This window comes from Pararobbsia alpina (genome assembly GCF_965118125.1).
Taxonomy (GTDB): Bacteria; Pseudomonadota; Gammaproteobacteria; order Burkholderiales; family Burkholderiaceae; genus Pararobbsia; species Pararobbsia alpina_A.
The window spans coordinates 172414-403099 of sequence record NZ_OZ221287.1 but is presented as its reverse complement, the minus strand read 5'-3'; the positions used below and the strand labels follow the sequence as shown (position 1 = coordinate 403099).

Genomic DNA, 230686 nt, shown 5'->3' with positions numbered 1-230686 from the left:
AAACGGACAAAGCAATAGGCCGTCCATGGCCATACCGACAGCAATACGGCGTTCGCATTGAATTTGATCGCGAGATTCGAATACAGCGGCGAAACCGCCATGGCCAATGCGGCCATCACCGCGAATCGTCTCGACAAGAAACAACTGCCGATCGCCACGATGCCCGACAGGCCGATTGCGATGTTGGTCGCCGACAGCGCGAAATACGCGATATCCGTGCGCGGAAATACGCTGAACCACGCCGCGACAATCCAGGCAAAAAGGGGCGGGTGCTTGGCATATCCGGCCTGCCATTCAATGCCCCAGGCGTAGTTCTCGATCATGTCGCCCTGAAGATCGAGATTGCCGCGCGAAAGCCACGCGGCGATCGTCCAGACGATCGCATGGACAGCAATGAGTCCGATCCATTCGAACCGGTCCTCCCGTTCCGAACCGAACGCCCAGACGGCGCTCGCGATATAGGTCAACGGCATCACGCAGGCCGTGGCAGCACACTGCGCGGCGAACCACGGCATGTTCATGCGCTCGACGAGCAGCGCCATCAACGCTCCGTTTAGCACGACGCCCAGCAAGGCGACGCTGAAGAATCGCGGTGCGGTCAGCCAGTGCACAATCCGTGTTCGAAATACGTAGCGGCAATTGAGGCCGTAGTTGACGATCGCCCCTGCCGTGGTGCCCAGGCATGCGGCGGGGACAATGCCGAAGAGCCCCGCTTCGACCAGCACGGCGACCACGACGTATTGAATCGCTGTCCCCGATGCGCCGACGCCGGCGTAGCCGACGAATCGTTGAATATCGGCGCGCGTCATGCCGATCGCGCTCCGTAGACTTTGCGCACGATATAGATCGGCCGGCGCTTTGCCTCGGTATAGATGCGGCCGACATATTCGCCGATCACACCGATACCCACGAGCTGCAAGCCACCGAGAAACAGCACGGCGGTGATGATCGACGCGTATCCCGGCACGTCGACGCCCTGGATCAGCGTGCGCAGCAGGAAATATCCCGACAGAACCAGAGCGCTGCATGCGGCGATGCCGCCGGCATAGGTCCAGACGCGCAAGGGCAACGTGCCGAAGCTCGTCAGCCCTTCGAGCGCGAAGTTCCAGAGCCGCCAGCACGAGAACTTCGATCGACCTCCGACACGCGCGCAACGCACGTATTCGACGTACGTCGTTCGAAAGCCGACCCATGCAAAGAGCCCTTTCATGAAACGCCGGTTCTCGGGCAACTCCCTGAGCGCATCGACAACCTGTCGTGACATCAGGCGAAAGTCGCCCGCGTTGTCAGGAATCGGGGTATCGGAAATCGCGTTGTAGCAACGATAGAACAGCGTCGCTGTACAGCGCTTGAGCCATGTGTCGGCGTCGCGTCTCGCCCGGATGGCCAGCACGACGTCGAAGCCCTCGAGCCAGCGTTGCACGAGACAGGGGATGACGTCGGGCGGATCCTGAAGGTCGGCGTCGAACGGTATGACGGCATCGCCGCGCGCTTCGTCGATTCCCGCGGTCAGCGCGGCTTCCTTGCCGAAATTGCGCGACAGATCGACGACGCGGACATGCCGGTCGGCGACGGACCACGCGACGAGCTTGTCGAGCGTGTCGTCGGTGCTGCCGTCGTTCACGCAGACGATCTCGTAGTCGAGCGCATGCAGACCCCGAAGGATCGGTGTGATGGCGCCGAAAAACGCGTCAACGTTGTCGGTTTCGTTGTGAAGAGGAACGACCAGTGAGACAAGCCGCCGCCGTCCAGGCGTGGGCGCCACATCCCAATCGCGCTCGCGGAGGGGTTTGTCACGGGGCTCGCGGCGGGGGCCGCGGCGCGGGTCGTGGCTTAGGTCGTGGCTTAGGTCGTGACTTAGGTCGTGGCGTTGCTTGCCTACCGCGTCCTGGCGCTGCTCGCCCCCTGGCTCGCGGCGCATTGCCTGGCGCGGCTTGCCGTAGAGACCCCGTGCCCGGCTCTGCGACCGGCCATCATGCTTCGATCGTGACATCTCAAATTCATGCTGTCTTACACGCTCGAATGTAGCCGAGCGAAGCGCCCGCAAGATAGGCCGACAAACAACGTGTCGCACATATGCTGAGTGATCGATTTATGAATGCGCGACGTCACGGATTCGCGCAGTTGGCGGCAATACACCCGTGTCCGCGCGGCCCCGGCACCATCCGTTCGCGTCGTGCCACCGAGTCGCCGGGATCTTTCCCGGATACCGGTTCGCGCCTTTCGCGCATTTCCGGGTCGTTCCGCGCAGCGGGCGGCCAATTCGCCGCCCAAAACCCGCTTTCGCGCTCTCGGCTACAATAGCGGGTTAGTCGTTTGCCGCCCGCCTCACAGGTTCACTGTCTGTTTCAACGTTCCGGCGACGACGCATTTGTCATCGGGAGTTCGTAGTGCAATCGACCACGCCAGAGGGCGCGCGCCGCGGCGCGCTCGTGCTGTTTTCGGGCGGCCAGGATTCGGCCACGTGCCTCGCCTGGGCGCTTGACCGCTTCGACCATGTCGAAACCCTCGGTTTCGACTACGGCCAGCGTCACCGCATCGAGCTCGACTGCCGCGTGCAGTTCCGCGAACGCATCGCCGACGTCATGCCTGCCGCGCGCTCGCGCCTCGGCGAAGATCATCTGATCGACCTGTCCGTGCTCGGCGCCATCAGCGACACCGCGATGACGCGCGAAATCGAGATCGTCACGAACGCGTCAGGTTTGCCGAATACGTTTGTGCCGGGGCGCAATCTGATGTTCATGACGATCGCGGGCGCCATCGCGTATCGGCGTGGCCTGCGCGTGCTGGTCGGCGGCATGTGCGAAACCGACTTCTCCGGCTATCCGGACTGCCGCGACGACACGCTCAAGGCGCTTCAGGTGGCGTTGAACCTCGGCATGGACAGCCGGTTTGTGCTCGAAACGCCGTTGATGTGGCTCGACAAAGCCGATACGTGGCGCCTCGCCCATACGCTGGCGGGCGATCCGCTGGTCGACCTGATCCGCATGGATACGCATACGTGCTATCTCGGCGAACGCGGCCTGCTCCACGACTGGGGCTATGGCTGCGGCGAATGCCCCGCGTGCAAGCTGCGCAAGCGCGGGTACGAGGCGTATCTGGCCAACGAACCGGTCGGCGCCGATCCGACGCGCTGAGCGCGATTTATCCGCTTCCGGTACATATAGGACGCGACGGTGGTGAAACGGGCATCCGGCCCGACGTCGGGGCGAGCGCCCCCCATGCTCCGGGGCTGATCCGGGGCAATTTGAAGCTGTGACCATGACTTACGCTGTAAAGGAAATCTTCTACACACTGCAAGGCGAAGGCGCGAATGCCGGTCGCCCGGCGGTGTTTTGCCGGTTCGCCGGCTGCAATCTGTGGACGGGCCGCGAGCAGGATCGCGCCGAAGCCGTGTGCCAGTTCTGCGATACCGACTTTGTCGGCACGGATGGCGAGAACGGTGCCAAGTTCACCACAGCGGACGCGCTGGCCGCGAAGGTCGCCTCGCTGTGGCCGGAAGGCGAAGCGCATCGGTTCGTCGTATGCACGGGCGGCGAGCCGCTGCTGCAGATCGACGCGCCGCTGATCGACGCGTTTCACGCGCAGGGCTTCACGATCGCGATCGAAACGAACGGCACGCTGCCGGTGCCCGAGGGGATCGACTGGGTCTGCGTGAGCCCGAAGGCCGACGCGGAACTGGTGGTGACGAAGGGCGACGAACTGAAGGTCGTCGTGCCGCAGGAGCGCCAGAAGCTGTCGGACTACGAGCAACTCGATTTCACGCACTTCATGGTTCAGCCGATGGACAACGCATCGCGTTCGATCAACACGCGGCTGGCAATCGACTGGTGCAAGCGGCATCCGCGCTGGCGCCTGTCGATGCAAACCCACAAATACCTGAACATTCCCTGAGTCACATTCCCTGAGTCGCCGCCGTGCTGTCGATTACCCGAAAACTTGAATTCGATGCGGGCCACCGCATCCCCGATCACCGCAGCCAGTGTCGCAATCTTCACGGCCATCGCTACGTGCTCGAGATCACGCTCGAAGGTGAGCTCGTCGACGTCGAAGGCGCACCGGATCGCGGCATGGTCATGGATTTCGCCGACGTGAAGGCGCTGGCGAACGAACACCTCGTAAACGTCTGGGACCATGCGTTCCTGGTATTCGAGGGCGACAAACAGGTGCGGGACTTCCTGGACTCGATGCCCGGTCACAAGACCGTCGTGCTCGACCGGATTCCGACCGTTGAAAATCTTGCCTTGATCGCGTTCGGCATTTTGTCGAAGGTCTACGACCAGCATTACGGCGTCGACCTGCGCCTGAAGCGCGTGCGCCTGTACGAAACGCCGAACTGCTGGGCGGACGCGGAACGGCAGTAAGGTTTCGTCCCCCTCATCCGACTCAGTACCGCTGCTCGGCATAGCCTATGCAGCGGTATTTTTTTGCCCCGTCGCCTGGCCTGACCGACGCCGTCGCGCGTCGGTACAGCGCTGAAAACGCCCTTAATTTGCCGCAGTATGATGCGAGAAGGCGCCGTCCTTCAGGGAGCATACGATGTACACGCAAGACCTCGATTCCGCGCTTCCGCGCATCAAGGCGCACACCCGCGCGGCGGTCCATGCACGACGCGCCTCGTCCACGCTGCTCGGGCTGATCCTCGGCGCGAGCACGATCGCACTGGCCACGATGGCGCCTGTCGTCCACGCAGCCGACTCAACGGGGTCGGCGGTGGCCGGCTCGGCTCCCGCTCAAAGCGCGGCGCCGCATGCAAGCAAGCCTTCGCATGGGAAGCCGAAGCCCCCCGCGCAAAAGGAAACGCAGACGGCCATCGATGACTACCAGGCCGGCAACTATCCGGCCGCGCTCGGCGAATTCAAGGACGCCGCGGAAAAGGGCAATCGCCTCGCCGAGTTCAACTACGCGATGATGCAGCTCAACGGTGAGGGCACGCCCGTCAACGTTCCTGAGGCCGAGCGCTGGCTCAAGAAGGCGGCCGAGGCCGACATGTCGCACGCCCAATACGCGTACGGCCGCCTGTTCGATGACGGCGTGCTCGAGCGACTCGATCCGGGCGAAGCGCACATCTGGTACTTGAAGGCAGCCCAACAAGGCCACGTGCAGGCGCAGGTCGCGCTCGCGACGCAGTTCATGGACGGGCGCGGTACGAAGCAGGATTTCGCCGAGGCCTTCGTCTGGTATCAGAAGGCTGCCAAGGCGGGAGACATGGCGTCGCAATACATCGTCGCGACGTACTACGAGCGCGGCGGCGACGGCGTCACGCCGAATCTCGAGACCGCGCGCCAGTGGTACGCAAAGGCCGCGGCGCAAGGCGACCCGGCGGCGTTGATCAGCTACCGGGCGCTAACGACCAAGCTGCATCCGGACGACCCCGATGCGGACAAGCCGGAGAGCAATTAAGGCTGGTATATCCCTCGCCGCCAAAAGCAAAGGCCCGCATCGAGTCCATTCCGATGCGGGCCTTTTCCTTCGTCCGATTCCGGCATTCAGGGCCGCGACGGCCCTTTCGGTCGAAACCTCATAGCGTGTCTTCAATACGAAGGGAAGTCGTTCGGCTTTCGCTAACTCTGCATCAACCGCTTCTGCTTGCCCACGCTCATGATGATCCCGACGCCGAGGCCGAGGGTCACGAGCGCTGTGCCTCCGTAGCTCATGAACGGCAGCGGCACGCCGACCACGGGCAGGATTCCGCTGACCATGCCGACGTTGACGAACGCATAGGTGAAGAAGCTCATCGCGAGCGCGCCGGCCAGTAATCGGGCGAACAGGGTCGCCCCGTTCGCAGCCACATAGAGGCCTCGCGCGATCAGACATAAGTAGAGGAAGAGCAAGGTCAGCCCTCCCACGAGCCCGAACTCCTCCGAGAACACTGCGAAGATAAAGTCGGTGTGCTTTTCCGGAATGAATTCGAGGTGGGCCTGGGTGCCCTTGAGCCAGCCCTTGCCGAACACACCGCCCGAGCCGATCGCGATCACGGCCTGAATCGTGTGGAAGCCCTGTCCGAGCGGGTCGGATTGCGGGTCGAGCAGGATGCAGATCCGGTGCTTCTGGTAGTCGTGCATCATCGGCCACTTGACCTCGGGCTGACAGATCTTGTTCTCTGTCGCGACGATGGTCCCTGCGCCGATCACGATGGCGAGCAGGATCGGCAGAATCAGCTTGAAGCTCAGCCCCGCAAAATAGATCACGAACAGACCCGATGCGAGCACCAGCACGGCGGTGCCGAGATCGGGCTGCTTCGCGATCAGGCCGACGGGAATTGCCAGCAGAATCAGGCCGACAACATAGTCGAACCACTTCACGACGCCTTCGCGCTTCTGGTAGTACCACGCGAGCATCAGCGGCATGGCGATCTTCATCACTTCGGACGGCTGGATCACCACGCCGACATTGATCCAGCGCTTGGCCCCCTTGCGCGTAAGGCCGAACAGCGCAACGCCCACGAGCAGGCCGATGCCGATCGTATAAAGCGGCACCGCGAGCCGCATCAGCGTCTGCGTCGGGATATTGGCGATCGCCCACATCAACGCAAACGTCAGCAGGATATTGCGGACCTGGTCTTCGACACGGCCCGGCATATCGATACTCGCGCTGTACAGCGTGACGATCCCCACGCCGAGCAACAGGAACATGAACAGCGCCAGGGGTTTATCGAAACCGATAAACAGGCGCTTGATATACGTGAGGACGGCTCGCGAATCGAGTTGCATGAGGAACCTCGTCAGTCGTCGCCGTTGGGGCTCGCGTGAGACGCGGGTGTATTGCCGCCCGTGTCCACGTCGTTCAGGTTGACGCTATGGTCGTCGGCCGGCACATCGGCGTCGGCCGGCGAAACCGACACGCGAGGTGCAGGCGCGAGCGGCGCGCCCAGATCGGCCGGCGTCGTCGGCGCGTTCGGCAGCGGCTTGCTTGAGCCCTTGCCGCCGCGCGCGGCTTGGCCTGCGGCGCTGCCGCTTGCGCCGCTGGCCGGCGACGCGGCGCCCGGTGCCGATGCGGCGCCGGCTGCGCTGGCGCCCGATGCCGCTTGCGCGGGGCCGACCGCCGACGAGGCGATCGCTGCCGCGGTCGCGGAGCTTCCGCCCGGCAACGCTGCGGCGACCGATGCGGGCAACGCGGCTTGCAGCGGGCTTTGCGGTCCGCCGCCGATAATCGCCGACTGGTCGACTTCACCGCTGCCGCCGTTCGAATCAGCGACCGCGTCGGCCACGGCGGCAGCCAGCACGCCCGGCTTGAAGCGCTCGATCATCCAGTAGTCGAGCACCTTGCGTGCGATCGGCGCCGCGGCTTCGGCACCCCAGCCGCCGTTTTCGACGATCAGCGCAATCGCAATCTGCGGCTTTTCGACCGGCGCGAACGCGGTGAACAGCGCATGGTCGCGGCGGTTTTCGGCGATCGCACTCGCGTGATATTTCTCGCCGCCCAGCGAGTAGACCTGCGCGGTACCGGTCTTGCCCGCGACTTCATACTGCACGCCGCGGAACGGCTGCGCGGCCGTCCCGTTCAGAATCACGTTCTGCATCGCGTGCTTGATGAAGTCGATATCCTGCTGGCGCACGTCGATCTTCGCGGTCGGCTCGGAATCGACCTTCGTGATCTGGTGCGTGATCGGGTTTTCAATCTCGCTGACCAGGTGGGGCGTCATCACGATGCCGTCGTTCGCGAGCGTCGCGACGGCATGGGAAAGCTGCAGCATCGTGTACGAGTTATAACCCTGGCCAATACCGAGGCTGATCGTTTCGCCTTCGTACCACTTCTGCATTTCAGGCCGGCGGTACGCGTGACGCTTCCAGTCGGTCGACGGCAGGATGCCCTTCGCTTCGCCTTCGATATCGACGCCGGTCAACTGACCGAAGCCGAACGGCTTCATGAAGTTGGCGATATTGTTGACGCCCAGGTCATGCGCGAGCATGTAGAAGTAGTCGTCGTTCGACACCGTGATCGCACGGTTCATGTCGATCCAGCCCTGGCCGGTGCGCACGTCGTTGTGGAACACGTGGCCGGCGAAGGTGTACGAGCCCGTATCCTGGAAGCCCCATTCGGGCGTGCGCTTGTGCAGCGTCAGTGCGGCCAGTGCCATAAACGGCTTGTACGTCGAACCTGGCGGATACGTACCGCGCAACGGGCGGTTCAGCAGCGGCTTGTCCGGCGAGGTGTTGAGGTCGTCCCAGGTCTGCTGGTCGACGCCGTCGACAAAGATATTCGGATCGAAGCTCGGCGCCGACACGAAGGCCAGCACCTCGCCTGTCGAGGGAACGATGGCGACCAGCGCGCCCTTGCGGTCACCGAACGCGCGCTCGGCGGTTTCCTGCAGGCCGACATCCAGCGACAAGTGAAGGTTGTTGCCCGGCGTCGCCTGCGTGCTCGACAGCGTCCGAACCGGGCGGCCGCCCGCCGTGACTTCGACTTCTTCGGAGCCTGTCAGCCCATGCAGTTCCGTCTCGTAGCTCTGCTCGATGCCGATCTTGCCGATGTAGTCGGTGCCCTTGTAGTTGTTGGCGTCGAGGCGCGGATCGTAGTGATCGGAGTCGTTGTCGTTTTGTTCGCTTGCGGCGTCGATCTTCTCGCGATCCCGCTGCGAGATCCGGCCGATATAGCCGATCGCATGCGCGAAGGTTGTGCCGAGCGGATAGCTGCGGAACAGGCGCGCACGGACGTCGACACCCGGGAAACGATAGCGCTGCGCCGTAAAGCGCGCGACTTCATCGTCGGTCAGTCGTGAGCGGATCGGCAGGCTTTCGAAATGCTTCGAGTCCTCGAGCAGCTTCTTGAAGCGCCGACGGTCGCGATCCTCGATCGGAATCACCTGGCCCAGTTCGTTGATGACCTGGTCGAGCGGCTCTCCGAGCTTCGATAGCGTGATTTCGAGCGTGTACGCCGAATAGTTGCGTGCGAGGACCACGCCATTGCGATCGGTAATCACGCCCCGGTTCGGCAGGATCGGCGCGACCGAGATCCGGTTCTCGTCGGCTTCGAGCGAGTATTCCTTGTACTTCCAGACTTGCAGATAAACGAAGCGGAAGCCGATCAGCCCGAAGCACAGCAGTACAAACAGGGCAGCACCTGCCACGCGCAAGCGAAAGCGCGAGAGTTGCTGTTCGGTGTTCTTGAATTCGGTCATGCTCGGCGGGCCGATCAGATCGGCCGCGTATCGTCAGGGTCGGCCGCGCGCTTCTGCGGCGCAAGCAGCAGCAGGCTCGCAACAGGCCACAGGATCGCTTCCACGAAGCCGTCGACGAGATAGCCCCACCCCGGGAATGCCGCGCCGGCGAGCAGGCGGATCACGAAGGGCACGAGCTGGGCGAGCACGAGCAAGGGCATGACATGCAGCGCCTGAACAGGCAGCGAGAACCACAGCACGCGCCGGTGCAGCGAAATCGCGCCATACGAAAGCAGCGTGTAGGCCAGCGCATGTTCACCGAACAGGCTCGCGTCGTGGACGTCCATCAGGATGCCCAGCACGAACGCGATACCCATGCCGACCTTGCGCGGCTGATGAATATTCCAGAACAGCAGCACGAGCGCGACGAAGTCGGGAATACCGACGGTGCGCCCCCATGGCAGGAAATTCAACACGAACGCGGCGGCGATGCTGAACGCAATAAACGACGGGTTGACCGGCAGCAGGATGTATTGCGGGCGGCTCATTCGTCGATCCCTCCGCGCGCGGGCACGCGCGGTGCGTTGTCGGCCGGCGCGGACGACGCGCCGCGAGCCTTGGCCGGTGTCTTTGACTTGGCGCCCGCTTCGGCCGGTTCCGGCGTCGCGGTAGCCGCGGACGGCGTTGCACCGCTGCCGCTGGCCACCGCAGGCGCCGACGCGCCTGTTGCAGCAGACGATGCCGCCGCGGCCTTCGCTGCCGACTTCTCGGCTTGAGCGGCCTTCGCCGACGACGCGGCCGATGCTTCCGCCGCGGCCTCAGCCTGCCCCGATGCATGGCCCTTCACATGGCCGCGTGCCTCGTTTTCAAACGTCACCGTGCCGGCCACCGCTTGAGGGGTCGCCGCTTCGCTGGCCGGCGTTGCCGTCGCTGCCGCAGCGGACGCGGCGCCCGAGGCCTCGCTCGCGCCACTGGCGCCGGCGGCCTTGGCGTTCTTGGCCTTCGCCTTCGCGTCCTTGGCGTCCTTGGCCTTGCCCGACGTCCCGTTCATCTGCTCGGCGACCGCGCTATCGGGCGGCGGCGGCAGCAGCACGTTGTCGTAATGCAGCACGAGTACCTGGCGTTCACCGTGAATCGGCGACACCGGCTCGCACAGCACGCGCGTGAATGCAGTATCGGTCTTGCGGTCGACGCGCACGACACGCGCGACGGGCAGGCCCGCGGGGAACACGCCGTCGAGACCGCTCGTGACAAGCTGGTCGCCAACCTTGACGTCGGCCGAGATCGGCACGAAGCGCAGATCAAGTCCATCGCCGCCCGGCGTACCGTAGATCACGCTGCGGATACCGGTGCGCACGAGTTGCACGGGCAGCGCCTGATCTTTATCAGTGAGCAGCGTCACCTCAGCCTGCAGCGGGTACACACGTGTGACCTGGCCGATCACGCCGTTCTCGTTGACGACCGGCGCCCCCGGCTGGATGCCTGCGGTCGAGCCGTGATCGATGATGACCTTCTGGGTGAACGGGTCGCGCGTGTCGTAGGCGATCTCGGCGGGCACGTTCTGGATGGCGGAGCGCTTCGTCAGTTCGAGCAGCGCGCGGAGATGCGCGTTCTCGGCCTCGAGCTGCTGGGCCTGGCTTGCATGCACACCAAGCTGCAGGTTGCGGGCCTTGAGTTCGGTGTTCTGGCGGTGCAGGGCGGTACCGGTCACAAAGAAGTCGGCGATGGCCAAGCCCATGTCGCGCGGCACGAGCGCGGCGCGCTGCAGCGGATAAAGGCCCGTGCCGATGACTTCACGGATGGCCTCGAGCGTGCGAAAACGCGCGTCGGAGATCAGCAGGCCCAGCGCAAGCGCGACAAAGAAAATCAGGCGCGCGAGCGCCGACGGGCCCTGCTTGAAAAGTGGCGGCGGACTGTATTCCATAAGCGTCGGCGCCGGTCAGGGTGACGGATAGCGTAGGCAGGTCGAATGTGCGTGCAACGTCGGGAAGCCGCGGTGGGCCGTCGCCTGCGTGCGCGGGCTGCGCGAGCCCGAGGGCCTTGCAGCGTGCGCCGTCGCGGCGGCGGGCCGGCGGCCGGCCCGGACTAGCGTTGCGGCGTCATTCGTACGAGAAGATGCTGCCCAGCTTGTCCATCCGCTCGAGCGCCATGCCGGAACCGCGCACGACGCACGTGAGCGGGTCTTCGGCGACGAGCACCGGCAGGCCGGTCTCTTCGGCGAGCAGGCGATCGAGATCGCGCAACAGCGCGCCGCCGCCTGTCAACATCATCCCCCGTTCCGCAATGTCCGCACCGAGTTCGGGCGGTGTCTGTTCGAGCGCGATCTTGACCGACGACACGATCTGGTTGAGCGGGTCGGTCAGCGCTTCTAGGATTTCGTTACTCGAGATCGTGAAGCTGCGCGGAATCCCTTCAGAGAGATTACGGCCCTTCACTTCCATTTCCTTCACTTCGGAGCCCGGGAACGCCGAACCGATCTCTTTCTTGATCGCTTCAGCCGTTTGCTCACCGATGAGCATGCCGTAGTTGCGGCGGATGTAGTTGACGATGGCTTCGTCGAACTTGTCGCCGCCGACGCGGACCGAACCCTTGTAGACGATGCCGCCGAGCGAGATCACGCCGACTTCGGTCGTGCCGCCGCCGATATCGACGACCATCGAGCCCGTGGCTTCCGACACCGGCAGCCCCGCGCCAATCGCGGCGGCCATCGGTTCTTCAATCAGGTAGACCTGCGAGGCGCCGGCGCCATGCGCGGCTTCCTTGATCGCGCGGCGCTCGACCTGGGTCGAGCCGCACGGCACGCAGATGATGATGCGCGGCGACGGCGAGAACATCCGCGACTCGTGCGCCATCTTGATGAACTGCTTGATCATCTGCTCGGTCACGGTGAAGTCGGCGATCACGCCGTCCTTCATCGGGCGAATGGCTTCGATATTGCCAGGCACCTTGCCGAGCATCTGCTTGGCTTCCTTGCCGACCGCCTGAATCGTCTTCTTTCCGTTGGGACCGCCTTCCTGGCGGATCGAAACCACCGAGGGCTCGTCGAGCACGATGCCCTTGCCGCGCATATAGATCAGCGTGTTTGCCGTGCCGAGGTCAATCGCCAGGTCGTTGGAGAAGTAACTGCGCAGAAAACCGAACATTCAAAATCCTGTGTCGCTTCGCATCGGACACCCTGGGCGCCGACAGCGGAAAAAAATAACAGCTTCGGGGGACCGCGGCCGCCCTCAAGCGGGTGCTGCGCGAACTCGAAGCTGCCGATGACTTGACCGGCCGTCCTGCTTCCTGCCTGTTTCGCCTGGGCTGCTCCGGGCAGCCGACACATCACCGAATCGGTCTTCTGCGAGACGCTGGACCGGGTCAGGATCCATACGATTCATTCGGTCATTGATCGTTCACGCAACTTCGGCGTGACGTCAGGCGAGGGCAAGCTCGACCGGATTTGGGTTTAGGGCGTAATCATACCTTATAATTTTGGCTATTTTGAAGGGAAATAGCGACGCTTTGCCTTGTTCTTGCTCGTGTTTTCCCGCCCCCGACCCTGCGCCGCCGTCGCGTTTCATTACGCGGCAATGGTGGCCGTCCGATCCATTTTTTCCGGTGACCGCATGTCTCTCACTTTGACCGACGTCAAACGGATCGCGCATTTGGCGCGCCTCGAGCTCGCCGACGACGCGGCCGAACGCACGCAAACGCAGCTGAACCACTTCTTTTCGCTCGTCGAGCAGATGCAGGCCGTGGATACGACGGGAATCGAGCCCCTGGCCCACCCGATCGAACAGATCCAGCCCGTGTCGCTGCGCCTGCGCGAGGACGCGGCCACCGCCGAGATCAATCGCGAGGCCAATCAGGCCCCGGCGCCGGCCGTGCAGGACGGGCTGTACCTCGTGCCCAAGGTCATCGAATAAAACAAGGGCCGGAACGGCTAACTGGATCCAGATCATGGTTGAAAAGAGTCTTACCGAACTGCGCGCCGCACTCGACGCGCGCGAGGTGTCCGCGGTCGAACTCGCGCAGGAATCGCTCGCGGCCATCGAAGCTGCGCGCGAACTCAATGCGTTTATTGACGTGAACCCCGAGCCGACGCTGGCTGCAGCCAAGGCGGCCGACGCGCGCATCGCGCGCGGCGAGTCGGGCCCGCTCGTCGGCCTGCCCATTGCGCACAAGGACGTGTTCGTCACGCGCGACTGGGCGTCGACCGCCGGCTCGAAGATGCTCGACGGCTACCGCAGCCCATTCGACGCCACCGTCGTCGAACGTCTGGCCAACGCCGGCATGGTCTGCGTCGGCAAGACCAATATGGACGAGTTCGCGATGGGCTCGTCGAACGAGAACTCGCATTTCGGCCCCGTGCAGAACCCGTGGGACCGCCGGGCGGTGCCGGGCGGCTCGTCGGGCGGCGCTGCGGCAGCGGTGGCCGCACGTATCGTGCCGGCCGCCACGGGCACGGACACCGGCGGCTCGATCCGTCAGCCGGCCTCGTTCACGGGCGTGACCGGTATCAAGCCGACGTACGGCCGCGTATCGCGCTACGGCATGATCGCGTTCGCCTCGTCGCTCGACCAGGGCGGCCCGTTCGCACAATCGGCGCAAGATTGCGCGTTGCTGCTCAACGGCATGGCCGGTTTCGACCCGCGCGACTCGACGAGCCTCGAGCACCCGGACGAAGACTTCACGCGCGCGATCGGCAAGGGCTGGAACGGCAGCACGAACGCCGCGAAGCCGCTCGAAGGCCTGCGCATCGGCCTGCCGAACGAATACTTCGGCGACGGCCTGGCTGCCGATGTCCGTGAAGCGATCGACACCGCGCTCAGGCAATACGAGGCGCTCGGCGCCGTGCGCGTGCCCGTCTCGCTGCCGAAGACTGAACTCTCGATCCCGGTCTACTACGTGATCGCACCGGCTGAAGCGTCATCGAACCTGTCGCGGTTCGACGGCGTGCGTTTCGGCCATCGTGCGGCGCAGTACACCGATCTGCTCGACATGTACAAGAAGTCGCGCAGCGAAGGCTTTGGCGAAGAGGTCAAGCGCCGGATCCTGGTTGGCGCGTACGTGCTGTCGCACGGCTACTACGATGCGTACTACCTGCAGGCACAGAAGATCCGCCGCATCATCGCAAACGACTTCCAGCAGGCGTTCAAGCAATGCGACGTGATCATGGGCCCGGTCGCACCGACCGTTGCCTGGGACCTCGGCGCAAAGGGCGACGACCCGGTCGCGATGTATCTCGCGGATATCTACACGCTGTCGATCAGCCTTGCCGGCCTGCCGGGCATGAGCGTGCCGTGCGGTTTCGGTGCGAACGGACGCCCCGTCGGTCTGCAGATCGTGGGTAACTACTTTGACGAAAGCCGGATGCTGCAGGTCGCGGACGCGTTCCAGCGCACGACCGACTGGCACTTGCGGGCGCCCGCGCTCGCCGCGGCAGGAGCATGACTATGCAATGGGAAGTGGTGATCGGCCTCGAGACGCACGCACAGCTCTCGACGGTCTCGAAGATTTTCTCGGCCGCACCGACGCAGTTCGGCGCGGATGCGAACACGCAGGCATCGGTGGTCGACCTCGCGCTGCCGGGCACGCTGCCGGTCATGAACCGCGGCGCGGTCGAACGCGCGATCCGGTTCGGCCTGGCCATCGGCGCGACGATCGCGCCGCGCTCGATCTTCGCGCGCAAGAATTACTTTTATCCCGATCTGCCCAAGGGCTATCAGATCAGCCAATACGAGATCCCGGTCGTGCAAGGCGGCACGCTGACGATCCAGGTCGAAGCGAATGCAAAGACTGGCAAGCCCGCGTATGAAAAGGTTGTCGAGCTCACGCGTGCTCACCTCGAGGAAGATGCGGGCAAGTCGCTGCATGAAGACTTCGAAGGCATGACGGGCATCGACTTGAATCGTGCCGGTACGCCGCTGCTCGAAATCGTGACCGAGCCGGTCATGCGCAGCGCGTCCGAAGCAGTGGCCTACGCGAAGGCGCTGCATTCGCTCGTCACGTGGCTCGGCATCTGCGACGGCAATATGCAGGAAGGCTCGTTCCGCTGCGACGCGAACGTCTCCGTGCGGCCGGTCGGTCAGGAGAAGTTCGGCACACGCGCCGAGATCAAGAACCTGAACTCGTTCCGTTTCCTCGAAGAGGCGATCAACTACGAAGTGCGCCGTCAGATCGAGCTGATCGAAGATGGCGGCACCGTCGTGCAGGAGACGCGCCTGTACGATCCGGATCGTCGCGAAACCCGCTCGATGCGCAGCAAGGAAGACGCGCACGACTACCGCTATTTCCCCGATCCGGATCTGATGCCGCTTGCCATCGATGCGGCATGGATCGAACGCGTGCGCGGCGAGTTGCCCGAACTGCCGGAAGCGATGCAGAAGCGCTTCTCCGAACAGTATGGCCTCGCGGCCTATGACGCAGGCGTGATCACCGCGACCAAGGCAGGTGCGTCGTATTTCGAGGCTGTCGTCGCGAAAGCGGGCGTCGCGCATGCGAAGACCGCGGCGAACTGGATCATGGGCGAGCTGGCCTCGCAGCTGAACAAGGACGGTCTCGAGATCGAAGCCAGCCCCGTCAGCGCGGCTCAGCTCGCGGGCGTGATCGCGCGGATCGCCGACGGAACGATCTCGAACAAGATCGCCAAGGAAGTCTTCCAGGCGATCTGGGACGAGCGTGCGACCGACGAAGGCGCCGCCGACCGGATCATTGAAGCAAAGGGTCTGCGCCAGATTTCCGATTCGGGCGAACTCGACAAGATCATCGACGAGGTCCTCGCGGCCAACCCGAAGTCGGTCGAGGAATTCCGCTCGGGCAAGGAAAAGGCGTTCAATGCGCTCGTCGGCCAGGCCATGAAGGCGACCAAGGGCAAGGCCAATCCGGCGCAGGTCAACGAGCTGCTCAAGAAGAAGCTCGAAGGCTGATTGCGGTCTGTACCACGCAACGGTACAGATTCCGGGTCCGTGCACGGTGTCGTTCGTGACTGTGCGCGGGCCGGGGCGTCGATTGGCCCGCTTCAAACAGCCCGCTTCAAACAGCCCGCTTCCAACGGGGCGGCCCAATGAGGCGCCACAGCGGGCCAGCCCCTTTCGTCAGCCTTTCGGCGCCGGTATCACGCTCGGGCCGGGACCGGCTTATGCTTGACCCTGATGTCTCGTGCACACAGCCACGATCCACTTGATCAAGGAGGGTCCATGTCGAAGGCCAAGATCGACGATTTCCGCGTACCGTACTTCAAGGACAAAAAAGACTCGAACGGCAAGAACGGCGACTTTGCGCTCGCCAAGTACGATTGCGGCGCGAAGCCGTTTTCCGCGGGCGACAAGGCGGCAGACCGGCAGCAGCTCGCCGACCTGGGTAACGAACTCGACGCGCTGCAGGACCGCATGCACTCGCAGACCCGCGAGCGTGTGCTGCTTGTGCTGCAGGGCATGGACACGAGCGGCAAGGACGGCACGATCCGCGCGGTATTCCATGATGTCGACCCGCTGGGCCTGCGCATCGCAGCCTTCCGTGCGCCGACGATCGATGAAGCTGCGCACGACTTCCTGTGGCGTGTACATCGCTATACGCCGGCCGGCGGCGAGCTTGCCGTCTTCAATCGCAGCCACTACGAAGACGTGCTCGTGCCGCGCGTGATGGGTTCGCTCGACAAAGACGCCTGCGAGCGGCGATACGCACACATCCGTCATTTCGAGTCGCTGCTTGCGGACTCGAATACGACGATCATCAAGTGCTTCCTGCACATCTCGAAGGAAACGCAGCGCGAACGCCTGCAGGCGCGCGTCGACGATCCGACCAAGCACTGGAAATTCGATCCGAGCGATATCGAGGCCCGCAAGTACTGGGACGACTATCAGGCGGCGTACGAAGACGCGATCGCCGCGACATCGACACCCGAAGCGCCTTGGTACATCGTGCCCGCCGACTCGAAAACGCACCGCAACGTGATGGTCGCCACGATCCTCGCCGAGACGATGCGCAAGCTCAAGCTCGAGTACCCGCCGGGGAAACAAGACCTGACGGGCGTGGTCGTCAAATAGCCCTTTTGCCTTTCGATCAGTTCGAGCGTGCAGCGCCGCGCTTCGCTACACTCTCGGCACTGATCGAACGACAAGGACTCACCGATGTTGAAAATCGTCGCGGCCAACCTGAACGGCATCCGTTCGGCCGCCAAAAAGGGCTTTTTCGACTGGTTCGGCACGCATTCGGCCGATTTCGTCTGCGTGCAGGAACTCAAGGCGCAGCAAGACGACATGACGCCCGAGTTTCTGGCGCCGCATGGCTATCGCGGTTATTTCCAGCACGCAGTCAAAAAGGGCTATAGCGGCGCGGGACTCTACACCCGCCACGAGCCCGACGACTTCATCATCGGCTTCGGCAGCGAGGAATTCGACCCTGAAGGCCGCTATGTCGAAGTGCGATACGGCAAGCTGTCGGTCGTGTCCGTCTATGTGCCTTCGGGTTCGAGCTCCGAAGACCGTCAGGCCGCGAAATTCCGCTTTCTCGATGAATTCCTCCCACACCTGACGGCGCTGCGAAGCGAACGTGAGGTCGTGCTGTGCGGCGACGTCAATATCGCGCACAAGGAAATCGACCTGAAGAACTGGAAGGGCAACCTCAAGAATTCGGGTTTCCTGCCCGAAGAACGCGCGTGGCTCACGAACCTGTTCGACAACGTCGGCTACGTCGATGTGCATCGCTCGCTCGATCCGCGCGAAGAGCAATACACGTGGTGGAGCAATCGCGGACAGGCGTACGCGAAGAACGTCGGGTGGCGCATCGACTACCAGATCGCCACGCCGGACGTGGCGTCGACCGCGAAGACCGTGTCGGTGTTCAAGGACATCAAGTTCAGCGACCACGCGCCGCTGACGATTGAATACGACTGGAAACTGTAGTCGGCTCCTACGCGACGCGCCGCACACGCTGCACGCTGCACGCTGCACGACTCACGACTCACGACTCACGACTCACGACTCAGCATGCTCGCACTAAAAAACATCGATCTGCGCAACGATCCCGCAGCGCACGAATACGTGAAAGATGAGGTCGTCGACGTCGCGTTCGCTCGCGCGGACGGTGAAGTCATGAGCCGCGAAGGCCCCAATCACTTTCGCACGGGTGACGCGGTGATTACCGGATCGACCGGCGATCGCTGGAGCGTGACGCGCGATCGCTTCGATCCCAAATACGATCCGGTAGAGCAGGTCAAAGCCGGTGAAGACGGCCCCTATCGGGCGAAGCGCATCCCGGTGCTGGCCAAGCAGATCCACGAGCCGTTCACGATCGAGCGCGTCGCCGGCGGCGATCTGCTAACCGGCGTGGCCGGCGACTGGGTCATGCAATATGCCCCCGGTGACTACGGGCTCGTCGAGCGCGCCCGGTTTGAACGCGTTTACCGACTCAACGCCGCAAGCGGATCCTGATCCAGTTCGCCCGCGCCTGCGTGGAAGCAAGTCCCGAGGCGCGATCGTTTCCATGAGTAGGGCCGACAAAAAGCGTGAAGCCGGAGACACGGACGGCTCCGCGCGTTGAGCCATGAGTCGCAGGGCGAGTTGGGTCGCAAATAGAATCGCGGCTCGGGACAGGCCGTGAATTTTGGCCTGCAAAGTCGCTGCGGATTGACTACGATCGTTTAGCCTTGGCCTTGGCCGCTGCCTTGTCTGGGCCGCAGGTTTCGCGCCGCAGCACCAGCGCAGCCGCAACGACGAATGGCCCCTTTCGACCGGAGAATGATGCATGAACGCCACGCCCGTAGTCATGACCGTGAGCCGCACGTACGACGTGCCGCCCGAGCGTGTATTCGACGCCTGGCTTGACTCGCGCAACGCCGGCAAGTGGCTCTACGCGACGCCGACCGGACATATGGTTCAGGTCGATATCGATCCGTGCATCGGCGGCAAATTCACGCTCGTCGATCGCCGTGACGGAACGGATGTCGAACACGTCGGCGAGTATCTGGAAATCGATCGCCCGCACAAGCTCGTCTTTACGTTGACGGTGCCGAAGTATTCGCAGAACGTCGACCGCATCACCGTCGCGATCCAGCCCGCCGCGCACGGCGCTTCGCTGACCCTGACTCACGAAGCCGGCCCCGAGGCCGCCCCGATGCAACGGCTGATTGAAGAGGGCTGGGCCGGCGTGCTTGGCGGCCTCGCCGAAGCGCTCGGCGTAGGTTAAGCCGCCTGCTGCGGCCAGTGCGATCCGACCCTGCGCCAGTGGAACGCCTCGCGGTTACGCGGCCCCGGCGCAACGCGAGTTCAGCTGCTTTCGCCTATGGCGACGCGGCCCGATGCGGATTGAGACGCCGACGCTTACCGCGACACAATCACGTTCTGCTGCAGATTTCCGCTGCCCGCGGCGATATTGACGCCGATATTGCCGACCGCATGCGAGAGCGCGCCGGCGCCGAGCGAGGCGATTTCGACGCGCACAGGCGTCATGCCGGCATCATGGCCACCGACCGTTTGCGTTTCATTGACCGTCACCGATGTCGCGGGTGAGGGATTGCCGGTGCCGCCTGCCGTGGCTTCGGACGACGACTGCACGATCGTCAGGCTATTGCTTTGCTGATTGCGGGTGCCCGCGGCGATATTGATGCCGACGTTGCCCGTCACATGCGACAGCGCATCGGTGCCGACACTCGCGATCAAGCCTGAGCCGAACACATTCCCCGTATCGTCGGTCGGCCCTGCGACCGCTGCGGAAGCATAGCAGCCCGCCAGCGCGGCGATAGCCGCAACGACCGCAACCGTTCGTACTCCATCGTGTTTGAATCGCATGTTCACACCCCCGCGCAGTCCGCAGCGCCGTGCGGCGCACGGCCCGAAGGGCGAGTGACCCCGACCCCATACGCGGGATAACGGCGAATGCGCGCCGGTCTTGAGTAGTGAGTTTTCCTGATCAAATCACCAGGGATATTGGCCAGGGATATTGGCCAGGGATATTGGCCAGGGATATTGGCCAGGGATATTGGCCAGGAATATCGGCCAGGTATATCGGCCAGGAATATCGGCCAGGAATATCGGCCAGGAATATCGGCCAGGAATATCGGCCAGGAATATTAAGCGGAGGTATTAAGCCAGAATATAAAACGGGAATGTCAGTCCAAAAAACATTGGTCCCAATGTTTCCCTAAAAGCCGAAATCGACAGAATTTCATAAGGTCGACGCTCAATGAATTAAGGCATCAGCGCACAGGACTACACCGCCCCCTAGCGCTCGGCCGAATTCGCCTTACTTGTGACCGTCGGCGCGCTCTGAGCCGCAGGCACCTTGCCCGTCCCTTTACCGAGGGATTTCGCATAAATCACGAACATATCGGACTGGCGCCGGCGCAAATCGTCGAGCCTCGCATTCGTGATGGGATGCGACTCGGCCAGCTCGACCGGCATGCGCCGGTCGATCGTCGCGACGCGTTGCCACAGCGTCATGGCGGCGCGCGGATCGTATCCGGCGCGCGCAGCGATTTCGGTGCCGATCACATCGGCTTCACGCTCGTCATCGGCGCTGTAACGCAGATCAGGAAAGCCGGTCCCCGTGTCGAAATCGAAGTCGCTGAACCCGAAAAGCTGAGGCGCACTCAGCGTCCCGCGATAGCGGCTCAGCGTCCGCTCGTCGAGCATCACGCGCGCGTGCTGACGCAGCGCATGCGCGATCTCATGCCCCATCAGCATCGCCAGTTCGTCGTCGCTCGGACGCAGTTTGTCGAACAGCCCGGTGAACACCACGACCTTGCCACCCGGCATGCAGTACGCATCGAGCCGCGGCGACCGCACGACGTTCACTTCCCAGTTCCATCTACGTGCGCGGTCGTTCCATTTGAGCGCGTAAGGCGTCAGCGCATCGACGATGCCGCGCACGCGCCGCACGCGCGGATCGCTCGGCGATAGCACACGGTGCTGAAGGGCCGCGTCGGCCATTAACTGCCGGTACTCGATGCCGGCGATCTGCTCGAGCATCGCATCGGTCGTGGTCCCGCGCATCGCCATCGGGTTGCCCACGCGGAGTTCACCCGTCGGGTCCCGGCTGTCGACCTGCGCGGGCGCCTCAGCGGCATGTGCCGAGCGGTATGCGACGGCCGCCACAGCGATGGCCGTCGCGACAAGACCCACCTGCACGATGCGCTGCAGGATATGGCGAGGGCCGATCCGACCCGAGCACCGACGCTCGACACTGCTCTCGATACGGCGTTCGAGCCACCGCATCACGCGCCGCCCGACGCGATCAGACAATCCCATCCCGCCCGCAACACCCGGCTCACGCCCGGTGTGCGATGACAGGCCGGTATCGTCGCGCCGCTTCATCGATCCGCTCCCCACGGCGCGACACGCGGCAACAACAGCAGACCCGGCACCGCCAGCACGACGCAGACGGCAAAGAACTCGAACCACCCGATCTGGGCCACGATAAAACCCGCGCCCGCGTTCGCGAAGGTGCGCGGCACCGATGCGAGGCTCGTGAACAACGCAAACTGTGTCGCGGTGTATCGTGGATCGGTGGCCCGCGCGATATACGCGGTGAACGCGGCCGTGCCGAGTCCCGCGGCCCCCGCCTCGAGGGCGATAACGACAGCCAGTCCCATGGATGTCGGACCCTGATGCGCGAGCCACGCAAAGCCGGCCGACGACACCATCTGGAACAGACCGAAGATCCACAGCCCGCGATTGATCCCGAGGCGCACGAGCCAGATCCCGCCGACGAGTCCGCCAACGAGGCTCGCCCAGAAACCCACCGTCTTCGCGATCACACCGATCTCGGTCTTGGTGAAGCCGAGATCGATGTAGAAGGACGTCGCCAGCGACGTGGCCATGCTGTCGCCAAGCTTGTAAAGAAAGATAAAGCCGAGCACAAGCAACGCACCGCGCCAGCCGTCACGCGCAAGGAATTCGCGAAACGGCAACACGATCGCTTCTTCAAGTGTCTTGGGCGGAGCGCCACGCACGGTCGGTTCGCTCACGACCAGCGTCATCAGGATGCCTGGGATCATAAAAGCGGCCGTGACCAGAAACACAGTCTGCCAGGGCAAGTGATCCGCAAGAATCAGTCCGAGCGATCCGGGCACCAGGCCAGCCACCTTGTACGCGTTCACATGAATCGCCGTGCCGAGCCCCTGTTCGCGGTCGGGCAGCAATTCGCGGCGATAGGCGTCGAGCACGATGTCCTGGCTCGCGCTGAAAAAAGCCAGCAATGCGGCAAGCCCCGCTACCGTCCAGATCGCATCGCGCGGCGACAGGAACCCCATCGCCCCGATCGCACACGCAACGAGTATCTGCGTCACCAGCATCCACCCGCGCCGGCGACCCGGATGCCACACACCGAAGGTCGGCACGAAGCGGTCCATCAGCGGTGCCCAGACGAACTTCCACGTATAGGGAAACTGAATCAGCGCAAACAGGCCGATCGCCTTCAGATCGACACCGGACGAACGCAGCCACGCCTGGACGAGGTTGATCAGGACGAACAGCGGCAAGCCCGACGTGAAACCCAGAAACACGCAGATCAACATCCGCCGGTTCAGGTAGACACGCCATCCTCCGGCCTTCGAGGCCTCGTCATCGGCGACGCTCGCGGTCGGTGTCGATGCGGCAGATAGCGTGTCTTCGTGCGGGGACGTCATGCAGGCCTTGACGGGTTCGTTCCGACCGGTCGTTCGACGGGATGCGCGCGCCGCCGATTTCCGGCGGCTCGCATCCGGCGCAGGGGTTCCGGCGGCGGGGTGTTAGCGGGCTCGTGTTACACGATAGACCGCAAGGCTACCACGCCAGTTCTGCCCCCAACCGATCGTGGCGCCGTTGTGGAGCACGGCGCGGTCGAGGATCTGGATGCCCGTTTCGGGCGCGAGGGCCTCGAAGTCGCGGATCGTCAGCACACGCACGTTCGGCGTGTTGTGCCATTGGTAAGGCAGCGAGCGCGACACCGGCATACGGCCGCTGAGCACCGACATGCGGTGCGCCCAGTAGCCGAAGTTCGGAAACGACACGATCGCCTCGCGCGCCACGCGCACCGTCTCGCGCAGAATCGCGGCGGTCTGGTGAATCGTCTGCAAGGTCTGGGACAGGATCGCGAGATCGAAGCTCTGATCCTCGAACAGGCGCAGGCCGTCTTCGAGATTCTGCTGGATCACGTTCACGCCCTTGCGCGCGGCTTCGAGCACACCCGCGTCGTTGATCTCGATGCCATAGCCGCGCACGTCGAGTTCTTCTCCGAGCAGCGCAAGAAGCGATCCATCGGCACAGCCCAGATCGAGTACGCTCGAACCCGGTTCGACCCAGCGCGCGATCACACGGAAGTCGGCGCGCGGCGTCAAATTATCGATGACTTTCAGATACCCTTCGCGATTCATGCGCCGACCTCCTCGGCGATCCGTTCGTAATAGGCACGGACCAGGTTGTGATAGCGCGGATCGTCGAGCAAAAAGGCGTCGTGTCCGTGCGGCGCATCGATCTCGCCGTACGTGACGGAGCGCTTGTGATCGAGCAGCGCCTTGACGATCTCGCGTGAGCGCGTCGGCGCGAAACGCCAGTCGGTCGTGAACGACACGATCAGGTATTTGGCCGTTGTATTGGCCAGCGCGGCAGTGAGATCGCCGTTGTGGGCTTTGGCGGGATCGAAATAATCGAGTGCGCGCGTAATCAATAAATACGTGTTCGCATCGAAGAAATCGGCGAATTTATCGCCCTGATAACGCAAATACGATTCGACTTCGAATTCAACATCGAAGTTGAAGTTGTAATCGTCGTCGGCGCCTTCTGCCCGGCGCAGTGCGCGGCCGAATTTGGCGGCCATGTCGTCATCCGACAGATACGTGATGTGACCGATCATGCGCGCGACGCGCAAGCCGCGGCGCGGCTTGATGTTGTGCGCGTAGTAGTCGCCGCCGTGGAAATCAGGATCGGACAGGATCGACGACCGCGCGACTTCGTTGAACGCGATGTTCTGCGCCGACAGCTTCGGTGTCGAGGCGATCACGATGCAATGGCCGACGCGGTCCGGATACATGATGCTCCACGCGAGCGCCTGCATGCCGCCGAGGCTGCCTCCCATCACCGTGGCGAAGCGCTCGATGCCGTAGGCATCGGCGACGCGCGCCTGCGCGTTGACCCAGTCTTCCACGGTCACCACCGGAAAACGCGCGCCGTACGGGCGCCCGGTCGACGGATCGTCGCTCATCGGACCGGTCGAGCCGAAGCACGAACCCAGGTTGTTGACGCCGATCACGAAAAACCGGTTGGTATCGAGCGGCTTGCCGGGACCGACCATGTTGTCCCACCAGCCGACGTTCGACGGGTTATCCGCATAGTGGCCGGCAACGTGATGCGAAGCGTTGAGCGCGTGGCAGACGAGCACGGCGTTGGACCGCTCCGCATTGAGCGTGCCGTAGGTCTCGATGCTCAGACTGTAGTCCGAGATCGAATGGCCGCTGCGCAGTTCGAGCGGCTCGGTGAAATGCATTTGGCGAGGAACGACAACGCCGACAGATGAATCCATGATTCAACCCCAAGGGGGCTAAAGCGTCGGCTGTTGCAGGCGGTGAACACCGCCGACGACCGCTTTAGCCGAATTTATCCGAACCTGGGATGGGCCGATCCGACAAGCCCCACCCGGTTCACGCGCCCGCAATCGTGTCAGCAAATCGGCGCGTTTGTTCAAGGCCGCCAGTATAGCCGATGGCGGCGCCGGCGGTCGGCGAAGGTTGGCAACGTAGGCCGAGAAGGTCGTCGTCGGTCAGCGGTGGTGGTCGTCGATCAGCGAAAGTCGGTCAGCGGCCGCTCAGTTCAGCATGATCCGGATCATCGCGTCGGCCTGATCGCTCGGCGCCTTCGCGAAACCCGACTTGGCGTAGCGCTGCCAGCGGCCGAGCACGAAGCTCATGACCAGATTGGCGCGCAGCACGGCGTCGTAGTCGGCGGGCAGCGGCGGTTCCTTGGCGCTGACGGCGAGCTTCAGGCACTGGCGGATCGACGCTTCAATACGGTCGACCGTCTGGTTGATGCGCTCGTTGAGCCGCTCGTGCTCGCCGACCAGGGCTTCGCCGGTCAGCACGCGCGTCATGCCGGGGTTCTTTTCTGCGAACCCGAGCAGCATCGTCACGATCGCGCGGACCTGGAGGATGCCGTGCTCTTCGCGGCTCGTGATCTGGTTGATCAGGCCGAAGACCGTCTGCTCGATGAATTCGATCAGACCCTCGAACATTTGCGCCTTGCTCGCGAAATGGCGGTAGAGCGCGGCTTCGGACACGGTCAGTCGCGCGGCGAGCGCCGCCGTCGTGATCTTCTCGCTCTTGGGCGACTCGAGCATCGCCGCGAGCGTCTGCAGGATCAGCACCCGCCGCTCGCCCGGCTTCAGACGCGGAGCGCGCCCGTTGGCTGCGGGCTGGCCCGCCTCAACCGGATCGGAAGGGTCTTCGTTTGCGGCAGCGTCTTGTGAGAATGAGTGCTGCATAGTGGTCGCCTCGTATCGAGCCTGAGCCTGCTTGCCCGTCGGACTTGGGTCCCCGTCCGCGAGCCGTTTTTGGTCACAGCGATTTTATCGAACGAATGCGTCGGTCGATATAGTGCGGCCGTCCGCTTTCACCCCGTCGCTGCGCGTGCCCGCCCGTCGCATCGACCGGGCGCGCCGGGCCGCCCAGCATCGAGGGCCGCACGCTGCGCAGATGTCCGACCATCCAGACCGTCTTGAGGCCCGTGCGCTTGTAGTGCTTGAGGTGAGAGCGCGTATCCTCGACGAGCACCGTTTCACGGTGCGTCGCGTGCAACTGCCGGAGTGTCCGCCGCAGCATGCCATGGTCAGGCTTGGACCGCCAGCCGCGGCGATCACGCATGTGCTCGAGCGCAATGACGCGCTCGAACACATCGCCGATCCCGATCACCTCGAGCACCGCGAGTGCGTAATCTTCAGGGCCGTTGGTAAACAGAATCTTCCGACCCGGCAGCCGAAGCAAGGCTTGCCGGACGCCGCGCTCGAAGCGTACGAGGCTCGGCAGGGCGTCGAAACGGTGAACTTCTTCAAGAAACGCTGCAGCGTCAATGTCGTGCCGGCGCATCAGCCCGACGAGCACCGCGCCATAGCGTTGAGTGTAGGCGCTGCGCAACGCATCGGCTTCGGCGCGCGGGAGCCGGAGCTCCCGCTCGATGAAATCGGTCATCGCGACGTTCATGCGCGGGAAGATCGCATGCGACGCGTGATGCAGCGTGTTGTCGAGATCGAACAGCCAGACCGGCCGGCCCGGCTGGCGCCGCACCCGGCGGGCGGAGCGGCGACGCGAGCTCAATGCGAGCGGATCATCGTGCCGAACGGCTGCTCGGTCAGGATCTCGAGCAGCACCGAGTGCTCGATGCGGCCGTCGACGATATGCACCGAACGCACGCCGCTCTTCGCGGCGTCGAGCGCCGACGAGATCTTCGGCAGCATGCCGCCCGAAATCGTGCCGTCGGCGAACAACGCGTCGATCTCGCGCGCCGAGAGGTCGGTCAGCAGATTGCCCGACTTGTCCATGACGCCCGGAATATTGGTCATCATGAGCAGCTTCTCGGCGTTGAGCACCACCGCAAGCTTGCCCGCGACGAGGTCGGCGTTGATGTTGTACGAGCGGCCTTCGCCGTCGAAGCCGATCGGCGAGATCACCGGGATGAACGCGTCGTCCTGGAGCGCCTTGACGACCGCCGGGTTGATGGCTTCAACCTCGCCGACCAAACCGATGTCGAGGAATTCGCCCGGCTTCTCGCGGTCCGGCATCATCAGCTTGCGCGCGTGAATCAGGCCGCCGTCCTTGCCGGTGAGGCCCACAGCCTGACCACCGTAGTGGTTGATCAGCATCACGATGTCCTGCTGGACCTCGCCGCCGAGCACCCATTCGACGACTTCCATCGTCTCTTCGTCGGTCACACGCATGCCCTGGACGAACACGCCTTCCTTGCCGACCTTGCGCAGGGCCTGGTCGATCTGCGGTCCGCCACCGTGCACGATGACAGGGTTGATGCCGACGAGCTTGAGCAGGATCACGTCGCGCGCGAAACCTTGCTTGAGACGCTCTTCGGTCATGGCGTTGCCGCCGTACTTGATGACGACGGTTTTGCCGTGGTACTGCCGGATATAAGGCAGCGCCTCGGCCAGAATTTCGGCTTTCAGAACGGGCGCGATTTGCGACAGATCGGGCAGAGCTGACATGGCGGCAGGCGGAAAGGCGGGTTCAAAATGCGCGAATTGTACAGGACTGAGATGACGGCTGGACGTGATTGGAATGTGATTGGAGTACGGCCCGGCTCTTGATCCGGCGCGACCGGAACAGGATGAGCCATCTCATCCGTCTTCCGGGCCGCCGTCGCCAAGGTTGCACACGCCGCCTCGCCAAACCTGGAGCCAAGGCGCACCGTGCACGTGGCGCGGACACGTGCCGGCTTGCCCGCCCGATTGGGCATCGCTAAAGTGGCGGCAAACCGGAGCCGCCCCATGATCGACGCCGACACGCTGCAGACGCTGCGTGCCCAACTCCTCAAATTTGCCCGAATTCAGCTGCGCAACGACACCCTGGCGGACGACGTCGTCCAGGAAACGCTGATCGCGCTGGTTGAAGCTCCCGAGCGGTTCGAGGGCAAATCCTCACTCAAGACCTATGCCATCGGCATTCTCAAGCACAAGATCATCGACGCGCTGCGCGCCGGGGCGCGAGAGGTCTCGCTGACGCCGGCAGACGATGACGACGAACGCGACGACATGAGCCACCTCGACGCTCTGTTCGACCGGACCGGCCACTGGCGCGACGCCCCGCGCGACTGGGCCGACCCCGACACCCAACTCCAGCGCAAGCAGTTCTTCGAGGTGCTCGAAGCCTGTGTCGAGCGGCTGCCGGCCAAAGTCGCGCGCATTTTCATGATGCGCGAGTGGCTTGAACTCGACACCGACGAAATATGTAAGGAGCTTGAAATCACGCCGACCAATGCATGGGTCATGCTCTATCGCGCCCGCATGCGGCTGCGCGAGTGCCTGAATTTGAACTGGTTCGGCCAACGCCCCGATGCCGCAGGGGGGCAGGCAGGTCAGGTGGGTATTAAAGCAACATGAAAATCAAACTCGATTGCCACCACGCGCACCGGCTTGCGGTCAAATCGATGGACGCGCCGCTCGCCTGGCATGAGCGCCTGCGCTTGCGCATGCATTTGCTCGTCTGCGATATGTGCACGTCGTTCGTACAGGAGATGACGATGCTGCGCCGTTCGATGCGGGGGTGGGGGCGGGAAGACGAGTGATTCGTCCGATGTCCGGCTGACCGGGCGACCGCCCGGACCGGATCGCGCTTGATGGGTCACCGACCGTAGCGGGAAGTGGCTGCCGGCTGCGTGCTCGCAGCGGTCTGCGATTCGTCGACCGGGATCGGGCGGCCGCAATCTGCTGCGATCGCCGCGCGACAAATTGTCGCAGCCCTTCGGCTGAACGGGCATTTCGCGCTTCAACCGGTACACTTTACAAATGAACCGTTTCAGCAACAGTCCGCGCGTCAATTTGAGCCAGCTGTTCTGGTTGCGGTGCCTTGCGATCGTCGGGCAGTTGCTCACGATCGTCGTTGTGCAGAATTTGCTGGGCGTGCATCTGCCGGTCGCCGCGATGTTGTTCGTCATCGCGCTCGAGGCACTGTTCAATGCCGCGACGTTCTGGCGCGCGAACGAGGCCCGCACCGAAAGCGACCGCGAGCTTTTTGGCCAACTCTTCGTCGACCTCGGCACGTTGTCGGCGCTGCTCTTTCTATCGGGCGGCACGAGCAACCCGTTTGTCTCGCTCTATCTGCCGGGTCTGGCGATCGCCGCCGCCGTGCTGCCGTGGACGCTCGCACTGACGCTCGCAGCGTTTGCCGTTGCCTGCTATGGCCTCCTCGCATTCTTTTCGATCCCGCTCAATATCGATGAGCCGGCGAACTTGTTCGACTATTTCCGCACGGGCGCGTGGGTCAACTTCGTCGTCAGCGTCGGGCTGATCGCCTGGTTCGTCGCACGCATGTCGCGGGCCTTGCGTGCACGCGACGGTGCGCTCGCGAGTGCACAGCAGCAGTTGTTGCGAGACGAACGCGTCGTGGCGCTGGGTGCGCAAGCCGCGACCGTCGCACACGAGATGGGCACCCCGCTGTCGACGATCTCGATGCTTGCCGAGGAGTTGCGCCTCGCCGCCGATTCGGACCATGGGCTCGATGCCTATCGCGCCGATCTGCAGACGCTCGAACAGCAGGTTGCTCTGTGCCGCTCGGCGCTCGCGCGGCTGCAATCGCGCGCGACGGAGCCCGACCGGCAGGACCTCGGGCGCTGGCTGGCCGGTTTCGCTGGCCAGTGGCGGCTCCGGCATCCGCATGTGCGGTTTGAACTGCGTGTGGCGCCGACGCTCGAATCGATGCGGCTCGACGATGCCGTCGCGATCGGTCAGACGCTGACCATCCTGCTCGACAATGCCGCGCGGGCCAGCCGCGAGCACGTGACATTGACGGCCGACGTCATCGACGGCGCGTTGATCCTCGCCGTCGAAGATCGCGGACCCGGTATCGCTCCTGCGTTGCGCGCGCAACTCGGCAAGGCGCCCGTGGTCAGTGACCAAGGCGGGCACGGCGTCGGCCTGTATCTGGCCTTTGTCACGGCATCGCGGCTGGGCGGCAGCATCGATCTCAGCGACGCGGCGCCCGGCGGCACGCGTGCGACACTGACGCTGCCGACGCGGGTACCGGGTGCAGGCACCGGCGCGGGCACCGACTACAGAGCATAAGACACACTGAGTGGTACGACATGAATAACGCGAACTTCCTCGTCATCGACGATGACACGGTATTCGCCGGGGTACTGGCCCGCGGTCTGACGCGTCGCGGCTTCGTGGTACACGAAGCGCACGATGCTGCGACGGCATTGCGCCTGATCGGCACGGTCTCGTTCGGGCAGGTCACGGTCGACCTGAACCTCGGCGCCGATTCCGGCCTGTCGTTGATTGGCACGATCCGCGGCGCACAACCCGATGCGCGGATACTCGTACTGACGGGGTTCGCAAGCATCGCGACGGCGGTGCAGGCGGTCAAGGACGGGGCGGACAACTATCTGGCCAAGCCGGCCAATGTGGAAATGATTCTGGAGGCGCTCGAAGAGAGTGCGCCGAGCACACGGGCAGAGGAAGAACTCGAACGCGCGGCGCCGCTGTCGGTGCAACGTCTCGAATGGGAACACATCCAGCGCGTGCTCGCCGACCACGACGGCAACGTCTCAGCGACGGCAAGGGCGCTGAACATGCACCGGCGCACCCTGCAGCGCAAGCTCTCCAAGCGGCCGGTCAAGCAATAGACGCAAACAAAGACAAAGCCCGGTGCGCGGCAGCCGGGCTTCGGGTCAAAGCGGGTCAAAGCGGGTCGCAAGGCATCACGGCGGGTTCACGCTGCATTCGCCGCGACACCCTGCAACACCACCGCATCATCACAGCACGTAACGCGACAGGTCTTCGTTTTCCGCGACTTCGTTCAGCGCGTCGTTCACGTACTTCGCGTCGACGTGCACGGTGCGGCCTGTGCGGTTGCCGGCTTCGAACGACACTTCCTCGAGCAGCTTCTCGATCACCGTGTACAGACGGCGTGCGCCGATGTTTTCGGTCTTTTCATTGACCGAGAACGCGACTTCGGCAAGGCGGCGAATGCCGTCCGGTGCGAATTCGAGCTGCACTTCATCCGTCGCAAGCAGCGCCTGATATTGCTTCACAAGGCTCGCATCGGTCTGCACAAGGATCGACTCGAAGTCTTCGACGGACAGCGAATCGAGCTCGACACGAATCGGGAAACGGCCCTGCAGTTCCGGAATCAGGTCGCTCGGCTTGGCCAGATGGAAGGCGCCGCTCGCGATAAACAGGATGTGATCCGTCTTGATCATCCCGTACTTCGTGTTGATCGTCGTGCCTTCAACAAGCGGCAGCAGGTCGCGCTGCACGCCTGCGCGCGACACTTCGGCGCCGCCGTGCTCGCTGCGTGACGCGATCTTGTCGATTTCGTCGAGGAACACGATGCCGTTCTGCTCGACGTTCTGGATGGCCTTGGTCTTGACCTCTTCGTCGTTGAGCATCTTCGCTGCTTCCTCGTCGACGAGGACCTTCATCGCTTCCTTGACGTGCATCTTGCGGCGTTGCTTCTTGCCGCCGCCAATATTGGCGAACATGCCGCGGATCTGCTCGGTCATCTCTTCCATGCCCGGGGGACCCATGATGTCCATGCCCGGTTGCGGCATCTCGATATCGAGCTCGATTTCCTTGTCGTCGAGCGCACCTTCGCGCAGACGCTTGCGGAAAGTCTGGCGTGTCGTGTTGTCGGCTTCCTCGGCCGGGATCGAACCGAAACCGCCCGGTGCGCGCACCGGCGGGATCAGGATATCGAGCACACGGTCTTCGGCGCGATCCTCGGCCTTCGTGCGGACCTTGCGCATCTCGGTCTCGCGCGTTTGCTTGATTGCGATTTCTGCGAGGTCACGCACGATGCTGTCGACGTCGCGGCCGACGTAGCCGACCTCGGTGAACTTCGTCGCTTCGATCTTGATGAACGGCGCATCCGCCAGCTTCGCGAGACGGCGTGCGATCTCGGTCTTGCCGACGCCGGTCGGCCCGATCATCAGAATGTTCTTCGGTGTGATTTCCTGGCGCAGCGGCTCGGCAACCTGCTGGCGGCGCCAGCGGTTGCGCAGCGCCACGGCGACCGCACGTTTGGCCTTCGCCTGGCCGATGATGTGTTTGTCCAGTTCCGAGACGATCTCGGCGGGCGTCATATTGCTCATGGGGTGTCCTTACTCGAGCGTTTCGATGACGAGGTTGTGATTCGTATAGATGCAGAGGTCGCCGGCGATGTTCAGTGACTTCTCGACGACTTCGCGCGCACTGAGTTCCGTGTTTTCGACCAGCGCGATCGCGGCCGACTGGGCGTAGTTGCCGCCCGAGCCGATCGCGCAGACGCCGCCTTCGGGATCGAGCACATCGCCGTTGCCCGTGAGCACGAGGGTCGTTTCGGCGTCGGCGACGATCATCATCGCTTCGAGCCGGCGCAGCATGCGATCGGTGCGCCAGTCCTTGGCGAGTTCGACTGCAGCGCGCGTGAGATTGCCCTGATGCTTCTCGAGCTTGCCTTCAAAGCGATCGAGCAGCGAGAACGCATCGGCTGTAGCGCCGGCGAAGCCGACGAGCACTTTTCCGTTATAGATGCGGCGGACTTTGCGAGCCGTACCTTTCATGACGACATTGCCCAGGGTCACCTGGCCGTCACCGCCGAGCGCCACCTTGTTGCCGCGCCGGACGGACACGATCGTCGTGCCGTGATATTGCTCCATGAGCGTTCCTTGATTGAAATCCTGGAAAGAGCCGCGAATGAGCCAGCGGCGTGCCAGCGTACGTTAGGGCGTTCGCAGAGATATCAAGAGCCGCCGACACGCACGTCCTGCGCGCAAAAATGCCGGCGACGGACCTGTTCGAGGTCGTCGGCCATAGCCTGTTTATGACAGGTTGATGACGCAACAATTACCAGTTAATGGGTCTTTTTGACGCACCCGCACGGTCGCTCTGACGCGTTTTCCGGTCCGTGCCGATGCCCGCTAAGCCACGCTCCGTCTACCTCGCCAATACCCCGTAGTCACATATAAAGAAATTCCAGCCCCGGGAAAGCCCTCGTTGCCGTGCCTGTTGTGTCTCTGTAATGCAACATTCACAAAATCATGTTTTGGGACGCATAAAGAAAAATTAATGGGGCGGCATCGCCGCAAACCCTTATCCACAGTGGGTCCCGGCTAAACATTTCTTCATTATCTCAAAATCTGTAAAAGACTATTACGTTTGGTGGAACTTTGCGGCTGCGAACGACCTTCCTAAACTCGCCTCCGATCTCGGGTTCTTTCCAACCCGGGCAACCACACACGGAGTTGTACGAATGAAGAAGACCCTCCTTGCTCTCGCAGCAACGAGCGCCCTCGTCTCGGTAGCGCACGCACAAAGCTCGGTTACCCTGTATGGCTTGATCGACGCAAGCGTCGTCTACACGAACAACGCTGGCGCAGCTGGCCACAAGATCCAGGCCGGCAGCGGCGCGATCAACAGCCCGCGTTGGGGCATGCGCGGTACGGAAGATCTGGGCGGTGGTCTGAGCGCGATCTTCGTGTTGGAAAGCGGCTTCAACATCCAGAACGGCACGAGCTCGCAAGATAGCCGTCTGTTCGGCCGTCAAGCATTCGTCGGTCTGGCAAGCACGCAATACGGTGCTGTCACGCTCGGTCGTCAGTACGACTCCGTCGTCGACTTCCTGGCACCGCTGTCGGCAACCGGTTCGTGGGGCGGCACGTGGTTCCAGCACCCGTTCGACAACGACAACCTGAACAACTCGTTCCGCGTCGACAACGCTGTCAAGTACACGTCGCCGGTGTTCGCAGGCCTGAAGGTCGGCGCAATGTACGCGTTCTCGAACAACCAGAACTTCGCGGCTAACCGTCTGTACAGCTTCGGCGCGAACTACAACTGGGGTCCGTTGAAGGCCGCAGCAGGTTACTTGCAAGTGAATGGCTCGGCCGGCAACCAAGGCACGCCGACGAACTCGACGGCAGGTGCAGTTGACCAGGCTGAAAACAGCGCGGTCACGCAAAACAAGTCGCTGTTCGGTTCGAACGGCTTCCAGATTGCTTCGAGCACGGAACGCATCTTCGGCGGCGGCGTGAACTACTCGATCGGACCGGCACTGCTCGGCTTCGTCTACACGCAATCGCAGTACTACGGCTCGCTGTCGGGCACGTACAAGTTCAACAACTACGAAGCCAACGCCAAGTACAACCTGACGCCGGCTCTGAGCATCGCGGGTAACTACACGTACACCGACGGCCACATCTCGTCGGGCGGCGCAGCCGGCGCGACGAAGGATCCGGGCTGGAGCCAGGTCGACCTGCAAGTTGACTACGCTCTGTCGAAGCGCACGGACGTGTACGTCGAAGGCATGTACCAACACGCGATCGGCAACAAGAACAGCGCGTTCATCGCAGGTTCGGGCGGCACGTCGTCGACGTCGAACCAGGTCATGGCTCTGACGGGTATCCGTACCCGCTTCTAAGCAAGCGACCCTCGACTGCTTCGATTTCGAAGCAAGCGTAAAAAACCCGCCGGAAACGGCGGGTTTTTTTATGCCCGCAAAAACCGATCGAGCCCGTGCGGAAGCGAATTCGGTAATACTGTTTTTCTGAATTTATTCAATCTGGCTTAAATCGGTAATACCGTTTTTAATGCCATTCAGCTGCCCCTCTTTGCGATGCGTCTCCTGGACGTCGCCTGAAGCGTCCCGGACGGCGCAACACGTTCGCCCACACGGGATCTCGGGACGAAAAAAAACCGACTGCATGCACAGTCGGTTTTTTTCAAAGACGGTCAGCCACCCTCCCGGTGCAACGCACCGGGTCATGGAGAACCGCTGCGGCGGTCAGTCGCCGAACAGCTTCTGCCGAAGCTCGCGGCGCTCCTGCGCTTCGAGCGAGAGCGTTGCGGTCGGGCGCGCGAGCAAACGCGGCACACCGATCGGCTCACCGGTCTCCTCGCACCAGCCGTATTCGCCTGAATCGATCCGTGCGATCGATTGCTGCACTTTCTTCAGCAGCTTGCGTTCGCGGTCGCGCGTGCGCAGCTCGAGGGCATGCTCTTCCTCGATCGTCGCACGATCGGCCGGGTCGGGCACAATCACGGTTTCGCGCAGGTTCTCGGTGGTTTGCCCCGCATTGCGAAGGATGTCCGCCTGAAGCTGTTCGAGCCGGTTTTTGAAGAACGCGAGCTGATCGTCATTCATGTAATCCTTCTCGCTCATCTTCAGGATTTCGGCTTCCGTCAAGAGTCGTTTCGTCGTCATCTTGCTTGCTATCTTCCGTGCGAGTATTTACCCGCTTTGCAATGTCCGTCGCGGGGTGGCCTTCCCGCTGCAAGCCCGATGTTCAGGACCTCAACGCGCCACGCCCGGCACGGGGCCGAACTCCCTGGTGTCTCCAGTGGGGTCGTATTGTAACTGAATCAGATTGGCCAAAACCAACGCGACGCCACTGGAAGAAACCCCCGCCTGAACCGCTCGATTATTACTACGCGAGACACGCGGTCAAACCGTCGACTATCAGATCTTGCGGCAAATCGACGCCGATAAAAACCATCTTGTTGCTCTTCTTGTCGGCCGGCAACCACTTCGACGCCAGATCACTCCCCATCATCTGGTGCACGCCCTGAAACACGACTCGACGGTCGATGCCTTTCATATATAGCACGCCCTTATATCGAAGCATCCGCTCGCCGTAAATCTGCAACACGCCGCCGAGAAAATCCTCGAGCTTTTTCGAATCAAACGGACGGTCGCTGCGGAACACAAACGATTTGATCCGGTCGTCGTGAGCGTGATGATGGTGATGATGCGCATGGTCATGGCCGTCATGCGCGCACTGGCCATGATCGTGATCGCAATCGGCATGATCGTGATCGTGGTCATGATCGTGCTCGTCTTCCGCGAGGAAGTCCGGATCGATCTCGAGCTTCGCGTTCAGGTTGAAGCCCTTGAGGTCGAAGATCTGCTTGATATCGGCTTCGCCGAAATTGACCGAGCTGATCGGCGCGCGCGGGTTCATATGCAGCAGACGATGACGCAGATCCTTCAGCGCGCCCTCGTCGACCAGATCCGACTTCGTGACGAACAGGCGGTCCGCAAACCCGACCTGCCGCTGCACCACTTCATGCTCGTCGAGCTGCTGGTTCGCGTGCTTGGCGTCGACCAGCGTGATGACGGCGTCGAGCAGGAAATCCGCCGCGACCTGGTCATCGATAAAGAACGTCTGCGCGACCGGGCCGGGATTGGCCAGGCCCGTCGTTTCGATCACCACGCGATCGAAATCGAACTTCCCTTCCTTGCGCCGGGCCGCAAGGTCGCCGAGCGCATTCACGAGATCGCCACGGATCGTGCAGCAGATACAGCCGTTGCTCATCTGAACGATCTGCTCGGTGCTGTCCTGCACGAGGATCTCGTTGTCGATGTTTTCTTCGCCGAACTCGTTTTCGATCACGGCGATCTTCATGCCGTGATGCTCGCCGAGAATCCGCTTGAGCAACGTGGTCTTACCGCTGCCGAGGAACCCCGTCAGGATGGTGACCGGAATCATAGTGGGTGCCGTGCTTGCCATAGTACGAACTCGTCTCGAATAGGCGCCGCAGGCGCGCAGGGCGCGACAGGCGGCTGGACAGTCGGGCGTCGGCCCGCCAGGGCCGGCGTAATAACATTACATTGAAGCACATGCGTCAAGCTCCAAGCAAACGATGCGGCTGCTTGCCCGAAGCCGGACGCGCGGCGGGTTGCGCGATATTTCCTGTGCAACCCCTTAAATGCGTTGCAACCACAGTCCTTTCAAGTACTCCCCTTCGGGAAAACTTGTGAGCATCGGATGATCGACGCCCGCGCCCAGCCGGCCCAGGATCCGCACGTCGACACCCGCATCGGACGCGGCGCCGGCGACGATTTTCTGGAACAGCAAAGCATCGATCGCGCCAGAGCACGAATACGTCGCGAGCAGGCCGCCCGGGCGCAGCAATTTGAACCCGGACAGATTGATATCTTTGTAGGCACGCGCCGCACGATCGATATGTTGTTGCGACGGGGCGAATTTCGGCGGGTCGAGCACGACGAGGTCGAATCGCGCGCCGCCGTCATGCAGCGAACGCAGCGTTTTGAATGCATCGGCGTCGAGCCACTCGGCCCGCGCCGGATCGAACGCGTTCGCCTCGACATTGGCGCGCGCGGTCGCCAGCGCCTCGCCCGAGGAATCGATCGACACAACGCGCGTCGCACCGCCCTTGAGCGCCGCGAGCGAGAACCCGCCGGTATAGCAGAAGCAGTTGAGTACTTCCTTGCCCGCTGCATGCCGCGCAATCAGTGCGCGGTTGTCGCGCTGATCGATATAGAAGCCCGTCTTGTGCCCGTGACGGACGTCGACGTGATATCGCACGCCGCCTTCGTCGACAATCAGCGTCTCGGGCGGCTCGTCGCCGGCGAGCACGCCGGTCGTTTGTGTCAGCCCTTCCTTTTCGCGGATGCTGACGTCCGAGCGTTCGTAGACGTGCGGGCACCCGGTCGCACCGACGAGCACGGCCACGATCGCCTGCTTCCAGGCTTCGACACCCGCCCCCATGAACTGGCAGACGAGCTGCTCGCGCTGGCCGTCGACTGCGCGGTAATGGTCGACGATCAGGCCAGGCAGGCCGTCAGACTCGCCGAAGATCAGTCGCACGGCGCCGGTGCCGGTGACCATCGCCGTCCGATGCTCGAGCGCGCGCTGCACGCGGCGCTTGAAGAACGCGTGATCGATCGGTTCGTTTTCATCAAACGTCCAGACACGCGCACGAATCGACGACACGGGGCTGAACGCTGCGCGCGCGAGAAAACGGCCATCATGCGCGCGCACGACCACCGTCGCGCCCGACGCCGGACGGCCGTCGACGCGGTCGATCGCGTTCAGATAAATCCATGGGTGCCGGCGCAGCAGGGATTTCTCCTTGCCCGGCTTGAGCGTCACAGTATTCAAGTGTGGTTCCTTACGAGCGCTTTTTCGCCCGGGGGTGTGCGGCGTCGTAGACTTTCGCGAGATGCTGGAAGTCGAGCGACGTATAGACCTGCGTCGCCGAGATGCTCGCGTGTCCGAGCATTTCCTGCACGGCACGCAGGTCGCCGCTCGACTGAAGCACATGCGTCGCGAACGAATGTCGCAGCACGTGCGGATGGACATTGGCCGGCACGCCGGCCAGCAAGGCCAGGCGCTTGACGCGCTGCTGCACGACTGCGCGCGACATCCGGCTGCCACGCGCGGATAGAAAGAGTGGATAGGGGTCCTGGCGCTCCCACTGACCGCGGACGGCGACCCAGGCCTTCAGGGCGTCGAGCGCCTTGCTGCCGACGGGCACGATGCGTTGACGCTTGCCCTTGCCGGTCACATGAACGTCACCGGCGTCGAAATCGATCCAGCCCAGCGAACGATGCCCGTCGGCGTCGACGTACCGCAGGTCGAGATCGACGAGTTCGGCCAGGCGCAGGCCCGACGAGTAGAAGAGTTCGAGCATCGCACGATCGCGCGCCGTCTCGACCGGGTCTTCGGGATGCACGGGCGGGGCGTCCATCAGGCGCGCCGCGTCGTCGGCGGAGATCGCCTTGGGCAGCGTGCGCGGCCGCTTGGGCGCCCGCACCGCCGCGACCGGATTGGCCGCCAGGTCATGATGGATCGCGACCCAGCGATAGAAGCTGCGCCAGACGGACAGCCGGTGCGCGATCGAGCGCGGCGCCAGACCGCCCGCGTGCGCACGCGCCGCCGCGCCGCGGATGTCGACGGCCGACAGCGAAATCAGTGCGCGCTCGCCAGCGACGACGGCAAGCGCGTCGAGTTCGCGCGTATAGCCGCTCAGCGTGTGGTCGGAGAGCTTGCGCTCGTGGGCAAGCGAAGCGAGATACGCGACAACGAGCGGGTCGCGCGGTCGCTCGACGGGCTCATCCGCGCCTTCGGGTGCGGATGCGGATGCGGGTCCCGGTTTGCGTCGCTCGCCGTTCATGACCGGGGCCCTTTCAGCGCAGGACTCAGTGCGCGAGCAAGCGGCTCAATGCCGCGCTCGCCAGCGAGCCGATCTGCGACAGGAAATCGGTGCCCATGCCTTCATGGAACCGCCGCGGATCGGGCGAGCCCATCACGAGCAAGCCAAAGGCGTTCGCTCCATCCTCGCGCTGGGGATCGCGCAGCGCGACCAGCGCGATCGACGACGTCGAGCCGTCGAGGCCACCGGCAGTGCTCCGTTCAACGGCATCGCCGCCGTCGACAGCCATGAGGCCGCGCGACTCCTGCCCCGCGAGACCGAGCCATTGGGCGGCTTCGAATCCCGTGTTGGCGCCGCAGTAGGGCGTCGCAAGGCTGTTTGCAAAAATCCGGACTTCCTCGCCGACATTGCGCGAGAACTCGGCCATCGAGTACGTCTCGGCGACATCCCACAAGCGCAACGCGGCCTGAGGCAGTTCGAAGATCTCGAGCAGACCGCGCGTGACCGTTGCCGGCAACGCGTGCGGATCGCGCTCGGCGAGCACGCGAGCCGTCCAGCGCGTGAATCGCGCGGCGATGCTGTCGTTCTCGTGTCCGTAGCGCAGCAGTTCGGCGAGGCGTCGCTCGATCTGCTTGTTCTTGTCGCGCAGCATATCCATCTGGCGCTCCTGGAGCGAGACGGCACGATTGCCGTGCGGGCTCATGAGCTTGATGGTGGCGAGCAGTTCGGCGTGTTGTTCGAAAAATTGCGGATTCGCGAGCAGATAGTCGGCGACTTCGCGTTCATTGAGCGGCATGGATGCTGTATCCGTTGTCAGACTTCGATGGAGCCTTCAAAAACCGTAGTGGCCGGGCCGGCCATGCGAACCTCGCCGCCGTCCCAGGCGATCGTGAGGTCGCCGCCATGCGTGTGCACGCGTACGGGGGAGTCGAGCAGCCCGCGGCGAATGCCTGCGACGACTGCGGCGCACGCGCCCGTTCCGCATGCAAGCGTTTCTCCGGCGCCGCGCTCGTAGACGCGCAGATTGATTTCGTGGCGGCCGACGATCTGCATGAAGCCTGCATTCACACGCTGGGGAAACCGTGCATGACGCTCGATCAGCGGGCCATCGGTGCCGACCGGCGCCGCCTCGGTGTCCGCGACGACCTGCACGGCGTGCGGATTGCCCATCGACACGACCGAGATCCAGGTCGTTGCGCCACCGACGTCGAGCGGCCAGAGTGTGTCGTGCGCTTCGCCGCGCGATTCGAGCCCCTGCGCGTTGAACGGGATCTGCGCCGGTTCGAACTTCGGCGAGCCCATCTCAACCTCAACGTCACCGTCATCGCGCATGGTCAGCGTGAGCACACCGTGCCAGACCTGCACGCGCACGGTCCGTTCGGTCGTCAGTCCCTTGTCGAGGACGAACTTGACGAAGCAACGCGCTCCGTTGCCGCAGTGTTCGACTTCACCGCCGTCGTTGTTGAAGATCCGGTAGCGGAAGTCGACGCCGGGCACCGTCGGCTTCTCGACGATGAGCATCTGATCGGCGCCCACGCCGAAATGACGGTCGGACACGCGGCGGATCTGTTCCGAATCGAGCGAAAACGGGCTCGTCGTCGCATCGATCACGACAAAATCGTTGCCCGCGCCCTGCATCTTGGTGAAATTGAGCTTCATATCGCTATTGTAGGGCTTCTCGGGCCTCGGCTTCGAGGCCCGGTGTGCTCAGGGGTCGGGGCACCCGTGCTCTCGGGTGCTCTCGGGTGCTCTCGGGTGCTCTCGGGTGCTCTCGGGTGCTCTCGGGTGCTCTCGGGTGCTCTCGGTGCTTCCGGGTTCGCATGGAATTCCCCGGTACCGACGGATCCGCACGGCGCACCCGCTCCGGATCAATAAAATCCGGCCTCGCCCGGCGGCCGGGTCTTGAACCGCTTATGCACCCAGTAATACTGCTCGGGCATGGTTCGCACGATGTCTTCGAGCACCGCGTTCATCCGGCGCGCATCGGCGACATCGTCGCCGCTCGGATAGTCGGCCCAGGGCTTGAACACCTTGAGCCGGTAACCCTTGTAGTTCGGCAACACCTCGCCGACGAACACCAAAAGCTGCGCGGGCGCAGTCGCGGCGAGCCGCGAGGTCGACGTCAGCGTGCAAGCCGGGACCCCGAAGAACGGTACGAATGCCGAATTGCGCGGACCATAGTCCATATCGGCGCCAAGCATCACGGGCTGGCGATTACGCAGCATCCGGATCACCGCGCGTGCACTGTCGGACTTCGACACCATCTCCGCATTGAACCGGCCGCGCGCCTGGCTTGCGATGCGATCGAGTTCCTTGTTCGAAAACGGCTGGTACAGCGAGCCGCACCGCCGCTTGAGCGCGTGATTGAGCGCGACGGAAGCGGCTTCGATTGCCACGAAGTGGTAACCGAGCAAGATCGTCGGCGGCATGTCCGGGTCCGCGAGATCGACCTCGCTGTCGACGATCACGAGCTTCTCGATCTTGCGCGCGGACGCAAACCACTGGAAGCACCGCTCGACATAGCTGCGCACGGCATGGCGGAAGTGCAGGCCCGCAATGCGCTCACGCTCGGCGTCGTCCCACTCGGGGAAGCACAGCTTCAGATTGGTATGGACGATGCGCTTGCGGCGGCTCGGGATCTGATAGAGCAGCCAGCCGAGGCCGTCGCCGAAGCGCGCGACGAGCCCGTAGGGCATCAGCGCCATCACCTTGAGCAGGCCGATGGCCAGTTGCATGCCGAATTTACCTAGCATGCGGCCTCCGGGCAGACGCACGGGTGCGCGTGCGTGCGCTGCGCCGGACGCGCCACAGCGGCCGTCCACGCATAACACAACATGCACCGCGAGTATGGTTGGAACAACATGGGCATCAGGGGCAAACGGCGGACCGAGCACAAAAAAACGAAGCCGCTATAATACGGGCTTCGCCGAGTTAATGGACAACTTGCGGGGCGAGTGCCGGATACCAGTTATCCGGCAAAAAATTCCGCTAAAGCGTCGCCGCTTCGTCCCCGGAGTCGGCTACGTGAAGGCGCCAGTAAAGAGTTTTTCCGGTCACGTACCGATTAATAAAGGAGTATGCGAAGTGGCGAACGACTACCTGTTCACCTCCGAATCCGTTTCTGAAGGCCACCCCGATAAGGTTGCCGACCAGATTTCCGACGCGATCCTCGACGCGATTCTCGCGCAAGACAAATATTCACGCGTTGCAGCGGAAACGCTGTGCAACACGGGTCTCGTTGTGCTCGCCGGCGAAATCACGACGACCGCGAATGTCGACTACATTCAGGTCGCTCGCGACACGATCAAGCGTATCGGCTACGACAACACGGACTACGGTATCGACTATAAGGGCTGCGCGGTGCTCGTCGCTTACGACAAGCAATCGCCGGACATCGCCCAGGGCGTCGACCGTGCTCACGACAACAACCTCGATCAGGGCGCCGGCGACCAGGGCCTGATGTTCGGCTACGCATGCGATGAAACGCCTGAGCTGATGCCGCTGCCGATCTACCTGTCGCACCGCCTCGTCGAGCGTCAGGCCGACCTGCGCCGCGATGGCCGTCTGCCCTGGCTGCGTCCGGATGCGAAGTCGCAAGTCACGATCCGTTACGTCGACGGCAAGGCTCACAGCATCGACACCGTCGTGCTCTCGACGCAGCACGCACCGGAAATCGAACTCGCGCAACTGCGCGAAGCCGTGATCGAAGAAGTCATCAAGCCCGTGTTGCCCAAGGAACTGATCAAGGGCGACATCAAGTTCCTCGTGAACCCGACCGGTCGTTTCGTGATCGGCGGTCCGCAAGGCGACTGCGGCCTGACGGGCCGCAAGATCATCGTCGATACGTACGGCGGCGCAGCACCGCACGGCGGCGGCGCGTTCTCGGGCAAGGATCCGTCGAAGGTCGACCGCTCGGCTGCGTACGCTGGCCGTTATGTCGCGAAGAACATCGTCGCGGCCGGTCTCGCAAGCCGCGCGCTGATTCAAGTGTCGTACGCGATCGGTGTCGCACGTCCGACGTCGGTCATGGTCAACACGTTCGGCACGGGCCGCGTGCCTGACTCGGTGATCACCGAGCTCGTGCAAAGCCACTTCGACCTGCGTCCGAAGGGCATCGTCCAGATGCTCGACCTGCTGCGTCCGATCTATCAAAAGACGGCAGCTTACGGTCACTTCGGCCGCGAAGAGCCGGAATTCACGTGGGAAGCGACCGACAAGGCCGCTGCACTCGCGGAAGCCGCAAACATCGAGCCGTCGGCTGTCGGCGCGTAAGCGCGACAGCGGTGCGGGGAGGGCCATCGCGTCCTTCTCCGCTCCGCTCGAAACAAGAACGCCTGACAGGTTTGCGCCGGTCAGGCGTTTTTTTATCTTCACAGCCCTCGTCGAATCCAGCCGATCCATGGAGCGCTTCACGGCCGGCGATCGAAGCGATCGTAAGGATTGCGCCGCACCGCCTGCGTCCCGACAGGCGCGAGATTGCGTAGCTCGGCTCAGCGCAAGAACATCTTCACGACTGCGGCAACACGTTTCCCATACGGCGGCCGCACCAGGGCGCGCAGATTGAAGCGCGACTGGATCAGGACCGGCTTCATGTGCGTGAAGGTCCTGAACCCGTCGACCCCGTGATAGGCGCCGATGCCGCTCGGTCCGATCCCGCCGAACGGCAAATCGTCGCAGGCAACGTGCAGCAGCGTGTCGTTGACGGTCACACCGCCCGCATGCGTGCGCGCAAGCGCGGCGTCGATCTTCGCGCGATCAGTCTCGAACAGATACATCGCGAGCGGCCTGGGCCGCGCGTTGATATAGGTGAGCGCTTCGTCGAAGGTGTCGTATTCGACGAGCGGCAGCAGCGGGCCGAAGATCTCCTCGCGCATGATCGCCGTGTCGTCGGGTGCACCGGTGACGATCAGCGGTGCGAAGCGCCGCGTTGGCGAATCGCCTTGGTTCGATGAAGCATCGTCCGTCAGCGCGTGCAGGGTCGCGCCGCGCGATGCCGCATCGACCGCTAGCGTACGCAGCCGCTCCAGATGGCTTGTCGAGATGATCGACGTGTAGTCGGTATTGCTCGAAAAACCGGGGTACATCTTCCGGGTCAGCGCACCCGCCCGGTCGATGAATGCCTGCGCACGTCCGCGAGGCACGAGCACATAGTCGGGCGCGACGCAGGTTTGCCCGGCGTTGAACAGCTTGCCCGACACGACCGCGTCGACGGCTTCGTCGAACCGCGCGTTGGGCCCGATCAACGCGGGAGACTTTCCGCCGAGCTCGAGCGTCACCGGCGTGAGATTCTCCGCCGCCGCACGCATCACCTGACGGCCGACACCGGTCGAACCCGTGTAAAGCAGATGATCGAACGGCAGCGACGTGAACGCACGCGCGACGTCGACTTCGCCATTGACGACCGTCACATGGTCGGGTGCGAAGGTCTTCGCGATCAGCTGCGCAAACAGTTCGCCGAATCGCGGCGTGAATTCGGACGGCTTGATCATCACGCGATTGCCGGCGGCCAGCGCACCGGTCAGCGGACCCACCGCGAGAAACAGCGGGTAATTCCACGGCACCACGATGCCGACGACACCGACGGGCTGCGGCACGAGTTTCGCGCGAGCGGGGGCGAGCAGCATGCCGGAACTCCGGCGCTGAGGCTTCATCCACCGCCGGCCGTGGCGCAGCGCGTGACGAATACCGAGGTGCGAGCCCAGCATGTCCGCGAGGTCCGTCTCGTTCGCCGCACGATTGCCGAAGTCCGCGTGGATGGCTTGCGTGATCGCTTCGCGGTTCGACAACAGCATCGCATCGAGTGCGCGCAGGTGTCGCGCGCGCGTGTCCCAATCGGGCATCGGCGCGCGCGCAAAAGCGGTTTGCTGCGCGCGAAACAGGGATTCGATGCCCAGCTTCGGATCGAGATCGTTCTTCATTGTTATGTCGGCTCCCCCATGGCTTCATTCAATCTCGTACGGGCCTTGTTATGCATTCCTGCGAACATCCGGTCAGCGCCGGCGGACGCCACGTGCCGTCGACGCATGACCCCGTTACGGACGTCGCTGCGTCACTGCGGGCCGTCCACCGCCCGGGGCCTGCACGTGGCGGTCAGATCGCAAACTCGTTAACGAGCTCGGGCAGCGCGCGCAATACGACCTGGCGATGCCAGATCACATCGGACGACGGCAGCGTGCCATAGACGCGCCCGCTATGACCGGCGCCATCCGCGAGTCGAGTCGCGGCAAATGCGTCCGCGCTGGCCGGATCGCTTTGTCGCACCATCAACACGCCTTGCGCCACGAGGACAAGCGTTTGCGCGATACGGCGCGCCGACGCTTCACGCTGTTCAGGCGGCAAGGCGAGCATCTTGCGGAGCTCTTCGAGCGCGCTTTGCAGGCCTCGGGCGCCGCTCACGGTATCACGCCAATCTTCGAGCAAGGCGGCCGCGGCTTCGGATTCCCGTTCGATCGCGCGCAGCACGTCGAGGCACATCACGTTGCCCGAGCCTTCCCAGATCGAATTGACCGGCGCTTCGCGATAAAAGCGCGCCATGGGGCCTTCCTCGACATAGCCGTTGCCACCCCACACCTCCATCGCCTCGCCCGTGAATTCGAGCGCGCGCTTGCAAACCCAGAATTTCGCGGCCGGCGTCACGATCCGTTGCCACCCGCGGTCGAGCGGCGTCATCGCATCCGGCGGCGAATCGTAGGCGCGGGCGAGCCGCATCATCAACAGCGTCGCGGCCTCGCTTTCGATCGCGAGATCGGCGAGCACGTTCTGCATCAGCGGCTGGTCCGCGAGCAGGCGTCCGAATGCGCTGCGGTGCCGGGCGTGATGAATCGCCTGCACGAGCGCGGCACGCATCAGCGCCGCACTGCCAATCACGCAGTCGAGCCGCGTGTAGTTGGCCATTTCGATGATCGTCGGAATGCCGCGGCCTTCCTCGCCGATCAGCACACCCCATGCGTCCTGGAACTCGACTTCGCTGCTCGCATTCGAGCGGTTGCCGAGTTTCTCCTTGAGGCGCTGGACACGCACAGCGTTGCGCTTGCCATCGGGTGTATAGCGCGGCACGTAGAAACACGACAGCCCGATATCGCCCTCGGGCCGTGCGAGCACCAGATGCGCGTCGGCTTGCGGCACCGAGAAGAACCACTTGTGCCCCGTCAGACGATACGCCGCGCCGCGTCCGGTATAGCCGGCCTCGATCGGCATCGCCCGTGTCTGATTGCTGCGCACGTCGGAACCGCCCTGCTTCTCGGTCATGCCCATGCCGACCAGCATCGAGCTTTTCTGCGCAAGCGGGAGATCTCGCGGGTCATGATCGCGGGAAAACAGCTTCTCGCGCAGCGGCTCGAATAGCGACGTCTCACGCTGCAGCACCGGAATGCTCGCGAACGTCATGGTCGTCGGACACAAGGTGCCCGACTCGATCTGTGCGTGCAGGAAATACCCTGCCGCGCGTGCGCTCATCGCGCCTTCGGCCGGATCCGAGAACGGCAGCGCGTGAAGCCCCTCATCGCGTAACAGGGCCAGCAACGCATGCCAGCTCGGATGAAACTCGATCGCGTCGAGGCGGCGACCCTGCGCCGTATGCGTGAACAGCTCCGGCGTGTGACGGTTGGCGAGCTCGGCCAGCACCTGCACATCGCCGCTGCCGAGCCGCGCGCCCATCGCGTGCAGCGCTTCGCGATGCCACCCCGCGCCGTCGCGCTCGACGGCTGCGGCGAGTGCGACGTCCGTTTCGAACAGGTTGTAGTCGACGAGCGGCGGGACCTGATTGGTGACTTCGTGAGTAGTCCAGTCCATGACTCCAGTGGCTCCTTGCGATGTCGATCGATGCCGGAACGACGGGCGATATGTCCAGCATCGTCGATAGATCGCGCTCGCGCAAGCGCCAGTGACGCAAGCAGACTTGCGATTTCACATGGCCGCCGGACGACACCGCGACGCGACGCGCCTTCCCGTGAATCGCACCGCCTGTTGCGCACGCTTGCGTCAGTGCTTGAATGTCTGTGCGCCATGCGGACACAGCAGCGATTCAACGCGCATCGTGCGACGACGTGTGTTTTGATCATGCGCCTGTTCAAAACACACATCGCTTGCAGCGGCTTGCATCAGCTCGAATCGTTGCAATGGGATACCAATCGTCAATGGCATACCAGCGTCAAACCCTGCACCCACATACAGCGGTACGCCTACCCATCCCCCAAGTCCGGCCTCTCATCATAGAAGGGTGAGCGGCCAAACGCTGCCGGTGAATTAGAGCGCGGGTTCGGTCCCGCGCGCGGGTTTATCCGCATGCCTGCGCGGGATGAATGCACAAGAATGCTCAGCACCGTTGAATTCAGGACAAGGATTCGCTGGCAAGCGGGCTACCTACCAAAAAAATGCGCATCTAAGCTTGCGTGCACCAACAAGGCGTCGCGATTCGCGACGCAGGGAGACAGACGTGACGAACCCCGACGCAGCACCGACAACGTACGACTATCTGGTGGTGGGAGCCGGCTCGGCGGGCTGCACGCTTGCCGCGCGACTTGCCGATGCGTGTCCGCATGCCACCATCGCGCTGCTCGAAGCGGGCCCATCCGACGACAGCGTGCTGATCCGCACGCCGATCGGCATCGCCGCACTGGTCGCACGACGCACACGCTACAACTGGATGTTTCGGACCACGCATCAGGCCGCGCTGGATGGTCGTCAGACGTGGCAACCGCGTGGCCGAGGCCTGGGCGGCAGCAGTTCGATCAATGCAATGGTCTATACGCGCGGCCACCCGGGCGACTATGACGACTGGAAAGCCGCGGGCTGTCCGGGTTGGGGATGGTCCGACGTGCTTCCGTACTTCAGGAGAGCCGAGGCAAATGTACGTGGCGCAAACGCATATCACGGTGCGGACGGCCCGCTGATCGTTTCGGATCTGCGCGACGTGAATGTGTTTTCGCATCGCTTTGTCGAAGCAGGCGTGCAGGCCGGCTATGTGCGCAACGACGATTTCAACGGCGAGACGCAGGAAGGCGTCGGCATCTACCAGGTCACGCAGCGCGACGGCGAACGGTGGAACGCGGCGCGTGCGTATCTCCATTCGCGCCGACGACACAATCTGCATGTGATCACGCAGGCTCATGCGTTACGCGTCTTGTTCGAACATCGCCGTGCGACCGGCGTCGAAATCGCGCGCGACGGGCGAATCGAAACCTTGCGCGCACGCGCCGAGGTCATCGTGTGCAGCGGCGCATTCGGCTCGCCGCAACTGCTGATGTGCTCGGGCGTGGGGCCGGCCGTGGCGCTGCGCGAAAAGGGCATTGAAGTCGTCCACGACGCACCCGGCGTCGGTGCAAACCTGCAGGACCATCTCGACTTCACGTTCCAGAAGAAGCTGCCGGGTGATCGCGACACCGTGGCGCTGACCGTCGGTAGCGCACCTGACTGGCTGCGCCGCTTTGCGATGTACCGTCGCGAACGCCGCGGATTGTTCGCCAGCAATATCGCCGAGGCGGGCGGCTTTATCAAAACCGATCCGTCCGAGGCACGTCCCGACGTGCAGTTCCATTTCTGTGTCGCGCTCGTCGACGAACACGGGAGGCGGCTGCACTATGGTGCGGGTTACTCGCTGCATGTCTGCGTATTGCGGCCGCGCAGCCGAGGCAGTGTCGGGATCGCGAGCGGCGATACACGCGAGGCACCTGTCATTGATCCGGGCTTTCTGAACGATCCGTACGATGCCAGCGCGCTGTTGCGAGGCGTCAAGGCGGCCCGGCGCATTCTTGAAGCGCCCGCGCTGGCAGAACATGGCGGCAAGGAACTGCGCACGCACGCGCTGCACACCGATGCCGAGCTGATGGCCGCGATCCGTTCGAGCGCGGAGACGATCTATCACCCGGTCGGCACGTGCCGCATGGGCAGCGATGCCGGTGCGGTGGTCGACCCCGATCTGCGTGTACGCGGTGTCGAGGGACTGCGCGTGATCGATGCGTCGATCATGCCGACGCTGGTCGGCGGAAACACGAATGCGCCCACGATCATGATCGCAGAGCGCGCGGTCGAAAAGATCGTCGGCGCCCAGCGAACGGTGTCGGCACGCAGCGAGATGACGGCCGAGGCATAGGACGCCAACGCATGCAACATCGGCGCACGTGGCATCGATTCGCACCCTGTCACATCGCTTGAAAGTGCGATGGCCATCGCGCCCGCATCCGGACGCGCACACCGCATCGAACGCACTACGCCTTGCGCGCCGTACCCGCGCGTGCGCCGCCGAGCCACAGATCGGCGGACGCGCCGCCCGCACTGTCGTCGCGCGGCAATGAACGCGCCACGTCAAGCCAGGCGCGTGCCGCGTGCGACAGGTAGCCATCCTTGCGCCAGGCAATCGCCATATCCCACGCGATCACCGGGTCGACAACGGGCACGAGCGTGTAGCGTTCCGGATCAAGCGGCCGGCAGTACGGTTCGGGCAGCAGCGCAATGCCCACACCCGCGCCGACGAGCGCGGTGATGAAGTCCCAGTGACCGCTGCGCCCGACGATCGACGGCGTAAAGCCGGCATCGCGGCACGCACGCATGACGATATCGTTGAGCGCAAGACTCTCGCCATAGAACACGAACGACTCGTCGGCGAGCTTGCCGAGCGGCACGCTTTGCGCGCCGCGCCAGCGCGAATTGGCGGGGGCAACGAGCCACAACCTGTGATGGCTCACGGGCAAAAGCCCGAACACCGCTTCATCGACGGGCAGCAGCACCGCGCCGAGTTCGAGATCGCCCTCGAGCAGCGCCGCTTCGATGGCGCGTGACCCGTGCTCGAACAACTTGAGCTCGATCTTCGGATAACGCTGACGAAACGCTGCAATGGCGGGTGTGAACAACGTGCCGCCCATCGGAGGAATGCCGATCCGGAGTTCTCCGCGGCCAAGCGACTCGAGATCGTTCAGTTCGGCGCGCAGCTGCGCGTGCGCGGCGAGCACGTCCTGGCCGCGTTGCGCGACGATGCGGCCCGCGTCGGTCAGCACGAGCTGCCGCCCTTCGCGCAAGAGCAGCGGCGTGCCGATTTCTTCCTCGAGCGACTTGACCATTTTGCTGATGGTCGGCTGCGTGACGCTCAGCGTCTCCGCCGCAAGCGTAAAGCTCTGTTGCCGGACCACTTCAACGAAATAGCGCAGCGCGCGCAGCTCCATACGATCGATCTCCGGACGGCCATTCCGATGCGGAATGTTGGCGGTAAGTTTAAGTCAATCGGCGCATGTCACGCGGCCCTGGCCCTCGCGCTGGCACAGAATCTTCACGCGCCCTCCTCGCGCATCTTTGCTACAATCCACGCCACCTTCCGAGGAGCGTTGCGACGGACCCTATCCGCCAGGCTCGGAATTTCACCGAAGAACCGCATTGCGACTTCGTCCTGAACGGCGCTCACGTCTTTAATTTCTAGGTCTTTTTTAGAAAGGAGGGCGTGATGAACGCCGCTGTTATCGATTCCCAAGATTACGTCATTGCCGATCTGTCGCTCGCCGACTGGGGCAAGAAAGAACTCAAGATCGCCGAGTCCGAAATGCCGGGCCTGATGGCGACGCGCGAAGAGTACAAGGCCAGCCAGCCGCTCAAGGGCGCACGCATTGCCGGTTCGCTGCACATGACGATGCAGACGGCCGTGCTGATCCAGACGCTCGAAGCCCTCGGCGCACAAGTGCGCTGGGCGTCGTGCAACATCTTCTCGACGCAGGACCACGCTGCCGCCGCGATCGCTGCGAACGGCACGCCGGTGTTCGCTTTCAAGGGTGAAAGCCTCGACGAATACTGGGAATTCAGCCATCGCATCTTCGAATGGCCGAATGGCGAACAAGCCAACATGATTCTCGACGACGGCGGCGACGCGACGCTGCTGCTGATCCTCGGCACGAAGGCCGAAACGGACCGCTCGGTGATCGCAAAGCCGACCAACGAAGAGGAAACGGCGCTGTACAAGTCGATCGCCGCGCACCTCGACAAGGACGCAAACTGGTACTCGAAGCGCCTCAAGGAAATCAAGGGCGTGACCGAAGAAACCACGACCGGCGTGCATCGTCTGTATCAGTTCGAAAAGGACGGCAAGCTGCCGTTCCCGGCATTCAACGTCAACGACTCGGTCACGAAGTCGAAGTTCGACAACCTGTACGGCTGCCGCGAGTCGCTCGTCGACGGCATCAAGCGTGCCACCGACGTGATGATCGCCGGCAAGGTCGCGGTCGTCGCTGGCTACGGTGACGTGGGCAAGGGCTGCGCACAATCGCTGCGCGGTCTCGGCGCGACGGTGTGGGTCACGGAAATTGACCCGATCTGCGCACTGCAAGCTGCGATGGAAGGCTATCGCGTCGTCACGATGGACTACGCGGCCGACAAGGCCGACATCTTCGTCACGGCAACCGGCAACTTCCACGTGATCGATCACGACCATATGAAGAAGATGCGCCATCAGGCCATCGTCTGCAACATCGGTCACTTCGACTCGGAAATCAACGTCGCGTCGCTGCGCCAGTACACGTGGGAAAACATCAAGCCGCAAGTCGACCACATCGAGTTCCCCGACGGCAAGCGCATCATCCTGCTGGCTGAAGGCCGCCTCGTGAACCTCGGTTGCGCAACGGGTCACCCGTCGTTCGTGATGTCGAACTCGTTCACGAACCAGACGCTCGCGCAGATCGAACTGTTCGCCAATGGCGGCAAGTACGAGAAGAAGGTCTACGTGCTGCCGAAGCAACTCGACGAAAAGGTCGCGCGCCTGCATCTGGGCCGCGTAGGCGCCGAGCTGACCGTGCTGACCGACGCACAGGCAAGCTACATCAGCGTCGACAAGAACGGTCCGTTCAAGCCGACCCATTACCGTTACTGATCCGGTTACGTTTGGCGCATCGCTCGCTGCCGGAAGGTGGCAAGCGTGTGCCGGACAGTGACGGATCACGTCGTCGTCGACGCGCGACTGCCGGCCTGCACGGAGGCTGCCGCCACGCGACGACGGCAAACGCGGTATCTTTGTTGCGCGTCGGACCGGTTGACGGTCCGGCGCGTTCGTTTATCGACTGACCGAAAGGAGCGGCGATGCATCTGATCGTGACCTGGCTGTTGAATGCAGTGGCCTTGCTCGCAGTGACCTATGTGATCCCGTCGATTCACATTCGCAGCTTTGGCACTGCGCTTGTGATCGCCATCGTGCTGGGGTTGATCAACGCGCTGCTGCGGCCGATCCTCGTGATCCTGACGCTGCCCGTGACGATCCTCACGCTCGGCTTGTTCCTGCTCGTGATCAACGCGCTGCTGTTCCAGCTCGCGGCATGGTTCGTCAAGGGATTCGAAGTGGATGGCTTCTGGGCCGCGTTGTTTGGCTCTGTCCTCTACAGCATCATTTCCTGGATCCTCACCGCGATCGTTTTCGGTCATCGCCACGGCGTAACACGCTGGTACTGATCGAGGCTCTATGGCTTCCTGCGAACTTTCGTTTGAATTCTTTCCGCCCAAGACGGCGGACGGGCTCGAGAAACTGCGCGCGACGCGTGCAGAGCTCGCCACGCTGAACCCGAAATTCGTTTCGGTCACGTTCGGCGCGGGCGGCTCGACCCAGCAAGGCACACTCGATCTCGTCGTCGAAATGAAGCGCGACGGGCTCGAGGCGGCGCCGCATTTGTCGTGCATCGGTGCCACACGCGACAGCATCCGGCAAATTCTCAAGCACTACCAGGACCACGATATCCGCCATATCGTCGCGTTGCGCGGCGACCTGCCGTCGGGCATGGGTGAAATGGGCGAGTTCCGTTATGCATCGGACCTCGTCGAATTCATTCGCGCGGAGACGGGGGACTGGTTCCGTATCGAAGTCGCTGCGTATCCTGAGTACCACCCGCAAGCGCGCTCGCCGAGGCACGATCTCGATGCCTTCGTGCGCAAGATCAAGGCCGGTGCCGATGCCGCGATCACGCAGTACTTCTTCAACCCGGATGCGTATTTCCGCTATGTCGACGATGTGCGCAAGCTCGGCGTCGACGTGCCCGTCACCCCGGGCATCATGCCGATCACGAACCATTCGCAACTCATGCGCTTCTCGGATATGTGCGGCGCCGAAGTGCCGCGCTGGATTGCGAAGCGCCTTGAAGCGTTCGGCGACGATCGCGAATCGATTCGCGAGTTCGGCATCGATGTCGTGACGGACCTCTGCCAGCGCCTGCTCGATCAGGGCGTGCCGGGACTGCACTTCTACACGCTGAATTCGGCTGCCGCCAGCCGCAGCATTTACGAGCGGCTGAACAAGGCCTGATCGGGCCGATGGGCCTGATGGGTCCGATCAAACGGCGCGAACCGGACGATCCGATCAAAGCATCATTCAATGCCCCGCTTCACGGCCATACCCCGCACGCCGTGACAAAGATTCAGCGAGACTCACAAGGCCTCGCCGGATCTTGCCCTCTCCCTCTCGTTCGGCACAAAGAAGTATTTGCCCGATATCGTTCCCAACCAGACAAAACGACCGGTTCATCGCGCGAATATCCGCAATTTCTCGCCTTGTTCGTGAATTTGTTCGTCAGTAACATCGGCACACCGCGTCGATCCCGTCGCGCCGCTCAGAGAGGACCTGATGAACTTCATCCGTGGTCGTTTGCGTCGCGTGCCCGCGTTACCCCGCGTGCGTGCCCTTCTCGCTGCTCCGCTTCGTCGTGCTTCGTCCCGCGTGACTTCGCTGACGTCTGCTTCGCTGACGTCTGCTTCGATGGCCTCCGCTTCGATGTCGTCTGCTTCGCTTGTCGCCGCTTCACTGGCCTGCGCGGTCATGATCAGCGCTGCGCCCGCAGCCCACGCCGCGATCCCCGACAAGACGCTCGTGTTCTGCTCTGAGGGTAGCCCGGCCGGCTTCGATCCCGCGCAATACACCACCTCGGTCGAGTTCTCCGCATCGGCGTACACCGTCTATAACCGGCTCGTCGAATTCTCGAAGGGCGGCACCAAGGTCGAGCCCGGTCTTGCAGAAAGCTGGGACGTCTCGCCCGACGGTCTGACGTACACGTTCCACCTGCGCCACGGCGTAAAGTTCCAGACCACCCCGTATTTCAAGCCGACGCGCGACTTCAACGCCGACGACGTCCTCTTCACGTTCGACCGAATGCGCGACCCGAACAACGCGTTTCGCAAGGCGTATCCGGTTCAGTTTCCGTACTTCACGGACATGGGCCTCGACAAGAACATCTCGAAGATCGAGAAGGCCGATCCCTATACGGTGCGCATCACGTTGAATGCGGTCAACGCACCGTTCCTGGCTGACCTCGCCATGCCGTTCGTGTCGATTCTGTCCGCCGAATACGCGGACCAGCTGCTCAAGGCGAACAAGGCGCCCGAGATCAATCAGAAACCTGTGGGCACCGGGCCGTTCATCTTCCGCAGCTACACCAAGGACGCCACCATCCGCTTCGACGGCAACCCCGAGTACTGGAAGCCCGCCGACGTCCAGGTGTCGAAGCTGATCTTTGCGATCACGGTCGATCCATCGGTGCGCGTGCAGAAGCTCAAGCGCAACGAATGCCAGGTCATGTCGTATCCGCGCCCGGCCGATCTCGAGTCGATCAAGACCGATACCAATCTGCAGATGCCGAGCCAGGCCGGCTTCAACCTCGGCTACCTCGCCTACAACACGCAGCACAAGCCGTTCGACAACGTGGACGTGCGCCGCGCACTCGATATGGCGATCGACAAGAAGGCCATCATCAGCTCGGTCTATCAGGGCGCCGGACAGCTCGCGACCGCCCCCATGCCGCCGACGCAATGGTCCTATGACAAGGACCTCAAGGACCCCGGGTTCGACCCCGCCAAGGCCAAGGCATTGCTTGCCAAGGCAGGCTTCCCGAACGGGTTCGATGTGAACCTCTGGGCGATGCCGGTGCAGCGTCCGTACAATCCGAACGCGCGGCTGATGGCCGAGATGATCCAGGCCGACTGGGAAAAGATCGGCGTGCATGCGAAGATCGTGACCTTCGAATGGGCCGAGTACATCAAGCGTGCGCAGGCCGGCGAGCACGACGCTGTGCTGATCGGCTGGACAGGCGACAATGGCGATCCGGACAACTGGCTCGCGGTGCTGCTCGGCTGCGATGCGATCAACGGCAGCAATTATTCGCGCTGGTGTCACAAGCCGTTCGACGATCTGATCGTCAAGGCGCGCGAGGTCACGGATGTCGGCACGCGCACAAAGCTCTATACGCAGGCGCAGGAGATCTTCAAGGACCAGGTGCCCTACACACCGATCGCGCACTCGACCGTCTATCAGCCGATCAGCAAGAATGTCACCGGCTTTGCGATCGACCCGTTCGGACCTACCCAATTCTTTGGCGTCGGACTCAAATAACCCATGGTGCGTTTTGTTCTGACACGACTGCTGACCGTGGTGCCGACCTTCATCGGCATCACGCTGCTCGTGTTCCTCCTGATTCACCTGATCCCCGGTGACCCCGTCGAAGTGCTGATGGGCGAGCGCGGTATCTCGCCGGCCGCGCATGCCGAGGCCTTGCATCGTCTCGGCCTCGATGCGCCGTTGCCGGTCCAGTACCTGCACTACGTCACGCATGCACTGCATGGCGATCTCGGCACTTCGCTCGTATCGAGCACGAGTGTCATGCAGGAGTTTCTCGCGCGCTTCCCGGCCACCGTCGAACTGTCACTGTGTGCGTTACTGTTCGCGCTGATCGTCGGCGTGCCGGCCGGTGTGATCGCCGCCTTGCGCCGCGGCTCGGCGGTCGATCACGGCATCATCGGCACCGCGCTCGCGGGCTATTCGATGCCGATCTACTGGTGGGGCCTGATGCTGATCATGTTCTTCTCGGTCAAGCTCGGCTGGACACCCGTCACCGGCCGCATCGCCGTCGAATATGACGTGACGCCCGTCACCGGCTTCATGCTGATCGATTCGCTGCTGTCGACCGATTCCGGCGCCTTTGTCTCGGCCTTGAGCCATCTCGTGCTGCCGACGATCGTGCTCGGCACGATCCCGCTTGCCGTCATCGCACGCATGACACGCTCGTCGATGCTCGAGGTCCTGCGGGAAGACTATATCCGCACCGCGCGCGCCAAGGGTCTCGCGCCGATGCGCGTGATCGTCGTGCATGCGCTGCGCAACGCGTTGATTCCAGTCGTGACCGCGATCGGCCTCCAGGTCAGCCTGCTGCTTGCGGGTGCGGTGCTCACCGAGACGACCTTCTCGTGGCCCGGCATCGGCAAGTGGCTGATCGATGCTGTCGGCCGGCGCGACTATCCCGTCGTGCAGGGCGCGATCCTGCTGATCGCGCTGCTCGTGATCGTCGTCAACTTCTGCGTCGACATGCTCTACGGCGTGTTGAATCCGCGTATCCGGCACACAAGGTAGAACGATGGCTGATATGTCGACCCCGACGCTGACCCCGCCTCCCGGTGACGAAGGCCTGCTCGCAGGCCGCGAATTCTGGCGTCAATTCACCGCGCATCGCGGCGCGGTATTCGCGGGGACCGTCTTTTTGCTGCTCGTACTCGTCGCGCTGAGCGCACCCTGGATCGCGCCGCACAGTCCGATTGAACAGTTCCGCGATGCGATCAAGACGCCGCCCTCGTGGCTCGACGGCGGGCAATCGCGGTTTCTGCTCGGCACCGACGAAGCGGGTCGCGACATCCTGTCGCGGCTGATCGCCGGTGCGCGCGTGTCGTTCACGATCGGCCTCGTGTCCGTCGTGCTCGCCCTGATACCGGGCGTCGTTCTGGGTCTGGTCGCGGCATTCTCGGCAGGGATCGTCGACGCATTCATCATGCGCGTGATGGACGTGTTGCTCGCACTGCCCTCGCTGCTGCTCGCCGTGGCGATTGTCGCGGTGCTCGGCCCGGGTCTCACCAATACGATGTTTGCAATCGCCATCACCGCGCTGCCCGGATATGTGCGGCTGACCCGTGCCTCTGCGCTGGGCGAGCTAGAGAAGGACTATGTGACCGCGTCGCGCGTCGCCGGCGCGGGCCGGCTGCGCCTGATGTTTTCGCAGGTGCTGCCCAATTGCACGGCGCCATTGATCGTGCAGGCGACGCTCGGGTTTTCGTCGGCGATTCTCGACGCCGCCGCGCTCGGTTTCCTCGGGCTCGGCGTGCAACCGCCGTACGCCGAATGGGGTGCGATGCTCGCATCGGCACGCGACTATATCGACAGCGCATGGTGGATCGTCACGATGCCGGGCCTGGCCATCCTGATCTCGGTGCTCGCGATCAATGTGTTCGGCGACGGCCTGCGCGATGCGCTCGATCCGAAACTCAAGCGGGTCCGTTAAATGATTGGATTTCGAGAACCGGCGAATCCGCCCGGCGCGCAAGCGCCGATGAAATCGTTGCTGAGCATCCGCAATCTCTCGGTCGACTTCGATGGCCTTGCCGCCGTCGAATCGGTCACGCTTGCGGTTGCGCCGGGCGAGGTGCTCGGCGTCGTCGGCGAATCCGGCTCGGGCAAGAGCGTCACGATGCTTGCGCTGATGGGCCTGATCGATGCACCGGGCGAGGTCGACGCAGACGAGATCCTGTTCGACGGCATCGACTTGCTGAAGGCCAGCGCGCGCGAACGGCGTCGCATCATCGGCAAGGACATGTCGATGGTGTTTCAGGACGCGCTGACGAGCCTGAATCCGAGCTACACGGTCGGCTTCCAGGTCGCCGAGGTGCTCAGGCGGCATCAAGGGCTGCGCGGCGCCGCATTGCGCAAGCGCGTGATCGAGCTGTTCGATCAGGTTGAAATCCCCGATGCGAAGGCGCGCATCGACGCGTATCCGCATCAGCTGTCCGGCGGCATGAACCAGCGCGTGATGATCGCGATGGCCATCGCCTGTGACCCGAAGCTGCTGATCGCCGACGAGCCGACGACCGCGCTCGACGTGACGATCCAGGCGCAGATCATGCGGCTGCTCCTCACGTTGCAGAAGGATCGCGGGATGGCGCTCGTGCTGATCTCCCACGACCTCGCCGTCGTCTCGGAGGTCGCGCAGCGCGTGGCCGTCATGTATGCCGGAGAAATCATCGAAACAAACACGGTGCCGGGCATCTTCGAGGTACCGCATCATCCGTACACGCACGCGCTGTTGCAGGCGATCCCCGAGAACAACCCGGGTGCGTCGCGACTCGCTGCGCTGCCTGGTGTGGTCCCGGGCCGCGACGATCGTCCGCTCGGCTGTCTGTTCGAGCCACGCTGTGCGTACGCGGTCGATGCCTGTGCGGCAGCGCGCCCGGCGCTGACGCGCGTGGATGTCTCGCGTGACGCAACGAACGCCGAGGACCCATGGGCTCCGTTGCCGGAGAACCTCGCGATGGTTCGCTGCATCAAGCCGCTCAATATCGGCGCGACGGACGGAGCTTCGACATGACCCTGGATCGTGTGGAACCCACGCTCGGGGACACTGACCCGGCGAACCCGGCGGACCCTGCGAACCCGGCGGCCCTGAGCATGGGGCGGGCCGCGTCGGATGACAGCGCGTCACCGGTACTGGTCGCGGACGATCTGAGCAAGCACTACACCGTGCGACGTGGCCTGTTCGGCCATGCGACCGTCAATGCGCTCAATGGCGTTTCGTTTTCGCTGGGCCATGGACGCACGCTCGCCGTGGTCGGCGAGTCGGGCAGCGGCAAGTCGACACTTGCGCGTCAGCTGACGATGATCGAGACGCCGAGCGCGGGCGCGCTGTCCATCGGCGGCGAGCGTGTGACGCGCTTCGGCAACGATGTGCCCGCCGAGCTGCGCCGGCGTGTCCAGATGGTGTTTCAGAATCCGTTCGCCTCGCTCAACCCGCGCAAGACGGTCGCGCAGACGCTCGACGAACCTTTGGCCATCAACACGTCGCTCGGCAGACGCGAACGCGCGGCACGCGTAGCCGAAGCCATGCGCGTGGTGGGCCTGCGGCCCGAACACGCGCGCCGCTACCCGCACATGTTCTCCGGCGGACAGCGCCAACGCATTGCGATCGCGCGCGCCATGATCGTCGAGCCGCAGATCGTCGTCGCCGACGAGCCGGTGTCCGCGCTCGACGTATCGATCCAGGCGCAGATCCTCAATCTGTTCATGGACCTCCAGCAGCAGTACCAGGTCAGCTTCGTCTTTATCTCGCATAACCTGGCCGTCGTCGAACATGTCGCCGACGATGTGCTCGTCATGTACTTCGGCGGCGTCGCGGAAATCGGCGACAAACGGCGTGTGCTGGCCCGCCCGCGGCACCCCTACACGCGATCATTGCTTTCCGCAACCCCCGCATTACGTGCGTCAGAGCGCCGCCTCCAAGTTAGACTCTCGGGTGAGCTGCCTTCGCCGTTGAATCCCCCGTCCGGCTGCAGCTTCCATCCACGCTGCCCGATGGCCGTCGAGCGGTGCCGCGTCGAAAAGCCGTTGCTGCGCGACGTGGATGGCCGAAGTGTCGCGTGTCACCGCGCGGAGGAGACGGAGGAATAGGGCAACCAGGACAATCGCGCGGTCGTGACGCTGTCACCATCGCCGAGCGTGAGGCGCAGGCAATCGGTGCAAGCACACGTGTGGCAGCTTTCCTCCGGGATTGAAGGGTTCGCGCAAGCGGGCTCACAGGCGCCGAACGCAACCGCGGACGTCGCGGCGGATGCGTTCCAGGCGATGCGCCTGAACGCGTCGCCGGGCGCGCGCCGACGCGCGCTGCGGCACTGGATGTCCGCCTGCGTCACGGTCATGGCGATCGTCGTATCACTCTGGCCACTTGCCGAGGCGCAGGCCGCGCCGCCCGCCACGTCCAACGGCCCGGTCACCGCGGCGCAAATTCCGCCGCACCTGCCGTTCTATATCGCACGCAAAGCCAATAACCGGACGGTCTATATCCTCGGCACGATGCACGCCGCCATGCCGGCCGACTATCCGCCGAACCTGCCTTTCCGGCCCGCGATCCTCGACGCGCTCAAGCACGCGTCGCTGCTCGCGTTCGAGCTGTCTCCCGACGACCTCGTCGTGTCCCAGAACGACGTCACGCGTTACGGCGTGTGCCCGAACGCCTGCCTGTCGAAGCAGCTGCCCGATGCGCTGTGGAAGCGATTGCAGTGGCGTTTGCGCGACAACCCCGAAGCGCTCGACGAGATCCAGAAGATGCGGCCATGGCTCGCCGCATTGCTGATCGAGACTTATGACTCGCTCGCATCCGGGCTGCAGACCGAGTACGGCACCGAGGCGCAGCTCGAAAACATTTATGCGAAGTACCCGATCGTCGGGCTCGAGACGCTCAACGACCAGATGCGCGCGTTCACGAATCTGCGCCCGGCCGAGCAGTGGGAGATGCTCGCGCAGGACCTTGCGCAGACGCCGCAGCAGAATGCTGCCGATATGCGGCAGCTCCATGCGCTCTGGCGCGAAGGCGATGCCGACAAGCTGGCGGCCTGGAGCGCCGCGCGTTCGCAGCGCCTCGCGCAGACGCCGGACCTGTCGAACGCGCTCGACGAGAAGGTCCTGTACCGGCGCAACCGGCATTTCGCGCGCCGCATCGCCGACCTGTCGCTGCCCGACAAGCCCTTGTTCGTCGCCGTCGGCGTGCTACACCTTGGCGGCCCGCGCGGCGTGCTTGCGAAGCTCCGCGAGAACGGGTTTACCGTGCAACCGGGCTAGGCGTCGCGCCCACTTCAATCCCTTCGCTGTCGAGCCGTTCGCGGATTCGGCGCGCGAAGGCGAGCGCGTGCGGACCGTCGCCATGCAGGCAGATCGTCTGGGCATTGAGTGGCACCCACTGTCCACTGACGGCTTGTACCCGGCGCTCGCGAATCATCCCGATTGTGCGCTCGAGCACCGCGTCTTCGTCGTCGAGCAACGCGCCCGGCTGGCTGCGCGGCACGAGCGAGCCGTCGTCACGATAGCCGCGGTCGGCAAAGGCTTCTTCAACCGCGACCAGGCCAGCGCGCTTCGCGGCGGCGACCAGTTCAGCGTTGGCGAGCCCGAACACCGCGATCGACGGATCGAAGTCGCGCACGGCGGCGACGATCGCATCGGCCATCGCCGCATTCCGTGCCGCCTGGTTGTACATCGCGCCATGCGGCTTCAGATGCGCGACACGGCCGCCCGCGGCTTTCGCAAAGGCCGATAACGCGCCCAGTTGATACAGCACGCCCGCGTAGACCTCGTTCGGCGGCAAATCCATTTCCGTGCGGCCGAAGTTTGCCGGGTCGTTGAAGCTCGGGTGCGCGCCGACCGCCACACCGCGCGCGATGGCTGCCGACACGCTCGCACGCATGATGTCGGCGCCGCCCGCATGCCAGCCGCACGCGATATTGGCCGAACTCACGAGGTCGAGCAGCGCTTCGTCGCTGTCGCAGCCCTCGCCAAGGTCGGCGTTCAAATCAATCTGCATCATGGAATCGCCCGAATGGTTAAGCGGGGGTCACCGAGCATACGCCTCATGCCGGCTGCGATGCCAGCGCCTGTTGCTTCATCTCGAGAGCGGAGGCGACCTGGGTCAGATAGCGCTGCGTCGCGCGCAAGGCCTCGATCGCTTCGTCACGCGAGCATTCGACAAACCGGATCGAGCTGCCGAGCCGTGCCTGCCCGAGACGCCACAGGTCGGCGCTGATGACGACGCCAATCTTCGGATAGCCGCCCGTCGTCTGCGCGTCGGCAAGCAGCACGATCGGCTTGCCGTTCGGCGGCACCTGGATCGTGCCGGGCAACACGGCGTGAGAACGCAGGTCGGCGTGAGTCGTGCGCTCGAGCGGTGGGCCGTCGAGCCGGTAGCCGACCCGGTTGCTGTTCGGCGTGATCATCCAGTCGTGCGTCCACAGCGCTTCCTGGGAGGCATCGCCAAACTCGCCATATTCGTGACCGCGCAGCACGCGCACCGCGATCGTCGGTCCGATCGGGACCTTGCCATCGTAGTGGGGCGGCAGATGCGGGTAATCGATTTCGGCGAATTTGCTCCACGCCGGCGCCTTCACGCCGAACGTCGGTGCATCGGGCGCGAACACACTGCGCTTGCCATAGGCGGGAACGGGGCCGAACGGGAGACGATCGCCGTCACGCAGCGCCCGCCCGCCGAGACCGCCGAAGCCCGCCTTGAGATCGGTGCTTCGCGAGCCGAGCACAGGCTGAACGTCGATGCCGCCCGCGACTGCCACATACGCACGCATGCCGCGCCGTGCGCCGCGCAGCGTCAGGCATTGACCTGCCTCGACGGGCAGGCTCCACCACGACGATACATGCGTCTCGTCGAGCGAGGCATTGAAATCGGTGCCCGTGATGGCAACGCGCGTCGCACGCGTAAATCGAAGCACGACGGGGCCCATCGTGATTTCGAGGGCCGCGGCGTCGGGCGCATTGCCGACGAGGCGGTTTGCAATCTCGAACGACAGTGAGTCCATCGCCCCCGCCAACGCCACGCCGAGATGGCGGTGGCCGCGGCGGCCGAGATCCTGAACGGAGGTCAGCACGCCCGCCTTGATCACGTCGATCATCGCGCACCTCCGGCGGGCACGAAGCGCACGCGGTCACCCGGCTCGAGCAATGAAGGCGGATCGCGGCTCGGGTCGAACAGCACGGCGCTCGTGCGGCCGATCAACTGCCATCCTCCGGGCGACGCGGTCGGATACACGCCGGTCTGCTCCCCGCCGATGCCGACCGAGCCTGCAGGCACGGTCACCCGAGGGTCCTTGCGGCGCGGTGTCGCCAGCGCGGGATCGAGCCCGCCTAGATACGCGAAGCCCGGTTGAAATCCGAGGAAGTACACCGTGTACTCGGCCGTCGAATGGCGCTCGATCAGCGCGTCGACGCTCAGGCCGGTGTGTTTGGCGACGGCGTCGATATCCGGACCGTCGGAGCCGCCGTAGTGAACCGGGATCTCGACGAGACGGCCCAGCGGTGGGGGCGCGACGGCCATCACGGCATCGCCGTCCTGGTCCGTATCTTCCACTGCTTCTGCCGCTGCATCCGCCGATGCTTCTATCCCGGCGTCCGCCTCTGCATCCGCCTCAGGACCCGCCTCCGCGTCGGTCTCCGCGCCCGTCTCCGGGTTGGTCTCCGCATCCGCCTCTGTGCCCGTCTCCGGTTTCGCCCCCGCGTCCGCCGCCGGTTTCGCATCCGGCCCGACCGGCGTGTACAGGCGCTCAAGCTTTCTGCGCAGCGCGTCGATCGGCGTCGACAGCGGATCGAACACGAGCGTGAGGTTGTTCATGCCGGGGATCGCTTCTTCGACCTCGGGCCAGCCGCGCGCCACATCGGCAAGCTGCCAGATGCGTTGCTGCGTTTCAAACGAGACGGAGCCGAGGGCTGTCGCAACCAGTGCGTGATCGCCCAACTCGAAGATCTCGAACGATGTCATCGGTGAAGTGTTCGTCAGGTGAGCCCGCGGCGGCGTATGCGTCACGCCGGCAAAGTTCCGCTCACTTTACCAACAATTCGGGACAGTCTGACGTCGTTCGGGACGCGTTCGGGATCAGTCGGGTTCCTCCGCACCCGTCGACGCGTCGACGGACGGTGCATGCGTGTGCGGAACAGCGGCCGGCGTCACGCGTCGCCGCAGGCGCTCGGCATAAGCGTCTTCCGCGGTATCGTCCCGCCGATCCGCGGGACGCCAGGGCTCGAACGACTTGCTCGACGGCACGGTCACGGGATAGCCGGACAGGTAGCCGAACCGCTCGGCGGGTGACCAGCTTTCGTAGAGCGACATGGGCCGCGTCAGGAGTTGCCCAGGCAGTTCCGGGCGGTCGGGATCGCGCTTCGAAGGCGGCACGACAAACGTCTTGCGCGACGGATCGGGCGCCCGCTCCGTCCCGGCGCGAGGCGCAGGTGGCGTCGGATCGCGCCGGGGCGTCAATGCTGGCGGGTCGCTGATGTTGCGCTGCGCGGGATCGAACGATGGGCGCGGCTTGCCCGACGTCAGCCCGTCCGGCAACACGCGAGGCATCGTCACGTCATCGCCTGCCTGGGTATGGCCCTCGACGGGGATCGCAGCGAGCCCCGCCATCACCGCTGCGGCACGTGCCGCGCCCTGCCAATGCTGCCAATGCCTTGCTGCCATCTGCCGCTCCCGTCCGTGTGTCCGCGAACGGGATACGAGCGGCAGCAAGGAGCGAGCGTTCCCGCCGATGCCAAGTATCAGTCAAGCCCGAACCTGATTCAGCGTTTTCCGACCCCGGTCGCGTTGAACGGACTCAGCGCTTTCCGGCCGACGCCGTCGGAGCGGCCTGCCCGGTCGAAGCATCCTTCGGCAACGGACCTTTCTTGAGCGCGCGCGCCTGCAGAATGATCACGACCAGCAGGAACACCCCGCGGATCACGGATTGCCAATACGCTGACAGGCTGATGAAGCCCATGCCGTTTTCAAAGTTCAGCATATTGAAAACGAGCCCCAGCAGCACGACACCCGCAATGGTCATCGCAATCGAGCCTTCGCCGCCGGTGAGCAGCGTGCCGCCCAGCACGACGGCAGAAATCGCGAACAGCTCCCAGCCCAGCCCTTCGTTCGGTTGTCCCGCGCCGAACTGCGAGGCCAGGATGACGCCGGCCAGACCGGCGAGCAGACCCGACACGGCGTACACGACGATAAGCAGCCGGTCGATATTGAGCCCCATGAGGCGCGCCGCCTCTTCACTGCCGCCTGCCGCAAGCGCGTGGCGCCCGAAGCGGCTGTAGCCGAGCGCGACCAATGCGATCGCGAATGCAATCAGCGACACCCACGCGGGAATCGGCAAGCCCAGAAAATCGCCCTGGCCGAACACCGCAAAGCCCGACTCGGCCGAGATCGCCACCGCGTCGTTATGCCCGAGCAGCAGTGCAATGCCATGTGCGGCCAGACTCGTGGCCAGCGTCGTGATGAACGGCAGGATATTGAGCCGCGTGATGATCAGGCCGTTGACGACGCCGACGATGAGCCCCGAAGCGGCCCCGGCGATCACGGCGAGCGTGGCGCCATGCGGGCTCACGAGCGCCGACACGACGCTCGCCATCGCGGCCACGGTGCCGACCGACAGATCGATCCCGCCGGTGATGATCACGAAGCACATGCCGATCGAGATCAGCGCGAACATCGAGTTGTAACGCCAGAACGACGTCACGTTATAGGCCGAAATGAAGTTGTCGTACCGGATCGCGCCGAACACCACGAGCGCGACGAGCACGAGCAGGATCACGTAATTCTTCTTCATCAAACTGTCTCCGTGTCTGAACGTGCGTGCGTCACCCGCGGTTGCGCCGCTGGATATACACCGCCGCGATGATGATGCCCGCCTTCACGACAAGTGCGGCCGCATCGGGCACGCCATGCGCCAGCAGCGAATAGCGCACGAGCTGGATGATCAGCGCGCCGAGCAGCGTGCCGCCGATCCAGGCCTTGCCGCCCATCAGCGAGTTGCCGCCGACGGCCACCGCCGCGATCGCATCGAGCTCGATGCCCAGGCCGGTCACGTTCGGATCGGCCGACGAGTTGATGCCGATCGAGATCAGCCCGGCCAGACCCGCCAGCGCACCGCACACGGTGTAGGCAATCATCTTCACGCGTCGTGTCGGCACGCCGCTCACGAATGCCGCGCGTTCATTGCCGCCCGTCACGAGCAGATACTGGCCGAACAGGGTCTTGCGCACGATCCAGATAAACAGCCCGACAAGGATTAGCATCAGCAGAACCTGAACGGGCACGCCCGCGACCTTGCCGAGCGCGATCCACTGGAACGCATCGTTGTTGAACACCTGCAGGTTGCCGTCGACGATGACCTGCGCGATGCCGCGGCCCGCAATGAACAACACCAGTGTTCCGACAATCGGCTGCACGCGCAGCCGTGTCACAAGGAGTCCGTTGAAGACCCCGAACAGTGTCGCGGCGGCAATCGAGGCGACGAACGCGAGTGCAATGCCCAGCGGCCCATCGATATTGAGGAAGATCAGCGGTGCAATCGTCCCGGCAATCGCCATGGACGCGCCGACCGACAAGTCGATGCCGCCGGTCGCGACGACGAGCGTCATACCGATGCCGACAATGACGATCGTCACGACCTGCGTCATGTTGACGTTGAAGGTCTGCAGCGACCAGAAGTGCTTCGTGAACAGCAGATTGAACACGAGCAGGAGCAGCAGCACCACGACCTCTCGCGTCACGGGCAAACGGAACTTCATGGGTGCTCCCTGCGTGATGGGCAAAGACTTCATGGGTGCTCCCCGGGAATGTCGATCTCAGTGACCGTCTGCGCGGCCTGAGCGAGCGCGCTCGTCCCGCCGGCGCCATACGCGATCGCATCCATGATCGAGGCTTCCGTGAGCTTCTCGCCCGCAAGCTCCGCCACGCTGCGGCCGTCGCGGATCACGACGGCGCGATCGGCCACTGCAACCAGCTCTTCGAGTTCAGACGCGGTGAGCAGCAGTGCCATGCCCGAATTGCGCAGCTCCCGGATGATGCGCGCAATTTCGGCCTTCGCGCCGACGTCGATCCCGCGTGTCGGCTCGTCGAGCAGCAGCAGTTTGGGATTGGCGGCCAGCCAGCGCGCGAGCAGCACCTTTTGCTGATTGCCCCCCGACAGTTCGCGTATCGGCTGCTCGGCATCGCGCAGCTTGATGCCGAGCGAGGCAATGAAGCGGTCGACCAGCGCCTTCTGCTGCGCGCGGTCGACGACACCGCGTTTGACGAGCGTCGGCAAGCAGACGAGCGTCATGTTTTCGCGCACGGACAGCTCGGGCACGATGCCTTCGGCCTTGCGGTCCTCGGTCAGCATGGCCATGCCGCGCCGGATCGCGTCGCGCGGCGACTTCAGCGACACCGCCTCGCCGTTCAGCGTGAGTGCGCCGCCCGCCAGCGGATCGGCTCCGAACATCAGGCGCATCGCCTCGGTCCGGCCTGCGCCAAGCAGGCCCGCGAGCCCGACGGCCTCGCCCGCATGCACCTGCACCGACACGTCGTTGACGCGCGGCGCGGCCTGCAGGCTCTGCGCATCGAGGCGCACTTCGCCGAGTGTGCCGCCATCGTTCTTCGCTTGCGCCGACGCCGGATGCTGGACGACGGCAGCGAGGCTGCGCCCGAGCATGGTCGTCACAAGCTGAAGCTTGTCCATGTCCTTCATCGCCGCGGCGGCCACCGTCTGGCCGTCGCGCATGATCGTCACCCGGTCGCAGACCGCATAGAGCTCGTCGAGCCGGTGCGAGACGAAGATCACCGCACGGCCATCGTCGCGCAGTCGGCGCACCACCGTGAACAGCAGCTCGACCTCGCGCTCGTCGAGCGACGACGTCGACTCGTCCATGATGACCATGCGCGCATCCGCCGAGACGGCGCGCGCGAGTGCCACCATCTGCTGGATCGCGGTCGAGAACTGGCCCACGGGCTTGCGCACGTCAATCGACAAGCCGAACGAGGTCAGCAGGGCGTTGGCCTGCTCGTGAACCGAGCGCCAGTCGATGAGGCCGAAGCGTCGCGGCTCACGGCCCAGGAAAATGTTTTCGGCAATCGAGCGCAGCGGGACCAGGTTGATTTCCTGGTAGATCGTGCTGATGCCGCCGTCCCGTGCGGCTTGCGGCGAGGTGAAATCGACCTCGTGGCCGCCGAACGCGATCAGGCCCGAATCGCGTCGATACGCGCCGGTCAGGATCTTGATCATCGTCGACTTGCCCGCGCCGTTCTGCCCGATCAGCGCGTGAACCTCGCCGGCCACGACCGACAGGCTCGCATTGCGCAGCGCCGCGACGCCACCGAACGACTTGTTGATGTCCTGCATCTGCAGGAGCGGGGGCGCTTGTGTGATGTCTGCCACCGGCTGTCCCTCCTTGCAGCGTGTTCACCCACGATGTGCGTGACCCGCTTCCCGAATTCTGGGTTCTGCCGCGATGATCGCGGCCCTTTCAGAGCAACGCCGGCCAGGCGCATCGCGCGAGGCCGGCGTCCGGTCCGTCCATCTGTCCGGTCAGTGCCCGGTCTTTCGATCCGGGCACTGTGCCGATCAGTAGCCGTCCTTCATGCTCGCGTCGACGTTGGACTTGTCGTAGAACTTGTCCGACACCTTGATCCACGTCGGGATCGTTTCGCCCTTCGCGTACTTCTGCGCGGTCTCGCACGAGATCGGGCCGAAGAACGGCGAGGACTGCACGTCGGCGCCGAGTTCGCCGGCCTTGATGGCTTCGAGCGCGCCCTTCGTGCCGTCGATCGACACAAGCGTGATGTCCTTGCCCGGCACCTTGCCCGCTGCCTTGATCGCGGCGATCGCGCCGAGCGCCATTTCATCGTTGTGCGCGTACACAGCCGTGACTTCCGGATGCGACTGCAGCAGCGTTTCCATGACCTGGCGGCCCTTGTCGCGTGCAAAGTCACCCGATTGCGACGCGATGATCTGCATGCCCGAGTGCGACGAGATCTCGTCGTCGAAACCCTTCTTGCGGTCGTTCGCAGCCGACGCGCCCGTCGAGCCTTCGAGCTCGATGATCTTCGCGTTGCCGTTGGTCGCCTTGATCAGCCAGTCAGCGGCGCGCTTGCCCTGGTCGATGAAGTCGGAGCCGATGAACGTGACGTAGTCCTTGCCGGCGACGGCGAGCGACTGATCGACGTTACGGTCGACGAGGATCACCGGAATGCCGGCCTTCTTCGCTTCGAGAATCACCGGCGCGAGCGGCTTTTCTTCACGCGGCGGGAACACGAGCAGATCGACCTTCTGGGCGATCATGCTGCGGATATCGGAGACTTGCTTGGCGGCCGAGCTGTTGGCGTCGGTCATGACCATCTGCCAGCCGCACTTCGCGGCGACGTCCTTGAACGACTTGGTTTCAGCGAGACGCCACGGGTTGTTGCTTTCGGTCTGGGCAAAGCCGACCTTCAGCGGTTTTTTCTGCGCGAGTTTCGGCAGCGCTGCGTCGTCTGCCGACGCGGAGCCGGCAGCGGCCGCGCACGCGAGCGCGATCATCGAGGCAATCAGGGGACGGGTCCAGCGAGCGTTGTGCAACATTGTCTTCCTCCAGGGTTTTTTGTCGAAGCGCCAATCGTGTTGCGTGAGTCCGGAACTCTCGTTCCTTCTTTGGACTTGCTTTGGTCTTTCTGGTCTTGCCTTCCGTTCGCGACAGCGTGTCAGGCTCAGGCGCCCGGCGATTGTTCCATCGCGTTTATGAATCGTCAATCGCTAATAATTACTAATGGATCAGGAAGCCTCCTTGCTTGTACGCCGGCGCGCACCGCTCGCGCGGGTTCCGGATGACGAGGACCGCGGCGTGGCAGACGCTGCGCGGGGTGAGGGTGTGTCAGAAACGGGAGAAGCGGCCGACACGGGTTCGGCCGGTGCATCGGCGGCCGGGCCGGCCACCGATGCACGTTCGATCAGCGGGCCGTCGAGCTTGACCACGCGTTTGCGCAGCGGCGCGCCGGCTTCATGGTTTTCGTGCTCCTGGAGCAACGCCTCCACAGCCCAGCGACCCAGTTCGTAGTTCGGCAGCAGCACCGTCGACAAGGGCGGATGCGTATGCCGGGCGATTTCCTGGTCGTCGTAGCCCATGACGGAGACGTCTTCCGGCACGCGCAGACCGAGCTGCTTGAGCGCCTCGATCGCACCGATTGCCGTCAGGTCGTTCGCGCAGAAGATGGCCGTCGGCGGACTCGGCTCGCGCATCAGCGAAAGCGTCTGCTCGAAACCCAGGCCCGAGCTCCAGTCGCCGTCGCGCGTCAGCGCTTCGTCGAACGGCACGCCGGCGGTTGCCAGCGCCTGCCGATAGCCTTTGAGGCGGTCCTTGGCTGCGTCCTGCCAGGGTTCGCCGTTGATATAGCCGATGCGCCGGTGCCCTTGCGCCAGCAGATGCTCGGTTGCCGCGTGGCCGCCGATCACTTCGGCCGGCAGCACCGACGAGTAAGAGTGATCGGAGGTGTAACAGTTGAGCAGCACGGTCTGCACGTCGCCGAGCGCTTCGGGCACATTGACCTTGCGCGTATAGACAGTCGCGTAGATCACACCGAGCAGATTGGGCAGCGCGAGCACGGAGCGCAGCACCTGCGCTTCGATCTCGGCATTGCCATGGGTCGAGTAGACCGTCAGCAGATAGCCGCGCTCCCAGGCAGCGTCGCGTGCCCCGTCGATATTCACGACCGGGTGCGGGCTCGTCGAGATTTCGTCGGCGAGGTACACGATCAGGTTGCGCGGGCTGTGCGCAACCGGCGCCGACGCCGGCGCACGGCCCGTCAGGCGATAGCCGAGCGCATGGGCGGCCTCGTGCACCTTGGCGCGCGTGGCCTCGGAAAACTTCGCCCCGGCCGCGTCATTGAGCACGAGCGAAACGGTCGATTGCGAGACGCCGACCGCTTTCGCGATGTCGGTCATGGTTGGCCGGCGTTGAGTGGTTTTTTTCATCGTCTGGTTCGATATACATCCCGACCAAATCACAGGCAGGCGCGGCGAAGTTAGCATTAATATTTCTGAACGCCAATGCGTTCAGGCCTCGGGATTTACGCTTAGCGCAAGCCCCGTAAGGGTTTCAGCCCAAAAATTATTATTAATAAGCTTGCGGAAACACCGATTCACGCAGGCAGTCGTCGGGTTTCATCCTGGTTTCGTCATGGGTCGACGGGCCGTGCCATCGGCTCGAATAAAAACGGCGATTCAAACCCTGCCTGACCCATATAACACGCGCCCGTTTTTATCGGGAATATTTGCTTACACGACTGAAAATCATCGAAAGCACCCGGTCATCCTGACCGTGCGTTATCGCACGTAATTCATTGATACTTAAAGAATTCGGCGAAAACATAAAAAAGCGGGTCAGTACACCATGCACGTCAAAGCCTGCGTGCTAGAGTGCACGACGCCTCCCGCCCGGGCACGCTGTCCAGCCCGCCGAAGGCACCGACATCGATCAACGATTCCGCCGTATCGCGTAGCGCGGCGTCGCACCCCGCCCGACCGAAGGAAAACATTTATGAATGCATTGGACGGCACCCGTCTTGCCCAGATTCTTGCGTCGCGCAAGGAAGAAGTGCTCACCGCGTGGATAGGTCAGCAGCTTGCGCTTTCGTCGCGCCGCGGCCTGACCAGCGACGTCGAGATGCGCAGCCAGTTCTCGAATTTCCTCGACGTGTTCCTCAACGCGCTCGCGACGTCGGACTCGCTGGAGTCGGATCGCGACACGTGGAACCCGGTGCGCAACTACCTTGCCGACGTCTCGGCGCAACGCGCACGTCAGGGCTTTACCCCGGGTGAGACGGCGACCTTCGTCTTCTCCCTGAAGCAGCCGATGTTTACACAGGTGCGCGCGGCCGTGACCGATCCCGCCGAACTGGCCGCGATCACGTGGGCCATCAGCCTGCTGCTTGATAACTTCGGCCTGTACACGATGGAGGTCTATTCGCGCAGTCGTGAGCAGATCATCGCGCGCCAGCAGCAAGAGCTGCTCGAACTGTCGACCCCCGTTGTCCAGCTCTGGCAGGACATCCTCGCACTGCCGCTGATCGGCACCCTCGACTCGTCGCGCACGCAGGTCGTGATGGAAAGCCTGCTGCAGAAGATCGTCGATACCGGCGCATCGATCGCGATCATCGATATCACCGGCGTACCGACCGTCGACACGCTCGTCGCCCAGCATCTGCTGAAGACCGTGGCCGCTGCACGGCTGATGGGCGCCGACTGCATCATCAGCGGCATCCGTCCGCAGATCGCGCAGACCATCGTCCACCTCGGCGTAAACCTGAGCAACGTCATCACGAAGGCCACGCTCGCCGACGCGTTCATCGTCGCGCTCAAGCGCCTGGGCAAGCCGCTGCCCTCCAGCGCGGCGGCCGGCGACGGTTCGTCTTCACCCGATCTTCTGTAAAACGCCATGGACCGTATCCCGATTCTGCGGATGGGCCGATTCCTGATCGTGACGATCCAGGTCGACATGCACGACCGGCTCGCGATGACGCTTCAGGAGGACCTGACCGCACGCATCGTTCAGGATCGCGCGAACGGCGTGCTGATCGACATCTCGTCGCTCGACGTGGTCGACTCGTTTATCGGGCGCATGATCGGCAACACTGCTGCGATGGCGCGCGTGCTCGACGCGCAGACCGTCGTCGTCGGCATGCAGCCGTCTGTGGCGATCACCCTCGTCGAACTCGGTCTCACGCTATCGGGTGTGCGTACCGCGCTCAATGTCGAGCGCGGCATGGACCTGTTGCGCGAAGTTCTCGACTGATATGAGCGAGTCGACCCCGTGCTCATGATGAACAGCCACCCTGACGGCGCGATTGAGATTCGCTCGCAGTCGATGTGCGGACTGCGCTCCGACGAAGAAATCGTGCGCCTGCGCCAGGCCCTGCGTGAGCAGGCGATTGCACAGGGCTTCTCGCTCGTCGAGCAGACCAAGTTCGTGACGGCCGCCAGCGAGCTCGCGCGCAACACGCTGCGCTACGGCGGCGGCGGCGACGTGCGCGTCGACATCCTCGCGAGCGGCACGAAAAAAGGCATCCGGCTCGTGTTCACCGATCATGGTCCGGGTATTGCAGATCTCGACCGCGCATTACAGGACGGTTTCACCACCGGCGGCGGCCTGGGCCTCGGACTCGGCGGCGCCAAGCGCCTGTGCGACGAGTTCGAGATCGTGTCGGCACCGGGCCAGGGCACGACGGTCACGGTGACCAAATGGAAGCTGTTTTGAACAATGTACCGTCCGATCACGCGGCTTTCGCCATCGCCGACGCCAGCAGCGTCGCCTTTGCGCGTCGAGGCGCGGTCGATGCCGCACGCCGCATCGGCCTGAACGAGACGGACGCGGGTCGCGTCGCGCTGATCGTGACGGAGGCGGCCACCAATATCCTGAAGCACGCGAGTCACGGCGAGATACTCGTGCGGGAGCTGTGCACAAACGCTGCGTCCGCGCCTGGTGACACGCCATCCGGTATCGCAGTTGCACCGGCACCGGCACCTGGACAGGCATCAGGACAAGCATCGGCACAGGCATCGGCATCCCGTAACGGCACACCCGCGGCTCAAGGCGGCATCGAAGTGATCGCGCTCGACAACGGCCCCGGCATTCATGACCTTCATGCCGCGTTCGCCGACGGCATGTCGTCGGCCGGCACGCCAGGCAACGGACTTGGCGCGATGCGCCGTCTTGCGAACGACTTTGCGATCTACTCCCAGCCCGGCAGCGGCACGGCGATTCGGGCCTATGTGCAGCAGGGGACCGGCGCCCTGCAGCGCGCGAGCGGCCCCGACACGGTCGATATGGGCGGTGTCGGCGTGCCGTATCCCGGAGAAGAAGTTTGCGGCGATGCGTGGACCGTGATTGCCGATGCGCGCGGGCTAACCCTGCTCGTCATCGACGGCCTCGGTCATGGCCCCGATGCGCACCGTGCCGCGGTGGCCGGCGTCGGCGTCGTTCAGTCCCACCGCGGACGCGCTCCAGGTGAGCTGATCGAGCGCATGCACGATGCACTGAGGCCGACGCGAGGCGCGGCCGCGGCGGTCGCACGCATCGACTTCGAGACCAACCGCGTGACATTCGCCGGCGTCGGCAACATCAGCGCATCGGTGCATGGCGCCGACGACGACGCGATGTCCGTGGCCACCGGCCACGCACGTGCGCGTCAGCTGGTGTCGCACAATGGCATCGTCGGGCACACCGTACGCAAGATCCAGGAGTTCGAGTCGCCGTGGTCGCGCCATGCGATGCTCGTCATGCATTCCGACGGCGTCGCGACGCGCTGGCAGATCGAACAGTATCCGGGCCTCGCCAATCACAGCGCGTCGCTGATTGCCGCCATGCTCTACCGCGATTACTCGCGGCGGCGAGACGACGCGACCGTCGTTGTGGTCAAGGCGCCCAACAGTTAAGCCCGTGCGGAACCCGGCGGGTGTCCGGCCCTGTGTCAGACATCGACCGGATCCAGGTCCGCGCTGATCAAGGTGAATCGAGATGCGATTGCGAATCCTGTCCATGGCGATCGACGACGAACAGGCCGTCGTCGCAGCGCGGCAACGCTCGCGCGATATCGCGCGTGAACTCGGCTGCACGCCGATCGACCAGACGCGCGTCGCGACGGCCGTGTCCGAAATCGCACGCAACGCGTTCGAGTACGCGCGCAATGGCCGCGTCGATTTCGAAATCGAAGGGGATACGCGTCCCCAGTTGCTGCTGATCCGTGTCAGCGACAAGGGCCCGGGCATCGAGGACCTCGATGCGCTGCTCGCCGGCCGTTATCGCTCGAAGACGGGCATGGGCATCGGCATCGTGGGCTCGCGACGGCTGATGGATCAGTGCAATATCGAATCCGTTCGCGGCGAAGGCACCACCGTCACGCTCAAGAAGCTGCTGCCCGACACCGCGCCGCTCGTCACGCCCGAACTTGTCGGTCAGCTCAGTGCCACGCTCGCGGCGCATGCGCCCGGCGGGTCGTTCGGGGAAGTCCAGCAACAGAACCGCGAGCTGATCGCCGCGCTGGCCGACCTGCGCGACCGCCAGATCGAGCTGACGCAGCTCACGCAGGAACTCGAGGACACCAATCGCGGCGTCGTCGCCCTCTATGCGGAACTCGACGAGCGTGCCGACCATCTGCGGCGCGCCGACGAAATGAAGTCGCGCTTCCTGTCGAACATGAGCCACGAGTTCCGTACGCCGCTGAGTTCGATCCGTGCACTATCGAATCTGCTGCTCGATCGCGTCGACGGCGACCTGGGCGCCGAGCAGGAACGTCAGGTGACTTTTATTCGAAAGGCCGCTGAAGACCTCTCGGAGATCGTCAACGACCTGCTCGACCTCGCCAAGATCGAAGCCGGCAAGATCGAGATTCATCCGGCGCCGTTCGAAGTCGCGTCGCTGTTCTCGGCGCTGCGCGGCATGCTGCGCCCGCTGCTCGTCGGCAATTCCGTGGACCTCGTGTTCGAGGATGCGGGCGCGCTGCCCGAGCTGCGCACCGACGAAGCCAAGGTCGCGCAGATCATCCGGAATTTCGTGTCGAACGCGCTCAAGTTCACCGAGCGCGGCGAAGTGCGTGTGAGCGCCCGGCTCGATGCCGATGCGTGTCATGTGATTTTTTCGGTCGCCGATACCGGTATCGGGATCGCCGAGGCCGATCAGCAACGGATCTTCGAAGAATTCGGGCAGATCGAGAACCCGCTGCAGCAGCGAGTGAAGGGCACCGGCCTGGGCCTGCCGCTGTGCACCAAGCTCTGCAATCTGCTGGGCGGGCGCATCACGCTGCAAAGCACGCCGGGCGCCGGGTCGGTCTTCTCGGCGATCGTGCCGCGCGACTACGTGCGGCCGGGACAAAGCGAGTTCGATATCGATGCGCTGCGGCTCGACGACGGCAAGCTCCCCATTCTGATCGTCGAAGACGAGCCGCAGGTGCAGGTCATTTACGAAGGGTATTTGCGCGCGACGCATTACCAGCCGATCATGGTCCGTGCGCTTCACGATGCGACCCAGGTGCTCGACCGGCTGAAACCCGCCGCCATCGTGCTCGATATCCTGCTTGCGGGCGAAGACAGCTGGCACTGGCTTGCCGCGATCAAGTCGTCGCCCGAGCGGCGCGCCATTCCGCTGATCGTCGCAAGCGAGGTCGACGACCCGCGCAAGGGACGCGCGCTCGGCGCCGATGCGTACTTCATCAAGCCCCTGGCCCGCGACGTGCTAGTCACAACCCTCGACCGCATGACTGCCGACGCCTCCGAAGGGCCCGACGCGGGCGCATGGGCGGGGGCCGCGGCACGCGATTCAGCGCGCGCGGCACCGCCGGATGCCCCGGCTGCCGGGCCGGTGAGCACGCGCGCCGAGGTGCCGTGGTCCACTTCGCCGCACAACGGAGACCATCCATGACGCCGGAATCCCACGCGCTGATTCTCAACGTCGACGATAACGACGGCGCGCGTTATGCAAAATCGCGCGTACTTTCACGCGCGGGTTTCGAAGTCATCGAAGCCGCAACCGGTGCGAGCGCGCTCGAAAAAGTCCGCGCCGACTCGCCCGACCTCGTCCTGCTCGACGTCAAGCTGCCCGATATCAACGGACTCGATGTCTGCCGCCAGATCAAGCTCGACCCGCAGACCGCCACCACGGTCGTATTGCAGACCTCCGCAGCAGCCGTTCACACGGTCGACAAGGTGCGCGCGCTCGACGGTGGCGCTGACAGCTATCTGACCGAACCGATCGAGCCCGCCGAACTGATCGCGAACGTCCGCGCACTGCTGCGCCTGCGCAATGCCGAGAGCGCGCTGCGCGAAAGCGAAGAGCGCTTCCGGCAGCTCGCCGACAATGTCGACGACGTGTTCTGGATGCTCGATCCCGCGCACGACACCCTGCTCTATATCAGTCCGGCTTATCGAACCCTCTGGGGTCGCGAACCGGTGCCGAGTGCACGCGGCATCACGCACTGGTCCGAAGGCGTGTGTCCCGATGATGCGCCGCGGATCGCCGAGGCCGCGCAAGCGTTGCGCCGGGGTGAACGGTATGAGCAGGAGTACCGCGTCGAACGTCCCGACGGTTCGCTGCGCTGGGTGCGCGAGCGTGCGTTTCCGGTGCCCGACGCCACCGGCCGGCCGTACCGGCTCGCGGGCATCGTGACCGATATCACCGAGCGCAAGACCAGTGAATTGCTGCTGCGCGAAGCCGACCGCCGCAAGGACCAGTTTCTCGCGATGCTCGCCCACGAGCTGCGCAATCCGCTCGCGCCGATCCGCAATGCCGTCGAGATCATGGATCCGCGCAATGCACTCTCACGCGAAGCGCTCGATGAAGCGCGCATGATTGTGTCGCGCCAGGTCACCCACCTGAGCCGGCTCGTCGACGATCTGCTTGACGTATCGCGCATCACGCAGGGCAAGATCACACTGCGCCACGAGCCGGTCGATCTCGCGGCAGCGATCTCGGCCGCCATCGAGACGGTGCACCCGATGATCGACCGCAAGCATCACACCCTGCGTGTCGTATCGGTCGAGGAACCGGTGATCCTGATGGGCGATGCGGTGCGCGTCGCGCAGGTCATCGGCAACCTGTTGTCGAATGCGTCAAAATACACGCCCGAAGGCGGCACCATCACGCTGTCGGCCGAAGCACGACCCGATACGATCGCGATCCGCATCACCGATAACGGTATCGGTATCGACGCCTCGATGCTGCCGCATATCTTCGAGTTGTTCGTCCAGTCGGAAAGCTCGCTCGAACGTTCGGAGGGTGGACTGGGCATCGGACTCCCGCTCGCGAAACGTCTCGTCGAGCTGCATGGTGGCCGGCTCGATGCGCGCTCCGCGGGCATCGGGCACGGCAGTGAATTTACCGCGACCTGGCCGCGCCGCGTGGCGAGCGTCAGCGAGGTCCCTGTTCAGAAGGACAATGCTGTGGAAGATGCCGTGTCTGCACGCCGCGTGCTGCTCGTCGACGATAGCGTCGACGCCGCGTCGGCCATGTCGTTGCTGCTCGAAACACTCGGTCACGACGTGCATGTCGCTCATGACGGCATGACCGCGCTCGAGATGGCAGGACAATGGACGCCTGAAGTCGTGATTCTCGATATCGGATTGCCGGGCATGGATGGCTATCAGATCGCGCGCGCCATGCGCGAACGCGAAACGACGGCCGGTGCGCTGCTGATCGCCCTGACCGGCTACGGTCAGGCCAGCGACCGCCAGCGCTCGCATGAGGCGGGGTTTGATATCCACTTTGTCAAACCCGTGTCGTTCAACGAGATCGAGCAGGCCATCGCTGAACGCGGATCGCACGGTACGCCGCGCAATATGACGCCGGTTCAGCAGCGCGACGGCACGGCGGCCTGAGCGCCCCCGTCACTACGCGAGCTTGAGCCGAGCCATATACGGCAGATGATCCGACAGCCACGCGGTTCGCCGATCGGGCTCGAGCCAGTCGACGGGCGTAAAGCCCCGCACGAACATCTTGTCGAGCGCGAGCGTCGGTGAGAACGCGGGGAAGGTCCGCCCCGGCCGCCCGAGCGCAGTCGCGACTTCCGACATGCCGAGCGCGCCGAACAACGGCACCGAGTCGTTTTTCCAGTCGTTGAAGTCGCCCGCGAGCACGAGCGGCCCCTTTGGCGCGTCGCGTTCGATCCAGTGTGCAATCCACGTCATCTGCCGCAGCCGCGCCGCACGCGTCAACGCAAGATGCGCGCAGAGCAGATGCACATCGACGCCCTGGAAATTCACACGTGCGACCAGCAGCCCGCGCCGCTCGAAACGGTGCGCGGAGATATCCCACCGGCCGCCGAGATCGAGCGGGTGGGGCGACAGAATCGCATTGCCATGCCGCCACGAGGGCTTGAACACGTTCTGCCCGAGCGCGAGCTGCAACCGTAGCGAGGTTGCAATCTCGGTCGCCTGGCAATCCCAGAGGTCCGGCGGAATCCCCGACATCGCCTCGCCGAAACGGCTCGATGACGACGCAAGCGGCAGACGCCTCGCCATGGCTTCCTGAAGAAAATACGCGTCAGCGCCAACGGTGCGGATCCAGTCGCGCATCTCGTTGAATGCCTGCAGACCCAACGGCGTCCTGCCCTTGTGCAGGTTCCAGCTGACGGCAAGAAATTCGTCGTGGGGGAAAAAATTCGTATCGTCGGGATTTCGCATGCGCAGCCGGCAGATCGAGCGCTATTTTGGAGACACCATCGAATCGGAAGCCCCGTGTGCACCCGGCGCACCCGGTGCATCGGGCACGGACGCGGGCGACGAAGCCGTGTCAGCTGTCGGCGGTCTTTCGATCGACGCCTGCAAGCGGTACACGAGCGTCGGGTCGTGTGCGACCACCGTCCAGTCGGTCCAGCCCGTCTTGCCGACCACGAGCGCGGGATGCGTCGCGTGCACCACCCGGGGTTGCGGCGGCAGCGTGCAGCCCTCTTTGGTCTGCTGCGATGCCGGGTCTTCGAGCGTTTCGGTGGCGTCGATGACGAAGCTCACGCCGTGATCGTCGGCCGATGACGGGGTCACTGCAATCGTACGTGTCAGCGAAGCGCGTGCCTGAGGAACCTGCGCACATCCCACGGCGTGCACGGCATCGTGTTCGCGAGTCTGGGTCTGGGTTTGTTCGAGCGGTGTATCGGCCTTGAACGTGTCGACCGTTACACCGTTCTCGACGACTTCGAGCTGCCAGTGCACCAGCGGCGTCGAAGCCTGGGCGTGTGCCGCCGACACGGCGAAACACGACATCGCTGCGCACACCACGGCCGCGAACGTGCGCGGCGTCGGCCACTTCATGAGCGCCTCCGGCTTGGGGATGACGCTGCATAGTAACGCGTTCGCGCGAAACCCCGCAGCAGGCAGGGTAACGATGTGTTGCCCTCGCCGGGCCCGGGTCAGGTCAGCTCGGGCTCGGTCCGGGTCTGCTCGCGCAGCAGCGAGGCGAATGCATCGGCCGTCAGCGGCCGGGCCAGCAGGAAGCCCTGCACCTGATCGCACAGCAGGCTGTTGAGCTTGTCGAGCTGTGTCTTCGTTTCGACGCCTTCGGCGACGACGTCCATCTGCAGCGAATGCGCGAGCGCGATGATGGCCGATACGATCGCGTAGGCTTCCTCGCCATGCTTGTCGAGCCCGTCGGTGAAAAAGCGATCGATCTTGAGCTGCTTGACGCGGAATTGCTGGAGATAGGCGAGGCTCGAATAGCCTGTGCCGAAATCGTCGATCGCGATCTCGAAGCCGTGCGAATGGAATTCGCGGATGCACTCGGCGGTCTTCTCCGCGTTCTGCATCGCGACCGATTCGGTGATCTCGAACATGATGCGTTCCGGCGCGACGCCATGCGCATCGACGATCGCGCGCATCCGGTCGACGAGATCGCGTTCGCGCAACTGGCTCGGCGACAGGTTGATCGCGACCTTGGTGCGCGCAAGCCCGGCCTTGTCCCACTCGACGAGCGTCCGGCACGTCTCGGCGAGGACCCAGTAACCGATCTGGATGATCTGGCCCGACCGTTCGGCGACCGGAATGAATTCGAGCGGCGGCACGGTGCCCAGCTCGTCATCGAACCAGCGGATCAACGCTTCGCAGCCGACGAGCCGTTTCGTCGCACCGTCGTACTTCGGCTGGAAATGCAGCGCCAGGCGTCCGTGCCTGAGCGCCTCCTGAAGCCCGCGCTGCATGGCGAGCGTGCGCTTGGCCGTCTCGGTCATCTCGGGCTCGAACACCCGATACGTATTGCGCCCGCTTTGCTTGGCGCCGTACATCGCGGCATCGGCGTTGCGCAGCAGATCCTCGACGGTCAGGCCGTCGCGCGGATGCATCGCGATGCCGATACTCGGCGTCACGCGGATAGGCACGCCATCGACGATCAGGTTCTCTTCCATTTGCGTGAGGATCAGCGCGGCGACGGCCGACGCGTCCTGCGGCAGATTCAGCTGCTCGACAACGACGACAAACTCGTCGCCACCGATTCGCGCGATCGTGCCGTAGCGGCGCACCGACTGCCGCAGGCGCTGGGCGAAGGCCTTGAGCACGCCGTCGCCGACCGAGTGACCGAGCGAATCATTGATGGTCTTGAACCCGTCCAGGTCCATATAAAGGACAGCGAACGGCCGGCCCGTGCGCTGCGCGCGCGTGATCGCGCGGCCCACGCGCTGTACCAGCGTCGCGCGATTCGGCAGATCGGTCAGCGTGTCGAGGGCAGCGAGACGCAGCAACTGACGGTTGAGCGTCGACAACGAGGTCGACATCTCGGCGGTGCGGTTCTGAAACCGGCGCTCCGCCGTCGACAACGACACCGTCCCTGCGAGCAGCGTCAGCGTAAAGATGGTCAGGGTCAGCGCGAGCCAGTTGGTGTCGACATCGTTGGCCGAAACGCACATCGCGCCCGGCGCGATCGAAGCGGCCCACATGCCCGTGTAGTGCATGCCGCAGATCGCGACACCCATCACAACGGCCGCACCGGTGCGCTTGGCGACGAGATGGGTGGTTTCTTCGGAGCGCAGACGATGCGCGATCGCGAGCGCGGCAATCGACGCGACGATCGCGATGCCCACCGACAACGCGACCCGCAGCGGGTCATAGGCGATCGGCGGCGACATCTGCATCGCCGCCATGCCCATGTAGTGCATCGACGAAATGCCGAAACCCATGAGCACGCCGCCGATGCCCAGGCGGCGCGACGACAGCACCGAGGTCGATACGATGCGCAACGCGAAGTACGAGACGGCGATCGCCACGAGCAGCGACCCGACAGTGGTGTTCAGCTGATACCCGACGCGGATCGGCAGCTCGAATGCAAGCATGCCGATAAAGTGCATCGCCCAGATCCCGACGCCGAGCGAGAGTGCGCCACCGACGAGCCAGCGGGTCCGGTTGCTCTCCTCGAGCGGATTGGCAAGCCGCCCCGCGAGATCGAGTGCGACATACGACGCCACGCTCGCGACCAGCAACGAGAGCATGACAAGCAACGGGTTGTAGGAACTGTCCATACGAATCCTTCCATTCAGTTCGCGATACGGCGAAGTCGGGATTCGCCTGCGCTCAGCCCCTGATCGTCCAGTTAACGGCAAAGGGTCGGACGACTTAAATCTGACCAATGCCCGTGTCGCGCCGAAGCGACGCACGGCATCCGCCCGCTTCTGTCCGCTTCTGTCCGCGGTCGCCGCGTCAATCGCCGAACGCCATGCCGGGCCGTCATCGCATGGGTCGCGGCTGCGAAGTCCTGATCCCGGTGTCCGCTTTGGCAGCACACGCATGGCACTGCTAGCTTGCGTCATTTATGTCCATCGATACACTGAGATCGACAACAGGGTGCAAGCGGGGTGCATCATGACAACGACAGCAGTGGTCCGTCAGGAACTGGCGGTCGCGGCCTTCAAGAAGGTCTATGACATCGGTGCGGTCGAAGCCGCGCTCGGTGAACTCGGCGACAACGCCAACGACGCGCTGCGCGCGACCTACGAAAAGATGCTTCGGATCGGCGGTCTGCGCTTTTGCGTCAAGCCGAATCGAATGCCGGCCTTCGAGCAGATTGGCGAAGATCTGCCCAATTTCCTCGAGCCCCTCGAAGATGTGCGCCGTCAGGTCGCGCTGTGCAGCGAGACCGACGATCGCCTCGAACTCTCGCCGATGCTGCTGCTCGGTGAACCCGGGATCGGCAAGACGCACTTCGCCAAGCACCTGGCCAGAGTGCTGGGCACCGCGTGTCACTACGTTGCCATGAGTTCGCTGACCGCGGGCTGGATCCTCTCGGGTGCCTCGTCGCAATGGAAAAACGCGAAGCCTGGCAAAGTCTTTGAGGCCCTCGTGCATGGCAGCTATGCGAACCCCGTGATCGTCATCGACGAACTCGACAAGGCGAGCGGCGACGCCAACTACGATCCGCTCGGTGCGCTATACGCACTGCTCGAGCACGACACGGCCTCGAGCTTCACGGATGAGTTCGCCGAAGTACCGATCGATGCAGCGAGCGTCGTCTGGATCGCCACGGCCAACGACGTGCGCACGATCCCCGAGCCGATCCTGAACCGGATGAACGTCTACGAAATCCCGGCGCCCGATCACGACGGTGCGCGCCGGATCGCGCAAACCATCTACACTGAGATTCGCGACTCCCATGCATGGGGAGCGCGCTTTCCCGAGCATCTTGATCCGACGCCGCTCGACAGGCTGGCCGCCATGAAGCCGCGCGAAATGCGACGCGCCGTGCTCCATGCGTTCGGCAACGCGAGGCTCGCGGGGCGTGATACCGTGGAAGGCACAGATGTCGAACTCGACCGCCTCGCGAAACGTCGCCCGATAGGCTTCTGAAACCGACAGGCTTCTGAAGTCGTCGACGTCTCGCCCGAAGCGGCAATAAGAAGGAGGAGACGGGATGGATCGCATCGAGTGCGTCGTAGTCGGCGCGGGCGTGATCGGGCTCGCGATTGCACGCGAGTTCGCCGCACGCGGACATGAAGTCCTGATTCTCGAAGCCGCCGACGCGATCGGCACGGCGACGAGTTCGCGTAACAGCGAGGTCATTCACGCCGGTATCTATTCGCCGCCCGACTGGCTCAAGACGCGACTCTGCGTCGAGGGCCGCCGGCGTCTCTATGCGTATTGCGAGTTGCACAATGTCGCGCACGAGCGCTGCGGCAAGCTCATCGTCGCCACGCGCGACGACCAGATTCCCGCGCTCGACGCCATCGCCGAGCGCGCACGCGCAAACGGTGTCGAAGACCTGCGCCGTATCGACGCCGCAGAAGCGCGGGAGCTCGAGCCCGAACTCGCGTGCTCGGCTGCGCTGCTGTCACCCAGCACCGGAATCGTCGACAGTCATCAGCTCATGCTCGCCTTGCAAGGCGATGCGGAGCGAGACGGTGCGATGCTCGCGGTGCGCTCGCCGCTGATCTCGGCCGAGGTCCGCAACGACGGCTTTATCGTCCGCGCCGGCGACGATCCGCTGGCGCCCCTCGCCCTGCATGCGCGCTGGCTCATCAACGCGGCCGGACTCGGCGCACCCGACGTCGCCGCGAAGATCCAGGGTCTTGCACCGAATCACGCACGCAAACAGTTCTTCGCGCGCGGCAACTATTTCAGTCTGGCCGGGCGCGCGCCGTTTTCCCGCCTCATCTATCCGATGCCCGGAGAAGCCGGGCTTGGCGTGCACCTCACGCTCGATCTCGGCGGCCAGGCCAAGTTCGGCCCCGACGTCGAATGGATCGATGACATCGCCTACGACGTCGACCCCGCGCGTGCCGATCGTTTCTATGCGGCGATCCGCGAATACTGGCCGGCGTTGGCCGACGATGCGCTGCAGCCTGCCTATTCCGGCATCCGGCCCAAGCTGTCCAGCCCCGGTCAGCCGGCCGTGGACTTCGCGATCGACGGGCCGGCACGGCATGGCGTCAAGGGGCTGGTGAATCTGTTCGGCATCGAATCGCCGGGTCTCACCGCGTGCCTCGCGATCGCCGCCCACGTCGCAACGCTAGCCGAACTGTCCTGAAGCGCTGCGTCTGCGACGCTGCGTCCCCCGGCCGACGTCTTCGCGCGCGCCGGGCCGAGTTTGCGCGTGCGTACTGTCGCTGCGCGCCGCCTCCGCCATCCGTCGTCCCTTCATGACACTGTGCCCTGCGCATATTGTTGCTATGCTCGTCGCGCCACGCACGTGGCCCCCACATTCGAAAACATAAGAAGCACAGACAAGGACAGGCTCTCCATGAAGAACTCCCGTCGCTCGTTCCTCATTCACGGTGTCGGCGTCATGTCGGCGTTCGCGCTGACCCGCACGGCAAGCGCAGCGGACCCGCTCTCCGAGACCGATCCGACCGCGCAGGCCCTCGGATACAAGGCCGATGCCACGAAGGTCGACAAGGCCAAGTTCTCGCACTACCAGGCCGGTGACAAGTGCGGGACATGCGCGCTTTACCAGGGCGCGGCCGGCTCCGCCTCGGGCGCCTGCCCGATGTTCGGCGGCAAGCTCGTCAATGCGAACGGCTGGTGCAACGCCTATTCGAAGAAGGCCTGAGTCCGGGCCAGCCATGAGTCCGTGACGGCGCCGTTTCAGCCGCTGGCAGAGCGGCTGGTAGAGCGGGCTGGTAGGGCGGCGCCGTCTCTCGACAACAGGGGTTATACCTAGGCTGTCAACCGCATACACGAACCCACCGTTTCGGCAACAATCCCGTCTGATCCGCGGATGTGCATCGGGGCCAGAAGCCCGCAAAGATGCACTTTTCGGACAGGAATAAAGGGATGTGAAGCGGGATGCAAAGCGGCCCGACCCGATGCTTGACGAGCATCCCGGGGAAACCCCGGGGACGCGTAAAACAAGGGTTCGGCGGTAGAGTGTGCCGAATTGACGGGCGGTTCGAAAAACCAACACCAAACTTTTTGAAACGCACTACACTCGGCGCTGGTTGCGCAGAGCACCGGCCGCACGTCGACACCTATGCGACGCCGGCCTCTGCACGAAGCCGGACGATGCAACTGCGCAGTCGTCACGGGGAGATGCCGGGATTACACCGACCCGGCAGGTGCGACTGACTTTTGACCTGAACTGGAGACTTACATGAAGCACAAGCTGCAAACTGTGTTGCCGATCGCCGCTGCTGCGGTTCTTTACGCCGCCTTTGCGACGAGCGCCTCGGCCGACGAAGTCGTCAAGATTGGTCACGTTGCTCCGCTGACCGGCGGTATCGCCCACCTGGGCAAGGACAATGAAAACGGCGCACGCCTCGCCGTCGAGGAAATCAACGCCAAGGGCCTGACGATCAATGGCCAGAAGGTGACGCTGCAGCTCGACGCGCAAGACGACGCGGCTGACCCGCGTCAGGCTACGCAGGTCGCACAGCGCCTGGTCGACGACAAGGTCGTCGGCGTGGTGGGCCACTTGAACTCGGGCACGTCGATCCCGGCTTCGAAGATCTACAGCGACGCGGGCATCGTCCAGATCTCGCCGTCGGCAACGAACCCGACCTACACGCAACAAGGCTTCAAGACGACGTACCGCGTCGTGGCGACCGATGCGCAACAAGGTCCGGCACTCGCGAACTACGCGGCCAAGAGCCTGAAGGTCAAGAACGTCGCCATCGTCGACGACGCAACGGCCTACGGCGAAGGTCTCGCCAACGAATTCGAAAAGACCGCCAAGTCGCTGGGCCTGAACGTCGTGTCGCACGATGCGACGAACGACAAGGCTGTCGACTTCCGCGCGATTCTGACGAAGATCAAGGGCGAGAAGGTCGACGCGATCATGTACGGCGGTATGGACGCAACGGGCGGCCCGTTCGCCAAGCAAGCGAAGCAGCTCGCGATCACCGCCAAGGTGCTCGCAGGCGACGGCGTCTGCACGGAAGACTTGTCGAAGCTCGCTGGCGACGCTGCTGACAACGTGATCTGCTCGCAAGCCGGTATGGCCCTCGAAAAGATGGCTGGCGGCGCGGAATTCCAGACCAAGTATCAAAAGCGTTTCAACCAGCCGATCCAGATCTACGCACCGTTCACGTATGACGCTGTGTACATCATCGTCGACGCGATGAAGCGTGCGAACTCGACGGATCCGGCGAAGATCCTGGCTGCGATGCCGGCAACCGACTACAAGGGCGTGATCGGCGAGACGCAATTCGACTCGCACGGCGATCTGAAGTCGCCGGTCATCTCGCTGTACGACTACAAGGGCGGCAAGAAGACGCTGCTCGACATCGTCAAGATGTAAGAGCCTGATGCATCACGCGTGATACGTCGCGCGTGATGTGCTGCGAATTGCGAAGGCCCCGGGGGAATACCCCGGGGCCTTTGTGTTTGTGCGGAGGCTGATCGATGTGCGGTCAGCTCAGTTTCGCTCAGGTTCGTTGCGGTCCACCGCCGTCCTGTCGGTCAACGTCGAGCATCCGTACGCTGCGCCGGAACAGATCGCGCAGCGCACCGGGCCCGGAGTGTGTTGAAGCGGTGTCCCTCCGGGAGATGGCCGACTACTTGTGCGAAAGCCCGCCGAGCAGCGTCGTCACCGGTGACAGCAGACCGCCTTCGTTCGAGTTGCTCGAGTTACTCGACGAGGCCGTGACCGAGCCGCCGACGGCGATACCCACTGCACCCGACAACGTGCCCGTTACGCCACCGAGCAATCCGGTGACCGGCTGAAGCGGATTCGAGCCGCCGCCCTGCGATCCGGAGCCGCCACCCGTCCCGCCCGTTGCCCCTCCCGCCGCGCCAGACACGGTGCTCACCACGGTGGTCACGACCGTCGTCAAAGGCGCAAGCGGATTGCTTCCACCGCTGCCGCCAAGACCGCCTGCGCTGCCAAGACTTCCGGTGATCGCGCTCAGCGCACCCGTGACCGGAGCGATCGGATTCGCGCTGCCGGAGCCGCCGGTCAGCGAGCCGAGCACACCGGTCAACGGAGCGAGCGGGTTCGTGCCGCCGCCCGAACCGCCGCCTAAGCCCGGCAAGCCGCCAAGACCCGGTAATCCGCCACCCGACGAGCCGCCACCCAAGCCGGGCAGGCTTCCCAGAATCGGCAAACTGCCGAGGCCCGGTAAGCCTCCGCCGGATGACCCGCTGCCACCCAATCCCGGGAGGCTTCCGAGAATCGGAAGGCTGCCAAGGCCCGGCAGCCCTCCGCCGGACGACCCGCTGCCGCCCAACCCCGGGAGACTTCCGAGGCCCGGCAGGCCGCCGCCGCTCTGGCCGAGCAGACCGACAAGCGGCGCGAACGGGTTCGCCGTGCCCGGCGCGCTGAACAAGGCGCCCGCGTCGTACACCGTCTGGCCGGCGGACGTCACGACATGGCCAAGATCCTGTGCAACCGCGTTGCCGGTCGCGCCCGAGACCTTCTGCCCTGCACCGATCACACCGTTGCCGACAGTCTGGAGCACGCCGGTAAGCGCACCGCCGAGGCCCGTCGCATCACCGAGTGTCTGCGTGGTCCCGGTCACGGTCGTGGTGATCGGGACAACGACGTTGCTCAGCGACTGGGTGACCGCTTCCACCGGTGCGTTCGCCAGCGCGGTGCCGAGTTGCGCGCCACCCTTTTCGATCGCCGTGCCGAGCGTCGATACGGCGCTGCCCAGCGGCGAGGTCAGCGGCGCTAGCGGCGACAGCGCGCCCGACATGCCGAGGCTCGTCACCATCTGCCCTGCGCTGTCGATCGCTTCGCCGGCATCGGTCACGACATTGCCGGTGCTGGCCAGCGTGATGCCAACCGGATTGACGGCGGTGCCGAGGTCGCCAAGACCGAAGGCGACGCCCGAGCCGAGCGCAGTCACTGCATCACCCGTATGCGACACGACATTGCCGAGATCCGTCGATGTCGCCGGATTGCCGCCGGGCACTGACGTTGAACCGATCTGGCCGCCCAGTGCGTTGACCGTCTGTCCCGTCGTGGTCAGCACATTGCCCGCATCGCCCACCACGGGGCCGACGGCGTTGACGACCGGCGGCAGCGAGCCTGCAGGCCCGGTCGGTCCCGCAGGTCCTGCGGGGCCCGTCGGTCCAGTGGGTCCCGCGGGTCCGGCAGGTCCCGTCGGCCCGGTCGATCCCGTCGGCCCGGTGGGTCCCGCAGGCCCGGTGGGTCCTGCCGGGCCTGCAGGTCCGGTCGGTCCCGTCGCACCTGTCGCGCCTGTTGCTCCCGTCGCTCCCGTCGCTCCCGTCGCACCTGTTGCTCCCGTCGCTCCGGTCGCACCCGTGCTCCCTGAGCCGCCCGAGCCGCCGCCCGTTCCACCGCCCGAGCCGCCACCGCTGCTGCTCGAACCGCCCGTCGTCGACGTCCCGGTCGCGCCCGTCGTCCCCGTCGATGTGACCTTGCGAGGACCCGCCGGATCGGTCCCGCATCCGTAAATCGTCATCAGCAACGCCACGCTCGCCGCAATCGCACTTCGTCTCATTCCGTTGTTCATGGTCTGCCTCCCCGTGTGGAAAATGCGACGACACTTTCTGCAACTCCCATACCAATGCGAGAAACGCGACCCGGCGCACAGTCGGCGCGGCAGAAGTCCCTAAGAATCGGGCCCAGTGAACTGTTTAAAGCGGTGCGCGGGTATCGCGCACGCGTGCGCGTCACCCTGATGCCGTTACGTAACGCTGCGGAGCGAAACCTTCCGGCAGCGATGTAAACCCCGTTTGCGACGCATGCTTAGGACGTCCGATTACGTCCGACTACGCCCGAACACGTCCGATTGCATCCGCTTCTGGAGACACTATGAGTGCGCACGATGCGCGGCTCGTTGCCAGTGAATACATGACCCCCTTGCTGGGCCTCGTCGAGGCGCTGGCCGAGGGCGTCGTGCTGCGCCTCGAGAATGGGCGAATCATCTACGCGAACAAGGCAGCGGCGCGCATCCTCGGCACCTCGCGCGAGGCGTTGCTCGATGCGCGCTCCCCGCGGCTCGTGCGCGCGCTCGTCAACGATCAGGGCCGGCGCCTGCGCCGGCGCGACTGGCCCGACGCCCGTGCGTTGCGCACCGGCGAGACCGTGCGCGAAGCCTTCGTCGGCATCATCAACGGCAAGGACGACAACGTGCGCTGGCTGATCGCGACATGCCAGCCGCTCGCTGCCAATGACGACATCGCATCGCGCTGCGTGATGATCTCGTTCGAGGACGTCACCGAAGTCCGCGAAGCGCGCCGGCGAGTGCGTTACCTCGCGACGCACGATTCGCTGACAGGCTTGTTCAACCGCGCCTCATTCGAGGAAACGATGCAGGCCGCGCTCGAACGCGGCGCGCGACGCGGTGCGTCACACGCCCTGCTCTATGTCGACCTCGACCGGTTCAAGGGCATCAACGACTCCTTCGGTCACACCGTCGGCGACGGTTTGCTTCAGCAGCTCGCACGCCGGTTCGAATCCATCGTCGGGCCCGCTGGACAACTCGCACGCTGGGGCGGCGACGAATTTCTCGTGCTGCTCGAAGATGCCGCTGATGCCGAATCGATCGCCCGCCGGCTGATCGATGCAGCCGCGGAACCGTGCGATATCGGCCCGCTGTCGGTGAGTATCGGTGTGTCGATCGGCATCGCGATGGCGCCCGAGCACGGCGCCGATATCGCGACGCTGCTGCGGCATGCCGACACCGCAATGTATCGGGCGAAGGAACACGGCCGTCGCCAGGCGGAAGTCTTCAACCCGGCGATGAACGCCCATCTCGAACGCCGCGCGCGGGTTGAAGCGGGGTTGCGCCGCGCGCTCGAGCGCGACGAACTGTCGATCGCCTATCAGCCGGTCACGGATTTGCGTTCCGGCGAGATGACGGGCGTCGAAGCGTTATTGCGCTGGCGCTCGTTCGAACTCGGCGAGGTGCCGCCGGCTGAGTTCGTGCCCCTCGCCGAAGAGACAGGCCTGATCGTGCCGATCGGCGAATGGGCGATGAAGCGCGTGTTTGCGCAAGCCGCTCGGTGGCAGGCGCTGCAGGCCGCACACGGGGCAACACTGCCGCTGGGATCGCGCAGACGGCTTCCGCTGCGCGTTGCGTTGAATGTGTCCGCGCGGCAGTTACTCTGGTCGAACCTGGCCGACACCGTCGAGCAGGCGCTTGCCGAAAGCGGCGTGATGGCGCGCCGTCTCGACTTCGAGCTCACCGAAAGTCTGTTGTTGCAGGACTCCGCCACGCTCGCGCGCAATCTCGCGCGACTGCAACAGATGGGGATACATTTTTCGATCGACGACTTCGGCACAGGCTATGCGTCGATGTCGTACCTGCTGCGTTTTCCGATTTCGACGCTCAAGATCGACAAATCATTTATCGGTCGCGTGCCGGGCGATCGCGACGCGATGTCGATCGCAGAGGCCATCGTCGCCATGAGCAGCGCACTCGGGCTGCGGTGTATCGCCGAAGGGGTTGAAACAGCGGCACAGCTCGAATTCCTCCGGATGGTCGATTGCGACGCCATCCAGGGATTTCTGATTGCCGAGCCGCTCGAAGCCGAAGAGATCAGCCAGCGTTTGCTCGCGCCGATCGACGCCGAAGCGGGCCCCGCCGAACCCTGGCTGCCCGTGGCCGACTCGAAGTCGCTGATCCGCGACCGGTAATTTCAGTTTGCGACCGCACGCGTCGTGCGTGGCGAACGCAGCACGCGCGGGCCCGCGGCGGCGACCAACACGGCGCAGGCGATCACCACCGACATGCCGATCGGCAGATTGGTCGCGTGGGACGTGATGCCGATCAGCACCGGTCCGATCAGCAAACCGATATAGGCCATGGCCGCGACGCGCGCGACACCCTCTGCGGCGTGCAGTCCCGGCACTCTCGCCGCCGCCAGAAACATGACCGGCATCATGTTCGACAGCCCGAGACCCATCAGCGCAAAGCCGGCCAGCGCGACGAGCGGCATCGGCACGAGGAGTCCGAGCAGCATGCCGCCGCTCGCGAGCAGGCCGCTGCCGACCACGAGGCGTCCGTCGTCGACGCGCGCCCGCACGGCGTCGCCTGAGAACCGGCCGATCGACATGCCGCCCGAAAACGCCGCATACGCCGCACTCGCCATACCGGTGGTCGCATGCACGACATCCCGCATATAGACCGTGGACCAGTCGTACATCGCGCCTTCGGCGATCAGCGCGACAAGCGCAAGAATGCCCAGCGCAAGCACGCCGCGGCGTGCTTTGGCGCGCGCGTGCGCATGCATGTCGCCGTCCGAGGTTTCCGGCAAGCCGACGTGGGGCAGCAGATACGGCCGGGAAATCAGGATGATGATCGCGCCCACCGCGCTCGCAAGCGCGAAATGCAGGGCCGGCGCCATGCCGTGTGAAAGCGCGAAGCCGCCGGCGGCCGCGCCAGCGAGCCCGCCCAGACTGAACATGCCATGCAGCGACGACACGATGGGCTTGCCGATCGCGGCTTCGACATCGGCCGCCTCGGTGTTCATTGACACGTCGAGTGCCGCCCCGAGTGCGCCGTACAGGGCGAGCAGCACGACGACTGGCCAGTACCACGGCATCAGCAGGATCAGTGACGTCATCAGGCAGGCACCGAGTCCGCCGACCGTGCATGCCGTACGCGTCCCGACGCGGGCCGCCCACTTGCCGACCTTCGGCATGGCCAGAATCGATCCGCCGGCGACCGCGAACAGCGCGACCGACAATTGCGCATCGTCGAGACCGAACTTCTCCTTGACGGTCGGCACATGCACGCCCCAGGACGCGAAGACCCAGCCGGCGGTAAAGAACAGGCCCATGCTGGCCAGGCGCGCGCGTCGCGCAGTTTGCATCGATACAGGCTCGGAAGCTTGGGAGTCGGACACGGAAATCGGCTTTGTGCGGTTGAGTGAATCGGATACGTGAGTCAACGATCGGCGGGAACACGCAGGTGGCCGCGGTGGCGGGTTCGAGCCGTCGCGTCCTGCATTGCAGCGACCACCCTACCCGGCCCACGGGGCGACCATTCTAGCCTTTTCGGGACATGTATTCCGTGACCGTTGCCGCCATTTCTGACGGCGCTCGCCGGGGAAACGCGGCCAGCGACCCCGCATCTGGAACGCAGGCAACGCCGAACGCGTGTAACTTATGGGGCTTGCAGTGTGCTTGCCGCCTGTGCTCCGTTGTGCGACCCGTCTGACCCTGGTGACCTGACTGACCTGAAAGGCCTGTCGTTGGTGGCCTGTCCGACCGTCTACCCTTCGGCGCTCTTGTGACTTTTTTATCAAGCCCTTCGCATTCCCGTGAACGTTTCCCTCGACGAACCGCTTCATCTGCTCCACACGACCCGCTTCGGCACGCTCGCGACGCGATCGCGTGAAGACGCCTGCCCGTATCCGACCGTGCTGCCGTTCGCGCCCGATGCGCGCCACCGGCCGGTCGTCCTGGTCAGCCGGCTGGCCGAACACACGCGCAACCTCCAGGCCGATGCACACGCGGGCTTCCTGCTGTTCGACGCGTGCACGCCCGATGTCCTGTCGGCCCCGCGCACGACGCTGACGGGCCGCGCCGTGCCGAGCGAGTGCGCCGGGAGCGGCGCCGTATCCCCGGTGCGGCGCTATTTGCGCTATCACCGCGACGCGGAACGCTATCTGGCGCTCGGTGATTTCTCGTTTTTTACGTTCGTCCCTGCGCGCCTGCGTCATATCGGTGGTTTTGGCGCGATGGGCTGGATCGATGCGCACGAACTCAATACCGTGGCGCCGCTCGACGACGCGGAAGAAACGGCGTTGCTCGATGGCCTCGCCGATTCGCTGCCTTCGACAATATCGCTGCTGGGTATTGACCGATTCGGAATCGATTTTGAGATTGACACCCGGCGAATGCGCGAGAAATTTGATGCCCCCGCCACCGATTCAGCCGGTTTGAACACGGCACTTTCCGATGCGATTTCGAAGATCGCCGACAAATCCGCAACGATTCGATGAGCGATAAGTGCGACGGATCGTCGCATTCGGTCTGTTTGATCGCCCGATAATGATCTCAATTATTTCAGTTTTGTAAGTAGCGGCGATTCGATCAAGAACGCAATCCTCATACAATAAACACTTGATCATTTCGCTCATCGAATGGTCGTCCTATTCGAACCGCCGCTGCTATCTCCGTGTCTTTTCAGTGGTTTCTGCAGGCGCTTCATACGCACAAAGCCGCCAACCCTACGCCCTTCATACGATCGAACGAGCAGGTTTGTGAACCGATCTGTCTAGCAATGGTCTGATTGACCACGTAAATTCTTCCGACGATTGCACAAAAAGTTTAATAATCGATAACACCGTGAATACCCGAGATTGCTTTCCATTCAGTGAATGGCTCATGTACTATTCGAACTAGCCATAAATGCAGTACCCAGTGACGACATGCGCTCATTCGCGGCGGCGTGATTGAACGGCATGATGACTCATACACAAAAAGGAATCGCAATGTCTTCATACAAGGAACTGCTCGCACAACGCGAGAAGCTGGAAAAGCAGATCGAGGAAGCCAAGGAACGCGAGTTCACGGCAGTGGTCGAGGACATCAAGCAGAAAATGGCCGATTATGGCGTGACGCTCGCTGATCTGGGCATTACGGCAGGCCGCGGCGCCAAGCTCGGTAAGGTCCGCGCCCGCGCTGGCGTTGCACCGAAGTATCGTGATCCGAATAGCGGCAGCACGTGGTCGGGCCGCGGCAAGCCGCCGAAGTGGATTGCCGGTCAGAATCGCGATCAATTCCTGATCCAGAAGTAAGTCGCTCAACGCCGAAATATGATTGATCTGCTCCGTTGACCTCAGGCAGCAAGCCGCCAATGCGTCGACTACCGTTCGACCGTTGCTTCTGATTCAGCGGAATATTTCTGGCTTACCCGCCGCACGAGACGCCGCCCGATGACTTTCTCATCGGGCGGCGTTTTGCTTCCTGCAGCGACAAACACAGAGCTCCGGCGATCCAGGTAGCTTTTGCCAGACCGTCCGCATGAGTCGTTGCGTCAATTGCGTTCCATCTCGCGCGTTATTGGCAATCGGCTTGGTGATACACGTCACAGCGTGTAAGGCAATTCTTCACGCACTGAATTAAGTCTGACAAATATGTAGCTTAATTCTGAATCGAAAGCCGAATCCGGAATCGAATATCCGCAAAGCAAGTAATGCGCGGTAAGGCAATTGACACAACAAGAGATGACCGCGAATGCGCCGGTCCAGGAATCGCCCGCCATCCCCCAGCACAAATCGGTCGTTTACAGCAAGCAAATCGGGTCGGGGACGAACAAACATTGAACAATCGTGATAAGGGGGGTGCGAGACGGCGCTTTGCGCGAGCGAGATCTGATCCGATCAATTCGCCTTAATCGATTCAGCCAAATGGTCAGGATTCGTACAGGATGATGAATCCGATATTTTTTTGCTTCGACAGGTCATATTCCTGCCGCGCATTCAGATAGTCGGACTACCGTGGGCAGTCCAGACCGGCGAAGCGGGTGAAATGGGTGAAACGGGCGAACCCGACCGCCGGAACACACGGACGAATCAAGTGGAGCGAGCCGGAGCACGAAACAACAAGGTGAGACATCAAGGCGAAACGACAGGGCGAAAGAACGGAGCAAAACAATGAGGCGAAACGACCGGGCGAGCGGCCACGCATCGCCCACCTGATTTCGCCCGCCTGATTTTGCCCGCCAGACATCGCCGGCCTGTTTTCGCCCGACCCAGGCAACAAGACCGCCTTCAGTTCAAAGCGGGAGCTGCGTGTCGAATTTGATTTCCCGGAGCACGACGCTCGTCCGGACCTGAGCCACGGCCGGAATCTTGAAAATCCGTTCGTGCAAAAAGCTGTCGTACGCCTTGATATCGGTCGCGACGATTTTGAGGATGTAGTCCGCCTCGCCCGTCGTGCTGTAGCACTCGGTCACTTCCGGATAGGCCGATATCTCGCGTTCGAACGCTTCGGCCCCCCCTTCGGTATGGCGAGCAAGATGGATATGCGCGAGCGCGCAGACATGGAGGCCCAGCTTTTCGCGGTCGAGCAGCGCGGTATAGCGCTGAATGACACCCGACTGTTCCATGTCCTTAATGCGGCGCCAGCACGGGGTGCTCGACAAACCCACCTGGTCGGAGATTTCCTGAACCGAACGGCGGGCGTCGAGCTGCAAGAGGCGCAGGATTCGCTGCGAAAACGCGTCGAGTGCCAAGGTGCCTCCCATGGGGTCGTTTTTCTCAAAATACTAGGTCGCCACCGAATGGAAAGCAACGCGGATGGGCGCTCTGAGTACACTTTTTTTGTCCACCGCGAGTTCCGGTTCGCTGCGCCGTGTCTCCCCGGCCGCCGAACCTCGCTGTTTTCTCTTTGTTCTTAAAGCATTCCCAGGCTGCTCGGCGCACGCGCGAGTTCCTGCGCGCCGCGCATCGGCTGCAGCACGGCGTCGAGCGCAGTCGGCGCGCGCCAGCTCATGCCGATATGTGGCATACCGTAGTCGAGGTACGGACCGTCGACCTTGCGGAAACGGAACTGTTCGTAAAACGCCTTCAGAAAAGTCGGCGCACTGAGCCGGACCAGATGACCCGGCCAACGCGCAGCGACTTCACGCTGCAAATGCTCGAGCAACAATTCCGCCGTGCCGTCGCCACGCCGCTGGGCGTTCGTGAACAGGCGATCGACGAGCACTTCGGGCTCGTCGTCCGAATTCGCGCTCAGACGCGCGTAGGCCGCAATCGGCATGGGTCCCGATTCCAGCGCAAACACATGCACGGCGCCCTCGTCCTTGCCGTCGATGTCCAGACGAACACACGACTGTTCAACGACGAACACGGCGCTGCGTGCACGCAGAATGTGGTACAGCTCGAGCGACGACAGCTCGGCAAAGGTCTTACAGGTCCAGTTCATGGCAGGCTAACCCCTCTTCGCGTCATAGGTCCCGGCGACGCTGTGTTGGCATCGCTTGCCGTTCCATGCCCCCGTCAGGCACTCCCTCGCGATGCTGTTTTCTGCTTTTGAATGAGCATAAGCAACACACGAAGCGCCGTATGTACGCGCGCGCACGGTGAGGAATTGTCTGAATTGATCAGGGAATTCCCCAAACAGGCCATTCGGGAGAAAAACACGTGCATCGCGGCCGGCTTTGACTGAAGCGCGTTCCCGAGCATCCATATCGGTTTCGATATGCATCGTGGACTAAATGGGATTAGACGCTGCCATAGGCCGTTGCTAGGCTGAAAAAGGAGTCGGGTCCGCCGACCCGGCCGTATGAGAAAAACGAAATCAGGAGACAGACATGGCTGACGTCAAGCGGAGCGGCATTCGCGCGCTCGTTGCTGCTGCATTGCTCGTTTCTGCAAGCTTCGGTGCGCACGCCGCCGACAAGCAGATCACGCTGGGTTTTTCACAAGTCGGTGCTGAAAGCGCATGGCGCACGGCCAACACCGAGTCGGTCAAGAGCAGCGCCCCCGCTGCCGGCATCAATCTGAAGTTCGCCGACGCCCAACAGAAACAGGAAAACCAGATCAAGGCGATCCGCTCGTATATCGCCCAGAAGGTAGATGTCATCGCGTTCTCGCCGGTCGTCGAATCGGGCTGGGAACCGGTGCTGCAGGAAGCCAAGGCCGCCAAGATCCCCGTGATCCTGACGGACCGCAATATCGATGTGAAGGACACGTCGCTCTACGTGACGATGATTGGTTCGGACTTCCTCGAAGAAGGCCGTCGCGGTGGCCGCTGGCTCGAAGAGCACTATAAGGACAATCCGGGCCCGATCAACATCGTCGAGCTGCAAGGCACCGTGGGTTCGGCACCGGCCAACGACCGTCACGCCGGTCTGGTCGAAGTCATCAAGAACGATCCGAAGTTCCATATCATTGCGTCGCAGTCGGGTGACTTCACGCTCGCAGGCGGCAAGCAAGTCATGGAAGCCTTCGCAAAGACCTACGCCGGCAAGTTCAACGTGGTCTACGCTCATAACGACGATATGGCACTCGGCGCGATCCAGGCCATGGAAGAAGCCGGCATGCACCCGGGCAAGGACATCCAGGTCGTTTCGTTCGATGCGACGCACGGCGGCTTCCAGGCGATGGTCGACGGCAAGATCAATGTCGACGTCGAATGCAGCCCGCTGCTCGGACCGCAGCTGATGCAGGCGGCGAAGGACGTCGTCGCAGGCAAGGAACTGCCGAAGCGCATCAAGACGGAAGAAACGGTCTTCACGCAAGCCGATGCGGCGAAGATCATGCCGACGCGCAAGTACTGATCGATCCTCGCGCCGCCGTCCCCTCGGCGGCTTTAACGTAGTTCGATAACCGGTTGTTCCATCGCCGTTGCGCCCCGCGCAGCGGCGATTTGTCGCATCGGTTTCTGGCATCGGTTCCGGCCGTGATCATGACTCAAGACACTGTACTCAACGACGCCCCGCCGACCTCGGTTGCCCCCGTGTTGCAGATGACGGGCATCGACAAGCGGTTCCCCGGCGTCCACGCGCTGCGCAATGTCGATTTCCGTTTGCTGCCCGGCGAAGTCCATACGCTGATGGGCCAGAACGGCGCCGGCAAATCGACCCTGATCAATGTGCTGACCGGCGTGTTCGCGCCCGATAGCGGCGAGATCGTGCTCGAAGGCGAAAGCGTGCGTTTCGCGTCGCCGAAGCAGGCCGAAGCCTACGGGGTGCGCACGCTGTATCAGGAAGTGAATCTGTGCCCCAATCTCTCGGTGGCCGAGAACATCTACGCCGGGCGCCAGCCGATGCGCAACGGCAAGATTGACTGGGCCGCCATGCGCGACGGCGCGCAAGCCGCGCTCGCCCGCCTCAATATCGCGCTCGATGTCAGCAAGGCCCTCGACTATTACCCGATCGCGATCCAGCAGATGGTCGCGATCGCCCGCGCACTCAGCGTCGACGCGCGCGTGCTGATCCTCGACGAGCCGACCTCGAGCCTCGACGAAGACGAAGTCGCACGCCTGTTTGCCGTGCTGCGCCAGCTCAAGCAAAGCCGTATCGCGATTCTGTTCGTCACACACTTTCTCGAGCAGACGTACGCGATTTCCGACCGCATCACGGTGATGCGCAACGGTGAACGCGTCGGCGAATGGCTTGCGCGCGACCTGCCCGCCGCGCAACTCGTGGCGAAGATGGTCGGCCATAAAGGCATCGGCGAGCGCCTCGAACAAACGGCCGCCCAGCTCGGCGAGCAACTCGACGAGCAAACGGCCGCCGAGGGGTCCTCGGTTCCGCCGTTTGTCGAAATGCGCGGCGTCGGCCGGCGCGGCCAGATGCAGCCCGTCGATATCGATATCCGCCGCGGCGAGATCCTCGGCCTTGCCGGCCTGCTCGGTTCGGGCCGTACGGAAACTGCGCGGCTGCTGTTTGGTGTCGATCGCGCCGATACCGGCGACGTGGCCTTCGACGGCACGAACGTCAAGCTGCGCTCACCGCACGACGCCGTCGCCCAAGGCATCGGCTACTGCCCCGAAGATCGCAAGCGCGAAGGCATCGTGGCCGAACTCTCGATCCGCGAAAACATCGTGCTGGCCCTTCAGGCCAAGCTCGGCTGGCGTCGCTTTATCCGCCGCAAGAAACAGCGCGCGATTGCCGACGACTACATCAAGCGGCTCGGCATCAAGGCCTCGGACGCCGAGCAGCCCATCGGCCTGCTCTCGGGCGGCAATCAGCAAAAGGTCCTGCTCGCGCGATGGCTCGCGACCGAGCCGCAATTGCTGATCCTCGATGAACCCACGCGCGGCATCGACGTCGCGGCCAAGTTCGAAATCATGGATCAGATGCTCGCGCTGTGCGCCAAGGGCCTCGGCATTCTGTTCATCTCGTCCGAAGTCACCGAAGTCACGCGCGTAAGCCATCGCGTCGCCGTGCTGCGCGACCGGACCAAGATCGCCGAGCTCAACGGCCGTGAAGCGACGGACGACAATATTTATCGACTGATCTCGGGGGCCTCGGAATGACCACCAACGATTCATCGGGCGGGCTGCGCGGGTTCCTCAAGAGCCCGCTCATCTGGCCGGCCCTGACACTGATCCTGCTGATCGTGCTGAACCTCGCCGTGCATCCGAATTTCCTCGGCATCCGGATGCTCAACGGCCATATGTTCGGCGCGCCGATCGATATCCTGAACCGCGCCGCGCCGCTGACACTCGTCGCGCTCGGCATGACGCTCGTTATCGCGACGCGCGGCATCGACATTTCGGTGGGCGCCGTCGTGGCCATCGCGGGCGCAATGGCTGCCACGCTGCTGGCACCCAGCATCACCTCGCACGGCTACCCGGTCGCGGTGGCAGTGCTTGCCGCCCTCGCCGTCGGCTTGCTCAGCGGCATCTGGAACGGCACGCTGGTGTCGTTCGTCGGCATGCAGCCGATTATCGCGACGCTGATCCTGATGGTCGCCGGCCGCGGTGTCGCCCAGCTGCTGACCGCCGGACAGATCATCCCGATCTCGACACCCGCGTATCTGTTTCTCGGTGGCGGCTACCTGCTCGGCATGCCGTTCTCGGTCTGGGTCGCCGTCGTTGTCGTGCTCGGCACGTTCGCGCTGATGGAAGGCACCGCGCTCGGACTCTTTATTCGCGCGATCGGCGTGAACCCGACGGCCACGCGTTTCGTCGGCCTGCGCATGAAGGCGATCGTGTTTCTCGTCTATGTGTTCTCGGGCCTGACCGCTTCGCTTGCCGGCGTGCTGATCAGCTCCAACGTACGCAGCGCCGACGGCAACAACGCGGGGCTGCTGCTCGAGCTCGATGCGATTCTCGCCGTCACGCTCGGCGGCACCTCGCTGCTCGGCGGACGCTTCAGCCTGATGGGCACCGTGCTCGGCGCGCTGATCATCCAGACCCTGACCTACACGACTTATTCGATCGGCGTGCCGCCCGAGGCGAATCTCGTCGTCAAGGCGGCGGTCGTACTCGTCGTGAGCATCATCCAGTCGCCCACGGCCCGCTTCTATCTCTTCTACGCGTTCGGCAAACGGAGCGTCGCATCATGAATATCCGCTCGCTGCTGGTGTCGCGCCTTGCGGCCATCACGGATCCGCGGACCCTGCCGCTGACCGTTACCATCGTGCTGTTCGCCGCGCTGTTCGGGTTCGGCTCGGTCATGTACACCGGGTTCTTCTCATTGCAGGTGCTGCTCGACCTGCTCGTCGACAACGCGTTTCTGCTGATCGTCGCGATCGGCGTCACGTTCGTGATTCTCTCCGGCGGGATCGATCTGTCGGTCGGCTCGGTCGTCGCGTTCACGACGATCGCCGAAGCCGTGATGGCCGAGCACTGGCACTGGTCCGTGTGGGTCATCGTGCCGATCGTGCTGCTGATCGGCACGGCCTTCGGTGCCGCGCAAGGTGCGTTGATCCACTTCTTCAAGCTCCAGCCTTTCGTGATCACGCTGGCCGGCATGTTCGTCGCACGCGGCGTGTGTTTCCTGATCACGCTCGACTCGATCCCGATCACCGATCCGACGTTCAAGGCCATCTCGACGCTGCGCATTCCTGTCGGCTCGGCAGCGGTCAGCACGAATGTGGTCATTGCAATCGTGACGCTGCTTGCGGCGGTGTGGGTTGCGCATTACTCACGCTTCGGCCGCAATGTGTATGCGATTGGCGGCAATGAGCGGTCCGCGTTGCTGATGGGTCTGCCGGTCGCATCGACCAAGGTCGGCGTCTATGCGTTGTCCGGATTCTGCTCGGCGCTCGGCGGCGTGGCCTTCACGTTTTACGTGCTGTCGGGCTATGGCCTGCAGGCGCAAGGCATGGAGCTCGATGCCATCGCCGCAAGTGTGATCGGCGGCACACTGCTTACCGGCGGAGTCGGGTATGTTGTGGGTTCGCTATTCGGCGTCGGCATTCTCGGCACGATCCAGACACTGATCACCTTCGACGGAACGTTGAGCTCGTGGTGGACCCGCATTTTCATCGGCGCACTGCTCTGCGTGTTCTGCCTGCTGCAACGCGTGATCGAGCGCCATGCGCGCGCCGACCGTCGCACCGGGGGCACGGCTCAGGGCGGACGCGTGCAACACGTCGACCGGCCGTCATCGAGCAAGCCGGCCGTGCAAAACGCGACCGAAGGATCGATCACCTCGCATGCATTGAACGGAACGACGCATCGCCCGACCTTATCGTGATCCGCGTGACCCGCGTGATTCGCGTGACCGGCATGGCCAGCACGACCAGCGTGAAGCGCGCAACTCGCCCGGTGTTACCGCCGGGCGTCTTCGAGATACAGCTCGGCCGCGCGTTCGCGAATCGTCTCGAGCACGGCGAAGGCCGCAGGCGAGAGCGGCGCTTCACCGAGCGTTGCAATGCCGAACGGGTCCATGCGGCAATCGAGTTCGATCGGCACCATCGCGCCGATGCCGTGGCTCACGTAGTACTCGGTGACTTCGCGCGGCAACAGCGCGACCGTATCGGAACGGCCGACGAGACTCGTGATCAGCAGCTGCGCGCCGGTCTCGACGAAATCGGCCGGGGGCGTTACCCGGCTCACGCGGAACAGCTGATCGAAGCGCCGGCGCAGCACGGAACCGGCCTCGGGCACCACCCACGGCCAGCGCGCGAGGTCGCTGAGCGTGACGTCGGCGGCGTTGGCAAGCGGATGGCCCGTGCGGACCATCGCGCAGACGTCCTCGCCGCCCAGCGGTTCGAATTCGATGTCCTGATTGTTTTCTTCCTCGAGCGGGCGGGCGAGCACGATGTCGAGCTCGCCCTGGCGCAACATCGGAAACAGCGTATCGCTCGATTCGACGCGCACGATCAGGCGGACTTGCGGAAAACGTTGCTTCACGCGCACCACGGCGTCGGGAATCAGTGCCGTCGCCGGCGACATGATCGTGCCGATGCGTACCACCCCCGTCAGGCCCGATTTCATCGCGGCGATTTCGGAGAACGCGTGATCGACGGCCGACAAGGCGGTGCGCGCATGACGAATCATGCTGTCGCCGAACCACGTCGGTTGCAGTCCGCGCGGAAGGCGTTCGAACAAGGGGATGCCCATCAGCTCCTCGAGTTCGCGCAGCACGCGCGACGCCGCGGGTTGCGACATGCCGAGGCTTTCGGCCGAGCGGGCCATGTTGTGGGTCTCGTCGAGGCTGACGAGCAATCGAAGCTGTTGCAGCCTCAAACGACGCTGCGGCATCCTGTCTTGCGGGGCGTTATCCATCAATGTATTCGACAGCCAAGAGGACAAGTGTGGACGCGCGAACTATACCAATTTTTGTATGCCTGACGGCTGACATTTCATTAGACGCCCCCCCATGCGCACGACTACGCTCGATGCCTTTGTAATGCCCCTCGCAACTGGAGACGTTGCGATCGGCATGGCGCATTGCAGCATGCGCACAGGGATAGAGTGACGGGTCGGGCGCAAGCGTGCGGCTGGACCTTGAAGGACACGGAGAGAGAAGACAATGAGCAGCGACCATTCGAACGACAACAAAAACGGCAAGAAACCCCTGCGCAGCGCGGCCTGGTTCGGCATCGAAGGCAAGGACGGCTTCCTGCACCGCTCGTGGATGAAAAACCAGGGCATCCCCCACGACAATTTCGACGGACGTCCCGTCATCGGCATCTGCAACACGTGGTCGGAACTGACGCCGTGCAACGCACACTTCCGTGAGCTCGCCGAATATGTGAAGCGCGGCGTGCGCGAAGCGGGCGGCCTGCCGCTTGAATTCCCGGTGATGTCGCTCGGCGAAACGAATCTGCGCCCGACCGCGATGATGTTCCGCAACCTCGCGTCGATGGACGTCGAAGAGTCGATCCGCGCAAACCCGATGGACGGCGTGATCCTGCTCGTCGGTTGCGACAAGACGACGCCGTCGCTGCTGATGGGCGCTGCATCGTGCAATCTGCCGGCGCTCGCCGTGTCCGGCGGTCCGATGCTCAACGGCCGTTTCCGCGGCAAGCATATCGGCTCGGGCACGGGCGTGTGGCAGATGTCCGAAGAAGTCCGTGCGGGCACGATGACGAAGGAAGAATTCACCGAAGCCGAGTCGTGCATGAACCGTTCGCGCGGCCACTGCATGACGATGGGCACGGCGTCGACGATGGCCTCGATGGTCGAATCGCTCGGCATGGGCCTGCCGCACAATGCAGCGATCCCGGCCGTCGATGCACGCCGCCAGGTGCTCGCGCATATGGCGGGCCGCCGTATCGTCGACATGGTTCGCGAAGACCTGACGATGGACAAGATCCTCACGCGTCAGGCCTTTGAAAACGCGATCCGCACGAATGCTGCGATCGGCGGCTCGACGAACGCCGTGGTCCACCTGATCGCGATCGCACGCCGCATGGGCGTCGAGCTGTCGCTCGAAGACTGGGAACTCGGCTCGGAAGTGCCGTGCCTCGTGAACCTGCAGCCGTCGGGCGAATACCTGATGGAAGACCTGTACTACGCAGGCGGTCTGCCCGCAGTGCTGCGCCAGCTCGGCGAAAAGGGTCTGCTGCACAAGGACGCGCTGACCGTGAACGGCAGCACGATCTGGGACAACGTCAAGGACGCGCCGAACTACGACGAGAAGGTCATCACGAAGTTCGATGCACCGTTCAAGGCGAAGGCCGGTATTGCCGTGCTCAAGGGCAATCTCGCGCCGAACGGCGCCGTGATCAAGCCGTCGGCTGCGACGGCGAGCCTGCTCAAGCACCGTGGCCGTGCGGTCGTGTTCGAGAACGTCGAAGAACTGCATGAGAAGGTCGACGACGAATCGCTCGATATCGACGAAAACTGCGTGATGGTGCTCAAGGGCGCGGGCCCGAAGGGGTATCCGGGCTTCGCCGAAGTCGGCAATATGCCGCTGCCGGCCAAGGTGCTGCGCAAGGGCATCACCGATATGGTCCGCATCTCGGACGGCCGCATGAGCGGCACGGCCTACGGTGCGGTCGTGCTGCACGTGTCGCCTGAAGCCGCTGCCGGCGGTCCGCTGGCGCTCGTGCAGACGGGCGACATGATCGAGCTCGATGTCGAGGCACGCAAGCTGCACCTCGAGGTGTCGGATGAAGAACTCGAGCGCCGTCGCCAGGCATGGGTCAAGCCGGAATCGCCGAAGCGCGGCTACTACAAGCTCTATGTCGAGCACGTGCAGCAAGCGGATCAGGGCGCGGACTTCGACTTCCTCGTCGGCGGCTCGGGCGCACCGGTGCCGCGCGACTCGCACTAAGCGCGCGACATTCGCAAAAACGGCCCGCCAGTGATCGACTGGCGGACCGTTTTATTTGCAAGATCGATCCGGACCGACCGGCATTTATCCGTCGATTTCCACGCCCTGGTCGTGCATCAATGACACACAGCATTCGATAAAGGCCTCGACTGGTTGCGAGTGCGGTGCGCCTTTTCGCGTCACGATGCCGAACGGGACGCTCGTGCGATTGACCTGCAACGGCAACACCTTGAGCAGGCCGCTCGTTTCGAAGTACGACGCCACCATGCTCGGCATCATCGCGACCATCTGATCGTCGGAACGCAGCAACGAGACCGTCGCAAACGTCGACGAAGTTTCGAGCGCGTGGGCAGGGAAGTCGATGCCCGCGTCGTCGAAGACCTGTTCGAGCACGAGACGCATCGGCATCTGCGCCGAGAACACGATCCACTGCAGATCGGCGAGCTCACGCAATTGCACACGCTTGCGTGATGCAAGCGGGCTGTTTGCCCCCACGACGAATTCGAGCCGCTCCGCCGCAAGCGGCACGAAGTCATAGGCCTCGGTATGCATGCTGACGTTCGGGCGTCCGAGCACGACGTCGAGTGCGCGCTGGTCGAGCATGCCGAGCAATCGCGCACTTGTGTCCTCGGATACCTCGACGGAAATATCGGGTTGCCGGTCACGCAGCATGCGCAAGGCGGGCGTCATCCATGTCGGTATCGCGCCCATCACCGCACCTACCGCGAGCGTGCCGCCGCTGCCGCGCAGAATGCCTGCGATCTCTTCACGCAAATCACCGAGCTCGGAGCGAATCAACCGAGCATGCCGGATCACGCTGCGTCCGACTTCGTTCGCAGCGATGCCGCGCGACGAACGCACAAAGAGTTCGGTTCCGAAAGTCGTTTCGATCTCGCGCAGCGCCTTGGTGATGGCGGGCTGGCTCAGGGCCATCTGCGTCGCGGCCTTGCGCACCGATCCCGTTTCATCGAGCGCGATAAGCAGGGCGAGATGATGGCCGCGCAGACGGCGCATGATCGAATGAATGCTGGGCAGCACGGCGATAACCTCTGGTTTTCACGTGATCCTAATGTTTCATTATCGAAGGGGAGGTCCGGCAAGTAAACTTTTTGAGTGCCTGCGGAAGGTTGGCGGGCGGCTTACTAAACGAAAACATGCGACTTCTTCAGTTCAAGCTGGCTTCCGGCCAACGCGCTGTCGGCATCACCGGCATCGATGGCGACGACAACACCGTCAAGATCCTCAAGCAAACCGATAGCGTCATCTCACTCGCCAATGCCGCGATCGTGGCGAAGCACTCGCTTGCGGCCGAAGTCGCGAAGCGCGGCACCGAAGGCACGGACTCGGTCAGTGCCATTCTTTCCGAGGGCCGCGCACTGCCGCCGGTCGATCATCCGGATCCCGCACACTGGTTCGTCAGCGGCACGGGCCTCACGCATCTGGGCAGCGCCACGACGCGCGACAGCATGCACCACAAGCTCGCGAACGAAGAGTCGCTGACCGACTCGATGAAGATCTTCAAGTGGGGCGTCGACGGCGGCAAGCCCGCGTCGGGCGAGATCGGCTCGCAGCCTGAATGGTTCTACAAGGGCAACGGCGAATCTGTCGTCGCTCCGGGTGCGGCACTGCCGTGGCCGAGCTTCGCCGAAGACGCGGGTGAAGAGCCCGAACTGGCCGCGCTCTATGTGATCGGGCCGGATCGCAAGCCTTACCGTATCGGTTTCGCGCTCGGCAACGAATACTCGGATCACGTGATGGAACAGCGTAACTACCTGTACCTCGCGCATTCGAAGCTGCGTTACAGCTCGTATGGCCCCGAAGTCGTTGTCGGCGATTTCCCGCAGCACGTGGAAGGCAACACGCAGATCCTGCGCGACGGCAAGGTCATCTGGGAAAAGCCGTTCCTGTCGGGCGCGCAGAACATGTCGCACACGCTCGAGAACCTCGAGTTCCACCACTTCAAGTATGAGCAGTTCCTGACGCCGGGCGACCTGCACGTGCATTTCTTCGGCACCGCGACGCTGTCGTTCGCCGACGGCATCCGCACGCAGCTTGGCGATGTGTTCCGTATTTCCGCACCGGGCTTCGGCGCCGCACTGTCGAACCCGATCGCTGCACTCGAAACCCGCAATGCGCCGGGTTCGGTCGTGCAGCTCTAAGCAACCGGTCACCCCTGGCAGGGGGTATTTGGCGCGCGCATCTCGTCTCCAGGGGGGTGCGCGCGTTTTTTCTTGGATCTTCAAAATGGCTGAGTACAAGAATCTGATCAACGGCGAATGGGTTGCCGGCGCGAGCGTGAGCCGCAATATCAACCCATCGGACACCGCCGATGTCGTCGGCGAATACGCGCAAGCCGATGCCGCGCAGGCAAAGCTGGCTGTGCAGGCAGCGCGCGCCGCATTCCGCTCGTGGTCGCTTTCGACGCCGCAGCAACGCTTCGACATCCTCGATCGCGCAGGCTCGACGATCCTTGCGCGTAAGGAAGAACTCGGTCGCCTGCTGTCGCGCGAAGAAGGCAAGACACTGCCGGAAGGCATCGGCGAAGTCGGCCGAGCAGGCCAGATCTTCAAGTTCTTCGCGGGCGAAGCGCTGCGTATCGGCGGCGAGATCGTGCCCTCGGTGCGCCCGGGCATGACCGTCGAAATGATCCGCGAGCCGCTCGGCGTCATCGGCATGATCACGCCGTGGAACTTCCCGATCGCGATCCCTGCATGGAAGATCGCGCCGGCGCTCGCCTATGGCAATACCGTCGTCATCAAGCCCGCCGATCTCGTGCCCGGCAGCACGTGGGAGATCGTCAATATCCTCGTCGAATCGGGTCTGCCTGCAGGCGTGCTCAATCTCGTGATGGGCCGCGGTTCGGTCGTGGGCGATGCGATCGTGGGTTCGCCCGACGTCGATGCCGTGAGCTTCACGGGTTCCGTCGCGACGGGCCGCTCGATTGGTGCGAAGTGCTTTGCAGCCGGTCAGAAAGTCCAGCTCGAAATGGGCGGCAAGAACCCGATGGTCGTCATCGACGACGCCGATCTCGGTGTCGCGGTCGATGCCTGCCTGAACGGTGCGTTCTTCTCGACGGGGCAGCGTTGCACGGCATCGAGCCGCCTGATCGTGACCGACGGCATTCATGACCGCTTCGTCGCCGCGCTGACCGAGAAGATGCGCGCGCTGCGTGTTGGTCATGCACTCGCCGCCGACACGCAGATCGGTCCGGTCGTCGATGCGAAACAGCTCAAGCAGGATCTCGACTACATCGGCATTGCGCGCGGCGAAGGTGGCATTGTCGTCGGCGGTGAAGAGGTCAAGCGCGATACGGAAGGCTTCTTCCTCGCACCGGCACTCGTGACCGGCACGACGAACGCGATGCGCATCAACCGTGAAGAAGTGTTCGGTCCGGTCGCATCGGTGATTCGAGTCAAGGACTACGAGGAAGCGCTGGCCACCGCAAACGATACGGAGTTCGGCCTGTCGACCGGTATCTGCACGACATCGCTCAAATACGCTTCGCACTTCAAGCGTCATGCGCAAGCCGGCATGGTCATGGTCAACGCGGCGACGGCCGGCGTCGATTATCACGTGCCGTTCGGCGGCCGCAAGGGATCGAGCTACGGTGCGCGCGAGCAGGGTGCGTATGCGCGCGAGTTCTATACGACCGTGAAGACGGCGTACGTGAACGCGGGTTGAGCGGGACTCGCCCGATCGTCATCTCTCGCTCGTTATCCGGATGCTGACCGGAGATCGGGCGGCGTTGAGATGACGATGATCGGGCGATTCTTCGAATCGCTATACACTCCGTGTCGATGGATTCGTTTTTGACGGCCCCGCGGGCTGTCCCACATCGACACGGAGTTTCGATTGGAAAGCATCTATCTTGCCGGCTTCGACGTCTTCCGACCCGATGCGGTCGAGCGCGGCGCCGAGCTCAAGCGACTCTGCGCGCAATACGGTTTCGAAGGACTCTATCCGCTCGACAATTCACTACCCGATGGACTGCATGGGCATGAAGCGGCAAACTGGATCTACGAGCACAACATCGCGCTGATTCGCGATGCAGACCTGGTTCTCGCCAATTTCAATCTGTTCCGCGGGCTCGAACCCGACTCGGGCACGGCATTCGAAGTCGGCTTCGCAATCGCCCTCGACAAGCCGGTCTGGGCCTATATCGCCGATGCACGCACGATCGTCGAACACGTGCCGCATCACGCCGGCCCGAATGGCGTCATCCTGGACCATCGAGGCTATTCAGTCGAAGACTTCGGCCTGCCACGCAACCTGATGCTCGCGTGTTCATCACGCATCGTTGTTGGCGACGCGGAGCACTGTCTCAAGACGATCCACGAATCGCGCAGCGAAGTGCCGAGAGAATAGGTGCTTGAGTTCAGACCGGCCAAAGCGGCGGCTCTGCCATCGCTGCGACTTGCTCGCGCAGTTCGAGGACCCGGTCTTCCCAGTAGCGTTGTGTGTTGAACCACGGAAACGCGGCGGGAAACGCCGGATCGTTCCAGCGTCGCGCGAGCCATGCGGAATAGTGAATCAGCCGCAGCGTGCGCAGGGCTTCAACAAGATACAGCTCACGCGAGTCAAACTCGCAGAAGTCTTCATAGCCCGCCAGCAAATCGGCGAGCGCCGCGGTTTGCTCCGCACGTCCTGCCGGCAACAGCATCCAGAGATCCTGAATGGCGGGTCCCATCCGGCTATCGTCGAAATCGACGAAGTGCGGACCGGCATCAGTCCAGAGCACATTGCCGCCGTGACAATCGCCGTGCAGCCGGATCGGCTTGATGTCGCCTGCACGCTCGAATGCCGCTTCGATGGCTTCAAGCGCGAGCGCGACCACGGTCTGATACGCGGAGCGCAAATCGGCCGGCACGAAATCGTGTTCGAGCACAAACGTGCTCGGCTCGCGGCCAAACGTGTCGATATCGAGCGCGGGTCGCGACACATAGGGCTCGAGTGCGCCGACCGCATGAATCCGGCCGAGAAAACGACCAAGCCACGTCAGCGTGTCGCGGTCCTCGAGTTCAGGCGCGCGACCGCCGCGACGATCGAAGATCGAGAAGCGAAACCCCGCATGCGTGTGCAGCGTGCAACTCTCGATCGCGCGCGCGGGTACCGCCGGAATCTCGCGTTGCGCGAGTTCGGCCACAAAGGCGTGTTCTTCGAGAATCGCCCCATCGGACCACCGCGCGGGACGATAGAACTTGGCAACGATCGGCGCATCACCATCGATGCCGATCTGATAGACGCGGTTCTCGTAACTGTTGAGGGCAAGCAGACGACCATCGGGCCAGAGCCCGACACTTTCGATGGCGTCGAGCACGCACTCGGGCGTGAGGCCGTCGAACGGCACATCAGCCGACGGAGGATTCGCGGAGGGAGCAGACGAGTTCATGCCGACATTCTGCCCGACGCGGACAGGCGCGGTCGACCCGTCATTGACCTGACGCTTTCAACGCGCGGGTGATCGCGGGTGATCGCTACGCAGCACGGGACTCGAACCGAAGGGCGCGCATGAGCGAGCCGCGGCCCCGCGTTAATGCATCGATTGACTCGGGGACGGAATCTGATCACCCGTATCGATCAGATCTTCAATAAAAAAGGGCTCGGTATTGAGCTTTCGCGATGCGCCAGGGTGACCTTCGTACCACGTCACCATCGCCATATTGCCGAGGATGCGTGTGACGATGCCGAGCGCACCGGCCGGCACCGCAATATGCGTGGACTTCACGATGGAGCCGATCTGCATGATAGTTCCGTATCTGTTGTCGTGGCCGGGTCGTGTTCGTACAGTGCCCGGCTGCAGGACATTCTATGCCTGTGCGCGCTGAACGCAACGACGAAACATCGCCGTTGCACGCGTAAACTGCCGTAATGCGCTCCCTTTTTGTTCGTGCTGGGTGCGTGCTTCAAGTCATTCCATTTCTTTCATCCGTGCAGGTCGAGGCCGCCCCATCGATAATGGAGCCCTTTCGCCACGACTCCCGAGAACCCACTAATTGAGCGCGCCGGCCACTCTCTCCACACCCACCACGGAATTTCCGTCGACGTCCGGCGCGTGGCATCGCAAGGTCCTGAGTCTGTCGATCCCGATCATCCTGGCGAACCTCGCGCAGCCCGTCTTGTCGGCCGTCGATACCGCGATCGCGGGTCATATGTCCGATATCGCCGTACTCGGCGGCGTTGCGTTGGGCGGCCTGTTCTTTTCGTTCGTGTTCTGGGGCTTCGGTTTTCTGCGCATGGGAACGACCGGCCTCGTTGCGCAAGCCTTCGGCGCCGGCGGCGATGAAGCCCTGCGCGCAATCGTGCTGCGTGCGCTCGCTTTAGCAGTCGGGTTCGGTCTGGTCCTGCTCGCGTTACGCGCACCCTTGATCCATACGGTGATCGGGCTGCTCGGCGGCAGCGCGACCGTGCAACGCAATGCGATCGAATACTGCTCGGCGCGCATCGACTCCGCGCCGTTCGTGCTCGCCAACTTCGTGATCCTCGGCTATCTGCTCGGTGCGCAGCGGGCGCGGCTCGCCTTGCTCGTCCAGCTCGTCATCAACATCGTGAACGTCGTCGCCGTGCTCGCGTTCGTCTATGTCTTTCATTGGGGTATCGCGGGCATCGGTGCCGCAACGGCATGTGCCGATACGGTCGGCTTCGTGCTGGGCGTCGTGCTGCTCGCGATGCTCCGACCGCGCGGCCTGCCGCGGATTCATTGGCCGTCGATCTTCGAGCGCAAGGCAATGCTGCATATGATCGGCATCAACCGCGATATCTTCGTTCGTACAGCCTGCCTGCTCGTGAGTTTCGGATGGTTTGCGCATGCAGGCGCGAAGCTCGGCGACACGGTACTGGCCGCCAATGCATTGCTGCTCAACTTCCAGACGTTCATGGCGTATGCACTCGACGGGTTTGCCAATGCCGCCGAAGCGCTCGTCGGAGCGGCGCTCGGTGCACGGCATCGCGAGGCACTGCGCCAGGCGATTCGCGTCACGTTGATCTGGACGGGAGGCGGAGCGCTGGCGTTCAGCGCGTGCTATCTGGCGGTCGGGCCGTGGATCATCGATCAGTTGACCGACCAGCCCGCCGTGCGCGCCACGGCACGCGTGTTTCTGCTGTGGGCCGCGGCGTCGCCGCTGTTGTCGGCCTGGAGCTTCGCGCTCGACGGCATGTTCATCGGCGCGACGCGCACGCGCGAGATGATGGTGTCGATGGCCATTGCGATGACCGCGTTCCTCGTCGCCGCCGTGAGCCTCGAACATTTCTTCGGCAATCACGGATTGTGGGCCGCTTTCATGCTGTTCATGATCGTGCGCGCGATCACGCTCGCTGTCCGTGTGCCGAGGTTGATGCTTGCGGCCTGATCGGATCGCTTGATCGGGTCGCTTGATCGGGTCGCTCGATTGGGTCGCTTGACGGGGTCGCTTGACGGGGTCGCCTGATCGGGTCGCGCAGTCTCTTGATGACGGCAGACGCGGCCGTTTGCGCCGCGACGTCACACGCACTCGGCGAGCACATCGGCAACAGCATCGACTGTCGCACGCACCGGGGTATCATCGCGCCTCGCCCTCGAATTCGACTCTGCGCTCATGGCCCTCAAATCGACCATCTACAAGGCCGACCTTCAAATTGCCGATATGGATCGGCATTACTACGCCGACCACGCTCTCACGATCGCCCTGCATCCGTCGGAGACCGACGAACGCATGATGGTGCGGCTGGTCGCGTTCGCGATGTTCGCAAGCGAACGGCTCGAATTCTGCAAGGGGTTGTCCGATGTCGATGAACCCGATCTTTGGGAGACCGATCTGACCGGTGCCATCGTGCAGTGGATCGACGTGGGTCAACCCGATGATCGCCGCATTCTTAAAGCAGCCGGACGTTCCGAGCAGGTTCGCGTGGTCTGCTATGGCGGCAAGGCTTCAGATGTCTGGTGGAAGCCGCTCGAGTCGCGCGTCGCGCGCGTTCGCAACCTGACGGTACTCAACCTGAAAGAGGGCTGCGCCGCCGCGCTCGCGGCCATGGCGCAACGGACCATGCGCCTCCAGTGCACGATTCAGGACGGGCAGATGTGGCTCGGGAACGGCGAGTCCGAACCGGTGCTCGTCGAATGGGATCGTTGGCGCGAGCCGACGGCTCGATAAGCCCGATCGGGCTTCGACGCATCAACGAGGCATCGCCGCGCAGCTCGAATAGCGCTGTCTCGTACCGGCAATATTGACCGGCTCGACGGGGCCGCCTGGATGGGTCCCCGCCCGGGCGCGGGCCGGCCGCGTTTTTCAGTTCGAAGGCCCGCAGCATAAAAATCTCGGCCACCTCGTCGGCCTCCACGCCCGCGTCGCGCGATTCGCCTCATGTCCCGATCTCCGATCACCCCGATTCCCGCCTGACCACCCAGCCAGCCCCGGCGTTATGGCCTTTTCGATGACGATCGACCGGGTTCGTGCGTTTTCGATGGACGAAAAAAAGCCCGCCAATTTGGCGGGCTGAATCCATATCAGGAGGAGACATGGAGGAGACAGGTGCAATACTAGCGGAAACACTGCTGCGCCGCAATACGCAAGTGGGGTTTGCCAGCAACGTATTTTTCTGCCAACACGTCATTTTGACTAATTGAATATTACGAGAGGCGGTGCTAGGGCGAGTTCTCGCGAATGTGGGCGGCCGCACCGCTTCTTTTCGGATCGCGACCTAAAATGACCGGAGAGGGTCGCGCTGAGCAACCCTTTGGAGCTAAAGGCCTTCGCTCAACAGGGTCTCGACCCGCTCGGGGCAAGCATTTGAGCGAAGTGTTAAAGTGCCCGTCACTTCATGACCCCACCATCCGAGCATGTCTAATTCTTCGCCGCACGTGATGTCGGCACCGCTGGTTTCGGCGACCGACACGACGACGAACGTTGCCAGCCCCGAGCGTCTCGCGGCCGGACTGGCATTGCTCGGAGCGCAGCCGAACCGCGCGTTGCTGTCGCAGGGTCTGCATGGCATCGAAAAGGAAAACCTGCGCGTCACACCGGCGGGCACGCTCGCGATGACGGAGCATCCCGCCGCGCTGGGTTCGGCACTGACCCACGACGCGCTGACGACCGACTACTCGGAAGCACTGCTCGAATTCATTACCGGCGCCCATGCGGAAGGCGCCGACACGCTCGAAGAACTCGATACATTGCACCGCTTCGTCTATTCGGCCATCTCCGACGAGCTGCTCTGGAATCAGTCGATGCCGTGTCCGTTGCCGGAAGAGGCCGACATTCCCATCGCGCGCTACGGCACGTCGAACATCGGTCGCCTCAAGCACGTGTACCGCCAGGGTCTGGCCGTGCGTTATGGCAAGACGATGCAGTGCATCGCCGGCATCCATTTCAACTGGTCGCTGAACGATGCGCTCTGGCAACGTCTGCGCGACGCCGAGCCCGAACACGCACGCTGCGCGTCGATTCAGGACTATCAGTCGGCCCGTTATTTCGCGCTGATCCGCAACTTCCGCCGGTACAGTTGGCTGTTGATGTATCTGTTCGGCGCGTCGCCCGCGCTGGACGCCGGATTCGTGCGCGGTGCAAAGCACACGCTCGAAGCGCTCGGCGATCACACCCTGTATCTGCCGTATGCGACTAGCCTTCGCATGAGCGACCTGGGCTATCACAACACCTCGGCACAAGCCGACCTGCTGCCGAACTACGATGACCTCGACAGCTATGTGAATTCGCTGGCGCGCGCGGTCAGTCAGCCGTATCCGCCGTATGAAGCCATCGGCACGCAACGCGATGGCGAGTGGGTGCAGATCAATACCAACGTGCTGCAGATCGAAAACGAGTTCTACTCGTCGATCCGGCCGAAGCGTGTCGCGCGTTCGGGCGAACGCGCGCTCGCGGCCCTCGCAAACCGCGGCGTCCAGTACGTTGAAGTCCGCTGCCTTGATATCGATCCGTTCGAGCCGATCGGCATCGCCGAATCGACCGTGCGGTTTATCGATGTCTTCCTGCTGATGTGCGCACTCGACGACAGCCCACGCCTGAGCCCGTCCGGCTTGACCGAGAGCTCGGACAACTTCGGCCGCGTATCGCGCGAAGGTCGTCGCCCCGGTGTCACGCTGATGCGCGAAGGCGCCGAAATCAGCATGCGCGACTGGGCCGACGCGTTGTTCGAGCGCATGGCGCCTGCTGCTGCGCTGCTCGACTCACTGCGCGAAGACGGGGCACATGAGACCTCACTCAGCACTCAGCGCGCCAAGCTCGCCGATGTTTCGCTGACGCCTTCGGCGCGGGCGCTCGCTGCGCTGATCGACAGCGGCGCGTCGTTCGCCGAGTTCAATCTCGCGCAAAGCCAGCGCATTGCCGACGACTACCGTGCGCGCCCGTTGCCCGCGGACGTGCAACAGCGCTTCGAGACACTCGCACGCGAATCGCTCGAGCGTCAGGCCAAGATCGAGCGCGAAGAAGTCGGCAACTTCGACACCTTCGTCGCGGCGTATCGCGCGTTCACGCTGAATCGATATTCGAATTGATTCGAGAGGGCGGGGTTCGCTGCAGCGAAACACGTGCTGATACTGACACCGCGCCGATATTCGACGGTCGCGGAAACGCCAGCGCCGGCTGGCCACACCGCCGAATGGACTCAGGCATTGCAGTTGGGGCCCGTGGCGGTGCGCGTTACGTAGCTGCCAGCGCGCCGCAGATCACTGCCCGAAAGAACACGAACCGCGATCCGCTGAGCTGTCCCCCGACCGCCTCACGACGACGAAGCGGCGTTCGCCGTCGGCGCGGCCGGTGCTGCTGCCGGTGCGTTGGCTGAGGCTGCGGCCGGCGCAGCCGGATCCGTGTTCATCTGGCCAACATCCCATCCGCCGCCCAGCGATTTGATCAGACCCACCGCTGACACCATGCGCTGCCCCGAGATATTGGCAAGCGTCTGCTCGGACTGATACGCCGCCGTCTGCGAAGTGATCACGTCGAGATAGGTCGTCGTGCCGGCCTTGTACTGGTTCGTCACGATATCGAGCGCCTGGCGCGCGGAATCGACGGCCGCGCGTTGAATCACGATCTGTTGCTCGAGCACGCGCAGCGACACGAGATTGTCCTCAACGTCCTGAAATGCCGTGAGCACCGTCTGGCGATAGTTCGCTGCTTGCTGGTCATACGTGGCGCGCGCGGCATCGACTTGCGCGCCGCGCAGGCCCGCATCGAACAGCGTTGCGGCCATTTGCGGCCCGATGGTCCAGAACCGCGACGGCGCGGTCAGCAGGTCGCCGAACAGCGAGCTCTGGAAACCGCCCGTGGCCGACAGACTGATCGTCGGGAAATACGCCGCAATCGCCACACCGATCTGCTCGTTGGCCGCTGCGGCCCGGCGCTCGGCTGCGGCGACGTCGGGCCGGCGTTCGAGCAGCGTTGTCGGAAGCTGCACCGGCACGGCGGGCGGCTCGGCGGCCAACGGCATCACCGGAATCGAGAACGTCGACGCGGGTTCGCCGACCAGCACCGCAATCGCATGCTCGAATTGCGCGCGCGCGATGCCGTTGTTGACGGCACTCGACTGAGCCGATTGCAACTGCGTCTGCGCCTGCAACACATCGGAACGCGCCGCGACACCCTGTGCGTAGCGGTTCTTCGTGAGATCGAGCGATTTTTGATAGGCGACGACCGTATCGTCGAGTAGCTTCTGCGTGGCGTCGAGCGCGCGCAGCTGGAAGTAGTCTTGGGCCAGCGTGGCTTGCGCGGAAAGCCGCGCGTTACCGACGTCGGCGGCGGCCGCCTGCTGGCCGGCCTTTTCCGACGCAACTTCGCGTCGTACCTTGCCCCAGACGTCGAGTTCCCAGCTTGCGTCGCCCTGCAACGAGTAGTTGTTCGAGATGCCCGAGGAATTCAGCGAACCGTTGCTCGACACGAACGATGAGCGGCCGGAGCCCGAGCGTGTCGCATTGGCGGTCAGTCCGATCGTCGGGAAATACGCGGCGCGAGCTTCGGCCACCAGCGCATGCGCTTGCCGGTACGCGGCCTCATAGCCGGCGATCGTCTGGTTCGAGACGTTGACCTTTGCCTCGAGCGTGTTCAGCGTGTCGTCGTTGAACACGACCCACCAGTCGCCGCGATCGTGCTGATCAGACGGTTCAGCGACCTTCCAGCCGGGTGCGGCCTCCTTGAAGTTCGCCGGCACGGCCACCGTCGGGCGCGAATAGTCAGGGCCGACTGCGCAACCGGCGAGCACGACACAGCACAGCAGGGCGGATGCTCCGGCCACGGCGTGCGGTGCAAAGGGAAAGGGACGAGTCGAACGACGAACGGGCATCAAGAATTCCTGCGGCGGGATGGGTCGGGCAACCTCGCTTATCTTAAACGCGAGGCGCCTCCATACGAAGCAGCAAGAGTAGCGGCGCACCGCACGGCTGTCAGTTCCCCGACAGCGCGGACTGGTTACTAGTCGTTACTGCGCGGATCAGCCGTCGATCCACGCAAAAAAGCGGGAAACCTGAGCGCCACAGAGGCAAGAACGATGGCGGCTTGAGCGCGAACGTCGTCGCGGCTCGAGGACGAACAGCACCGCGGCTCAAGGGCGAACGCCGCCCCGGCTCGAGGACGAGCGGCGCCGCGGCCTAAGGACGATTGCCGCAGTATTTCGGCAACGTGGCGCGCTGAATTTTCCGCGCCGATGCTGCACGCTTGGGAACCGCAGCGCTGGTAACGGAAGAGGCGGGCACAGGCAAAGCCGCGTTGCGGCTGGCGGGGGCGCTGACAGCGCGATTGCGCCGGTCGAGGTACACCAGCAGCGCGATCATCGCCATGCCGAACGGAAGCAGAAAAATGAACACGTACGCGGAAAGTTTCAACCATCGCAGCGGACCCTGAGGAGCAAGGCGGGAAAGGCGGGCGGCGGTGGTCTTGAGCGTATTCATTTGAGGTTCCGGGGGGCATCCGGCTGAAGCCGGCGCGAGTCGCTAGCGCATTTGCTATGGCTGGAGAATTTCGATTTGCATATCTTATTGCCTATGCAAGTAATTCTCAAGGCTAGGCCCTGAAGAGACCGTGGCTATTCGCCTTTTCGCAACGCTTGACTTTTCTGCCTAGGCAACTAGTATTCGAAACCAATGGCATGCTTGCCTAAAACACCGGATTGATTTCATGACAGGCGTCCCGAAACACGAGGGGTGTGGTTCGAAACCCGAAGACTTCTCCCTCGAAGGCAGCGTGGGGTATTTCCTTTCCCGCGCGCGCAACGTCCTGTTGCATCGCATGGATACGGCCGTCGGCCCGCTTGGCCTGACGCCGCAGCAAATTGGCGTGATGTTCCAGCTCAGCCGCGGTCTTGCCCGCACGCCGCAGGAGCTGTCGCGCGCGCTCGCGTATGACAGCGGCTCGATGACCCGGATGCTCGACCGGCTCGAGAAGAAGGGGTTCATCGCGCGCACGCGCAGCGAGCAGGATCGCCGCGTGGTCGAAGTGGATCTGACCGACGCGGGCCGCGCGATCGCGGGTCAGCTCCCGACCGTGTGCGGCAGCGTGATGACCGAGGTACTCGCGCCGTTCAGCAAGGACGAAGTTGAAACGCTGATCCACTTGCTGAGCCGCATCGCTGAGCAGGACGTGTCGATTGCGCTCAGCAATGCGAGCGCGGATGACGACGAACACGCTTAGTCGTTGGCGAACACGCTGAGTCGATGGCACGCCGCGTTCGGGCGCGACAACGTCGACCTCGCCGGTCGAACCGGTGAATTGAACAGCTTGAGTCGGTGACGCGCCGCAACTCGCGCGCGAGCATCGGGAAGTGGGCTTTGCCGGTTAAACCGGTGAATTGAACGGATCGAAGCGTTCAGGCACCGCGAGCGCTACGACTAAGCAGCAACGGGTAGGGGGTTGGCCTCGCCGGTATCACCGGCGAAATGAATTGCGCTGTGATTACTGTCTGGGCAGAAGATGCTGGGGCAGATATTTAAATAACCATTTAACGCTGACTCGCACGCGCCACCGGCCGCCACCATGGCCGACGTTCATTGAACGAAGCGCGGCGTCGAAGTCAGTCACACGAAGCACCAGGGTCTCGCCATGTCCGACGTTGCCGTATCGGCTTCTGATTTTGTCCCCGCATCCGGCGCGGCTGCGCCTGCAGCCCCCGCGTCATCGCCGGCATCCGGCGCATCGGGGCGTGCACTGACGGCTGCGTCCGCATCCACGACCGCTGCACCTTCGGATGTTGCCGGCGCACCGCCGGCTCCCCCCGTGCAACCACCCGCCGCGGCAGGTCCTGCGGGTTCGGCAGGTGCTCCGCCGGCGTTCTCGCCCGGTACCCTGGCCCTGCTCACGCTTGCCCTTGCGTTCGGCACGTTCATGGAGGTGCTCGATACCTCGATCGCGAACGTCTCCGTACCGACGATCGCGGGCAGCCTCGGCGTCGCGAGCAGCCAGGGCACGTGGGTCATCAGTTCCTATTCGGTCGCCGCGGCGATCGCCGTGCCGCTGACCGGCTGGCTCGCAAAGCGGGTCGGCGAGGTCAAGCTGTTTACGATGTCCGTGTCGCTGTTTGCCTTGATGTCGGCACTCTGCGGCTTCGCGAACAACCTCGAATCGCTGGTGTTCTTCCGCCTGATGCAAGGCCTCGTGTCGGGACCGATGGTGCCGCTGTCGCAGACCATCCTGATGCGCAGCTATCCGCCTGCCAAGCGAGGGCTGGCGCTCGGGCTCTGGGCGATGACGGTGGTCGTGGCGCCGATCTTCGGCCCCTTGCTCGGCGGCTATATCACCGACAACTACACGTGGCCGTGGATCTTCTATATCAACGTGCCGATCGGCATCTTCTCGGCGCTCGTGTGCATGTCGGCGCTCAAGGGACGTGAAACCAAGACCGTGCATATCCCGATCGATGCCATCGGCCTCGCGCTCCTTGTCGTCGGCGTCGGCTCGCTGCAGATGATGCTCGACCTCGGCAAGGACCGGGACTGGTTCAACTCGCCGTTTATCCTGACGCTCGGACTGACCGCTGCGGTCGCGCTGACGTTGATGCTGATCTGGGAGCTGACCGAGGCACAGCCGATCGTCGACCTCTCGCTGTTCAAGGATCGCAACTTCGCGCTCGGCGTACTGGTCCTCGCGCTCGGCTACTGCACCTTCTTCGGCTCGGTCGTGATCTTTCCGTTGTGGCTGCAGACCGTGATGGGCTACACCGCAGGGAAAGCGGGGCTGGCAACCGCGCCGGTCGGATTGCTCGCGCTCGTCCTGTCGCCGATGGTCGGACGCAATATCACGAAGCTCAATCTGCGCATGGTCGCGTCGTTCGCCTTCTGCGTGTTCGCGTTTGTGTCGTTCTGGAATTCGACCTTCACGCTCGACACGCCGTTTCTGACGTTGCTCGGACCGCGCTTGACGCAAGGCATCGGTGTCGCGTGTTTCTTTGTACCGGTCACGACCATCACGCTGTCGAGTGTGTCGCTTGACCATATGGCCGCGGCGTCGGGCCTGTCGAACTTCCTGCGCACACTATCGGGCGCGATCGGTACGGCAATGAGCACGACGATCTGGGAGAACACGGCGATCTACCACCACGCCGTGCTCGCAGAATCCGTTAATCCGTATTCGGCAAACACCAGCGCGTTTACCGATTCGCTGAACACGCTGGGTGTGATCGGCGACACGGCGACGGCGCAGATCAATTCCATCGTGACGCAGCAGGGCTTTATGCTCGCGACCAACGATTACTTCCGATGGTCCGGATTCGCTTTTATCGCACTGGCCGTGCTCGTGTGGTTCACGCGGCCGCCCAAGACCGCGCAGGCGCATTCCGGTCATTGACGTCCGGATCCCGAGGTCGAGGATGTTCAGGTCGTTCCGAATATCCCGGAGGCCTCGGATGCACGAAACGCTTCGGACGGCCTGGATGTCCTGGATGCTCCGGATGTCCCGGTCATTCAGCTTGCCTTATCGATTGAAGACTAACGCGTAGCTGCCGTCCGGATCGCGACGGCCGAGCAGATCGAGGAACGAGCGAAGGTTCTCGGCGACGGCCGGATCGGCACGCGCATCACCGTTGAATGCCAGACGCCGGTCACGCATATCGCCCTGGCCCTCGAGGATCAGCGGACCCTTGAGCGTCTTGAGCTGCAGCGTGCCGGTCTCACCCTGCGCTTCGTAAATGACCTGATATGCACCGAGCGGCCGCACACGCGAGACGCGCGAGGCGATATCCGACAGCGTGACCGTCATGCGCCCGAAAGCGTTCGGGCCGAACACGCGCCACTCGTTCCAGTCGAGACGCACAATGCCGCGCAGCGCGAGCGTATTGAACGGCGCGCCGAGGCCGTCGAGCAGGCTTGCGGGCACATCGAGACTGCCTGCGCCAAGCGTGGCCTGACGCAGCGTGGCCACCAGCTCGACCGGCGCAGGCATCGCAGCCGTCTGGTCGAGCGTCATGTGAACGCGTCCTGTCATCAGCGGCCAGAAGGCGGTCGTCCATTCGAGGCGCCCGGGCAACTCGGTCGCATCGCCCGAGTCCGATCCCGCGGCAAGCCGCAGCGTCGCGCTGCCGTGCCACAGCGATCCCGAAGGATCGGCCAGCACAACGCGGCCTCCCGTGCGCAGGGCGAATTGCGGCGTGATCCACGCAGCCGGCAGCATCGCCAGCACGGTAATCACGATCGTCAAAAGTCCCACCAAAACCCACGGCCAGACTCGCGCGGCCACGTATCCGAAACGATTCATCGAACCTCGATTGTGAGTACTCTCAATGCGACACCGCGGGCGCCAGCGTCGCATCGAGATCGACCTGGCCCGGCTTGTCGAGGGCCGTCACGTTGGCCTCCGACACCTGCACCTTGTTCGCCTTGCGTGCGTCGTCGACCCAGCCGATCCAGTCGCCGAACGCGACGTTCTTTGCGCGGACCTGCATCGCATCGCCAAGCGCCGTGACCTGAACGTTCTGCAGACCATGCGCCGCGAGCGAATCGACCAGCGCCTGATGCAGCGCGTCACCGCTCGGCGGCACGCCGGCCGCAGCAGCGGAAAGCTCACGCGCCTCGCGCGCCTCAGCCTGCATCTGTGCCAGCTGCGCGCGCAGTTGCGGCAACTCTTCACGCAGCTTCGCGCGACCTTCGTAGGCGGGGGAGAAGAACACGCTATAGACGAGTGCGATGCCGAGCACCGTGCCCCCGATCGTCAGCAGGCGCTTCTCGCGCGGTTCGCGCGCACTCCAGAATTCGCCGATGGCCGTGCCGACTGCGCCAAATGTTGCTGCGCCAGTTGCCATTTTCATTTCTGCGCTCCCGAATTCGTGCCTGCGGCGTTCGCACTCTTGATGGTCCACTTGCCGCTGGCTTCCTTGCCGTTCAGGCCATTGCCATTAAGTCGCGAAGCAAAGCCCGGATCGACCCGCACGCCGGGCTTGAACGTCACGGTCAACTCGCGCGATTTATACGCAATCGATGCGATCGAGTCGGACGACACGCTACCGAGCGAGCGCGCGACACCGGCCGCCATCGACAGAAAGTCGGATGGCGACAACTGGCCGGCTGCGAGCCTCAGCTGATCGAGCTGACGCGACATTTGCGACGGCGGCTCGAGCACCACCGACGTACGCGGAAACGCGGAGAGCAACGTCTCGGTCTGCTGGTTCACGATGGCATCGCGTTCGTGCGCGAGCGTGAGCCACTGGATGTTGATGCCGATGAGGGTCACCACAATGCTCGCGATCGCAAGCATCGCCGGCAGGCGCCACATGCGCCACGTGTGACGGCCCGGGCGCCAGCCTTGCGAGGCAAATTCGAACTGGCAAAGATCGAAGCGGCTCGTGAGTGCGGCACGCGCGAGCGTTTCGAACGGCAACGGCAAAGCCTGATCGGACAGGGGCTGCGCAGCGCCATTCGCATCGGGCCATCGCGCGCGAGTTGAATCCATCGCGGGTTCGACGCCAGGCACCGCAGTCAGGCGATACAGCGTCAGCGGTGCACCCGCGCTGACGGCGGCAAGCGTCGCGTCCAGCGCATTGGCCGGCACGGCCATGCCTTCGCCGAGGCGGCCTCGCGCAATCGCCAGCTCGATGCGCGGCACCATCGCGGCCGCGGGCGTGAACGAGGCCTCGCCAGCAAGCACGGGATCGGTCGGCACCACGGCGCCGAGGATCGCGGCCACGACCGGCACGGCGTGCTCGAGCGCAGCGTGTTCCGAGGCCTCCTTCGCTGCCTGTTCCGCAGCGTCGCGGGCAGCACGCACCGCTTCGCCAGGCCGCTGGACATCCGCGGACGCCGTTCCGCCGACGGTCGCTTCCACCGTTTCAAGCACCTGACCTTCCGCCACTTCGGCGGGCACCACGCCGACGGCCGACGGCACGCCGCTGAGCGCGGCATCGTCGGCCACGGGCAGACCGGTCGTCAGCGGCACCATGCGCACGTTGCGATGACCGGCGCCCGAAAAGGCCTCGGTCATAAAGCGCATCCAGCCGCGGTCAATGACCGCCAGCAGCTTGACGCCGTTGACGGCCGGTTCCGGGTCGACGGCGATATGACACGTCTGCGCGTCCTGAATGATCTGGTCTTCGATCACATTCGGCAGGATCTGCCGGAGCTTCAACCCTTTGACGGGCGGCAGCTTGGCACGCAGCAGCAGGGTGTCGCGCGCGGCCACGAGCGCGACGGTCAGCCCGGCCTTGGGCAGCAACGCCACGCTCGCCGAACCCGATCGCATCGTGCGGCCGCGTTTGTCCAGCAGCACGAAGGGCAGCGCCGGCAAGCTCCACTCCTGAGCGGGAACGGCCGGGTCCCGGGGTGGTAGTTGAACGATCAGCGTAGTCAAGGCGTCCGCGTCCCTGGTTGGAAGGTGTTTTAGTTCGCATCGTCGACGCTGACAACGCGCGTCGCATGCGTAAGGGTGTCCCGATAAATCAGCGCGTCGCGATGCAATTGCGCGCGTCCACGCCGGATCTGGCCGTGGAGTATGAAATAGCTCGTTTTCACGTCGATGTCGCTGGTATCGATGGTGAAGTTCGGAGGTAGCATGGCGCCCACACGCGTCTGGAAATCGCCCACCGAGATAAAGAATACTTGATCGCGCTGGTTGACCAGCCCCTGCGCATTCGACAGCGAGAGTTCGGGAATGAGCGCGGAGATGACCTCCGCGCTCGCGGTGTTCACGTTGATCGGGGTCACGGTCGGCAAGACGGTCACGAACGGCGCGAGTCGCGCCACGACCGCGGGCGTGAAGCCCGGAACGTCGAGCAGCGAATAGACCGAAGTGATCGGCAATGGGCGCGCCGATGAATCGTCGTCGCTGTCGGCCAGCCCGGGCTTGTCGGTGAATTGGCCATCAGCGCCACCGGGCTGCGGCACGTTCGGCACGCCCTGGATCGACGTCATGCTCGACAGCGAATTGCTGACGCTCTGACGTGTGCGGCCGATCGAATACTGAAGCGAACGCCTCACATACTGCGAAGCCGGGCCCGCAAGCTCGCCGTTCAGACCCAGCGAAGCGAGCAGCTTCTGAAACGCCTTGACCTGCACCGGATCGATCGCGGCGCCCGTCGATGCCGTCGACATGGCCATATTGCGCAGGTTGAACTTGGCCTGCGCATCCTCGATCGAGCCCGACACCCAGCTGTCGTTGGTCCCTTCGAGATCGCCGCCCGAGCCGCCGCCGAATTTGCCGAGCAGGTCGGACAGGCGGGTTTCTGCGATCGGCACGGCCCAGACGCCGCCGAGATAGTCGACCGGCGACGTGTCCGCACCCGAGCGCAGGACCAGTCGCGCCCAATCGATCGTGCCGCGCGCGACCCATTCGGACTGATTCACGAGTCGCTGATTCTCGATACGGCGGATCTGTACCTGTTGCCGCCACAGAATGCCGGCCACGAGGATCGCGGACAGCGCGACGACCAGCAATGCGCTGATGATCGCGACCCCGCGCTCGCGTCGCGATTGCGCGTGGGCTTGCGGCGGGTGAATGACGCGATGTTTCATCATTGCCCCACCAGCAGGATGCGCCGCACCGGGGCCGGCTGGCCATGGAGCCGGATATCGACCGCGACGCCCGTCACGCTGCGCGGCAGCGGCCCGTTGCCCGCCTGCGGAATGGTCGGCGCCTTGATATCGGCATCGAGCTGATCGCGCGCCACGCTCATGTCAGCGGTGAAGCCGTGATCGGGCACCCAGGCCTCTGATCCGAACCCATCGACACCCGACGCGAGTTCGATCGAACTCCAGCCATCATCAGCCTGCCCGTTGAGATTCGCGCGCAGCTGACCGATCGTCGAGATCCCGGGCGACGCTTCGCGCACGACACGATGCCCGGTGTCGCGATAGCGAATCACCTGCAAGCGCGGCGCTTGTCCGGGCAGGCGCATATTGCGCACGATCTGCAGCACGCCACCGCCGACACGCACGGGCGGCTGCCCGACTTCATCGTCTCGCGCGGCATTGCGCAAATCCACATTGACCTGTGCAAACAGCTGCGACAACGCGCGTTCGCTCGTCATATGCGACGTCAGCGATTCGCGCGCGCGCAGGATCTCGTCGAGGCCGCGATACGACAGGACCGCGACGACCGCGAGCAAGGCGATCGCCACCAGCATTTCGATGAGCGTGAAGCCCGCCGCGCGACGCGGCGCACGCTTAGAGCGAGCGACGCGTTTCATTGGGAATCACCGTGGTAATACTGGCCAGCACTTCGTCGTTATTCGCGCGCCGCACGACCACTTCGATCTGGCGGAACAGCGGGTTCGGGGTTGAACGTACCGTGATTGCGCAAACCAGCGCGAGATCGCCCTGCGGACATTCAACGACCGATGTACCGATCTCGGGCCATTGATGCTGAAGCGAAATCGTCGTCAGCGCGTTGTCGGCGCTCCAGCCGGCGAGCATGCGTTCGTGGAGTCGCGACGAGTTGCTTGCCAGGCTGCCGACTGCGCGCAATGACGCGCCGAGCGCAATTGCGATGATCGCGAGCGCGACGAGCACTTCGATCATCGTAAAACCGGCACTCCGGCGGCCGGCACTCCGTCGCAAAGACCGGCGCGAGAGCAGGGCGCGATGCTTATTGAACGGCATAGCGGCCATTGCCCGTACTCACGATGCTGACCTGCGCGGAAGGACCATAGAGCGTGATGACCGCGGGCAGATCGATAGCCTCGACGCCGAACACCAACCGTTCAGCCTGACCCGACGCACCTTGCACACCCGGGTAACGAATCGATACGCGATCCACTTCCGTGCTCCATGACCGTGGCATCAGCAGCGGATCATCATCGAGGCTACGCCATCCGCCGTCGCGTTCGCGCGAAAAGAAACGATAGCCGCCCTGCATGGGGGACCACGCAATCGGTGACGAGCGCAGTTGCGCATCGTCACTCGCGGTTTCAAAGGCAAGCGCAAGTCGCTGCGCTTCTTCGGCGAGATCCGTGCGCGGATTGCGCGTGAGCGCAAGCGACGCGGCCGCGACAAGAATGCCCGCGATCACGAGGACCACGAGCATCTCGATCAGCGTAAAGCCGCGCGCGGCGCGCGGCGCCTGTGCGCATCGCATGATCAACCCGGCCGTTATGCTTTACTGCCAGGAACCGATATCGGCGTCGTTGCCTTCGCCGCCGGGTTTCTTGTCGGCGCCGTAGCTGAAGACATCAATCTCATCGTGCGCGCCCGGATTCAGATATTGATATTGCGAGCCCCACGGGTCGGCCGGCAGACGCTCGAGATAACCACCTTCCTTCCAGTTCGTCGGCACGGGTTCCGAATCCGGCTTCTTGATCAGCGCCTGCAGGCCCTGATCCTGAGTCGGGTAACGGCCGTTGTCCAGCCGGTACAGCTTGAGCGCCTGCATGATCGTCGAGATGTCCTGACGCGCGGCGACACGACGCGCTTCGTCGGGGCGGCTCATGATCTTCGGCACGATCAACGCGGCAAGAATGCCGAGGATCGCAATCACGACCATCACTTCGATCAGCGTGAACCCGCGTTGCAGGCGCGTGCGCATTGCGCGTGCGCGCGACGCTGGCGCCGTCTGAACCGCCGGTTCTGTCGTCACTTGTTCCGTCACATGTTCCGTTAACACTTGCATGACTGACTGCCTCTCTCTTTCAAAAAATCGCTCTGTTCATTGTAAGTCGCGAAGATGACGCGCCGACGCGGCCCTGTACGGACAGTTCGCGCGCTGTGTCACGCAATGTGACGCGGGTGCATATTCGTCATCCCGCTGCCGCTTACGCGCCGTACAATGCACGCATGAACCGACTCCAATTCCGCCTCGTGTCGCTCGCGCTGTTTGCGCTGCTCTGCGCGACGCTGACCTACTGGGTCATTACGCTGACCCAACATCCCGCCGCGCCGTCGCAGGCCGCTGCCGCACAGGTCGAGCCCAGCGCGGGAGACGCCGCGCAGCTCTTCGGCAGTCAGCCCACGCACGCGACGCAGATTCAGCTCATCGGTGTGCTCGGACTCAGCGATCACGAAGGCGCTGCGATCGTCAGCTACAACGGCGAACCGCCTCATGCGGTCGCGCTCGGCCAGGGCGTCGGCGGTGGTTCGACACTGAGCGAAATCCGCTCCCGTTCGATCGTCATCGATCGCAACGGCGCCAAGACCGAAATCGCAATGCCCGCCAACGGCGCCGGCCCGACGATCTGGGTTCGCTGATATCGGCCGCTTCGGCCGGGGTCGCCGCCCTGGCCAACGCCTCGGGCAGGTCCCCACCCAGCGTTGCCGGCGTCGAACACGTCGCTAAGCCGGCTCTCCCTCTGCTCAGAAAACCCTACCGCAGCGAACCTCACATCAGCGGACACGACATCCGCACCGCATGTCCTGAATCACTGCACCAGCTGGTTCAACTCGATGATCGGCAGCATCACCGCGAGCACGATCACGAGCACCATTCCGCCCATCGCCAGAATCAGCAACGGCTCGAGCAGGCTCGTCAGAAACATCGTCCGCCGCTCGAGTTCCATCGATTCGCCGTTCGCCGCGCGATCGAGCATCGTCGTGACGTCACCCGTCGCTTCACCCGAACGAATCAGGTGAACCAGCACCGGCGGAAACGTCTTTGTGCCAGCGAGCGCGCGCGATAGCGACGTCCCTTCGCGCACGCGCACGATCGCATCCTCGACGTTCGCACTCATCGCCGCATTGCTGAGCGTTTCGCCAGCCGCCTGCAGCGCACGCAGAATCGGCACGCCCGCCGCCGTCAAAATCGCCAGCGTGCTTGCAAAGCGCACCGTGTTGTAGCCGCGTACGAGCTTGCCCACGATCGGCGCTGTCAGCAGCCATCGGTGAAACGCGAGCTTCGGTCCGGGCTGCGCCAGAATCTTCTTGATCAGCCAGCCGACCACGAACAGCACGATCAGCGAGATCCACCAATCCTTTCGGACAAAGTCCGACAGACCCATCATGAGCACCGTGATCAGCGGCAACGCCTGCTTCGTCGTCGCAAACACGCTGACGACTTGCGGCACCACGTAGCTCAGCAGAAACGACACGATCCCGAAAGCGACGATCGTCACGATCGTCGGATACGTGAACGCAAGCACGATCTTCTGCTTGAGCGCATTGCGCTGCTCGATATAGTCCGCGAGCCGCGTCATCACAATGCCGAGCTTGCCCGTGTGTTCGCCGGCCGAGACCAGCGCGCGATAGATCTCGGGAAAATCGCGCGGATGGCGCTGCAACGCGCCCGCGAGCGACTGACCGCCGAGCACTTCGGCGCGGATCGCCGCGACCAGTTCCCGCACATACTCGCGCTCGGCCTGATCGGCCAGCACCTGTAACGCTTCATCGACCGGCAGGCCGGCGACCATCAGGCTCGCTAGCTGACGGGTCAGCAGTGCCTGTTCTCTCTGCGAGAGCTTGCGGCCGAACGACAGACGTTCGCTGCGTTCGCCCCGCGCGCGCTGTCCCGCCGGCTCGACGAGCACCGGCGTGAGGCCTTGCGTGCGCAACTGGCCGCGCGCGCCCTTCGCGCTGTCGGCTTCGATCACGCCGCGTTGCGACTTGCCCGATGTGTCGAGTGCTTCGAAACGAAATGCTGGCATGGTGGTGGCGATCGGCCTCGTCGAGGATCGGTTTGCGTGCGGTGTCGCGTCGTGATGCGCGCTACTCGCCGCCTGTCACACGGATCACTTCTTCGAGCGATGTGTAGCCCTGCGAAATCCAACGGTCGGCATCTTCGCGCAAGGTATGCATGCCGCCTGCACGCCCTGCCGCAAGAATCTCCGCATCCGCTGCCTGTTTGTGAATCAGCGTGCGGATTGCGTCGTCGATCGTGAGCAATTCGTACACGCCGCGCCGGCCCGCATAGCCCGATCGTCCGCAAGCGTCGCACCCGACAGGATGCCACGTGCCATCGCGTTCGATCTTGCACGCAGGGCACAAGCGACGCACAAGCCGCTGCGCGAGCACACCGAGCAAACTCGACGCGAGCAGGTAGGGCTCGACGCCCATATCGGTCAGACGCGTCACGGCGGATGCGGCATCGTTCGTGTGCAGCGTCGCCAGCACAAGGTGACCGGTCAGCGATGCCTGAACCGCGATCTGCGCGGTCTCGAGGTCGCGGATTTCACCGATCATGATGATGTCCGGGTCCTGACGCAGGATCGAGCGCAACGCTCGCGCGAACGTCATCCCGATCCGGTCGTTGACCTGCGTCTGGCCGATTCCCGACAGGTCATATTCGATCGGGTCTTCGACCGTCATGATGTTGCTCGTTTCAGTCTCGAGCCGCGACAGCGCCGCGTAGAGCGTTGTCGTCTTGCCCGAGCCCGTCGGTCCCGTGACCAGCACAATGCCGTGCGGCTTCGAGATGAGCTTGTCGAACAGGCCTTGCGTCGCCGACGACATGCCGAGCGCTTCGAGATTGAGCCGCTGCGAATCCTTTTCGAGCATCCGCAGCACGGCGCGTTCGCCGTGGCCGGTCGGCAGCGTCGATACCCGCACGTCGACCGGGCGTCCGCCCACGCGCAACGTGATGCGTCCGTCCTGCGGCAAACGCTTCTCGGCGATATCAAGCTGCGCCATGATCTTGATCCGCGAGATCAGTGCGCCATGCAGCGCCTTTTTCGGACGCACGACGTCGCGCAGCGTGCCGTCGACGCGAAAGCGCACGACCGACGCATTCTCGAACGGCTCGATGTGAATGTCCGATGCGCCTTCGCGGGCCGCCTGCGTGAGCAGGGCGTTGATCATCCGGATGATCGGCGCATCGTCTTCCGATTCGAGCAAGTCCTCGATCTCGGGGATGTCCTGCATCAACAGCGAGAGATCGACTTCACCTTCGACCTCGCCGACCACTTGCGCGGCGCTGCCGTCCTGGCGCGCGTACGCATTGCTGATGGCCTGCGCGAGTTCAGCGGCGTCGACCGTGACAAGACGCAGCGCGCCGAAGTTGCGCGCGACTTCCGCCGTGGCGGCTGCCGGCGTGCGTTCGCTGACCCAGACCTCGAGCCCGTCGGAATGCTGATGCGCGACCAGGATCTGGTTATTGCGCGAAAAGCCGTACGGCAATGTGCGCGCCGCGAGCGGCGAGGGCGCCTGATCGCTGCGCAGCCCGCTGACGGCCGGGCCTGGCCCGCTGCCCGGCGATGTCGTGGATCCTTGCGCGACGGTGGTCATGGTGATTCTCCGATGCCTGTGCTGCGTTACTGCACTTGCTGCGTCGGTGCGACAGCCGGCGCGGGCGCCTGGGCAGGCGCCGGTGCGATCGGTGCCGACTGCGGCGCCGTATTCGGCACCGGCGTCGACACCGGCGGCTGCTGGCCCGCGCCCGGCACTGCATTGATGCCGCCCGGCAACGTCGGGCCACCCGGGACCGGCTGCGCTTGCGGCAGCACTTTCCCGGTCTTCGGATCGGTGTAGATGATGCCGAGATTACCCGTCACCGGCTGGTTGCCCGTGCGCGGCGGCACGACCGCGTTCTCGGTGTTCGGCAGGATCCGGTTGTCCGACTGGAAGCCCGTCGTCTGCGCACGGATGTAGTCGTAGCGGTCAAGCGAGATCGACTGCTGCTGCGACGCGTCCTTGATGATCACCGGGCGCAGGAACACCATCAGGTTGGTCTTCGTGCGCGTCTTGTTTTCCGAACGGAACAGCCCGCCGATCCAGGGGATGTCGCCGAGCAGCGGCACCTTGTTGGCCGAGTCGTTGTACTGATCCTGAATCAAGCCGCCCAGCACGACGATCTGGCCGTCGTCCGACAAGATCGTCGACTGGATCGAACGCTTGTTGATGATCGCACCCGATGTCGACGTCAGCGACGTGGACACGACGCTCGAGCTTTCTTCATAGAGCTGAAGCTTGATGATGCCGTTCTCGGTGATCTGCGGCTTCACGTGCAGCGTGATACCGACGTCCTGACGATCAAACGTCTGGAACGGCGTCACCGTTGCCGTCGTGCCGGTGTTCGAATACGAACCCGTCAGAATCGGAATGTTCTGACCGACGACGATGCGTGCTTCTTCGTTGTCGAGCGTGATCATGTTCGGCGTCGACAGCACGTTGACGTTGCCGATCTGATCGAGTGCCGACAGCAGGGCGCCGAGCGCGAGGTTGTTGCCGAAGCGGTGCAGCACGCCGACGTTCAGGCCTTGCTGGATCAGGCTCGCAGCGGTCGAGATGCCCCCTGCGGTGCCAGCCGCCGCGTAGCCGGCCGCCGTCAGGTCGATGATATTGCCGGCGCCCGAACCCGAGGCCGCCGTGAAGTTAGTGCCGCCGAACAACTGCGTGTCGCCGCCACCGACAATGCCTTGCCACTGAATGCCAAGTGCCGCGCCGTCGGTGTTCGCCATTTCGACAATCAGCGATTCGATATAGACCTGCGCGCGACGCTGGTCGAGCTGGTCAATCACGTTGCGCAGGTTCCGGTACACCGCTTCGGGCGCCGTGATGATCAGCGAGTTCGTCGCCGCATCGGCCTGGATCATGCCGCCGGCCTGATTCTCGTCCGAATCCTTGGTGCCGCCGAGCAAGCCGGCCTGGCCCCCGGTGCCGCTGCTGCCATACGAACCGCCTGAGCCGGAGCCCGAAGACCCGCCGAGGCTGCCTGACGGCAGCGGGGCGATACCCGACGACGATGAACCCGAGCCTGACGACGACGAACCCACGCCGCCCGACAGGCCGCCGTTGTTCTGATTGAACTGGTCCTTGCTGCCGCTCGAGCTCGAGTTGCCGGAGCCGCTCGAATCGCCGAGCATGCCGTGCAGCGTCTTGGCGAGCTGGACCGCGTCGGCATTGCGCAACGGCACCACGTGGATGTTGCCCGGTTCGCGCGTCGCGGCGTCGAGTTCGGTCACGATCTTCTTGGCCATCGCCATGCGTGCGCCGTTCGACGAACGCAGCATCAGCGAATTGGTCCGCGGATCGGCCAGCACCGATACCTTGAGTGTCGCATCCGTATTGCCGACTGCACCCGGATCGAGCAGCTTGACGAGCTCAGCTGCGAGTTCGACCGAGCTGGCGTTCTTGAGCGGGATCACGGCCACGTCGCTTTGTCCCGCGCCACCATCGATTCCTTGAATGATGGATGCAATGCGGCGGACGTTGTCCGCATAGTCGGTCACGACGATCGAGTTGTTCGCCGGATAGGCGGCGATCGTGTTGTTCGGCGTAATCAGGGGCCGCAGCACCGGCAGCAGGTTGTTGGCCGATTCGCTATGCAGCTGGAACACCTGGGTGATGACCGAATCGCCGCGCGCGACCGGCGCGTTCCCGATATACGTCGGCACACCCTGAAGCTTCGCATCGGCTTCGGGTACGACCTTGAGCACGCCATGGTCCGTCACCATCGCGAAGCCCTGCATGCGCAGCGCCGATGTAAGGATTTTGATGGCTTGATCCTCGGGCACCGGCTGTTCGGACACGAGGTTGATCTGACCTTTGACGCGCGGGTCGACGATGATCGTCTGATTCGTAGCTGCGCCGATTGCTTTTGCGACCTGGTCGATGTCAGCGTTGACGAAATTGAGCGTGACCTGGGCGTGCGCAAGACCGCTGCACAGCAGCCCCGTCAGCACGAGTGCGCGAACAAGACGATTCGCGGCAAACAGTTTTCTAGTCATGGATCACTTGGGAATAGCGGGCTTCCTGACAGCCGCCGGTGGGAACGCCGCTGGCTGTGTCTCTTGTCCTGTCCTTCGCGTGAAACCGAACATTAGCAGTTTTTCATCTCGAAATCGCTTGCTTACCGGCCTCTAATGAATCGTAAAATTTCACACTACGCAAAGCTAAGCGGCCTCGGAGGCGGAGCGCAATGATGCGACCGCTCAATGACAGAGAAAAGAAAAATGAGCAGTTTATGTGCGCTACCGTGCTGTCAACCATGGGGGTGGTCCATGTATGATTGCGTCGGCTTCGGACCCTCAGCGAACTGCCGACCTGATGAAAACCCTGATCGCCACGGTGGCTGTGCTTTGTGCTTCGCTTGCGCCTCTTGCGCACGCGGACTGCTTTGACGCGGCCGCGGCGTACCAGCATGTGAATCCGTTCGTGTTACGCGCGATCGCCTGGCAGGAATCGCACAATCATGGCGACGCGGTCCACAAGAACGATAACGGGTCGACTGACTACGGCCTGATGCAGATCAACTCGGTGCACCTGCCGGCGTTGTCTCAATATGGGATTTCATCCGAGACGTTGATGGAACCCTGCAAGAACGTCTATATCGCCGCATGGCATCTGCGGCACCAGATGAACAAATACGGCAATACATGGCAAGCGGTCGGTGCGTATCATTCTGCTACGCCCGCGCTGCGCGACGCCTACGCCAAACAGATCATTGCGATCCTGGCCAAGTGGAATATCGTGACGGTCGAGCGTTAATGCGTTAATGCGATAGTGCGTGAGTGTTGTTAGCGCATGAATCGGCGCGCCAGCCCGTTTCCCATTTGCCCTTCGATGACCGACTTCTCTCTGCCCGTTACCCTGGTGTGCGGTTTTGCCCGTGCAGGTAAAACAACCGTTCGCGAGCATCTGGCCTCACACGCTTCGAAGCGTGTCGTGACGCTCGAGGACATCGAACCGCTCATACAACTTCGTGAGATCGCCGCGACGCGCGGCGCCGATGCGGCGGTCGTCGAACTGCCTGGCTGGGCGGAGCCGATGTCGGTCGCTGAGTCCTTCGTGGACGACGACGATACGCTCGGCGATGAACCCCCGTTGGTCCATATCGATACGGTCGTCACGGTGGTCGATGCCACGTCGATCCTCAAGGATCTCGCGTCATCGGACAGTCTGAACGAGCGAGGCATCCCGGCACCCGATGGCGACGATCGGACGATCGGTGAAGTCGTCGTCGAGCAGATCGAATTCTGCGACGTCCTGCTGATCAACCGGGCGGCTCACATCGACGAAGCCGATCTCGACCGGTTGCGCCATGTGCTTGCGAAGTTGAATCCGCGCGCTCAACAACTCATGACGGACGACGGGAAGGTCGATGCCGACACGATCGTCGATGCAGCGCTGTTCGATTTCGAAGCGGCGGCGTCAGCGCCTGGCTGGTTGGTGGCGCTCGATCACAATGCGGCTTCGCTTGTCCATGACGACGCAGCAGGTGCAGGCATGTTCGTCTATCGTGCCCGGCGTCCGTTTCATCCTGCGCGATTCTTCGGCTTGCTTCACGACGAATGGTCAGGCGTGTTGCGCAGCAAAGGTTATTTCTGGATCGCGTCGCGCAATGACATGGCCGGCACGGTTTCGCAGGTCGGACAGACCTGCCGCCACGGCCCCGCGGGGTTCTGGTGGATTGCGCAACCTGCTGAAGAATGGCCCGACGATGAAGCCTTCAAAGCTGAGCTCGCTCATGACTGGTTTTCGTCGCCCGATGCCGAAGGCCGGGAAACGGTCGGTGATCGACGTCAGGAACTCGTCCTGATCGGCATGCATCTCGACCGCGATGCATGGCAGCGCAAACTCGATGCGTGTCTGCTCACGGACGCCGAATTCGCGGGTGGCCCCGACGGATGGTCTGCATTTGAAGATCCGTTCCCCGAGTGGGAAGACGATCATGATCATGACGACCACGATCATCCTCATGGCGATCACGACCATGACGACGAACCGGATCATGGTCACGATGATGACCACGACCACGGGCACGGGCACGATCACCGTCACTGATCACACGTGCTCGCCCACATGTTGGGTATCCAGTATCGGAGACCATTCGGGCCGGACGAAAAAAAACCCGCCGTGCGTGGCGGGTTCCGGTATCCGATCGTTCGTCCATCACTGACGCCCTGCGGCGGGCTTTACCGCGATGTGAAGATCGTAAGCCTTGTCGGCTCGAAGGCACGGACCGTTACTTCTTGTTCACTGCGTCCTTGAATGCCTTGCCGGCGGTAAACTTGACCGTCTTGGCGGCCGGGATCTTGATCGTCTCACCCGTCTTCGGATTGCGGCCCGTGCGTGCTGCACGCTTGCCCGAACCGAAGCTGCCGAAACCGATCAGCTGCACTGCGTCACCCTTGGAAACGGATTTCTTGATCACGTCCAGCAGCGTGTCGAGCGTCTCGCCAGTTTGCGCCTTGCTTGCGCCCGTTTGTCCGGCGACGGCGTCGATCAGTTCCTGTTTATTCATGGAAGTCCTTTCTGAGTTAGGTTTAAACGGACGGCACAAACGCGCCGATTATACGTGCGTCCATTGCGCCATCGACCGGTCAGCCCCGCCAGATAAGGCGTTGCGGGCGCCGACCCAACTTGCAAAACCACGCGAGCACTCGTCGCGCGGCCATGATACCCCAACGGAAAGCCTGTAAACACGGGCCTTTGCGGGTTTTTTACAAAATTCAGACATGAGCGCGCGACCGAGACACACTTCCACTCTACTGCTTGAAAGCCTTATGTATCAAGGCTTTGCGGGCAATCAACCAAATCGTTGAGGCGTAAAAACGCCGATTGACATGACCCACGTTCCGGTGGCATCCGACGACCCGAGTGACTTGAGCGCGCGCTGGCGCGATCGCTCGATCTACACCGTGCTCGATTTGCGAAGCGTCGCGAGAGAGGAATTTCTGCGCGCATGGCGGCAATGGCGTGCCGATTCGTTCGCGAATCGCTGCGCGACATTGCACTTTGTCGCTGTCATCGCCAACTGGAAAGCAGAGGACAAGGGCAGCGCGAACCGGTCGATCAGTTCGGTATATGCCGCAACGCATGCCGAGACCGATCAAAAACCCGAGCGAAACGGAAACGCGACTGCGGCGGATACGGATAGCTGTACGGATGCGCTCGACGCGGCCTGGCCGACGCGCGTCGCCGGCATGCATCGTATCGAGTTCGAACAGGGTCGAGTTGTGCTGACGCTTGCGTTTTCAAGCGTGGCCGATGCGCTTGCGGAACTCTGGCTGCGCGCGGATGAAGTTCGATTCGACGATTCGTCGATCAGCTCGGATGCAGACGCATCCGCTCGCAGTGTTATTAAAGGGATCGCGCGTCTGGCCGGTGTCGATGCGACATTGATCGTGGCTGGCGATGCGGTGAACATGAGTCCACTATTCAGCGCATCGGGCTTTCAGGCACACCCGGACGCGGCATCGACATCGACATCAGAATCGACTCCACTGACCCGAACCTTCCGGTTCGCACCCCGATGGCGGGTGCGCAGGCACGAGCCTCCCGCAGCTCGACTCGCCCGAGATCGGGGTGGCTTCACGGTAAATGCATCGGCCTCAAATACATTTAATCCGGAAGCCGCATCAGCACCAACGATGAAGACGCATGTGCCGTCCACCAACTCGCTATCTGCGCCTCAATCAAATACCCGATCACCAACCGAGGCGGGGCGCGTCGACGCCATCATCATCGGAGCCGGACTTGCCGGCTGCGCGCTTGCCGAGCGACTGGCATCGCGCGGTCTGCGCCTTGCCATCATCGATGCAGGCGATGGCCTTGCTACCGGTGCTTCAGGGAATCCCGCGGGCGTCTTTCATCCTGTCGTGGCGAATGACGACAGTCTCGCTTCGCGTGCAACCCGTGCCGGCTTTCTCTATGCGCTATCTCATTGGCACTCGCTCGAACAACGCGGTTTTCCATTCGACTGGCAAGCCGACGGTCTGGTCCAGGTTGCGACGAACGCAGACGAAGAGGCGTCATTGCGAACCGCGATCGAATCGTTCGATCTGCCCCGTGATCTCGTTCGATATGTATCCGTCGAAGATGCAGAACACTTGCTGGAGGTTCGACCCGCCTTCGGCGGGTTGATGTTCGAACGTGGGGGAAGGGTGAACCCGGCGTCGCTGTGTCATGCGCAGATTCGCGCTGCCCAGGCATCCACGTCAGTCGATCTGATCTTTGATCGACGAATTGATCGCCTCGAGTCTCTCGACGATATCTGGTTTGCATACGATGCCGAAGGCGAGTGCATCGCGCAGGCACCCGTCGTTGTGGTCGCCAACTCAAACGACGCGTCGCGACTCGCGTCACTTGCCTATGCACCGACACGTCCGATTCGCGGTCAGCTGACCTGGGTCGACGACACGGCGTTGGCCGCGCTCAGACTTCCGTTGATTGGCGACGGCTACCTGCTGCCCCGTACGGAAGGATCGACGCATCAATTAACGGGCGCCTCGTACGAACTCGACGACGAAGACACCGCGTTGCGCGAGACGAGTCAGCGCGAAAACATCGGTCGCCTCCAACACCTCGTGCCAGCAAGCGCGTCCGCTCTGGAGGACCCTGCACGCACATTGCCCCTGACTGGACGTGTCGCGCTACGTTGCGCAACAAGCGACCGGATGCCGATGATCGGCCAGCTCGGCGATGAACATGCGGCACGCTCGAATGCCCCTGCACTCAGCGGTGCCTGGCCACTCGACCTGCCCCGCCAACCCGGGCTGTTCGGCGCCTACGGCTACGGCTCACGCGGCCTGATCTGGGCGGCCCTCGGCGCCGAAATCATCGCGTCCCAGGTGATGGGTGAGCCGTCGCCCGTTCCGCGCAGCCTGCTCGATGCATTCGATCCGGCACGGTTTCTCATGCGCGCGCTGCGGCAACGCGACATTCAGTAAGGCACGCCGGGCGCATTCTGCTTATCCACACAATCCTGTTGATAAGCGGGGGATATCCCCGGTGCGAAATGTGTGGACCGATTGGGCACAACTGACCGACAGGAAAAAACGTCCGGAAGGTTCTCCCGAGCTCCGGCGAGCACTCCACTTCGTACGCACCCGGTTATTCGTTCCACAACATCATGAATTAAAAGCAGAAAGGCGAGTTATCCACAGAAAACTGCCGGCCTTGTTAACTTCTACTATGTGTATACACACAAATACGTTAACACCCTTAAAGACCTCGCTATCGGACGCCGGAAACACCGGAACAGACCGAAAAGCACTCGCCTGACCTTCTTCCCGACCGCCTCAAGCGGAAGGGCAGCGAAGCTATGGCACAATGCCCGGGCAACTTTTCGCACGCTTTGTGCGCAGAAGAATCCGAACGCCCCGCTCGAGCGTTCGTCAAACCGCCAGATGCCGAGGTCATATCCGGCACGTCCGGCACTCAGTCTCGCGAGGCCTGTGTTCGTTGAACGCAGCGACTCGCAACCGCGTTCAAAACGGGCGACAGCGAATGCTGCGTCCCGAGACCAGGCATGCCGGATGCGCAACGCGCATCGGTGCTCGGCATGCCGGTCCCCATCCGACAGGAGGAATTACCGTCAATGAAGTCTGCGTTCGCCTTTTTGCCCGCATGGCCGCTGACCGCCGATATCGCTTTTTGGGTCGGTCTGACACTGTTTGCCGCCGGTATTTGCGGCGAGCTGTGCTGGCGCGCGTGGCGAGTGCCGCGTTTGATCGGGTACGGTGTGATCGGCCTGGTGGCCGGTCCTGCCGGACTCGGCGTGATCGACAATGCGCTTGCGGAAGACGCCCGATTGCTGATGGACATCGCCATCGGCTTGTTGCTGTTCGAGCTGGGTAGCCGCGTGAGCTTGCGATGGATCCGCCTCAATCCCTGGCTGATTGCATTGAGCCTCGGCGAATCGACGCTGACGTTTATCGCGGTGTGGTTTGCACTGCGGATGTTGCACGTGCTGCCGATGACGGCCGCAGTTGCTGCAACGATTGCCATGGCGACTTCACCGGCGATGGTCATTCAGCTCAGGGCCGAACTCAAAAGCGAAGGGCAGGTCACCGAGCGGCTCATGACGCTCGCCGCACTCAACAGCATGTACGCGGTCGTCGCGCTCAAGCTGCTATCGGGATGGATTCACCAGGAGTTCTACGGCAACGTCTGGGCCACGCTGATTCAACCACCGTTTTTCATCATCGGTTCGCTTTTGCTGGCCTACGGATTGGCACTGAGCTGCAATTTCTTTTTTCGGCGCGTCAGCAGTGCCGACGAACATTCGTTCGTCACGTTACTGGGCCTGATTCTGCTTGCGATTGCGATCGCCCATATGCTTAAGCTGTCGACGATCATGGCCTTGCTTGCCGCCGGCATCATCTTCAAGAATCTCGACCCGCGTCCGCAGCTTTGGCCCTCGCACTTCGGAACGGCAGGCTGGATGCTGACCGTTGTGTTATTCGGCGTCACGCTCGTTTCATTCGAATGGAAGTACATCCCGCTCGGCGGCGTGGCGGCATTGGCGTTGATTGCCGCGCGGTTTCTCGCGAAATTCGTGGGATCGCTGGTGTTTGCGCGGCCAAGCGGATTGAACTGGAAGCAGGGCGGCGCGCTGGGTATTGCACTGTCGCCGATGTCGGCACTCGCGTTTTTGCTTGTATCGGACACCTATACGCTCTATCCGAATTTCGATCCCGCGCTGCGCGCCATCGTGATGTGCTCGATCGCGGTGCTGCAGCTCGTCGCACCGTTCCTCGTCTATCAAGCGCTCGCTGCCGTCAACGAGCGGGGTCAATGAGTGTGGTCACTGCGTGCGGCCGAACTTGCCGGCCCACGCATTCGATGAATCCACGCCCATAACAACACGAAACAACAGGACACGCACGCATGGCACTTGAACCATTCAATCGTTCGGAGCCGTTTACCTTCGGGGTCGAGCTCGAACTTCAGATCGTGAATCTGCACGACTACGATCTGACCAATGCATCCTCCGATCTGATGCGGCTGATACGCGAGCGCAAGGTTCCCGGCGATATCAAGCCGGAAATCACGGAAAGCATGATCGAGATCGCGACGGGCATTTGCACAACGTTTTCGCAGGCGCGAGATGAATTGCGCACGCTGCGCGACGCGCTCGTGTCGGCTGCGGACAAACTCAACGTCGGCTTGTGTGGTGGTGGTACACACACGTTCCAGCAATGGAACGAACGCCAGATTTTCGATGCGCCGCGATTCCAGTATCTGTCCGAACTCTACGGTTACCTTGCCAAGCAGTTCACGGTGTTTGGCCAGCACGTGCATATCGGCTGCCCCGAAGCGGATAGCGCGCTGTTTCTGCTGCATTCGCTTTCGCGCTTCATCCCGCATTTCATCGCACTGTCGGCGTCTTCGCCGTATGTGCAGGGTGTCGATACCGGCTTTCATTCGGCGCGGCTCAATTCGGTGTTTGCGTTTCCGATGTCCGGACGTGCGCCGTATGTGCTGACCTGGGACAACTTCGACGCGTACTTCACGAAGATGGTGAGTACGGGCGTGATTGGCAGCATGAAGGACTTCTACTGGGATATTCGACCGAAGCCCGAGTTCGGCACGATCGAGGTCCGGGTGCTCGACACGCCGCTATCGGTCGATCGGGCGGCCGCGCTTGCGGCCTACATCCAGACGCTTTCGCGATATTTGTTGCTCGAACGACCACTGACGCTCAGTGAAGACGATTACCTCGTCTACACCTTCAATCGATTCGAAGCGTGCCGTTTTGGTCTCGGGGGAACGCTGGTCGCACCGGAAACGGGTGAGCGCCGCATGATTGCCGATGATGTGCTTGCCACGCTCGAACGTCTTGGACCGCATGCGGAAGCGCTGGGCTCGACCGATGCACTCGACGAGATCGCTTCGATCGCACGCAGCCACATCAACGACGCGACCTGGCTGCGCGAAACGTATCGGCAGGGCGGTTCGTTGCCCGAAACCGTGCGGCAGCAATGTCTGCAATGGCGAACCTGAACTGCACAAGCGAGTTCGGGACCGGACATGCCGACTCGCGAGCGTGAAGCGCCACAGCCGGTGGCTCGAATAGCGGTGCCATCGGCGATGCTTTCAAAAGCCCGCAGCCGACGTAGCACGCTGTCAGAACTATGGCTTTTTTGTGTCAGTTTCTTTCCCATTCTGTTGAGGCGTTGTTCCCGACGTGTGTCAGCGCTGTCCCTCAACTGAATTTTTTTATACGAACAAAATTTTTTCGGGCCCTGTGTCTTTGAAGGTTTACAGGTTTACGTATGTATACTTCGTAGTAGTTAACAAGCCTTGCCCAAATCTGTGGGAAAGTCGTGTTTCCCCATGGAGATCAAGGGGTTCTGAAACGTAGAACCGCACGGATAACGGCGGGATTCTGAACGGGAAGACGGGGGTATCTTTTCGGGTCAGAGACCGCAGTGGCAATTATCCAGATTCTATCCACATGTTTAGCCCACCTTATCCCCTGTTTATTCACAACAGCCTGTGGATAAAGTCACTGAAATGTTTTTTAGACTCGCTTAGAATGCTGAAAAAATCAGAAGCGAGTTCAACGCGAAAATGACCAAAGTTGCGCAAGTAAGTGAAGACGCAGGGGTTAACGGGGATCGGCCGGCAGACCGGATTACGCAAGGATTGCTTCGCCTGAATACGGCGATGCGCAACCGTGCGTGGAACTGGGCCGAAGGCGCAGGGCTCACGCCGACGCAAGGCGAGATCCTGATGCTGCTGATGCAACGCAAGGCACCACTGCGACTCAATGACATCGCTCGTGAAACCGCATTGACCGCGGCCACGACGAGCGACGCTGTCAGCACGCTCGAAGAGAAAGGGCTTGTCGAAAAGCGTCGTGCGGCGGATGACCGCCGTGCACTCGCCGTCAAGCTGACCGCACGCGGCCGCACGGCCGCCAAGCGCGCCGCGCAATGGCCTGGCTTCGTGTCGGGTGCGCTTGATTCGCTGCGCGACGAAGAGCAGACCGCGCTCTACAGCGGCCTGTTCAAGCTGATCCGCGAACTCGAGATTCAAGGCACGATGCCCGCACACCGCATGTGCGGTACGTGCCGCTGGTTCGAGGCGGACTCGGGTGAGGGCGCATCGGCACGCCGCGGCGCATCGCGTGCGGCCAAGGCACCCAAGGTGGTCGACGTGTCGTTCCGTTGCGCGACGCTCGCCCAGCCGCTCGACCGCGGTTCGCTCCGCCTGGATTGCCTGGCTTACGAGGCAGCCGACGCAGCGACTCAGGTCCGGAACTGGAAGCTCCTCAAGCAGGCCTGAATGCTTTGATTTCGCCCGCGGGTGCCCGGTCTTTGACCGGGTACATGCGGCGACATCGGCGAATTCTTTCCGACTAGACTGAACGCACGGCTGTGTGCGATGCATCGGCGTCGATCGATGCACATTCGCAACGCAGATTGAAAGTGTGCAGTGGCAACGGTAGGATGCCGCTGCGTGCGCGTCGGTGGCGCCCACGCTTTTTATTCACGCGTCGTTCAAAAGGAATCGTCGATGACTTCACGCAGAATTGTCGTGCGTCGCTCAGGTGTGCATGGCAAGGGCGTGTTTGCCGCGTCGCGCATCGCAGCCGGTGAGCGTTTGCTCGAATACAAGGGCGAAGTGATTTCGTGGAAGGAGGCTCTGCGCCGCCATCCGCACGATCCGGACGACCCGCACCACACGTTCTATTTCGCGCTGGATAGCGGCGACGTCATCGACGGCAAGATCCATGGCAACAGTGCCCGCTGGATCAACCATTCCTGTGCGCCGAATTGTGAGGCCGAGGAAATCGAAGGCCGCGTGTTCATTCACGCGCTGCGCGCGATCAAGAAGGGCGAGGAGTTGTTTTACGACTACGGTCTCGTCGTCAACGAGCGCTACACGAAGAAATTGCAGCGTGAGTACGAATGCCGGTGCGGCGCGCCGGACTGCCGGCATACGATGCTGGCGCCCAAGCGCTGATTGAAGCCTTAAACGAGCGGCAGGCGGATCACGAAACGCGAACCGCCGCCGGTCGCATTTTCATAGTGGATCGTGCCGCCGTGCAGTACGACGATATCGCGCACGATCGCCAGACCCAGCCCCGCACCGCCTTCCGATTCACCGTGCCCGTCGCCGCGGAAGAAGCGCTTGAACAGATCGGCGCGCATATGCGGCGGCACGCCCGGACCATTGTCTTCCACGGCCAGCTCGGCGAGCGGGATATCGGCCGCTGAGCCAAAGCGCGACACCGCAATGGTGATGCGCCCGTCGTTCATGCGATGCGGCGGCACGTATTTGATGGCGTTGTCGATCAGGTTCGCGAGCACTTCACTGAGCAGGACGGGATTGCCGTTGACGATCAACCGCTCGCGTTCCTGCGGTGCTTCGGGCTCGTTGTCACCCGCAAAACCGAGATCGATATGGCGCGCGATCGCGCGGGGCACCCATTCGGCACCCGTTTCGAATGCGATCTCGCCAAGGTCCACGTGCACGAACCGTTTGGTTTGCTCCCCGGGTTCGGCGCGCGCAAGCGACAACAACTGATTCGAAAGACGCACCGCGCGGTCGGCCGACGCGCGTAGTTCATTGACCGCCGCGCGTTGTGCGATATCGTCGCGCGCATTGACGGCTTGTTCGGCGTGCAGCTTGATGGCCGTCATCGGCGTGCGCAGTTGATGGGCCGCATCGGCGATGAACTTGCGTTGCGCATCGAGCGCGAGGTTCAGGCGATCGAGCAAGCCGTTGACTGCACTGGTCAGCGGGCGGATCTCGATGGGCACATAGGTTTCGTCGACGGGCTCGAGCGAGGTGTGCGTCTGTCTGTTCAGCGAGTCGGCGAGTGCGCCGAGCGGGCCGAGTTGCTGATTGACGACGCGCCACACGATGATCGAACCGACAAGCAGCAGAATGATCAGCGGCAGCATGATGGCCGACAGAAATTCGCCGGCTAGGCGATAGCGGCGCCCGAAGCGCTGGCCGACCTCGATGATCAGCGGTCTGCCGTTGACGCGCGGCGCGAGGACCTGCGCGACGCGCACACTATTCCCTTCGAAGGTCGCGTCGAACAAGGTCGCACGGTCCATGCGACGCACGTCGGTACCTTCAAGAGGGAGATCCGGGTCGCCCGCGAGTTCGATCTGGCCGTCGGTCACGCGATAGACGAGCTGCTCGACCGGGTCGGAGAACATGGCTTCGGCGAGCGAAGGGACGGTTTCGTCCGCTCGATCTGCCGAGACATGAACTTCCTGGGCGATGGCGGTCGCGAGATCAGAGAGCGACCGGTCGACGACGCGTTCGGTGTATTGCAGCGCGAGGCCGAACGCGATCAGGCCGCTCGCGATCGCGAGCAGCGAGAAGGGTGCCGCAAGCCGGCGCAGCAGCGACCGGCGCAGACTCGGTGCCGGTCCGCTGCGAAACGGCATGCAGTTCCTGGGTTACGAAGCGGGTCGGATTTCCTGGAGCAGGTAGCCAAAGCCGCGAACCGTCACGATTTCCACGCGACAGTTTTCGAGCTTGCGGCGCACCCGGTGCACATAAACTTCGATCGCGGTGTCGCCGAGATCGCCGCCGAAGTGCGTGAGGTGATCCTGGAGCTGAGCCTTGCTGACCACACGGCCGTGACGCAGCAAGAGCAGTTCAAGCACCGCGAATTCGCGCGGCGAGAGTTCGAGCGCTTTTTCGCCGTTGAAGATCCGGCGATCGACACCCGACAGGCGCAGGCCACCGAGCGTGACTTCCGGACGCGGAACGTCGTTGTGCGGACCGCTGCGGCGCATGACAGCGCGGATGCGCGCTTCGAGTTCAGCCGGTTCGAACGGCTTGATCATGTAGTCGTCGGCGCCGACGTTCAGGCCTTGAACGCGATCGTGGAGTTCGTCGCGAGCCGTCAGCACGATAACCGGCGTGTGGCGATTGCCCTGGCGGAAGCGCGTGAGCAGCGTCATGCCGTCGATGCCGGGCAAGCCCAGATCGAGGATCACCAGTTCATGGCGGTTTTGCGTCAACGCCTGTTCGGCGAAGATGCCGTCGTGAACCATATCGACGGTGAAACCAGCCTGTTCGAGGCTGCTCTGGATGCCCCGTGCGATCGGGCGGTCGTCTTCAATCAGCAGGAGTCGCATGTCATTCACTCAAGTACAATTTCGGGGGTCACCCGGGAGCCCGTCTCGCCGGCTGGCGATCGCAACGTTTGTCGCGAGCGATTAGACCGGATTTTGCCGGACAGCGTTGGCGCGGCGTGTTACTGATCATTATCTTCGCCGCACTCGCCGGCCACGGGCGGCACTATCGACATCGGAGTCGCATGCCCGACATCTCCATTACCGAACTCGAAGCCGCAATCAATTTCTGGCGAAACCGCTCGCCTTCGCAGGGCGATGAAATGTCGTTGGGTTTCGAAGCCAGCGCGCTAAGCAAACCTTATGCGCAAATGATTGTACAGCGCCGAAACTTCATTGACCTTACGGAACTTGACAAGGCAGCGATCGACGCGTGGCAAGCGTTTACGACGTTATCGTCTACCCCGGAAGCGGGCGATGCAAGCTGAACCGGGCATCGGAATACACCCGGTTAACCCGCAGACACGACTTTTTCAATGAATTGGGCCAGCTCGATATCGCGCTGCGTCAGGCCACCGGCTTCATGGGTGGAGAGCGTGATTTCGACTTTGTTATAGACGTTGAACCACTCGGGATGGTGATTCATTTCCTGGGCTTTGATTGCCACGCGTGTCATGAATCCAAAGGCCGCGTTGAAGTCGTCGAACTTGAATGACTTGTGCAGTGCGTCGCGACCTACTGAGGGCTCCCAGCCGGGCAAGGCGGGGAGCTTGGATTTGCGTTCTTCCGCGGTGAGCTTCGTGACCATGGCTTGCGTCCTCCGTGTTGGGGTTTGATTTCAACCATGAGCATCGGTTCGGCCTGGATAAACCCTGCCGTCGAAAACGTGCGTGATCGAGTCGTCATCGGCACGAGTCGATTGTGCCAGAAGCGCACTATGCGATACTGCCGCATCAAAACGACGAACAATGCGGAGCAGACACATGGTTGAGCTCGATCATTTCGACCTCGCGCTGCTGGAGGTTCTTCAACGATACGGCCGTGCAACCCATCAACAGCTGGGTGAGCAGGTGCCGCTTTCCGCTTCCCAGATCGGCCGTCGTCTTCAGCGGCTCGAATCGATCGGTGTGATCGACGGATATCGCGTCGTACTCCGGCCCGAAACGCTCGGGCTTAGCGTGACTGCTTTCACGAGTCTGCGTCTCAAGCATCACGGCGATTCGATCATCGAACAGTTTCAGGAGCAGATCGATCTGCTTCCCGAAGTACTCGAATGCCACGCGGTCGTCGGCGATGCGGACTATCTGCTTCGCATTGTCGCGCCGGATCTCAATGCCTTGTCTGCGTTCGTTATGAAAAAGCTGATGCGCGTACCGGGTGTCGATAGCGTGCGGTCGAATATCGTGCTGACCACGTTCAAGCGTTCGGGGCCGCTGCCGCTCGGGCATCTGGCCGACGGGGCACGGTCAATTCCGCCGCGAGGTTAGCGGCGACGCGGTTCCCGTTAAGTGCCGCTCAATGCCTGACTTGCCCGGCGTTCTTCGCACCTCGTCCGCACGGCGTGATTCGCGATATTCGATGCGCAGCTTAGGCAAATAATTTAACGCCATCCGGTGAAAACTGAGGAATGCAAACATCGCATTCTGAAAGGGGTTTTCGCATGGAAGGTTCGGTCGTGTATCCAGGCTCAAGCCGGAGGAATTCGTCGGGGTATGGGTCAGGGGGTATCAAAGCCAATCCATCGCGCGACGGAGTTGTGCAGTCAGGCAGTCGTTCAAATACCCGCTCTACTTTCCTCCAGCGCATGACTGCGGTTCGCGTGGAGTCGTCCTTCCAGCGCTTTTTGTTCAACGTCGGCTCGCTCCTGACACGGCGGACGTACGAACACGCGAATTCGGAGGACGCTCTTAGAATGCGACTCGACGCGCAAGCACGGAAGTTCAGCTACGCACAAACCTGGAATCAGGAGCGGCGCGACAAAGAGACCCTGGAAACACTCGACCTTCTCGATGAAATGCGCGGCAAGATTCGTTCGTGCACCATACGAGAAGTCCCCCAGTCGTTCGTTTCTCTTTTGAGTTCTCATCATTTTGTTCAGGCGCTGATGGGGTATCAAGAGGGGGATGCCGAAGCGCTGGTCAACCGCTTTCTATCGATCCTGAATACAGCTGAGCGACGCCATATCGCCTATTCACAGCAATCGCTGGATTTGCTTCTGGGGCCTGCAAATCCCGGATCTCCAAAGGGAAGCACGAGCCTGTTCTCGTGGATCGTCAACGGTAGCAGTCCGTCGGACAGGACGATCCGGCGTTTCGGGCGAGCCTTGTACGCCGCGTTGCATTCGAAAGGCGATGCGATGGCCAGACAACGAGCAGCAGAACGCGTGAAGTCGCTCTTGCTGCAAACTGGTCATGGTCGGACTCAAGACATGAACGCGTATCGGGCACTGCTCGACTACGTTAAGCGCCTCGATTACCGCACTAACTCCAATGCGGGCAAAGCCTTGCTCGATGTCTTTCATCGTACCGGTCTGCTGACAGACTCGTCTCGCAGGCTCGTGGCGGAAGCCTTCGCCTCGACGAAGCATATGAATGACCGGGTCGATCAAAATTACGCAGTCTTCTCGCATCTGTTGCGGCGCCTCGAAGAAAACAAATGGGGCATCGTTTCTGCGAATCTGGATGAGTCGAGCAGCAGCGCATCGGAATCGGAGGATGTGTCAGGTGCTGAAGCGTTTGAGGAAAACAGTCTGAGTCGATCTTCGAGTTCGGCCGGGTCACGGGCCTCGTACTACCGGGCGGAAATCAGGCCGGCGCGGCAAAGCCAGGCATCGACGGCTCCTTCGACACCGCCGGAGTCGAAGTGCGCGCCCGCATTGAACGAACGGCGTCATTCCGATTCGGGAGACCGGCGCCTCAACAATGACGAAGACGACGAATTCAACCGTCAAAGTCGGCCTGAGGGTGATGCGGGAAGTGTGCCGATGCGCCGGGCAAGTTCCGACGAAACGGGCCAGCGAGTCTCGTTCGGCGAGGCAGGATTGACGCGGACAACGGTTGAGGTGAAGGGTGATGCGCGTGCACAGCCAGGCATCAGAGAGATCAAGAGCGATACCGATCTTGAAGAAGCCAGGCCGAAAAAGGCGTTGATGCCTGTTCGAAACGTGCCGCCTGCGCCGCCACCGCCACCGGGTACGAGTCGCACGAACCCGAAGGTATCCGGGGGGGCGGACGCACCCACCGGATCTTCACCGCCTTCCCGCGCACGTTCAGACCTTTTGGCCCAGATCCGGGCAACCAGATCGGATCAGCAACAGAAATACACCGATCCAGCCTTGATCGCCAGGTTGAACTCGCTCGGATCAAACCAGAATGGCCTTTCCATTAATCCGTTGACCACTGCGCTTACGACAAGGGCCAAAGCGATGGCGCCGCAGAGCAGCGTCGATTCGGATAGCGAGGCAGAAAGCGACTTCAATGATTAGTTCGGGGGAACGCCGATCAGGCAGAACGTCGGCGTGGGCACTGTCTACGCGGCGTTTGCGAGTAGGCGAGCCTGACTGAGGAGCTGCCTGGCAGCTCCTCGGACTTCATCGCTATCGCGCCGGCGGCCAAGCCGCTTCGACGGCTTCGGCCTTGCCGTTGCCGTTGACCTTCGCGCCGCCGTCATAGTGCGGGTCGAGCAAGTCGGCGTACGACATCGGTACGAGGTCGCGCTCGGAGACGCCGAGCTTCTCGAACATTGCTTGCGCTTCCTCGTATCCCGACTGCTCGCTTTCGTCCTGCGCGAGCACGACTTCGAGTTCGAGGAACGCGCCGAGGTTGTCGACGTGGTCGAGGTGGATCCGCGTGCGGCCCACGAGGTACACCGTGCGTTCCTTCTGCACGATGGTACGAACCTTCAGCGCCGCTGACAGCAGCGCCAGCATCGCGTCAGCATCGCTGACCGGGCTCTTCTGGTAGTACGACACCTTCGGACCGTCGCGGTCGTCACGTTGATAAAAGATGAGTTCCGCGCGCTGGCCGTCGTCGAAGCGGCGAAGCTTCATACGACCCGACGGCACGTCGAAGAACGTGTCTTCCTGACGAAAATGCATCGGGGCCTGATCGGCGAGGGCGGCCGCGCGTTTGCGCAAACCTTCGTCGTCGCGTGCGTGTGCCTTGATCTCGATATTGCGGGCCATGGAGTTCTCCAGTCGTCGAAAGAGCAGTGTACCGAAACGATTGTGACGGATCCGTGCGAGCAAGCACGTTACACGATTTGCCCCGTCGTCGTCAGACGAAGCTGAGCGGCTGAAGGAAGCAGCTCCGGCGCATCGCGCTGCAACGTTGTAGCCGTGGACCCTGCGCACTGCGGGCGTTCATCGGCTGACACACGTGTCGCGTGAGCATCCGACCGCCCGTGCCGTGGAGAGGATGGCATTGAGCGAATCGGAAAAGTAGGCCGGGCGCAAAGACGGGACAGTGAGTGCTACCTCATGTCGACTCAAGAGTGAATCATGCTGAATGCCTTCCGCAGTGCGTTTGGAGCCCCGCTCAGAGGCGCGTCGTCTCACGTGCGTCTGAGTGACTCGGAACGCCAGTCGGCGTCGGCGGCATCGGGCATCCATCCGCCGGACGAGCTGGCGCATGCGCATGATTCACGGGCGTTGACTGAGGCGTGTTTCGCGGTGAATCCGGCGTTCGACCCCAACCCCCCGGACGCCGACACCCGCCTTGATGCCAGCCTCGATACTCGCCCCGGTTTCTTCCCCGGGCAGGACACTTCGCTGGCCGCGACGGCACTCGCGTCTACCGTGGCTACCCAAGTTTGCAGGGCAGGGATGGAGGCGGGGGCAGGGACGGAGATGCTCGCCGAATCGATCGCCGGTTGGCTCGATATTTTTTCCGGGCCATACCCCGAGAGCCGGGTGACAGCGGGTTGGCTCATGTCCGACGTGTCAGCGTGTATTGCAGAGTGCGCGCTCGCCATGTTTCCCTCCGGGGCAGCGGTGTCCAGAGAATCCGTGGCGTCGGTTCTGCATTCGCCTTATCTGCTTCAGGCGCTCGAGAAAGTGCGTGACCATGTCATCGAAACGTCTAACGCGCAGGACATGTCGCTCGACCTCGAATACGCTGCGCGGCTGGAACCTCTCTATCTCGCGACCTTACGCAAAGCGTGTGTCGCCGGCCTCATCGAACCCGGGTCCGTGTTGGGTCTGCTTGTTGGACACGCAGGGCAAGTCAGCGTCATCCCGCCGGGCGGCGCGTCGAAGCGTCCGCAACGCGTTATCCGGGGTGTCGCATCGTTGATGCATCATTTCTTGTCGGTCAGATCGCTCGATGATCACACGGCATTCGAATTCGCCGGCACCATCGATGCCGCTCTTCGATCCGCGCACTGGGAGTACGGGGTGGCCATCGAGCGCGCGAGGTGGCGACGCGAACTGACGCTGCTTAAAGGCTATGGGACAAACGGGTCGAGCAATCCGTACTCGGTGCTCGCGCTCACGGATGCTCGGCCCCACAAGCTTTTGCTGGTCTCCGCGCTCGGTCACTATGACTTGCTCCCTGACGCAGCGGAATGCCACGAAAAGCGGTCCCGGCATCGCGCCCGTGCGCTGACATCCGCGCTCAGGCGTTTGACCCGGGGCATCACCTCGGGCTGGGGTGATGCGGACAGCGAGAGGTGGCTATCGGTTGCTCTGGACGAGGCATTCGGTCACAGGGCACTGGAGACGATGCGCATGCGGCATATCGAAGCGGCCGAGGAGCGAGTGCGTCGGGCGCGTGCCCTTATCTGGAATCTGGGCATGTCGGGTCTCGGGCCGTGATCGGGACCGCATCGCCGATTCAGTTTGCAACGCCGGGCATTGCACAAGGCAGAAAGCGCTCAGGCAGCAGGTGCGCGCAGTAATGCGCAGCGAGGCGATCCGGCGTGACAGCACGACTGCGGGGTTTCCATAAGTGCCCGGTCATCCGACTCAAGCAGTCGTAGAATGCAAAAAAGAGGAGATCGAGCGATCACGCGCTGGCGCATCGGATCGCCGAGACCTGAGAGGAGACGGCAGTGGCCCAGCATGAAGGCGAGTTCGACTATGTCATCGTAGGTGCCGGTACGGCGGGCTGCGTGCTGGCAAACAGGCTCACGGAGGATCCGTCGGTCAGCGTGCTGTTGCTAGAGGCAGGGGGCAAGGACGACTACCACTGGATACATATTCCGGTCGGCTATCTCTACTGCATCGGCAACCCGCGCACGGATTGGCGCTATCACACCGAGGCGGAGCCGGGTCTCCATGGGCGTACGCTCGGTTACCCACGCGGTCGTGTGCTCGGCGGTTCGTCGTCGATCAACGGCATGATCTATATGCGCGGCCAGAAGGAAGACTACGACGGCTGGGCGCGCGCCACGGGCGACGCTGGCTGGTCGTGGGAGTCGGTACTGCCTCTGTTCAAGCAAAGCGAAGATCATCACGGCGGCTCGAATGCATGGCACGGCGCCGGCGGGCTATGGAGCGTGCGGCGTCAACGCCTGCGCTGGAAGATTCTCGATGCGTTTGCGAGTGCCGCCGGACAGGTGGGCATTCCACCTACGCCCGATTTCAATCGCGGCGACAACTTCGGTGTCGGCTACTTCGAAGTCAATCAAAAGGGCGGCTTGCGCTGGAGTGCGGCGAAGGGCTTTCTGCGCCCGGCAGCGAAACGTACCAATCTCACGATCATCACAGGCGCGCAGACGACGCGTCTGTTGCTCGCGCCTCTTGATTCGGCGGCGGGCGATTCTGCGACCGGCGCTCCGGGGGCCGGCCGTCCGGTGCCCGGCACATCGGCGTCAGGGGCTCCGGGGGCCGGCCATCCGGAGGTTGGCGGTGGTGGCGCAGGCGACTCGCATGCCGCCCGCACCGCGGCAAGCGGCAGCGTGCCGACCCGTTGTTGCGGCGTCGAGTTTCTGGGCGGCGGCGAGCTTCGACACGTTCGCGCGCGTCGCGAAGTGTTGCTTGCGGCGGGCGCGATCAATTCACCTCAACTGCTCGAACTGTCGGGAATCGGTGATCCCGAGCGCCTCAATGCGCTCGGCATACGGGTCGTACAGGCATTACCCGGGGTCGGGGAGAATCTTCAGGACCATCTGCAGCTGCGCATGAGCTTCAAGGTGCGCAATGTAACTACGCTGAATACGCTTAGCGCAACGTGGTGGGGCAAGCTTGCAATCGGCTTGCGCTATGCGCTGTTTCGCAGCGGGCCGATGGCCATGGCGCCGTCACAGCTCGGCGCGTTTGCTCATTCAGGTGAAGATCCGAGCGGACGCGCGGATCTCGAGTATCACGTTCAACCCCTGTCGCTCGACCGCTTCGGTGAGCCCCTGCACGCATTCGACGCGTTCACGGCGTCGGTCTGTCATGTCCGCCCAACGTCGCGCGGGAGTGTGCACATTGCCTCTGCCGACCCATTGCAGCCGCCGCGGATCGCGCCGAACTACCTGAGCACGGATTACGACCGCCGTGTCGCCGTGCATGCACTTCGGCTGACGCGCCGTATTGCCGAGGGAGCGGCGCTCGCTCCGTATGCCCCGGATGAATACAAACCCGGCGCGGCGTTCCAGACGGATGACGAGCTGATGGAGGCAGCCGGTGCGATCGGCACCACGATCTTCCATCCGGTCGGCACGTGCAGGATGGGTCGGATCGGTGAAGCCGACACGGTCGTCGACAGTCATCTGCGTGTCATTGGTGTCGACGGCCTGCGCGTCGTCGATGCATCGGTCATGCCGACCATTACGTCGGGCAATACCAACTCGCCAACGGTCATGATTGCCGAACGCGCGGCCCGATTGATTGGTGAGAGCGCCAAAGCAGGCGCAATGACGTCTGAGAAGGTGGTGCGTGGCGAGCCCATTACGTCAATTTAAGTAAGTGCAAATCCCAATGAGTCGGGTCGCGTGCGTGGGCGACAATCGACGGACTAAAAAGTTGGCCAACCCAGCGTCTCCACGGCACGGCACATGGCGCACAACGACACGATCCTGGAAACACGGGGCTTGACCAAGGAGTTCCGTGGTTTTACTGCGGTGAACGAGGTGAACCTGCGAGTGCGACGCGGGAGCATTCACGCGTTGATCGGCCCGAACGGCGCAGGCAAGACCACCTGCTTCAACTTGCTGACCAAGTTTCTTGTGCCGACCGCCGGGCAGATTGTCTTCAATGGCGTCGACATCACGGGCGAGCGGCCGTCGCAGATCGCACGGCGCGGCATCATCCGCTCATTCCAGATTTCCGCGGTCTTTCCGCATATGACGGTGCTGCAGAATGTGCGCGTGGGGCTTCAGCGTGCCGTCGGTTCCGCCTTTCATTTCTGGCGCAGCGAGCGCTCGCTCGATTCGCTCGATGCGCGTGCGATCGAATTGCTCGATGAGGTCGGCCTGGCCGACTTTGCCCAATGGCGTGCCGTCGAGTTGCCCTATGGACGCAAGCGCGCACTCGAAATTGCGACGACGCTCGCCATGGAGCCGGAACTCATGTTGCTCGACGAGCCGACGCAAGGCATGGGTCACGAGGACGTCGATCGTGTCACGGCATTGATCCGCAAGGTTGCGGCGGGCCGCACGATCCTGATGGTCGAACACAATATGAACGTCATTGCGGGCATCTCGGACCGCATCACGGTGCTTCAGCGTGGCGAAGTATTGGCCGAGGGTTCTTATGACGAGGTGTCGACGAACCCTCAGGTGATCGAAGCCTATATGGGCAGCACGGACGCCGCACTGCGTGGAGCACACGCATGAGCGCACCCATGTCGCAGATTCCGCAGGCCGAGCTGCCCGAACTCACGCTTGACTCGATGCCTGCGCTGGAGCTTGCCGGGCTCGAGGCGTGGTACGGCGAGTCGCACATCCTTCATGGTGTGGATCTGACGGTGGGCCGCGGCGAGGTCGTCACGCTGCTCGGCCGCAACGGCGCGGGCCGCACGACGACGCTGCGCGCGATCATGGGCCTCACCGGCCGGCGCAAGGGATCGATCCGCATTGCCGGTGAAGAGACGATGGATTTGCCGACGTATCGCATTGCGTCGCTCGGTGTGGGGTATTGCCCCGAAGAGCGCGGCATCTTTTCGAGCCTCTCATGCGAAGAGAATCTGTTACTGCCGCCGGTACGCGTGAAGGGCGATGCGGCGCAGAACGCGATGTCGCTCGATGAGATCTACGCCATGTTCCCGAACTTGCGCGAGCGGCGTGCGAGTCAGGGCACGCGCCTGTCGGGTGGCGAGCAGCAAATGCTTGCCGTCGCGCGAATCCTGCGCACCGGCGCGAACCTGTTGTTGCTCGACGAGATTTCCGAGGGTCTTGCGCCGGTCATCGTGCAAGCGCTCGCACGCATGATCGTGACGCTGAAGGCGCGCGGTTTCACGATCGTGATGGTCGAACAGAATTTCCGGTTTGCGGCGCCGCTCGCCGACCGTTTCTATGTGATGGAGCACGGGCGCATTGTCGAGCACTTCGCCGCAAGCGAACTCGAATCGAAGATGCCGGTGCTCAATGAATTGCTCGGGGTCTGATGTATCGGGATGGATGTATCGAGACTGATGTATCGAGACTGACCCGGGGATCCATTTCCAGCGAACTGCTTCAGAGTACTGTTTATCGGGGGAGACACCGCCATGACGAAGTACCAGCCAGTTGCCTTTGCCTCACGCACGCGTATTGCCGCAGCCGCCGCGATCGCAGCGCTTGGCGTCATCACTGCCTTGCCGGCCCATGCAGCGGACGACGCTGTGAAGATCGGCCTGATCACGGACATGTCGGGACTGTATGCCGATATCGACGGGCAGGGCGGCGCCGAAGCGATCAAGATGGCCATCGCCGATTTCGGTGGCAAAGTCCTCGGCAAGCCGATCGACTTCGTCTCCGCCGATCACCAGAACAAGGCTGACGTCGCTGCCTCGAAGGCGCGCGAATGGTTCGATCGCGACGGCGTGACGATGCTCGTCGGCGGCACGAACTCGGCCACCGGTCTGTCGATGAATACCGTCGCCGGCGAAAAGAAGAAGGTCTACATCAACACGGGTGCCGGCGCCGATACGCTGACCAACGAGCAGTGCACGCCGTACACGATTCACTACGCCTACGACACGATGGCGCTCGCGCGCGGGACCGGCACGGCCGTCGTCAAGCGCGGGGGCAAGTCGTGGTTCTTCCTGACGGCCGACTACGCTTTCGGCAAATCGCTCGAGAAGAATACGGCAGCGGTCGTGAAGTCATCGGGCGGCACGGTAGTCGGCGATGTGCTGCACCCACTCAATGCATCGGACTTCTCGTCGTTCCTGCTGCAGGCTCAGGCATCGAAGGCGCAGATTCTCGGTCTGGCCAATGCCGGTGGCGACACGGTGAATTCGATCAAGGCCGCGAAGGAATTCGGCATCAACAAGACGATGCAGCTCGCCGGCCTGCTGATGTTCATCTCCGACGTGCACAGCCTCGGTCTCGAAGCCACGCAAGGCATGTATGTGACCGACAGCTGGTACTGGAACAAGGACGACGCAACGCGCAAGTTCGCGTCGCGCTTCTTCGACAAGACGCGCAAGGAACCGACGAGCGTGCAGGCCGCCGACTACTCCGCGGTCATGACCTATCTGAATGCAGTCAAGGCGGTGGGCAGCACCGATTCGGACAAGGTGATGGCGCAGATTCGCAAGACGAAGATCAACGACTTCTATACGCAGGGCGGCTATGTGCGTGAGGATGGCGTGATGGTCCACAACATGTACCTGATGCAGGTCAAGAAGCCGAGCGAGTCGAAAGAGCCGTGGGACTACTACAACGTGGTCGAAACGATTCCGGGCGACCAGGCGTTCGGCACGAAGGCGGAAACGCGCTGCGCGTTGTGGAAGTAAGCGAGTTCTGAGGCGCCACTCCGCATGGACATCTTCGGCATTCCGCTGCCCGCCTTGTTAAGTCAGCTGCTGCTCGGGCTCGTCAACGGATCGTTCTACGCGATCCTGAGCCTCGGGCTCGCCGTGATATTCGGTCTCCTGAATGTCATCAACTTTGCGCATGGAGCGACGTTCATGCTCGGCGCGATGTGTGCATGGATGGGGCTCGAGTATGCGGGGCTGCCGTACTGGGCGATGCTGGTGATCGCCCCGGTCGTCGTCGGTATCGCGGGAATGGTTTTCGAGCGCTTGCTGCTGCGCTGGATCTACCAGCTCGATCACCTGTATGGCCTGCTGCTCACGTTCGGGCTCACGCTGGTTGTCGAGGGCGTGTTCCGCGCGATCTACGGATCGTCGGGCCAGCCTTATCAAGGCCCCGCATTGCTCGCCGGTGCGACCGATCTGGGATTCATGGTGTTGCCGAACTACCGCGCGTGGGTCGTCGTGGCCTCGCTCACGGTGTGTTTTGCGACGTGGTTCCTGATCGAGAAGACACGCCTCGGTGCGTACCTGCGTGCGGGCACGGAGAACCCGAAGCTGGTCGAAGCATTCGGCATCAACGTGCCGCTGATGGTCACGTTGACCTACGGTTTCGGCGTGGCGCTCGCTGCGTTCGCAGGCGTGCTCGCAGCGCCGGTGATCCAGGTGTCGCCGCTGATGGGGCAACCGATGATCATCACCGTGTTCGCAGTGGTCGTGATCGGGGGCATGGGGTCGATCTTCGGCGCCATCGTGACCGGCCTGCTGCTCGGGCTCGTTGAAGGGCTCACGCGGGTGTTTTATCCCCAGGGTTCGGCGACGGTGGTGTTCGTGATCATGGCGCTTGTGCTGCTCGTGCGGCCCGCCGGGCTGTTTGGCAAGGAGCGATAGGGGACGTCATGCTCAAGAAGACGCTATACGCCTTGCTGCTCGTGGCGCTGATCGTGGCACCGCTGGCCGGTGTGTATCCGGTGTTCGCAATGAAGGTGCTGTGCTTTGCGTTGTTCGCGAGCGCATTCAATCTGCTGATCGGCTATACGGGTTTGTTGTCGTTCGGTCATGCGGCGTTTCTGGCCACCGCGGGATACACGACCGGCTATGCCATCAAGACCTGGGGCTTCACGCCGGAGCTCGGTGTGATTGCCGGCACGCTCGCAGCACTCGTGCTGGGCGCGGTGACGGGGTTCTTCGCGATCCGGCGCCAGGGCATCTACTTCGCCATGATCACGCTGGCGCTCGCACAACTCGTCTACTTCATCTTTCTGCAGGCCTCGTTCACGGGCGGGGAGGACGGGCTGCAAGGCGTGCCGCGCGGCCGGTTGTTCGGCGCACTCGATCTTGGGTCGGACACGACGCTCTACTACGTGGTGCTGGTGGTCGTTGCGCTGGCTTTTGCCTTGATCGTACGGATCGTGCATTCGCCGTTCGGCCAGGTGCTGACTGCGATCCGGGAGAACGAACCTCGTGCGGTGTCGCTCGGGTATCAGGCCGACACGTTTAAGTGGCTCGCATTTGTTTTGTCGGCGGGGCTGGCGGGATTCGCGGGGGCGCTCAAGACGCTCGTGCTCGGCTTCGAGACGCTGGGTGACGCGTACTGGACGATGTCGGGCCTCGTCGTGCTGATGACGCTCGTCGGCGGCATGGGCACCTTGTTCGGACCCATCGTGGGTGCGCTGGTGATTGTCACGCTTGAAGATCGCCTGGGCGATATCGGCACGGCGCTGGCTTCGCTGACGCATATCGAGGCGTTCGAGTCTCTGGGCGAGTCGGTCACGACGGTGACGGGGCTGATCTTTATCGTCTGCGTGCTGGCATTCAGGCGGGGCATCGTCGGAGAGATCGTCGCGCGCGCAGGAGCGGCGTTGGGCGGTTCGAAGGCGCGTCCGTAGGCAAAGACTCAGGTAGAGGCTGCGAGACGCGCAGAGGGCCGTTTTAAAACTCGCTCTCTGCTTTTCGGCGCAATCAGGCTCCAAAGCGGTGCGCGCGGAGGGCGGGTGCACCACCTAGGGTAAATGCTAGGTTGCTGGGGGTGTCATGCTTGTTTAATCTTCGAGCCAGTTCGATGCACCGCATTTATTTGAGGTGGGGAACGAGGAGACAATAGGGTATTAAGCCCGCGAAAAAGCGCTGTTGGATATCCAACAGCGCTTTTTTATTTTCTGCGCGATTTAAGTGGTTGATTTTCAACAAGAAAGTTCTTTGTCGCGTTGATTTTGCTTGGGTTCCGCTTCGATTCTGCTTCGAATCCGTGTCGGTCGACAGTGCCGTGGTTGCCTATATTGCGGGCACTCGACCTCTCCATTTCCCTCGAATCACTCGCAGCCGTTCTCGGTCAATCGTCGATTTTTTCGCCATCCAGCTCGATTTCCTCGCAGTCATTTGCCGCGAAAATCGAAGCCTCTCCGAATCTTTTCCCTTCATTTTGCCGGCTCGACGAAATCGTCATCGGCACGCTATCGGCATTTCAGGCAGGATTCAGTTCCCGGCATTCACCTTGAAATGCCGCATTTCTTTTATCCGGAACACAAGAATATGAGTTCGTTTGTCGGTCTGGTTTTGCGCGATTTGATGCGACTTATTTCTGGGCAGTCCTCATTGCCGACTTCTGGGGTTGGCGATGCATTTTCCGTTCGCGGTCGCGCGCGGGGTGCAAACGCGGCGACGGTTCGCGGCGAGCTGAAGTCGGATCGCCATTCTTTGGAGGGTGGCCGTGGATGGTTGCAAGTCACCCGGATTGCTGCGCTCGCTGTGGCGGCGACGACCGGAACGATCGCACATGCGCAGGTGAAGATTGGTGTCGTTGTGTCGGCGACGGGACCTGCGGCGTCGTTGGGGATTCCTGAGAAGAACACGATCGCTTTGTTGCCGCAGACGGTCGGTGGCAAAACGGTGACGTACATCGTGCTCGACGACGCGAAGGATTCGACGAAAGCGGTGCAGGCGTCGCGCAAGCTGATTACGGAAGACCACGTCGACGCGATCGTGGGATCGACGGTGACGCCGAATTCGCTGGCCATGCTGGATGTGGCCGCAGATGCGCACACGCCGATGATTTCCATGGCCGCGTCTCAGGCCATCATCGCGCCGATGGATGCGAAGCGTGCGTGGGCGTTCAAGACGCCGCAGAACGATAGCCTGATGGCTGACGCGATTGCGACGCAGATGCAGAAGCAAGGCGTGAAGTCGGTGGGCTACATCGGGTTCGCGGACGCCTACGGCGAGAACTGGCTGAAGGAGTTCACGGCGGCGGCATCGGCGCACCAGATCAAGATCGTCGCGTCGGAACGTTATCAGCGCGCGGACACCTCGGTGACGGGGCAGGTGCTCAAGGTGATGAGCGCGCATCCGGATGCGGTGTTGATCGGGGCATCGGGGACGCCGGCAGCGCTTCCCGAACGTACGCTCAAGGAGCGTGGATTCACCGGCAAGCTCTATCAGACGCATGGTGTCGCCAATAACGACTTTCTGAGAGTGTGCGGAAAGGACTGCGACGGAACGTGGTTGCCTGCAGGTCCGCTGCTCGTGGCTGAGCAGCTTCCGGACTCGAATCCGGTCAAGCATTCGGCACTCGAGTACAAGCAGGCGTACGAGAAGGCCTACGGTGCCGGAAGCGTGTCGACGTTCGGCGGCCATGCCTGGGACGCGGGTCAGTTGCTTGCGCACGCAATTCCGGAAGCGCTTGCCAAGGCTCAACCTGGTACCGACGCGTTTCGCTCGGCGTTGCGTGACGCGCTGGCCAACCAAAAGAACCTTGCCGTGTCGCAAGGCGTTATCAACATGACGGCGGACGACCACAACGGGTTCGACGCACGAGCGCGTGTGATGGTCGAGATCGATGGCGGGAAGTGGAACTTGAAGGAATGAGTTTGTCGGGTCGAGGATTTGTGTAGTTGGTAAGCAGTGAATCCGAGTCGCAACGCCGAAGTTGAAGATCGCGTCTAGTGACCAAGGCTGAAGACACCGAGTGATACACGACCCGGGCGCGTGCGCTGAAGAAGTTCGGCACACGCGCCCGTTTTGTTTTTTGCGGGCGGGTGGCGACGGATGGGTGTGGGGTTGGTGTTTTTCGAGCGGGGCGGTGGAGGTATTGGTCTGGCTGCCGATGGGGCAACGAGGCGTGGCTGGTGCGGGGTTGTTTCACGTGAAACAGTAGCGGTGGGGCGGTGGCGTGCCGGTGGACGGTGGGGCCATTTTGAAGCTGGCGCGTATTAAGCGTGGGGCGTTCCAAGTTGGTGGAACGTTTTCTATGCGCGCGTCGGGACGCCACGCGCGGATCCTCCAGCTGTGGTTTGCCGGGGCGTTTGATAGGCAACGTGCGAGCCGATCGCCGGGTAATCTGGCAGCCAGGCGGCGCCGCATATAACGTGGCGTAGATGTCGGGCGGGGCTGTCGCCGAACAATGTAGAAGCACCGTCGACCGATCGACCCGACTCGCCCGATCGGTTGCCCGAATCCTCCGGGATCTATGTTTCACGTGAAACATGGGCCGTGGGCAGGCAGTTGAACGGCGGGCGTCCTCTGTGGTTCTGCACAGTGGCGATGCCGACGGACCGAGCTTGCAGAGACGCACCGGCGATTGAATTTGGGGATCACCGGCCTCATTTGAGACGCCCGCAGCAATAAATCAGCGCAGCGCGCGCGAGCCGGCGACATGTTTCACGTGAAACATGCCGTCGTCCGAACAGCTATGCTTTCGCTGGTCGGCGACTGCGTCCACTCGAACCGTTATAATTCGCCTACATTTTTCAGTCGGTCTGCGCATGTGCGCGGAGCCATCATGCTTTATCCCACAGAATTTGACGTTATCGTCGTCGGCGGCGGGCACGCCGGTACCGAGGCCGCGCTCGCATCGGCGCGCATGGGCAGCAAGACGCTGCTCCTGACACACAGCATCGAAACGCTCGGACAGATGAGCTGCAATCCGTCGATCGGCGGCATTGGCAAGGGTCATCTGGTCAAGGAAGTCGACGCCCTTGGCGGGGCGATGGCCGCAGCGACGGACGAGGCGGGCATTCAGTTTCGCATTCTCAACTCGTCGAAGGGGCCGGCCGTTCGGGCAACACGTGCGCAGGCGGACCGTGTGCTGTATCGCAAGGCCATTCGCAGCCGACTCGAGAATCAGCCCAACCTGTGGCTTTTCCAGCAGGCAGTAGACGATCTGATCGTCGAAGGTGATCGTGTTGTCGGTGCCGTCACGCAGGTCGGCGTGCGCTTTCGCGCGCGTGCCGTGGTGCTGACCGCGGGTACGTTCCTCGACGGGAAGATCCACGTCGGCCTGAATAACTACACGGGCGGGCGGGCAGGTGACCCCGCTGCGGTCACGCTGTCGTCGCGCCTCAAGGAGCTCAAGCTCCCGCAGGGCCGACTCAAGACGGGCACGCCGCCGCGCATCGACGGCCGCACGATCGACTTCTCGAAGCTCGAGGAACAACCGGGTGACCTGGATCCGGTGCCGGTTTTCTCGTTCCTCGGCCGCGCCGACCAGCATCCGCAACAAGTGCCGTGCTGGATCACCCACACGAACGAACGCACGCACGACATTATTCGTGGCGGCCTCGATCGTTCGCCGATGTACACGGGCGTGATCGAAGGCGTCGGCCCGCGCTATTGCCCGTCGATCGAAGACAAGATTCATCGCTTCGCGAGCAAGGAATCGCACCAGATCTATCTGGAACCGGAAGGGCTGACCACGAACGAGTTCTACCCGAATGGCATCTCGACGAGCCTGCCGTTCGACGTTCAGCTCGACCTCGTTCACTCGATGGTTGGCCTCGAACACGCGCATATCCTGCGTCCCGGTTACGCGATCGAGTACGACTACTTCGACCCGCGCGGACTGAAGGCGTCGCTCGAGACAAAGGTCATCGAAGGTTTGTTCTTCGCGGGCCAAATCAACGGGACGACGGGCTACGAAGAGGCGGCTGCGCAAGGCCTTCTGGCCGGCATGAACGCCTCCCTGAAGACGCAAGGGCGCGATGCGTGGGTGCCGCGCCGCGACCAGGCCTACCTCGGCGTGCTCGTGGACGACCTGGTGACACGTGGCGTGTCGGAGCCGTACCGCATGTTCACGAGCCGCGCTGAGTATCGCTTGAGCCTGCGCGAAGACAATGCCGACATGCGCCTGACTGAGGTCGGACGCGAACTCGGCTGCGTCGACGACACGCGATGGGCCGCCTTCGAGGCGAAGCGCGAAGCTGTTTCACGTGAAACCAAGCGACTCCGTACAACGTGGGTCAACCCGAAAACGCTGCCCGCCGCGGACTCCGAGGCTTTGCTTGGTAAGGCGATCGATCACGAGCATAACCTTGCGGACCTGCTGAAACGCCCGGGCGTCAGCTACGAAGCATTGATGTCCCTGCGCAACGGCGAGTTTGCACCGCCGGAGCCCTTGGTGCCTGATGCGGTCATGGAAGCTCAAGTCCGCGAGCAGATCGAAATCGGCATCAAGTACCAAGGCTATATCGATCGCCAGGCGGGGGAAATCGAGCGGAATGAGGCGCACGAAAACACGCGCCTCCCGACGGATCTCGACTACGCCGAAGTCCGGGGCTTGTCGTTCGAAGCACGTCAGAAGCTCAATCAGTTCAAGCCTGAAACCATCGGACAGGCGTCCCGGATTTCAGGCATCACGCCTGCCGCGATCTCACTGTTAATGGTGCACTTGAAGAAGGGTCTCGCGCGGCGTGGCGCGTTGGCCAGCAATGATGGCGGCTCGAGCAGTGCAAGCCAGAACGCGACCGACGGACGGTCGCGGCAATGACGGGTACGACGCATCGAAACCATCGCGCATCCGCAGATACGGCCGCGCTCAGTGATCTGCTGGATGAGGGCGTGGCAACACTCGGGCTCGACCTCACGAGCGAGCAACGCGGCAAGCTCCTCGAATACGTCGCGCTGCTCGGGAAATGGAACGCGGTCTACAACCTGACCGCGATCCGTGATCCGCGGCAGATGATGATTCAGCATGTGCTCGATTCGCTCGCGATCCTGCCGGCGTTGAGTGCAGGCGGTGCCTCGACGCGTGAACTCGACGTACTGGACGTCGGATCGGGCGGCGGTCTTCCCGGCACGGTGCTCGCTGTCGCGAATCCGGCCTGGCGCGTCACGCTCAACGATATCGTGCAGAAGAAGAGCGCGTTTCAGACCCAGGTCAAGGGCTCGCTCGGCCTGCCGAATCTGTTTGTCGTTAACGGCCGTGTGGAATCGTTGAAACCCAGTATCGACGTACCGCGACCGTTCGATATCATCGTGTCTCGCGCCTTTGCCGAGCTCGTCGACTTCGTCGAGCTGTCGAGAGGTGTGCTGGCGCCCGGCGGCCGGATCTGGGCCATGAAGGGCGTACGGCCGGATGAGGAAATCGCACGCCTGCCCGCCGACGCTGAAGTGCTGCAGATCATTCGCCTGAATGTGCCGGCCCTCGATGCCGAACGCCATCTGGTCGAAATTCGTATCCCATCCCACAGCTGAGCAACTGGACGAGCTGAATGAAGATTTTTTGCGTCGCGAACCAGAAGGGCGGAGTCGGCAAAACCACAACAAGCGTCAATCTTGCCGCGAGCCTGGCGTCGCATGGTCAGCGCGTCTTGTTGATCGATCTCGATCCGCAAGGTAACGCGACGATGGGGAGCGGGATCGACAAGAGTCAATGCGAAACGACGGTGTACGAAGTGCTCGTCGATGGCGCATCGATCGCGGATGCCGCCGTCAAGGCGGAAGCCGCGGGCTACGACGTATTGCCGGCGAACCGCGAACTCGCCGGTGCCGAAGTCGAACTCGTCACGCTCGAAGCTCGCGAGAAGCGACTCAAGCAGGCGCTCGATGCGGCGGCGGGAACCTACGATTTCGTTCTGATCGATTGCCCGCCTGCGCTGTCGTTGCTGACCCTCAATGGCTTGTGTTCGGCCAACGGCGTGATCATCCCGATGCAGTGCGAATACTTCGCGCTCGAGGGTCTGTCCGATCTCGTCAACACGATCAAGCAGGTGCACGCCAATCTGAATCGCGACCTCAAGGTCATCGGTTTGCTGCGCGTGATGTTCGACCCGCGCGTCACGTTGCAGCAGCAAGTCTCGGAGCAGCTCAAGGAGCACTTCGGCGACAAGGTGTTCGACGCAGTAATCCCGCGCAATGTGCGACTGGCCGAGGCGCCGAGCTATGGTCTGCCGGGTATCGTTTTCGACCGGGCATCGCGTGGCGCACAAGCGTATCTGCAGTTCGGCAGCGAGATGATCGATCGTATCCGCACGTTGTGATCGGGATAGCGCGATCGAACTGAAAGCTATTTGTAAAAAAGATTCTCGGAACATTGCCATGAATGCAGCAGCTGTCAAAAAGAAGGGCCTCGGCCGCGGCCTTGAGGCCCTCCTGGGCGGGAGCACGGATATCACCGAAGCCGTACGCCAGGAAGGCGTGCCGACCACGCTGCCGCTCCAGCGTCTGCAGGCGGGTAAGTATCAACCGCGCACGCGCATGGACGAGGGCGCACTCCAGGAGCTCGCTGCGAGCATCCGCGCTCAGGGGCTGATGCAGCCGATTCTCGTGCGTGGCGTCGGCGGCGAGCAATACGAAATCATCGCGGGCGAACGCCGCTTCCGCGCCGCGCGTCTCGCGGGGCTCACGGAGGTGCCGGTGCTCGTCAAGGACGTGCCGGACCAGGCCGCCGCCGCCATGGCGCTGATCGAGAACATCCAGCGCGAAGACCTGAATCCGCTCGAAGAAGCGCAGGGCATTCAGCGCCTGCTCGACGATTTCAGCTTTACCCATGAGCAAGCCGCCGAGGCGGTGGGGCGTTCGCGCAGCGCTGTATCGAATCTGTTGCGTCTGCTCAATCTGGCGACGCCCGTGCAGACCATGCTGCTCGCCGGCGACCTCGATATGGGTCACGCGCGCGCGCTGCTGTCGGTCGACGCGGCGTCCCAAATCACGCTTGCAAACCAGGTCGTGAATAAGCGCATGTCGGTCCGCGAAGCCGAAAAGCTCGTTGCCGACGCGCTCAAGCCGGGTCCGAATGCAGCACGCCGTGCGAAAGCGCCGGGCGCGAACGATCGTGACGTGCAACGTCTTGAGGAAGAGCTTTCCGATCTTCTGGCGGCCGCCGTCAAGATCAAGATGGGCCGACGCGGACGCGGGCAGGTCACCATCGACTTCGGCGACCTCGACTCGCTCGAAGGCATTCTGGGACGATTGCGTGGCGGCGAGGCTGCAGCGTAATACGTAACCGCGATGCGCACGGTTAAAGTGTGACCGTGCGCACAACGGTTTCATATGCTGTGGAGTATCGTTAATTCGGGCCAGGAACTTGCTGCTGAGGATCCGCCTGCCGTCCATCGCTCAGCGTCTCTGTTTGCCCACTCATGCGCCCAGTCATTGCGTTTATCAAACGCGAAGCCGTATTGATCGTGCTGCTTGTCGCGTTGATCGCGCTACAAGCCGCTCATCCGCAGCCGTGGCATGCGTTAGCCGGCATGATCGACCGCGAGACGATGCTCACGCTTGGCGGCCTGCTGGTGCTGACCAAGGCCATCGAGCAGACGGGCGCGATGAACTGGGCCGCGCATCGCTTGCTGCACCGCGTGCACAGCGAACGCGGACTCGCGATCGTTCTGGTGCTTTTCGCAGCGGGTCTTTCGACGGTGTTGACGAACGATGTCGCGTTGTTCGCGGTCATTCCCGTCGCCATCTCGATTCAGAAGCTTGTCGAGATGTCGCTGCGCCGGCTGGTCTCGGTCATCGCGCTGGCGGTCAACGCCGGATCCATCCTCACGCCGCTGGGGAATCCGCAAAACCTGTTTCTGTGGCACGCGAGCGGGGTGTCGTTCGGCGCCTTTGTCTGGACCCTCACACCGCTGACGATCGCGCTGATGGCCGGCTTGCTCGTGCTGACTGCGATGTTGTTCAAGTCCTGCGCGCTCGACATACCGGATGACGCGCAAAGCGCGCCCGTCGATCGCGCGGCGCTTGCCCGTGCGGCGACGCTGTTCGTCATCTTCGTCGTGCTCGCCGATCTTCACCATGCCGCCATCGGGTGTGCGATCGTGCTCGTGCTGATCGGCCTGACGCGCTGGCGTGCGATTGTCGAAATCGACTGGCTGCTCCTGCTCGTCTTTGCGCTGATGTTCGTCGTCTTGCGTTCAGTGGCGAACCTGCCGATCGTGCATGACGCATGCACGCATGCGAACCTCGGCGAGCCGCTGCATGCGTTCTTCGTCGCCGCGATAACCTCGCAGGTCATCAGCAATGTGCCGGCGGCGATTATGCTCGAATCGTTCACAAAGACATGGCAGGCTCTGGCCTACGGTGTCAGTGTCGGCGGCTTCGGGTGGTGCATCGGATCGCTGGCCAACCTGATCGCCATGAGGCTCGCGCCGGTCAAGGGCTTATTCTGGCGCTTTCATGTCGTGTCCGTGCCGTTCTTCGTTTTCGCGCTCGTGGTTGGCGCGTGGTTGACCCGATGGATTTGAGTTCAGGAAGCGCGCAAGCTGCGCTCTCGTTCCACGTATCGACAAGGAGAATCAAAACCGTCTTGACAAGGTCCGTGCGAAGCCTCATAGCGTTTACGTAAGCCTTTCATTGGCAAGGGTTTCCTCATGTTTTTGGCGCGCGTAAAGGCTTGAATTGCCTGTAAGAATCACTTACAATCGCCCGGATTTATTTGCGCGACACAGTCGAAAGCTGAGCGAAAGCTCGGTTGGTTATTGGGGACATGGATGGCCGGCGGCGAGTCGAACGACATGAGCAGGAACACGTTCGATGAGGACTCCGCAAAGGCGCCGGGATTCGAGTCGGGCAATGCGTCGCAGACGCACCCTTCATCGGACGGCGAGGCATCGCGAGCGCTGCACCGTTCAGCGCACGAGGCCGCGAGTTCACGCATGATCGACCCTTCCGCAGCAAACCACACCGGGCAGCAGCGATCACCGCAGCAAGATGCCATGGCCGAAGGCCGCCGTGATTCCACGGCGAGTTCGCAAGCCACGAGCGTTTCGCCGGCCGCAGCTCACGACGACTGGGATGTCGAGCAGCAAGACAACAATATCGTTCCGCTCACGCGTGTCGAAGCCGAGCAGTTGTTCGGTGCCGATGTGAGCCGTCCATCGCGTGTCACGCCCTTCAAGGTGGTGGCGGCGCAAATGGTTGTGTCCCTGGTTGCGGCCCTGATCTGCTGGCTTTTTTTGAGCCAGCCAGGCGAAGCCGCGCGATCGGCACTGTTGGGCGGAGCGGTTTGCTGGATACCGGGCGCGTTGTTCGCGTTACGCCTGAGGAGGGTTGGCCATCAGCAGTCAGTAATGGGACTGATGGTCGGCGAGGCGATCAAGATGGGGGTGACGGTGACCATGTTCGTGGTCATCGCAGAGTTCGTCCCCGATGTTCGCTGGCTGCCGTTGCTGTTGACCTACCTCGTTGCGCTGAAGACCTATTGGGTCGCGCTGGCGTTGCGCTGATACCCCCCGGGTGCCCAGCACGCGGGATCGACAATTTTACTATTTGGGGTGTTTGACAGACATGGCCGCAGCCGAACCGCATACCTTGGATCCGTCCGAGTACATCTCGCACCACCTGACCAATTTCGCGAACAAGCATCAGACGAGCATCGTCGACTTTTCGGTCTGGAATTGGGACACGTTGTTCTGGTCGATCCTGATGGGTCTGGTCACGATCGGCATTCTTCATCTCGCAGCGCGCAAGGCATCGCCGGGCGTGCCGGGCCGTTTTCAATGCGCGATCGAAATGCTCGTTGAAATGGTCGAAGACCAGTCGAAGGCCATGATCCATGGCAATCGCCGCTTTATCGCTCCGCTCGCGCTGACCGTGTTCGTCTGGGTCGCGCTGATGAACTCCCTCGACTTCCTGCCGGTTGACCTCGCAGGCCGCATTCTCGGCTGGGTGGGTCTGTCGGGCAGCATCGACCATATGCGCATCGTGCCGACCGCCGACCTCAACGGCACGCTCGGTATCGCGCTCGGCGTGTTCGTGCTCATGATCTATTACAACTTCAAGATCAAGGGTGCGGGCGGCTTTATCCACGAACTCCTGTCGGCACCGTTCGGTAATCATCCGCTGCTGTGGCTGCCGAACCTGCTGCTCAACATCATCGAATTCCTCGCCAAGACCATCTCTCTCGGGATGCGGCTGTTCGGCAACATGTATGCCGGTGAACTGCTGTTCCTGCTGATCGCGCTGCTCGGCTCGATCTGGAGCTTTGGCGCGGATACGTCGGTGCTCGGTTTTGTCGGTCACGTGATTGCAGGTAGCGTGTGGGCGATCTTCCACATTCTGATCGTGCTGCTGCAAGCCTTCATTTTCATGATGCTGACGCTCGTGTACCTCGGACAGGCGCACGACGCGCACTAAGCAGAGACAGTCAGCGACACGGTTTCAGGTTTCACCCATTTTGGTTTTTTGGTTTTTCAAGTTCTTAAGACTTTTCACAAAGGAGTGATCATGCAAGCTTTTATCGCCAACATCCAAGGTCTGACCGCCATCGGTATCGGCATCATCATCGGCCTGGGTGCTATTGGCGCCTGTATCGGTATCGGCCTGATGGGCGGCAAGTACATCGAAGCATGCGCACGTCAGCCTGAACTGATGAACCCGCTGCAAACGAAGATGTTCCTGCTGGCTGGTCTGATCGACGCTGCATTCCTGATCGGTGTCGGTGTTGCAATGCTGTTCGCGTTCGCGAACCCGCTGCTGTCGAAGCTCGCAGGCTGAGCGGACTCGGAAGTCCTCGCCCCGCTCTGAAATGACGGGGACGGCGAAGCAGGAAAACGCGCGGGACACCGGGTTCGCGAATGCGCCGAACCGGCCCGCGCTTTCCATTGAGCCATCCATCCGACCAAGACACAGTAAGGAAACACCGTGAATCTCAACGCAACCCTGCTCGCGCAAATGGTCGTGTTCCTGATCCTCGCGTGGTTCACGATGAAATTCGTGTGGCCGCCGCTGATCAAGGCACTCGACGAGCGTTCGCAGAAGATCGCCGATGGGCTCGCCGCCGCTGAAAAGGGCAAGGCAGAGCTCGACGCCGCGAACAAGCGCGTCGACCAGGAACTCTCGCAGGCACGTAACGAAGGCCAGCAGCGCATTGCGGACGCGGAAAAGCGCGCGCAAGTCGTTGCCGAAGAGATCAAGCGCAATGCGCAGGCGGAAGCCGCACGCATCGTCGCCGCTGCGAAGGCTGATGCCGACCAGCAGATCATCAAGGCGCGTGAATCGCTGCGTGGTGAAGTCGCGGCCCTGGCCGTGCGCGGCGCGGAGCAGATCCTCAAGCGCGAGATCGACGCGAACGCTCACGCCGAGCTGCTGAACCAACTCAAAGCCGAGCTCTGATCATGGCCGAACTTGCCACCATCGCCCGCCCGTACGCTGAAGCGCTGTTCGATGTCGCCAAAAGCGGTGATCTCTCGCAATGGTCCGACTTCATCAACGAGCTCGCCGCGTTCGCGGAGCAGCCCGAGCTGCTGTCGGTCGCAGGCAATCCGAAGGTCGGTCGTGACCAGCTTTTCAAGCTGATCCTGTCGCTGTCGAAGTCGCCGCTCGCGAATGATGCGCGCGCACAGAACTTCGTGCGCGCGATCGTCGACAACCATCGTCTCGATGCGCTGTCGCAGGTCGCCGAGCAATTCGACACGCTCAAGAACGCGCAGGAAGGCGCCGCCGATGTGATCATCGACAGCGCGTTCCCGCTCGAAGGTCAGCCGCTCACCGAGCTCGTCGCGACGCTGGAACGCAAGTTCGGTCGCAAGCTGAAGCCCCAAGTGAACGTCGATCCGTCGCTGATCGGTGGTGTGCGGGTGACGGTCGGTGACGAAGTGCTGGATACGTCGGTCCGTGCGCGCCTTGCCCAGATGCAGGTCGCGCTGGCCGCCTGACGCGAAGAATCTTTGGCCGCGAGAAGTCTCGCGCCGCGCGCTCCGTGCAAACCGTACGGGCCCCGCGACCAGGCGACCCGTGCGAAGCCGCAGGCACGCAACAGAATTGAACATTAGGAGCGAACATGCAACTCAATCCCTCTGAAATCAGCGAGCTGATCAAGAGCCGGATTCAAGGTCTCGAATCCGGCGCAGACGTTCGCAATCAGGGTACGGTCATCTCGGTGACCGACGGTATCTGCCGCATCCACGGTCTGTCGGACGTGATGCAAGGCGAAATGCTCGAATTCCCGGGCAACACGTTCGGCCTCGCACTGAACCTCGAGCGCGACTCCGTCGGCGCCGTGATTCTGGGCGAATACGAACACATTTCGGAAGGCGACACCGTCAAGTGCACGGGCCGCATTCTCGAAGTGCCCATCGGCCCGGAAATGATCGGCCGTGTGGTCGACGCACTGGGTAACCCGATCGACGGCAAGGGCCCGATCAACGCCAAGCAAACCGACGCAATCGAAAAGATTGCACCGGGCGTGATCTGGCGTAAGGGCGTGTCGGAGCCGGTTCAGACGGGTCTGAAGTCGATCGACGCGATGGTGCCGATCGGCCGTGGCCAGCGCGAACTGATCATTGGCGACCGTCAGACGGGCAAGACCGCCGTCGCTGTCGACGCGATCATCAACCAGAAGGGCAAGAACCTCTTCTGTATCTACGTCGCGATCGGCCAGAAGGCTTCGTCGATCATGAACGTCGTGCGCAAGCTCGAAGAACAGGGCGCGATGGAGTACACCGTCGTCGTCGCCGCTTCGGCTTCGGAATCGGCCGCGATGCAATACATCGCACCGTACGCCGGCTGCACGATGGGCGAATACTTCCGCGATCGCGGTCAAGACGCCCTGATCATTTATGACGATTTGACCAAGCAAGCCTGGGCATACCGTCAGATCTCGCTGCTGCTGCGCCGCCCGCCGGGCCGTGAAGCGTATCCGGGTGACGTGTTCTATCTGCACTCGCGTCTGCTCGAGCGTGCGGCTCGCGTCTCGGAAGAGTACGTCGAGAAGTTCACCAACGGTGAAGTCAAGGGCAAGAGCGGTTCGCTGACGGCACTGCCCGTCATTGAAACGCAGGCCGGTGACGTGACCGCGTTCGTTCCGACGAACGTGATCTCGATTACCGACGGTCAGATCTTCCTTGAAACCGACCTGTTCAACGCCGGTATCCGTCCTGCAATCAATGCAGGTATCTCGGTGTCGCGCGTCGGTGGCGCTGCTCAGACGAAGGTCGTGAAGAAGCTGTCGGGCGGTATCCGTACCGACCTCGCACAGTACCGTGAACTCGCCGCATTCGCGCAGTTCGCATCGGACCTCGACGAAGCGACCCGCAAGCAGCTCGAGCGTGGCCGCCGCGTGACGGAACTGCTCAAGCAGCCGCAATATCAGCCGCTGCAAGTGTGGGAACTGTCGGTTGCGCTGTACGCCGCGAACAACGGCTACCTCGACGACCTCGAAGTCAACAAGGTGCTCGACTTCGAAAAGGGCCTGCGCGATGTGCTGAAGAGCAAGCACGCAGACCTGATTGGCCGCATCGAGGACAAGAAGGAACTCACGAAGGAAGACGAGCCGCTGCTGGCTGCGGCAATCGCTGACTTCAAGAAATCCGGCGCCTACTGATCTAACAGCGAACTGATCATGATCCTGCAAGGTGTGCGGCTTGCCGCGCACCGAGCGAACAAGGAGTAGGCAATGGCCGGAATGAAGGAAATCCGCGGCAAGATCAAGAGCGTGCAAAACACGCGCAAGATCACGAAGGCGATGGAAATGGTCGCCGCATCGAAGATGCGCCGCGCGCAGGAACGCATGCGTCACGCGCGTCCGTATGCCGACAAGGTCCGCGACATCGCTGCCCACATGGCGCAGGCGAACCCCGAGTACAAGCACCCGTTCATGGTCAAGCATGGCGGTGCGAAGCAGGCGGGGATCATCCTGGTCACGACCGACAAGGGTCTGTGCGGCGGTATGAACACGAACGTGCTGCGTGCCTCGCTGAACAAGTTCAAGGAACTTGAGCAGAAGGGTCTGCAGATCGAAGCAACGGCGATCGGCGGCAAGGGTCTCGGCTTCCTGACGCGTCTGAAGGCGAAGATCGTGTCGCAAGTCGTGCAGCTCGGCGACACGCCGCACCTCGAGAAGCTGATCGGCGCGGTCAAGGTGCAGCTCGATGCGTATGCAGCGGGCCAGCTCGATGCGGTCTATATCGCCTACACGCGCTTCATCAATACGATGAAGCAGGAAGCGGTGATCGAGCAGCTGCTGCCCCTCGACGAGCGTTTCGGCGAGCGTGACAGCGCAGGCGGTGCCGGTCCTTCGGCAGGCGTCGAAGGCGCGCAGAAGCATTCGTGGGATTACCTCTACGAACCCGATGCGCAGACCGTCGTCGACGATTTGCTCGTGCGGTACGTCGAAGCACTGGTTTACCAAGCGGTGGCTGAAAACATGGCGTCCGAGCAATCGGCGCGCATGGTCGCGATGAAGGCAGCGTCCGACAACGCGAAGACGGTCATCCACGAATTGCAGCTGGTTTACAACAAGAGCCGCCAGGCAGCGATCACGAAGGAATTGTCGGAGATCGTCGGCGGCGCCGCTGCGGTTTAACGCTTCGCTGCGCGGCCGTGCCGCGCGCGACACATGAATCAAGTATCGAAAGGAAAAGCGATGACTACTGCTACTGCTTTGGTAGAAGGCAAGATCGTCCAGTGTATCGGCGCCGTGATCGACGTGGAATTCCCGCGCGAAAACATGCCGAAGATCTATGACGCGCTCATTCTCGAAGGTTCGGAACTGACGCTCGAAGTTCAGCAACAGCTGGGCGACGGCGTGGTTCGTACGATTTGCCTGGGTTCGGCGGATGGTCTGCGCCGCGGCCTGACGGTGAAGAACCTTGGTCACGGTATTCAGGTCCCGGTCGGCACGCCGACGCTGGGCCGCATCATGGACGTGCTGGGTCGTCCGATCGACGAAGCCGGTGAAATCAGCCACGAAAACGTGCGCACGATTCACCAGAAGGCGCCGGCGTTCGACGAGCTGTCGCCGTCGACGGAACTGCTCGAAACGGGTATCAAGGTGATCGACCTGGTCTGTCCGTTCGCGAAGGGCGGTAAGGTCGGTCTGTTTGGCGGTGCCGGTGTCGGCAAGACCGTCAACATGATGGAACTGATCAACAACATCGCGAAGGAACACGGTGGTTACTCCGTGTTCGCCGGCGTGGGCGAGCGTACCCGTGAGGGCAACGACTTCTACCACGAAATGAAGGACTCGAACGTTCTCGACAAGGTCGCGCTGGTGTACGGCCAGATGAACGAGCCGCCGGGCAACCGTCTGCGCGTCGCGCTGACCGGTCTGACGATGGCCGAGCACTTCCGTGATGAAGGCCGTGACGTGCTGTTCTTCGTCGACAACATCTACCGTTTCACGCTGGCCGGTACGGAAGTGTCGGCACTGCTCGGCCGTATGCCGTCGGCAGTGGGCTATCAGCCGACGCTGGCTGAAGAAATGGGCCGTCTGCAAGAGCGCATCACGTCGACCAAGCAAGGTTCGATTACGTCGGTGCAAGCCGTGTACGTCCCTGCGGATGACTTGACCGACCCGTCGCCTGCGACGACCTTCGGTCACTTGGACGCAACGGTCGTGCTGTCGCGTGACATCGCTTCGCTCGGTATCTACCCCGCAGTTGACCCGCTCGATTCGACCTCGCGTCAGATCGACCCGAACGTCATCGGCGAAGAGCACTACACGACGACGCGTCGCGTGCAGGTCACGCTGCAGCGCTATAAGGAACTGCGCGACATTATCGCGATTCTGGGCATGGACGAACTGTCGCCGGAAGACAAGCTGTCGGTCGCCCGCGCACGGAAGATCCAGCGTTTCCTGTCGCAGCCGTTCCACGTTGCAGAAGTGTTCACGGGCGCACCGGGCAAGTACGTTCCGCTCAAGGAAACGATCCGCGGCTTCAAGATGATCGTTGATGGCGAGTGCGACCACCTGCCGGAGCAAGCGTTCTACATGGTCGGCACGATCGACGAAGCGTTCGAGAAGGCCAAGAAGATCCAGTAACGGCCGCGGCCTGAGGCGATGCCGTCCGGTACGTCGAATGACGAAGGACGGTGTCGCACAGGCAGCAAGCAGGAGTCGATATGGCAAGCATCAAAGTAGACGTCGTCAGCGCGGAAGAGCAGATCTTCTCGGGCCAGGCGAAGTTCGTCAGCCTGCCCGGCGAAGCGGGCGAGCTGGGTATCCTGCCGGGGCACGCGCCGCTGATTACGCGCATCCGCCCGGGTACGGTCGAGATCGAAACCGACAACGGTCAGACGGAACTCGTCTTCGTTGCGGGCGGCATTCTCGAAGTGCAGCCGACCAATGTCACCGTGCTGGCCGACACCGCGATCCGCGGCAAGGACCTGGACGAGGCAAAGGCCGAGCAGGCACGTCGTGCTGCTGAAGAAGCGTTGCAGAACACGGGCGCGAACCTCGAATACGCAACGGCGCAAGCCGAGCTCGCGTATGCGACGGCTCAGCTCGCGGCAATTCAGCGTCTGCGCCGCCGCCGCGGTCAGCAGTAAGCGCTTCGAGCCCGGTGTGATGCCGGTGCTCAGCAGGACGTAAAAAAGGCAGCCGAGAGGCTGCCTTTTTTGCTTTGTGGCCCGGGGTTTCGAACCCGGCGGCGTATGAAGCGAGTCGCATCACGAACGCCAAGACCGACGACATCCGAATCACCATTCGATCGTCGCCGCAATCCATCTCACCCCTTCACCTCTACACGGAACGCTCTTCGTCGGGGCGACCGCGCTGACCACACGGCGTGAGACAAGCGGGTGCGTCAAACGCACCCGCCCGACCGGTTAGCCGCGATGCTCCTCGCGGCCGTGACCGCTGTTCGACTGCTGGTCACGATGGCCTTGCTCGTGTTGCTGCGGTTGCGGATGGGGCTGCTCGCGCGGTTGTTGCTGCTGCTGACGTTGTTGCATCTGCTGCATCTGTTGCTGGCGTTGTGCTTGCTGGGCCTGCTGAGCTTGTTGCGCGCGCTCCTGTTGCTGAGCCTGCGCTTGCTGAGCGCGTTCCTGCTGCTGACGCTGTTGCTCCTGCTGCTGGCGTTGCTGCGCCTGCATCTGCTGCGCACGTTGTTGCTCTTGCTGCTGACGCTGCTGTTCCTGCGCCTGCTGCGCACGCTGTTGCTCCTGCTGCTGACGCTGCTGCTCTTGCGCCTGCTGGGAACGCTGTTGTTCCTGCTGTTGACGCTGCTGCTCCTGCGCCTGCTGGGAACGCTGTTGCTCTTGCTGCTGACGCTGCTGTTCCTGCGCCTGCTGCGCGCGCTGTTGCTCTTGTTGCTGACGCTGTTGTTCCTGCGCCTGCTGGCCGCGTTGTTGCTCTTGCTGAGCCTGCGCTTGCTGGGCGCGTTGCTGCTCCTGAGCCTGCTGTGCGCGTTGCTGTTCCTGCTGAGCCTGCTGGCCGCGCTGCTGCTGCTCTTGCGCTGCCTGTTGCTGACGCCGCTGTGCTTCTTCCTGCTGCGCATTCGCCTGGCCACCCGGTTGACCACCCGGCTGCATGCCCGGACGACCCGGCTGTTGCTGCATTGCGCTCGGCGGACGCGGGACACCGTTGCCCGGAGCGGCGCCCGGACCTTGTTCAGGACGACCGGCCTCTGCCTGACCGCGCATGGCGTTCGGCACGTTCGGCTGGCCGGGCTGTCCTGCCTGCGGACGCGGCGGTTCACCCTGCGGGCCCGGACGTCCGGGTTGGCCCGGCTGGCCCGGTTGACCGGCCTGAACCCGCTCCGGCGCATGGCGCTCGGGCTGAACGACGCGGAAGCCCGGCTGCCCGCCGACGCGCGCCTGCGGTTGCGCCACCGGCGTATTCGGACGACCTGCGACCGCGGCAGGACCAGGTACACGCATATACGTTGCCGGCGGCGCCGTGCGAACCACCGGCTGACCGGCACCCGGCACGGTGCCGCGATTGCCGTGCGCAAAGTTCTGCGCAAGCGTGTCGTGGTACGCGTACGGGGTCGGCGGCGTACGCGTCGCGATGACCTGACGCTGACCGACCGCTTCCGGCGGGCGATAGTTCGCCGGGCGCAGCGCGCCACCAAAACTCTGGCGGACCGGAGCGATCGCCGGCGCACCCGCACCGAAGGTCGCGCGCTGAATCTGCGCGGCCTGCATCGGCTGACCGTAGCGACGCGTGTCCTGACCATGCACGAACTGGTTGGCCGGCATGCCCATCACGGCGCCCGGCACATTGCGGTTCACATACGTGATGTGGTTGTTGTTGATGATCGTCGTGTTGTTGACGATCGTCGTGCGGTTCACGTAGTTCACGCGGTTGAAGTAGCCGGGGCTGTAGTGGTACGCCGGGTGCCATGGTTCGTTCGGACCGAGCGCAAGCCAGGCGACGCCCGCCGTAGCCACCGCGCCTACTGCGAGCGAGACGTTCCAGCCGCCATTGCCTCCACCGACGAACGCGACCAGTGCCGGCGAGTAGCACGGCGGTGCTGCGGCGACGACCGGGCCCGGCACCCAGGCCCAGTTGTTATGCCAGTAAGCCCAGCGACCGTAGTGGAAGGGCGCAAAGCCCCATGGCGCGTCGTCAACCCAGGTCCAGCCCCAAGGCGCCACCCAAGCCCAGTGACCCTGGTGATAGGGCGCCCAGCCTGCCGCGACCCGCGGCACCCACACCTCGCCGTAATCGGGCGACTGCTCCCACGACCCGTTCGCATCGAGATCCTGATAACCGGGGATGTCGCGTGAGACGTAGCGCGCGGATGGCGAACCGTCTTCCGTGCGGTCGCGCGAGTACGCCCATTCGTCGAACGGGTCCAGCGCCTGCGCGTTGCCGCCGCCGGTCTGCTGGAGATTGGTACCGCTGAAGGTCATTTGCTGGCCGGCGCCAAGCTGGACCGAACCGTTGTCGCCATAGACGATTGCGGAACCGTCGCGCACCGTCACCGTCGTGGTTGCACCGTCGGGCGAGGCGTCGACGCGGTAGATACCCGGGCCATTCGCCTGCAGCGCGAGGTTCGGTGTGTCGATCTCGAGCGACTGACCGGCGGGGAGTTCGCGGACACGTGTCTCGAGCGAACCCTGCGCGACTTTGAGCTGCGCATTCTGGTCGTCGAGATTGACGATGCTCATCGACGTCTGCGAACCCAGGCGCAGGGCGGTCGAGCCGATATGGAGTTCCGACCGGCCACCGTTGTCGACCCACACCTGATCGCCGGTTGTCATCGGGCGATTGAGTTCCGCGTAGGCCCAGTCCGTGCCGCCGGCGGGCTCCATGGTCACCGTGCCATCAAAATAGTTCAGCCGCGCCACACGCCCCGGCGGATCGCCGACCGGCGCGGCCCCGCCATCGAGCTGAGTGGCGGGAGGAGGCGCTTCCTGCCCGAATGCGGCGCTTCCGATCGCGGCAAGCAGAAAAGTCAGCGATACGGCGCGCGCGATACGCCATGTTTGGGGCTTGTTCATCGTTTCTCCGGGCGTCCTGTTCGAGATGTCGGACGTATTCAGCGTAACGCCGCAAGATCATTTCAAGATGACGTGCTTTGTAACGCGAATGCACGCGCTTGTAACAAGGTATGAAGTGATTTAGTCCTATCACCCGTTTGCGCGCATGCCACTACCGTCTTACTAAAAAACGCGTGTGAGAGGCGTTTATTCGGTCGACGCGTTCGGCATGGATGACGAGCGGCTTTGTGTTCCCGATGCAGGGTTTGAAGCAATACCGGTGCGGGGACCGCGTGGTGACAATCGAGCACACCGTCGTCGAGCCTATCTTCGTCGAGCACGCAGCATGCCCATCGAAATCAAGCCGGACGGGTCAACCTGCCGGAGGTTCGAAATGGATGAAGTCGCACACGTCGACGACGCGATCATTGCGCCACGCGATGGGCTCTCCTATGTGCGAGGAACGACGCAGATTCCGCTGCTCGATTTCACGGTCAGCGGGCTGTTGCGCGACACGGCAAGTCGTTTTCCGGATCGGCCCGCGGTCGTGTTTCGCGATCAGGGGGTGCGTTGGACTTGGCGCGAGTTCGACGCACAGGTCGACGCGCTCGCGCTCGGCCTGCTTTCACTCGGGATCGCCAAAGGCGATCGCGTCGGGATCTGGTCGCCGAATCGCGTGGAGTGGCTGGTCACTCAGTTCGCCTCCGCGCGTATCGGCGCGGTGCTCGTCAATATCAACCCGGCTTATCGGCTGCATGAACTTGAATATGCGCTGAACAAGGTCGGTTGCAAGGCACTGATCAGCGCCGTCCGGTTCAAGTCCTCGGAGTATCTCGAGATGCTTCGCGCGCTGGCGCCCGAGCTCGACGCGGGGTCGCGCCGGTTACAAAGTACGCGTCTGCCGCACCTCGAGCATGTTGTTCAGATGGGGGACGCGGAGGTCGCCGGCATGCTTCGCTACGCCGACGTGGTCGCCGCGGGCGAGGCCGCGCGCTCGAGCGCGGGTGCTGCGCAACTGGCGGCGGGTGAGGCGGCGCTCGACTGCAGCGAGCCGATCAATATCCAGTTCACGAGCGGCACCACCGGCAGCCCGAAAGGGGCGACGCTGACGCACCGGAATGTGGTCAACAACGGGCGCTTTATCGGCATGGCGATGCGTCTCGACGAGCACGATGCGCTGTGCATTCCGGTGCCGTTCTATCACTGCTTCGGAATGGTCCTGGGCGTGCTCGCGTGCGTGTCGTCGGGGGCAAATATGGTGTTCCCGTGCGAAGGTTTTGATCCGGGTGCGACGCTGCGCGCTGTGTCGGAAGAGCGATGCACGGGTCTGCACGGCGTGCCGACCATGTTTATCGCCGAACTCGACCACCCGGACTTCGAGGAATTCGACTTACGGAGCTTGCGCACCGGAATCATGGCCGGCTCGCCGTGCCCGATCGAGACGATGAAGAAAGTCGTCTCGCGCATGCATATGGCGGAAGTCACAATCGCCTACGGCATGACCGAAACGAGCCCCGTCTCGTTTCAGAGTTCGACGACTGATCCGCTCGACAAGCGCGTCACCACAGTCGGGCAGATACAGCCCCATCTTGAAGTCCGGCTTGTTGATGCAAACGGCGAAACGGTGCCGGTCGGTGCCAAGGGAGAACTCTGGACGCGCGGTTACTCCGTGATGCTCGGATATTGGGGCGACGAGGCCAAAACAAACGAAGCAATCGTGGACGGCTGGATGCGCACCGGCGATCTCGCCACGCTCGATGAAGCGGGCTATTGCAATATCGTCGGACGGGTCAAAGACATGCTGATTCGCGGCGGAGAAAACATTTATCCGCGCGAAATCGAGGAATTCCTGTTTCGGCATCCCGCCGTGCAATCGGTCCAGGTATTTGGTGTTCCCGACGCGAAATATGGGGAGGAGGTCTGTGCGTGGATCGTTCCGAAACCGGGACTTGCCGTGACGGAAACGGAGATTCGCGCGTTCTGCGAAGGGCAAATCGCGCATTACAAAATTCCGCGTTATATCCGGTTTGTCTCGGAGATTCCGATGACCGTAACCGGAAAAGCGCAGAAATTCGTCATGCGAGACCGGATGATCGAAGAACTCGCGTTAAGTCCGACAAAGACCGCATGATGCGGGATGTTGGAGGCGATTCGCGGGGAGTGCGTCGAGGAAAACGATATTCACGCGCAGCCTAAAAAGTAGGCGGCGGCGAAAGCTGGACGAAAAAAAGCGGGCCTTAGGGCCCGCTAAAAACCACACGCTACGGGGTTAGCGCGAGGAGACCAATGTTGGGTACCGTTGAATTACGGGTCATGCAGCAGGTGGAACACTAGACTTGCTGCCAACCAGAATCGAGCGTCAGGTGGAACTCCAGACTTGCCGCCGATCCACAAACACGACAGGTGGAAAACCAGACTTGTCGTGAACGGCCCCTGCAAGGATGCCCCTCATTGAGGGCTTCGGCGAACCGACCGATCTCTGAATTTGACGTCCGCTCACGTCATATTCAGCGATGCACATCCGTGCAGATACCGTTGAGGGCATTGTGGGTCAATTCATATTCAGTTGGCGTAACAAAGTGTTTCAGGTTGTAACCCACGTCCAGCAAGGGTTTCCGGGATTTTTGACCTTTTTTCAAACGCCATTTCGACGCATTTTAGACCTTTGTTTAGTATCCGTCAGACAACATCACGGTGTGGCCTGATCTGCAAGAATTACCGAATCACGTGCGCGACCCATGCCTGTCATGAAACTGAACATGGCCCTTTTTTAGCTTTCAGGCGAATTCGCGGCGCTGTGAATAAAATACTTCGCGAAACTGGCCGGAACGAATGAAGCCGCCCGCACGGGCCGCGCCGGAGCATACCGTGCTGCGCGCGCGCAAAAACGAGGAACGCCTTGAACATCGATCCGCAGATTGCCGCTTACTACGCCAAGGTGGCGGCCGAGTTTCCGCCGTTGAGCGATACGGACGCGCAGACGCGCCGCGCTCGCAACAAAGAGGTCGCCGAACGGTTCGCACCGCCAGCGCCGGAAGGCGTCCGCGTCGAGTCGATCGACGTGCCGCTCGAAGGCCGGACATTGCGCTCGCGTCTCTATCGCCCCGCGCATATCGACGACGCGCTTCCCCTGGTGGTGTACTTCCACGGTGGTGGATGGGTGGTGGGCGATCTCGACACGCATGAGCAGGTTGCTGCCAATCTCGCCCTGGATGCCGGCATCGCCGTCGCATCGATTGACTACCGTCTGGCCCCGGAATATCCGTTTCCCGCTCCAAACGACGATGCGGTCGACGCGCTGTTCTGGTTTGCGGAGCACCGGCCGCGTTTCAATCTTTCGATTCGCCCGATCGGTGTTGCCGGCGACAGCGCTGGCGCATTTCTCGCAACGTATGCCGCTCGCGTTGCGAACGACACGGTGCCGGGACTCGTCAGGGCGCAACTCCTTTTGTATCCGGTCGCGCATCCGGGAATCGACACGCCGAGCTACGAGCGCTTTGCCAATGGGCCGGGACTGACCCGCGATGACATGACCTGGTTCTGGAGCATGTTTCTGGGCGCGCCGGTCGGAAACGAGGGCGCGGGCGCGAAGTGGATGGCCGATGCTCGCGTGAACATGATCGCCTCGACGCCTGAGCACGCGCCGGCTGACGCCATCGTGATGGTCGCCGGGATTGATCCATTGCGCGACGAAGGCGTGGACTACGCACATTTTCTCGAGCTCCACGGCGGTGACGTCGAACTGATCGAAGCAGGCGACATGACGCACGGGTTCGCGCGCATGCAACATTTTTCCAACGCGTCGCGCGACTGGATGCGCCGCGCAGGCATTGCCTTCAGCGAAATGCTCTGAGCCGCTGCGCTATTTCAGCCACGCGTCGACGATCTTGTCGAAGTCGCCGGTGGCTCGCAGCAAGTGCAGCCACTGATCGACATACGCCTGGAAAGCGACGTCGCCTCGCGGAAGCAGGATCGCCTTTTCGCCGTATTGAAGCGGCTTGTCCGGGTTCACGGGACAGAGCGCGGGATTCAACTTGTGCTGTAGTCGCGTTTCAGAGCCGTCGGTGACCATGACGTCGGCTTTGCCGTCGGCGATTTGCCTGAAGATCGTTACGTTGTCGGGGTAGACCTCGATGTGCGCGTGCATCAGATGCTCCCGCGCGAACTTTTCGTTCGTGCCGCCCGGGTTGACGATCACGCGGACAGACGGCTGATCGATGTCACTCAGCGTCTGGAAACGGCCGACGGCATCGCAACGCGCGATCGGTGTCTTGCCGTCGATCATGTAGGCGTTCGAAAACGCCGCGCGCTTTTGTCGTTCGAGCGTCGTCGACACACCGCCCACCGCGATGTCGCAGCGCGCGAGAAAGTCGTCCACCAGCTTCGGCCACGTCGTCGCAACGAATTCGACCTTTGCCCCCAACGATTTGGCGAGCGATTGAGCGAGCTCGATATCGATGCCTTCGTACTGGCCATCAGGCCGAAGAAAGGAATAGGGCTTGTAGTCACCTGTCGTGCAGACGCGCAGGCGATGCGAGGCCAGGATCTGATCGAGACGGGAGTCGACGGCGTGATCGCCGCTGGAGTTCGTGACGCCTGAGCCCGAGACTGAAGTGGCTTGAGTTCCGTCGGTTTTTGCACCCGAGACTTGCGCTGTCGAGACTTGGGTCTCCGCCGCATGGACGATCGATGCGCCCGCCACCCAGGCCACGACAAACGCGGGCAGGCTCAATTGACGCAACGGGCGGCGCGCCTTACGCGCGACAGAGCGAATCGCGCGAGGGCCGATCAGACGGACGGAGCGCCAGCGAACGAGGCGTGCAAACATCGAGAACTCCCGAAGCAGATGACAGGAACCCGCATCATAAAGACCGGGCTCCGCCGTGCCCACTCGTCCGAACGGCCAGTGCCAACACGATCTTCGGTTCGCCACGCCCCAAGCCCCAAGCCCCAAGCCCCAAGCCCCAAGCCCCAAGCCCCAAGCCCCAAGCCCCAAGCACCAAGCACCAAGCACCAAGCACCAAGCACCAAGCACCAAGCACCAAGCACCAAGCACCAAGCACCACGCCCGCGCCCACGCCGTAGGTCGTCAGGCGTGAACCGTAAGCTGCGCACCCGCGACACGGTGACGCACGAGCCGTTCGCCCCGGTCCGGTAGAATGCGCGTTTGCTTATCAGCGCGAGCATCCCGTGGTCACGAAGCTTTCCAACGACACGTTCCTGCGCGCATTGCGCCGCGAGCCGACCGAATACACGCCCATCTGGTTGATGCGCCAGGCGGGCCGCTATCTGCCCGAATATCAAGCCACGCGTGCGAAAGCCGGTAGCTTCATGGACCTCGCGCAGAATCCCGACTTCGCGACCGAGGTCACGCTGCAGCCGCTCGATCGCTTTCCGCTCGACGCCGCGATCCTGTTTTCCGACATCCTGACCATCCCCGACGCGATGGGTCTGGGCCTGTCGTTCGAAGCCGGCGAAGGTCCGCGGTTCGCGCATCCGGTGCGCACCGAAGAGGACGTCGCGCGCCTCGCGGTACCGAATATCGACACGTCGCTTCGCTACGTCACCGACGCCGTTTCGCAGATTCGCCGCGCCCTGGTCGATTCGACGGGCCAGCAGCGCGTGCCGCTGATCGGCTTTTCGGGCAGTCCCTGGACGCTCGCCACGTATATGGTCGAAGGCGCCGGGTCGTCGGACTTCCGCGTCGTCAAATCGATGCTGTACGGCCGGCCCGACCTCATGCACCGGATTCTCGACATCAATGCGCGCGCCGTGGCCGCCTATCTGAACGCCCAGATCGAAGCAGGCGCGCAGGCCGTCATGATTTTCGACTCGTGGGGCGGCGCGCTGGCTGACGGCGCATTCCAGACGTTCTCGCTGGCCTACATGAAGCAGGTCATCGCGAACCTGAAGCGTGAGCGCGACGGCGAACGGGTTCCGGTCATCGCGTTCACCAAAGGCGGCGGTCTGTGGCTCGACGAACTGGCGGATATCGGCGCCGACGCGCTGGGTGTCGATTGGACGGTGAATATCGGCCGCGCGCGCGAACGCGTCGGGAATCGCGTGGCCCTGCAGGGCAACCTCGATCCGTCGGCGCTCTTTGCGCCGCCCGACGCGGTTCGCGCCCAGGCGCGTTCGGTACTCGACGCGTTCGGTCCGCATCCGGGTCATGTCTTCAACCTCGGTCACGGGATCAATCAATTCGCGCCGATCGAGAGTGTCTCGGCGCTGGTTGACGAGGTGCACACGTACAGTCGCGCGATTCGCCGGTGAATGGTTTGTGCGCGAAGCGATGCTGCGGCGCAGGTCACTGGTATTACCTGTCCGTTCGGACTACGCGCCGGAAGTGCCGTCCGTACTGCCACCCGTGAAAGTCAAGACCTCAGTTATACACATTGGAGTCATTGCGCCGCGTCAATCCTTGCGCGATCGTGAAAGGCACCTCTGGAAGCCTTGATTTGTTCTGCAATTCATTGATTTACAACGTTTTTATGCGACGTCATATCGAGCGTCGCGGACCTGTGGAAAACCGCGAGCGATCAAGCCCGCCGTACCTCTGGAGCGTTTTTCAACAGAGTTATCCACAGGCTGGCGATGCGCTGGGAAAACTCTTGGTGAATCCAAAACTTAGCGCTGAACCTGAAGTTTTACTTTAAGTTCCCGAGAAGCTCCTGGGTTTTTGCCCTGCTTTGATGCGCGAGGGATCCATGAATGGATCCCTCGTTTGGCCCCGGCCTGATCCCGGTTTGATCCGAGTCTTTGTTCCACAAGTGAGCCAGCCCCCAATCGTTCGCGTCGCGCTCGACCACCCGCTCGCGGAGTTATACGACTACGCGTGGCGTGGCGACGTGCCGCCGCGAATCGGGCAACTCGTCGGCGTGCCGTTTGGTCGCCGCAGCGCGGTCGGCTTGATCTACGAAGTCGCGGACACCAGCGATGTCCCGTCGGATCGGTTGAAGGAGGTCGAAACGATCTGCGAGGCGATGTCGCCTGTTTCGCAGGCGTGGCTTGATCTCATCGCGTTCGCGGCGGGCTACTACCATCGGGCGCTTGGCGAAGTCGCGTTGCCCGCGTTGCCTGCGCCGCTGCGCGAGCCCGAACGATGGGCGAGGCTCTTCGCACGCGAGCCGCAGTTCGCACCGACACCCGAGGGCCGGCTCGCATTACCCGATGCATTGCCGTCGCGCGCGGTGGCGCTGCGCCGGCTTGCCGAGGCATTGCTCGAAAGCGGTCGCCTCTCTGCGAGCGCTGCCCGCGAGTTGCATGCGAAAGCCGTCGCTACGCTTGAGTCGTGGGTCGAGAGCGGCTGGGCATGCCGTGTCGAAACGGAGGCCCTGGCAAATCCGGTCGAGGTCGCAGACGTTTCTTCTCCGGACGGCGCCGCAGCTGCGGCCACGGCGCGTATGCCCGCCGCCACTTCCGATCAGGCCGCCGCGCTGGCCGAAATCGATGCCGCAACGGGGTTCGCGTCTTTTCTGCTTTATGGCGTCACAGGAAGCGGCAAGACGGAGGTCTATCTTCGTGCACTCGAGCGCCTGCTCGAGCGTCGGCCCGACGCGCAGGCACTGGTGCTCGTGCCCGAGATCAATCTGACGCCACAGTTCGAGCGCACCTTCCGCGCACGTTTCGGGCATCTCGCGCCGGGCGCGATCGTGAGCCTGCACAGCGGACTCGCCGAAGGCGAGCGCACGCGCAACTGGCTGGCCGCACATGATCGCGAAGCGCGCATCGTGCTCGGCACGCGTCTGGCCGTGCTCGCCTCGATGCCGGCGCTCGCGATGATCGTCGTCGATGAAGAGCACGAGCCTGCGTACAAACAGCAGGAAGGGCTCCGTTATTCGGCAAGAGATCTCGCCGTCTGGCGCGCCAAGCAACTCGATATCCCGATCGTCCTCGGTTCGGCGACGCCATCGCTCGAAAGCTGGCATCAGGCCGAGCAGGGCCGTTATCAGCGTTTGACGCTCGCGACGCGTGCCGTTGCGGAAGCCGTATTGCCGACCGTGCGGCTGATCGACCAGGACATGGAACGCAAACGCGGCATCCACTCGATCGAGGGCATGTCGCCAACCCTGGTCGCCGCATTGCGCGCGCGCCTCGAGCGCGGCGAGCAAAGCCTGATCTTCGTGAACCGCCGCGGCTATGCGCCGACACTGGCCTGCGATGCCTGCGGCTGGGTCGCGGGCTGTCCGCGTTGCAGTGCCTACGCGGTGCTTCACAAGGCCGATCGGACCTTGCGGTGCCACCACTGCGGCTGGGAAGCGCGGATTCCGCGTGCGTGTCCCGAGTGCGGTAACGTCGATCTCGCGCCGCTCGGCCGCGGTACGCAGCGTGTCGAGGAGGCGATCGCCGGGGTCGTGCCTGGCGCGCGCGTGCTGCGGATCGACGCGGACAGCACGCGTCGCAAGGGTAGCGCCGAGGCTTTGTTCGATAACGTTCATACGGGCGGTGTCGATATTCTCGTCGGCACGCAGATGGTCGCGAAGGGTCATGATTTCCAGCGCGTGTCGCTGGTCGGCGTGCTCAATGCCGACACGGCGTTGTTCTCCCACGACTTCCGCGCGGGCGAGCGTCTCTTTGCGCAGCTGATGCAGGTCAGCGGACGGGCGGGCCGGGCAGGACTGCCCGGCGAAGTCATGATTCAGACGCGGTATGCGAACCATCCGCTCTACGCGTCGATTGCGCGGCATGACTACGCCGGCTTTGCGCGCGCGGCGCTCAAGGAGCGACGTGAGGCTCGGCTGCCACCGTTCGCGTTTCAGGCGTTGCTGCGCGCCGACGCGCGTACGCTCGAGGCGGCGCTCGCTTTCCTTGATGCAGCGGCCGCTGAGCTGGAAGGCTTGCCGGGCGCGGAGCACGTCACGCGGTACGACGCGGTCCCGCTGACGATCGTCAAGGTGATGCACGTGCATCGCGCGCAACTGCTGCTCGAAAGCGGCTCGCGCGCCGCGCTTCAGGCGGCGCTGCGTGCATGGCAACCCCGTCTGCGCGACATCAAGGGCGGCGACACGCGCGGGATGATCCGATGGTCAGTGGAAGTCGATCCGCTGGATATATAGAAGGCCGCACGTAGACACCACGCCTGAGACGCCATGCTTTCTCGCCAGGCTCAAACTTGATCAGCCAGGACGTCGCAGTCGCAGTCGCAGTCGCAGTCGCAGTCGCAGTCGCAGTCGCAGTCCCAGTCCCAGTCCCAGTCCCAGTCCCAGTCCCAGTCCCAGTCGCCGCCCGGCCCTGTCGCTGACCCAGCCTCAACGCCATCCTCAACGCGATCTCCATCCCTTAGCCCGGTCACTCCGTTACCGACTTGCGCTCATATGGATATGACGAAAGCTTCCTTTCGACAGGCTGATCTGCCACCGATAATCGCCCGAAGCGAACGCCCAATTGCCAGGCATCTGGCGTGATTCGAATAAACAGGGCGTTCATCCGGGGCACGGTCCATCGATCGGGGGACGAACATGAGCGACACCCATACAACGCTGGCCGCGCAGGCCGAGACTCGCGATGTGAAGCCGGGGTTATGGCGTGAGCTGGTTTCAAAGGAAGACTGGTGGGCGATCTGGATTGCGCTGGCGATCGTGATCGTCGCTTACGGTCTTTTTGCATCGGGTAGCAGCATCAAATGGCTGGCGGTTGCACCCGCGAAGTGGACAACTGTCGGCGAGGCAGTCACAGATCTTGGCAAGAAACTGCCGCAATACGTTTCCCTTTTTGTGGTCTGGGCCGTGTTGTTCGGAATTGGCCTGGCGGCCATCGGTCACCGGATCTCGCATTTCGTCGCGTCGTTCCTGGTGCTGTTCGTCGTCTCCGTGCTGATCTTCGAACTCGGCGCCTGGGTCAACGCTTCGAAATACAACCTCGAGCCCCCGCTGGTCGCGTTGGCGCTCGGGCTGCTGATCTCGAACGTGTTCCGGCTGCCCGACTGGATCTCGGCGGGCTTTCGTGTCGAGTTCTACATCAAGGTCGGCATCATCCTGCTCGGTGCGACGCTGCCGTTCACGCTGCTCGTCTGGGCGGGTCCGGTCGCCGTCGCGCAAGCCAGCATCGTGTCACTTGTGACGTTCGGCGTGATCTTCTGGGCAGGCCGAGCGTTGGGTCTCGACAAGCGATTTGCCGCGGTGTTGGGTGTCGGCGGCGCCGTGTGTGGCGTCTCGGCATCGATTGCCATCGCCGGCGCTGTGCGTGCAAAGCGCGAAGAAGCGTCGGTGTCGATCACGCTGGTGATCCTCTGGGCCATCGTGATGATCTTCGTGCTGCCCTTCGTCGCACGTGCGTTTGGGTTGCCGACGGGGATTGCAGGCGCGTGGATTGGCACCTCGGAATTCGCCGACGCAGCCGGCATCGCCGCGGCGCAGGCTTATGGCGATCTCGCGAAGCACGGCACGGCCGGCATCGCAGGCTCGCCCGAAGCGTCACTGCAAGCCTTCACGCTGATGAAGGTCGTCGGCCGGGATATCTGGATCGGGATCTGGGCATTCGTACTGGCGATCGTCGCGACGACGCGCTGGGAACGCGACACGTCGCCGACCGGACTCAAGTCACGTGTCGGCGCAGGCGAAATCTGGACGCGGTTCCCGAAATTCGTGATCGGGTTTGTCGTGGCCTCGGCGCTGGTCATCTGGGTCGCAAGTCACTACACGCTCGCGGAATATCGCACTGTCGTGACGCCGGCGCTGGTTGCGCCGATCACTGCGTTGCGCACCTGGGCGTTTATTTTCTGCTTCTTCAGCATTGGCCTGACGACGCGCTTCGGCACGCTGGCCAAGACAGGCATCCGACCGTTCCTGGCGTTCACGATCGGCGTGGCCGTCAACATCGTGCTCGGCTATCTGCTGTCGGTGCACGTGTTCGGCTCGTATTGGGCCGGTCTTGGCCAATAACAGTCTGAGCGTGCCGTGAAGGTCGAACCGGTGCAAACCCTCGAAGCGCGGTGCCGCGATTGCGTGCATCGCGCCAGCGATCGGGCCGGTCTGGAGTCGTTGATACCGGGGCTATCGAGCCTCGGTTCGGCGTTTGGAGCGAGTGTTGGAGAGAGCCGTTTGTGCCGCATTCACGACCGGCTTGTGTCGCCCGATGACCATTGCGGTCAATTCACGCCCGCCCGCCTTTAGCATCGCCTTCGATCCCGAAGGCCATCGTTTGAAATCCCTACAGGCTCGATGACGCGTCAGTGAGCCGAGCGCGGCAGCGAGCTGCGCGACGCGTGGGTGGCACGCGGCGCACGTGCGGGCACGACGCGCGCACGATATTCCTCGAATTCCTCTTCGATCTCGGCACTGCGCGCGTTACCCAGCGCCGCACCGCGCACGAACATCAGCGCGCAGAACGCGCACACCATCCAGATCCCGCCGCAGACCAGCCAACTTTCGAGTCCCATCGCATCCTCTTCGAACTCAACTGCCGTTGAGGCGGGTCCATCCGATCCGGGTTCCGGCGCGACCCCTGCGTCGCGCATATGCCCATTGCCCACCATGAGGAGATTAACGACCAACACGCGTCAGCCTTTAGAGGTAAAAACCCGAATTCACAACGGGTTTGCCGGTAAAGATTGCCTCTACTAGGTGCAACCCCCTATATTGATCGGGTTGCACCTGACTATTGGCGGGCGTAGGATGCCCCCGACCCTCGAACAGTTCGTCGGCCCTCCCCGTGGCCGGCGTCGGACGCATCAGAAGATCATGGCAAGTACCACCCTCGGCGTAAAAGTTGACGAGCCCCTGCGCGCACGCCTGCGCGACGCGGCACAGCGCATCGAGCGCACACCGCACTGGCTCATCAAACAGGCGATCTTCGCTTACCTCGAAAAGATCGAAGGGGGCCAGTTGCCGCCTGAGTTGAGCGGCGCATTGAATGGCGCAACCGGTGCGTTCGGCACCGGCGCAACCGAAGCAGATGACACGTCGTCGTCCGAGCACGGACAGGATGAAGTCGCCCATCCGTTTCTCGACTTCGCGCAGGGCGTGCAGCCGCAGTCGGTGTTGCGTTCTGCCATTACGTCCGCTTACCGTCGCCCGGAGCCGGAGTGCCTGCCGTTCCTGATCGAGCAGGCGCGTCTGCCTGCGCCGCAGGCCGAGGCCGCGCGTGCGCTGGCGAAAAAGCTCGTGTCCACGCTGCGCGGCAAGCGCACGGGTGGCGGTGTCGAAGGCCTGATCCACGAGTTCTCGCTGTCGAGCCAGGAAGGCGTGGCGCTCATGTGTCTCGCCGAAGCGCTGCTGCGCATTCCGGACCGCGCGACGCGCGATGCGCTGATCCGCGACAAGATCAGCAAGGGCGACTGGAAGTCGCACGTTGGCAACGCCCCGTCGATGTTCGTGAACGCCGCAACCTGGGGTCTGATGATCACGGGCAAGCTCGTGACGACCAACAGCGAGGCCGGTCTGTCGTCGGCGCTCACGCGGTTGATCGGCAAGGGCGGCGAGCCGCTGATCCGCAAGGGCGTCGATATGGCGATGCGCCTGATGGGTGAGCAATTCGTCACGGGCGAGACGATCTCGGAAGCGCTCGCGAACAGTCGCAAATACGAAGCGCGTGGCTTCCGTTACTCGTACGACATGCTCGGCGAAGCCGCGACCACCGAGGAAGACGCGCTGCGTTACTACGCGTCGTACGAACAGGCGATCCACGCGATCGGCAAGGCCGCCGGCGGACGCGGCATTTACGAAGGCCCCGGCATCTCGATCAAGCTGTCGGCACTGCACGCACGCTACTCGCGCGCGCAGCAGGATCGCGTGATGAGCGAACTGCTGCCGCGTGTGCGCTCGCTGGCGATCCTCGCGCGCGGCTACGACATCGGCCTCAATATCGACGCCGAGGAAGCCGACCGGCTCGAGCTGTCGCTCGATCTGCTCGAGGCACTGTGCTTCGACCCGGAGCTCGCGGGCTGGAACGGCATCGGCTTCGTGGTGCAGGGCTACCAGAAGCGCTGCCCGTTCGTGATCGACTACCTGATCGATCTCGCGCGCCGCAGCCGGCACCGCCTGATGATCCGTCTCGTGAAGGGCGCCTACTGGGACAGCGAAATCAAGCGCGCCCAGCTCGACGGTCTCGAGGGCTACCCCGTCTACACGCGCAAGATTTATACGGACGTGTCGTACCTCGCGTGCGCGAAGAAGCTGCTTGGCGCACCCGACGCCGTGTACCCGCAGTTCGCGACGCACAACGCCCACACGCTGTCGGCGATCTACAACCTGGCCGGTCAGAACTACTACCCCGGTCAATACGAATTCCAGTGCCTGCACGGCATGGGCGAGCCGCTCTACGAAGAAGTGACCGGCCGCGAGAAGCTCAATCGGCCGTGCCGCGTCTATGCACCGGTCGGCACGCACGAAACGCTGCTCGCCTACCTCGTGCGACGCCTGCTCGAAAACGGCGCGAACACCTCGTTCGTCAATCGCATCGCCGATGAGAACGTCGATCTCGACGCGCTGGTCGCCGACCCCGTCGACGAAGCCTCGGCCGTCGTGCCGGTCGGCGCGCCGCATCCGAAGATTCCGCTGCCTCGCGAGCTGTATGGACGCGAGCGCGCCAACTCGATGGGCCTCGACCTGTCGAACGAACATCGGCTCGCATCGCTGTCGTCGGCGCTGCTCGCAAGCGGTCACCAGAACTGGCACGCCGCGCCGATGCTCGTCGACGCCGAGACGGTGACGGGCAAGCCGCGCGATGTGCGCAACCCGTCGGACCTGCGCGATATCGTCGGCACGACGATCGATGCGACCGAAGCACAGATCGCCACGGCGATGTCCAATGCCGTCAGCGCCGCGCCGATCTGGGCCGCGACGCCCGTCGAGGCGCGAGCCGATTGTCTCGACCGCGCCGCCGACCTGCTCGAGGCCAGCATGCCCTCGCTGATGGGCCTGATCGTGCGCGAAGCGGGCAAATCGCTGCCGAACGCCATTTCGGAAATCCGCGAAGCGGTCGATTTCCTGCGCTACTACGCGGCACAGATCCGCGGCGAGTTCTCGAACGACACGCATCGGCCGCTGGGTCCGATCGTGTGTATCAGTCCATGGAATTTCCCGCTGGCGATCTTTATGGGTCAGGTGTCGGCCGCACTCGCAGCGGGCAACCCCGTGATCGCCAAGCCTGCCGAGCAGACGCCGCTGATCGCGGCGCAGGCCGTGCGCATTCTGCGCGAAGCCGGCGTGCCGCACGGTGCGGTGCAACTGATGCCCGGTGATGGCGGCACGGTCGGCGCGGCACTGGTGGCCGACGCGCGCACTCGCGGCGTCATGTTCACGGGCTCGACCGATGTCGCGCGCCTGATCGCGAAGTCTCTCGCGGATCGCCTCGACCCGGACGGCAAGCCGATCCCGTTGATCGCCGAAACCGGCGGCCAGAACGCGATGATCGTCGATTCGTCCGCGCTGGCGGAGCAGGTCGTATTCGACGTGCTGCAATCGGCATTCGATTCCGCAGGTCAGCGTTGTTCGGCGCTGCGCGTGTTGTGCCTGCAGGAAGACGTGGCCGATCGCGTGCTGACCATGCTCAAGGGTGCGATGAACGAGCTGTCGATCGGCAACCCCGATCGCCTGTCGGTCGACGTCGGTCCGGTCATCGATGCGGAAGCCAAGGGCAATATCGACAGCCATATCGAAGGCATGCGTGCGAAGGGGCACGCCGTGCATCAGCTGCCGGCCAGCGACGCCGCGCGACTCGGAACCTTCGTGCCGCCGACACTGATCGAAATCGAATCGCTCGCCGAACTCGAGCGCGAAGTGTTCGGGCCGGTGCTGCACGTGCTGCGCTTCCAGCGCAGCCGGATCAACAAGCTGCTCGACGGGATCAAGGCGACGGGCTACGGCCTCACGCTTGGCATCCACACGCGGATCGACGAAACGATCGCGAATGTCATCGACCAGGCGCACGTCGGCAATATCTATGTGAACCGCAACGTGATCGGCGCGGTCGTGGGTGTGCAGCCGTTCGGCGGCGAAGGTCTGTCGGGCACGGGTCCGAAGGCCGGCGGCCCGCTCTATCTGCCGCGCTTGTTGTCGACGCGTCCGGCAGGCCTGCCGAATTCGCTGTCGAAGGCGCTGAGTGTCGAAGTGCAACCGCCGTCGTCACAGTCGACGCAGGCCAATGCGGGGTCGTCGCAAGGCGCGCCGAGTCCGTCGGCACAGGCCGGTGCAGCGCTGCGCAGCTATCGCGACTGGCTCGACGGTCAGCACGATGCGCTCAACGTCGCACGCTGCGACCGGTACCTGGCCCGGCCGCTGGCCGGGGCGACCGCGACGCTGCCGGGGCCGACGGGCGAACGCAACACCTATTCACTGCGTCCGCGCGGCACCGTGCTGTGCGTGCCGTCGACCTTGGGCGGTGCACGCGCGCAGCTCGTATCGGCGCTCGCCACCGGCAATCGCGCGCTGTTCACGCCGGGTATCGGCGGCCAACTGGCTGCGAGTTTGCCTGTTTCGCTCAAAGACTTTGTGCAAGTGCAGAAAGATGAGCAAAACGCCGTTTATGACGCTGTATTGTTCGAGGGCGACAGCGACGAGCTCCACGCATTGATCCGCCGGGTGGCCGCACGGCCGGGCCCGATCGTGACGGTGCAGGGTGTGGCGTCGGGTTCGCTCGAAAATGGTCAGGACGATTACGCGGTCGAACGCCTGCTCAGCGAGCGGTCGGTCAGCGTGAACACCGCCGCTGCAGGCGGCAACGCAAGCTTGATGACAATCGGTTGAACCGGGCTGATCCGGAATCGGGCGATTGTTTCAACATAGGGATGGCGCGTTCGCTGTGGTCATCCCCGTCTTTAATAAACAGGCATCAGGAAGGAGTAGCGAATGAAACTGACGATGAAACATTGCGCCGTTGCCGCGCTGGCCTATGTGGCCGTCGTAACGGGCGCGAACGCGCAAGCCGTCGAAGACGTAAAGGTGGGCTTTGCGGCGCCGCTGACGGGTGCGCAGGCGCACTACGGGCAGGACTTTCTGAACGGCGTCACGCTGGCGGTCGAAGACTTCAATTCGACCAAGCCCGTGATCGACGGCAAGCAAGTGCGCATCGTGCTCGACACGGCGGACGACCAGGCTGACCCGCGCGTGGGCACGACCGTCGCGCAGAAGCTCGTCGACGATGGCATCAAGGGCATGGTCGGCCACTTCAACTCGGGCACGACGATTCCTGCATCGCGCATCTACGCCGCTGCAGGCATTCCGCAGGTCGCGATGGCGACGGCACCTGAGTACACGCAGCAAGGCTACAAGACGACGTTCCGCATGATGACGTCCGACACGCAGCAAGGTTCGGTTGTCGGCACGTACGCGGTGAAGAGCCTCGGCTTCAAGAAGATCGCGATCATCGACGACCGCACGGCCTACGGCCAGGGTCTCGCCGACCAGTTCGAAAAGGCCGCGAAGGCGGCTGGCGCAACGATCGTCGATCGTGAATACACGAACGACAAGGCCGTCGACTTCAAGGCCGTGCTGACGAAGATCAAGGCGAAGGCACCGGACGGCGTGTTCTACGGCGGCGCCGACGCGCAAGCCGCGCCGATGGTCAAGCAGATGAAGGAACTGAACATCAAGTCGACGCTGATGGGCGGCGAGATGGTCAAGTCGGATACGTTCCTGAAGGTGGCCGGTGCATCGGCGGATGGTGTGGTGGCATCGCTGGCAGGCCTGCCGATGGAAAACATGCCGGGCGGCCAGAAGTACCTCGACGAGTACCGCAAGAAGTTCGGCAAGGATCCGGAAACGTACTCGCCGTACGGCTATGACGGCGCGATGGCCATGTTCCTGGCCATGAAGGCGGCGAACTCGACGGATCCGGCCAAGTACCTGCCGTTCTTTGCGAAGACGGATATGCCGGCCGTGACGTCGTCGGACCTCGGCTACGACGCCAAGGGCGACCTCAAGAACGGTGGCATCACCGTGTACAAGGTCGTCGACGGCAAGTGGACGACGCTGCAGACGGTGGGCGGCAAGTAAGCTTCGGGCTGCGCAATACAAAAAGCCGGTCATCCCCAGGATGACCGGCTTTTTTATCGCCGCTGAATTCGCTTAGTGAGCCAGCGTCGCTGGCGGCCACACAATGAATTCCTGCAGATTGTTAGGCCGGTTTCCGATGTTCTGGTAAACCGAATCCGCGATCAGCGTGATGAAGTTCACGAAGTTCTCATCGGTAAAGCGTTCGCGGAAAATTTCCGCAGCGGCCACGCCCACTTCGAGCGTTTGCATCGGATTGGCCAGCGCACGATCGACACGCTCGGCGATGCTGTCAGGGTTGAAGCGGAAGGTCATATGACCGACCTGCTCGGGCAGCAGGCTGTCGAGGAACGCATGTTCGTTCGTCAGGCAGTACGTGTAGGCGCCGAACGCACGCGTCACGCGATCGTGGATCGCATGCGTCGTATTCGGCGACATATCGATCAGGCCAAGCGCATCACGCGTAGCCTGGTTCGACGCACGATAGTCCGAACCCGAGATAAACGTGCAGCGCTTGCCGCTGAAATCGAGGTAGTCCCAGTTTTCGCCGTGAACGACAACCGGAAAATCCATCAACGTGCGCGCGATCATCGTGCTCTTGATGCGCCGCGCATAGTCGTCGAGGTTCGCATTCATCAGCAACCTGAGCTTGGGTATCGCCTGCACTTCGATACCGGCCGCCGCATAGTATTCAGTGATCGCGTCGTCGATTTGAGTGCCGTGGCATTGATCGATCGCGTCGGTGCTTGTCAACAGTTCGGAAAGATCCATCAACGCGTTCGAGACACCGGGCGCGAGCGTGGCGCGCCAGTTCCGCCGGAGCGCTTCCGGATCATTGCCGTTCTTGAGGAACAGGAGCTTGCCTTCGCGCTTCTTGGCGAAATCGAGCGACTCGAACGGCACCGTGAACAACGGTGCGAGCGGCATCACGCTCAACACGGTCTTGTCGGCGAACGGCAGGCGTTTGCGCAGCAACAAGTGGTCAGGGAATCCGTAGACCAGCGCGTTCGCCGGCGAGTCGGCGACGTGCCGGTCGAAGAAATAGGCCGGCGAGTCGCCGAGCATCGACAGGTGCGGAATGCGAAGCATGGCCCAGGCCGGTGCTTTCGTACCGTCGTCGCGCGTGAGCTTGAGGTCCGAAAGCAGGCCTGCCATACCGAGCACGAACGCGATATTGCCGCTCGTGAGCAGCGACGTCAGGCGCGTCGAATCGTCGGGGACATTCAGGTTGAACAGTTGCGCGTCGTATCCGGACGCGCGGAACATCAGCACAAAGGCCTCGGCCAGCGCGTCAAGGGAGTTGCCTCGCGAGCCCGCCGACACTACAGGAACGATTTTCATGACGTAAGGTGATCTGGGGGGCGGCATGCCTGCCGCGCTTAAAAGCGGCTTTGATACGAGTGGAATTCTAGGGATCGCGGTGTCAAGCGAACGTCCGAACACCGGGCATATATGGCCGCATTTTAGCGCGTGCCCGATCGTTCTCAGGCCCCACAATTCAGGCTACCGGAAGTAGCGTGCGGTTCATGGTCGGCAGCTTTCGCCGCGGGGCACGGCTTCGAATGCTTCTAACAGGGATGCGGGCCCCACGAGACGGGGGCGCCAGGAAAAAGCGAACGCTTAGGGATTGTTATGAATGTTTTGAGAGAAGCCGAGTATCGGAGTGTGCTGGCGCAGTTGAGAGATCCTCAACAGCGTTCCTGGATCCTGCTGAATCCGACGTCGATCGGAGACACGGCACTCGTGTGCGCCTTTGCGCGCGCGTTCACGCGTCAGCATGGTCATGGGATCACGATGGTCGTGCCGCCCGATCACATGGCGGTGACGAAGATGTATCCGAATCGTTTCCTGCGCGTGCTGACGGCCGACCGGAACATTCAGACGCACATCATCAACAACTACCTGGATATGGACCGGTTCGAGATCGATGTTCCGATCTGCGCGCACCCCTACGATCACGGCGACGGTCGGTCCGACAACCTGATGTACCTGTTCAAGTATCCGGGGCGCGGCGGTCTGTCGCTCACAGACGTCTTTCGTCACATGCTCCGGTTGCCCTGGGATGCGGCGATCGATCGGCCGCAGATTCCTGCGGAATGGGATGTCGAGGCCGAGCAAATCGCGCAGCAGCTCGGGATGGTCAAGGGGAAATCGGTCATCATCTTCCCGTCGAACAGCTCGCAGCACCCGCAGTTCCCGGATGTCTTCTGGTCCACGATGGCAGCGCGTCTCAGGGAGCGCGGCTACATGGTCTTCACGAACATGAAGGGCGGCAACTTCCATCCGAAGACCATGCCGATCGCCGGCACGACCCCGATCAACGTCGATATGCACCAGGCGCTTTCTCTCGTGCGTTATGCAGGCAGGACGATTTCCGGCGCGCACGGCATGCAGTTCCTCCAGCTCATGGGTGGCCAGTATGCGCAGATGACGGTGACGATGCCAATTGCGAAGGCATTTACCGATCTGCAATTGAACGGACGTCAATACCACTCCACGGCATTCATGGCGCAGTACATGTATCCCGAACTGCTGGTCAATACGCCGTTTGCCGAGTTCAACGTGCCCTTCGACGGCACCGAGGAAGAACTCAAGCGCATCGCCATTGCCATCGCGGACGAGTCGTTCAATGATCCGAGCCGCGTCAACCGGGTCGAGCGCGACGGATCGTCGTTTCTCGACGCCCACCGCGACTGGCTGCAAACGCTGGTCGGACCGATTTCCGCGAGCCTCTCATGAACACGAAGGCCACCGGCACAGGCACTGTTTCTTACGCGCTATGCGGCGAGGACCTGATCATCGCGTCGTTGCTCAGGCAGGTTGAATCGGGCACGTATATCGATGTCGGCGCGAATCATCCTTCGCACGTCAGCAATACGTTGCGCTTGTATGAAGCAGGGTGGAGCGGGCTCGCGGTCGACGGCAACGGCGCGTTTGCGCCGTTGTGGGCACAGCAGCGCCCGCGTGACATGTTTGTCCAGGCGCTCGTGTCGGACGCAGAAAGGGATGTCGAATTTGCGATCTTTCCTGACGACACGATGAGCTCGATGAATCCGGAAACGGCGAGCCGTTATGCCTCGCGATTCCGCGACGACGAAATCCAGACGCAGCGGGCTCGAACCACGTTGGTCAGCACGCTCAGGCAGACCCATCTCGCGGACCGCGAAATCCATTTGTTGTGCGTCGATGTCGAAGGTGAAGATCTCAACGTCTTGCGCGGCGCGGACCTTGCGCACATGCAACCCGGTGTGATCGTCGTCGAGACCAAGGGGTGTTCGCTCCATCACGCGATGGAGCATGAGATCGTGGCGTACCTGACAGGGCTCGGTTATCGGCTCGTCGCAAAGTCGCTGCTCGACGCGTTCTTCGTGTGGCCCGACAAGCCGTATCTGAACTGGATTCCGAAGTCGCTGCTTTAAGGTGCAGGCGCTGCGCGGCCTTGCGCAGCGAGCCCCTATGCCGCCGGGCCTTGTTTGCGACAAGGCTGTTCACCCGGCGGATTCTCCCCGCCTAGCGAGCCCTGTCCGTCAGCTTCACGTGCTCTGCCTGCAAGGCATTGGCCAGCGCGTAGGTTCGCGGCGTGCCGATATCGATCAGCGTGTCGTGTGTTTCGAACGACTGAATCCGCCCCATCAGCGTCGGAATGACTTCGGTGCTGAAGTCCGTCGCACGACCTTCCGTACCGAGCCGTTCGATCAGTTCCGCCGACAGCAGATACACCGCGCCGTTGGCGAGATTGCCGCTCGGGTTCGCCTGCTTCTCTTCGAATCGCGTGACGACATTGTGCTCGTCGAGCGACACAATGCCGCACGACGAAGGTGTGTCCGTGCGAAAGGTCATCATCGTCATCAGGCACTCACGCGGCCGATTGCGATGCGCGTCGATAAATGCGCCAAAGTCGCCGAGACAATAGTTGTCTGCGTGAATCAGAAGCCCGTCTTCGCCGTCAAAGAATCCTGCGTTCGCTCGCAAGGTCGCGGCCGTGCCGAGTAGTTCAGCTTCATGCGCCACAGTAACGCGGCCGGCATGGCGACTGCCGGAGAGGAACTGATCAACCTGGTTGGCGAGATAGTGCGTATTGACGAGGAACGGCCCGCATCCCGCGTCCGTCAATCTTTCGAGCCAGATATCGAGCAACGGGCGGCCGTGAATCGGCACAAGGCATTTCGGCATAGTATCCGTCAACGGGCGCAGACGCGTCCCGAAGCCTGCCGCGAGCAGTAGGGTCTTCAATGCGAAAACTCCTCGAGCAGGCGCAGCATTTCTTCGCTGCGGATCGGGGTATTGCCGACACGACCGACCTGAATCGCCGCGGCGAGCGACCCGAGATAGGCGGCCTCCCAGATGTTCCCGCCGCCGGCGAGTGTCAGGGCGCCGGCGATCAGCAGGCTGTCACCCGCGCCCGCGACATCGCGCGGCGCAGTATTGAGCGCACCGAGGCGGTCCGTGAGTTCATCGCCGGCGGGTACGTCCGCCGGGTGAATCAGCAATCCTTCTTCCCCGAGTTTGAGCAACACGTTGCGCGCCGTGGCACGCTGCCGGAGTTGCTCGGCTAGCACGACCAGCCCGTCCTGATGGTTGCGCGTCGCGATACGCGCTTCGTGCTCCGTCGGCGTCAGCAGATCCATTTCACGGAAGCGCGAGATATCGCCCACCTGCGACGACGACTGACTGTCGGCTGCGAGCATGACCCCGTGATCGCGAGCGAGCGTAACGATTCTGTCGACGAGCGGTTGTGGCAGGCACCCGTAGTTGAAGTCCGAAAAAACGAGCAGATCGATCTCGTCGATGACGGCCTCGAGGCGCGCAAACATTTCATTCTGGAGCGCGATCGAAATCGCGGTCTGCTGCAAGTAGCTCACACGCAGCAACGTTTTGCCTTTGCTCCGGAAGCGTTGCTTGCGCGTCGTCGGACGCACTTCGTCGATCAACAGGTCGGTTTCGACGCCCGCAGCCTGAAGTTGTTCGAGCGCGAACTCGCGTGCGTCATCCGCACCCGTGACGGAGACAAAGCGCACCGATGCACCCAGTCCTGCCGCATGAGCGGCGACGATTCCGGCGCCACCGATAAAGCGCGTCGAGTCGATCGGCGTGACGACGATCGTCGGGTCTTCCTGCGACATGCCGAGCGGCTGACACGTGATGTATTCGTCGACGATCAGATCGCCCACGATGCAAACCTTGCGACCGGCGAAGCTCCTGACAATATCCACTGCCCGCGACGACGGAATATCGTGGCGGTCGAGAAAGTCCTTCGGCAGGGAGATCGAGCGCGGATCCGACTCGTAGAATGCCTTTCGAATAAGGTCGACGGAGGAGAACATCGTCGCACCGGAACTGAACAACAGCTTGCCGCCGTACGTCTTGAGCACGGCGAGTTCAGGGTTGTTCCGCTGCTCGTGCTCCTTGCCCTTGACGATGACGTCGGGTCGCAGGCGCGCAATCAGATCGGTCAGCGGCTCGTCGAAGACGAAAGCTTCATCAACCCAGATGTTGCTTTGCACGCCTTCAAGACGAAGTTGCTCGGGCATGTGCGCGGCGTCGCCTGCGAGCCGGTCGCTTTCGACGCCGACGATCAGGCGGTCGCCGCACTCTTTTGCAAAGCGCAGAAGGCGCACGTGTCCCGGATGGAGCACATTGAAGTGCCCCGAGACAAAGACGATTTTCGGTTTGGCGATATCGGGACTCATTGCGGCACCATCACACGCTTAAGGACAAAAGTAATTTCGATGCTGACGCGGCTCGTTGAGCCTGCATTGACCGCGCCGCCGTGCAGCAGGTTTTCGTTGAAGAGAATAGCCTGACCCGGTTCGACGGGCAGCAGAACCCGTGCGTCGTCGTCGAGCGCTTCGTCGAGCGCGGGGCGAGGGAATCCGTCCGACCCTGGCGTGTATTTGACCGTCCAGTCCTTGCGATGCGAACCCGGCACGACATACAGCCCGTTGCGTCCCGGTTCGGTAAAGATCGGCAGCCACATTTTGATCGTCGTCTCGTCGTCGCTGAACAGCGGCGCGCCGTCACCGAGGATGTCGTGGAACCAGCGATCGGTATGCATTCCGCCCACATCGGTCTTGACGCCGGGACGCACGAGTCGCCAATAGACCTCGGGGTAGCCCGCGACCGACTCCGAAAAGAACGTGACGTCTGAGATGCGGCAATCAGCGCCGAAATGCGATCTCAGGCGGCGCACGAACTTGAAGTCCGAGAGCGTCGCCACGGCCTCGCGCGACAACACGCGTGCTTCCTTGGGCCAAAGGTCGGAATGCGAGACGAGATGCGAGAGTGCGTGATATTGCTCGAGGCCGGCTTCGCGAAACTGGGCCGCATGTTCAGGGTGGGCCGCTTCGATGCGCGTGATCCATTGTGCGGAAATCGCGTCGCGGAAGAACGTGAGTTCATCGGCATCGATGCGGAATGCCGTGCTGTATCCGGCGGGTCCGTAGATCTCTTCGAGGATGTTCGCGGTTGAGTGTTCAGCGTTCATGGTGGAATTCCATAGCGACGGCCAATATGAGGGCGACGCCTTTCACGGCGATACGACTGCGTCGAATGCGGCCTCGGGCGAGGGTGCCTCAATGCCCAGCGACGCAAGACCTGATGCGTCGAGAGCGGCATAACGCGGTGAGCACACGTGGGGCGAAAAGACGCCCTTCGACGGTTCAACGAGTCTCGGGTCGGCATCGATACGCTTCGCGATAGCCCGCGCCGCATGTGCATAACTCATGTCGCGTGCCGCATTGGCGTGCACGATACCCGGGCGTCGCACCGCGGCAACTCGCACGAGCGCGTCGACCGCAAAGCCAAGCGAGATCGGCGCCATCAGGAGATTGTCGAAGGGACGGATTTCGCGCTGCGCGCGGAGTGCCTCGATCCAGCCGTCGAACAGCGCCATCCGCGGCGCGATGACCTTTCCGAGACGCACGACGGCGACGTTCTCGCCAAGCGCAAGAAGGCGCTGCTCGGCCTCGGCCTTCTGTGCACCGTAGGCCGAACGTGGCGAATACGCCGTTTCAGGCTTCGCAAGAGGCGTCTCACCGTCGAACACGAGATTCGTCGAGAGAAACACCACGAACGTGCCTTGCGAGACGAGACGCCGGGCCAGCGCGACAGTGTGCGTGACGTTGATGCGGTGAGTCAGTTCCGGCTCCGCGCCGCAACGGTCCTGCGAGGTCACAGCCGCGCAAAGGAACGCGACGTCGAAACGTCCGTCGGGAAGCGTCCATTCGGAAGGCGGCTCCGCGAGATCGAGCAACGTCGTTCGCGATGCGACGCGATCCGCACGCCGCGTCGTGCCCCAGACTTCGTTGCCCGGCGCCGCGAGCGACGCAACCAGTGCACGCGCAATGCTGCCGTCGGCGCCCGTGACGAGCACCCGACCCAGCGCGACACCGCCTGCGTTCGAATTCATTGCGAGGCTCCGTCCTTTTTGCCGCAGCACAACGCGATCAGGTAGTGCGCCATCGGATAAAAGCCCGTGTGCACCGTCTCGTCGTTCATCGAGAACACGAACACGTTGTGGAAGTAGCGGTCGAGCGTCGCCTTGAAGTCCTTGCCCGATTTGCAGTTCACATGGCCGGCCTTGCTTTGCGGCGATGCATGAGCCTGCGATTCCAGCGACGGCATGCCGACGATCATCGCACCGTTCGCATCGAGCGAACGCAGTGCGTTCGCGAGGAACGTGTCCTCGTTTTCGGGGGCGATATGTTCGAGCACGTCCAGGCTGTAGATCGCGTCGTAGGTACCAGGAACGGGGCCGTCGAGCATGTCGTGCACGAAGGCCGTCATCGGCCACGACGGGTTCATGCGCGCATGCACGTCGTCGATAAAGACCGGGTCGAAATCGACCGCGGTGACTTCCGCGACGGCCTGCTGCACGAGTCGTGTGCCGAACGCATCGGCGCAACCGATCTCGAGCACTTTGCGTCGCCCACCGAGCATCTTGGCGACGAACTTATAGCGCGCGAGCGTGAACAGCGTGCGCTTCGGGTCCTGATTCCACGACTCGTTCGTCATGAGGCCCAGTTGACTGACCCCGTGCTTCTCGATGACGTCGAAAATCAGGCCGTACTGGGGTTCCTTGGTTTGAGGTGCGGTGCTCATCATCGAAACTCATTGTGGAGGAAGGACAAAGCGGGACGCCGTGCCTTCGAAACGTCGCGCAATGGCCGTTGCAATGTCCGCTCGAAGCGGCATGAAGATCGGCGCACTGTCGGGTGCCTTCGTGGGCGCAAAAATCGGCCGGTCCATATGTGTACGGCCGATCCGGTTGCGGTCTTCGTCGACGAAGAACGACGCGCGGTCGTCGAGCGACGCCGCGAGCCAGGTCGCCGAGATGCTCGTGCCGAAGATCCCGCACGCGCCCGAGGTGGCTTCGGCCTGACCCAGCAGCGACTGAAGCCAGCTGATATGAGACTGTGCGGCGCTTCGCGCCTCGCCGGGTGACGCCGAGGCAACGGCGACGTCGTCGTGTTTTGCCGTCGTGTCGGCTGAGCGGCGCGCGATCAAGGACAATTCCTTGGGTACATAACCGCTATGAATTTCGAGCGGTGCGAACCCTGCGTCTTCGACGACGCGCTCGAGGACGTCGACGGTAAAGTGCGTCGTATGGTCCGCGATCAGGATGTCGAACGGCGAGGTCTTGAGATCCGGAACTTCGACGAGCAGGATGCCGCCCGGCTTGAGACGCTTCGCAAGCAGCTCGAGATATTGCGCGGGCTGCGGAATGTGTTCGAGTGCGTGGATCAGCACGATCAGATCGAAGCGGGCCTCGACCTGGTCGATCGACCCGACATACAACTGCGTGACACCCGGAATGGCTTCAATGACTGCGCGATTGCGCTCGCCGAGTTCGAGGCCGGCCATCTGCCAACCCGGATTCCGCTCCGAGAACGCACGCAAGAAGGCGCCGTTGCCGCAACCGATGTCGAGCATCGTTCCCTGTTCGGGCAAATGACCCGTTTCAAGGAGCCACTGCACGATCCGGTTCGAGCGCGCGGTGTTCGCCCCACTGTCCGCGTCGAACGCGGACTGCTCCGCCCCGCCACCCTGACTGTAGATCGCGTACTCGGCGTAGATCGAATTGGCTTCGTCCAGCCATGCAGGCGTCACGGGCTTTTGCACGGCGCCGCAGCGCTCACACGAGGCGAGCGTGCCGCCCGCGCGCCAGGGCCGGCAATCGGAAGTGACCTGCACAAGCGTGCCGAAGCCCGGCAGGGCGCTCAGGCGGCCGCCGCAGATGTGACATGCGCAGTTAAGGGTGGTTTCCATGTGCCGGCTCCTGTCTTACGCCATGCGGACCAGACACCGCCCGCGCACTTTTCCGCTGCGCATCGCGGCAATCGCCTCGTTGATTTCATCGAGGCTGAAGTAGTCGGTGATGAGTTCGCGCAGCGCAATGCGCCCGGCGCGGTACATGTTGTGATAACGCGGAATGTCGACGTTCGGAATCGCCTCGCCGCCATGCGAGCCGCTGAGCGTCTTGCCGAAGTGCAACGGCAACGAAAACAGATTCACTGTGTTGCCCTTGCGAGGCACGCCGACCAGCGTGACGGTGCCTTGCGGCTTGGTCATCGCATAACCGAGTTCGATGACCGCCGGCACGCCCGTGTTGTCGATAAAGACGTCGGCGCCGCCGTTTGATCCGGTCTGGTCCAGTACGCGCTGGATATCCGCACGCACGTCGTCGAGGCTGCGGCCATTGGCGTTGATCACGTGCGTTGCGCCCATGCGCTTCGCGAGTTCGAGCTTGCCGTCGTGCAGGTCGATCGCGATGACCGGATAGGCGGACACGAGTGCGGCGGCCTGAACGATATTGAGCCCGACACCGCCCGAACCGTAGACGACGACCGATTGCCCGATGCGGACATCGGCGTTGTTCTCGACGATGCCGAAGCCGGTCGTCACTGCACAGCCGAACAGGGCTGCGACTTCGAGATCGCTGTCGGCCGGGATTGCAGTCACGCGATTCTCGGAGACGATCGCGTACTCATTGAACGTCGTGATCCAGCCCGCGTTCACTTTGCGGCCGTCCCATGTGTAGTGCGGCGTCTCGGCTTCGATACCGAGACCCTTGCGCCAGTGCAGCACGACCTTGTCGCCGACCTTGACGTGACGCACGCCGGCGCCGACGTCGAGCACGGTGCCCGAAGCCTCATGGCCGAGCAGGTGCGGCAGGAACTTGTCTTCGCCCTTTGCGCCGTCGATCTCGCCGAGCTGCGAGCCGCAAATGCCGCTGAAGTGCACCTTGACAAGTACCTGTCCGGCGGCCAGGGTCTCGGGCATCGACAGTTCGACGACCTGGAGCGGCGCGCGCAGCTCGGTGAGCACTGCGGCCTTCATGGTTTTCGGAAGCGTCGTCATGGCGTTACTCGAAGTAGATGAAGGAATGGTCGCCGGTGTATCCGGTGTTGCGGAACCACCATTCCCACTCTTCGGGCGTGTTGAACGCTTCGCACGTCACTTGCCAGTACAGCAGATTGGCCTTCTCCGTTTCGTTGCGATACGACTCGACGCAGACGTACTTGTTCTGCTTCGAGACGCGCTCGATTTCACGCAGCGCCTTGTCGAGGTCGTAGCAATGCAGGTTGTGCAGCGTGTTGATCGAGAACACGAAGTCGAAATGGTCGTCCGGGAACGGCAGGTTCGTTGCATTGCCGACCTGCAGACGATCCTTGACTTCTTCCTTGGCGTTTTCGATCGCGTATTCGGAGACGTCGAGCCCGTAGACTTCAACGCCCGGCACGACCTTGGTGAAGTCATACAGCAGGAAGGCCTTGCCGCAACCCACGTCGAGAATCTTGTCGCCGGGTTTGATGCCGTACTGCTCGGCCATCGCGCGTGCGACCTTTTCCCAGCGGCCTTCCATATAACGGTAGCCGCCGTAGCAGATCTTGCGATCGCCGTCCCAGTAGTCGTAGCCCCACTTCTTGGCCAGTTCAGCGGCCTTGGGCTTCGGGAAATCCGGATCGTTGACGCGCGCGAGATAGTCGCGTTGCGTGCTCTTGTGAATCGCAGAAAGAAGATCGACGTATGCCATGTTTATTCCTGGGTAGATCCGATGTGCCGGGCAAAGTAGCGTCGCGCCTTGTCGAGTTGCACGGCGAGCAGGTCTTCCGATGAGACGCCTGCGTGCAAGCGGCGCGCACGATGCTCGGCGCGAAATTCGTTAAGCAGGATGCAGCACCATTTGAGGCGGTGCACCGGCAGCAGCAGCGATACGCGTTCGACGAAAGTGGTGCGCGGCGCGAGGTGCTGCGCGATCACGTCGACGAACTGCATGCCCTGTGCATGGCCGACGGGCAGCTCGGGCTGGCAGATGAAGTCGCACGCGAGCTTGGCGGGATCGTCCCAGCCCGCGTATTCGAAATCGACGAACGACAGCGTGCCGTGGTCGTCGAGTGCGTTGTGAAATCCGAAGTCCGACGGCGACAGGATCGGCGTCACACGATCGGCCGCGGACGGGTGTGCGATCAGCGTGGCTTCGATGGCTTGCCACGCGGGAGCGAGGGTACGCTCGACAAAATGGCGGGCGTCGCGCTCGACATCCGACGCGGGCTCGATCTGGCCGAGCTGCGCGATGCGTGCACGGACCAGTGCAAGATGATCGCCCCATGACGCACAGGCATCGGCTGCCATCGGCAACGCGCCGGCCTGCGGCGACGCGGTGTGCGCGTTGATGTCACAGATGAACGCTGCCGCCTGAGACACGGCATCGTCCGTGATCGCGGCGATGCGAGTCCCCGTGAGCTTCGTATAAACGGCAAGATGGGCTTCGCGATCAAGACCGACCGGCCGCGCGACACTCGCCACACCCTGCGCATTCAGATAGCCAAGAAAGGCGTATTCGGTGCCGAGCCGGTCCCGCGACTGCGGGCCACCTGCGTGGTAGCGCTTGAGGATCCACTCGCCACGTGCGTTCCCAATGCGCTCGACGCGGCTGTTGCGCCCGTGACCGATGGTCTCGGCGTGCCAGGGCGCTTCGATGCCCAGCGATTCGAGCAACGCCGCGCGGGCATCGGACGGCGTGTCGATCATCCCGCTCACGCTCATGACAGACTCGTAGGGGATAACAGCGCGTCGCGATGCGTCACGCCGAGGAGGCCCGGCAGCTGGTCCCACGACTGCATGACGACCCAGTCAGCCGGGACTTCCTGCGCACCGTTCGGCGCGAACAGGATCCGCGTCATGTGAGCGGGCAGCATTTCGAGGATCTCGGGCAGGTCGTCGACGTAGTGCGTGCAGCCGAGCGCGTCGATGCGCGCGGCTTTGTCCTGCTTGGTCAGTTCGAAGAACACCTGGTCTTCGCGCCAGCCGAGCCCGTCTTCGCGATGAAAGCCCTGCTGGGTCAGCCAGGAGCGCGCGGCGGCATGCAGGTCGCATGGCTCGCCGAGATAGGGCGTGCGCGTCTTGTGGCTCACGATGCGCATCGGCACGCCGCTCATGCGCAACTGCGCCAGCGTGTCGACCATGCCGTCATAGGGTTCGGCTTCAAGAATGCGTGAGCCGTAGACAATGCCTTGCAACAAAGTCCAGTCGTCTTCGCGGCCGATCGCGCGCAGATGATTGCGCACGGCGACTTTCTCGATCGCGACATCCGCGGGGATCCATTCGCGTTCGAGAGCGATCTGATGGAACAGCCGATCGTAGCTGATCAGCGTGTTGTCGAAGTCGAGACCGAGCAGCATGGTTCAGTTCAGCCGGCCGAGCACGCGAGCCACGATCGCGTCGGTTGTCAGTCCGATTTCGGTGCGCGCCTGAGTCTGGCCGCCGCACGCGCTCAGGAAACGGTCCGGACCAGCAACGCAGATCAGCTTGCGCAGGTCCACGCCGCGCACGTTGCCCCACTCGAGCACGGCGCTGCCGGCGCCGCCGGCAAGCGCATGCTCTTCGAGCACGACCACGAGCTTCTTGTCGCTGAAGGCGGCGTCGAGCAGCGTTTCGTCGAGCGGCTTGACGGTGTGCATGCTGACGACCTGTGCCGAGCAACCCTGTGCTTCGAGCGCTTCGGCCGTCTGCATCGCGATCGAGAGCATGTTGCCCACGCTGAGGATTGCGACGTCCGAGCCGTCGCGCATCGGGATGCCTTTGCCGATCGTGAACGACGGCGCCGCTTCATGGACCTTCGGCTCGCCCTTCTTGCCAAGGCGGATATACGTCGGACGGCCCACGCGCAGTGCGTCGGCTACGGCAAGCTTGACCTCGGTCTGGTCGGCCGGGCAAACCACGTGCATGTTCGGCAGCGTGCGCAGAATCGCGATGTCTTCCATCGAATGGTGCGTCGCGCCGAGACCGGCATACGACAGGCCCGAACCCGTGCCGACGATGATGACGGGCAGGTTCGGATAGCAGACGTCGAGACGGATCTGTTCGAGGCAGCGCACCGTGTTGAACGGCGTGATCGTGTAGGTGATCGGACGCAGGCCCGACGCGGCCAGACCTGCCGCAACGCCCGTCATGTTCGCTTCGGCAACACCGCAGTTATAGAAACGCGAGGGGTGACGGTCCTTGAAGCTGTCGAACAGGCGGTTGCCGATATCGCCGGCGAGCATTACCAGCTCGGGGTGCGTTTCGCCGAGTTCGGTGACGGCGGCTGCAAATGCGTTTCTCATGCTTACACTCCGAGTTCGATGCGCGCACGCTCGACTTCTTCGTCGGTCGGAATGCGGTAGTGCCAGTTGTTGTCGTCTTCCATGAACGACACGCCACGTCCCTTCACGGTGTGCGCCACGACCATCGTGGGCTGCGTGCCCGCGGGCGACATCTGCGACACGGCGTTGAGGATCTGTCCGTGGTCGTGACCGTCGATTTCCTGCACGTTCCAGCCGAAGCTGCGGAACTTGTCGACGAGCGGATCGAGCGCGAGTACTTCACGGCTGCGGCCCGTGGCCTGCCACTTGTTGAAGTCGACAAACGCGCACAGGTTGCCGAGCTTGTTCGCGGCGGCGAACAGGCACGCTTCCCAGACCGAGCCTTCATTGCACTCGCCGTCGCTCATCAGCACGAAGGTCCGGTAGTCGCGCTGCTGGATCCGTGCGGCGAGCGCCATGCCACAACCGACCGGCAGACCGTGACCGAGGCTGCCGGTCGCAGCTTCGACGCCCGGGACTTTCGGCGACGGATGCTCTTCGAGCATCGAGCCGGCCTTGCCGTAAAGGTCGAGATCGGCCGGCGGGAAAAAGCCCTTGTGGGCCAGCGCAACGTAGAGTGCGGATGCGGCGTGTCCCTTGCTCAGGATGAAACGGTCGCGGTCCGCCCATTTCGGCTGTGCGGGGTCGACATTGAGTACCGAGTCATAGAGCACGGTCAGGATGTCGAGACACGACAGCGCGGACGCGAGGTGCGCGGCTTTCGCCGCGCGGGACATCGCGATGACGCGTGCACGGAACTGCGCCGCGAGCTGGATCGAATCGTGGGGACGGGGGCCGTTCATGTCGGTTCCTACGCGGCGAGACTCAGGTGCTTCATCCAGCGCACGGTGTAGCACTGGTCGGATTCGACAAGCGAGCCCGCTGCATGACGCGAGACGATTTCGTCGATGGCATCGGCCACAAAGTGCTTTTGCACAAAGCCCGTCGCGAGCAGCTTGTCGGAGTTCTGACGGTACGAGCGCGGGTCGTTCGATTCCGACACGACGAGCTCGGCGTCGACCTTCTCGCTGACGCGCTTCGCGATATCAAGGATCGAAATGTTTTCGAAGCCGGCGTTGTAGCAACCCGAAGCGATGCCCGGGTTGGCGAGGAAGTGGCGATATACGTCGACCATGTCCTGGATATGGATGTTCGGACGCGTCTGCGTGCCGCCGAACACCGTGATCCGGCCGTTCTTGACCGCTTGCCACGCAAACATGTTGACGCTGACGTCGAGGCGCATGCGCGGCGAATAGCCGCAAACCGTGGCCGGGCGGATGCAATGCACCTGCATCTGGTCGGCGTAGCTGAGCACTACGCGTTCGGCGACCATCTTGGTCTTGTTGTAGGCGGAGATCGGCACGAGCGACAGGTCTTCGGTCACTTGCGGCTCGTCCTTGACGCCATAGACGCTGCCCGAGCTTGCGAACAGGAAGTGGCGCACGCCCGCGCGCACTGCGCGATCGGCGAGCTGCTGCGTGGCGAGTACGTTGACTTCCCACGACAGCGTCGGGTTGAGTTCGACGCCCGGATCGTTCGCGATGTTCGCGAGGTGGATGATCGCTTCGACGCCTTCGAGCGGAATCGCGTCAACATCGCGCGTGTCCTGCTTGAGCACGGTGAGTTGCGGATGCGGCTTCAGGTGATTGCCGAACCACTGTGTGTCGACGACGGTCACAGTATGGCCATCTTCGAGCAGCTTGCCGGTCAGAACAGTGCCGATATAGCCGCAGCCGCCGGTGACGAGAATCTTCATGGAAATACCTTAGGGTTTGTGGATATAGTCGGCGGGCAGCGACTTGAGCGTGTCGAGATGGGTGTCGACCCATTCGAGCGTTTCGCGCAGGCCTTCGGCGAGCGCGATCCTGTCCTGCCAGCCGAGCTCCGAGCGCAACTTGCCGCTGTCGAGCAGATAGGCCTGGTCCTTGCCGAGGCGATCGCCGACGACTTCGGCGAGATCGTCGAAGCGCACATCCGTGAGTTCGCAGATGACTTCGACGAGTTCGCGGATCGAGACCGTCTGGTTCGTCGAGATGTGATACGTATCGCCCGGCGTGCCGGAGGTCGCGATGCGCCACGTGGCGTCGGCCACGTCGTCGATATGGATAAACGAGCGGATCGAATGACCGCCGCCATGCAACTGAAGCTTGCGGCCGAGGCGCGCGAACAGCAGCGTGCGCGGAATAATCCGGTAAAGCTGCTGACCGGGACCGTACACGTTGGCGGCGCGCGAAAAGACGACGGGGAACTGATACGCCTTGAAGAAGCTCATCAGGTGCAGGTCGCAGGCGGCGCGCGAAACGGCGTAGGGCGTGCTCGGCGCGAAGTCGAAGCGCTCCTTGATCCAGCCGTCGGTGCTGCCGTAGACCTCGGGCGTCGTCACGTGGACGTAGCGGCGGATAAACGGAATCTTGCGCAGCTGGTCGTGCAACTTGACCTGGCCGACGACGTTCGTCTGGTACCAGTGTTCGGGCGTTTCCCAGCTTTGCGCGACCATGCCCTGCGCAGCGAAGTTCACGACGTATTCGGGTTGAAACGCGTGAATCGTCGCGAGCAGGTCGTCGAGCTGATGATTGAAGTCGATCTGGACGAAGCGGAAACGCTCGCCCGCATCGAGTTCCTTGTACGGCAGGTACACAGGGTGGATCTCGTTCGAACGGCTCGCGCCGACGACGTGATGACCTTGTTTAAGCAGATACTTGACGAACTGCGCACCCGAAAACGAATTGCTTCCGATGACCAGGAAGCGCTGGCCTGCAAACTCCTGCGTCATTGCATGGCTCCGCTGACCACTTGCGGCGAGACAGGCTTCGCGGGGTTCGCGTAGAGCCACTGCATGCACATATGACCGATCACGAGCTGCAGATCTTCGGCGATCTGCATGTCGTCGATATCGAAGTGCAGCGGATACTGTGCGATCTCCTTGCAACGGCCGCCGTCGAACGCGACGATCGCAAACGTCTCCATGCCGATGCGGTTCGCGGTCTCGAGCGCCTTCACGACGTTCGGCGAATTGCCGCTGCCCGACAGCACGATCAGTATGTCGCCGGCCTTGGCCTTTGCACGCAATTGTTCGCTGTAGATCTGGTCGTAGCCGATGTCGTTGGCGAGACACGTGAGCACCGCGGGATTGGCGCTGAGCGCTTCGATGCTCATGCCGCCCGTGCGGTTGTTGATGCCGACGCCGTACAGCATGTCGTTGGCAAGGTGAATGGCATTGCCGGCGCTGCCGCCGTTGCCGCAAAGAAAGACCGACCGCCCTTCGACCCATGCTTCGCGCAGTGCCGTGGCGAGCACAGGCACTTGTTGCATGGCATCCATCGCGAGCGCGCCCGACAGCTTGGCTGCGTAGTTAAGAATGAGTTCCTGCATGCGATCACGCCTTTTCAAGGTAGATAGACCGGGTTCCTGGCGGATGTCGCACTGGCGGCGCCACACTCGCGAAGTCGATCGCGGGAAGAGGGGTTCGCCGTTGGAGCGGGTACCGCTGCAGCGCAGGACCGGTTGATTTGACGGGGTATCCCCGGACGGAACCGATCCGGCAATGCCGGAATGTGTGAAGACAGTCTACCGATCACCTCACGCAGCGAAGCCTAGAATACAGGGCGTATTTGCCTGTATTTCTAGCGTGGCAAGGGCCGTCGTTGCAGGGGATCGGGTCGCGCGGGCGCGAGCAGCGGCGCGGCAGGCGGTCGTACCTTATGCCGTCGTGCCGAAGCGGGAGAGGCGCTCGCGCACGCCGGCAATAACCGCCGGCCAGCCGCCGTCGCGCGGCAGGCGGATGAGTTGCGCCGAGCGATACCAGGGCGTGTCCTTACGTTCGAGTTCCCATCGCCAGTCGGGCAGCGTGGGCAGCAGGACCCAGACAGGCTTGCCGAGCGCGCCTGCGAGATGGGCGACGGAGGTGTCGACCGTCACGACGAGATCGAGCGCGGCAATTAGCGCGGCCGTGTCGGCAAAGTCACCGAGTTCCGTTCCAGGATATCGGATTGCGGGATGCGCGCTCAGCGTCTGTGCGTCCTGTTCGCGAACATCCTTTTGAATGACGTACAGATCGGCGACCTCTGAAAGCGAGGTGAAATACTCGGCCGGAATCGATCGGTGCCGGTCGTTGTTATGTGTCGCATTCCCCGAGAATGCGAGGCCGATGCGCGGGCCGCGTTCGCGGGCGGCGAGCCGTGTTTCCCATCGCCGGACGGTGACGGGATCGGCGGTGAGATAAGCCTGCGCTTCGGGGATCGAACTCGCGTCAGTTCCGAATGCAAAGGGCAGGCTCATGAGGGGTATTGCCGCATCGCACGGGCCAACATCCTCGCCCGTCGCGATCACTTCGATCTGCGGCAGGCTCGCGGCGATCAGCCGCTTGAGGGGCGCCTGGACTTCGAGCACGATGTGCGCGCCGCGCGCGGCAACGAGCATGGCATATCGACAGAACTGGATCGTGTCGCCGAGCCCTTGTTCGTGCCACAGGAGGATGCGCTTGCCGTGCAGATCGGTATCGCCGAGCCATCGCGGAAGGGTCGTGTGCCGGCGCGTGTCGAATCGCGCGCCCGTCTGCCAGCGCGCCTCGTAGTCGCGCCAGCCACTCGCGTACTGTGCACGCAAGAGGGCGAGATGGCTCGCGTTCCATTGGACCTCGGGCGAATCCGGCGCAAGCCTGCGCGCCTGCTCGTAGGCTGCCTGTGCTTCGTCGAGGCGCATCAGTGCCTGCAAGGTATTCGCGCGATTCAGCCACGCCCGGACATACGCAGGCTGCACGGCAAGGGCGCGATCGAAGCGGGCGAGTGCCTGCGCGTGGGCGCCTATGGCATGCAACACGTTGCCGCTATTGTTGAGTGCGACCGCATGGTCAGGCACGCGCGCAAGCAAAGCATCGAAATCGGCGAGTGCCGCGGAAGCGTCGCCGGCTTCGAATGCGGTCGTGCCGCGATTGAGTCGCAAATCGATGTGGTCGGGATACAGGTTGATCGCAGCATCGAAGACCGCGCGCGCTTCGCCGTGCCGGCCCAGTTTGCGCAGCGCCTCGCCACCATTGTTGAGCGCGCCAGGATGCATGGGCTGGCGCGCGAGAACCGCGCGATAGCTTTCTAGCGCTGCATCGGGACGCTCGATGGCATCGAGCGAGACCCCGCGATTGAAAAGTGCATCGAGATGATCGGGGGCGAGTATCAGCGCGCGGTCGAACTGTTCAATCGCCTGAGCATGTCGACCCAGCGCCTGCAGCGCGTTACCCAGGCTCGCACGGGCGATCGGATTGGCGGGATGCAGCAGCACGGATCGTTCGAGCGCATGCACGGCGCCGTCCATCTGCCCGGTCTGGAGACACGCCATGCCGAGCAGCATCCAGATCGCGTGCAATTCCGGGTGCACGGCGAGCAGGCCTTGATAGCGCTCGATTGCCTCACCGATGCGGCCCTGCTGGTGCAGGCTCGTTGCCTCGGTGATCTGTCCGGGGTCGGGCGCGGCCGGTGGCAGCGAGGACGTTGCTGTTGGGTGCGCTGGGGACGGATTCGGACGACGTGCGTCTGGCGTTGTCATGAACGGGCAATGACCTCAGTCGCGCGTGGTATTCGCGGCAAGCATTTCCAGCTCGCGCGCTACGCGTTCGTACACGTCGGTCCAATCGCCCGGCTTGGTCTGTCGGAACAACCGCGCCGACGGATACCACGGACTGTCCTCACGACCGAGTTGCCAGCGCCAATCGGGGTTGGCGGGCAGCAGTACCCAGACGGGCTTGCCGAGTGCTGCCGCCAGATGGACGACCGATGTATCGACGCTGATCACCAGGTCGCAGTTTTCGATCACGGCCGCGGTGTCGCTGAAATCGCTGAGCGCGTCGCCGACGTAGCGGAAATCCGGGTACCGCGAAATCACTCGCGAGTCGTCTGCGCGCAGACCCTTCTGGACGACGACGGTTTCGACGCCGCGGACCATGCGCGCGAAGTCGCGCAGTGCGATCGAACGGTTCGCGTCGTTGCGATGCTTGGTATTGCCCGACATCGCGATGGCCACGCGCAGCGGCGCGCGTTGAGGACCGAGCGCGGCCGCGTGAGCCTGCACGCGCGCAAGTTCGGTGCGCAGATAGGGCGCGGCGGGTAGGGACGACACGTCGACACGCAAGGCAAGCGGCAGGCTCATCAGCGGGGTCGCATAGTCGCATGGCGCGGTGGGCTCGCCGGTCGCGATGACTTCAATACCCTCAAGGCTAGCGGCCATGAGCGGTTTGAGTGCCGGCTGTACTTCGACGACGGGTATCGCACCCAGCGCAGCCACATCGCGTGCAAAACGCGCGAACTGGATCGTGTCGCCGAATCCCTGCTCATGCCAGAGCATCACGCGCTTGCCGCGAACGTCGGTCTCGCCGAGCCATACCGGCGTCGCCTCATGACGGCGCGGCTCGAGCAGGGTCGCGCGCCAGCGCGCTTCGAAATGACGCCAGCCGCTATCGAAGCGTCCCTGGAGCAAGTCGAGATTCGCGAGATTCCATTGCGCCTCGGCGAGGGACGGCACGAGGGTACGGACGTGTTCGAGCGCCGAGCGGGCGTGGTCGTACTGGCACAGCGCGAGCATGGCATTGGCGCGGTTGACCCACGCCGGCGGGTAGTCGGGCGCGAGATCGAGGGCCCGGTCGAGCGACTCGACGGCTTCGGCATAGCGCCGCAGGCGCAGCAGCACGTTGCCGCGGTTGTTCCACGCCAGCGCGTGGGACTGGAACGACACGAGCAGCTTGTTGTATTCGGTCAGGGCCTCGGCGTCGCGGCCCAGTTCCATGAGCACGACACCCCGGTTCAGGCGCGCGTCATGCCGCGAGCTATCGCGCGCCAGTGACTGGTCGAAGCACTCGAGCGCCGCTTCATGCTGGCCGAGTCGGCGCAGCGCATTGCCGCGATTATTGAGGGCACCCGCATGATCGGGGTCAGCCCTGAGCGCTGCATCGAACCGCGCGAGTGCTTCCGGTATGCGATGGAGTTCGCCGAGTAGGTTGCCCGCATGGATCCAGCCATCGACGTAATCGGGTCGCAGCGACACGGCGGTGTCGTAGGACTCGACGGCAAGTTCGCGCTGCCCGAGCGCCTTGTACGAGGCACCGAGGTTGACGTGCGCACCGAAGGACGACGGGTCGATCTCAAGCGCACGCCGGATCAGGTCGACCGCGCGCGGCGCGTTGCCCGTATTGAGTGCAATCAGGCCCAGCAACTGGTGCGCATCGGCGTGTTCCGGGGCTTGCCCGATCACCGCCTCATAGAGCGCGGCGGCTTCGTCAAGGCGACCTTCCTGGTGCAGCGCCATGGCTTGCTGCCACTCGGGCACCCATGCCGGAGCGGACTGCGGTGCCGGTGCGGCGGGCGCGGCCGGCCTGCCAGCCGGCGACTTCGAGCCGGACCTGGCGCGCGGCTGCGCATGCGTGGTGTTCGATTTTCCCATCGGTGGCGCGGCAAAAGACAATCGGTCAGTCGTGCATTGTCCACGTCCGCAGGCTATCCGAAACGGTGATAAGCGAGCGGTATTCGGTTCATCTCGGGGGAACTGGCGGGCGCGCGGCGTGGCGAGGGGCGGGCGGCCGGTATCGGTGCCGCCCGTCATGCGCCCGCGCCGGACGTGTCAGAATATCGGCCAACGCCGCCGGGCGCCCGCCCGACGCTCATCAAGCCCGCGCCGCAATGCACCACACTGCGCCGCGATGGAAGCGAAGGAATGCTGTCAGTGGAAAGCAAGGTTGTCCTCGTCACCGGCGCCGCCCGGCGCGTCGGCCGGACGATTGCAAAGTGGTTCGCTGCGCGCGAGCACGATGTCGTTGTGCACTACGGCAGCTCGGCCGCCGACGCGCAGGCGCTGGTCGAAGAGATTCGGGCGCTTGGCCAGCGCGCGATCGCCGTGCAAGCCGATCTGACCGACGCCGGCGCGATCGACGCGCTGATCGACGAGACCTACGCGGAATTCGGCCGGCTCGATCTGCTCGTGAACTGCGCCTCGGGCTTCGCGCAGGACCGCTTTCCCGATTTCGACGTCGCGACGTTCGATGCGAGCTGGGCCATTAACGGTCGCGCGCCGATCCTGCTTGCGCGGGCCTACTGCCGGAGCGCGCGGACCCGGATGCAGACGGGTGTCGTGATCAACGTCGTCGACCAGAAGGTGCGTAACAATTTTCACGCCGATCATTTCACTTACACGGTCGGCAAAGCGACACTCGGCAATATGACGCAGATGCTGGCCATTTCGGCGGCACCGACGCTGCGGGTCAATGCCGTGTATCCAGGGCTGATGCTGCCCAGCGATGTGCAGACCGAACAGGATTTCCGGTACGCAAGCCGTCGCGCGACGCCGCTCGCGCGCGTGGCGTCCGCCGAGGATCTGGCCGCCGCGATTGGCTTGCTGGCCGGGCCGGCCTATAACGGCGTCGATTTCGTGGTCGACGCCGGGCAGAATCTCCGCCCGGTGAATACCGACGTGCTGTACATGTACCGCGATCCGGCGGGCGACCTGCCTGACGACGAGTCGGAAAGCGGCGATACGCCTTGATGGCGGACCGGGCCGCCTCGCTCAGCACTCGACGATATTGACCGCGAGCCCGCCGCGCGAGGTTTCCTTGTATTTCGTTTTCATATCCGCGCCGGTCTGGCGCATCGTCTTGATGACCGAGTCGAGCGACACGGCGTGCGTACCGTCTCCGCGCAAGGCCATGCGCGCTGCGTTCACCGCCTTCACCGCGCCCATCGCATTGCGTTCGATGCACGGAATCTGAACCAGTCCACCGACCGGATCGCAGGTCAGGCCGAGGTTGTGTTCCATGCCGATCTCGGCCGCGTTTTCGACTTGCGCGGGCGTGCCACCGAGGACTGCGGCCAGCCCGCCGGCCGCCATCGAGCACGCGACACCGACTTCGCCCTGACATCCGACCTCGGCGCCCGAGATCGACGCGTTGAGCTTGTAAAGAATGCCGATCGCACCCGCGGTCAGCAGGAAATCGATGATGCCGTTATCCGTCGCATGCGGCACGCAGCGCGCGTAGTAGTGCAGGACGGCGGGAATGATGCCTGCGGCGCCATTCGTCGGCGCGGTCACGACGCGCCCGCCTGCCGCGTTCTCTTCGTTGACGGCAATCGCGTAGAGGTTGATCCAGTCGACCATCGAGAGCGGATCGCGCAGCGCCGCCTCGGGGTTCGCGCGCAACGCGCGGTAGAGCTGCGGGGCACGCCGGCGCACATGAAACGGCCCGGGCAGTTCGGACTCGGCATCGGGATTGTCGACACCGCACCCGCGCGACACGCAGGCCTGCAGCACGTCCCAGATCCGCAGCAACCCGCTGCGGATCTCGTCGTCGCTGCGCCAGACGCGCTCGTTCTCGAGCATGATCTGCGCGATCGACGCTTTCTTTTGTCCGCACAACCACAGCAGTTCTTCACCGCTCGTGAAATGGTTGGGCAGCAGTTCAGGCGCGTTGAGCACCTTGGCATTTGTGGCGTTCGCGGTCACGACGAAGCCGCCGCCCACCGACAGATAGGTCGACATGCGCAGCACATTGCCGGCCGCATCCTTCGCCTGAAGCTTGAGACCGTTCGGATGCTCGGGCAGCGCCTGCCGGTAGAACACGATGTGTTCGCGCTCGACGAAGCGCACGGGGTGCTTGCCGAGCAGCGGGAGCTGGTGTGTCTGGCGGATCCCTTCGATGCGCGGCGCGATCGTCGCCGGATCGATCGTATCGGGCGCCTCGCCGCAGAGACCGAGCATGACGCCGCGGTCGGTGCCGTGTCCCTTGCCGGTTGCGCCGAGCGAACCGTAGAGCTCGATGCGCAGGCTGTCGACCCGCGTGATCAGCCCCTCCCGCTCAAGCGACTCGGCGAACATCAGCGCCGCGCGCATCGGCCCGACCGTATGCGAACTCGACGGACCAATGCCGATCTTGAACAAATCGAACACGCTGACGGCCATCGCTGCTCCTCCGTGGCACCCGGCAAGCGGGGGCGGTGCTGCGCCCGGGTACTTGGCCCGGGGCGGGGTTGTATAAGGCTTAGTGCATCACGACGGCGTCGGCAAACACACGCCAAGCCATGCCGGCGGCTTGGCCGCGAGCTTTTGCGCAATCGGCAGATATCGTTTGTCGAGTCGCGATGCGAGGTAAAACAACGTCGTCGCCGACTTGGGGTCCCACTCGCCCGAGAAACCCGGGACGCCGGCCTCTCGACGCTTCGCGTCGAATGGCACCTGCGACTTCACGAATTCTTCGTGGCTCTGCTTCCCAAGCGCATAGGGCGCGAGCCAGTTGAGCGCGGCCTGCAAAGAGGCGCCGTTCTGCGCGCGCTGCGTCAGCCAGTCGATCCGGTGGCGGCGCGCGGCAAGCGCGGCCATCGTCAGCGGTTCGAGGTCGTACACGACATAGTGCAGCGCATCGCGCTCGCCAAAATCACGAACCTGACCGTCGCCACCGATATTGTTCTGAAGCTGCACGACGAACAGCCGCCGCGCGGCGTCGATCATCTTGCGATCGTCGAGTGCAAAGGCCGTCATCGCGATGAGCTTCACGCGATGGCTTTGCCAGTTGTTTGCGTAGTTCTGGTCGAGCGGCCGCTTTCTCGAGTCGACATCGGCGATGTAACCCTCGCCGAGATCTTGCAGGAACGAGACCGTCGCATTGCGCGTCGAGGCGGTCAGCGCGCTCGCGGTCAGGTCGTACGCGAGGATCAGCGAGTCGAGCCGGGTTTCGTCAATCGGGTTGAGGCTGGGCTCGTAGGTCTTGACCCAGGCCAGCAGGAACCGGTCGACCATCTTGAGGAAGCGCGGATCGCCCGTCGCACGCCACGCGAGCGCGGTGTCGCGCATCAGGTCGAGTTCCTTTTCGGCGTCGACCGACGCGTCGTAGATGCCCTCGTGCGGCAGCGTGCCCTCGGTGTGCAGGCGAACGAGCGGATGCGGGTCGTCGTTCATATGGGCCTGCGCCTCGACGATCATGGCGTGCACGCTCGATGTCGCGTCCTCGCGTTCGCCGTTCTGCAGCGCAGGTGCTGCACAAAAATTCATCGCGGCGTGCGCGACGCTCGATACAAGACCAAAGATCAATGGCGCGAGCGTCAGCGCGGCCTTTGAGGCAGTGCGTGACAACCGTTCTACGACGCGCGACTGCTGCGTCGCGCTGTTCCTGACTACCGCCATGCGCCTACCTCCCATTGCCGGCCCGTCCGGCGCCTGAGATGTTAACCGCTGGCTGACGGCTTGTCGCCGTCAGCCAGCGCTCCATCAGGCGTCAGCGTATTCCGACATGGGGATGCACGAGCAGAACAGGTTCCGGTCGCCGTACGCGTTGTCCGCGCGGCCGACTGGCGGCCAGTACTTGTTTGCGCGCAACGAAGCGACCGGGTAAGCCGCTTGCTCGCGCGGATACGCGTGCTTCCAGTCGTCGGCGGTCACGACGGCCGCCGTGTGCGGTGCGTGGCGCAGCGGGTTGTCCTCGCGGTCGGCGCGACCTTCTTCGACCGCGCGGATTTCCTCGCGGATCGTTGTCATCGCGTCGATAAAGCGGTCGAGTTCGATCTTCGGTTCCGACTCAGTCGGTTCGATCATCAGCGTGCCCGGCACAGGGAAGCTCATCGTCGGCGCGTGGAAGCCGAAGTCCATCAGGCGCTTGGCCACGTCGTCGACGCTGATGCCGCTCGATTCCTTGATCGGGCGCAGATCAATGATGCACTCGTGCGCGACCAGGCCGCCGGGACCCGTGTACAGCACCGGGAAGTGCGGCGAAAGCTGCTTGGCCAGGTAGTTCGCGCTCAGAATCGCGTTCTCGGTTGCCGCCTTCAGGCCGCTGGCTCCCATCATCGCGATGTACATCCACGAGATCGGCAGGATCGCGGCCGAGCCGTAAGGTGCCGCCGATACTGCGCCGATGCCTTGTTCGCCGCGGATATAGCCGGTCGACACCTGGTTCGGCAGGAACGGTGCGAGATGCGCGCCGACGCCGATCGGGCCGACACCCGGTCCGCCGCCGCCGTGCGGGATGCAGAACGTCTTGTGCAGGTTCAGGTGCGAGACGTCGCCGCCGAATTGTCCCGGCGCCGACAGGCCGACCATCGCGTTCATGTTCGCGCCGTCGACATAGACCTGACCACCGTGCTGATGCACGATCTCGCAGATCTCGCGCACGTTCTGTTCGAACACGCCGTGGGTCGACGGATACGTGATCATGATCGCCGCGAGCTTGTCGGCGTGTTCGGCCGCCTTCGCACGCAGATCTTCGATATCGACGTTGCCGTTGTTGTCGCACGCGACGACGATCACGCGCATCGACACCATTTGCGCCGATGCGGGGTTCGTACCGTGCGCCGATGCGGGGATCAGGCAGACGTCGCGATGGCCTTCGCCGCGCGACTCGTGATACTTGCGGATCACGAGCAGGCCGGCGTATTCACCTTGCGAGCCGGCGTTCGGCTGCAACGAAACGGCCGCGTAGCCGGTCGCCGCAACGAGCATCGCCTCGAGCTGCGAGACGAGCTCACGATAGCCGACCGTTTGCGACGCCGGTGAGAACGGATGGATGTTCGCGAATTCCGGCCACGTGACGGGCAGCATTTCGGACGTCGCGTTGAGCTTCATCGTGCACGAACCCAGCGGGATCATCGTGCGGTCGAGCGCGAGGTCCTTGTCCGCGAGGCTGCGCAGATAGCGCAGCATTTCGTGTTCGCTGTGGTGACGATTGAAGACCGGGTGCGTAAGGAACGGCGTCTCGCGGCGCAGCGCTGCGTCGAAGCCGTCCTGTGCGTCCGCGTCGAACGCGTCGATATCCGATCCGTCGAGCGCGTCGATGTTCGAGGCTTCAGCGAAGGCGCCCCAGAGGTCGAGCAGGTCGGCACGCGTCGTGGTTTCATCGAGCGAGATGCCGACGGTTTGTGCGTCGATCGCGCGCAGGTTCAGGCGGCGTGCGCATGCAGCAGCATGCAGCGCGTCGGTGTGCGCGCCGGCAGTCACGGTCAGCGTGTCGAAGAAGCTCGTGTTGACGATCGGATAGCCGAGCTTGCGCAGACCGGCAGCGAGGATCGACGTCATGCGTGCGACGCGCTGCGCGATGCCGCGCAGGCCGGACGGGCCGTGATAGACGGCATACATGCTGGCCATGATGGCGAGCAGGGCCTGTGCCGTGCAGATGTTCGACGTCGCCTTTTCGCGGCGGATGTGCTGCTCGCGTGTTTGCAGCGCGAGACGCAGCGCATGCTTGCCTTGCGCGTCGACGGTCACGCCGACGAGGCGGCCCGGCATCTGACGCTTGAATTCGTCGCGCACGGCGAGATACGCCGCGTGCGGGCCGCCGAAACCGAGCGGCACGCCAAAGCGCTGCGAGTTGCCGATCGCGACGTCCGCGCCCCATTCGCCGGGCGGCGTGAGCAGCGTGAGTGCAAGCAGGTCGGCTGCGGCGATCACGTGACCGCCGGCAGCGTGGATGGCTTCAGCGAGCGCGCGGTAGTCGCGCACGTCACCGTTGACGCCCGGATACTGGAGCAGCACGCCGAACGCATTGGCGCTCGCCGCTTCTGAAGCCGGGCCGACCTTCACTTCGATCTTCAGCGGTTCGGCGCGCGTGCGCACGACTTCGATCGTCTGCGGCAGCACGTCATCGGCGACGAAGAAGATGTTCGACTTGGGCTTGCCGACGCGATGCACGAGGGTCATGGCCTCGGCCGCCGACGTGGCTTCGTCGAGCATCGAGGCGTTCGCCATGGCCAGACCCGTGAGGTCCGTGATCATTTGCTGGTAGTTCAGCAGCGCTTCGAGGCGGCCTTGCGAAATCTCAGGCTGGTACGGCGTATAGGCCGTGTACCACGCCGGGTTCTCGAGCACGTTGCGCAGGATCACGCCCGGCGTATGCGTGCCGTAGTAGCCCTGGCCGATATAGGTTCGGAACACCTCGTTCTTGTCCGCCAGCTTGCGCAGCGCGGCCAGTGCTTCGGCTTCGCTCTTCGGTTGCGTGAACGGGCCGAGCGGCAGCGTGTCCTTGCGGCGGATGTCGGCCGGGATCACGGCGTCGATCAGCGCGTCGCGCGACGCGAAGCCGAGGGTCGAGAGCATCTCGCGTTGCTCGGCGGTGTCGGGACCGATATGACGTTCTGCAAACGCATCGTGGCGTTCGAGCGCGGCGAGGGACGGGCGATCGGATTGGGTCGGGTGTTCGAGCTTCATGGCAAGGTCCTGCGTAGCGTTCAGCATGGCGTGCAGCGTATGGCGCCGCGGTGTGTGCTGCTTGCAGAAACGTTGTGCCGGTCAGGCGGGATCGGACCTGATCGGCCGGGACGTTTCTGCGTCCTTATGGGAGGCAACCGCCGGGTCGGCGGCGCCGGCGTCCGGGCGGTGCGCGGCCTATCGCCGCGCGACGCACCGGCACGCCTGACAACTTATTCGCCGATCGATGCGCTGTACGCCTGCGCCGACAACAGCTTGTCGAGCGCCGAGGCATCCGTCGGCTTGAGTTTGAAGAGCCACGAGTCGTACGGCTCGCCGTTGATCTTGTCGGGCGTGCCGGCAAGTTCCGCATTCGATTCGACGATCTCGCCCGAGACGGGGGCGTAGATGTCCGAGGCGGCCTTGACCGATTCGATCACGGCGATCGCGTCACCTGCGGCGACCTTCCGGCCAGCCTCCGGCAGTTCGAGGAAGACGATATCGCCGAGCGCTTCCTGTGCGTGGTCGGTGATGCCGACCGTCACAGTGCCGTCGCTGTCGAGGCGAATCCACTCGTGAGACTCGGTGTACTTCAGATCTGCTGGGACGGACATGGTGGTTCCTTGTTCAATTGTTCTGTGTCAGGTTCGGCATGCCGGTCCGTGCTGGACCGGCGCCGGCCGGGCGATCCGTGATGATTCGTGATGATTCGGGGTCAATCCGTGTTACGAAACGAGCGCCTTGCCATTGCGCACGAATGGCAGTTTAACGATGCTCGCTGACAATGCCTTGTCGCGAATCTGGACTTTCACGGTATCGCCCGCTGCGACGGCCGCCGGCACGCGCGCAAATGCGATCGACAACTGGAGCGACGGCGAGAAGGTGCCGCTCGTGATTTCGCCGTCGCCGTGTTCCGTGACGACTTTCTGGTGGGCGCGCAGCACGCCGCCGGTCTCGCGCAGCACGAGGCCGACGAAGGCCTGGGCGTCGTCGGGGCGCAGCGCCGGCTTGCCGACGAAGTCGCGCTCGGAGGCCAGATCGACGGTCCAGGCGAGGCCGGCGTCGAGTGGCGAGACGCCGTCGTCCATGTCCTGGCCGTAGAGGTTCATGCCGGCTTCGAGGCGCAGCGTGTCGCGTGCACCCAGCCCGGCCGGCTTGACGCCGACCGCGACGAGCGACTGCCAGAACGCTTCGGCGTGCTCGACGGGCAGGGCGATTTCAAAGCCGTCTTCGCCCGTGTAGCCGGTGCGCGCGACCATCGTTTCGCCGTAGGGCGTGTCGGTGACGACCGCGGCATTGAACGGCTTCAGGGCTTCCGTCGCTGTCTTGACCGACGGCAGGGCTTCCCAGACCTTGGCACGCGCGTTCGGGCCTTGCACGGCGATCAGCGCAAAGTCGCGGCGCGGCGTGATCGTGAGGCCGAACTCACCTTCGACATTGAGCTTGCCGAGCCACTCGAGATCCTTGTCGGCGGTCGCGGCATTGACGACGACGCGGAAGAAATCGTCGCGGAAGAAATAGATGATCAGGTCGTCGATCACGCCGCCTTGCGGGTTCAGCATGCACGAGTACAGCGCCTTGCCTGGCGTCGTGAGCTTGTCGACATTGTTGGCGACGGCAAAGCGCAGAAAGCGGCGCGCTGCGTCGGAGGCGGCAGGGCCCGTGATATCGACCACGCACATATGGCTCACGTCGAACATGCCGGCGTCGGTGCGCACGGCCTTATGCTCGTCGATCTGGGAGCCATAGTTCACAGGCATGTCCCAGCCGCCGAAATCGACCATGCGGGCGCCGGCGGCACGATGCAGGGAGTTCAGCGGGGTATGTTTCAGCGTGGTCATCGGGCGTCGCGCTCTGCAGGTTCGGCACAAAGGGAGTCCGGCCGCAAAGCGACCTGAACGAATTCCCCTCTGTCCTTTTACCTGAGAGATGGCGCAGCCTTTGTGCCTGCGGGCACGGGGCTGCGTTTGCCCCTTCGGTGGACGGTCAGCGGCGCTTGCGCGCGATCTGCCGTCGCTCTCCAGAGATACGAAAGCGGGTAAAACGAGGCTTTCGGCGCGGCGGTCCTTTTGCCTGAGAGTTTGCGGGTGTTCCCCTTCGGCGGCGGCAAACTCAACGGTTCACCGCGCTCTCCCGTCGCGCCCCGCGACTGTATGTCAGCGCCCCGGCCAGTGTCAAATAGACAAATAGCCGAGGGCGCTGTCCGGGCTCAGCTGGCCTTCCGGGCGGGCGCAGGGGTCGCGTTCTGGGCCGGCGCGGCGCCGTTCGAGGACGGCTGCGAAGCAGCGGGGGCGGCCGGCGCGGACGCAGGTGCAGGTGCAGCGACGGCCGCAGGTTTGGCGACCGGAACCACTGGTTTGGCCGGAGATGCTGTCGACGAAGCGGGCGACGTCGCCGGAGTCGGTCCCGGAAGCGCAGCCGGTGCGCGCGCTGTAGCCGGCGTAGGCGCGGCGGCCGGCTTGGCGGAAGCCGCCACAGCCGGGGTTGCCGGAGTCGGAGCCGCCGGTCGTGCCGGTGCAGCAATCGCCGGCGAACCGTTCGAGGGTGGCGTGGGTGCAGCAGCCTTGGCGGGTGCCGGCGCAGCAGGAGCGGGCGGAGCAAGCGCAGGCGCGGGCGAAGCGGGCGCCGCAGCGGTCGACTCTGACGACGCAGGCGCAGCGAGTGCGGCGGCGATGATCGGGGCAGGCGCGGACTGCGGCGGCGTTGGGGCCGCTGCGGGGGCCGCGACCGGCGCGGCGAGAGACGGCTCCGTGCGCAGATCGACCGGGCCGTCCGGGACGGCCGGTGTCGGCGCAGGCGCTGCAGGTGCAGGCGCCGGAGCAGCCTGAACCTCGGGTTGCGGCTCGGTGACCGGGGTCGCGCCAGCTTGCTGCGCGGCTGCCTGATGCGCCGCGTTGATCGCTGCCTGATATTCAGGGCGATTGGTTTCGGGTCCGCTGTCGCGTGCGGTCACGCGGAACGGCTCGGCGATCTTCGCGAATTCCTTGAGCTGCTTTTCGATCCACACCGGCGGCTGGCCCAGCTCGAGCGCGAGCGTCAGCGCAACGCGAGGCGCCGCGGCGAGCGCGGCGCGGGCGTTGAGCAGCAAGCCGCGATGCCGGCGCGCCAGCACGTCTTCAACCGTGCGTGCGTACTCGCAGCGCGCCGCATACCGCACCTGTCCGATCGTCAGGTCGAGTTGCGGCACGATCTGCTCATCGGCGCCTTCGATCGACGAGACGATGTGGGCGTCGGAGCCGTAATGGCTGTCGAATTCGTCGCCCGGGCGCGGTGCGCCGTGCAGGCGAAGCGACTCGGTCATCCCGGGACGCGTTTCGAGCAGGTGCGAGGTGAACGTCGTGTCCATGACGTCCTCGGCCATCTTGCGATAGGTCGTCCACTTGCCGCCCGTCACGCTGACCAGGCCCGAGTTCGACACGCTGATCGTGTGTTCGCGCGAGATCTGCGACGTCGGCCCTTTCGCCGGGCCGCTGTCGGCGAGCGGCCGCAGGCCGGCCCATGCCGAGAGGACGTCGCTGCGCTTGGGCGCGCGCGACAGGTAGCGCGATGCCGTTTCGAGAATGAAGTCGATCTCGTCGTCGAGCGGCGCCGGATCGGACGGCTCGTTGAGCGTCAGGTCCTCGCGTTGCGTATCGGTCGTGCCGATCAGCGTATGACCTTGCCAGGGCACCATGAACAGCACGCGGCCGTCGTCGGTGCGCGGCACGAGGATCGCCTTGTCGCCGGGCAGGAATTCGCGCGACAGCACAAGGTGCGTCCCCTGGCTCGGCTTGACCGTCGAGTAGGCGTTCGCATCGTCGAGGCGGCGCACGCTGTCGACCCAGACGCCGGTCGCATTGATCACGCAGTGCGCGGTCAGCTCGAACGACTCGCCGGTTTCGGTATCGGTGACTTCGACGCCCGACACGCGGTGCGTCGACAGCGGGAACATCGGGTCCTGGAACTTAAGGAAGCCCGTGACCTTCATATAGTTGAGCGCAAGTCCGCCGTGGTCGGCGATCGTGCGCGCCAGCGTGACGGCGAGCCGCGCATCGTCAAACTGCGCGTCGTAATACATCACACCGCCGCGCAGGTGTTCGGTGGCGATGGTCGGCGCGGCTTCGAGCGTCTGCGCGCGCGACAATCCGCGGCTGCGCTGGATATTCAGCGGACCGGCGAGGCGGTCGTAGACCTTGAGCCCGATCTGGTAGAACGGCTTCTCGATGAACTTGTACGTCGGCACGACGAAGCCGAGCGGCCGAGTCAGGTGCGGCGCGTTCTTGAGCAGCAGGCCGCGCTCATGGAGCGCTTCCTTGACGAGCGGGAAATTGCGTTGCGCAAGGTAGCGCACGCCACCGTGCACGAGCTTGGTGGCCTTGCTCGACGTACCGCTCGCAAAATCGCGTTGCTCGAGCAGCAGGGTACGAAAACCGCGCGTGACCGCATCGACCGCGACACCGAGGCCCGTTGCGCCGCCACCGATCACGATGACGTCCCAGTCGCGCGGCGGCTCGCCGCGCGGCGACACGCTCGGGCGTTGCGGCTCGGCGGTTTCCTCGTCGTCTTCGGCCGCGCGCTGGGCCTTCTCCTCGGAGAATTGCGACTGGCGCAGCCGCGTGAGCAGCGCCTTGCGCGAGTTCGTCGAGCGCGGGTCGCCGGCGCGCATCTGCGCCGGATCGATTTCGATGTCGAAGTCAGTCGTCATTGTTCGGCGGCGCTTTCGAACGGCAATCGCTGTCCCTGTTCATGACTCGCTCGCGCGAGCTCGATCACGGTCATCACATCGACCGCCTGGTCCGGTGTGACCGGAAACGGCACACCTTTTTCAATGGTGTCGGCGACCGCCGCGTAGTACGCGGCATAGGCGCCATTCAAGGTCGACAGCTCGCCATCGAGTTCGAGCGTGCCGTCCGACGTACGCAGGCGTCCGGGCGGATTGACGGCCCAGCCGGCATCGCCCGGGCGCAGGCCCGCGCGCAACTGGTCTTCCTGCGTATCGAGACCGAATTTCGTATAACTGCCGCGCGTGCCGTGAATCAGGTAGCGCGGCGTCTGGGCCGCGGCGAGCACGCTCGCATGCAGCACGACATCGCGATCGGCATAGCCGAGCAGGATGTGCACGAAATCGTCGGCGGTCGCGTTGTCGCGGCGCGTGGCCACGGTCGCGTAGACGGTTTTCGGCACGCCGAACAGCGCGAGCGCCTGGTCGATCAGGTGCGGGCCCAGGTCATACAGCAGGCCGCCGCCGCGCGACGCTTCTTCACGCCAGCGCGGGCGCACGGCGGGCCGGAAGCGGTCGAAGTGCGACTCGTAATACGTGACGCGGCCGAGCACGCCGCTGTCGAGCAGCGCGCGCACGGTCAGAAAGTCGCCGTCCCAGCGCCGGTTATGGAACGGCGCGAACAGCAGGCCACGCGATGCCGCGAGCGATGCCAGTTCGCGCGCTTCGGCGGAGGTCAGCGTGACAGGCTTGTCGACGACCACATGCTTGCCCGCCTCGAGCGCGCGCTTCGCATGGTCGAAGTGCGTGTCGTTAGGCGTGGCAATGGCGACGACCGGGATCGCCGGGTCGGCGAGCAGGTCGTCCAGCGACGCAAGCATGCGCGCGCTCGGCCAATCGGCGCGTGCGTGCTCAGGTTGAGACGTGACAATGGCTGCAACGGTCGCGCGCCCGCTGCCTTCAATCAGCGGAGCGTGGAACGTCGCGCCGGCAAATCCGTATCCGACGAGACCGACTTTCAGCATGGGAATCAAAAATTTGACGTAAAACGCAACTTCGCAGCGTGGCCTATTTTTGCATGGCCGTCCATCGGTCAATCGGTCGAAATAACGGGTGAAATGCGCCCGCTTGTCGCAGCAGAGACAAAATGACGCTTTTCAGCGGTGGCTTCATTTCAAACGCCTGAACGAATGGACGCCAAACCACACCAAACCTCTGAGGAATGCCGGGGCCAGAATGCCCCCGTTTCCGCGTGTTAACATCGTCGCCCCTTCCGATGCCTTCCCAGATACCGATGTCCGCCGGCATGAATCCCGCCCAGACCGAGGGCGTGCGCTATCTCGATGGTCCCTGTCTCGTGCTCGCGGGTGCCGGCAGCGGCAAGACGCGCGTGATCACCCAGAAGATCGCGCATCTGATCGTCGACAAGGGCTTCGAGCCCAAGCACATCGCGGCGGTCACGTTCACGAACAAGGCCGCGGCCGAGATGCGCGAGCGCGTTGCCAAGCTGCTCGAGGGCAAGACGCTGTCGACGCCGGGCAAGGAAGGGCGCAAGGTTCCGGTCAATCAGCTCACCGTGTGTACGTTCCACTCGCTGGGTGTGCAGATTCTGCGCAAGGAGGCCGAGCATGTCGGGCTCAAGCCGCAATTCTCGATCATGGACTCGGACGATTGCTTTGCGATGGTCCAGGAACAGCTCGTGACGACCGACAAGCAGCTGATCCGCCGCGTGCAGAACGCCATCTCGCTGTGGAAGAACGGCCTCGTGACGCCCGAAGAGGCGCTCGCGACGGTTCAGACCGAGGACGAGCATGTGGCCGCGACCGTGTACCGGAACTACGTGGCCACGCTGCATGCGTACCAGGCCGTCGACTTCGACGACCTGATCCGGCTGCCGACCGAACTCTTCGCCGCCAACGAAGCCGTGCGCGAGCGCTGGCAGAACAAGCTCCGTTATCTGCTGATCGACGAGTACCAGGACACCAACACCTGCCAGTACTCGCTGCTCAAGCTGCTTGCAGGCCCGCGCGCGGCGTTCACCGCGGTGGGCGACGACGACCAGGCGATCTACGGCTGGCGCGGCGCCACGCTCGAAAACCTCAAGCAGCTCCAGATCGATTTCCCGAAGCTGCATGTGATCAAGCTCGAGCAGAACTATCGCTCGACGGTGCGCATTCTGACCGCCGCGAACAATGTGATCGCTCAGAACCCTAAGCTGTTCGAGAAGAAGCTCTGGAGCGAGCACGGCATGGGCGACTCGATCACCGTGACGCCCGCCAACGACGAAGAGCATGAAGCCGAGTCGGTCGTGTTCCGCCTGTCGGCGCACAAGTTCGAGCGGCGCGCCCAGTTCCGGGACTACGCGATCCTGTACCGCGGCAATTTCCAGGCGCGCATCTTCGAGCAGGTGCTGCGCCGGGAGCGAATTCCGTATGTGCTCTCCGGCGGCACGTCGTTCTTCGAACGCGCCGAGATCAAGGACATCTGCTCGTACCTGCGCCTGATTGCGAATCACGACGATGATCCCGCGTTCATCCGCGCGATCACGACGCCCAAGCGGGGCATCGGCAACGTCACGCTCGAAGCGCTCGGTTCCTTCGCCGGGCAGGCGAAGGTCTCGCTGTTCGAGGCCGTTTATATGGGCGGGCTCGAGGCACGGCTGACCGATCGCCAGATCGAGCCGATGCGCGCGTTCTGCGACTTCATTCAGCGGCTGGCTGCGCGCGCCGAGACGGACCCGGCGACCACCGTGCTCGATGACATGATGGAGGGCATCCACTACGAAGCGTATCTGTACGACGCATTCGACGAGCGTCAGGCGCAGAGCAAGTGGACCAACGTGCTCGAGTTTCTGGACTGGCTCAAGAAGAAGGGCACCAAGCCCGAGCGTGCGGGCGTGGATGCGGTGGTCGGCTCCGGAGCGGGCGGCGCAGCGTCGGGCAACGAAGGCGAAGGTGAAGGCGACGACGAGGCCACCGGCTATGACAACGCGGATGGACTCGCCGATACCGGCAAGAACCTGCTGGGCCTGATTCAGACGGTCGCGCTGATGTCGATGCTCGAAGGGCGCGAGGAAGACCCTGATGCCGTAAAGCTTTCGACTGTGCACGCGTCGAAGGGCCTCGAATACCCGCACGTATTCCTCGTGGGCTGCGAGGAGGGCATCATGCCCCACCGCGGTGGCAGCGAAGTCGACGAGCCGATCGACGACGCGCGCATCGAGGAAGAACGCCGCCTGATGTATGTGGCGATCACGCGTGCCCAGCGCAGCTTGCAGCTCACGTATTGCAAGAAGCGCAAGCGCGCGAGAGAGACGATCGTCTGCGAGCCGTCGCGGTTCATCAAGGAAATGCTGCTCGACGAGGCACCGCCGCCCACGGCTGACGAGGCGCCGATGACGCCCAAGGACCGGCTCGCGAATCTCAAGGCGCTGCTCGGCGGCTGAGGTCGGTCGGGCCAAGCAGAAGGGCGGAAGCAGCGAGGCCGTCGAGGCTTTCTGCGCGGGAAGGGGACTGGCGTGCTTCGGCGCATTGCCGGCCGGAATGTGCGGACGGCGCTTTGATGCAATGACATCGCGAGCGCTGCTCCGCAATCGTATTCACACGTTCAAATTCATCAAAACGATCCAATATCGGCAGATGTGTGACATTTTGTCAGTGATATTGGACTTGCCGGTTTATTACGATTGCACAACCCTTTAGCACGCGTCGAATTTATAATCAAGTGCATATAGGATGTTTCACGGTTGTACGCACTTTTATTATTCAGGACGACAAAACTCACTGCCCAAATACTGCCGTCGCGTTTCAATCAATGTGTTCGTTTGTTTAGTGAGTCGCGCATGGACAGTGCATGGACAGTCCAAAAACTTGGCTGCATTGTCCCTTCAGGTAAGGCTTCGTGCCGTTATGACTATATCCAATGGTTGGTTGCGCCGGTTTACCGCCGACTTGCAGAAAATGCGCGGGTAAACCGCACTCAGATAATCCCCATTTATTTTTCAGAGCCAGAACGATATACGCTGAGTACTTAATGCAGCATAGTATGGATGTTGCACTTGCCGTATTTCCGCTTTTCCGCTTGTCGTCCTGTTGAGCGTCCGCCATTTTCGGTGGCTAAACCATGTCTCAGTCAGCGCCGACTGTCAGTCTGTACTTACTTGGCCCGCCGCGTATAGAGCGCGCGGGTAGTGTCGCCGCGCTCAAATACAACCGCGCGCGGGGTTTGCTCGCCTATCTCGCGCTCGAGCCGGGTTTTCATACGCGCGACAGTCTGGCGGAGCTGTTCTGGCCGAACGAGCCGACGACACAGGGGCGCGACAAGCTCAAACGCATGCTGTTCGAGCTGCGCGAAGCGCTCGGCGAACGCGCAATCGAAGGCGATCGTTATGTTGTGCGGCTCGCGCCGCTGTCGACGGTCTGGGTCGATGCAATCGCCTTTGAGGCGGATACGGACCCTGTCATTCCGCTGCCGAACGGGGCTTCGGCTCCGGGCATGGGTTCTGGCTCCGGCTCCGCTTCGGGCACCGGCTCCCGCAAGGAGCCTGCGTCGGGTCCCGGTTCGACTGCCTACCCGGGATCAGGTCCTGCCTCCGGTGCTTCCAGTAGCTCCAGTACCTCGGGTGTGCCCAATACCGCAGGTATGGCTGGTACGTCTGGTACGCCCGCTACCTCCGGCACGTCCGGCACCGACTCCGATAGCGACAAGGCTGCGCGAGGATGGCGGGACGCGCTCGATCGCTGTGAGCACGCGGTCGAGCTCTATCGCGGCCCCCTGCTTCAGGGCTTGCGCATCGACGATGCCCCCGACTTCGAGATCTGGCTCGACGGCCAGCGTGAGGCGTATGTGCGCCGGCTTGTGCTCGCACTGAGCCGCCTCGCGCGAGGCCGCGCGCATGAGGGGCGCCCCGTCGATGCGATTCACCATGCGCGCCGGCTCGTCGATATCGCGCCGCATCACGAGCCCGGCTGGCAATTGCTGATCGACCTGCTCGTGCAGAGCGGGCGGCGAGACGAAGCCATTCATGAACTCGAGCGATGCCGCCGTGCGCTCGCGCGCGAGCTCGATGCCGAACCGCATCCCGCGACGCTCGCGCTGATCGAGCGCGACGCGCCCGTCACGCGCGTCGCGGCGATTCGAGGCGTTGTCGAGGTGCCGCAGTCTGTCGGCTCGCCGGCGTCGGGTTCATCGATGCTGCCGTTGCAGGATTCAGCGTCACGCGACGCGCCCGCGGCTAGCCGTGGCCTTCGAGATAGGCCGCCGCCCGGAGGCCCGGCCGCACGCGATGGCGCCGTGTCCCCCGCATCGGTGCCGCGAGCGCATGCGAGGCTTGCGATGGGCGTCGCCCATCTCGTTCACGGCCGGATGCCGAAAGCGCTCGCCGCGTTCGAGGCCACACTCGCGGCTCAACCCGATTCGATCGTCGATGTGACCTTCGGCGCGGATGCGCGTGCCATGGCGTGGTCTTTGTTGTCCGTGACGCAGTGGCGCATGGGCCATCCGGACGCCGCGATCGACGCGAGCGAACGCGCACTCGAGCGGGCACGACGTGTGCGCGAACCTCATACCCTGGCTTATGCGCTA

Annotated in this window: 188 protein-coding genes, 4 pseudogenes and 3 riboswitches (2 of these 195 running past the window's edge); of the genes and pseudogenes, 99 read left to right on the top strand and 93 right to left on the bottom strand. The window is 63.2% G+C overall.

Features of this window, described 5'->3' with window-relative positions; translation table 11 throughout:
• On the bottom strand, positions 1–809 hold the start of the coding sequence (locus ACMFWR_RS01690) for a glycosyltransferase family 39 protein (protein ID WP_413193330.1). It extends 1039 nt beyond the left edge of the window; only the first 809 of its 1848 coding nucleotides appear in the window; it begins with the start codon at positions 807–809; its stop codon lies off the left edge, out of view.
• Positions 806–1765 (bottom strand): glycosyltransferase family 2 protein, encoded by a 960-nt coding sequence (locus ACMFWR_RS01685; protein ID WP_413193329.1) that lies wholly within the window; start codon positions 1763–1765, stop codon positions 806–808. Before ACMFWR_RS01685 ends, ACMFWR_RS01690 begins: the two co-directional genes overlap by 4 nt.
• Before the next feature lie 625 nt (positions 1766–2390).
• Here ACMFWR_RS01685 and queC point away from each other — a divergent pair.
• From queC to ACMFWR_RS01665, 4 genes are all read left to right on the top strand, one after another.
• Complete coding sequence (queC, locus tag ACMFWR_RS01680) at positions 2391–3137, top strand: 7-cyano-7-deazaguanine synthase QueC (RefSeq protein ID WP_413193328.1); 747 nt, start codon at positions 2391–2393, stop codon at positions 3135–3137.
• Positions 3138–3261: 124 nt separating this feature from the next.
• The gene (queE, locus tag ACMFWR_RS01675) at positions 3262–3894 is read left to right on the top strand and encodes a 7-carboxy-7-deazaguanine synthase (protein WP_413193327.1); all 633 of its coding nucleotides are present in this window, start codon (positions 3262–3264) and stop codon (positions 3892–3894) included.
• A gap of 23 nt (positions 3895–3917) precedes the next feature.
• Positions 3918–4364 carry a 6-carboxytetrahydropterin synthase QueD gene (queD, locus tag ACMFWR_RS01670; protein ID WP_413193326.1) on the top strand — a complete coding sequence of 149 codons (447 nt, stop codon included), beginning with the start codon at positions 3918–3920 and terminating at the stop codon, positions 4362–4364.
• Positions 4365–4539: 175 nt separating this feature from the next.
• Complete coding sequence (locus ACMFWR_RS01665; RefSeq protein WP_413193325.1) at positions 4540–5403, top strand: tetratricopeptide repeat protein; 864 nt, start codon at positions 4540–4542, stop codon at positions 5401–5403.
• A 161-nt stretch (positions 5404–5564) separates the two neighbouring features.
• Here ACMFWR_RS01665 and rodA read toward each other — a convergent pair whose 3' ends face one another.
• The 5 genes and pseudogenes from rodA to ACMFWR_RS01640 form a co-directional block, all read right to left on the bottom strand.
• Positions 5565–6713 carry a rod shape-determining protein RodA gene (gene rodA / locus ACMFWR_RS01660; RefSeq protein WP_413193324.1) on the bottom strand — a complete coding sequence of 383 codons (1149 nt, stop codon included), beginning with the start codon at positions 6711–6713 and terminating at the stop codon, positions 5565–5567.
• An 11-nt stretch (positions 6714–6724) separates the two neighbouring features.
• Complete coding sequence (gene mrdA, locus ACMFWR_RS01655) at positions 6725–9121, bottom strand: penicillin-binding protein 2 (protein WP_413193323.1); 2397 nt, start codon at positions 9119–9121, stop codon at positions 6725–6727.
• A 14-nt stretch (positions 9122–9135) separates the two neighbouring features.
• The gene (mreD, locus tag ACMFWR_RS01650; RefSeq protein ID WP_413193322.1) at positions 9136–9648 is read right to left on the bottom strand and encodes a rod shape-determining protein MreD; all 513 of its coding nucleotides are present in this window, start codon (positions 9646–9648) and stop codon (positions 9136–9138) included.
• Between the two features lie 179 nt (positions 9649–9827).
• Positions 9828–11024, bottom strand: a pseudogene (mreC, locus tag ACMFWR_RS01645) (rod shape-determining protein MreC); the annotation flags it as partial.
• Between the two features lie 175 nt (positions 11025–11199).
• Positions 11200–12243: a rod shape-determining protein gene (locus ACMFWR_RS01640; protein WP_121082357.1), complete on the bottom strand. Its 1044-nt coding sequence runs from the start codon at positions 12241–12243 to the stop codon at positions 11200–11202.
• 465 nt (positions 12244–12708) lie between these two features.
• Here ACMFWR_RS01640 and gatC point away from each other — a divergent pair, with 465 nt between their 5' ends.
• The 7 genes from gatC (at position 12709) to ACMFWR_RS01605 (ending at position 19270) form a co-directional block, all read left to right on the top strand.
• A complete protein-coding gene (gene gatC / locus ACMFWR_RS01635) occupies positions 12709–13008 on the top strand; it encodes an Asp-tRNA(Asn)/Glu-tRNA(Gln) amidotransferase subunit GatC (protein ID WP_413193321.1) in 300 nt (99 codons plus the stop codon).
• A 34-nt stretch (positions 13009–13042) separates the two neighbouring features.
• Positions 13043–14536, top strand: coding sequence for an Asp-tRNA(Asn)/Glu-tRNA(Gln) amidotransferase subunit GatA (gene gatA, locus ACMFWR_RS01630; protein WP_413193320.1), 1494 nt, complete (start codon positions 13043–13045; stop codon positions 14534–14536).
• Positions 14533–16011: an Asp-tRNA(Asn)/Glu-tRNA(Gln) amidotransferase subunit GatB gene (gene gatB, locus ACMFWR_RS01625; RefSeq protein WP_413193319.1), complete on the top strand. Its 1479-nt coding sequence runs from the start codon at positions 14533–14535 to the stop codon at positions 16009–16011. Before gatA ends, gatB begins: the two co-directional genes overlap by 4 nt.
• A 270-nt stretch (positions 16012–16281) precedes the next feature.
• Positions 16282–17130, top strand: coding sequence for a PPK2 family polyphosphate kinase (locus ACMFWR_RS01620; RefSeq protein WP_413193318.1), 849 nt, complete (start codon positions 16282–16284; stop codon positions 17128–17130).
• Between the two features lie 84 nt (positions 17131–17214).
• Positions 17215–17988 (top strand): exodeoxyribonuclease III, encoded by a 774-nt coding sequence (locus tag ACMFWR_RS01615; RefSeq protein ID WP_413193317.1) that lies wholly within the window; start codon positions 17215–17217, stop codon positions 17986–17988.
• 84 nt (positions 17989–18072) lie between these two features.
• The gene (locus tag ACMFWR_RS01610; RefSeq protein WP_413193316.1) at positions 18073–18516 is read left to right on the top strand and encodes a PGDYG domain-containing protein; all 444 of its coding nucleotides are present in this window, start codon (positions 18073–18075) and stop codon (positions 18514–18516) included.
• A 313-nt stretch (positions 18517–18829) separates the two neighbouring features.
• On the top strand, positions 18830–19270 hold the full coding sequence (locus tag ACMFWR_RS01605; RefSeq protein WP_413193315.1) for an SRPBCC family protein: 441 nt from the start codon (positions 18830–18832) through the stop codon (positions 19268–19270).
• Positions 19271–19404: 134 nt separating this feature from the next.
• Here ACMFWR_RS01605 and ACMFWR_RS01600 read toward each other — a convergent pair whose 3' ends face one another.
• The 8 genes from ACMFWR_RS01600 to argB form a co-directional block, all read right to left on the bottom strand.
• Complete coding sequence (locus ACMFWR_RS01600) at positions 19405–19872, bottom strand: hypothetical protein (RefSeq protein WP_413193314.1); 468 nt, start codon at positions 19870–19872, stop codon at positions 19405–19407.
• Positions 19873–20304: 432 nt separating this feature from the next.
• Positions 20305–21396, bottom strand: coding sequence for a M48 family metallopeptidase (locus tag ACMFWR_RS01595; RefSeq protein WP_413193313.1), 1092 nt, complete (start codon positions 21394–21396; stop codon positions 20305–20307).
• Positions 21393–22709 (bottom strand): AmpG family muropeptide MFS transporter, encoded by a 1317-nt coding sequence (locus ACMFWR_RS01590; RefSeq protein WP_413193312.1) that lies wholly within the window; start codon positions 22707–22709, stop codon positions 21393–21395. Before ACMFWR_RS01590 ends, ACMFWR_RS01595 begins: the two co-directional genes overlap by 4 nt.
• A gap of 102 nt (positions 22710–22811) precedes the next feature.
• Positions 22812–23435 carry a methionine biosynthesis protein MetW gene (metW, locus tag ACMFWR_RS01585; protein ID WP_413193311.1) on the bottom strand — a complete coding sequence of 208 codons (624 nt, stop codon included), beginning with the start codon at positions 23433–23435 and terminating at the stop codon, positions 22812–22814.
• Positions 23432–24580 carry a homoserine O-succinyltransferase MetX gene (metX, locus tag ACMFWR_RS01580; protein ID WP_413193310.1) on the bottom strand — a complete coding sequence of 383 codons (1149 nt, stop codon included), beginning with the start codon at positions 24578–24580 and terminating at the stop codon, positions 23432–23434. Before metX ends, metW begins: the two co-directional genes overlap by 4 nt.
• A 282-nt stretch (positions 24581–24862) precedes the next feature.
• A complete protein-coding gene (gene slmA / locus ACMFWR_RS01575; protein WP_413193309.1) occupies positions 24863–25534 on the bottom strand; it encodes a nucleoid occlusion factor SlmA in 672 nt (223 codons plus the stop codon).
• A 73-nt stretch (positions 25535–25607) separates the two neighbouring features.
• The gene (locus tag ACMFWR_RS01570) at positions 25608–26363 is read right to left on the bottom strand and encodes a pyrimidine 5'-nucleotidase (protein WP_413193308.1); all 756 of its coding nucleotides are present in this window, start codon (positions 26361–26363) and stop codon (positions 25608–25610) included.
• Positions 26360–27259 carry an acetylglutamate kinase gene (gene argB / locus ACMFWR_RS01565; protein WP_413193307.1) on the bottom strand — a complete coding sequence of 300 codons (900 nt, stop codon included), beginning with the start codon at positions 27257–27259 and terminating at the stop codon, positions 26360–26362. Before argB ends, ACMFWR_RS01570 begins: the two co-directional genes overlap by 4 nt.
• 282 nt (positions 27260–27541) lie before the next feature.
• Here argB and ACMFWR_RS01560 point away from each other — a divergent pair, with 282 nt between their 5' ends.
• The 4 genes from ACMFWR_RS01560 to ACMFWR_RS01545 all read left to right on the top strand — a co-directional run bounded on the left by ACMFWR_RS01560 (position 27542) and on the right by ACMFWR_RS01545 (position 30396).
• On the top strand, positions 27542–28153 hold the full coding sequence (locus tag ACMFWR_RS01560) for a sigma-70 family RNA polymerase sigma factor (RefSeq protein ID WP_413193306.1): 612 nt from the start codon (positions 27542–27544) through the stop codon (positions 28151–28153).
• Entirely contained in the window at positions 28150–28338 is a 189-nt protein-coding gene (locus ACMFWR_RS01555; RefSeq protein ID WP_413193305.1) for a zf-HC2 domain-containing protein, read from the top strand. The genes ACMFWR_RS01560 and ACMFWR_RS01555 overlap by 4 nt, the downstream gene beginning before the upstream one ends.
• A 220-nt stretch (positions 28339–28558) precedes the next feature.
• Complete coding sequence (locus ACMFWR_RS01550) at positions 28559–29833, top strand: ATP-binding protein (protein WP_413193304.1); 1275 nt, start codon at positions 28559–28561, stop codon at positions 29831–29833.
• A gap of 20 nt (positions 29834–29853) precedes the next feature.
• Complete coding sequence (locus ACMFWR_RS01545; protein ID WP_413193303.1) at positions 29854–30396, top strand: response regulator transcription factor; 543 nt, start codon at positions 29854–29856, stop codon at positions 30394–30396.
• 129 nt (positions 30397–30525) lie between these two features.
• On the opposite strand, the gene hslU is transcribed toward ACMFWR_RS01545, so the two are convergent.
• Together hslU and hslV are read right to left on the bottom strand one after the other, a co-directional pair.
• Complete coding sequence (gene hslU / locus ACMFWR_RS01540) at positions 30526–31863, bottom strand: ATP-dependent protease ATPase subunit HslU (protein ID WP_413193302.1); 1338 nt, start codon at positions 31861–31863, stop codon at positions 30526–30528.
• 9 nt (positions 31864–31872) lie between these two features.
• Positions 31873–32409, bottom strand: a complete 537-nt coding sequence (hslV, locus tag ACMFWR_RS01535; RefSeq protein WP_413193301.1) for an ATP-dependent protease subunit HslV — start codon at positions 32407–32409, stop codon at positions 31873–31875.
• A 593-nt stretch (positions 32410–33002) separates the two neighbouring features.
• Here hslV and ACMFWR_RS01530 point away from each other — a divergent pair.
• A complete protein-coding gene (locus ACMFWR_RS01530) occupies positions 33003–34166 on the top strand; it encodes a porin (protein ID WP_413193300.1) in 1164 nt (387 codons plus the stop codon).
• A gap of 363 nt (positions 34167–34529) precedes the next feature.
• Here ACMFWR_RS01530 and dksA read toward each other — a convergent pair whose 3' ends face one another.
• The 7 genes from dksA to ACMFWR_RS01495 form a co-directional block, all read right to left on the bottom strand.
• The gene (dksA, locus tag ACMFWR_RS01525; RefSeq protein WP_413193299.1) at positions 34530–34949 is read right to left on the bottom strand and encodes an RNA polymerase-binding protein DksA; all 420 of its coding nucleotides are present in this window, start codon (positions 34947–34949) and stop codon (positions 34530–34532) included.
• Between the two features lie 223 nt (positions 34950–35172).
• Entirely contained in the window at positions 35173–36234 is a 1062-nt protein-coding gene (locus ACMFWR_RS01520) for a CobW family GTP-binding protein (protein WP_413193298.1), read from the bottom strand.
• Between the two features lie 216 nt (positions 36235–36450).
• The gene (locus ACMFWR_RS01515; protein ID WP_413193297.1) at positions 36451–37650 is read right to left on the bottom strand and encodes a class I SAM-dependent rRNA methyltransferase; all 1200 of its coding nucleotides are present in this window, start codon (positions 37648–37650) and stop codon (positions 36451–36453) included.
• A 10-nt stretch (positions 37651–37660) separates the two neighbouring features.
• Complete coding sequence (gene xerC, locus ACMFWR_RS01510) at positions 37661–38665, bottom strand: tyrosine recombinase XerC (protein WP_413193296.1); 1005 nt, start codon at positions 38663–38665, stop codon at positions 37661–37663.
• A gap of 25 nt (positions 38666–38690) precedes the next feature.
• The gene (locus ACMFWR_RS01505) at positions 38691–39440 is read right to left on the bottom strand and encodes a DUF484 family protein (RefSeq protein WP_413193295.1); all 750 of its coding nucleotides are present in this window, start codon (positions 39438–39440) and stop codon (positions 38691–38693) included.
• A 17-nt stretch (positions 39441–39457) separates the two neighbouring features.
• The gene (dapF, locus tag ACMFWR_RS01500; protein WP_413193294.1) at positions 39458–40303 is read right to left on the bottom strand and encodes a diaminopimelate epimerase; all 846 of its coding nucleotides are present in this window, start codon (positions 40301–40303) and stop codon (positions 39458–39460) included.
• Between the two features lie 209 nt (positions 40304–40512).
• Complete coding sequence (locus ACMFWR_RS01495; RefSeq protein WP_413193293.1) at positions 40513–41397, bottom strand: lipid A biosynthesis lauroyl acyltransferase; 885 nt, start codon at positions 41395–41397, stop codon at positions 40513–40515.
• A gap of 331 nt (positions 41398–41728) precedes the next feature.
• Between ACMFWR_RS01495 and metK the strand changes: the two genes are divergently transcribed.
• Entirely contained in the window at positions 41729–42916 is a 1188-nt protein-coding gene (gene metK / locus ACMFWR_RS01490) for a methionine adenosyltransferase (protein WP_413193292.1), read from the top strand.
• 218 nt (positions 42917–43134) lie between these two features.
• Here metK and ACMFWR_RS01485 read toward each other — a convergent pair whose 3' ends face one another.
• Both ACMFWR_RS01485 and ACMFWR_RS01480 read right to left on the bottom strand, forming a co-directional pair.
• The gene (locus ACMFWR_RS01485) at positions 43135–44562 is read right to left on the bottom strand and encodes a coniferyl aldehyde dehydrogenase (RefSeq protein WP_413193291.1); all 1428 of its coding nucleotides are present in this window, start codon (positions 44560–44562) and stop codon (positions 43135–43137) included.
• A gap of 172 nt (positions 44563–44734) precedes the next feature.
• The gene (locus ACMFWR_RS01480) at positions 44735–46435 is read right to left on the bottom strand and encodes an isovaleryl-CoA dehydrogenase (RefSeq protein WP_413193290.1); all 1701 of its coding nucleotides are present in this window, start codon (positions 46433–46435) and stop codon (positions 44735–44737) included.
• A 643-nt stretch (positions 46436–47078) separates the two neighbouring features.
• Between ACMFWR_RS01480 and ACMFWR_RS01475 the strand changes: the two genes are divergently transcribed.
• Entirely contained in the window at positions 47079–48734 is a 1656-nt protein-coding gene (locus tag ACMFWR_RS01475) for a GMC family oxidoreductase (protein WP_413193289.1), read from the top strand.
• Positions 48735–48849: 115 nt separating this feature from the next.
• Here the strand turns inward: ACMFWR_RS01475 and ACMFWR_RS01470 are convergent, their stop codons facing one another.
• Positions 48850–49800, bottom strand: a complete 951-nt coding sequence (locus ACMFWR_RS01470) for a LysR substrate-binding domain-containing protein (RefSeq protein WP_413193288.1) — start codon at positions 49798–49800, stop codon at positions 48850–48852.
• A gap of 145 nt (positions 49801–49945) precedes the next feature.
• Positions 49946–50041, top strand: a riboswitch (S-adenosyl-L-homocysteine riboswitch).
• A 34-nt stretch (positions 50042–50075) separates the two neighbouring features.
• Here ACMFWR_RS01470 and ahcY point away from each other — a divergent pair.
• The 9 genes from ahcY (at position 50076) to ACMFWR_RS01425 (ending at position 60236) form a co-directional block, all read left to right on the top strand.
• On the top strand, positions 50076–51488 hold the full coding sequence (gene ahcY / locus ACMFWR_RS01465; protein ID WP_413193287.1) for an adenosylhomocysteinase: 1413 nt from the start codon (positions 50076–50078) through the stop codon (positions 51486–51488).
• Positions 51489–51694: 206 nt separating this feature from the next.
• A complete protein-coding gene (locus ACMFWR_RS01460; protein WP_413193286.1) occupies positions 51695–52060 on the top strand; it encodes a phage holin family protein in 366 nt (121 codons plus the stop codon).
• Positions 52061–52070: 10 nt separating this feature from the next.
• The gene (gene metF / locus ACMFWR_RS01455; protein ID WP_413193285.1) at positions 52071–52904 is read left to right on the top strand and encodes a methylenetetrahydrofolate reductase [NAD(P)H]; all 834 of its coding nucleotides are present in this window, start codon (positions 52071–52073) and stop codon (positions 52902–52904) included.
• Between the two features lie 510 nt (positions 52905–53414).
• Positions 53415–54980 (top strand): ABC transporter substrate-binding protein, encoded by a 1566-nt coding sequence (locus ACMFWR_RS01450; RefSeq protein ID WP_413194728.1) that lies wholly within the window; start codon positions 53415–53417, stop codon positions 54978–54980.
• A 3-nt stretch (positions 54981–54983) separates the two neighbouring features.
• The gene (locus ACMFWR_RS01445; RefSeq protein WP_413193284.1) at positions 54984–55994 is read left to right on the top strand and encodes an ABC transporter permease subunit; all 1011 of its coding nucleotides are present in this window, start codon (positions 54984–54986) and stop codon (positions 55992–55994) included.
• 4 nt (positions 55995–55998) lie between these two features.
• The gene (locus ACMFWR_RS01440) at positions 55999–56913 is read left to right on the top strand and encodes an ABC transporter permease subunit (protein ID WP_413193283.1); all 915 of its coding nucleotides are present in this window, start codon (positions 55999–56001) and stop codon (positions 56911–56913) included.
• A gap of 48 nt (positions 56914–56961) precedes the next feature.
• Positions 56962–57993 carry an ABC transporter ATP-binding protein gene (locus ACMFWR_RS01435; RefSeq protein WP_413194727.1) on the top strand — a complete coding sequence of 344 codons (1032 nt, stop codon included), beginning with the start codon at positions 56962–56964 and terminating at the stop codon, positions 57991–57993.
• Between the two features lie 80 nt (positions 57994–58073).
• Positions 58074–59069: a dipeptide ABC transporter ATP-binding protein gene (locus ACMFWR_RS01430; RefSeq protein WP_413194726.1), complete on the top strand. Its 996-nt coding sequence runs from the start codon at positions 58074–58076 to the stop codon at positions 59067–59069.
• Positions 59070–59147: 78 nt separating this feature from the next.
• Positions 59148–60236 carry a TraB/GumN family protein gene (locus ACMFWR_RS01425; RefSeq protein WP_413193282.1) on the top strand — a complete coding sequence of 363 codons (1089 nt, stop codon included), beginning with the start codon at positions 59148–59150 and terminating at the stop codon, positions 60234–60236.
• Here ACMFWR_RS01425 and pxpA read toward each other — a convergent pair.
• From pxpA to ACMFWR_RS01380, 9 genes are all read right to left on the bottom strand, one after another.
• Entirely contained in the window at positions 60217–60972 is a 756-nt protein-coding gene (gene pxpA, locus ACMFWR_RS01420) for a 5-oxoprolinase subunit PxpA (RefSeq protein ID WP_413194725.1), read from the bottom strand. The genes ACMFWR_RS01425 and pxpA overlap by 20 nt on opposite strands.
• Positions 60973–61018: 46 nt before the next feature.
• A complete protein-coding gene (locus ACMFWR_RS01415) occupies positions 61019–62068 on the bottom strand; it encodes a biotin-dependent carboxyltransferase family protein (protein WP_413193281.1) in 1050 nt (349 codons plus the stop codon).
• Positions 62065–62931 (bottom strand): 5-oxoprolinase subunit PxpB, encoded by an 867-nt coding sequence (gene pxpB, locus ACMFWR_RS01410; RefSeq protein WP_413193280.1) that lies wholly within the window; start codon positions 62929–62931, stop codon positions 62065–62067. The genes ACMFWR_RS01415 and pxpB overlap by 4 nt, the downstream gene beginning before the upstream one ends.
• A gap of 114 nt (positions 62932–63045) precedes the next feature.
• Positions 63046–63630 (bottom strand): hypothetical protein, encoded by a 585-nt coding sequence (locus ACMFWR_RS01405; RefSeq protein ID WP_413193279.1) that lies wholly within the window; start codon positions 63628–63630, stop codon positions 63046–63048.
• Between the two features lie 133 nt (positions 63631–63763).
• Positions 63764–64756 (bottom strand): ABC transporter permease, encoded by a 993-nt coding sequence (locus tag ACMFWR_RS01400; RefSeq protein WP_413193278.1) that lies wholly within the window; start codon positions 64754–64756, stop codon positions 63764–63766.
• Positions 64757–64787: 31 nt separating this feature from the next.
• Positions 64788–65753, bottom strand: a complete 966-nt coding sequence (locus ACMFWR_RS01395; RefSeq protein WP_413193277.1) for an ABC transporter permease — start codon at positions 65751–65753, stop codon at positions 64788–64790.
• On the bottom strand, positions 65750–67309 hold the full coding sequence (locus ACMFWR_RS01390) for a sugar ABC transporter ATP-binding protein (RefSeq protein WP_413194724.1): 1560 nt from the start codon (positions 67307–67309) through the stop codon (positions 65750–65752). The genes ACMFWR_RS01395 and ACMFWR_RS01390 overlap by 4 nt, the downstream gene beginning before the upstream one ends.
• A gap of 222 nt (positions 67310–67531) precedes the next feature.
• Positions 67532–68527 (bottom strand): ABC transporter substrate-binding protein, encoded by a 996-nt coding sequence (locus tag ACMFWR_RS01385; RefSeq protein WP_413193276.1) that lies wholly within the window; start codon positions 68525–68527, stop codon positions 67532–67534.
• Between the two features lie 189 nt (positions 68528–68716).
• Positions 68717–69913 carry a LacI family DNA-binding transcriptional regulator gene (locus ACMFWR_RS01380; protein ID WP_413193275.1) on the bottom strand — a complete coding sequence of 399 codons (1197 nt, stop codon included), beginning with the start codon at positions 69911–69913 and terminating at the stop codon, positions 68717–68719.
• A 565-nt stretch (positions 69914–70478) separates the two neighbouring features.
• On the opposite strand from ACMFWR_RS01380, the gene ACMFWR_RS01375 reads away from it, so the two are divergent.
• The 6 genes from ACMFWR_RS01375 to ACMFWR_RS01350 all read left to right on the top strand — a co-directional run bounded on the left by ACMFWR_RS01375 (position 70479) and on the right by ACMFWR_RS01350 (position 77305).
• The gene (locus ACMFWR_RS01375; RefSeq protein WP_413193274.1) at positions 70479–71369 is read left to right on the top strand and encodes an STAS domain-containing protein; all 891 of its coding nucleotides are present in this window, start codon (positions 70479–70481) and stop codon (positions 71367–71369) included.
• A gap of 6 nt (positions 71370–71375) precedes the next feature.
• Entirely contained in the window at positions 71376–71732 is a 357-nt protein-coding gene (locus ACMFWR_RS01370; RefSeq protein ID WP_413193273.1) for an STAS domain-containing protein, read from the top strand.
• 27 nt (positions 71733–71759) lie between these two features.
• The gene (locus ACMFWR_RS01365) at positions 71760–72194 is read left to right on the top strand and encodes an anti-sigma regulatory factor (RefSeq protein ID WP_413194723.1); all 435 of its coding nucleotides are present in this window, start codon (positions 71760–71762) and stop codon (positions 72192–72194) included.
• Positions 72179–73372 carry an ATP-binding protein gene (locus ACMFWR_RS01360; RefSeq protein ID WP_413193272.1) on the top strand — a complete coding sequence of 398 codons (1194 nt, stop codon included), beginning with the start codon at positions 72179–72181 and terminating at the stop codon, positions 73370–73372. Before ACMFWR_RS01365 ends, ACMFWR_RS01360 begins: the two co-directional genes overlap by 16 nt.
• Positions 73373–73454: 82 nt before the next feature.
• The gene (locus ACMFWR_RS01355; protein ID WP_413193271.1) at positions 73455–75353 is read left to right on the top strand and encodes an ATP-binding protein; all 1899 of its coding nucleotides are present in this window, start codon (positions 73455–73457) and stop codon (positions 75351–75353) included.
• Complete coding sequence (locus tag ACMFWR_RS01350) at positions 75350–77305, top strand: response regulator (RefSeq protein WP_413193270.1); 1956 nt, start codon at positions 75350–75352, stop codon at positions 77303–77305. The genes ACMFWR_RS01355 and ACMFWR_RS01350 overlap by 4 nt, the downstream gene beginning before the upstream one ends.
• Before the next feature lie 12 nt (positions 77306–77317).
• Here the strand turns inward: ACMFWR_RS01350 and ACMFWR_RS01345 are convergent, their stop codons facing one another.
• From ACMFWR_RS01345 to ACMFWR_RS01335, 3 genes are all read right to left on the bottom strand, one after another.
• Complete coding sequence (locus tag ACMFWR_RS01345; protein WP_413193269.1) at positions 77318–78109, bottom strand: endonuclease/exonuclease/phosphatase family protein; 792 nt, start codon at positions 78107–78109, stop codon at positions 77318–77320.
• A 21-nt stretch (positions 78110–78130) separates the two neighbouring features.
• On the bottom strand, positions 78131–78733 hold the full coding sequence (locus ACMFWR_RS01340) for a hypothetical protein (RefSeq protein ID WP_413193268.1): 603 nt from the start codon (positions 78731–78733) through the stop codon (positions 78131–78133).
• 98 nt (positions 78734–78831) lie between these two features.
• Positions 78832–80925, bottom strand: a complete 2094-nt coding sequence (locus ACMFWR_RS01335) for a putative bifunctional diguanylate cyclase/phosphodiesterase (RefSeq protein ID WP_413193267.1) — start codon at positions 80923–80925, stop codon at positions 78832–78834.
• Between the two features lie 340 nt (positions 80926–81265).
• Between ACMFWR_RS01335 and ACMFWR_RS01330 the strand changes: the two genes are divergently transcribed.
• The 4 genes from ACMFWR_RS01330 to ACMFWR_RS01315 all read left to right on the top strand — a co-directional run bounded on the left by ACMFWR_RS01330 (position 81266) and on the right by ACMFWR_RS01315 (position 85631).
• Positions 81266–82246: an AAA family ATPase gene (locus ACMFWR_RS01330; RefSeq protein WP_413193266.1), complete on the top strand. Its 981-nt coding sequence runs from the start codon at positions 81266–81268 to the stop codon at positions 82244–82246.
• A 64-nt stretch (positions 82247–82310) separates the two neighbouring features.
• A complete protein-coding gene (locus tag ACMFWR_RS01325; protein ID WP_413193265.1) occupies positions 82311–83423 on the top strand; it encodes an NAD(P)/FAD-dependent oxidoreductase in 1113 nt (370 codons plus the stop codon).
• 213 nt (positions 83424–83636) lie between these two features.
• Positions 83637–83945, top strand: coding sequence for a high-potential iron-sulfur protein (locus ACMFWR_RS01320; RefSeq protein WP_413193264.1), 309 nt, complete (start codon positions 83637–83639; stop codon positions 83943–83945).
• 540 nt (positions 83946–84485) lie between these two features.
• Positions 84486–85631: a branched-chain amino acid ABC transporter substrate-binding protein gene (locus tag ACMFWR_RS01315; RefSeq protein ID WP_413193263.1), complete on the top strand. Its 1146-nt coding sequence runs from the start codon at positions 84486–84488 to the stop codon at positions 85629–85631.
• A 256-nt stretch (positions 85632–85887) separates the two neighbouring features.
• On the opposite strand, the gene ACMFWR_RS01310 is transcribed toward ACMFWR_RS01315, so the two are convergent.
• Positions 85888–87798 carry a collagen-like triple helix repeat-containing protein gene (locus ACMFWR_RS01310; RefSeq protein WP_413193262.1) on the bottom strand — a complete coding sequence of 637 codons (1911 nt, stop codon included), beginning with the start codon at positions 87796–87798 and terminating at the stop codon, positions 85888–85890.
• 314 nt (positions 87799–88112) lie between these two features.
• Between ACMFWR_RS01310 and ACMFWR_RS01305 the strand changes: the two genes are divergently transcribed.
• Complete coding sequence (locus ACMFWR_RS01305) at positions 88113–89939, top strand: putative bifunctional diguanylate cyclase/phosphodiesterase (protein ID WP_413193261.1); 1827 nt, start codon at positions 88113–88115, stop codon at positions 89937–89939.
• A gap of 2 nt (positions 89940–89941) precedes the next feature.
• Here the strand turns inward: ACMFWR_RS01305 and ACMFWR_RS01300 are convergent, their stop codons facing one another.
• Positions 89942–91117 (bottom strand): MFS transporter, encoded by a 1176-nt coding sequence (locus ACMFWR_RS01300; protein WP_413193260.1) that lies wholly within the window; start codon positions 91115–91117, stop codon positions 89942–89944.
• A 450-nt stretch (positions 91118–91567) separates the two neighbouring features.
• Here ACMFWR_RS01300 and ACMFWR_RS01295 point away from each other — a divergent pair, with 450 nt between their 5' ends.
• Both ACMFWR_RS01295 and ACMFWR_RS01290 read left to right on the top strand, forming a co-directional pair.
• Positions 91568–92251 carry a HugZ family protein gene (locus ACMFWR_RS01295; protein WP_413193259.1) on the top strand — a complete coding sequence of 228 codons (684 nt, stop codon included), beginning with the start codon at positions 91568–91570 and terminating at the stop codon, positions 92249–92251.
• Positions 92252–92743: 492 nt separating this feature from the next.
• Positions 92744–93049: an H-NS family nucleoid-associated regulatory protein gene (locus ACMFWR_RS01290; RefSeq protein ID WP_413193258.1), complete on the top strand. Its 306-nt coding sequence runs from the start codon at positions 92744–92746 to the stop codon at positions 93047–93049.
• Positions 93050–94029: 980 nt separating this feature from the next.
• Here the strand turns inward: ACMFWR_RS01290 and ACMFWR_RS01285 are convergent.
• Positions 94030–94500: an Lrp/AsnC family transcriptional regulator gene (locus tag ACMFWR_RS01285; RefSeq protein ID WP_413193257.1), complete on the bottom strand. Its 471-nt coding sequence runs from the start codon at positions 94498–94500 to the stop codon at positions 94030–94032.
• A gap of 149 nt (positions 94501–94649) precedes the next feature.
• Positions 94650–95180, bottom strand: coding sequence for a GNAT family N-acetyltransferase (locus tag ACMFWR_RS01280; protein WP_413193256.1), 531 nt, complete (start codon positions 95178–95180; stop codon positions 94650–94652).
• A 388-nt stretch (positions 95181–95568) separates the two neighbouring features.
• On the opposite strand from ACMFWR_RS01280, the gene ACMFWR_RS01275 reads away from it, so the two are divergent.
• The 4 genes from ACMFWR_RS01275 to yjfF all read left to right on the top strand — a co-directional run bounded on the left by ACMFWR_RS01275 (position 95569) and on the right by yjfF (position 100410).
• Entirely contained in the window at positions 95569–96537 is a 969-nt protein-coding gene (locus ACMFWR_RS01275; protein WP_413193255.1) for an ABC transporter substrate-binding protein, read from the top strand.
• 188 nt (positions 96538–96725) lie between these two features.
• Complete coding sequence (locus tag ACMFWR_RS01270; RefSeq protein WP_413194722.1) at positions 96726–98240, top strand: sugar ABC transporter ATP-binding protein; 1515 nt, start codon at positions 96726–96728, stop codon at positions 98238–98240.
• A complete protein-coding gene (locus tag ACMFWR_RS01265) occupies positions 98237–99274 on the top strand; it encodes an ABC transporter permease (protein WP_413193254.1) in 1038 nt (345 codons plus the stop codon). The genes ACMFWR_RS01270 and ACMFWR_RS01265 overlap by 4 nt, the downstream gene beginning before the upstream one ends.
• Positions 99271–100410 (top strand): galactofuranose ABC transporter, permease protein YjfF, encoded by a 1140-nt coding sequence (gene yjfF, locus ACMFWR_RS01260; RefSeq protein WP_413193253.1) that lies wholly within the window; start codon positions 99271–99273, stop codon positions 100408–100410. The genes ACMFWR_RS01265 and yjfF overlap by 4 nt, the downstream gene beginning before the upstream one ends.
• A gap of 74 nt (positions 100411–100484) precedes the next feature.
• Here yjfF and ACMFWR_RS01255 read toward each other — a convergent pair whose 3' ends face one another.
• Positions 100485–101354 carry a LysR family transcriptional regulator gene (locus tag ACMFWR_RS01255; RefSeq protein WP_413193252.1) on the bottom strand — a complete coding sequence of 290 codons (870 nt, stop codon included), beginning with the start codon at positions 101352–101354 and terminating at the stop codon, positions 100485–100487.
• Positions 101355–101691: 337 nt separating this feature from the next.
• Between ACMFWR_RS01255 and ACMFWR_RS01250 the strand changes: the two genes are divergently transcribed.
• Positions 101692–103440: an IlvD/Edd family dehydratase gene (locus ACMFWR_RS01250; RefSeq protein WP_413193251.1), complete on the top strand. Its 1749-nt coding sequence runs from the start codon at positions 101692–101694 to the stop codon at positions 103438–103440.
• Positions 103441–103524: 84 nt separating this feature from the next.
• On the opposite strand, the gene ACMFWR_RS01245 is transcribed toward ACMFWR_RS01250, so the two are convergent.
• Positions 103525–104478, bottom strand: a complete 954-nt coding sequence (locus tag ACMFWR_RS01245) for a LysR family transcriptional regulator (RefSeq protein ID WP_413193250.1) — start codon at positions 104476–104478, stop codon at positions 103525–103527.
• Positions 104479–104594: 116 nt separating this feature from the next.
• On the opposite strand from ACMFWR_RS01245, the gene araD1 reads away from it, so the two are divergent.
• The 3 genes from araD1 to ACMFWR_RS01230 all read left to right on the top strand — a co-directional run bounded on the left by araD1 (position 104595) and on the right by ACMFWR_RS01230 (position 107805).
• The gene (araD1, locus tag ACMFWR_RS01240; protein ID WP_413193249.1) at positions 104595–105599 is read left to right on the top strand and encodes an AraD1 family protein; all 1005 of its coding nucleotides are present in this window, start codon (positions 104595–104597) and stop codon (positions 105597–105599) included.
• A gap of 85 nt (positions 105600–105684) precedes the next feature.
• Positions 105685–107121 (top strand): aldehyde dehydrogenase family protein, encoded by a 1437-nt coding sequence (locus ACMFWR_RS01235; RefSeq protein ID WP_413193248.1) that lies wholly within the window; start codon positions 105685–105687, stop codon positions 107119–107121.
• A 171-nt stretch (positions 107122–107292) separates the two neighbouring features.
• The gene (locus tag ACMFWR_RS01230) at positions 107293–107805 is read left to right on the top strand and encodes a nucleoside 2-deoxyribosyltransferase (protein ID WP_413193247.1); all 513 of its coding nucleotides are present in this window, start codon (positions 107293–107295) and stop codon (positions 107803–107805) included.
• A 10-nt stretch (positions 107806–107815) separates the two neighbouring features.
• Here ACMFWR_RS01230 and ACMFWR_RS01225 read toward each other — a convergent pair whose 3' ends face one another.
• A complete protein-coding gene (locus ACMFWR_RS01225) occupies positions 107816–108829 on the bottom strand; it encodes a serine/threonine protein kinase (protein WP_413193246.1) in 1014 nt (337 codons plus the stop codon).
• Positions 108830–108970: 141 nt separating this feature from the next.
• Positions 108971–109183, bottom strand: coding sequence for a hypothetical protein (locus tag ACMFWR_RS01220; RefSeq protein WP_413193245.1), 213 nt, complete (start codon positions 109181–109183; stop codon positions 108971–108973).
• A 250-nt stretch (positions 109184–109433) separates the two neighbouring features.
• On the opposite strand from ACMFWR_RS01220, the gene ACMFWR_RS01215 reads away from it, so the two are divergent.
• The 3 genes from ACMFWR_RS01215 (at position 109434) to gshA (ending at position 113923) form a co-directional block, all read left to right on the top strand.
• Positions 109434–110786 carry an MATE family efflux transporter gene (locus ACMFWR_RS01215; RefSeq protein ID WP_413193244.1) on the top strand — a complete coding sequence of 451 codons (1353 nt, stop codon included), beginning with the start codon at positions 109434–109436 and terminating at the stop codon, positions 110784–110786.
• Positions 110787–111011: 225 nt separating this feature from the next.
• Entirely contained in the window at positions 111012–111566 is a 555-nt protein-coding gene (locus ACMFWR_RS01210; RefSeq protein WP_413193243.1) for a YaeQ family protein, read from the top strand.
• Positions 111567–112252: 686 nt separating this feature from the next.
• Positions 112253–113923, top strand: a complete 1671-nt coding sequence (gshA, locus tag ACMFWR_RS01205; RefSeq protein ID WP_413193242.1) for a glutamate--cysteine ligase — start codon at positions 112253–112255, stop codon at positions 113921–113923.
• 224 nt (positions 113924–114147) lie between these two features.
• Here the strand turns inward: gshA and ACMFWR_RS01200 are convergent, their stop codons facing one another.
• Positions 114148–115704 (bottom strand): efflux transporter outer membrane subunit, encoded by a 1557-nt coding sequence (locus ACMFWR_RS01200; protein WP_413193241.1) that lies wholly within the window; start codon positions 115702–115704, stop codon positions 114148–114150.
• Positions 115705–116008: 304 nt separating this feature from the next.
• Positions 116009–116308, bottom strand: coding sequence for a hypothetical protein (locus tag ACMFWR_RS01195; protein ID WP_413193240.1), 300 nt, complete (start codon positions 116306–116308; stop codon positions 116009–116011).
• Between the two features lie 226 nt (positions 116309–116534).
• On the opposite strand from ACMFWR_RS01195, the gene ACMFWR_RS01190 reads away from it, so the two are divergent.
• Together ACMFWR_RS01190 and ACMFWR_RS01185 are read left to right on the top strand one after the other, a co-directional pair.
• Complete coding sequence (locus ACMFWR_RS01190) at positions 116535–117047, top strand: MarR family winged helix-turn-helix transcriptional regulator (RefSeq protein ID WP_413193239.1); 513 nt, start codon at positions 116535–116537, stop codon at positions 117045–117047.
• A gap of 408 nt (positions 117048–117455) precedes the next feature.
• Entirely contained in the window at positions 117456–119195 is a 1740-nt protein-coding gene (locus ACMFWR_RS01185; protein WP_413193238.1) for a DHA2 family efflux MFS transporter permease subunit, read from the top strand.
• A 126-nt stretch (positions 119196–119321) separates the two neighbouring features.
• On the opposite strand, the gene ACMFWR_RS01180 is transcribed toward ACMFWR_RS01185, so the two are convergent.
• From ACMFWR_RS01180 to gspG, 8 genes are all read right to left on the bottom strand, one after another.
• The gene (locus ACMFWR_RS01180) at positions 119322–120101 is read right to left on the bottom strand and encodes a type II secretion system protein N (RefSeq protein WP_413193237.1); all 780 of its coding nucleotides are present in this window, start codon (positions 120099–120101) and stop codon (positions 119322–119324) included.
• A 22-nt stretch (positions 120102–120123) separates the two neighbouring features.
• Positions 120124–120651 (bottom strand): type II secretion system protein GspM, encoded by a 528-nt coding sequence (gene gspM, locus ACMFWR_RS01175; RefSeq protein WP_413193236.1) that lies wholly within the window; start codon positions 120649–120651, stop codon positions 120124–120126.
• A complete protein-coding gene (gene gspL / locus ACMFWR_RS01170; RefSeq protein WP_413193235.1) occupies positions 120648–122186 on the bottom strand; it encodes a type II secretion system protein GspL in 1539 nt (512 codons plus the stop codon). Before gspL ends, gspM begins: the two co-directional genes overlap by 4 nt.
• Before the next feature lie 29 nt (positions 122187–122215).
• The gene (gene gspK / locus ACMFWR_RS01165) at positions 122216–123349 is read right to left on the bottom strand and encodes a type II secretion system minor pseudopilin GspK (RefSeq protein ID WP_413193234.1); all 1134 of its coding nucleotides are present in this window, start codon (positions 123347–123349) and stop codon (positions 122216–122218) included.
• Entirely contained in the window at positions 123346–124020 is a 675-nt protein-coding gene (locus ACMFWR_RS01160) for a type II secretion system protein J (protein WP_413193233.1), read from the bottom strand. Before ACMFWR_RS01160 ends, gspK begins: the two co-directional genes overlap by 4 nt.
• A complete protein-coding gene (gene gspI, locus ACMFWR_RS01155; RefSeq protein ID WP_413193232.1) occupies positions 123998–124351 on the bottom strand; it encodes a type II secretion system minor pseudopilin GspI in 354 nt (117 codons plus the stop codon). Before gspI ends, ACMFWR_RS01160 begins: the two co-directional genes overlap by 23 nt.
• Before the next feature lie 67 nt (positions 124352–124418).
• Positions 124419–124907 (bottom strand): GspH/FimT family pseudopilin, encoded by a 489-nt coding sequence (locus tag ACMFWR_RS01150; protein ID WP_413193231.1) that lies wholly within the window; start codon positions 124905–124907, stop codon positions 124419–124421.
• A gap of 21 nt (positions 124908–124928) precedes the next feature.
• Positions 124929–125354 (bottom strand): type II secretion system major pseudopilin GspG, encoded by a 426-nt coding sequence (gene gspG / locus ACMFWR_RS01145; RefSeq protein WP_413194721.1) that lies wholly within the window; start codon positions 125352–125354, stop codon positions 124929–124931.
• Positions 125355–125602: 248 nt separating this feature from the next.
• Between gspG and ACMFWR_RS01140 the strand changes: the two genes are divergently transcribed.
• Positions 125603–126013, top strand: coding sequence for a type II secretion system protein N (locus ACMFWR_RS01140; RefSeq protein ID WP_413193230.1), 411 nt, complete (start codon positions 125603–125605; stop codon positions 126011–126013).
• A gap of 170 nt (positions 126014–126183) precedes the next feature.
• Here ACMFWR_RS01140 and gspF read toward each other — a convergent pair whose 3' ends face one another.
• The 3 genes from gspF to gspD form a co-directional block, all read right to left on the bottom strand.
• The gene (gspF, locus tag ACMFWR_RS01135; protein ID WP_413193229.1) at positions 126184–127401 is read right to left on the bottom strand and encodes a type II secretion system inner membrane protein GspF; all 1218 of its coding nucleotides are present in this window, start codon (positions 127399–127401) and stop codon (positions 126184–126186) included.
• 61 nt (positions 127402–127462) lie between these two features.
• Positions 127463–128977, bottom strand: a complete 1515-nt coding sequence (gene gspE, locus ACMFWR_RS01130) for a type II secretion system ATPase GspE (RefSeq protein ID WP_413193228.1) — start codon at positions 128975–128977, stop codon at positions 127463–127465.
• A 26-nt stretch (positions 128978–129003) separates the two neighbouring features.
• Positions 129004–131418, bottom strand: a complete 2415-nt coding sequence (gspD, locus tag ACMFWR_RS01125; RefSeq protein ID WP_413193227.1) for a type II secretion system secretin GspD — start codon at positions 131416–131418, stop codon at positions 129004–129006.
• Between the two features lie 319 nt (positions 131419–131737).
• Between gspD and ACMFWR_RS01120 the strand changes: the two genes are divergently transcribed.
• Complete coding sequence (locus ACMFWR_RS01120; RefSeq protein ID WP_413193226.1) at positions 131738–132178, top strand: lytic transglycosylase domain-containing protein; 441 nt, start codon at positions 131738–131740, stop codon at positions 132176–132178.
• 75 nt (positions 132179–132253) lie between these two features.
• Entirely contained in the window at positions 132254–133474 is a 1221-nt protein-coding gene (locus tag ACMFWR_RS01115) for a CobW family GTP-binding protein (protein WP_413193225.1), read from the top strand.
• A 181-nt stretch (positions 133475–133655) separates the two neighbouring features.
• Here the strand turns inward: ACMFWR_RS01115 and ACMFWR_RS01110 are convergent, their stop codons facing one another.
• Positions 133656–133934 (bottom strand): HU family DNA-binding protein, encoded by a 279-nt coding sequence (locus ACMFWR_RS01110; protein WP_413193224.1) that lies wholly within the window; start codon positions 133932–133934, stop codon positions 133656–133658.
• A 322-nt stretch (positions 133935–134256) separates the two neighbouring features.
• Here ACMFWR_RS01110 and mnmC point away from each other — a divergent pair, with 322 nt between their 5' ends.
• The 5 genes from mnmC to ACMFWR_RS01085 all read left to right on the top strand — a co-directional run bounded on the left by mnmC (position 134257) and on the right by ACMFWR_RS01085 (position 141388).
• On the top strand, positions 134257–136362 hold the full coding sequence (gene mnmC / locus ACMFWR_RS01105; RefSeq protein ID WP_413193223.1) for an FAD-dependent 5-carboxymethylaminomethyl-2-thiouridine(34) oxidoreductase MnmC: 2106 nt from the start codon (positions 134257–134259) through the stop codon (positions 136360–136362).
• Between the two features lie 650 nt (positions 136363–137012).
• Entirely contained in the window at positions 137013–138215 is a 1203-nt protein-coding gene (locus ACMFWR_RS01100) for a cation:proton antiporter (RefSeq protein ID WP_413193222.1), read from the top strand.
• A gap of 89 nt (positions 138216–138304) precedes the next feature.
• The gene (locus ACMFWR_RS01095; protein ID WP_413193221.1) at positions 138305–139420 is read left to right on the top strand and encodes a YbdK family carboxylate-amine ligase; all 1116 of its coding nucleotides are present in this window, start codon (positions 138305–138307) and stop codon (positions 139418–139420) included.
• Between the two features lie 570 nt (positions 139421–139990).
• On the top strand, positions 139991–140707 hold the full coding sequence (locus ACMFWR_RS01090) for a MarR family winged helix-turn-helix transcriptional regulator (RefSeq protein WP_413193220.1): 717 nt from the start codon (positions 139991–139993) through the stop codon (positions 140705–140707).
• A 231-nt stretch (positions 140708–140938) separates the two neighbouring features.
• Positions 140939–141388: an SET domain-containing protein gene (locus ACMFWR_RS01085; protein WP_413193219.1), complete on the top strand. Its 450-nt coding sequence runs from the start codon at positions 140939–140941 to the stop codon at positions 141386–141388.
• Positions 141389–141396: 8 nt separating this feature from the next.
• Here the strand turns inward: ACMFWR_RS01085 and ACMFWR_RS01080 are convergent, their stop codons facing one another.
• Complete coding sequence (locus ACMFWR_RS01080) at positions 141397–142830, bottom strand: sensor histidine kinase (protein WP_413193218.1); 1434 nt, start codon at positions 142828–142830, stop codon at positions 141397–141399.
• A gap of 12 nt (positions 142831–142842) precedes the next feature.
• On the bottom strand, positions 142843–143529 hold the full coding sequence (locus ACMFWR_RS01075; protein WP_121082134.1) for a response regulator transcription factor: 687 nt from the start codon (positions 143527–143529) through the stop codon (positions 142843–142845).
• A 182-nt stretch (positions 143530–143711) separates the two neighbouring features.
• Between ACMFWR_RS01075 and ACMFWR_RS01070 the strand changes: the two genes are divergently transcribed.
• On the top strand, positions 143712–143954 hold the full coding sequence (locus ACMFWR_RS01070) for a DUF3717 domain-containing protein (protein WP_413193217.1): 243 nt from the start codon (positions 143712–143714) through the stop codon (positions 143952–143954).
• A 23-nt stretch (positions 143955–143977) separates the two neighbouring features.
• Here ACMFWR_RS01070 and ACMFWR_RS01065 read toward each other — a convergent pair whose 3' ends face one another.
• Complete coding sequence (locus tag ACMFWR_RS01065; RefSeq protein WP_413193216.1) at positions 143978–144274, bottom strand: 4a-hydroxytetrahydrobiopterin dehydratase; 297 nt, start codon at positions 144272–144274, stop codon at positions 143978–143980.
• Positions 144275–144449: 175 nt separating this feature from the next.
• Here ACMFWR_RS01065 and ACMFWR_RS01060 point away from each other — a divergent pair, with 175 nt between their 5' ends.
• Positions 144450–144953 (top strand): Lrp/AsnC family transcriptional regulator, encoded by a 504-nt coding sequence (locus ACMFWR_RS01060; RefSeq protein ID WP_413193215.1) that lies wholly within the window; start codon positions 144450–144452, stop codon positions 144951–144953.
• A 425-nt stretch (positions 144954–145378) separates the two neighbouring features.
• On the top strand, positions 145379–146950 hold the full coding sequence (locus tag ACMFWR_RS01055; protein WP_413193214.1) for a hypothetical protein: 1572 nt from the start codon (positions 145379–145381) through the stop codon (positions 146948–146950).
• A gap of 111 nt (positions 146951–147061) precedes the next feature.
• On the opposite strand, the gene ACMFWR_RS01050 is transcribed toward ACMFWR_RS01055, so the two are convergent.
• Entirely contained in the window at positions 147062–147649 is a 588-nt protein-coding gene (locus tag ACMFWR_RS01050) for a class IV adenylate cyclase (protein WP_413193213.1), read from the bottom strand.
• 315 nt (positions 147650–147964) lie between these two features.
• Between ACMFWR_RS01050 and ACMFWR_RS01045 the strand changes: the two genes are divergently transcribed.
• The 23 genes and pseudogenes from ACMFWR_RS01045 (at position 147965) to ACMFWR_RS00935 (ending at position 172832) form a co-directional block, all read left to right on the top strand.
• A complete protein-coding gene (locus tag ACMFWR_RS01045) occupies positions 147965–149278 on the top strand; it encodes a hypothetical protein (protein ID WP_413193212.1) in 1314 nt (437 codons plus the stop codon).
• A gap of 236 nt (positions 149279–149514) precedes the next feature.
• A pseudogene (locus ACMFWR_RS01040) lies at positions 149515–150201 on the top strand (GMC family oxidoreductase); the annotation flags it as partial.
• 165 nt (positions 150202–150366) lie between these two features.
• Positions 150367–151353 (top strand): annotated as a pseudogene (locus ACMFWR_RS01035) (GMC family oxidoreductase); the annotation flags it as partial.
• Positions 151354–151446: 93 nt separating this feature from the next.
• Positions 151447–152226, top strand: a complete 780-nt coding sequence (locus tag ACMFWR_RS01030) for an ABC transporter ATP-binding protein (RefSeq protein WP_413193211.1) — start codon at positions 151447–151449, stop codon at positions 152224–152226.
• An 8-nt stretch (positions 152227–152234) separates the two neighbouring features.
• On the top strand, positions 152235–152996 hold the full coding sequence (locus ACMFWR_RS01025) for an ABC transporter ATP-binding protein (RefSeq protein WP_413194720.1): 762 nt from the start codon (positions 152235–152237) through the stop codon (positions 152994–152996).
• A 102-nt stretch (positions 152997–153098) separates the two neighbouring features.
• Positions 153099–154331, top strand: a complete 1233-nt coding sequence (locus tag ACMFWR_RS01020; RefSeq protein ID WP_413193210.1) for an ABC transporter substrate-binding protein — start codon at positions 153099–153101, stop codon at positions 154329–154331.
• 24 nt (positions 154332–154355) lie between these two features.
• Positions 154356–155240, top strand: coding sequence for a branched-chain amino acid ABC transporter permease (locus tag ACMFWR_RS01015; RefSeq protein ID WP_413193209.1), 885 nt, complete (start codon positions 154356–154358; stop codon positions 155238–155240).
• An 8-nt stretch (positions 155241–155248) separates the two neighbouring features.
• Entirely contained in the window at positions 155249–156238 is a 990-nt protein-coding gene (locus ACMFWR_RS01010; protein WP_413193208.1) for a branched-chain amino acid ABC transporter permease, read from the top strand.
• Between the two features lie 829 nt (positions 156239–157067).
• Complete coding sequence (locus tag ACMFWR_RS01005) at positions 157068–158213, top strand: ABC transporter substrate-binding protein (RefSeq protein WP_413193207.1); 1146 nt, start codon at positions 157068–157070, stop codon at positions 158211–158213.
• A 913-nt stretch (positions 158214–159126) separates the two neighbouring features.
• Complete coding sequence (gene mnmG, locus ACMFWR_RS01000) at positions 159127–161109, top strand: tRNA uridine-5-carboxymethylaminomethyl(34) synthesis enzyme MnmG (protein ID WP_413193206.1); 1983 nt, start codon at positions 159127–159129, stop codon at positions 161107–161109.
• Complete coding sequence (gene rsmG / locus ACMFWR_RS00995; protein WP_413193205.1) at positions 161106–161816, top strand: 16S rRNA (guanine(527)-N(7))-methyltransferase RsmG; 711 nt, start codon at positions 161106–161108, stop codon at positions 161814–161816. Before mnmG ends, rsmG begins: the two co-directional genes overlap by 4 nt.
• Positions 161817–161833: 17 nt before the next feature.
• A complete protein-coding gene (locus tag ACMFWR_RS00990; RefSeq protein WP_413193204.1) occupies positions 161834–162601 on the top strand; it encodes a ParA family protein in 768 nt (255 codons plus the stop codon).
• A 58-nt stretch (positions 162602–162659) separates the two neighbouring features.
• A complete protein-coding gene (locus tag ACMFWR_RS00985; RefSeq protein ID WP_413193203.1) occupies positions 162660–163559 on the top strand; it encodes a ParB/RepB/Spo0J family partition protein in 900 nt (299 codons plus the stop codon).
• Positions 163560–163702: 143 nt separating this feature from the next.
• On the top strand, positions 163703–164809 hold the full coding sequence (locus ACMFWR_RS00980) for an SLC13 family permease (protein ID WP_413193202.1): 1107 nt from the start codon (positions 163703–163705) through the stop codon (positions 164807–164809).
• Positions 164810–165280: 471 nt separating this feature from the next.
• Complete coding sequence (locus tag ACMFWR_RS00975) at positions 165281–165790, top strand: ATP synthase subunit I (RefSeq protein WP_413194719.1); 510 nt, start codon at positions 165281–165283, stop codon at positions 165788–165790.
• 61 nt (positions 165791–165851) lie between these two features.
• A complete protein-coding gene (gene atpB, locus ACMFWR_RS00970) occupies positions 165852–166700 on the top strand; it encodes a F0F1 ATP synthase subunit A (protein WP_413193201.1) in 849 nt (282 codons plus the stop codon).
• A 90-nt stretch (positions 166701–166790) separates the two neighbouring features.
• Positions 166791–167060, top strand: a complete 270-nt coding sequence (atpE, locus tag ACMFWR_RS00965) for a F0F1 ATP synthase subunit C (RefSeq protein WP_007180033.1) — start codon at positions 166791–166793, stop codon at positions 167058–167060.
• Between the two features lie 147 nt (positions 167061–167207).
• The gene (locus tag ACMFWR_RS00960; protein ID WP_413193200.1) at positions 167208–167678 is read left to right on the top strand and encodes a F0F1 ATP synthase subunit B; all 471 of its coding nucleotides are present in this window, start codon (positions 167208–167210) and stop codon (positions 167676–167678) included.
• Positions 167679–167680: 2 nt separating this feature from the next.
• Complete coding sequence (locus ACMFWR_RS00955) at positions 167681–168220, top strand: F0F1 ATP synthase subunit delta (protein ID WP_413193199.1); 540 nt, start codon at positions 167681–167683, stop codon at positions 168218–168220.
• Positions 168221–168345: 125 nt separating this feature from the next.
• Entirely contained in the window at positions 168346–169887 is a 1542-nt protein-coding gene (atpA, locus tag ACMFWR_RS00950; protein ID WP_413193198.1) for a F0F1 ATP synthase subunit alpha, read from the top strand.
• Positions 169888–169959: 72 nt separating this feature from the next.
• A complete protein-coding gene (gene atpG, locus ACMFWR_RS00945) occupies positions 169960–170868 on the top strand; it encodes a F0F1 ATP synthase subunit gamma (protein WP_413193197.1) in 909 nt (302 codons plus the stop codon).
• 60 nt (positions 170869–170928) lie between these two features.
• Positions 170929–172326, top strand: a complete 1398-nt coding sequence (gene atpD / locus ACMFWR_RS00940) for a F0F1 ATP synthase subunit beta (RefSeq protein WP_413193196.1) — start codon at positions 170929–170931, stop codon at positions 172324–172326.
• Positions 172327–172406: 80 nt separating this feature from the next.
• Complete coding sequence (locus ACMFWR_RS00935) at positions 172407–172832, top strand: F0F1 ATP synthase subunit epsilon (protein WP_413193195.1); 426 nt, start codon at positions 172407–172409, stop codon at positions 172830–172832.
• A 279-nt stretch (positions 172833–173111) separates the two neighbouring features.
• Here the strand turns inward: ACMFWR_RS00935 and ACMFWR_RS00930 are convergent, their stop codons facing one another.
• Positions 173112–175733 (bottom strand): DUF6600 domain-containing protein, encoded by a 2622-nt coding sequence (locus ACMFWR_RS00930; RefSeq protein ID WP_413193194.1) that lies wholly within the window; start codon positions 175731–175733, stop codon positions 173112–173114.
• A 373-nt stretch (positions 175734–176106) separates the two neighbouring features.
• On the opposite strand from ACMFWR_RS00930, the gene ACMFWR_RS00925 reads away from it, so the two are divergent.
• Complete coding sequence (locus ACMFWR_RS00925) at positions 176107–177843, top strand: AMP-binding protein (RefSeq protein WP_413193193.1); 1737 nt, start codon at positions 176107–176109, stop codon at positions 177841–177843.
• Positions 177844–178611: 768 nt separating this feature from the next.
• Positions 178612–179565: an alpha/beta hydrolase gene (locus ACMFWR_RS00920; protein WP_413193192.1), complete on the top strand. Its 954-nt coding sequence runs from the start codon at positions 178612–178614 to the stop codon at positions 179563–179565.
• A gap of 9 nt (positions 179566–179574) precedes the next feature.
• Here ACMFWR_RS00920 and ACMFWR_RS00915 read toward each other — a convergent pair whose 3' ends face one another.
• The gene (locus tag ACMFWR_RS00915; RefSeq protein WP_413193191.1) at positions 179575–180540 is read right to left on the bottom strand and encodes a transporter substrate-binding domain-containing protein; all 966 of its coding nucleotides are present in this window, start codon (positions 180538–180540) and stop codon (positions 179575–179577) included.
• A 362-nt stretch (positions 180541–180902) separates the two neighbouring features.
• Between ACMFWR_RS00915 and hemE the strand changes: the two genes are divergently transcribed.
• The 3 genes from hemE (at position 180903) to ACMFWR_RS00900 (ending at position 186592) form a co-directional block, all read left to right on the top strand.
• On the top strand, positions 180903–181985 hold the full coding sequence (hemE, locus tag ACMFWR_RS00910; RefSeq protein WP_413193190.1) for a uroporphyrinogen decarboxylase: 1083 nt from the start codon (positions 180903–180905) through the stop codon (positions 181983–181985).
• Positions 181986–182482: 497 nt separating this feature from the next.
• The gene (locus ACMFWR_RS00905; RefSeq protein ID WP_413193189.1) at positions 182483–184768 is read left to right on the top strand and encodes a primosomal protein N'; all 2286 of its coding nucleotides are present in this window, start codon (positions 182483–182485) and stop codon (positions 184766–184768) included.
• A 402-nt stretch (positions 184769–185170) separates the two neighbouring features.
• A complete protein-coding gene (locus ACMFWR_RS00900) occupies positions 185171–186592 on the top strand; it encodes a YeiH family protein (protein WP_413193188.1) in 1422 nt (473 codons plus the stop codon).
• 287 nt (positions 186593–186879) lie between these two features.
• Here ACMFWR_RS00900 and ACMFWR_RS00895 read toward each other — a convergent pair whose 3' ends face one another.
• Positions 186880–187089 carry a hypothetical protein gene (locus ACMFWR_RS00895; protein WP_413193187.1) on the bottom strand — a complete coding sequence of 70 codons (210 nt, stop codon included), beginning with the start codon at positions 187087–187089 and terminating at the stop codon, positions 186880–186882.
• Between the two features lie 235 nt (positions 187090–187324).
• Here ACMFWR_RS00895 and putA point away from each other — a divergent pair, with 235 nt between their 5' ends.
• Positions 187325–191395 carry a trifunctional transcriptional regulator/proline dehydrogenase/L-glutamate gamma-semialdehyde dehydrogenase gene (putA, locus tag ACMFWR_RS00890; protein WP_413193186.1) on the top strand — a complete coding sequence of 1357 codons (4071 nt, stop codon included), beginning with the start codon at positions 187325–187327 and terminating at the stop codon, positions 191393–191395.
• 102 nt (positions 191396–191497) lie between these two features.
• The gene (locus tag ACMFWR_RS00885; RefSeq protein ID WP_413193185.1) at positions 191498–192643 is read left to right on the top strand and encodes a branched-chain amino acid ABC transporter substrate-binding protein; all 1146 of its coding nucleotides are present in this window, start codon (positions 191498–191500) and stop codon (positions 192641–192643) included.
• Positions 192644–192715: 72 nt separating this feature from the next.
• Here ACMFWR_RS00885 and ACMFWR_RS00880 read toward each other — a convergent pair whose 3' ends face one another.
• Positions 192716–193981 carry a hypothetical protein gene (locus tag ACMFWR_RS00880; protein ID WP_413193184.1) on the bottom strand — a complete coding sequence of 422 codons (1266 nt, stop codon included), beginning with the start codon at positions 193979–193981 and terminating at the stop codon, positions 192716–192718.
• Between the two features lie 291 nt (positions 193982–194272).
• Between ACMFWR_RS00880 and ACMFWR_RS00875 the strand changes: the two genes are divergently transcribed.
• Together ACMFWR_RS00875 and ACMFWR_RS00870 are read left to right on the top strand one after the other, a co-directional pair.
• Complete coding sequence (locus ACMFWR_RS00875) at positions 194273–195379, top strand: hypothetical protein (RefSeq protein WP_413193183.1); 1107 nt, start codon at positions 194273–194275, stop codon at positions 195377–195379.
• The gene (locus ACMFWR_RS00870; protein ID WP_413193182.1) at positions 195376–196059 is read left to right on the top strand and encodes an FkbM family methyltransferase; all 684 of its coding nucleotides are present in this window, start codon (positions 195376–195378) and stop codon (positions 196057–196059) included. Before ACMFWR_RS00875 ends, ACMFWR_RS00870 begins: the two co-directional genes overlap by 4 nt.
• Positions 196060–196150: 91 nt before the next feature.
• Here ACMFWR_RS00870 and ACMFWR_RS00865 read toward each other — a convergent pair whose 3' ends face one another.
• The 17 genes from ACMFWR_RS00865 to ACMFWR_RS00785 form a co-directional block, all read right to left on the bottom strand.
• Entirely contained in the window at positions 196151–196873 is a 723-nt protein-coding gene (locus tag ACMFWR_RS00865) for a nucleotidyltransferase family protein (protein WP_413193181.1), read from the bottom strand.
• Entirely contained in the window at positions 196870–198330 is a 1461-nt protein-coding gene (locus ACMFWR_RS00860) for a PfkB family carbohydrate kinase (protein ID WP_413193180.1), read from the bottom strand. Before ACMFWR_RS00860 ends, ACMFWR_RS00865 begins: the two co-directional genes overlap by 4 nt.
• Complete coding sequence (locus tag ACMFWR_RS00855) at positions 198327–199124, bottom strand: phytanoyl-CoA dioxygenase family protein (protein ID WP_413193179.1); 798 nt, start codon at positions 199122–199124, stop codon at positions 198327–198329. Before ACMFWR_RS00855 ends, ACMFWR_RS00860 begins: the two co-directional genes overlap by 4 nt.
• 42 nt (positions 199125–199166) lie before the next feature.
• Positions 199167–200048 (bottom strand): SDR family oxidoreductase, encoded by an 882-nt coding sequence (locus ACMFWR_RS00850; protein WP_413193178.1) that lies wholly within the window; start codon positions 200046–200048, stop codon positions 199167–199169.
• On the bottom strand, positions 200045–200743 hold the full coding sequence (locus ACMFWR_RS00845; protein ID WP_413193177.1) for a class I SAM-dependent methyltransferase: 699 nt from the start codon (positions 200741–200743) through the stop codon (positions 200045–200047). The genes ACMFWR_RS00850 and ACMFWR_RS00845 overlap by 4 nt, the downstream gene beginning before the upstream one ends.
• Positions 200744–200749: 6 nt before the next feature.
• A complete protein-coding gene (locus ACMFWR_RS00840; protein ID WP_413193176.1) occupies positions 200750–201907 on the bottom strand; it encodes a class I SAM-dependent methyltransferase in 1158 nt (385 codons plus the stop codon).
• A 15-nt stretch (positions 201908–201922) separates the two neighbouring features.
• Positions 201923–202999 (bottom strand): zinc-binding dehydrogenase, encoded by a 1077-nt coding sequence (locus ACMFWR_RS00835; RefSeq protein WP_413193175.1) that lies wholly within the window; start codon positions 202997–202999, stop codon positions 201923–201925.
• A 4-nt stretch (positions 203000–203003) separates the two neighbouring features.
• Positions 203004–203675 (bottom strand): class I SAM-dependent methyltransferase, encoded by a 672-nt coding sequence (locus ACMFWR_RS00830; protein ID WP_413193174.1) that lies wholly within the window; start codon positions 203673–203675, stop codon positions 203004–203006.
• Between the two features lie 2 nt (positions 203676–203677).
• On the bottom strand, positions 203678–204688 hold the full coding sequence (locus ACMFWR_RS00825) for an aminoglycoside phosphotransferase family protein (protein WP_413193173.1): 1011 nt from the start codon (positions 204686–204688) through the stop codon (positions 203678–203680).
• Positions 204685–205323: a haloacid dehalogenase-like hydrolase gene (locus ACMFWR_RS00820; RefSeq protein WP_413193172.1), complete on the bottom strand. Its 639-nt coding sequence runs from the start codon at positions 205321–205323 to the stop codon at positions 204685–204687. Before ACMFWR_RS00820 ends, ACMFWR_RS00825 begins: the two co-directional genes overlap by 4 nt.
• 3 nt (positions 205324–205326) lie before the next feature.
• Positions 205327–206247: a transketolase family protein gene (locus tag ACMFWR_RS00815; protein ID WP_413193171.1), complete on the bottom strand. Its 921-nt coding sequence runs from the start codon at positions 206245–206247 to the stop codon at positions 205327–205329.
• A gap of 2 nt (positions 206248–206249) precedes the next feature.
• Complete coding sequence (locus tag ACMFWR_RS00810; protein ID WP_413193170.1) at positions 206250–207068, bottom strand: transketolase; 819 nt, start codon at positions 207066–207068, stop codon at positions 206250–206252.
• 8 nt (positions 207069–207076) lie between these two features.
• Positions 207077–208021 (bottom strand): NAD-dependent epimerase/dehydratase family protein, encoded by a 945-nt coding sequence (locus tag ACMFWR_RS00805; protein ID WP_413193169.1) that lies wholly within the window; start codon positions 208019–208021, stop codon positions 207077–207079.
• 9 nt (positions 208022–208030) lie between these two features.
• Positions 208031–209038 (bottom strand): GDP-mannose 4,6-dehydratase, encoded by a 1008-nt coding sequence (locus ACMFWR_RS00800; protein WP_413193168.1) that lies wholly within the window; start codon positions 209036–209038, stop codon positions 208031–208033.
• Positions 209035–209637, bottom strand: coding sequence for an SIS domain-containing protein (locus tag ACMFWR_RS00795; RefSeq protein ID WP_413193167.1), 603 nt, complete (start codon positions 209635–209637; stop codon positions 209035–209037). Before ACMFWR_RS00795 ends, ACMFWR_RS00800 begins: the two co-directional genes overlap by 4 nt.
• A gap of 327 nt (positions 209638–209964) precedes the next feature.
• Positions 209965–211803, bottom strand: a complete 1839-nt coding sequence (locus ACMFWR_RS00790; protein WP_413193166.1) for a tetratricopeptide repeat protein — start codon at positions 211801–211803, stop codon at positions 209965–209967.
• A gap of 15 nt (positions 211804–211818) precedes the next feature.
• Positions 211819–213690, bottom strand: a complete 1872-nt coding sequence (locus tag ACMFWR_RS00785; protein WP_413193165.1) for a tetratricopeptide repeat protein — start codon at positions 213688–213690, stop codon at positions 211819–211821.
• 270 nt (positions 213691–213960) lie between these two features.
• Between ACMFWR_RS00785 and ACMFWR_RS00780 the strand changes: the two genes are divergently transcribed.
• Positions 213961–214785, top strand: coding sequence for an SDR family oxidoreductase (locus tag ACMFWR_RS00780; protein ID WP_413193164.1), 825 nt, complete (start codon positions 213961–213963; stop codon positions 214783–214785).
• A gap of 21 nt (positions 214786–214806) precedes the next feature.
• On the opposite strand, the gene ACMFWR_RS00775 is transcribed toward ACMFWR_RS00780, so the two are convergent.
• The 7 genes and pseudogenes from ACMFWR_RS00775 to ACMFWR_RS00745 all read right to left on the bottom strand — a co-directional run bounded on the left by ACMFWR_RS00775 (position 214807) and on the right by ACMFWR_RS00745 (position 226128).
• Positions 214807–216195: an L-serine ammonia-lyase gene (locus ACMFWR_RS00775; RefSeq protein ID WP_413193163.1), complete on the bottom strand. Its 1389-nt coding sequence runs from the start codon at positions 216193–216195 to the stop codon at positions 214807–214809.
• An 87-nt stretch (positions 216196–216282) separates the two neighbouring features.
• Positions 216283–217413, bottom strand: coding sequence for an alginate lyase family protein (locus ACMFWR_RS00770; RefSeq protein WP_413193162.1), 1131 nt, complete (start codon positions 217411–217413; stop codon positions 216283–216285).
• 84 nt (positions 217414–217497) lie between these two features.
• Positions 217498–220425: an aminomethyl-transferring glycine dehydrogenase gene (gene gcvP / locus ACMFWR_RS00765; protein ID WP_413193161.1), complete on the bottom strand. Its 2928-nt coding sequence runs from the start codon at positions 220423–220425 to the stop codon at positions 217498–217500.
• Positions 220426–220637: 212 nt separating this feature from the next.
• Positions 220638–221018, bottom strand: a complete 381-nt coding sequence (gcvH, locus tag ACMFWR_RS00760) for a glycine cleavage system protein GcvH (protein WP_413193160.1) — start codon at positions 221016–221018, stop codon at positions 220638–220640.
• Between the two features lie 111 nt (positions 221019–221129).
• The gene (gene gcvT, locus ACMFWR_RS00755; protein WP_413193159.1) at positions 221130–222245 is read right to left on the bottom strand and encodes a glycine cleavage system aminomethyltransferase GcvT; all 1116 of its coding nucleotides are present in this window, start codon (positions 222243–222245) and stop codon (positions 221130–221132) included.
• Between the two features lie 59 nt (positions 222246–222304).
• Positions 222305–222438, bottom strand: a riboswitch (glycine riboswitch).
• 17 nt (positions 222439–222455) lie between these two features.
• A riboswitch (glycine riboswitch) is annotated at positions 222456–222550 on the bottom strand.
• An 804-nt stretch (positions 222551–223354) separates the two neighbouring features.
• A pseudogene (locus ACMFWR_RS00750) lies at positions 223355–224911 on the bottom strand (FAD-dependent oxidoreductase); the annotation flags it as partial.
• A gap of 173 nt (positions 224912–225084) precedes the next feature.
• Positions 225085–226128: an oxidoreductase gene (locus ACMFWR_RS00745; RefSeq protein WP_413193158.1), complete on the bottom strand. Its 1044-nt coding sequence runs from the start codon at positions 226126–226128 to the stop codon at positions 225085–225087.
• 269 nt (positions 226129–226397) lie between these two features.
• Between ACMFWR_RS00745 and ACMFWR_RS00740 the strand changes: the two genes are divergently transcribed.
• Positions 226398–228548: a UvrD-helicase domain-containing protein gene (locus ACMFWR_RS00740; protein ID WP_413194966.1), complete on the top strand. Its 2151-nt coding sequence runs from the start codon at positions 226398–226400 to the stop codon at positions 228546–228548.
• A 677-nt stretch (positions 228549–229225) separates the two neighbouring features.
• Positions 229226–230686: the 5' portion of a BTAD domain-containing putative transcriptional regulator gene (locus tag ACMFWR_RS00735; RefSeq protein ID WP_413193157.1), read on the top strand. It continues 261 nt past the right edge of the window; 1461 of the gene's 1722 nt are visible here — the first part of the coding sequence; the start codon lies at positions 229226–229228; its stop codon lies off the right edge, out of view.

Excerpts from the sequence above, each read along its gene's own strand:
- queE (WP_413193327.1), top strand. The coding sequence starts at position 3,262 with ATGACTTACGCTGTAAAGGAAATCTTCTACACACTGCAAGGCGAAGGC.
- ACMFWR_RS01665 (WP_413193325.1), top strand. The coding sequence starts at position 4,540 with ATGTACACGCAAGACCTCGATTCCGCGCTTCCGCGCATCAAGGCGCAC.
- rodA (WP_413193324.1), bottom strand. The coding sequence starts at position 6,713 with ATGCAACTCGATTCGCGAGCCGTCCTCACGTATATCAAGCGCCTGTTT.
- mrdA (WP_413193323.1), bottom strand. The coding sequence starts at position 9,121 with ATGACCGAATTCAAGAACACCGAACAGCAACTCTCGCGCTTTCGCTTG.
- mreD (WP_413193322.1), bottom strand. The coding sequence starts at position 9,648 with ATGAGCCGCCCGCAATACATCCTGCTGCCGGTCAACCCGTCGTTTATT.
- ACMFWR_RS01640 (WP_121082357.1), bottom strand. The coding sequence starts at position 12,243 with ATGTTCGGTTTTCTGCGCAGTTACTTCTCCAACGACCTGGCGATTGAC.
- gatC (WP_413193321.1), top strand. The coding sequence starts at position 12,709 with ATGTCTCTCACTTTGACCGACGTCAAACGGATCGCGCATTTGGCGCGC.
- gatA (WP_413193320.1), top strand. The coding sequence starts at position 13,043 with ATGGTTGAAAAGAGTCTTACCGAACTGCGCGCCGCACTCGACGCGCGC.
- gatB (WP_413193319.1), top strand. The coding sequence starts at position 14,533 with ATGACTATGCAATGGGAAGTGGTGATCGGCCTCGAGACGCACGCACAG.
- ACMFWR_RS01620 (WP_413193318.1), top strand. The coding sequence starts at position 16,282 with ATGTCGAAGGCCAAGATCGACGATTTCCGCGTACCGTACTTCAAGGAC.
- ACMFWR_RS01615 (WP_413193317.1), top strand. The coding sequence starts at position 17,215 with ATGTTGAAAATCGTCGCGGCCAACCTGAACGGCATCCGTTCGGCCGCC.
- ACMFWR_RS01610 (WP_413193316.1), top strand. The coding sequence starts at position 18,073 with ATGCTCGCACTAAAAAACATCGATCTGCGCAACGATCCCGCAGCGCAC.
- ACMFWR_RS01605 (WP_413193315.1), top strand. The coding sequence starts at position 18,830 with ATGAACGCCACGCCCGTAGTCATGACCGTGAGCCGCACGTACGACGTG.
- ACMFWR_RS01600 (WP_413193314.1), bottom strand. The coding sequence starts at position 19,872 with ATGCGATTCAAACACGATGGAGTACGAACGGTTGCGGTCGTTGCGGCT.
- ACMFWR_RS01595 (WP_413193313.1), bottom strand. The coding sequence starts at position 21,396 with ATGAAGCGGCGCGACGATACCGGCCTGTCATCGCACACCGGGCGTGAG.
- ACMFWR_RS01590 (WP_413193312.1), bottom strand. The coding sequence starts at position 22,709 with ATGACGTCCCCGCACGAAGACACGCTATCTGCCGCATCGACACCGACC.
- metW (WP_413193311.1), bottom strand. The coding sequence starts at position 23,435 with ATGAATCGCGAAGGGTATCTGAAAGTCATCGATAATTTGACGCCGCGC.
- metX (WP_413193310.1), bottom strand. The coding sequence starts at position 24,580 with ATGGATTCATCTGTCGGCGTTGTCGTTCCTCGCCAAATGCATTTCACC.
- slmA (WP_413193309.1), bottom strand. The coding sequence starts at position 25,534 with ATGCAGCACTCATTCTCACAAGACGCTGCCGCAAACGAAGACCCTTCC.
- argB (WP_413193307.1), bottom strand. The coding sequence starts at position 27,259 with ATGTCAGCTCTGCCCGATCTGTCGCAAATCGCGCCCGTTCTGAAAGCC.
- ACMFWR_RS01560 (WP_413193306.1), top strand. The coding sequence starts at position 27,542 with ATGATCGACGCCGACACGCTGCAGACGCTGCGTGCCCAACTCCTCAAA.
- ACMFWR_RS01555 (WP_413193305.1), top strand. The coding sequence starts at position 28,150 with ATGAAAATCAAACTCGATTGCCACCACGCGCACCGGCTTGCGGTCAAA.
- ACMFWR_RS01550 (WP_413193304.1), top strand. The coding sequence starts at position 28,559 with ATGAACCGTTTCAGCAACAGTCCGCGCGTCAATTTGAGCCAGCTGTTC.
- ACMFWR_RS01545 (WP_413193303.1), top strand. The coding sequence starts at position 29,854 with ATGAATAACGCGAACTTCCTCGTCATCGACGATGACACGGTATTCGCC.
- hslU (WP_413193302.1), bottom strand. The coding sequence starts at position 31,863 with ATGAGCAATATGACGCCCGCCGAGATCGTCTCGGAACTGGACAAACAC.
- hslV (WP_413193301.1), bottom strand. The coding sequence starts at position 32,409 with ATGGAGCAATATCACGGCACGACGATCGTGTCCGTCCGGCGCGGCAAC.
- ACMFWR_RS01530 (WP_413193300.1), top strand. The coding sequence starts at position 33,003 with ATGAAGAAGACCCTCCTTGCTCTCGCAGCAACGAGCGCCCTCGTCTCG.
- dksA (WP_413193299.1), bottom strand. The coding sequence starts at position 34,949 with ATGACGACGAAACGACTCTTGACGGAAGCCGAAATCCTGAAGATGAGC.
- ACMFWR_RS01520 (WP_413193298.1), bottom strand. The coding sequence starts at position 36,234 with ATGATTCCGGTCACCATCCTGACGGGGTTCCTCGGCAGCGGTAAGACC.
- xerC (WP_413193296.1), bottom strand. The coding sequence starts at position 38,665 with ATGAACGGCGAGCGACGCAAACCGGGACCCGCATCCGCATCCGCACCC.
- ACMFWR_RS01505 (WP_413193295.1), bottom strand. The coding sequence starts at position 39,440 with ATGCCGCTCAATGAACGCGAAGTCGCCGACTATCTGCTCGCGAATCCG.
- dapF (WP_413193294.1), bottom strand. The coding sequence starts at position 40,303 with ATGAAGCTCAATTTCACCAAGATGCAGGGCGCGGGCAACGATTTTGTC.
- ACMFWR_RS01495 (WP_413193293.1), bottom strand. The coding sequence starts at position 41,397 with ATGCTAGGTAAATTCGGCATGCAACTGGCCATCGGCCTGCTCAAGGTG.
- ACMFWR_RS01485 (WP_413193291.1), bottom strand. The coding sequence starts at position 44,562 with ATGAAGAACGATCTCGATCCGAAGCTGGGCATCGAATCCCTGTTTCGC.
- ACMFWR_RS01480 (WP_413193290.1), bottom strand. The coding sequence starts at position 46,435 with ATGGACTGGACTACTCACGAAGTCACCAATCAGGTCCCGCCGCTCGTC.
- ACMFWR_RS01470 (WP_413193288.1), bottom strand. The coding sequence starts at position 49,800 with ATGGAGCTGCGCGCGCTGCGCTATTTCGTTGAAGTGGTCCGGCAACAG.
- ahcY (WP_413193287.1), top strand. The coding sequence starts at position 50,076 with ATGAACGCCGCTGTTATCGATTCCCAAGATTACGTCATTGCCGATCTG.
- ACMFWR_RS01460 (WP_413193286.1), top strand. The coding sequence starts at position 51,695 with ATGCATCTGATCGTGACCTGGCTGTTGAATGCAGTGGCCTTGCTCGCA.
- metF (WP_413193285.1), top strand. The coding sequence starts at position 52,071 with ATGGCTTCCTGCGAACTTTCGTTTGAATTCTTTCCGCCCAAGACGGCG.
- ACMFWR_RS01450 (WP_413194728.1), top strand. The coding sequence starts at position 53,415 with ATGATCAGCGCTGCGCCCGCAGCCCACGCCGCGATCCCCGACAAGACG.
- ACMFWR_RS01445 (WP_413193284.1), top strand. The coding sequence starts at position 54,984 with ATGGTGCGTTTTGTTCTGACACGACTGCTGACCGTGGTGCCGACCTTC.
- ACMFWR_RS01440 (WP_413193283.1), top strand. The coding sequence starts at position 55,999 with ATGGCTGATATGTCGACCCCGACGCTGACCCCGCCTCCCGGTGACGAA.
- ACMFWR_RS01435 (WP_413194727.1), top strand. The coding sequence starts at position 56,962 with ATGAAATCGTTGCTGAGCATCCGCAATCTCTCGGTCGACTTCGATGGC.
- ACMFWR_RS01430 (WP_413194726.1), top strand. The coding sequence starts at position 58,074 with ATGGGGCGGGCCGCGTCGGATGACAGCGCGTCACCGGTACTGGTCGCG.
- pxpA (WP_413194725.1), bottom strand. The coding sequence starts at position 60,972 with ATGCAGATTGATTTGAACGCCGACCTTGGCGAGGGCTGCGACAGCGAC.
- ACMFWR_RS01415 (WP_413193281.1), bottom strand. The coding sequence starts at position 62,068 with ATGATCGACGTGATCAAGGCGGGCGTGCTGACCTCCGTTCAGGATCTC.
- pxpB (WP_413193280.1), bottom strand. The coding sequence starts at position 62,931 with ATGACATCGTTCGAGATCTTCGAGTTGGGCGATCACGCACTGGTTGCG.
- ACMFWR_RS01405 (WP_413193279.1), bottom strand. The coding sequence starts at position 63,630 with ATGGCAGCAAGGCATTGGCAGCATTGGCAGGGCGCGGCACGTGCCGCA.
- ACMFWR_RS01400 (WP_413193278.1), bottom strand. The coding sequence starts at position 64,756 with ATGAAGAAGAATTACGTGATCCTGCTCGTGCTCGTCGCGCTCGTGGTG.
- ACMFWR_RS01395 (WP_413193277.1), bottom strand. The coding sequence starts at position 65,753 with ATGAAGTCTTTGCCCATCACGCAGGGAGCACCCATGAAGTTCCGTTTG.
- ACMFWR_RS01390 (WP_413194724.1), bottom strand. The coding sequence starts at position 67,309 with ATGCAGGACATCAACAAGTCGTTCGGTGGCGTCGCGGCGCTGCGCAAT.
- ACMFWR_RS01385 (WP_413193276.1), bottom strand. The coding sequence starts at position 68,527 with ATGTTGCACAACGCTCGCTGGACCCGTCCCCTGATTGCCTCGATGATC.
- ACMFWR_RS01380 (WP_413193275.1), bottom strand. The coding sequence starts at position 69,913 with ATGAAAAAAACCACTCAACGCCGGCCAACCATGACCGACATCGCGAAA.
- ACMFWR_RS01375 (WP_413193274.1), top strand. The coding sequence starts at position 70,479 with ATGAATGCATTGGACGGCACCCGTCTTGCCCAGATTCTTGCGTCGCGC.
- ACMFWR_RS01370 (WP_413193273.1), top strand. The coding sequence starts at position 71,376 with ATGGACCGTATCCCGATTCTGCGGATGGGCCGATTCCTGATCGTGACG.
- ACMFWR_RS01365 (WP_413194723.1), top strand. The coding sequence starts at position 71,760 with ATGAACAGCCACCCTGACGGCGCGATTGAGATTCGCTCGCAGTCGATG.
- ACMFWR_RS01360 (WP_413193272.1), top strand. The coding sequence starts at position 72,179 with ATGGAAGCTGTTTTGAACAATGTACCGTCCGATCACGCGGCTTTCGCC.
- ACMFWR_RS01355 (WP_413193271.1), top strand. The coding sequence starts at position 73,455 with ATGCGATTGCGAATCCTGTCCATGGCGATCGACGACGAACAGGCCGTC.
- ACMFWR_RS01350 (WP_413193270.1), top strand. The coding sequence starts at position 75,350 with ATGACGCCGGAATCCCACGCGCTGATTCTCAACGTCGACGATAACGAC.
- ACMFWR_RS01345 (WP_413193269.1), bottom strand. The coding sequence starts at position 78,109 with ATGCGAAATCCCGACGATACGAATTTTTTCCCCCACGACGAATTTCTT.
- ACMFWR_RS01340 (WP_413193268.1), bottom strand. The coding sequence starts at position 78,733 with ATGAAGTGGCCGACGCCGCGCACGTTCGCGGCCGTGGTGTGCGCAGCG.
- ACMFWR_RS01335 (WP_413193267.1), bottom strand. The coding sequence starts at position 80,925 with ATGGACAGTTCCTACAACCCGTTGCTTGTCATGCTCTCGTTGCTGGTC.
- ACMFWR_RS01330 (WP_413193266.1), top strand. The coding sequence starts at position 81,266 with ATGACAACGACAGCAGTGGTCCGTCAGGAACTGGCGGTCGCGGCCTTC.
- ACMFWR_RS01325 (WP_413193265.1), top strand. The coding sequence starts at position 82,311 with ATGGATCGCATCGAGTGCGTCGTAGTCGGCGCGGGCGTGATCGGGCTC.
- ACMFWR_RS01320 (WP_413193264.1), top strand. The coding sequence starts at position 83,637 with ATGAAGAACTCCCGTCGCTCGTTCCTCATTCACGGTGTCGGCGTCATG.
- ACMFWR_RS01315 (WP_413193263.1), top strand. The coding sequence starts at position 84,486 with ATGAAGCACAAGCTGCAAACTGTGTTGCCGATCGCCGCTGCTGCGGTT.
- ACMFWR_RS01310 (WP_413193262.1), bottom strand. The coding sequence starts at position 87,798 with ATGAGACGAAGTGCGATTGCGGCGAGCGTGGCGTTGCTGATGACGATT.
- ACMFWR_RS01305 (WP_413193261.1), top strand. The coding sequence starts at position 88,113 with ATGAGTGCGCACGATGCGCGGCTCGTTGCCAGTGAATACATGACCCCC.
- ACMFWR_RS01300 (WP_413193260.1), bottom strand. The coding sequence starts at position 91,117 with ATGCAAACTGCGCGACGCGCGCGCCTGGCCAGCATGGGCCTGTTCTTT.
- ACMFWR_RS01290 (WP_413193258.1), top strand. The coding sequence starts at position 92,744 with ATGTCTTCATACAAGGAACTGCTCGCACAACGCGAGAAGCTGGAAAAG.
- ACMFWR_RS01285 (WP_413193257.1), bottom strand. The coding sequence starts at position 94,500 with ATGGGAGGCACCTTGGCACTCGACGCGTTTTCGCAGCGAATCCTGCGC.
- ACMFWR_RS01280 (WP_413193256.1), bottom strand. The coding sequence starts at position 95,180 with ATGAACTGGACCTGTAAGACCTTTGCCGAGCTGTCGTCGCTCGAGCTG.
- ACMFWR_RS01275 (WP_413193255.1), top strand. The coding sequence starts at position 95,569 with ATGGCTGACGTCAAGCGGAGCGGCATTCGCGCGCTCGTTGCTGCTGCA.
- ACMFWR_RS01270 (WP_413194722.1), top strand. The coding sequence starts at position 96,726 with ATGACGGGCATCGACAAGCGGTTCCCCGGCGTCCACGCGCTGCGCAAT.
- ACMFWR_RS01265 (WP_413193254.1), top strand. The coding sequence starts at position 98,237 with ATGACCACCAACGATTCATCGGGCGGGCTGCGCGGGTTCCTCAAGAGC.
- yjfF (WP_413193253.1), top strand. The coding sequence starts at position 99,271 with ATGAATATCCGCTCGCTGCTGGTGTCGCGCCTTGCGGCCATCACGGAT.
- ACMFWR_RS01255 (WP_413193252.1), bottom strand. The coding sequence starts at position 101,354 with ATGGCCCGCTCGGCCGAAAGCCTCGGCATGTCGCAACCCGCGGCGTCG.
- ACMFWR_RS01250 (WP_413193251.1), top strand. The coding sequence starts at position 101,692 with ATGAGCAGCGACCATTCGAACGACAACAAAAACGGCAAGAAACCCCTG.
- araD1 (WP_413193249.1), top strand. The coding sequence starts at position 104,595 with ATGCGACTTCTTCAGTTCAAGCTGGCTTCCGGCCAACGCGCTGTCGGC.
- ACMFWR_RS01235 (WP_413193248.1), top strand. The coding sequence starts at position 105,685 with ATGGCTGAGTACAAGAATCTGATCAACGGCGAATGGGTTGCCGGCGCG.
- ACMFWR_RS01225 (WP_413193246.1), bottom strand. The coding sequence starts at position 108,829 with ATGAACTCGTCTGCTCCCTCCGCGAATCCTCCGTCGGCTGATGTGCCG.
- ACMFWR_RS01220 (WP_413193245.1), bottom strand. The coding sequence starts at position 109,183 with ATGCAGATCGGCTCCATCGTGAAGTCCACGCATATTGCGGTGCCGGCC.
- ACMFWR_RS01210 (WP_413193243.1), top strand. The coding sequence starts at position 111,012 with ATGGCCCTCAAATCGACCATCTACAAGGCCGACCTTCAAATTGCCGAT.
- gshA (WP_413193242.1), top strand. The coding sequence starts at position 112,253 with ATGTCTAATTCTTCGCCGCACGTGATGTCGGCACCGCTGGTTTCGGCG.
- ACMFWR_RS01200 (WP_413193241.1), bottom strand. The coding sequence starts at position 115,704 with ATGCCCGTTCGTCGTTCGACTCGTCCCTTTCCCTTTGCACCGCACGCC.
- ACMFWR_RS01195 (WP_413193240.1), bottom strand. The coding sequence starts at position 116,308 with ATGAATACGCTCAAGACCACCGCCGCCCGCCTTTCCCGCCTTGCTCCT.
- ACMFWR_RS01190 (WP_413193239.1), top strand. The coding sequence starts at position 116,535 with ATGACAGGCGTCCCGAAACACGAGGGGTGTGGTTCGAAACCCGAAGAC.
- ACMFWR_RS01185 (WP_413193238.1), top strand. The coding sequence starts at position 117,456 with ATGTCCGACGTTGCCGTATCGGCTTCTGATTTTGTCCCCGCATCCGGC.
- ACMFWR_RS01180 (WP_413193237.1), bottom strand. The coding sequence starts at position 120,101 with ATGAATCGTTTCGGATACGTGGCCGCGCGAGTCTGGCCGTGGGTTTTG.
- gspM (WP_413193236.1), bottom strand. The coding sequence starts at position 120,651 with ATGAAAATGGCAACTGGCGCAGCAACATTTGGCGCAGTCGGCACGGCC.
- gspK (WP_413193234.1), bottom strand. The coding sequence starts at position 123,349 with ATGATGAAACATCGCGTCATTCACCCGCCGCAAGCCCACGCGCAATCG.
- ACMFWR_RS01160 (WP_413193233.1), bottom strand. The coding sequence starts at position 124,020 with ATGAAACGCGTCGCTCGCTCTAAGCGTGCGCCGCGTCGCGCGGCGGGC.
- gspI (WP_413193232.1), bottom strand. The coding sequence starts at position 124,351 with ATGATCGAAGTGCTCGTCGCGCTCGCGATCATCGCAATTGCGCTCGGC.
- ACMFWR_RS01150 (WP_413193231.1), bottom strand. The coding sequence starts at position 124,907 with ATGCGATGCGCACAGGCGCCGCGCGCCGCGCGCGGCTTTACGCTGATC.
- gspG (WP_413194721.1), bottom strand. The coding sequence starts at position 125,354 with ATGCGCACGCGCCTGCAACGCGGGTTCACGCTGATCGAAGTGATGGTC.
- ACMFWR_RS01140 (WP_413193230.1), top strand. The coding sequence starts at position 125,603 with ATGAACCGACTCCAATTCCGCCTCGTGTCGCTCGCGCTGTTTGCGCTG.
- gspF (WP_413193229.1), bottom strand. The coding sequence starts at position 127,401 with ATGCCAGCATTTCGTTTCGAAGCACTCGACACATCGGGCAAGTCGCAA.
- gspE (WP_413193228.1), bottom strand. The coding sequence starts at position 128,977 with ATGACCACCGTCGCGCAAGGATCCACGACATCGCCGGGCAGCGGGCCA.
- gspD (WP_413193227.1), bottom strand. The coding sequence starts at position 131,418 with ATGACTAGAAAACTGTTTGCCGCGAATCGTCTTGTTCGCGCACTCGTG.
- ACMFWR_RS01120 (WP_413193226.1), top strand. The coding sequence starts at position 131,738 with ATGAAAACCCTGATCGCCACGGTGGCTGTGCTTTGTGCTTCGCTTGCG.
- ACMFWR_RS01115 (WP_413193225.1), top strand. The coding sequence starts at position 132,254 with ATGACCGACTTCTCTCTGCCCGTTACCCTGGTGTGCGGTTTTGCCCGT.
- ACMFWR_RS01110 (WP_413193224.1), bottom strand. The coding sequence starts at position 133,934 with ATGAATAAACAGGAACTGATCGACGCCGTCGCCGGACAAACGGGCGCA.
- mnmC (WP_413193223.1), top strand. The coding sequence starts at position 134,257 with ATGACCCACGTTCCGGTGGCATCCGACGACCCGAGTGACTTGAGCGCG.
- ACMFWR_RS01100 (WP_413193222.1), top strand. The coding sequence starts at position 137,013 with ATGAAGTCTGCGTTCGCCTTTTTGCCCGCATGGCCGCTGACCGCCGAT.
- ACMFWR_RS01095 (WP_413193221.1), top strand. The coding sequence starts at position 138,305 with ATGGCACTTGAACCATTCAATCGTTCGGAGCCGTTTACCTTCGGGGTC.
- ACMFWR_RS01090 (WP_413193220.1), top strand. The coding sequence starts at position 139,991 with ATGACCAAAGTTGCGCAAGTAAGTGAAGACGCAGGGGTTAACGGGGAT.
- ACMFWR_RS01085 (WP_413193219.1), top strand. The coding sequence starts at position 140,939 with ATGACTTCACGCAGAATTGTCGTGCGTCGCTCAGGTGTGCATGGCAAG.
- ACMFWR_RS01080 (WP_413193218.1), bottom strand. The coding sequence starts at position 142,830 with ATGCCGTTTCGCAGCGGACCGGCACCGAGTCTGCGCCGGTCGCTGCTG.
- ACMFWR_RS01075 (WP_121082134.1), bottom strand. The coding sequence starts at position 143,529 with ATGCGACTCCTGCTGATTGAAGACGACCGCCCGATCGCACGGGGCATC.
- ACMFWR_RS01070 (WP_413193217.1), top strand. The coding sequence starts at position 143,712 with ATGCCCGACATCTCCATTACCGAACTCGAAGCCGCAATCAATTTCTGG.
- ACMFWR_RS01065 (WP_413193216.1), bottom strand. The coding sequence starts at position 144,274 with ATGGTCACGAAGCTCACCGCGGAAGAACGCAAATCCAAGCTCCCCGCC.
- ACMFWR_RS01060 (WP_413193215.1), top strand. The coding sequence starts at position 144,450 with ATGGTTGAGCTCGATCATTTCGACCTCGCGCTGCTGGAGGTTCTTCAA.
- ACMFWR_RS01055 (WP_413193214.1), top strand. The coding sequence starts at position 145,379 with ATGCGACTCGACGCGCAAGCACGGAAGTTCAGCTACGCACAAACCTGG.
- ACMFWR_RS01050 (WP_413193213.1), bottom strand. The coding sequence starts at position 147,649 with ATGGCCCGCAATATCGAGATCAAGGCACACGCACGCGACGACGAAGGT.
- ACMFWR_RS01045 (WP_413193212.1), top strand. The coding sequence starts at position 147,965 with ATGCTGAATGCCTTCCGCAGTGCGTTTGGAGCCCCGCTCAGAGGCGCG.
- ACMFWR_RS01030 (WP_413193211.1), top strand. The coding sequence starts at position 151,447 with ATGGCGCACAACGACACGATCCTGGAAACACGGGGCTTGACCAAGGAG.
- ACMFWR_RS01025 (WP_413194720.1), top strand. The coding sequence starts at position 152,235 with ATGTCGCAGATTCCGCAGGCCGAGCTGCCCGAACTCACGCTTGACTCG.
- ACMFWR_RS01020 (WP_413193210.1), top strand. The coding sequence starts at position 153,099 with ATGACGAAGTACCAGCCAGTTGCCTTTGCCTCACGCACGCGTATTGCC.
- ACMFWR_RS01015 (WP_413193209.1), top strand. The coding sequence starts at position 154,356 with ATGGACATCTTCGGCATTCCGCTGCCCGCCTTGTTAAGTCAGCTGCTG.
- ACMFWR_RS01010 (WP_413193208.1), top strand. The coding sequence starts at position 155,249 with ATGCTCAAGAAGACGCTATACGCCTTGCTGCTCGTGGCGCTGATCGTG.
- mnmG (WP_413193206.1), top strand. The coding sequence starts at position 159,127 with ATGCTTTATCCCACAGAATTTGACGTTATCGTCGTCGGCGGCGGGCAC.
- rsmG (WP_413193205.1), top strand. The coding sequence starts at position 161,106 with ATGACGGGTACGACGCATCGAAACCATCGCGCATCCGCAGATACGGCC.
- ACMFWR_RS00990 (WP_413193204.1), top strand. The coding sequence starts at position 161,834 with ATGAAGATTTTTTGCGTCGCGAACCAGAAGGGCGGAGTCGGCAAAACC.
- ACMFWR_RS00985 (WP_413193203.1), top strand. The coding sequence starts at position 162,660 with ATGAATGCAGCAGCTGTCAAAAAGAAGGGCCTCGGCCGCGGCCTTGAG.
- ACMFWR_RS00980 (WP_413193202.1), top strand. The coding sequence starts at position 163,703 with ATGCGCCCAGTCATTGCGTTTATCAAACGCGAAGCCGTATTGATCGTG.
- ACMFWR_RS00975 (WP_413194719.1), top strand. The coding sequence starts at position 165,281 with ATGGCCGAAGGCCGCCGTGATTCCACGGCGAGTTCGCAAGCCACGAGC.
- atpB (WP_413193201.1), top strand. The coding sequence starts at position 165,852 with ATGGCCGCAGCCGAACCGCATACCTTGGATCCGTCCGAGTACATCTCG.
- atpE (WP_007180033.1), top strand. The coding sequence starts at position 166,791 with ATGCAAGCTTTTATCGCCAACATCCAAGGTCTGACCGCCATCGGTATC.
- ACMFWR_RS00955 (WP_413193199.1), top strand. The coding sequence starts at position 167,681 with ATGGCCGAACTTGCCACCATCGCCCGCCCGTACGCTGAAGCGCTGTTC.
- atpA (WP_413193198.1), top strand. The coding sequence starts at position 168,346 with ATGCAACTCAATCCCTCTGAAATCAGCGAGCTGATCAAGAGCCGGATT.
- atpG (WP_413193197.1), top strand. The coding sequence starts at position 169,960 with ATGGCCGGAATGAAGGAAATCCGCGGCAAGATCAAGAGCGTGCAAAAC.
- atpD (WP_413193196.1), top strand. The coding sequence starts at position 170,929 with ATGACTACTGCTACTGCTTTGGTAGAAGGCAAGATCGTCCAGTGTATC.
- ACMFWR_RS00935 (WP_413193195.1), top strand. The coding sequence starts at position 172,407 with ATGGCAAGCATCAAAGTAGACGTCGTCAGCGCGGAAGAGCAGATCTTC.
- ACMFWR_RS00930 (WP_413193194.1), bottom strand. The coding sequence starts at position 175,733 with ATGAACAAGCCCCAAACATGGCGTATCGCGCGCGCCGTATCGCTGACT.
- ACMFWR_RS00925 (WP_413193193.1), top strand. The coding sequence starts at position 176,107 with ATGGATGAAGTCGCACACGTCGACGACGCGATCATTGCGCCACGCGAT.
- ACMFWR_RS00915 (WP_413193191.1), bottom strand. The coding sequence starts at position 180,540 with ATGTTTGCACGCCTCGTTCGCTGGCGCTCCGTCCGTCTGATCGGCCCT.
- ACMFWR_RS00900 (WP_413193188.1), top strand. The coding sequence starts at position 185,171 with ATGAGCGACACCCATACAACGCTGGCCGCGCAGGCCGAGACTCGCGAT.
- ACMFWR_RS00895 (WP_413193187.1), bottom strand. The coding sequence starts at position 187,089 with ATGGGACTCGAAAGTTGGCTGGTCTGCGGCGGGATCTGGATGGTGTGC.
- putA (WP_413193186.1), top strand. The coding sequence starts at position 187,325 with ATGCCCCCGACCCTCGAACAGTTCGTCGGCCCTCCCCGTGGCCGGCGT.
- ACMFWR_RS00885 (WP_413193185.1), top strand. The coding sequence starts at position 191,498 with ATGAAACTGACGATGAAACATTGCGCCGTTGCCGCGCTGGCCTATGTG.
- ACMFWR_RS00880 (WP_413193184.1), bottom strand. The coding sequence starts at position 193,981 with ATGAAAATCGTTCCTGTAGTGTCGGCGGGCTCGCGAGGCAACTCCCTT.
- ACMFWR_RS00875 (WP_413193183.1), top strand. The coding sequence starts at position 194,273 with ATGAATGTTTTGAGAGAAGCCGAGTATCGGAGTGTGCTGGCGCAGTTG.
- ACMFWR_RS00870 (WP_413193182.1), top strand. The coding sequence starts at position 195,376 with ATGAACACGAAGGCCACCGGCACAGGCACTGTTTCTTACGCGCTATGC.
- ACMFWR_RS00860 (WP_413193180.1), bottom strand. The coding sequence starts at position 198,330 with ATGAGTCCCGATATCGCCAAACCGAAAATCGTCTTTGTCTCGGGGCAC.
- ACMFWR_RS00855 (WP_413193179.1), bottom strand. The coding sequence starts at position 199,124 with ATGAACGCTGAACACTCAACCGCGAACATCCTCGAAGAGATCTACGGA.
- ACMFWR_RS00850 (WP_413193178.1), bottom strand. The coding sequence starts at position 200,048 with ATGAATTCGAACGCAGGCGGTGTCGCGCTGGGTCGGGTGCTCGTCACG.
- ACMFWR_RS00845 (WP_413193177.1), bottom strand. The coding sequence starts at position 200,743 with ATGATGAGCACCGCACCTCAAACCAAGGAACCCCAGTACGGCCTGATT.
- ACMFWR_RS00840 (WP_413193176.1), bottom strand. The coding sequence starts at position 201,907 with ATGGAAACCACCCTTAACTGCGCATGTCACATCTGCGGCGGCCGCCTG.
- ACMFWR_RS00835 (WP_413193175.1), bottom strand. The coding sequence starts at position 202,999 with ATGACGACGCTTCCGAAAACCATGAAGGCCGCAGTGCTCACCGAGCTG.
- ACMFWR_RS00830 (WP_413193174.1), bottom strand. The coding sequence starts at position 203,675 with ATGGCATACGTCGATCTTCTTTCTGCGATTCACAAGAGCACGCAACGC.
- ACMFWR_RS00825 (WP_413193173.1), bottom strand. The coding sequence starts at position 204,688 with ATGAGCGTGAGCGGGATGATCGACACGCCGTCCGATGCCCGCGCGGCG.
- ACMFWR_RS00820 (WP_413193172.1), bottom strand. The coding sequence starts at position 205,323 with ATGCTGCTCGGTCTCGACTTCGACAACACGCTGATCAGCTACGATCGG.
- ACMFWR_RS00815 (WP_413193171.1), bottom strand. The coding sequence starts at position 206,247 with ATGAGAAACGCATTTGCAGCCGCCGTCACCGAACTCGGCGAAACGCAC.
- ACMFWR_RS00810 (WP_413193170.1), bottom strand. The coding sequence starts at position 207,068 with ATGAACGGCCCCCGTCCCCACGATTCGATCCAGCTCGCGGCGCAGTTC.
- ACMFWR_RS00805 (WP_413193169.1), bottom strand. The coding sequence starts at position 208,021 with ATGAAGATTCTCGTCACCGGCGGCTGCGGCTATATCGGCACTGTTCTG.
- ACMFWR_RS00800 (WP_413193168.1), bottom strand. The coding sequence starts at position 209,038 with ATGACGCAGGAGTTTGCAGGCCAGCGCTTCCTGGTCATCGGAAGCAAT.
- ACMFWR_RS00795 (WP_413193167.1), bottom strand. The coding sequence starts at position 209,637 with ATGCAGGAACTCATTCTTAACTACGCAGCCAAGCTGTCGGGCGCGCTC.
- ACMFWR_RS00790 (WP_413193166.1), bottom strand. The coding sequence starts at position 211,803 with ATGACAACGCCAGACGCACGTCGTCCGAATCCGTCCCCAGCGCACCCA.
- ACMFWR_RS00785 (WP_413193165.1), bottom strand. The coding sequence starts at position 213,690 with ATGGGAAAATCGAACACCACGCATGCGCAGCCGCGCGCCAGGTCCGGC.
- ACMFWR_RS00780 (WP_413193164.1), top strand. The coding sequence starts at position 213,961 with ATGCTGTCAGTGGAAAGCAAGGTTGTCCTCGTCACCGGCGCCGCCCGG.
- ACMFWR_RS00775 (WP_413193163.1), bottom strand. The coding sequence starts at position 216,195 with ATGGCCGTCAGCGTGTTCGATTTGTTCAAGATCGGCATTGGTCCGTCG.
- ACMFWR_RS00770 (WP_413193162.1), bottom strand. The coding sequence starts at position 217,413 with ATGGCGGTAGTCAGGAACAGCGCGACGCAGCAGTCGCGCGTCGTAGAA.
- gcvP (WP_413193161.1), bottom strand. The coding sequence starts at position 220,425 with ATGAAGCTCGAACACCCGACCCAATCCGATCGCCCGTCCCTCGCCGCG.
- gcvH (WP_413193160.1), bottom strand. The coding sequence starts at position 221,018 with ATGTCCGTCCCAGCAGATCTGAAGTACACCGAGTCTCACGAGTGGATT.
- gcvT (WP_413193159.1), bottom strand. The coding sequence starts at position 222,245 with ATGACCACGCTGAAACATACCCCGCTGAACTCCCTGCATCGTGCCGCC.
- ACMFWR_RS00745 (WP_413193158.1), bottom strand. The coding sequence starts at position 226,128 with ATGCTGAAAGTCGGTCTCGTCGGATACGGATTTGCCGGCGCGACGTTC.
- ACMFWR_RS00740 (WP_413194966.1), top strand. The coding sequence starts at position 226,398 with ATGTCCGCCGGCATGAATCCCGCCCAGACCGAGGGCGTGCGCTATCTC.